Origin of the sequence: Christensenella intestinihominis (assembly GCF_001678845.1) — a bacterium.
GTDB classification, from domain to species: domain Bacteria; phylum Bacillota; class Clostridia; order Christensenellales; family Christensenellaceae; genus Christensenella; species Christensenella intestinihominis.
Map to the genome: position 1 here is coordinate 115,344 of NZ_MAIQ01000002.1, position 230,686 is coordinate 346,029.

Sequence of the window (230,686 nt, forward strand, 5' to 3'; positions counted from 1 at the left end):
GCTCGTAATCGTCGCGCCCGTCAGGGCCTGTACCTCGTTTACCGCGCCGGTGGGGGATTTTGCCACCACCAGCGGGCCGTCTGTTTCTTTAAACTGTTCGAGCCACTCCGGGTTCGTGGCGTTCGCGCCAAGACCGGGAGTTTCATCATGCGCGGTAATCTCTACGCCCGTTACCTTGCCATCCGCAGCAATGCCGATGGTAAGCGTAAGCCCCGCCTTATATCCCTTGGTAACGATGGAATACGTATAGCCAACGGTTCCGCCGTCCGCCGTTCCCTCGTATACCTCTTTAATATCCGAGAATTTTTCATGGTCGTAATCGATGCCGTCGAGCGCGACCTGCTTAAAATCCTGCGCGTCGGGAAGCACCGCCTGGCGCGCTTCCGTTGCTTTTTTAATGTTTTGCTCTTCAATCGGCCCCTTGGTGACGGCGTACACAAGGCCAAGGATGAGGCCCGCGCACACGGTAATAATCACGAGGCGAAGCACGAGGTTGGGAATGCTGCCGCTGTTTGCCTTATTCATTGACCTTCTTCACCTCCCCAAATACCTTTGGACGAAGCACCTTGTCAAGGAGCGGCGTCAAAAGGTTCATAAACAGGATCGAGAAGGACACGCCTTCCGGATATCCGCCCCACAGCCGCACAATCATGGTGATCGCGCCGCATCCGATGCCGAACACAAGCTGGGCCTTCGGCGAGGACGGCGAGGAAACATAATCCGTCGCCATGAAAAATGCGCCGAGCATCAGGCCGCCCGCGAAAAGCTCGAAGAGAATCATTCCCGGCTGGCCCGTAAGAAGCGTAATCAGGGCAACCGTGCCGAGGTAGGCACACGGGATGCGCCATGAAATCACCCGGCGGATCATCAGGTAGGCCCCGCCGATCAGCAGCGCAAGCACGCTTGTTTCGCCCATGCTGCCGCCGATGTTGCCGATGAACATATCCCACAGCCCCGGAATGGCGTCCCCGCCTTCCTTCAAAATGCCGAGCGGCGTCGCCGACGCCACCGCATCCACCCCGGCGTGCGGGGCAATGAAGGTCGTCATGGCAACCGGCCACGAAATCAGCAGGAAGCACCGCGCCGCAAGCGCGGGGTTCATAAAGTTGTGGCCAAGCCCTCCAAAGCATTGTTTTACAATAATGATCGCGAATGCGCTGCCGCATACCGCCAGGTACCACGGCGCGGTGGACGGCAGGTTCAGCGCAAGCAGCAGGCCCGTTACAACAGCGGATAAATCGCTGATCGTAACTTCTTTTTTGGTAAAGAACTGCACCGCGGCCTCACAGCCAACCGCACTTCCAATGCACAGCGCGATCGTCCAGAGGCAGCCGGTTCCAAAAAAATACACGGCGGCAATACACGCGGGAATGAGTGCGATGATAACATCGAGCATAATGCGCGTAGTGCTCTGCTGCGATTTGATGTGCGGCGACCCGGACAAAATCAACTCTTGTTGCATAGCCTTTCCTTTCAAAAAAATATTGATAAATCAGTTTATTTATGAAGGCCTTTTCGATTGAAAAGGCATCAAAAAAATCACCACATCGGGCTTATTCCGCCTTTTCCTCCGGCGCTTCTTCCTTTTTCCGCTCCGCTTCCATGGCGGCCTGCTTCGCCCGTTCGGCCGCCCTTCTGGCAGCGATCATGTCCTTTGCGAATTTGATGTTCTGGGCAATCGGCTTTTTGGCAGGGCACACATAGCTGCAGCAGCCGCAGCTCATGCAGTCCATCGCATGGTTTGCCTCCGCGCGGTCAAAATCCTCATACAGCGCAGACGCCGAAATCATCATGGGCAGCAGGCGCATCGGGCATACCTCCGCGCACTTGCCGCATTTGATACAATTGGTTTCTTTTTGCTTTTTGGTATATTCCTTATCCAGCACAAGCAGCCCGGAAAACCCCTTGGTGACGACGCAGTCGAGCGTCGGCAGGGGCAGGCCCATCATCGGTCCTCCGGATACGATTTTCAAAGGCTCGGAAGAGAAGCCGCCCACATAATCGAGCACCTCCTGCGCGCTTACGCCAATGCGTACGAGCAGGTTTTTGGGTTCTTTCACCGCGCCGGAAACCGTAACGACCCGGCGGATCAGCGGTTCGCCCGCACAAAACGCATCCGCAATGGCCTTTGCGGACGCAATATTGACAACCACCACGCCCGCGTCCATCGGCAGGCCGCCCGCAGGAACCACGCGGCCCGTAATCGCGTTAATCAGCTGCTTTTCAGAGCCCTGCGGATATTTTGTCTGCACGGGCACTACGCGGATCGCGTGCGTGTCGACAACCGCCGACATTTTTTCAATGGCTTCCGGTTTGTTGTCTTCAATGCCGATAATCGCCTTTTTCACGTCCAGCGTACGCATCAGGATTTTGACCCCTGCCAGCACGCGCTTCGGGCATTCGACCATCAGCCGGTAGTCCGCCGTAAGGAAAGGCTCGCACTCCGCGCCGTTCAAGAGAAGCAGGTTAATGTTCTTCCCTTCCGGCGGGGAAAGCTTCACATGGGTCGGGAAGGTCGCGCCGCCCATGCCGACGTTGCCCGCGTCCCGGATGCATTCAACCAGTTGTTCCCGGGACAGGCCCTCGAAATTTTCCGGCACGGTAAACGCCGTTTCGTCCTTGCCGTCGTTTTCAATGACAATGGCCTGCACCGGATGCCCGCTTATACCCGGGATTTCCGTAATCGCCGTGACAACGCCCGACACGCTTGCGTGCACCGGCACGCTGACAAAGCCCTGCGCCTCGGCGATCTTCTGGCCCATCAGCACGCGGTCCCCCGTCTTTACAATGGGTTTCGCGGGTGCGCCAATATGTTGTGAAAGCGGAATCTTAACAATATGCCCCGCGGGCATTTCTTCGATCGCGCACTTTTCCGTCAGTTTTTTTCCTTCATATAGGTGATGAAGCGGATGAATTCCGCCCGTAAATGTCAGGCTCATGTTTTACCCCCCGGATGTCCTGCTTCACGCGGGTTCCCCGCGTTTGTTTACCAAATTGTATTATAGCACAACCTTTTTTTTTTCTAAAGTTTTTTCTATCGTATTATTTTTTTTAATTGCTTTTTATTGTTGAAACGGCGTATATCCTCCTTAAATTTTTATTACTTTTAGGCCGCCGGTTTGCATTTACGGTTTTCTGTGTCTATAATAATGAATAAGAAAATCCTGCAAAGGAGTATGCTGTCTATGGCCGGAATCATTCCCATTATTATATTGCTCGTTATGCTCGTGCTGGGAATCCTGTACTGTTTTTGGGGATATAAATACCTCAAGGTAATTTTATTCCTGTATGCGTTTTTCATGGGCGCATATTATTCGTATACGTATCTTGGCACCTATGTTCCCGCAGTTGCAAACTGGCTGTGGCTTGTGAGCCTGATTATCGGAATCGTTTTTGCGCTCCTCGCGTTTTTCTTTGTAAAATTTGCTATTTTCGTGGTGGGCGGCATGGTCGGCCTGATGGTCTTCGACCTGCTGAAGCAGGCGTTTCCCTCCACCTTTGCCGGAATGGAGCCGTTGACCCTGTTTTTCATCGGCCTCGGCCTGTTCGTCGTCCTCGGGGCGATTACGCTCGCCTCCCGCAGGCATTTTGTGATTATTTTTTCCGCCATTTACGGCGGATACACCATTATCAGCACGGTAGGCATCATCATCGGTTTGTTCTTCAATGCGAACGTACTCGGCGCCGTAACGCTTGGGAACTATAAGCAGGTGCTTACCTCCGTCAGCGTTTTCAACCAGGCGGAAACATGGATGCTGATCCTTCCCGTCGCGGTCTTTGCCATTGCAGGCATGATTGCGCAGTATAAATTTACCGCGCCGGGTACGCGCCGCGGCAAACGCACCGCGTAAAACGCCATAGGAATACAGATGAAAAAGCTGCCCCGGTTTTTCCGGCGGCAGCCTTTTTTTACGTTTTGCATTTTGCGTCCCGCAGGCCCGTTTCCTTTTTGGGAGGTTCCTTCACATGCACCAGCGGCGCCTTCTTATACATCCGCTTGAAGGGTTTGCGTTCTTCCTGCGGAACAATCGCCTTGCCGTGGAAGGATACATTGTAAAATTCGCTTTCAAGCTGCGTAATATCCACCCTGTCTTCAAAAAAGGCCTGCACAAGCCCGATGCGGCGCACCGCCCATGTAACCGCCCGCTCCAGCAGCCCGAAATAGAAATCGTAATCATAAAGCCCCGCATAGGTTTCGATGGGCTGGTACAGCATTGTTTTCAGCTTCAGCTGGGAAATTACATTCAGCAGCCCCAGCTTCCTGAGGTCTGCCCTTGTCGGCTGCGACACAAGCCCGTTATAATAGGCATAATACCTGGCCGCCTTGGTATACGGCTGTTCGTCCACCTTCAAACCGGGAAACAGGTACGACATTTCCCTGTAAAAAGTATCGATTTCCCTGCCGGGCACAATGGTGTCGCGCGCAAACTGCTCCTTGTCGAACGCATAGGCGTCCACCCCGTTCTTCTTCGCATAGAGGATATCGAGCGCGCACTCCAGCGTGTTGTGGGTGGACATCGGCTTTGTCTCCGCGTTGATGTGCGGATGCAGGAACATATCGAGACAATAGTGCGTAATATACCCGTAAAAATAGCTTTTCAGGGTATCGCTCCCCTGCTTTTTCACATACTCCGCACCCTCGCAGAAGAAACGCTGGGGCCGCGTATAATGAAGCGCCCATCCAAGCATTTTCATTTTTGCGCCGCACAGGAAGAAATAAAATTTATACAGCAGGAAAATATCCCCGCCCTGCGAACCGGAATAGTACGCGGACAGGTTTTCCGTGATAATTTTTTTTGCCCGCGCGTCCGTGAGCTTTTCAAGGATGTTATCCGCGGCAATTTTATGTGTCAGCGTTGTGGGCATAGGTTCCCGCCTGTCTGATAAATTATTTCGAGCCTTCGAGCGCCGACGTATACAGGAAGCAACCCGGCTCGTGCGCTTCCAGGATTCCGATGCTCTGCATAAAGGACTCCGCCATTGTGGGGCCTACGAATACATAACCGTACCGTTTGAGGGAAGCAAGCAGCGCCTGCGGCTTTTTGAAGGAATAAACATACTTAAAAAAGCTGCCGTGCTCGCCGATGACGCGCAGCGTAGCGCGGGCGTTTTCACGCACTGCAAAAATCTTCCTGCGGTTGCGGATAATCCGCTGGTCGAACAGCAGGGAATCGAGGTATTCGTCTTCAAGCTCCGCGCATTTCCTGATGTCAAAACCAAAAAACGCCTCGCGGAACGCGCCGCGCTTCGCAAGCACCGTGCGCCACGAAAGCCCCGCCTGGAAGCTTTCAAGGCAAAGCTTTTCAAACAGGGACGTATCGTCCGTTTTCAGCCTGCCGTATTCATTATCATGATATTCTTTCAGCAGCAGGTCCGTGACCCAGCCGCACCTTCTTTTTTCCGGTTTCAAATTCACTAATTTTTCCATAGAACATATATTAACACATTTCATGGCCGTTATGGTAGAATTATATTGAATTTACATAAATTTAAGAAAAGGTTTTTGTATCATGAAAGAATTCTGGAGCGAAAAAGCAAAAAGCCTGACCCCGTATACGGCGGGCGAACAGCCAAAGGAAAAAATGGTGAAGCTGAATACGAACGAGAACGCCTATCCGCCAAGCCCCAGGGTAGCGGAGGCGGTCAGCCGGGCGGCGGAATCCCTGCGTTTGTATCCCGATCCGGACGCGCGGAGCTTGTGCGAAGCAATCGCGGAATACCACGGGGTACGGCCGGAGCAGGTGTTCTGCGCCAATGGTTCGGATGAAGCGCTTGCGCTCTGTTATGCCGCATTTTTCCAGGGCGGCGCGGGAAATGCGGGCGGCTGGTTTCCGGGAACCTCAACCCCGCGCAAGGTGAAAACGCCCGATGTGGGCTACAGCTTTTACCCGGTATGGGCGGAATTTTTCGGCGTACCGCTTGAATTCGTGCCCCTGAAAGAGGATTACTCGGTGGATGTGGATAAAATGTGCGGGGGAAGCGGTATGATCCTCGCGAATCCGAACGCGCCGACCAGCATCGCCCTATCCGTTCCCAACCTTGAAAAAATCATACAAAAGACAGACGGCGTCGCCGTGGTCGACGAGGCCTACGCTTCGTTTGGCCGCGCAACCGCGATTCCGCTGGTCCAAAGATACCGGAACCTCGCGGTTGTCCGCACGCTTTCCAAATCGCACAGCCTTGCGGGCCTGCGCGTCGGCTATGTGGTCGCGGATGAAAACCTTGTCGCCGCCCTGCGGACGGTAAAGGACAGCTTTAATTCCTACCCGGTCGACATGCTTGCGCAGGCGGGCGCGGAAGCCGCCATCCGCGATGCGGACTACTGCCGGGAGACCGTCGAAAAAATTGTGGAGACGCGCGCCTATACGATTGGGGAATTGTGGAAGCTGGGAATTTCCACCCTCCCCTCCGATGCGAATTTCGTCTTTGCGCGCTTCGACGACCCACCGGCGGAAGCGGTATTTGGGGCCCTGCGGAAGCATGGCGTCCTGGTGCGGTGGTTTTCCGGCAAACGGACGCGTAATTTCCTGCGGATCACCATCGGGACGCGCGAAGAAATGGATATCCTCCTCTCTGCGCTGAAGGAGATTTTATGCAAATAGGAATTGTTGGCCTCGGGCTGATTGGCGGTTCCCTCGCCCGGGCGGTCAAAAAATATACGGATTATACCGTTTTCGGCGTGGACCGCGATGAAGGCGTCCTTGCCGCGGCATATGAAGCGGGAGCCATCGACGGCGATACGGACGTTTCGGGCTGCGACATTGTTTTCGTGTGCCTGTATCCGCGCGACTGCGTCTCCTATATGCTGGGTACGGAATTTAAGCAGGGCGCCGTTGTGGCCGACATTTCAGGCGTCAAGCGCTTTATCGCACAAAAGGTTTCCGGGCCTTTGCGCAGCCGCAATGTGCGCTATGTGGGAACGCATCCCATGGCCGGGAAAGAGACGAGCGGTTTTGCAAACAGCGACGCCGGGCTTTTCAAGGGAGCCAGCTTCATCATTACGGAGGACGAAACCACGGATGCGGAAGCCGTGCGCCTCCTTACCCTGCTCGCGGAAAAGCTTGGTTTTGCGCGCGTCACAAAGTGCACCGCCCAAAAGCACGACGAGGTGATCGCCTATACCTCCCAGCTTGCGCACGTCGTTTCGAACGCATATGTGAAAAGCGAAGCTTCCCAGAATTTCAGCGGCTTTTCGGCAGGCAGCTTTATGGACCTTACGCGCGTGGCGAAGCTTAACCCCGGGATGTGGGCGGAGCTCTTTGTGCTCAACGGCGACGAGCTTACAAAGGAAATCGACGAGCTCCAGCGCAATATCGGCGCACTGCGCGCCGCCATTGTGGCCGGGGACGAGGAAACGCTGCGCAGACTTCTAAAGGATGGCAGCGATAAAAAGAAACGTCTTTTGGGGGAACAAGCGTGAAAAAATCCGGTGGATTTATTATTTTGCTGGTATTGGTTTTCTTCCTTGCGGGCTGCGCGTCGGCCGAATTTGACGAAGCTGCTTTATCCGGGGAAAGCAAGGCGTATACGCAAAGCCTGATCGACGGGGATTACGATTCGGTGGCGGCGGGTGTTTCCGCCTCTGTATCGGACCGGCTTAACGCCGACATCCTGCGGCAGGGCTGGGAAAATATCGCCCCTGTGCTCGGCGGCTTTGAACAAATCGAAGACGCCACTTTTACGGAAGACGGCAATTCCGCCGTTGTCGGCGTGACATGTGCTTTTGCAAACAGGAACCTGCTTCTGACCTATACGTTCAACGGAAAAGGCGAAATCGCGGGCCTGTGGATGACCTACCTCCCCAAACCGGCCCAGCCGCAGGAGACGGACGCCTATAAAGAAAAGGTAGTATCCGTAGGAAATGAGGACGCCCCGCTCGAGGGTATCCTTACCATGCCGAAGGGTGCGGAAAATCCGCCTGCCGTCCTGATCGTCGCGGGCTCCGGCCAGCAGGATATGGACGAAACGGTGGGCGCGGCGGGAAACAAACCCCTTGCCGACCTTGCGCACGGCCTTGCGGAGCATGGAATCGCTTCCCTGCGGTACAACAAGCGCACGGCGCAGTATCCGAACCTGCCTCAGGACCCGAAAGACATTACCATCCAGTACGAGGTCCTCGACGACGCGGCCGCGGGCGCGGAGCTGCTCAAAAATACGGAGGGAATCGATGCCCGGCATGTTTACGTACTCGGCCATAGCCTCGGCGGCATGCTCGCGCCGAAGATCGCGCAGGATAACGGCCTCGCGGGACTCATTTCCCTTGCGGGTTCCCCGCGCAGCCTCGAGGATATTATGCTGGACCAGAACAGGGCCGCAATCGAAGCGGCGGAAGGCGTTTCCGACCAGGACCGCCAGGCGGCGCTGGCGCAGGCCGGGGCGCTGGCCGAGGCGGCGAAGAACGCAAAGGAAGGCGGCACCGGCGTTATCCTGAACGCCACGGAAAATTATTGGTATACCTTAAACCAGGTCGACACGCCCGGCATTGTACAATCCCTCGATATCCCCATGCTGTTCCTGCAGGGGGACGCGGATTTCCAGGTGTCTCCCGAGGCAGATTTCGGCGCGTGGAAAGAGCTTCTTTCCGGCAGGCAGAATGCTGCGTTTAAGCTTTATCCCGGCCTTAACCACCTGTTCATGCCCGCGGGCGAAACGGGCACAATCAGCGATTACGATGCGCCCGCAAGCGTCGACCCGCAGGTAACAGAGGACATTTCCTCCTGGATTTTTTCCGGAAATTAAGCTGCTTTATTTCCGTACGCGTAAACTGTCCATACTATATTGACCATCAATAAAAACGAAAGGCCGGGACGATGAAACAATCTGCCTCAAAAAAAATACGGTTCGCCGTTATCACCCTTCTTGTGCTTTGTATCGTTTTTGTCCTTGCATATCAGGCAAATGCGCCCTCCCTGGTGCCATCCGGCTCCGACAGGGAGGTTTCCCTCGAAAACAGCTGGACCGTCTCACGGGACGGGGCGGTGGAAGAAAATCGTTCCCTTCCCATCTCCGTTTTTTCAGATGGACCCGGGCGTATTTCCATGTCCCGCGCTATTTCCGCACAGCGGCCCGAAAACAGTGCGTTATGCATCTTTTTTTACACCGCGCCCTTCACGGTTTCCTTTCAGGGACAGCAAATTTATGAATATGGTTTGAAAGCGGCGGCAGACGGCTACCAGAGTGTCGGAAGCGGCTTCCATATCATTGAGCTGCCGGACGGCGCGGGAGAGCTGCGCATTACCGCCGAGTTTACCGGCGGGGCGCCCGGGGCAATCCTTTCGGAAGCGACCGTTATACCGGGCGCTGATTTTATCCGGCAATTCCTGTTCACACGTCTTTTCACAATCATCGCCGTGCTTATTCTATTTGCGGTTTTCCTCTATACGTTGGTTTCCGGCGGCTCCCGGATTGGGAAAACCGCGGGTGGCACGCAGGCCCTTGCCTTTCTTGCAATCACTGCGGCGGTCTGGCTTTTGGCGCGTTCCGGGCTTCTCCAGCTTTTTACGAATAACCTGATCCTCTTAAACGGAATCGATTTCCTGTCTTTTTACCTGCTTCCGGTTTTTGCGCTCCGCTTTGTGCAGCGCCGGCTCCTGCTGCCGGATAAACGCCTTCCGGGTTGCCTTACCGCCAACCTATTGTTCATAATCGGCGCCTGCATTCTGCATATGCTCCGCATCGTCGACTTTACGCAAACCCTGTTCGTGTTCCACCTGCTGTTGTTTGTGGATATCGTCTGCGTTGTCCTCAGTGTTTTCCGCGCGGGCTCAAAACATATCCCGTACATGAACGCCCTCAGGGCGGGCGTCGTTATCCTCGCGGGCGGCGGCGTGCTTGAGCTTGTCACCTACTACCTTGTATCCTTCCAGTTCCTGCGTTTTTCTTTTCTCGAGTGTGCGTTCCTGGCCTTTACGTTATGCATGCTGTACGTTTGGAACAGCGAATCAAAGGAAATCCGGGAACAGCTTGTACAGCAGTCCAAATTCCGTAAAATGGCTTACCACGACAAACTTACCGGCCTTTCAAACCGCGCCGCTTACGAGCGGGAGGCGGAGAAGCTGGTCCAGCCCGGCAGCGCTCCCTGTTATATATTTATGATTGACTTGAACGGCCTCAAGATGATTAATGACAGGGAAGGCCACGGCACCGGGGATCAATTTATTATCAACAGCGCAGAGGTGCTGAAAAAAGCGGTAGGGTCTTCCGGAAAGCTGTTTCGCTTTGGCGGGGATGAATTTGTCGTCCTGCTGCCGGGTGGGGATATGGAAGCGGCGGCTTTGTATAAAAAGCTCCTCCCGTATATCGTACCAAATTCCGGCACGGTGACACCCTCCTTCGCCGTAGGCTACGCAGTGTTCGATTCCGGGGAAGGCGAGTCCCTCGACGCTGTGCTGCGCCGCGCAGATAAGCGCATGTATGCCTGCAAAAGCAAGCTGCATGCAAACAAAGAAATTTAGCAGGGTCGAATATGGATTCTCCCCTCCGCTTCCACTGTATCCATTTAAACCGTCTGGGCGAGTTCCACGAACCGCTCGTGCACTTCAAACGAATTTTTCTCATTGCACAGGATAACCAGGATATCCCCCGGGCGGATGCGCACCGTTCCCTTGGGGATGATTTCGTGGTTTCCCCTCCGCACCGCAACGATCAGGCTGTTTTCCGGCCATTCCACCTGGCTGATTTTTTTCATACAGATCGGCGTTCCAAAATGCACGGGGATTTCGAGCAATATTTTGGTTTCTTCTTCCTTCTGCAATTCCTCGTCCTTGCCGCGGGTAATAAGCCGTTCCAGGAGCTGTTCATACACAGGCTGCGATTTCAACAGGTCCGCAATGACGTACGCGATCAGCGAAACGAGCGTCAGGGATAAAAGTTGGGTAAACGATCCGGTCATTTCACAAATCAGTATAATACCCGTGATGGGGGCGCGCACAATTGCCGCAAAGAAACTCGCCATGGCCAAAATGATAAAATTCTGCAGCAGGGCAGGCGGAACGCCGAACGCCCGGACCATAAGGGTGCCGATACCGCCGCCAAGCAGCGCGCCAAGCACAAGCAGGGGCAGGAAAATCCCCCCCGGCGCGCCCGAGCCAAAGCTGACCATTGAAAAAATAAATTTCACCGCAAATACGGCAAAAATCATCAGCACCGCAAACTCGCCGCCCACAAGCATGGGGATCAGTTTGTGGCCCCCGCCGAGAACCGCGGGAAAGGTAAACCCAAGGAACCCCGCGCATAAGAACGGGATCAACAGGCGCACTTCCCGCTTCTTGATTTTCCCGTAAAGCTGCTGTGATTTTTTGATGCAGAAATTGTAAAACGCGCCGACCGCACCGAGGGCAAGCCCCAAAAGGATCACCACCCAGTAAAGGTTCAGCGGGATATTCATGGTGATGTCAAAGCTGAATACAGGCGCGAGGCCGAACACATTGCGCGAGATGAAATCCGCCGTAACCGAGGCCGCCATGGTGGACAGGAGCACTTCCACGGAAAAGCTTTTGTGCAGCTCCTCCAGCGAAAACAGCACGCCCGCGAAGGGCGCGTTGAACGCGGCCGCAAGCCCGGCGGACGCGCCGCAGGTCATGAGCAGCTTTTCTTCGATTTTCACGCGCTTGGAAATGCGGGAAATTCCCTTCCCGGCCATTGCGCCAAGCTGGATGGACGGGCCTTCCCGGCCAAGCGACAGGCCCGCGCCGATGGAAAGCACGCCGCCCGCAAATTTTGCGACCAGCACCCGCCACCATTTCTGGCTGAATACGCCGTGAAGCTCCCCTTCCACCTGCGGGATGCCGCTTCCGCCGATCATCGGCTCCCACTTCACAAGGCGCGCCACAACCACTGCCAATACGGCGAGCGCCGCGAACCATATGACCTTGAAAATAACCTGCTGGTTCCCCGCGTCCAATATAAATTCCAGGAAATCGTCCGCGCGTTCGATTGCGAGGCGGAACAGCACGGAAACGAGCCCCGCCGCCGCGCCGACAATAATGCCCTGTAAAATCAGTCCATATCTGAAATTTTGAAACCGCCTGAGCACGGTATGGGTATCGTTGCGTGATTCCATTTCCTCTTCCTTCCTGTTTTATATTATCCCGACAGGTAACTTCTTTCAAGGGCATTCGCCCGAATTTGGCACGAAAACAGGCCTTTCTCCCCAAAATTTTCCGCTTCGCCCCCGCCTGCGCCGTTATTATTCGGGAAAACGCTTGACCTGGAGTCCACTCCATGTGATAAGCTTGGTTTATCCGGGATGCGCCGGAAAAGCCGCCCCAGGTTTTGTAAAGAAAATGTAACAAATCCCGACACCACTTGACCCGGAGGGCGCATAGGTGTTTAATAACAGTAACATCGCTTTATCCGGCAACTTGCGGGAGTACGTTTTTTACAAATCCAAGCGGCGCTTATACCTATTATTGAACTGGAGGCACATTTTATGCCAGAAACAGATACAAGGCTGAATCATATGGAAATCAGCGACCTGATTGTCGGGGAGGTCGGCAAATCCTTCGTGGGAAACGACAGCGCCATCCGCAAAATATTTTTTACGCTGCTTGCGGGCGGGCACGTCCTGCTGGAGGACCTTCCGGGCGTGGGAAAGACCACGCTTGCCCTGGCTTTTTCAAAGGTGCTGAAGCTCTCCTGCAACCGTATCCAGTTCACCCCGGACGTAATGCCCACGGATGTGACGGGCTTTACGATGCTGGGCCGCGACGCCCACGCCATGGAATACAGGCCGGGGGCTGTGATGTGCAATCTCCTCCTCGCCGATGAAATCAACCGCGCGTCCACGCGCACCCAATCGGCCCTTTTGGAGGCCATGGAGGAAAACGCTGTTACGGTAGACGGCGTGACGCATGCGCTGCCCCAGCCCTTTATGGTCATCGCCACGCAAAACCCCTCGGGTTCCTCGGGCACACAGCTTCTCCCGGAGTCCCAGACCGACCGTTTTATGACGCGCCTTTCCCTTGGCTATCCGGATGAACAGGCCGAATTGGAAATGCTGCTGAGGAAACACGGCGAGGATAAGACAGAGCCGATCGTCCGCATCACCAATGCGGCAGGGCTGCTTGAAATGCGCAGGCAGGTGGCGGAAATTTATGTTGCAAAAGCAATTTACCGGTATATCCTGCGGCTTGTGCGCGCCACACGCTCCCATGAGGCCATCGCCCAGGGCGCCAGCCCGCGCGGCAGCGTCGCGCTTACCGCCCTCGCGCAGGCGTCCGCATACGTCGCCGGGCGGGATTTTGTCATCCCCGAGGATGTGCAAAGTATTTATGTCGACTGTATTGCGCACCGGCTGATCCTGACGGCACAGGCAAAACGCGACGGGGTCTCCCCGGAATCCGTGCTTGCCGATATCTTGAACTCAATTGAAGCGCCAAAGCTGAGGGTAAAATGATATTTTTCCGCAGGCTGCTTTACCTTCTGTTTTGTGCGGCGGCCTTTTTCTACTATATTTTCCATACCGGCTACCTGTCATGGATTTTACTTGCCGTAGCCATTTCCCTTCCCGTTTTAAGCATTGCGGCCACCTTGCTCATGCGCCGGGGTTTGCGCGTGCAGATACGGGCGGAGGTTCCGCATCCCGGCGGTTTTTCCGTGTCCTGGCAAATCACGCCCTCCCTGCCGTATACCACGGTGCGTCTGCGGCTGTGCTTTGAGAACCTGTTTACACAGGAAAAAACATATGAAGAAATCTTTGCCGCGCGCGAACACCTGCAGGAAGGAGCGGCCGACTTTTCTTACGAAATCGGTATGTGCGGGGTAATCCGCTGCAGCGTCAGGGGCGCGCATATGCTGGACCTTTTGGGGCTGTTCTTTCTTCCGCTCAAAAAGCCCGCCCCGCTCGAGGTCCTTTCCCTGCCAAAGGAAATTCCATTTTCCGGGGAAGGGCTGGATTTGCATGATCCTTCCGCCTCGCCTGCACAGTGCCAATGCGCCGCAGGCCTTGCGGGGGAACGCGAGCTGCGCGACCTTCGCGATTACCGTCCGGGGGATTCCCTGCGCGACGTTCACTGGAAGCTTTCCGCCCGTACGGGCCGCCCCATTGTCCGGGAATATGATTTTTTTGCGGATTCGGTGCGAACCGTCGCGATTCTCTGGTCCGGAATCCCGGAAAAGCTTGCGCCAGCGCTGGGCCGCTTCCTGGGCGTGTCCCGTTTCTTTTCCGGGCACGGCCCTTTTGCAGTCTTGTGGATGGAAAACGGCCGGGCGCGGCGTTATGTATCCCCGGATACGGAAACCCTGAAAGGGATTCTTTGGAATGCGCTTTCACAGCCGCCCGCCGAGCGCGGTGAGGCAATTCCTGATTTCCACGACACAGCGGAGCCGTTCCTCCTGGCCTGCCCGGAAGCGGTTTTCCTGTACGAGGACGGCATACGCGGGGAGGTGGTCTCATGAAACGGCGGCTTTACAGCGGGCGGGGTAATGCGGCGGTACTGGTTGTTTTGCTTTTCCTGGGCCTCATTTCCATCCTTGCCATCTTTTTCGGGCAATCCGAATTCCCGGATTTTGGGTATATCCTGTTTATGGGCGCTGTTTTTGCCGCCCTGTTTTCCGCTGTTTTGTTGCTTTTCAACGGCCGGACAAGGACCTTTGTGCTGCTCGGTATCCTTGGCGTATGGCTGCTGGCCGGGATTTTTTCGCGCGAATATTTCTCCTACGGGGTCCAAATCGCCTCCGGGTATATCGCCCCCTACCTGTCGCAAATCACACACCTTGAATTTGCCGCGCTGCCGGATTCCTCGCCGGAAAGCTTGCAAGCCTGTGCGGACTTCTGCGTATACTGCGTTTTTCCCTATACGGGCGTTCTGGCATGGGCCGTGGTGCTCCGCAAGAGCGCGTTGCTTTCGCTTCTTTTAACGGTTCCCCTCTTCGCGCTTTCCTATGGGGGCCTCTCCCGCCCGGCGGGCGTTCCCCTCGCCCTGCTGTTTGTATTTTGGATCGCCATGATCCTCCAATCGCGGGTGCTGCGCGAAAGCAAGGATGTGAAACCGGGATTCTCCCTGTTATGTATTGCGCTCGCGGCCGGGGTATTCTGCACCCTGTTCGCCGTGTTCCCGCAGGAAAATTACGTTGCTTCAACGGAAGCGGTCAACCTGCGCCTCGATATCACCAACGCGGCGATGGATTTCGGCTATTCAATCCGCGGCCTGCGCGGATTCCCAAGCGGCACTCCGCTTTCGAGCTCCGACGGAACGGTCAGCCTCGATACGGCGGGCAGCGTGCAGTTTGCCGACCGGGAAATCATGCGTGTGCACTGCGACCAACCCGCAAGCCTCTACCTGCGCGGATATTCCGCCTCCGTCTACACCGGCCACGAATGGCTCCAGCCGGACGAATCCGCCTTCGCAGAATCGGGCGCGGGGATCGAACCGCTGCAATACCTGGGAACGGAAAACCTCCTTTCCCCTGGCAGCGCGACCACCACCGTTACCGTCGAGCCCGACCGCACCGATTCCAATTTCCTGTTCACGCCTTACCTGCTCGTGGATATTACGTCCGCCGATCCGGCGCCGTCGTGGTACGGCGACGCATACCTCGCCGCGGACGGGCAGGCCTCCTATACCTTTGAAACCTACAACACCTACGGCGGCGATGCGTTTATTTCCGCCGACAACGCCAACAACCTGTGGCAGCTCAGCATGAACCTGCCCCAATACCGGGGCAGCATGGAGCTTAACGGCCATACCTTCCAATATGAAGTGTTTTCCGTCGGCGGCATCCTCTATCCGGAGGAAGACGACATCCCCCCCGCCACGATGGAAGAGGCGCAAACGCTCCTTACGGATGTTTTCTTTATGGGCGGCATACCCCCGGACGGCGTTTTGCAGCCGCAGGAAAACCCTGACGACGCATATTTTTCCTATATCCAAAATGAATATACCCAGCTTCCGGACGGCCTGCGGGAAACCCTTCTCAGCTGGTGGAACGGCCTCTACAGCGGGGAAGGCTTATCCGCCGAACTACAGCCGTTTTACGAGGCCTCCGGGGATATTCCCCCCCATTACTGGGAAACGGCGGCAAAGCTGGTGGCAAAGGAAATTTCAAGCGCCGGGGCCTATACGACAAACCCGGGACCCCAGCCCTTAAACCGTGATTTCGTGGAATATTTCCTCACCGAGGGAAAACAGGGATACTGCATCCACTACGCGAGCGCCGCTACCGCCATGCTGCGCGCGCTCGGGATTCCCGCCCGCTATGTGGAAGGCTATGTAGTCGGCAAAGACTCCTTCGGGGCCGACGGCTGGGCGTCCGTATCGGCGAACCAGGCCCACTCGTGGACAGAAATCTGGATGCCGGGAATCGGCTGGATTCCGGTCGAGTCGACGCCGGGCGGGACGGCCGCCAGCGCGGTCGCCGCTCCATCGTCGGCGCAGGACGCCGCCCCGTCTCCATCCGCGGCAGTCACGCCTCCGCCAAGCGAACCGGCCGAAACGCCCACTCCCGCGCCCACTCCGCAAAGCCCGGGCGGCCCCGGCGGGGCGCGGCAGGCGGCAGGGACGGGCTATGCGGTGCTGATCGCCATCCTGGCGGCTGCGGCTATCCTGATCGGTATTCCGTTCATTTGCAGGCAGGCAGGGAAAAAGAAGCGCAGCCGCCTCATGGACGACCCCGACCCCAATCGGGCCGCACTCGGGATTTACACATATTTAAGCGACCTCCGCGCGTTTGGCGGGGAATTTTCCCCGGAGGCGGAGGCAATTGCGCGCAGGGCAAAATTCAGCCGGAATGGCGTCACCGCAGAGGAACTCGCGTTCCTGCGCAATGAAGCGGCGGCGGAGCGGACCAGGGTTGCGGCCCGGCTTTCGCGCGGCAAACGGTTCCTGCTTTGGATAAAAGGCTTGTAATTTCCCGTATAAAAATCCTTGACTTGGAGTGGACTCCAGGTGTTACAATAACGCTGTCAGGAGGCGGAGTGTTATGACGATTGCGGAAGTAAGTAAAAAATATGGACTTTCGGCGGATACGCTGCGTTATTATGAGCGCATTGGGCTCATCCCCAGCGTGCGCCGCAAAGAGAATGGAATACGCGATTATTCCGGGACCGACTGCGGGTGGGTTGAGTTTATCAAGTGTATGCGCGGCGCGGGCATACAGGTAGAAGCGCTGATCGAGTATGTGGCCCTGTTCCAGCAGGGGGACGATACGCAGGCGGCCCGAAAACAGATTTTGCTGGAACAGCGTGAACAGCTTGCCGCCCGTATGGAAGAAATGCAGCAAACCCTTAAACGCCTGGATAAAAAGATCGCCCATTATGACGAATGCCTGCGTTTTGCAGAGGATACGCTGAGAAAAAAAGACTGACCGGGAAATTCCCGCCAGTCTTTTTTTCTGCTTTTTAACAATCGTGTACATACACTAAATAAAATTTCTTCCGCGTACGCATCCTGGGTTCGCGTTTACAGCTTATTCTGTTTCACCGCCTCGATGAGGCCGCCCGACGCAATGATGTCCTGTATGAATTCCGGAAAAGGCTGTGCCTGAAAGCTTTTGCCCGTGGTAAGGTCTTTGATATCGCCTGTGGAAAAGTCCACTTCCACTTCGTCGCCGTCCGCGATGGCCTCCGCCGCTTCCGCACATTCGAGGATCGGCAGGCCGATATTGATGGCGTTGCGGTAGAAGATGCGCGCAAAGCTCGCCGCGATCACACAGCTGATGCCCGATTCCTTGATGGCAATGGGCGCGTGCTCTCGCGAGGACCCGCATCCAAAATTCTTTACGCCCACCATAATATCGCCTTTTTTTACGTTCTTCACAAATTCGGTGTCAATATCTTCCATGCAGTGGGCCGCAAGCTCCTTTGAATCCGATGTATTGAGGTAACGCGCCGGGATGATGACATCCGTATCGATGTTGTCCCTATATTTAAAAACTCTGCCTTTTGCTTTCATTCGTATTTCCTCCTCAGATATCCATAGGCGAAGCGATTTTCCCTGCAATCGCGCTTGCCGCCGCCACTTCCGGGCTTGCCAGGTACACTTCCGATTTCACGTGCCCCATCCGGCCCACAAAGTTCCTGTTTGTCGTCGCCACGGCACGCTCGCCCTCCGCAAGGATGCCGCAGTGCCCGCCGAGGCAGGGCCCGCACGTAGGAGTCGACACCGCGCAGCCCGCTTCCACAAAGATTTTCAGGAGGCCTTCCTCCATTGCCTGCAAATAGATTGACTGCGTCGCCGGAAAGATAATTGTACGGACGTTCGGCGCCACCTTGCGGCCCACCATGATTTCCGCCGCCGCCCGCAGGTCGCTGATCCTGCCGTTCGTGCACGAACCGATCACTACCTGGTCGATTTTTACGTCGCCCACCTCGTCGATGGTTTTGGTGTTTTCAGGCAGGTGCGGGAAGGAAACCGTGGATTTGATTTCCGAAAGGTCGATGTCGATCACGCGTTCATACGCCGCATCCGGATCGGGAGCATATACCTTGAATTCACGGTCTGAATGCGCGCGGATATATTCAACCGTCTGGTCGTCCACCTCGAAAATGCCATTTTTGCCGCCCGCTTCAATGGCCATGTTGGCAATACACAGGCGGTCGTCCATCGTGAGGGACGCGAGGCCTTCGCCGCCAAATTCCATGGACTGGTAAAGCGCGCCCGAAACGCCGATCATACCGATAATGTGCAGGATTACGTCCTTCCCGCTGACATATTTGCGGAGCTCGCCCCGCAGGTTGAAACGAATGGAGCCCGGCACCTTCAGCCACACCTTGCCCGTCGCCATGGCCGCGGCCATATCCGTCGAGCCCACACCCGTGGAAAACGCGCCCAGCGCGCCGTAGGTGCATGTGTGCGAATCCGCGCCGATCACCGCGTCGCCCGCGACCACGAGCCCCTTCTCAGGCAGCAGCGCGTGCTCGATTCCCATTTGGCCTACGTCGAAAAAGTTTACAATGCCGTGCTTTTGCGCAAATTCACGCACCAGCTTGCACTGCTCCGCTGCCTTGATGTCCTTGTTCGGCGTAAAGTGGTCCATCACAAGAGCAATTTTGTTCCTGTCAAAAACCTCTTTTCCGGTTTTGTTAAATTCCCGGACGGCAACCGGCGACGTGATGTCGTTTCCAAGAACCATGTCAAGGTTCACGGAAATGAGCTGTCCTGTCACCACACTCGGGAGGCCCGCATGCGCCGCCAGTATTTTTTGCGTCATTGTCATGCCCATAAATACATATCTCCTTTAAAAATTATCATAAATTTATTTGCTTTCATCAAGCGTCAGCTTATACTCGATCGAATCCGTGAGCGCGAGGAAGCTCGCCTCGATAATATCCGTCGATACGCCCACCGTGTTCCACGTATGCTTCCCGTCCGTCGATTCAATGAGGACGCGCACCTTGGCAGCCGTGGTGGCCGAGCTCTCGAGGACGCGCACCTTATAGTCCGCGAGGCGCATGGTTTCAAGCGCCGGATAAAAGCCCTTGAGCGCGTTCCGCAGCGCAAGGTCCAGCGCGTGCACCGGGCCGTCGCCCTCTGCGCCGGTAATGCGGGATTCGTCGCCCACCTTCACCTTAATGATCGCGGAGGACGGATATTCCTGCTCCTTTAAAGGCTGTTCGCCGATGATTTTAAAATACTCGAGTTCAAAATACTTTTTGTACTTGCCAAGCAGCCGGCGGATCACCAGTTCAAAGCTCTGTTCCGCCGCCTCGAATTGATAGCCCTCGAATTCAAGCTGCTTGAGTTTATCCACAAGCTGGCCCACCACAGGGTCTTTTACCGTCACCGACGGTTCAACCCGTTGTATTTTCTTAATCAGGGTCGCCTTGCCCGAAACCTCGCTCATCAGGAACCGGCGGCTGTTGCCCACCTTTTGCGGATCAACATGCTCAAAGCTCTCGCGGATTTTTTTCACGCCGTCGATATGCATGCCGCCCTTGTGCGCAAACGCGCTCGCCCCGACATAAGGACTCGAAGACGGCAGCCAGATATTTGAAATATCCGCGATTCGCCGGGCGGTTTCCGTAAGGTTCTTCAGGTTTTCCTTGCCCAGCACGTCATATCCGCGCTTCAGCTCCAAATCCGGGATGATAGTGGAAAGATTTGCGTTCCCGCACCGCTCCCCATAGCCAATGAACGTTCCCTGGACCTGCGTTGCGCCCGCGTCCACCGCGAACATCGTCTGCGCAACCGCCATTCCCGTATCATTGTGGCAGTGGATGCCCACCTCCACGTCCGGGAACTCTTTCACCACCCGGCCCGTTATTTCGTAAATATCCGTCGGATAGGTCCCGCCGTTGGTATCGCACAGGCAAAGGACGTCCGCGCCGCCGTTCGCCGCCGCGCGGAGCGCTTCCATCGCATAGCCGGGGTTCGCCCGGTAGCCGTCGAAAAAATGCTCCGCATCGAATATCACATACTTGCCGCTTTGCTTCATATAGGCAATTGTGCTCCCGATCATCGCGAGGTTTTCCCCGGGCGTGGTATTGATTACCTTGAGGACGTGCAAATCCCAGCATTTTCCAAAGATCGAAACCGCAGGCGTTCCCGCTTCCATCAGGCTTTTTACATTGGAATCCTCCTCGGGCAGGATGTCTTTGCGCCGGGTACTGCCGAACGCACACAACCTCGCGTGCTGCTGCGATTCTCCTTGCAGGCGGCGGAAAAATTCCAGGTCCTTCGGGTTGGAAGCGGGGTTCCCCGCCTCGATAAAGTCGATTCCAAGGGCGTCGAGGGCCCGGACAATGTTGAGCTTATCCTCCACGGAGAAGGCGATGCCTTCCCCCTGCATGCCGTCGCGCAGCGTGGAATCGAAGGTGTAAATTTTTTTACTCATAAACATTTCCCTTTTCAGCTTATTCGCATAATGGAAGCATCTGCTGATTGTGCACAAGATGGATGCAGTTCAAGGCAAACCGAGCGACCCGCGGAGGCGTATTTTGACATACGCCGCACAAGGGGAGTCGAGCGTTTAACGCAGAAATGCGCCATATTGTGTGCAATCAGGCCCCTAAGAGTTTGTTTACCGCGTTGATATACGCCAGCATCGACGCTTCGATAATGTCGGTCGAGAGGCCGCGGCCCGTGACCGTCCTGTTTCCCGACGACACCTTGACCACAACCTCGCCGAGCGCGTCCTCGCCGTGCGATACCGCGTTGATCTTGTAGTTATCCAGCTTCAACGGCATCTGCACAATTTTTTCAATCGCCTGGTAGGCCGCGTCAATCGGGCCGTCGCCGAGCGCCACCTGCTCCTGCGCCGCGCCGCTCATATCTTCGAGCGTCACATTCGCCGTTGCCTGGATGGTATTGCCGCTGTTTACAACAAACTGTTTCAGCCGGAAATGCTCCACAACCTTGGCAGCCTTCTGGGCGACCAGGGCTTCCACGTCATATTCCGTAACTTCCTTTTTCTTGTCGCACAGGTCTTTAAACTGCGCAAACGCCGTATCGAGCTCCTCTTTTGTCAGGTTGTAACCCAGCTCTTTCAGGAAATCATCGAACGCATGGCGGCCGGAATGCTTTCCCAGAACCATTTTGTTTGTCGTGAGGCCGACCGATTCAGGCGTCATAATTTCATAGGTTTCCCGCTTTGCCAGCACGCCGTGCTGGTGGATGCCGCTTTCGTGCGCAAACGCGTTCGCCCCTACGATGGCCTTGTTTGGCGGGATTGAAACGCCGATAATTTTAGAGAGCAGCCGCGAGGTACGGTACAGCTGTTTGGTGTTGATGTTGGTGTCCGCGTCAAACAGCGCCCTGCGCGTATGGATCGCCATAACGATCTCCTCCAGCGATGCGTTGCCCGCGCGCTCGCCGATGCCGTTCACCGTGCATTCCACCTGCGTCGCGCCGGCGCCCACCGACGCCAGCGAATTCGCAACCGCCATTCCGAGGTCGTTATGGCAGTGCACCGCCAGGTCGATCCCGTCCACCCCCTCGACATTCTGTTTCATGTACGTAATCATGTCATACATTTCCTGCGGCAGCACATAGCCGACCGTATCGGGCAGGTTGATAGTTTTTGCGCCCGCGTCGATCGCTGTTTTTACGGCCTTCGCCAAAAACTCCATATCGCTTCTCGAGGCGTCTTCCGCGGAAAATTCCACATCCGGAACCAAGGTCCGCGCATAGCTGACGGATTCCTTTATATGCTCGAGCACCTGTTCTTCCGTCATTTTCAGCTTATACTGCATGTGCAGCGGCGAGGTTGCCAAAAAAATGTGGATACGCGGCGCGGCGGCCTCCTTCAAGGCCTCATAGGAGGCGTCAATGTCTTTTTTGACCGCGCGGGAGAGGGAGGCGACGCTGCAATCCTTGATGGTCTTGGCAACGGTCTCCACACTCTTGAAGTCCCCGGGCGACGATACCGCAAAGCCCGCTTCGATGATGTCCACCTTCAGCAGCTCCAGCTGCTTCGCGACCTCGATTTTTTCAGACAAATTCATGCTGCATCCGGGAGACTGCTCTCCGTCGCGCAGGGTTGTATCAAATATTTTAATGGTTTTCATAGCTTGTACTCCTTTTCTGTAAACGACTTATCATAACGTCAGGCCCGCTTTGCATCGCCCCGTTTATCTGTTAAAACAAATGCGCCCTGCACATACTCCGGGCAATGCAACGCCTGCTGTTATCCTGCCCGTTCCAGGCATACCTTTTTATTCCAGTACGGCACCCGTATCCGCACTGGTTACTAATCTTGCATATCTCGCAAGCCATCCCGCCTGAACTTTCGGCGGCATCAGCTGCGAGCCCGTAAGTCGTTTATTGAGTTCAGCCTCGTCGACCCTGAGGTTGATGGAGTATGCGTTGATATCGATTTCGATTACGTCGCCCTCCTGCACATAGGCAATGGGACCGCCCGCCGCCGCTTCCGGCGATACGTGCCCGATGGCCGCCCCGCGCGACGCGCCGGAGAACCGGCCGTCCGTGATGAGCGCCACTTCCTTGTCTAGGCCCATCCCGGCAAGGTTTGAGGTTGGGGCAAGCATTTCGCGCATGCCCGGTCCGCCCTTCGGCCCTTCGTAGCGGATCACAACCACATCGCCCTTTTTAATTTTTCCGCCGAGGATCGCTTCGTTGGCTTCCTCCTCGCTGTTAAAAACCCGCGCAGTGCACGTGCTCTTCATCATTTCGGGCGCGACTGCCGCGCGCTTGACCACGCATCCGTTCAGGGCAAGGTTTCCGTACAGAATCGCAATGCCGCCGGTTTCCGAATAGGGGTTGTCTATCGTCCGGATTACGTCGCCGGTCCGCTTCGCGTTTTTGATCCGGTCCATAACGGTTCCGTCCACCGTCGTATTGTCTTCGAGCAGCCCTTTCTTATTGATCTCCGCCATGACCGCGGGAATACCGCCGCATTCGTTGAGTTCCTCGATATAGTGGCGGCCCGCCGGGGCCAGGTGGCAGAGGTTCGGCGTTTTTTCGCTGATCCCGTTCACCTTGTGAAGGTCGATTTTAATTCCGCACTCGTGCGCGATTGCGGGCAGGTGCAGCATGCTGTTTGTGCTGCAGCCAAGGGCCATATCCATGGTGATCGCGTTGCGGAACGCCTTTTCGTTCATGATGTCGCGCGGCCGCAAATCCTGCTCGACCAGTTTCATGACCTGCATGCCCGAATGCTTCCCAAGCGCAGTCCGCGCAGCCATTACTGCCGGAATCGTGCCGTTGCCCGGAAGCGCCATGCCAAGTACCTCGGAGAGGCAGTTCATGGAATTCGCCGTATACATGCCGGAGCAGCTGCCGCAGCCCGGGCATGCTTTTTGCTCGAATTGTTCCAGCTCCCCATCCGACATGGTTCCGTTCGCATGCTGTCCGACTGCTTCAAACATGCTGGACAGGCTTGTCTTTTGACCGTCATACCGCCCTGCAAGCATCGGCCCGCCCGAACAGACGATTGCCGGGATATTTACCCGCGCCGCGGCCATCAGCATGCCGGGCACGACCTTGTCGCAGTTGGGGACCATCACGGCTCCGTCAAACGCATGGGCAATGAGCAGGGTTTCCACGCTGTCGGCGATCAGCTCACGCGAAGGCAGGGAGTAATGCATGCCCATATGGTTCATTGCAATACCGTCGCATACGCCGATTGCCGGAACTTCAATGGGAGTACCGCCCGCCATTCGGATGCCGTCTTTTACCGCACGCGCCACCGTATCAAGGTGCAGGTGCCCGGGAATCACTTCGCTTTGCGCATTCACCACCGCAATCAACGGCCGCGTGAGTTCCTCTTTTGTCAGCCCCAGCGCATACAGCAGGGACCGGTGCGGCGCACGCTGTGCGCCTTTTTTGATGTTATCGCTGTTCATATGTTCCTCATATTCTGTACAATGGTTTATTTTCCCAAACCGGGCATGCGCGGGACAGATGCAGGCCGGTGATGCGGAAAGTCGATCCGCCGCCACGCGCCGGCCTGCGCCGTATCCATTGTGCGCGCCTTTATTTTTCTTTGTGCCAGCTCATCTTTCCCCGCAGCTCTTCGCCCGTCTTTTCAAGCTGGGATTCTTTCCCGATATTCCTCATCGCAATAAAGTGCGGACGTTTCACCTCGTTTTCGAGCATCCAGTCGCGCGCAAATGTGCCGTCTTGGATTTCCGAAAGAACCTGTTTCATTTCCTTGCGCGTATCCTCCGTGATGATGCGCTTGCCTGTCACATAGTCGCCGTATTCCGCCGTATCCGAAATGGAATAGCGCATCCGCGAGAGGCCGCCCTCGTTAATCAGGTCGACGATCAGCTTCATCTCGTGGCAGCATTCAAAATATGCCATTTCCGGCGCATAGCCCGCCTCAACCAGCGTTTCAAACCCGGCTTTAATCAGCTCGGAGACGCCGCCGCACAGCACCGCCTGCTCGCCAAAGAGGTCCGTCTCCGTCTCTTCACGGAAGCTTGTTTCAAAGATACCCGCACGGCCGCCGCCAATGCCGCTCGCATAAGCAAGCGCGAAGTCGCGCGCCTTACCCGTCGCATCCTGGTGGATGGCAATCAGGCAGGGAACGCCTTTGCCCTCCTGGAACTGGCTCCTTACCGTGTGGCCGGGGCCCTTCGGGGCAACCATCCAGACGTCAACGTCCTTCGGCGGGACAATCTGGCCGAAATGAATATTGAACCCGTGCGCAAACACCAGGGATTTACCTTCCGTCATGTACGGGGCGATTCCCTCATAAATCTTGCCCTGCTTTTCATCCGGAACAAGGATCATCACAATATCCGCCGCTTTCGCCGCTTCCTCCGACGTCATAACCTTAAGGCCGGCTTCCTCCGCGGATTTCCACGAACGGCTGCCTTCATACAGGCCGACGACCACGTTGACGCCGCTGTCCTTGAGGTTCTGCGCATGCGCATGCCCCTGGCTGCCATACCCGATGATCGCAACGGTTTTGCCCTTCAGGAGCGAAAGATTGCAGTCCCTGTCATAATACATTTTCATTTTCATTTGATTTGCCTCCAAATTTATTAAGAATATTTAAGGCGCCCTCGGGGAGCGTCATGGTTCACATCAATCAGTCCTCATGCATGGACGCCGAGCCCCGCTGCAGCGCCGTAATACCCGTGCGCGAAAGCTCGATAATCCCGTATTCACCGAGGAGTTTTAAAAGCGCGTCGTTCTTTTCGGGCGAACCCGCCATTTCGATAATCATGGTTTCCGCGCAGATATCCACAATCCTGGTGCGGAAGATGTCGCACAGCTCGATGATGCCCGCGCGCTTTTTCGCGTCCGCTTTCACCTTCACCAGCACCAGCTCCTTATACACCGAGCTTTTTGACCGCAGGCCCGTAATTTTCAGCACTTCCACCAGCTTGGCCAGCTGTTTCTGTATTTGTTCCAGAATAGCTTCGTCCCCGATGAGCTCGATCGTGATACGGGATATCTTGGGGTCCTGCGTCTCCCCGACCGAGAGGGAACGGATGTTGTATCCCCGCCGGGAGAACAGTCCCGTGACCTTCGATAGGACGCCGGATGTATTTTTGACCAGTATGGATAATACGTATCTTCTAATCATTGTTTCTCTCCTTCGTTCCTGCTTTCCTACTTTATTATATAGCGTGTGAGATTACGCGTGCAATTATTTTTCCAGATCGAGGATAATATCGTCGAGCGGTTTTCCGCCCGGCACCATGGGCAGCACGTTTTCGTCCTCGTGGATATCGCACTTCACGATCACCGGCCCCTTGTGGGCGAACGCTTTTTTAAAGGCGGCGTGCAAATCGCGCTCCTTGGAAATATCCACCCCGTATGCACCGAACGCCTCCGCCAGCTTCACATAATCCGTCGGATTGTTGAGCGTGGTCTGGGAATAGCGTTCCTCGTAAAACAGCTTCTGCCACTGGCGCACCATGCCGAGCACGTTATTGTTCAGGACCAGCACCATGACGGGCAATTGGTGCTTCACCGCGGTCACGATCTCCTGCAGGTTCATGTGGAAGCTGCCGTCCCCCGCGATATTCACGACCTGCCTGCCCGTGCCCACCGCCGCGCCGATTGCCGCGCCCATGCCAAAGCCCATCGTTCCGAGGCCGCCCGAGGAAATAAACTGGCGGGGACGGTCAATGCGCAGGAACTGGGCCGACCACATTTGGTGCTGTCCCACCTCGGTGGTAAACACCGTTCCTTCCGGCGCCTCGTCCTGCATGGCCTGCAGCACCTTTTTGGGGAAGCGCGCGTTCCGTGTCGCGCGGTCAAGCGGGTAGCTGCGCTTCCAATGGCGCACCTGCTCCATCCATGTGTCGTCCTGTTTCTCCTCCACCCCCGGCAGCAGGGCCGCGAGGACGTCTTTCGCGTTGCCCGTCACCTCGTAGTCCGCATTGATATTTTTATTGATTTCGGCAGGGTCCACATCGATATGCAGCACCTTGGCCTGTCTGGCAAATTTCGTCCGGTCCGAGGTCACCCGCTCGGAAAAGCGCGCGCCGATCGCAATCAGCAGGTCGCAGTGACTGGCGCACAGCGCCGACGTTTTTGTCCCGTGCATGCCGATCATGCCGGTATATTGCCCGTCATCCGCCGGAAAGGCCCCAAGCCCCATCAGCGTCATGGTCACGGGGGCGTTCAGCTTTTTTGCCAACTCGTGCAGTTCTTTTTCCGCCCCGGCCGCAATCACGCCGCCGCCCGCGAAGATAAAAGGCTTTTTGCTTTCGTTGATGGCGCGCACCGCTTTGGCAATATCGTCTTCTCCAAATGCATTTTGATGCGCAACCTCCTTGGGTTTTCCGGGCTCGTAATCCCCTTCCATCATCGTAATATCTTTGGGAACGTCCACAAGCACCGGGCCGGGCCGCCCGCTTTGCGCGATATAGAAAGCCTCGCGAATTGCGTCCGCCAACTCGGATATTTCCTTTACGATCACATTGTGCTTCGTGATCGGGATCGTCACACCGGTGATGTCGATCTCCTGGAAACTGTCCTTCCCGAGATTCTTTTTTTCCACATTTCCGGTGATGGCCACCATGGGAATGGAATCCATGTAGGCCGTTGCGATCCCCGTTACAAGGTTTGTCGCCCCCGGGCCGCTGGTCGCAAATACGACGCCCGGCTTTCCCGTCGCCCGCGCATAACCGTCTGCGGCATGGGCCGCGTGCTGCTCGTGGCACGTCAGGATATGATTGATTTCGGGATAATCATAGAGCGCGTTGTAAAGCGCGATGACGGTGCCGCCCGGAAACCCGAATACGGTATCGACATCCTGCTCTTTCAAACACTCCATAATAATTTGTGCTCCTGTTAATTTCACTGTGCTTTCCCTCTTTCTTTCAGACTTTTCTTCCCTTGTAACAAAAAGGGCCTGCGCTCATCGCGCAGGCCCTTGAATTACTTTCTAATTCTTAGTCCTTATTGTGCCTCTCCGGCACAACCGCAACAAGCCTTATCCGCTCTGCCAATAATGACGAGGCTAATAAGGTTAATAAGGACTACGATAAAGTTGTGAGAAGTCGGTTTATTCATTTTTTCTGCTTCCTTCGCTTTACTGGTATTTATGATAAAGCGATTCTGCCTCAATGTCAACATTTTTTTAAGTTTTCAAACAAAATAATTGCAAATCATGTGCGTTTATATTAGAATTATATGCATGATGCACCTATAGCTCAGTAGGATAGAGCGACCGTTTCCTAAGAAAGTCAGGTGGATTTACCAGTTTAATATGCCCCGGTAGCTCAGGGGATAGAGCACTGCCCTCCTAAGGCAGGTGCCGGACGTTCGAATCGTCTCCGGGGCGCCATGAAAACCGCATAACAGTGCGGGTTTAGAGAGAAATGCCAGCTTGTAATTCTCACATTACAGACTGGCATTTTTCATCCAAAATAATGGTTTCTTACGCTAAGATTTTTCTAAAAAATACCAAATTTTGCTAATAAAACCACCCGCCAACTTGGTCTTTGCTCTATCCTAAAACGATATATTGTCCTTTGCTCATTAGCATTGTATATCGAACCAAATACTCGTTTTCTCTTTACCCAAAGCTTATTGACAATCTCCTGGTTTTCAAAAGAATTTCAATTTTGTGTTGTTTTGCTAACGAAACACTATTTTTGTTGAATTCTAAGCCCTGCTAACGTTTTGATCCCAAAAAGTTCTCAAAATTTCGTTTATCACTCCAGGATTTTCAACAATATAACTTAGCATTTTTTCTTTTTCAAGATCAGAATTTGGTTGTGTTATTTTTAAATAATCCTTCTCCATTTGCTGTACTATATACTCCTGATCTTCGTCGTAAGTTTTAGAATAACGGATAACCATCTCAGGATCTGTCCAGCCCCCAGCAGCCATTACTGCTTTTATATTCCCACCGGAAAGTGCCAGTTTTTTTGTAGCGCTTGCTGCCCGCACACTATGGAACACAATCTCACCCAGACAATTTGCAGGGACACTGGAAAACTTAAAGCCAGCATCACACATTTCAAGTATTACATTCTTAAATTTTCGATTGAGTTGCTCAGGCATGAGTGGCCGCCCATTTGGCTGGCAGATAATAAGCTGGTTATCATAATAATGATTGCAAAAAATATTTGTAAGCATTTCTTGTTGCATAACTTTTAGCCGTTCTAACTTCGCTATAAGTAAATCGCTAATTTTACAAAACCGGTCAGTGGCAGGCGTTTTCGGCGATTTAAGCACAATGGTAGTGGTGGCATCAATCGTCTGGTCGGGGAATGCATAGAAAATATTTACTTTGGGAAGATTAAGATGCTCTTTTTTAATACGCGATATCGTTTTGGAGACATGAAGCGTCTTACTATCGATATCAAGATCATTCCATTGGAGCGCACCAACCTCCCCTCCCCGTGTTGTGCAATAATACTGGATACACAATGCAGCATGGATAACATATTTTTCATAGTCATCGGGCTGATCCGTATAGACAAGGATTTTCTCAATTTCCTGTGGAGAAAAAGCAGGCCTTTCTACTGATTTATAAGTTGGAGTATCCGCATTACAGACAGGATTTGCAGCAATCAAACCCCGCCGCTTTGCATGGTTAAATGCTGTCTTCAATAGTTTGCCGATACTTTTCGTTTGAGCGGGGCTGATATTATTCCTTTTCGGATTACCTGGACTGAATACAGGCTTACATTCAGTTAATAGAAAATCATAATAGTCATCTATCATCTGTGTTGTCACATCTGATAGCTTATAGTTCCCAAGATAAGGAATGATATAGTTATTGATTAAAGATTCATTTCCAGCATAATACGAAGGGCTCCAATGCTTATTTCCATATGATTTTATAAACTGAGTCAAATAATCCTCCACCAATAATCTTGATGGAGGAATTTTCCCTTTTCGTTTTGCTCGTTCTTCTGCTTTTTGTTCTTGAGCATCCAAATTCTTCTTTTCTTTTAGGGCTAACGCTTCGTTCATTGTCAGGCCGGATTTCCAGATTTGCTTTCTGCATTTACCGCTGCCCTCATAATAGATTACCGTGTATCTTCCATTTCCTCTTGAAACAATACTTGCCATTCTTCATTACCTCCATTTTTGTTGTTTGATACAAGAGTCAATAAAATCTTTACAATATTGTTCTATATCGCGAGTGTTCTCTGATCTTAACCATAAAAACCCATCATTCGATAAATCAAAAGATGGGTTTATCACTTTCCGCTCACTCAATTACAACATCGGAAAAATATTTATATTTGACCTCATACCATTATACAATAGAAGAAGTCATTTTTCTTATCAAAAATTTTCTATTTTGTTTCCAAATGATTCCTTGCATTTTTATTACTAATTACAAACCATGCACTTCATCCTGATCAAGTACTTTTTTTCGAAACTTCCAATCGGGCATATAATTACTTAAAAAATCATGAAAAAGCTTGCTGTGGTTAGGATATAAAAAATGCACCAACTCGTGCAATACGACATATTCAATGCAAGCAGGATTAGCTTTTGTGAGATATTGGTTAAATGTAATAGTTCCCCTGTGCGGGCTGCAGCTTCCCCACAATGTTTTCATCTTCCTCAGCAGAACCGTCGGCCTTCTGATATTATACTTTTCAACGATTGGAAACAGCTTGTTAACCTGTGCATTAAGAATCCTCAAAGAGTCTTTCCTCCACCACCGGTCAAATTGCGCGAACAATTTTGTTTGGTTGTTGATATCAGCCCCTCCAATTAAAAGATTCTTCCCATCTATATATACTACTTGCTTATCGCTCTGAAAGACAGAAAAAATTAAATCTTCTCCTAAATATCGTATGGAAATGCCACTTCGGATTTCATCAGTTGCCGCATATCCTTTGGTCTGCTCAAAATTTTGTATTTTTGTACTTATCCACTGTTTTTTGCTGGTAAGATATTGTTCAATCCAGAGTTTCGGTGTGTTCTCTGGAACAGAAAACTTAATTGTTTTATCTGGAAAAACCTTTAATCGGCAGGTCTTCATTTTTTTGCGCTCTACCAAAACGGAAACCGTTATATTCAGTTTGGACAAGGGAACATCATACATTTCCATGCTTAATACACCCTCTTTGCTACCATCATGATTTCATCGATCATGATATCAATAGCATCCAGTGGCCAACCGAGATTATGGCATTCAATGAAGTCAAATAGAGCATCGTCCAGATGTTTTTTGATGTTCCGATGTACAACCACATTGTCACGCCAATCGCGTTTAGCATTCTTGGCAACAATCGTCTTCACTTCAAGAGCCAATTGTCCCAGTGACTCCCTTAGGCTATTGTCCGGGGATGACCCCATTGCTTTTTTTATCCCGCTGTTGATAGAGCCGTAAAACGTCTTGGCTGCGCCATCATCGGCTATAAGCTCCGGATAATCCATCGTGCTTCGGTCTTCTCGATAGTCTTCCGCCATCTTCTCCATCTCAGAAAGATATTTTTCACTGTCGCGCTCAGCCATGTAATCGCTGATTGTTTTATTGATGCGATCCATGAAAGTCATATATTGAATCGGATCATCATATCTTCTACTTTCAAGAACCTCCACTTGCCGGGTTTGTATGGCCTCAGCTTTTGCCTCTTTTGAACCTAAACGCGCAAGCTGTTCCTCCATCTTGTCCTTGTTCAGAATATCCAGTGGCTCAATAATAATCTTGGCATCTTCAGCATTAACATAGGTATTCAAAAGCTGACGAACACCGTCTTCGTATTTTGAGAAATCAATGCTGTCATTAAAGCGCAAAGAAACGCTGTCTTTCAACTTCTTAAAAAACAGATAATCCTTTCTGTACGTTTCGCTTTGTTTATATCCAACTGCCTCGAATAAATCATGGCTGGAGTATAAGAAATCCACCAGTTTTGCAAAGGCGCTAAGTTTTGTATAAAAATCCTTTCGTGTTTCATAATCTCTTAAATGTTCCTGCCATACATTGGCGCTGGTCTCATTCTCATCAATACCATTGAATATTTGCCATAGCGCTTTATGGAAGTCTTCAAGTTTTGTTTGCTGTTCCGATACAGCGGAAATAGCCGTTCCTATGTCCGTAATATCAAAACCATCCAAGCCAGACTTGTCATCACTATATAAATCCAACGCCGAATTGAGCTTTTTGAATATGCCGATGTAATCAACAATCAGCCCAAAATCTTTATTCTCATAAACACGGTTCACTCGTGCGATTGCCTGAAGCAGCGTATGATCTCTCAGCGGTTTATCAACATACAAAACCGATGCAATCGGTGCATCGAAACCGGTGAGCAATTTGTCCTTAACAATTAACAGATCAATATCGCCATCTTCTTCTACAAAAGCCCCAGTCACGGCATCCTCGTAAGTTTCATAGTTGTTTTTATAAAGAGGATCTACCTCTTTTCGGAAGAAGTCGGCAATAATTTTCTCAGTCTCTTTTGTGTTTTCCTCGTCATCACCTTCCTTTTGCGTGTTTGGTGTAATAACTACGGCTGGATTCATCCCGCCCAAGTTTTTCAATAGATAAAACATCTCAACCGCTGCTGCCCTGGAGGAACATGTCAACATGGCTTTAAACCCCTTTGGTCTAACGTAACTAATGAAATGCTCATGCAAGTCAAACGCTACCATCCTCAATCGTTGTTGGGTTTGAGAAATAGCAACAAAACGACTGTATTTTTGTTCTAAATCTTTTCGCTCATCTTCAGTCAAGCCAACAGTAATGTATTTGAGATGGGCATTGATCTGCTCGCTGGTGACTTTCTGAGGGATAACGCGCCCCTCATAAACAATAGGGACGGTTACCTTATCATCAATGGCATCTTGCAAACTGTATCTGTCAATCAACGGCCCAAACTTGGCGTATGTGTTCTTTGCACTTTCAATAGTCTCTTGGCCACTGTTTCGTGCTTTCTTTAGAAGAGGTGTGCCTGTAAACGCAATCTTCACAGCGTTCGGCAACACTCTGCCCATGTAGGCGTTCAACTTACCATACTGTGTTCGGTGGCCCTCATCGATAAACAAAAATAAATTATCGCTCCCATTGCTATAGTTCTGCTTAATTGCAGCTTCAAACTTGTTTACGAGTGCTGTTATAACCGTATTCCCCTCATCGTCAAGCAACTCAATTAAGCCCTTTCCAGTTTTGGCGCGGTGGGGGCTCATTTTTGTGCTGATAAAGTTATCTCGTATTTGCTTATCTAAATTTATTCGGTCTGTCACCATGATGAAGCGTGGGTTGCGGATCATGCTGCCTTTACGGGCGCTCTCACGCAGAAGCATCTTTGTAAGCATAATCATAGTGAGTGTTTTACCCGAACCTTGGGTATGCCATATAACGCCGTTTCGGGTTCCTGCATCGTCTTGCAGCAAAATGCGATTCATACATTTCATAACAGCGAAATATTGTTTGTAACGTGCAATTTTCTTTGCATTGTTATCATAGATGATAAAATTACGAATCAAATCCAGCAATCTTTCTGGATGGAGCAAGGAAACCAATGCGCGATCCTGCTCTTTGATTTGTCCATCTGGAGAACATTTGCGACACCAATCCTGCTGCCAATCTTTGCTGTCCTTATCCTCGTGCCAGGAAACGAAATATTTTGCCGCCGTGCCACAAGTGCCATACAGCACTTTATCAGGGTTCATTGCTATAACAAGCTGGCTATATTGAAATAACTGTTGAATATATTCATTGCCCCAATTGCGGATGTTTTGTGTTACTCCCTCCATCACATCAACGCTGGATTTTTTGCACTCAATTACCACTAAAGGAATACCATTTACCAACACAACAATATCCGGACGAGTAAACTTCCCGTTTGGTCGCTCCACCTCAAATTCATCCGTCACTTGAAAAATGTTGTTCTCTGGATGTTCAAAGTCAATATAATCAATGTCAAAGGATTGCTTGGTGCTGTCCGGCAGGGCTTCTTCCAAACTCTTGCCGGAGCAAAGCATCTCATACACTTCTTTGTTGGCGGCATAAAGCCCGGCGGCATTCTGCACATTCATGGCGCGAATAGCTGTAGCGATAGAACCGCCAGAAAAATAACGCTCTTCGCTACCATAAGGGTAGGTGCGTTTGCTTAAAAACGCCTCCAACTCGCTTTCAAACAGCACCGCTTTGCGCGAACCACGTTTTTGCTCCGCATCGCCTCTCGATACTCGTGTATATCCCAGCTTCTCAAGCACTTGTAGTGCCCGCTCCTGCGATTCTGGTCGTTCATTGAATATTGTGTGGCTTGGCATGGCGGCCTCCTTAAACTGATACTCGCACGATTCCGGTTAACAATAGTTGCATCAAGGCTTTTTTCTTTTGCTGCCATTGAGCAAGTTCTTGTTCCAATAAATCTAACTTTCTAGCCGAGGAAGATAATATGTCCGCAATTTGTTGCTGCTCCTCAAGCGGAGGCAAATAAACAACAATATTTTTGATTATATTTAAGTTCAGTCCACCCCTAGCACCGTCTCCCGAGGAAAGTATCCGCAATTCGGTATATCTGTTTTCCAAGTTCCAAAACAAATATTCTGTGTCAAAGTCTTTGCTGGGCAGAATGGCTGCAATCGATTGATTGGTGCATAGAGGAACATAATTGACCGCAACAGTTCCTCGGGTTTTTCCTTGCCCCGCCAAACCAACCAAAACGCATTTTTCAGGCAAGAGTTTGGTTCCTGAGTTTGACAAACCTCGTTCTGAAATGCGCCTTTCAACTTCATACACACGTTTGTAATTTAACTCTCCAGAACTCATCCAGCGAATATCTCCACCCCAATAATCCTGAACTTTCGTTGATGGAGTGGCTCCTGTACACACTTCTGTTATGTTCCCAATTTTTACTTTTTTATATATTTGCTTATCACAGAGCAAAGTTTGCATCAACCACTTTTTGCAGTTGCGTTCTTCCTCTATAAGCTGTTGTTTTAGCTCAATAATCTTATCGCATTGGTTAAGAATTTCTACAATTTTACATTGTTCCTTGATAGATGGGAATGCAATTTTACCTTTTAGGACGTCTTCATTATTCACTTTCATATCATTCTTTGCCCCTTTTTTTACAAGTGGGTAAAGGTAATTATTTAGAAAGGTATCCATTTGAAAGTAATAGTTTAAATATCTGCCGACTATATTATTTTTGCAGTGATATACAGCATATAAAGTCGATACAATTCCTGGCATACCTAAATTCAATTTGATTATCCCATATGGATTCGCTTTTAAAGGACTTTTTGTGTATACGATATCACCAATATTAACAACATGATAATTATCTACCGATTCGCCCGCATATGATCGCCCTAACAACTCAATTTGATTAACAACACCAAAATCTCCAGACACAGATAATACGTCTTCTTTAGAAAAATGATTGTTATAATTTCGTTGACGGTTTTCGCTCAACTCGCTATTCAACTTTTTATATTTCCAATCATCCGGATATAAGCATCCCTTAGTCTTTGTGTAACCTTGCGGCATTTTGCCTTGAGCAACATCTGTAATGCGCTCTTTTATATCGCTACGCATATTTTCACATCCATTTCAAATCCTACTTGTTAACTTCGGTAGTTTCCCATCAGTCAAACGCTTTTTCTCAGTTTCACGCTCTATCTGCTTAATGCTCTTTTCCGGTATAGGCAAATTCTCAGGTATGTTACCGCCTAATTCATGTATCGTCTGGCGAACCTTGGCACCTACTTCATAATACGTTTCGTAAGCTGCCTGTTTGCCCGTAATATTTTCTCGCCGAAGTTTCTCATCCGTTTGCGTGGCGCGAAACAAATTTGCCGCCAACTCTGTGCTTCCCATATGGCCAAGAATCTTCTGGCCCTTCTTTAAGCCCTTACGGGCATGAATCTCCCGGACATCAACCACCATGTAAACCCTGATAGCCCTTGTTTTGGAAAATCGCATATTACTGCTGCGTCTCTACCCCGGCCATTTGCGCCGCCTCGGCCAGTGACTTGTCATCAATCAACTCCTGCTGCCTGGTTTTCACAGCAAAGTAAATCTGCCCAACGGCAATGACTTCTTTGCGGGGATCGCCGTTCATGACAATCAGGTAACCTGCATATCGGGAAAGCATGATATCGTCAATTTCACGCTCTGCGCCCGAGCCGATTTCAACCATTTTGTTGATATCAACAAAATGGTCTTCAATTTCAGCACCACTATTCGCGCAAGCTGTTTTTGCCTTGTTGATAATATTGTTAAAGTTTCGCCATTCAGTGTATTCGAGTATTTCTTGCAATTCTCTTGCAAACCAAAATTCCTCTCCCAGTTCATTGAAATGTTTGATGCTTTCAAAGGTTTGATCGCTGTATCTCGCAATATCACTCATAAGCCAAGCTCCTTCAAATATTCATCCATTTTCTTCTCTGCCTCTGTAATTTCTAATTTCAGTCTGGTTATATTTGTATTCACCTGTTCAATATCCACAAGTGGTTCTTCCTCGAAGGTATCCACATAACGAGGAATATTAAGGTTATACTCATTTTCTTTGATTTCTTCCAAAGGTGCTAAATGAGCAAATTTTTCAACGTCTTGGCGGTTGGTATAGACAGTCAAAATATCCTGAATATGCTTTTCGGTCAGTTCATTTTGATTGGTGCCCTTCACATAACGGAAATTACCGTTTTCATCCTTCTTGCTCGCATCAATAAACAGCACATCACTGTTTTTGCGATTCTTCTTAAATACCAAAATACAAGCCGGGATGCTTGTGCCATAAAACACATTCTCAGGCAAACCGATCACTGCATCCAACAGATTCTCTTCAATTACTCTCTTTCTGATAAGCCCTTCCGACGCACCACGGAACAAAACGCCGTGTGGCGCAATAGCCGCTATTCTCCCATTTACTGCGAGGCTATGGATCATATGCAGCAAAAATGCCCAGTCACCTTTACTGGCTGGAGGTACTCCCCAATCGAAACGATGAAATTTATCCAGCTTGGCTTCCATCTTAAACTCTTTCTTTGCTTTCCCGGTTTTCGGGTCTTTTCCTGTTGTATCGCCACCAGGGTTAAACCCGGCAGCCCACTTATCTTTGGAAAATGGCATATTAGCAACAATGGCATCAAAGAGCATGAGATTACCATCATCATCCTTGAACATCGGGTTGGCCAGAGTGTCACCCCATGCCATTTTTGCGTCGCGGATTTCATGGATATACATATTCATACGCGCCATAGCTAGCGACGAACCATTGACCTCCTGCCCAAAAATCGAAACTGAACTGGTACCGGTTAGAGGATCAATTTGTTTTTTTGCTGCCTTAATCAGTAATGAACCCGATCCACAGGTTGGGTCATATACTCGGTCACCCGGATGTACATCTACCAAACGCGCCATTATTTCAGAAACAGCTGATGGGGTATAGAAACTGCCCGCCTTTTTCCCTGCCATACTTGCGAATTGGCCTATCATGTATTCATAAGCATCGCCAACCACATCAACGGGTACTTGTCCTTCTTCGGGTTCAATGCTTCTAGGTCTCATATCTAGAGAAATTAAATCTTCGAGCAGCGTACGAAGTAGCGCATTTTTGTGTTCTCTGGTGCCAAGGGCATTTTCACTGTTGTAGTCAACAGTACACAGCACCCCACCAAACTGCTGATTATTATCATTTTCGATCTGCCGCATTGCCTGATTGATCTGCTGGCCGATGTTTTCGGCATGCCTCTGTTCGTACAATGTTTGAAAATTACTATCGGAAGCAATCGTAAATGGCAAGTAACGTTTTTGACGCTCAAGCCGCTCGCCAGAATACTCTTTTTTTAGGTCGTCCAAAGCCTCGTTATATGTGTCACTTAGGTACTTCACAAACATAAGTGGTAAAATATAGTCCTTATAGTTTGCTGCATCAATGGTGTCGCGCAAAGTATCCGCGCATTTCATCAAAGCATTTTCAATATCTTTTTTGGTTGTTCCCATGCTATTCTCCTCCGATGACGCTATTGATCACAGCATCCATTTTTAAGTCATATTGCTGTATGAGCTCTAAATGAAGTTGCTTTTGTTTTATATTCATCTCGCTATATGTTGCAATTGCCTTTTGCTTCTCCACAGGAGGCAATGGTATATTCAATTCCGATAGTGCCGATATTTTTATTCCGCCTGAAGTTTGGCCGCTTTCACGAATAGCCAGCACTTCCAAAATGTTACGATGAGCAAGATAGCAACATAAAAACTCAGGGAGAAGCACATCGTTTTGAAGCCGAATAATGGCAAATTGGGATGGCACCACGAAACCTGTTAACGTTTTTGTTATGAATACCGGGCAAAATGGCGGGAAAAGTCGAAGAATAATATCATTTATTCCGGTTATAAACTGTTCTTCAAGTTTTTCACTTGCAAGGTACCGATCCAATAGTTGTACGTTAATGCTACCGTCATCATTGATCGAACGCAAATTGAGATTTCTGTACTCGACAGCTAGAGTAGAATTGTTTTTAACTTCTTTTCTGCTCAAAACAAGCCCGCTTTGAATTTCTGCAAGTTCAGAAAGCTTTCGATACTTCGTGTTCGTCACCCCCTTTTAGAACAAGAGACCCGCCCCCTAAGGGAAGGCGGGCCTCTCATCACTTCTTTTTAGGAAGTATGTGTCTCCAAGCAGCAGTAGTAGCAGCCATTCACTTGGCTATAATACTTCTTTGCTTCCCGAACCGCATCTTGCGATGCGGCAAAGTCGCCTAGATATTGGCGATTCTCAGGTTCTGGGAGCCAGTTGCATATCGCGCGATGAACTTCATGATCGCCATTGTTCTGGGCATTTTTGTTTACATAAAAACGCATTGATTTGTCCTCCTTCCCTTAAAGTGACAGGCTCTCGTTGACAAATCAACCGCATCATGCGATAATTACTTAAACGAATAGTCTAACGAGAGAGCCCTCTTTAAACAGTTGTCGCTGTTAATGAGGGTTTTTCTTGTCCTAAACAAATAGTAACATTAAAAATAGTGCGTGTCAATGCAAAAATACATATTATTTATGTCACTACCGTAACATGACAATAATATTGTGCGGGGTTTGGCCTTTCCAAGGACATTTTTAATGGTTAGGTATAAATCGATCGTTCTTATAGTCTGTATCATAATCAATCACTTGCATTTGTCATACAAGATAATTTTCATTACAACAGGAGGAATCGCATATAGTAAGATAACACATTATATGGAATCGAATGCTTAATCTCTTCTGCCACGCTGGCTAACAATGCTAACCCAAAAAAGTTAGCAAAAAAGGAATTACAACGTACTTAATATAACTCCGTATCACTCCGACTATCCGATTATGTGATTAGCAAGGGAACTATGGTGCATTACAGACTACTTCATAATACCCGGTATCATTGGTAGTATAGTTCTCCTAAGCGGTAGGCCACAGGTTCAAATCCTGTTAGGTGCGCCACGTCGCGGCAAATTCCGTGATTTCAAAACCCTCGCGGAAGCGGGGGCTTTTTCTTGCTCCACTTCCGCAAACTATTTTCACGCCCTAAAGTCCAAAAATGCGTTCAACGGCCAGCCGCTTGCGTGATTCCGACGAGAATTCAACAAACGGTTCATACCGCTTGCGCAATTTTGCTTCGCTGTCGATTCCCATAATTTCCGCAAGGTCGCTTAAATTCATACCGTTTTTGATTGCCTTGATCGCATATGTATCCCTTAATATCCGCAGGCGCTTCGACGGAAGCTCCAATTTCTTTGCAATTTCCCAAAAAAGGCTTTGGACCGATTTTGGATCGCGCGGCTTCCCGTCCGCCTGCGAGAAGATCGGTTCATGGTCCTTCGCACGCATGTCATATTTGCGGTTCCTGAGAATATCCGCCAAATATGCGGGGACAGGCACATACCGGTCCTTTGCCCCCGTCAGTTCGCTGCAGGTCATCATTGTGCTGCTGCCCGATGTGCTTTTGGGATTAAAAATCCTCTGCGCCGTCCTGTGGACGTGCAGATCGCATTCCCGGTAACGGAAATCCTCCCAATATAATCCGCAGCCCTCGCCCACGGAAATTCCTGTATCCCGCAGCACCAGGATGCAGAGCGCATATTCCCGTTCCGATTGAAGCACCGTTTCCTTAACCCTGCTGAATTGATTGTCGTCAAGCTGGCAAATACGGCTTTCCGGCAGCCTGGGAAGGTTCGCTCCATTACAGGGGTTGCTTTGGATCAATCCCTTTGCGCAGGCCTCCTCCATCACCCTCCTGATGATAATAACAAGTTTACGGGTCACGCTTGGCGACAGCCCTCCGGTATGGTCAAGCCTTCCCGATGCAAGTTTTTCATCGATAAACGCATCGATTGTTTCCCGCGTTATCTCATCAACATAATATCCAACAAAATATGGCAGGATATGCCGGTCAATGTCAAACGCATATGTAAAATATGTTTTTACCGTATATCCGTCTTCGCCCGACAGGGTGTTTGCTTCCATGCATTCATTGATCCAGTCGCAAAACAAAACCCTGTTTTCCGCCGCTCTCCGCTTTTCCATAAAATGTTGTACCCCTGCACTTTTCTCCCCGCCAACCGTCTTTTATGGCGCGCCTCTTTTTCCCGTCCCGGGGCTTTTAGATTGCAACCGGCTTTTCCTTACCCGCGGCCAGCCCGTTGAATAAATCCCGCAGCGTTGTCTTTTGCATCTCCGAAATCATCAGGGCTTCGATTTGGTCAAAGTATTCCTTTATCACAATTTCATCATCGCTGCCCGAATGCCGCTTATACAGCACAACTTCTCCCTCCACCGCAATAACGATGTCAAACACCGTCATCTCGGACGCATCCCGGGCCAGCCGGTATCCGCCATAACGTCCCTGCAAAGATTCAATAATATTCGCGTTCCTCAGCGTCCCGAGAACCTTCATCATATACAAATAAGAGACGTCGACAATTTCCGATAAATCCGCCGCATTGACCGCCCGCCGGTCCTGTTTGTCCATATACTGTAAAATACGCAATGCGTAGCCTATCCTTAACGGTATTCTGATCATATAACCATTCTCTCCATTTCCGCGCCTTTTGCGCGTTGCCCGGTTTCCGGTAATAGCTCCGGCCTTGCTTGTTTTGCAGCCCGGCATCCATACAGTTTTATTCTGGTTTTTCTTCCCGGTATATTTTTCGGTTTTTCATCATGTCGCAGCGGTCCTGCAGCTCAACCAGCTGGTCTTCCATACTGCAAAAAATTTCGGCCAGGAAAGGATCGAACTGCGTTCCGGAACACCTGCGGATTTCAGCAAACGCATCTTTGCACAATACCTTAGGCGAATAGCACCTGTCGTCCAGCATCGCGTCAAAGGAATCGGCAAGCGCCACAATCCTTGCAATCAGCGGAATGGTTTCCCCTTTCAAACCGCACAGGTATCCGCTTCCATCCCATTTTTCATGATGATACCGGCAGGCATCCGCCGCCATATCCCAGAAGTATTTGTCCTTCTGCTTGTCCCGCATCCCGGAAATAACGCCCGTCCCAATCAATACGTGCTGGCGTATGGCGTTCCATTCCTGCTCGGATAAAGGTTCCTCTTTCATATAAAGCCCGCTCGAAACCGTGTCCTTCCCAACGTCATGGAATATGGCGGCCCTGTACACAAAATCTGCATCCTCCTGTGTTTTTGCATAGCGGGCCTTTACGGCAAGCATCCGCGCATATACCCCCACGCGCATGCTGTGCGCGCGCAGGAACGCCGGCATTTTCTTTAGCTGTACAATATCCGAAGGCTCCAGCCTCACTTCATCCCTGATCTTCATTTTCACCCATCCGGCCCTTATCGCCTTGGCTTCCAACCGCTCTCTCCCGCCGCCGTTTCAGTCTCCCAGCCTGCCGAACGCATAGAAATGCGCCTGCCAGTAATCCGTTTCCATGCTGCTGTAGCCAATCGGCTTGCCCGCGTGCAGCATATACCCGTTCCCCACGTAAATCGCGACGTGCGTCACCGTGTTGGGCGTTTCGTACGTCCCCTGGAAAAACACCAGGTCGCCCGGGCGTGCCTCCTCGCGGGACACCTCCGTGCAGTGGTTATACAGGCTCTGCGCGTCCGTCCGCTCGATCTCGTATACTCCCGAATGGTTGAGGCTCCAGCACACGAACCCGCTGCAATCAAACGACGTTTCAGGCGTTGAGCCGCCAAACACATAGGGAAACCCAATATATTTCTGCGCCTCATTGATCAGGCTCAAATAATCCTTGTCGTTATACGCCTCGCCCGGATATCCGTTTTCCCCGCCGTCGGTAATGTGGATGTCCGCCGGGTCGTCTTTGGAATAGGTCGGCGCGCTCACGGACACCGCCGCGCTGTGGATATACGCCATGTCTCCGTCCTCCGTCATGATGGCGTCCCATTGTCCGTTGACGTTGACGGCGTGGACCTCAACCTCCTGGCCGATCTTTGCCTGCCCGATTGCGGGCGCCTGCATTTCCGGGAGCTTCCTTAACTGCGTGTCGCACAAAACAAAGCCCTTTTTGACCCCTGCCTGCTCCGGAACGGCTTCCCCCGTTTCGGCGGGCAGGCTCAGCGGTAAATCCGCCGCCAGCCCCGTCACCGGCAGCAGCGTCATGATTCCAATAATGACCGCGGCCAGAAGCCGCCTTTTGTTTCTTTCCATATCTCTTCCCTGTTACCGGTTTCCGCCTGTTTTCTTCTTATTGCATAAGAGATAGCCTGCGCATACCGCCAGCACAGCCAGCGCCGCCAGCCCCATCAGGTAATATTCCTCCATGCCCCGTTCATCCCCGGTTTTCGGCGTAGGATGATCCATAGGCTTGTTGCCGTCCGCTTCCCCTGCCGCCGCTTTTGCCGCCTCTGTTTTAAGCGGGGTCATTGCGTTGCCCGCACGGTCCGCGGCATAAATGTAATATGCTTTCCCGTCCATGGGGACCGAAAGCGCGTAGCTTCCCGGCCCGCTGCCCGGTATGGGGACAAGCGCCCCGCTGCCGTCCGCCGTTTCCCCATATTTCACGCTCGCCTCGTCCACGCCGGAAACGTTGTCCGTAATTTGAAAGGAAATCACGCACATGCCATCCCCCGCGGTTTGGGCCAGCCCCGAAACAGCCGGGGGCGTATTATCAAAAACCGCTCCCTCGCTGCTGATGTAGGTCACGTTGCCTGCGCGGTCCGCCAGTTTTGCATAAACCACCCGCTTCGCGTTCGGATCGACGGGAATGGAGATATCCGTCGCGGGCGTATACGTTTTCCATTCCCAGTCCTTCGACGCTTCCATGAACCGCTCTTTCGGTTCGTTCAGCGTATCCGCGTCGGCCGCCGCCTCGCGCACATAATATTCGATGGAGGCCATTCCGCTCGCGCGGCCCTCCTGCGTTCCGGGTTCCTCCGCCTCAACCGTAAAGGTCGCGTCTTCCCTGTGGTATTGCCCGAAGGTGATGACATCGAGGAACCCCTGCCACGCATTCTTTCCCTCCTTGATGCTGCCCGACGGCGCGGATCGGTCGATGGAAACATTCACCGTCTTTTCCGCGCCCATATTTCCCGCCTTGTCTATGGCGCGGAAATAATAGGTGTGAACCCCTTCCCCTGCCGGTGTGACGGTAACCGTGGCTGTCCCGTCCGCGTACGCCATTTCCGTCCCGTCCCCTTCGCGCGTGATCGGCTGTTCCGCATACAGCACCGCTTTTATCCCGCTTGCCGCATCCACAACGCCCGGTACGGTAAGCGTGACCTCGTCTTTGTTCGTCCATCCGCCGGGGTCGGCGTACGGCTGCCCGGTGTGCGGCGCGGCCGTATCCTTATAAATCGTCGTGCCGGCAGGCTCGCTGAAATTCCCGAATTCGTCCTCCGCCCATACATAATATGTCGTCGCGCCGTCCGGCGGCGTTACCGGGATCGTGCAGTCCGGTGAATTCGCGGCATACTCCCGGACCGGCGCCGCCTTGCCCACGTCGTTTTCCGTCCCGTACCACACGCCCGTGACCGTTCCCGGCACGCCCGCTTCCTTCTCGTCTGAAATGCCCGAAACCTCGAGGATATAGTCCGTTTGGCTCAAATATCCTTCCTCCGTTGTCTCCGGCGTGTGCGAGACCTCCATCACCGTTGGCTTTGTACTGTCGATCGTCGTGACCGTAAACATCTGTTCGCTCCGGTTGCCGACCCTGTCGGTGGCAACCAGGTAATACGTGCCGTTGCGGTCGACCTTCGCCTGGAACGCCTGTCCGTCCAAATCCAGGCTCGCGCTGGCGGGAACGCTGTTTTCGTCCTCCGGCCCCGCATCCTTGTTTTCGCAGATAAATACGCTTCCGACGCCGCTCCCCGCCACAGTTTCGCCGGGAACGGGATATGTGAACAGCTTACCCCCGTCGTCAATCCCCGTTTTGGATTCCATCTTCACCGCGGAATCCGAAACAACCGCGGAAACCGTCTTTTCCCGCGTCCATACGTCCTCCTGCCCTACCGCGAGGCTCTCTATGGCGGGCGGGACGGAATCGATCCTGTCCAATACAAAACCCCTGTTCTGCCGCACGTTCGGCCCGCTCGCCGCCCCCGTGAAATCATGGTTGACCGCTCTGTCGTACGCCGTAACACTCATCTCCGCGTTCGTCGGCCAGATTCCGACGGTCACGCTCCACGTCCCGTCGCCGTTCTGCCGCGGCGCAAGGCCGTATGCGGAAAGGTTCGCGTTTGCCGACCCCGACGTTGTGTTGTGGATATATACCTTCCCTTCGTCGAGCCCCAGCCCCGGCGTGCCGTCCGCAAGCTCCGGGTCGCCCAGGCGAAAGGTGACCGTGCGGCTTTTCGCCCAGCCGTCCGCCGTTTCGTTTTCCGCCGTATACGCAATATCCGTCGCAGCCGGCCCGCTGTTGTCCTGCACATAGCCCGGCGAGCTTACATAGGCCGCATTCCCCGCCTTGTCAAACGCCCGCGCATAGATAATCCACCGGCCCTCGCCGTCATTCTGGCCCACACCCGTTTCAAACGCGCGGACCGTTTTCCAGCCCGCCGCGGCTTCAAGCTGTTCCCGCGTGAGCGGCGTCCGGCTCAGCAAGTATTCAAAATACGGGGACTGCGTCCCGCCGAAATCCTTTTCCGCAAGGCCGCTTCCGCTGTCGCTCATAATAAGGCTGAAGCACGGCTGTTCACTGCGCGGGTAAACGATATCATAGGTGGTTTCGCCGGGCAAAGCCAGCCCGGCCGACCGGTAGCGGACCCCGCCGTCCAGCAGGTTCCCGTCCTCGTCCCAGAAATATACGTCCTCCCGGAACGCCGGGTCATAACTCTCTACCCGGCGCAGTTCGGGATCATAAAAGTACGACATCACCAGCTCGATCTCCGGCGCGTCCGTATCTGTGGCGTTACCTGCGGAGGTATCGCCGCGTTCGAGCGTCAGGGGAAGGAAATCCGGGGCGGGCGACGGTTCCAAAGCCGCGGGGAACACCGGGTCAACCGCTTCCGGCTGCGTTGGTTCCAAACCGCCGTTTTCCGTTTCCGCCTGTTCCCCATTTCCGGCTTCCGGCTGCCCGGCGGTGGGTTCGGCCACGAGCCCGTCCGCAGCTTCCGTTTTTCCCGGCGCGTCCTCTCCGGGCGGCGCGGAGCTGTCCGGGGTTTCTTCCGGCGCGTCTGCCCCGCCGTTTTCCGCCTCCCCGGGCGGCATGCTCTCCTCCGGGCCGCTGGTGGCTTCCGGCTCCGGGTCGTCGTCTGGAACCTGCCCTGCTTCCCCGTCCTGCCCGGAACCGCCGTTTTCTTCCATTTCAATGAAGGCGGCTTCTTCCGCCGCGCCCTCCGGCGCTGTTTCATTCGCATAGGAAAGACCGGCCATTGAAACGACAATAACCGCCGCGATTAAAAACGATATGATTTGTTTAAAATAGCGTTTCCTGCTTCCCGGCATTTCCTTTGCCCTTCCTCAGCGGTTCCGAATCTTTTCCCGCATGGTGTTGCTCTGCCGGAACGCGATATATTCCGATTCAGGAATCAAAATCGGCTCGTTGGTCCGCGGATTCACCCCGCGCCGTGCCTGCCGCTTGCGCATTTCAAATTTCCCGAACCCCGTGATAACCACGTCCCGTCCTTCATACAGCGTTTCTATCGTCACCTTGACAACATGGTCGACAACCTTTTCCACCTCGATCAGCGGATATCCCGTTTGTGCGGCAATCCTGCCGATTAATTCCCGTTTATTCATTTTCCTTCCTCATATTCTTTCGCATCCATACCCGTCAAACTGTTCACGGTTTGAACCTGGTTCCCTTTTTCCTCTTCTTCGTTTCCGGCGCGGCCTTCCGCCCGGCACGGCCGCTTCTCGCTCCCGTTTCCAGCCGCATTTCCTTTGTTTTCCTGTGCTTCCTGCAATTCCTGGCGATCAGCACGATCACCACGATGATCGCCGCAACAAGCGCCGCGAGGATCATAAGCAGCGTTTTTACCGACAGCCCCAGCCACGAAATACCGTTAAGGTCAAGGCCGCCCGCCGCCGTCTCCTGCGGCATGGGCTGCAAATCCTGTTCCTCGATCGGCCGCGAGGTCGCCCGCGCCGTTTGCGTGGCTTCCGGCTGGGCGGTTGGTTCCGCCGGGGCCGCCTCCGTTGGAGCAGGGGTTTCCGTAGGTACGGGCGGCGGGGTTGCCGCCTCCCCAAACGCCATACTGCCCAGCACGCCCTCCGCCTGCTGCAAATATGCCGCGTCGTCGTTCTTATAGATCACCGTCACGCAGACCACGCTTCCCTTGTTTTCAAAGGCCGTGATCCTCGTGCTGTAGCCCGGGTCCTTGGTGCTCGTCCCCTCGAGTACCTTTGCGGGCTGCCCGCCCGCTTCCGTATCCGCGGCGTCCGCAAAAAGGTATTCTTCCGCCTGCGCTTCGCGGATTCCTTCCAGCCTCGCGGCAAGCGGGTCTTCCCCTTCGGCGGCGGTCACCTCCACCTTCATCGAATAACCGAGGACATTCTCCGCGTTGTATGCCCCGATCAAAAGCTTTGTATCCGCCGAGCCCGCCTGCGCGCTTTCCAGCAGCGCCCCCGTCATGTTTGTGTCCGTCGGGGTGTAATAATATATATTCGCCCCCTCCGGGATTTCGATGCTGAAACCGCCGTTTTCGTCCACATACGTTTTGGCGTAGGCCGTAAACGGGACAGACAGGATAAGCGCCAGCAGGACTGCGAAAAAAAGCCCCCGCACATGTTTTTTCTTACTCATTCCCGCTCCATATCCTCCTGCCCGGCCTGCCTTTGCTTCCTTCTCTCGCACCGGCTGATTGTTTTGTGGAGCAAATATCCGGTCAGGCAGGATAATACTGCCGCTAAGACGGCGGCAATCCCCACATAAATACTGAATCCATAGTCCCGCGTATATAGGGTGATTACCAGCGCCGAAACGCCGCCCAGCAAAAAAGTCGCCAGCAGGCCCAGTTGCAAGGCCCGGTTTCCGCGGGCGGCAATTAACCCGACAATAACCGCCGCTGCCGTAACGGCCGCTGTCAGCCAAATTGCGTTCATCTGCTCTCCCCGCCGTCCTGCATGCTGCCGATCAGCGACGATACGTGCGGCACACGCTCCATTTCTTCATTGCGCAGCGTCCTTAAAAATTCGTCCGACCTGCTCATCGCCCGGTCGTATTCAGATTTTGCTTCCTCCTGCTGGAATAACCCGGGCTTCTCGTCCTGGTCTGCCGTATACGCCCGCTCGATCTTCTGGTCAAAGAGTTCTATCTGGTCCTTGGTAAATTCATACAGCGTCAGCCGTAAATCCCGGATGCGCCTTTCACAGCGCCGCGCTTCCTCGCTCAATTCCTTCGCCCGGTTTTGCGCGCTTTCCACAATCATCGTGGCGTTTGCCGTTGTTGCGCTCATAATTTCCTGCGCCCGCGCCTCCGCCTGTTCCACCAGCGCCGCCGCCTGCTTGCCGCCCAAGTTCAAAACGTCGCCGAAATCCGGGCCCTGCGGCTTGTAGGTCTCCTTTTCGCCGCCCTCCCGGTATCTGGCAAGCTCCTGTTCCATATCCTCCATTGTTTTCAGGATATCGTCCAAAAATTCGTCTACTTCCACCGGGTCGTAACCGTTGAACTTTTTGCTGAATGTTTTTTCCAGCACTTCCTGCGTTGTTACCCTGTCCTCCATTTTTCCTCTGCCTTTCTTTTGTTATTTTACCGATATGCCCTTCACGGGCCGCCGCCCCTGGCGGCTCCCCTGGAATCCATAGCGCCTCAGCCCCTCGAAAACCGGAATACGCTCTTGCAGACCAGCTGTTCGTTCTTGTGGTACTGCACAAGCCCCTTGCCGTAATCTCCCTCGAAGGTGTAAAACATCCCTTCGCCGCCGTTCAAAGTCCCTATCACCAGCGGCGAACTCTCGCTTACCGCCGTGATGTCCGTCGGCAGGAACGTTACCGCTCCGCCGCTTCCCGCGGGCTTTACCAGCACGCCGATGTCGCTGTCGTCCTTCACCGCGTCCATCGGGGCGAGGTTGATCGTTCCCGCGGGCGATTCCGGCTCGAACCCCGTGATCTCCACCTTCACCGGGGCCGTGAGGTTGTTGTTCACCACAAGGCTGGAAGGAGCCACAAAGTTCTTCTTTTCGCTGAAATTATCCCACGACGCGTACATCATCACGCTCATCGGCACCGTCACATCGATGATGTCGCTCTCCGGGGCGATCGCGTCCACCGTGCCGTCGCCGTCAATGTCCACCCCCGTTTTCGGTATCTCCCCGATGTAACCGTACGTCTCGATTCCCACTTCTCCGTCCTTAATGTCTTCGCCTGTCTCCCCGTCGTTCGTGTAAACTCCCGTATCCGTCACGTGCGGCAGCCACAGCCGCGGCACCTGCACAGGGACCATCGCGTTCCCCGCTTTGTCCGAAGCGAATATCCAGTAATCCGTCCCGTCAGCCGGGAGGATGAACGAATATTCGTTTTTCAAACTGTTGTATGCAATCGCCGCCGTCCCCGGCCCTGCCGGGTCTGCGCCGTATTTCACTGTGTTGTTATCCACGCCCGTGTATGCGTCCTCGAGCATAAAACTGACCTCAAACCCCTTGCTTGTATTCCTGCATTGGATTTTCGTCATCACCGGCGGGTCCCCGTCGAGGTCCTTGATTACGATTGCGCTTGAGCGCGTCCGGTTCCCCAGCTTGTCGTAAGCCACGATGTAGTACGTCCCTTCCACCGCCATCTCGATGCTGTATTTCCCGTCCGCGTCCTTCGTGAGCAAAAGCCCCTTGGTTTCATCCGTCTCATCTACGTTCGTTGTGAGGAACACCCGCGCGTCGTCCACGCCGATTCCCGCGTCTGTGATCTCCGCCTTGACCCATCTGCTCCCCACAAACCCATCCGGCGGGTCGATTGCCACGTTTACGATCACCGGGGCTTTGTCGTCAATCTTATCCACCACGACCTTCTGCGCCGTTCCCCAGTTCCCCAGCGCGTCCTTCGCGCGGATGTAATACGTCCCGTTTGCCGTGATCTTGCCTGTCGAGGTATACACCCCGCTCGCCGCGCTGCCGCTTGTCCGGGTCATCGCGTTCCCGCTCGTCGCGCTCGAAGATGTCGACCAGATCACCTGCGATACCCCCGACTGGCTGTCCGCCGCTGTCGCGCTGATCGTCGTTTCCGTCGCCCAGTCCGTTGTATCCTGCTTACCCCCTGAAACCGTCGGCCCCGTGCGGTCAATGTTCGTGACCGACACGCTCGTCTGCGAGCGGTTGTTTCCCTTGTCGTACGCCACGATGTAGTACGTCCCCGCGCTTGTGAGCGAACCCGAGGTATATACCCCGCTTGCCGTGCTGCCGCTCGTGCGGCTCATGCTCGTGCCCGACGTCGCTCCGCTGCTTGTGGACCAGAACACCCGGTCTACGCCAATCCCGCTGTCCGCCACTGTCGCGCTGATTGTCTTGCTCGTCGCCCACGAACTCGTGTTCTGCCCCGCGCCGCTGATTGTGGGCGGTGTGTTGTCGTAGATAAGCTGGACGGAGGCGATGATGTTGCCCTGATTAACAAGTGTTAAATATTTGCCTTCATAGCTTTCGGGTAATTGAACACTTTTTATGTCCCTAAAAGCATATAATATTTCAGTATCTTTTCCTCCAGAGTAAGTGGATATATATGCGTAAACGCCGTAAAATGCTGCTGTAGATGAATCTATCGTCAGTGTCTTCGAGCCGCCCGGCGTATACGAGTTCGGACTAAGAGTGATAGTATACTTATTCATACTGCCGGTACCCGACCACGTCTCCGCCCGTGCCGTTTTTGGGGCCACCACCATCACCGCGCCCACCGCGATCACCATTGCGAGGGCGGTGCATAAGGTCTTACGGAGAGTTCCCCCCCCCCCCGATTTTCCGCGTGGTTGAGCCATTTCTCAGGGGTTCGCGGTTATTGTTTACTGCCCGTTCTTTCCATTTTTCTCTCATCTTGGTTACCTCTTTGTTTGCGCTCCTGCCCTGCCGCGCTCTCTCCGTTCGCTTCCTTAAGGGGGAAACACGTTCCCCCTTAAGTGATCCCCTCGTTCAAAGTTGTTTTGCTTCGCGCATATTGGCGCTCGCAAAACCGATTGATATATCCGTTATTTAAGCGCCCCGATTTTCCGCGTGGTTGAGCCATTTCTCAGGGGTATGCGGTTATTTCCTGCATTGTGTTTTACCCATTTTACTTTCATTTCACTACCTCGTTCTATTCTTATGATCGTCCTATGGCGGCTGTTGTGTTCTATTTGCAGGCCGCATACTATGCGGCCCCTACATCCGCTGGGGAAACATATGCGCTTATGACCGCGATTGCGTCCTGTTTGCGAGCGGCATATTATGCCGCCCCTACACCGCCCACGGTATATTTACCGTTGAAGCCCCGGCGATACACCCGCCCCGGAACATTCACCGTAGGGGCCGCCCCCCAGGGGGCCTTCTTTCCCGCCTGCGGCGGAATTCACCTTGCATAGTATGCGGCCCGTGGGTTTGTTCAGCTTCTTAAGCCCTCGAAAACCGGAATACGCTCTTGCAGACCAGCTGTTCGTTCTTGTGGTACTGCACAAGCCCCTTGCCGTAATCTCCCTCGAAGGTGTAAAACATCCCCTCGCCGCCGCCAAGCGTCCCTATTTGCAGGGCCGCGTCCGCGCTTACCGCCGTGATGTCCGTCGGCAGGAACGTTACCGCTCCGCCGCTCCCCGCGGGCTTCACCAGCACACCGATGTCACCGTCGCCCTTCATCGCGTCCATCGGGGCAAGATTGATCGTCCCCGCGGGCGATTCCGGCTCAAACCCCGTAATCTCCACCTTCACCGGGGCCGTGAGGTTGTTGTTCACCACCATGCCCACCGGGGCCACAAAGTTTTTCTGCTCCGCGAAATTGTTCCACGACGCGTACATCATCACGCTCATCGGCACCGTCACGTCGATCATGTCGCTCTCCGGCGCGATCGCGTCCACCGTGCCGTCGCCGTCGATGTCCACCCCCGTTTTCGGTATATCCCCGATGTACCCGTACGTCTCGATTCCCACTTCGCCGTCCTTGATGCCTTCTCCTGTCTCCCCATCGTTCGTGTAAACTCCCGTATCCGTCACGTGCGGCAACCACAGCCGCGGCACCTGCACCGGTGCCATCGCGTTCCCCGCTTTGTCCGAAGCGAATATCCAGTAATCCGTCCCGTCCGCGGGCAGGATGAACGAATACTCGTTTTTCAAACTGTTGTATGTGATCGCCGCCGTCCCCGGCCCTGCCGGGTCCGCGCCGTATTTCACTGTATTGTTGTCAACGCCCGTGTATGCGTCCTCGAGCATGAAGCTGACCTCAAACCCCTTGCTTGTATTCCTGCACTGGATTTTTGTCATCACCGGCGGGTCACCGTCGAGGTCCTTGACCACAATTGCGCTTGACCGCGCCCGGTTGCCGTATTTGTCATAGGCCACGATGTAATACGTCCCTTCCACCGCCATTTCGATTCCGTATTTCCCGTCCGCGCCTTTCGTGAGCGGCAGTCCCTTGCTTTCGTCCGTCTCGTCTACATTCGCGGTAAGGAACACCCGCGCGTCGTCCACGCCGATTCCCGCGTCCGTGATCTCCACCTTGACCCATCTGCTCCCCACAAACCCATCCGGCGGGTCGATTGCCGCGTTTGCGATCACCGGGGCTTTGTTGTCAATCTTATCTACCACGACCTTCTGCGCCGTCCCCCAGTTTCCCACCGCGTCCTTCGCGCGGATGTAGTATGTGCCGTTCGCCGTGACCGTACCCGTCGAGGTATATGACCCGCTTGCCGCGCTGCCGCTTGTGCGGGTCATGGCGTTCCCGCTCGTCGCTGTGCTGCTCGTGGACCAAATCACCTGCGATACCCCCGACTGGCTGTCCGCCGCTGTCGCGCTGAGCGTCGTTTCCGTCGCCCAATCGGTAACATCCTGCTTCCCGCCCGAGACCGTCGGCCCCGTGCGGTCGATGTTGTTGACCGTGATCGTTTTACTGCTTGTATAGCCTACCCCGTCCGTCGCGGTGATGGTATACGTGCCTGTCGCCGTCACCGTCGCCTGCCACATGCCGCTCGATGAACTCCCGCTCACGCGGCTCATGCTCCCGCTCTGCGGCCCCGAATACCGCACGCTCGATACCCCGCTGCCGCTGTCCGAAGCCGTCACGCTGATCGTCTTGCTCGAACCCCACACCCCCGACCCCGGGCTTTGACTCGGCGTTCCCAGCGTCGGCGACGTTGTGTCAAACGATAATTTTAGTGATGGAACTACTATGGTTTCAGGCCGTACAGAATCCATTAGAAGCGTCAAATACTTTCCGTTATATGTGCTGCTGACCGTGCAGCTTACCGGACTTCCCTCCTTGACATACTCACCGCTGTACTCGCTTCCCAGTAGTATCGCGACCAACCCCGCCGCCTTAACGTCCGCGCCATCCGTTACGGGATTATTCGTCACAACAACTTTCGCGTTTTGCGTCGAACCAATCGTATTAGTTTTTGTTACCGTTAAGGTTTTTGTTCCGCTCGGCGTATAGGAATCCGGGCTTAAGGTTACCTCATACTGACCTAATCCTGCCGACACCTTCCACGACTCCGCCCTCGCCGTTTTGGGGGCCGCGACCATCACCGCGCCCGCCGCGATCACCATTGCGAGGGCCGTGCATAAGGTCTTACGGAGAGTACCCCCCCCCCCGATTTTTGGCTTCACTAAGCCATTTTTTAGGGGTCTGCGGTTATTTTTTACTGCCCGTTCTTTCCACTTTTCCTTCATCTCGTTACCTCTTTGTTTGCGCTCCTACCCTGCCGCGCTCGCTTCGCTCACTTCCCCAGAGCATCTAATGAAGTTCTGTTTCCCTGCGGGAAAAGAACCGCTGCGCTATCACGATTCGCCTTTCGCTCCGCTCCGGCTTATCGGATATCGCATGCGCCCCTTTGGCTATCCCCCTGTTCAAAGTTGTTTTGCTTCGCGCATATTGGCGCTCGCAAAACCGATTTATATATCCGTTATTCAAGCGCCCCGATTTTCCGCATAACAGAGCCATTCGTCACAGGTGCCGCCGCTATTTCATTTCGCCTTTCAGGCAAAATTCCATCGCTTCGGCCCTGCTCCTCTGCCCCACGAAACCCACTTCGTTGGGCTTTCGCGGGGACCCCTTTTTGGGGTATACGGTTATTTTTTGCTGCCCGTTCTTTCCACTTTTCCTTCATTGTGCCACCTCTATTTGCAGCGCCGCCGCCGTCTTGCCGATCTCGTTTCCCGTCTTCCTGTCGTGCGCGTAAACTGTCGCCGTCGCCGCATACGTTCCCTTTGCAAGCTCCACGTCCAGCGCGTCACGCACGATGCCCTGCCCCGGGGCGATCAGCCCCGTCTCATATACCTTCTCGCCCGTGCCGTCCAGCGTGATAACGATGTGCATATCATAGGCGTTCACCACCGGGTTCTCGATGTACAGCGTTCCTTCCGCCTGCCCGTTTTCAAATTCGGGGTTGGAGTTGATCTTGAACGAAAAACTGCTTTCGTCCGCCTTTTTTTGCAGCTCGGCCAGCACGTCCTGCCGGTTTTGCCCGCTGTAGTCGATGTCCTCCGCGCGGTCGTCCGCCACAAATTGCGCGGGCCTTTCCGGGGTAAACGCCCCCATATACCACAGCCCGCAAACCACAACCGCGACCGCTATCACAACCGCGACCGCTATCACAACGATCAACAGGGGGAGCCACTTTTTCTTCTCTTTTTCTTTTGTCCTGCTGCCCGACATACCTCGCTCCTAATTTATGCTTGTGTTTCTTCCCTTGTACAGGCGGCATACTATGCCGCCCCTACATCCATCGGGGAAACATATGTCCCAAACGGATTCCATGACATATGCGGTCTCTTACGCCCTTGAAAAGCGGAATACGCTTTTACAGGTCAGCTGTTCGTTTTTGTGGTACTGCACAAGCCCCTTGCCGTAATCCCCCTCAAAGGTGTACAGCACACCCTCGCCGCCCGCAAGCGTCCCCATTTGCAGGGCCGCGTCCGCGCTTACCGCCGTAATGTCCGTCGGCAGGAACTTCACCGCACCGCCGCTCCCCGCGGGCTTCACCAGCACACCGATGCCGCCGTCGCCCTTCTCCGCGTCCATCGGAAGCAGGCTGATCGTCCCCGCGGGCGATTCCGGCTCGAACCCCGTGATCTCCACCTTCACCGGGGCCGTGAGGTTGTTGTTCACCACCATGCCCACCGGGGCCACAAAGTTCTTCTTTTCGCTGAAATTATCCCACGACGCATACATCATCACGCTCATCGGCACCGTCACGTCGATCATGTCGCTCTCCGGGGCAATCGCGTCCACCGTGCCGTCACCGTCGAGGTCCACCCCCGTTTTTGGCATTTCACCGATGTGGCCGTACGTCTCGATTCCCACTTCGCCGCTCTTAATATCCTCGCCCGTTGCCCCATCGTTCGTGTAATCCCCCGTGCCTGTCACGTGCGGCAGCCACAAGCGCGGCACCTGCACCGGGGCCATCGCGTTCCCCACTTTGTCCGAAGCGAATATCCAGTAGTCGCTCCCGTCCGTGGGAAGAAGGAATGAATACTCCTTTTTCAGGCTGTTGTACGTGATTTCCACATCCCCCGGCCCTGCCGGGTCCGCGCCGTATTTCACTGTGTTGTTGTCCACGCCCGTGACGGCGTCCTCCAGTTTGAACGTGACCTCAAATCCCCTGCTCGTGTTTTTGCACCGGATGCCCGCCATCACCGGAGGGTCCCCGTCGATGTCCTTGACCACGATGGCGCTCGAGCACGCCTTGTGGTTCATCTTGTCGTACGCCACGATGTAATACGTCCCTTCGGTCGCCATCTCGATGCTATACCGATCCCCGTCTTTTACGAGCGGAAGTCCTTTGGACGCGTCCGTCTCGTCCGGGTTCGTTGTGAGGAATATCCTGCTTTCATCAAGCCCGATATCCGCGTCTGTGATGTTTGCCTGGATCGTCCGGCTTCCCGCGAACCCATCCGCCGGATCGAGCGCCACATTTGCGATCACGGGTGGCGTGTTATCGATGTTCGTCACCGTTACCGTCGTCGTCGAGACGTTGCTTGCGTTATCTTGCACCTTTATGGTATACGTTCCTGCCTTCGTCACCGTCGCCTGCCATGTGCTTTCGCCGTATATACTTCCGCTTACCAGGCGCAGCGACGGAGATTGCGGTCCGCTGGCAATTGCGCTGAGCGTCCCTGCGCAATTGGGATAAGTTGAATTTGGGTTATCCGATTCCCACGCCACCACTGAAATCGTTTTGCTTTCCGCCCAATCATCCGTATTTTGTTTCGCATTCGAGAGCTTCGGCGGGGTCCGGTCAAATAAAATCTTGGTCCCCCAAACAAGGCCCATTACGCCGCCCGGTGCAGTGTTCATATATATTTCCATATAACTTTCACCGTTTACCACTCTTGGAAAATCTGATGCTTGGATTATTCTATACAGCCAGTCTCCTCTCGCCATCGTTCCGGAATGTACCAAAGTGCCTGTGCTCGTTCCCTTTTTACCGCTCCAGATTTCGTACTTCCCGTTCGCCTTTGTTCCCCTCTGCGAGAATTCCATTAGTCGGGCACCCACAGGGTAAGCAGCGCCCATGGGTAGTTTCACAGACCATTCGTATCCGGACGATCCGCCCTCCAGTTCATCCGGGTGCGGGTCTGTCCACGCCCTCGCCGTTTTGGGGGCCGCCACCATCACCGCGCCCGCCGCGATTACCATTGCGAGGACGGTGCATAAGGCCTTGCGGAGAGCGCCCTGCTTTGTTTTCCGATTGTTTGTTTTCCCGTTTTCCATCGCTCTTCCTCCGCCCTTATTCGCCGAAGCGTACGTTTTCAAACCGCAGCGTGGTCGTGAATTCACCCCGCAGCGTGGGCACGTTGCCCGGCGCGTAGCCGAACACGTCGCCCGCATAGGTAAACATGCCCCTGCTCGCCGGGTCGTCGCCCGTCGCAGGCTTCACCGCCAGCGTTCCCATCCTCTTCACGCCGCCGAAGTCCGCCCCCGGCATCAGGTTAAACTTGCCCATGGCGTTAAACGCCGTCGCCTTCTCGCTTTCCACGCCCTGCATATACAGCGTCAGCGTGTTGCTCGTGAGCGGCGTGCCCGGGGGCACAAGCGTGAAGGTGTTGTCCGGCTCCGCCTCGAAGTTCGAGACGGAAAGCCGCGTCTTCACAATATTGGAATTGTTCGTCACCGTATACGTGGGGGCCGTGAAATCCGCGCCCATCACGTTCGGGAACGAAGCGAACATCAGCTTCATCGGCACCGACACATTGATGACGTTCTTCTCGTCGTACATCTCGCGCACCGCGATGTTGCCGCTCCTGTCCGTCGCCTGCACATAATGCGGCACGTTGTTCACGTCCGCCTCTACCTCAAAGTAATATCCGTTCTCCACATCCGGGTCTTTTGCCGCCGTGTTCGGGAAATCCGTTTTATTGCCGCTCCACAAAATCGCGGAATCTTCCACGCCCGAAACCGCGTCCGTCACCGTAAAGGCGATGCGCCACTTGCCCGAACCGAGGTCCGTGAAGGACACGTTGTCGATGAGCGGCGGGGTTTTGTCCGCGTCCACGCGCTGCTTGGCCGATACGTTGCCCACATTGTCCACCGCGAACACATAATACGGCTGTTCCGCAAGCTCCCCGGTCACAAACGTGCCCGGCGTTTCCGCGCTTTCTTCGATCTTCACGCAGCCGTCGAGCGCCGCCGCGTCGGTGATCGTTTCGGGCAGCGCGTCCGCGCTTTCCGAATAATATACGCCCGCATATTCGCGGAACGGCCCGTCCTGCTCGTCTGTTCCGCCCATGCCCGAAAGCGTATCTTCCACCGCCGCGGAAATTGTCATCGTATCCTTGTCGAACACGGGCTTTTGCACCGTCGGCGCGGAAGCGTCCACCTTTGTTACCAGCATCTCCTGCGCCGAACGGTTGCCCGCCGCATCATAGCCGATGAAATAGAAGGCCTTGCCGTCCGCCCCAATATCCTCGCGCACCGGCGTTGCGGGCGCGTAAGCATAGGTTTTCAGCGCTTCGCCTTCCGGCGCGGTGAATACGTCCGTTCCGTTTTCGGCGGTTGCGTCCTTGTCGTCGCTCCAAAACAGCGTCTTGATGCCGCTTGAAATAAAGCGCGTGCCTTCCACCCACTTGTCCTCTTCCGAAGCCGTGGCGCTGAGCAGCTTGCTTGCCGCCCAGTTTTCGGTTTCCTGCTTCATGTCCGTAAACGCGGGGCCTTCCTTATCCACAAGCACGGTTACTTCCACGCTCTTCGTGTAATCGTTCCAGTTGCCCGCATTGTCCACGGCGCGCAGGTAATATTTGGTGGTCGCGTCCGGCGGGGCAAAGGTTGCCGTATAGCTTCCGCTGCCGTCCTCCGTAAGCTCGTACGCCATGTCGTCCAGCATCACATCCGCGTAAACGTCGGGGCGGTTTTCCTTCATCAGGTATACGCCCGCGATCCCGCTCGTAAAGCCGCCGGTGTCGACGTCTTTCACGTTCGCCGCCGTAACGGTCACCTCCGTGCAGGCGGCGTTCGCCCATGCCGGGGCAACCGTCGTGTCCGCCGCCGCGCCCACATCCGGCTTGGTGGCGTCCACGAGCAGCGTATCCGTGCCGATATAGCGGACGTTCCCCGCCGCGTCGTTGATGCGGATATACACATAGTTCGCCACATCGGCGACCAGCTTGGCATTCATGGGGAACTTCCATCCCGTCGTCAGCGCCTTGAGCTCGTCCTCGGTGAGCGGCGTTTCGGATATCCTGTAGCGGAAATCCGAAATCTCGCTCATGTCGTCCTCCGTATATTCGAGGCTCACGCTCTCCGTTTTGTTGTAGTAATAATTTTTGTACGGCGGCGGCGGCATACTCGTCCATTCGTTGCTTTTGACCGTGATCTTGCCTTCGGGGGCCGTCCGGTCGCTCCTGATTACCACCGTTTTCTCCGGCCCGAGGTTGCCCGCGCTGTCCACCGCGCGGAAATAATACGTCAGCTCGCCCTGCGCCTCCGGCGTTTCATCCACCGTCGCCGTATAAACGCCGCTTACGTCCGTTTCGCTGAGCGTCATTTCCTGCGCCTCCGCCATGTTTTCCGGGGTGATCGCCGCGCTGCTGTAAAGCACCCTCGCAACGCCGCTCACAAATTCGCCCGCCTTGCTCGTATCCTCTTTAATATCCCCCACGGTAAACGTGAAGGTTTCCTGGTTCGTCCATTCCGTTTCGTCCGCCGCCGGTTTGCCGAGCGTAGGGCCGAGCGTATCCTTGTAAACATCCGTGGAAAGCGGATCGCTCACATTGCCCGCCTGGTCCTTCACCCACACGTAATACGTTGTTTTGCCGTCCACGGGCGTCACCGTAATGTCGCAGGTTTCATCGCCCGCCGTATAACCGTCCGCTTTCGTCGCTTTGGTTACATCGCCTTCCGTGCCGTACCACACTTCCGCCGCGCCCGAAAGCGCGTCGGTGATGCCGCTTGCCTGAAGCGTTACGTCCGCGCTGTTTGTATAGCTGTCCGCCGCAGAAAGCGGGTCGTGCGTCAGGCCGGTAAGCTCCGGCACAGCCGTATCGCGGTAGATGGTGGTGGTATATGCCTCGCTCGCGTTGCCCACCGTGTCCTTCACCCACACGTAATACGTCGTATCTTCGTCCTCCGTAACGGAAACGGGGATGTCGCACTTTGACGCGCCTGCCGTATAGGCCGCCTGCGTCGCCGTTTCGATCACATTTTCCGTGTTGTACCACACGGTATCCGCGCCGCTCTTGTCGTCCGCGATTTCCGTCAGCTTCAATGTGTAGTCCGTCCCGTTGTTATAATTGTCCGCCGCGGTTGCCGGGTCGTGCGCCAGCGCCGCCGTCGGCGATACGTCGTCTATTTTCAGCTCCACGGAATTCGCGCTCACCGCGCGGTTGCCCGCCGCGTCGACGGCGACCACCCACCATGCCGCATCATATGTCCTGATATCCGCGGACTTATATGTATCCGTCAGCAGGTTTTTGGTCATAGTGACCGCGCCCGTGGGCAGGCTTCCGTCCGCGTTCAGCACCGCGTTTTTATCCTGCGTGGCGAATACGGCTTTGAGGTTGCTGCCGCCCGTATCCTTCACCGTCGCCGTCACCTTCTTGGTCCACGACCAGAGCACCGGCTCCTGCGCGATATCCGCGACGGTCGGCACCGTTTTATCGATCTGCACGGTAAAGGGCACGCGCTCCAGTGCGGGCCTGCCGTCCGAGCCCGTCGCGTTCACATAGTATGTCTTATTCTGCGCCGCCGAAATTGTCGCCGTCGCCGTCACCTTCTGCCCGGTCACATAGCTCATGCTCGTGCCCGACGAAGCGGTTTCGCTCTCCGAGAAATACACGCCCGTAACCGCGACGCCATCCGGCACGCTGATTGTGGCGGTAACCTGCACGGACTGGTTCGTCCACCCCGTGGGTATGGCGGTAACCGATTCGATTATAATATTTCCCTTCGCGATCTTGTCGATCGTGACGGCCGTGCCTGCCGAAGTGATATTTCCGTCGTTATCCTCGGCGTACACATACCACGTCTTATTCTCTTCAAAAATGCTTTCCGTCTCATACAGGCCGGTGCCTGCGTTCAGCGTCATCTCCGTATCCGTGCTGTAGGGCGCGTCCATCCACTCGCTGCTGTACCAGACGCGCTTCACGCCGCTCATGCCGTCGGTGACCTCCGCCACGATCTTCTTGCTTGCCGCGTAGCCCTCCGGGCTTTGCGACGCGCCCACCACCGGCGGGTCGGTATCCGTTTCCTTGATTACATATTTCGCGTCCGTGATGGTGCGGTTGCCCGCGTTGTCGTAGGCAATGATGTAATAGCCCATGTAATCCGCCTGCGCGATATCCCCCGTGCTCCATGTGTCCGTCAGCAGGCCCTTGGTCATTTCATAGGCGTAGAGGCCCGCCGCTTTATCCACCACCGGCTCCGTCGCCGCATAGTCTGTCGAGATAAACGCGCGCGCAACGCCTGTGCCCGGGTCCTTGATATCCGTATACAGCACCATCGTTTTCTCTGCCGACCCTTTTTTCAGCATAGGCGGCACCGTGATTTCGGGCGGAACGGTATCGATCCCCACAACCTGCACCGCTTCCGAAACGGAACGGTTGCCCGCGTTGTCGTACGATACGGCTACATAAATGCCCTCTGTTCGGATTTCGCCCGACGTCCAGTCCTGCGTGTTCACGGCGCGCGTCATGTTAAATTCTTCGCTTGCCGCCTGCGTCGCGTTCGGGTCGGTCGTGAGGAACGCGCGCGCTACGCCGCTGCCCGTTTCGCCGTCCTGGATGTCCACCGTAACCGTCTTGAAGGCCGTCGTCCCTTCCTCGTTCACATAGGGCGCTCCGCCAAACACGGGCGCAACCCGGTCGATCTGGATCACCGGGACAACGGCATGGCCGAATACGCCAAGGCTGTCCTTCGCGACAATCGTATAAGGCGTATTTTCCGTGACCGCGCCGGACACCCACAGCCCGTCCGCGTTTTTCGTTAAAATGATGTCCCCTGCCTGCGGGCCGGTGTCGTCATGGTCGGCAACCAGCGTGAGGTATACCTGCACGATGGTGTTGCCCGCGTTCACCGACGTATCCGCCGTAATCTGGGCGTATACGGTTTTTTCGCGCGCCCATCCGTCGGGGGTGGAGCCCGCCACAATCGTCGGCTCTCCTGTCGCCCATGCCTCCGTAACGACGAAATACCCTGAAACGGAGCGGTTTCCCGCGTTGTCGTAGGCAATCACATAGTAATATTCCCCGTCGGCTGTCGGCGCGATTCCGTCCCCGGTTTCATAGACGTTGCCGCTTCCGCTTGGGGCCATCACATATTGGGCTTCCGCCGCTTCCGTCGCGTTTTGGTCCTTGGAAATAAAGGCATGGGAAAGACCGCTGCCCGCGTCGCTGATTTCCGCGACCGCCGTCAGCCTTGGCGACCTCGACTGCATATAATTGGTAATTTCCGGGCCAATATCGTCGATCCGGGAAACTGCAACGGCTTCCGACACCGTGCGGTTCCCGACCTTGTCGTAGGCGATCACATAATATGTCCCTTCCCGCGTGATTTTCCCGGCGGTTTTATAGATTCCGCTGTCTGCGTCCGCTTCCATGACGTACGCGCTTTCCTCCGGCGCTTCCGCCGTCTTGGACGCGGATACGAACACCGTGTCGATGCCGCTCCTGGTGTCCTCCACCGCCGCTTCGATTCCCTTGCCCGACGCCCATTCGCCGGGCGTCACTGTGCAGTTCGTTATGGCCGGGCCTTCCCTGTCAACCATGTCGATGACAACCTCGATGCCCTTACGGTTGCGGTAACCCCTTGCGTTTTCCGCGTAAACATAATATGTGCCCGGCGTTGTGATCGCCGGTGAAATATATTCGTTTTCCGGCGGCGGGTTTCCAAACTCGTCCGCCGTTTTATTCAGGTACATGTTGGTGCCTTCCTTCGCGTCATTGGCAACTGTTGTGTAAAACACCTTGCTGATCGCGGAGGCTGCGTCCGTCACCTGGGCCTTGATCGTTTTCGACTGCGCCCACCCGGTGGGCTCCTGCCGCGCGTTAAACACCTCCGGCGCCGGAATATCCTGCACCACCACGTGCACCCATGTTCCGTTTTCCGTCCGGTTGCCCAGCATATCTACCGCATAAATGTAATATTCGCCGGTTTCCGTGACGTCGGGCGCCTGGTAAAGCCCTTCGCCCGCAATCTCCATCTCAACCGCGCCCGCGTCGTCTTCCGTCGCCCCGGAAAGGACGTCCTTCACAATGTATACCTTATCGATCCCGATTCCCTTATCCACGACATTTGCGGTCACGACCGCCGACCCATAGGTGCTTTGCAGCTCGTCCTGCTTGGCGTTTGTGATCTCCGGCGCGTCATTATCGATCTGCGTTACCTCGAGTTTATAGCCGTCCGGCGTGGTGTTCCCGGCGCTGTCGACGGCATAAATATAATAGGTATTCTCGCCCACCGGGCTATAGGTCTCATAGACGCTCGATGTGCCTGTTTTGCGCATCGGCACGCCTGTCAGCGCTCCGCTTTCCTGCGTGGACCAGAACACGGTATCCACATCGCTCGTAAGGTCGGTCACCGTCACGGTCAGCGTCTTTTCCTTCGCCCATCCGTCGGGCGTTACCACGCCATCCTTGATTTCCGGCGGCGTGATATCTTCCACGGAAACCGAGGACGATTTTGTGATATTGCCCGCGTTATCCTCCGCATACACATAACAGGTGCGCGCGGAACCGATCATATTTCCGGCCGATGTGAAAATTTTGTTTCCGTCAGCCGTTGTTTCGCCCGTATCCTTCAGGTTCGTGCCGGATGTCGCGCCCGTTTCACTGTTGGACCAAAATACCCGTTTCACTCCGCTCAGGGCGTCCTTTACTTCGACCTTGAACACAAGCTCCGCTCCCTGAACGGTCATATCCTGCGCGGCCGAAATGATTTCCGGCGGGTCCACGTCAATTTTATCCACTGTGACAGAGAAGTTCTGTGATACATTGTTCACCTTGTCGACAGCGTAAACATGGTATTCGCCTTCCGTAACGCCGCTGATCGTATAGGTGTTCGAGGACGTCAGCTTCATTTCCAGCTCCGTCAAGGTTTCTTCGTTTACGCATACCACCTTCGCGACGCCGCTGCCCGAATCCGTCACCGTAGCGGAAATGGATTTTGCATTGCTCCATGTTGTCGGCACCTGCGTAACATTGGAAACGGTCGGCGCCGTCACGTCCACGGCCGACCCGAGGCTGTTTGTAATCGTCCCGACGGTCTGGCTCGTTTCATCTTCGATCCATGAAAACACCTTATATCCCGATAAGCTGCTGGACACGCCGCTTGGCAGCGAAACCGTAACGCTGCCATTTGCACCGGTGATTTTCTGTACGCGGCCGACATATTTTTTCTTTGTCGAGGTATTGACGATCATCATGCCGATGTAATTGTCGTCCCCGCCCTTAAGGCTGTTATACGTCACCTTGACGGTTCCATTGTTGTTGTTCGTAACAGCCATATTGGCGCTGAATCCCGCATCGCGTGTAAATGCACGGAAAGTCGCTCCGCCTACGTCCGGGGTTGTCGACCATGTGGTCGGCGCCGTGCCGCCCGCGGCGGAAAGGGAAGTGCTCACGCCGGGCGCGCCGCCGCTTGATGAGGACGCAACAAACATCACCTTTCCCGGGATCAGGTTTACGCTCGGGCGCGCGCCGCCCTGTGAACGGATTTCTCCAAGTTCCGGGTCTATCATCCAATGTGCAGTTGGAATGGCGCCCGACAGGCTCCCCGATGCTATGCTGGAGGTGCCTCTTTGCACAAGCTTCCCTTCATGGCGGTAATAGGTAAGGTAATCCACATACCGGTAGTAGCTTACCAGGGCCTCACCGGTAGATGAACCGTGCTTATCGCTGTAGCTTCCTTCCATATAATTATTCGTCGCCATCGGGGTGCCGATTGCCTTGCGCGAATCGTCGTTTGTGAAATACGCCGAATTCTGGAGGTCCTGGATACTCAGCGGGAACACCTTATCATAGAGCGTGTAGTTCGCACCGCTTCCATCCGCGTTGTCCGGCGTTGTAATCACAATCGGCGATGCAACAAGCAAACCCTGCTGTGTGGAACTAAATGCGTTCGTATACATCGGATAATCCCAATCCACCGAGCATTTCGACGTAACTGTCGTGTCCAGGGCGCCGTCGCCCGGGCCGCTGTTCATCCAATAACGTGTGGCCGAGCTGGTGTTTTCGTACCCGCCGCCATGGATATTTTTGATGATATGGTATTGGGCGCTTCTGTATGAGTCAAACGACAGGAATGTGTGATGAAGCACATATTCCGATGTGAGGGTCACGACATCTCCATAGGTGCCCTGCCCGTCGCTCCTGATCGTCCTCCACAAAACGGGGCTTTTTGCGTTGCTGCCGGCCGTCTGCCAATATTCTCCAAACCAAACCATCGCCCGGTTGGTATCGTTGCCCGATCCCTGGCCCATCCAGTACATCGGGTCGCCCTCGCCAATCGCTTTCAGGAGGCCGGTTACGTCGACGGGCGTTCCGCTGGGGGTTATATTGCCCGCTTCGTCAATCGCGTAAATATAATACCTTCCGTCCGCCTTGATCGGGATGGAAGAGGTATAGGTCGATCCGGTCTGCAATGTCATCGGCGTGCCGGAGGTTGCCCCCGACGCGACAGACGAATAAAACACACTGGTAATGGAATTGCTGTTGTCCGTCACCGTGGCGGTCAGCGTTTTTTGTGCGGCAGCCCCCGTCGGGTTCTGGCTTGTACTTGTTACCACCGGGGGCGTATTATCTATTTTTTCTACCACAATCGCCGAAGACACGCCCCTGTTGTTTACAATGTCGTAGGCGACAATATAGTATGTCCCCAGGCCCAAAGGTTCTGTCTTGAAGATACTGCCCGACGCGGTCATCTTGGTGCCCGTGGTGGCTGCCGGGTCTGTTGTGAGGTATACACGGTCTTTATCGAGGCCCATTCCATAGTCGATTACGGTTGCCGAAATCGTTTTGTTGGATTTTGACCATCCCGGCGGGTCCTGCGAAATATTGCTGATCACCGGGCCTTCCTTATCGATGTTGGTAACTTTTACCGAGGCTTCCGAGCGCCTTCCATCCGAATTATAGGCAACAATATAATAGGTGCCATTGTTTGTAATATAGCCGCTTTCGTAGACGTCGCCTCCTTTATTCGTCATCAGGAAAGCATTGGATTCCGGCTCGGTTGCGCCGGATTTTGTAGAATAGAAAACCCTAGAAATGCTCCCGCCTCCCTGGTTCCTGACAGTAGCGGAAATCGTCTTTTGGATTGCGGGCGCGGTTGTATTTTGCTGCGCGTTTAAAATCAGCGGGAAGCTCGGAACCCGCACCGTCGATGCGGATACACTCCGGTGCTCAACCCCATCATAGGCGATTACATAATAATCCCCTGTCGTTGTAAACGCAGCCGTTTTCCAGATATTTCCCGAGGCCCGGCTCATATTAATGCCGGACGTCGCGTTTGCGTTTGTCGAAATAAAGGCGCGCGAAATGCCGCTGCCCGCACCGTCGTCGAGGGTGGCATAGACAGCCATGTCATCCTCGTTATAATAATAGTCCGAGATTTTTGGGCTCTCACGGTCAATGCTGGTAACGTTAACCGAAACCTCCTTACGCTTCCCCTTGCCGTTATAGGCGACGATATAGTAGGTGCCTGTCTGTATGATTGTTCCCGAAGCATAAACGCCCCCGCCCTGGTGGGTCATTGCCGTTCCACTGCTCGCTCCCGACGTTTTGGAATAAAAAACCTTGGAGATTCCCGTTCCCGAATAGTCGGTTACATTGGCCAATATTTGTTTTTCCGTCGCCCAGCCCGACGGGGATTGCCTTTGGTTGGTTATAACGGGTAAATCACTCACGCCGGATATGGCGCTCGAAACCGTCCTGTTTCCCACATTGTCGTAAGCGATCACATAAAAATTTCCATTGTCGAAAAATTTATTGCTCGACCATGAATTGCCTCCCCGGTTATATAGGGTAATTCCGGAGGTTGCGGCGCTGTTTTTCGAGATAAACACCCGGTTTACGCCGCTTTGCCCGTCGGTAACGGTGGCGTACGCGGTCAGGCCTCCGTCGGTTGCGTCGGAGGTAAAGTAGACGTTGCTGACCGTAGGCGCGATCCGGTCAAAATTCTGCATGACGACCTGCCGTTCCGTCCTGCGCCCGGCTTTATCATATGCAACCAGGTACATGGTTACCGAGGTTTGCTGTGACGTAATATTATCGATACGGTAGCTTCCGGTACTGGAAGACAGCCTGTTGCCCGTCGCCTGCCCGCTTTCATAAGACCAGAATACGTTGCTGATCCCGCTGCCCGTATAATCCTTTACGGTAAACGTCAGGGTTTTTGACGTTGTCCAGCCGCCGTTAAAGCTGATATTGCTGATTTCGGGCCCTCGCCATGTTACATCGGCGGAGGTCTTGGCAACTGCGGCGCTTGTCCTGTGGTTGGTTTCGCTTTCGTTCCACAGGTATAATTCCAAATTGCTGCCTTGCAGGGCTGTCGGCAGTGTTATGGTCGCCGAACCGGAAGCGGAAGTGATTTTCGCGACCCTGCCCGCCCATTTTTCGTGGGTATCCGTATTAACCAGCATTGCCCCCAGGTAATTGTTTCCGCTGTAAGAGGCCCCGGTGTAATGGACGGTATATACTTTTGCATTGCTGCCATCCGCTTGTTCAAGCGATTGGATGTTGATCGATTCTCCCCCGCGCGCAAACACCCGGTAACTCTGCGCGTTGCCCGCATAGGCATACATCCACTGGCTGTTTTTATCCCGCGACGCTCCGCTCGATTTTGCCAGCGTTCCGTCTACCGACGGCGCGCCGCCCGTGTTGCCTGCCGCCACAAACGTGACCTTGGTCGCATCAAGGTTCATCACAGGGCGCGCCCCCACGCCAATGTCGTTCCACATAATTACCGGAACCTCAAGCTGGCCGTTATAGCCCGAACGGTACATAAATTCGTGATCCGCAGGCGTACGCGTATACCATGAATCCCGATAGCTGCTGTGCAGGTAACTATCCGACGGTGCGGAATTCGTCGTGCCGATGGTCGTACGGGAAGCGGCCCCGTTGGGGAAATATCTCGTGTTTTGCAATTCCGCCAGCGTCAGGGTATATATCTGGTCCGATGTGCTTTTTCCCGTTTTCCCGCCCGATTCCAGGGATGCTTTTTCCGCTTCCAGCGTGGTCGGCAAAATCCATGAGCGCTCCGTGCTGTTAAAAGCGGACGGCAAATAACCCGTGGACGAATAGTCGACAGCCGCGCCATCCCATGTGCTGGCGCCGCCAACCATCCACGCGCGCAGGTTGCTGCTGGTGCCGTCGCTCCTGTAATAATGGATGCTCTCCATGTCATAGCCGACGTTTTTCAGCATATATTCGCTCATCAGCATAATTTTGTTGTTATCGCTGTAAAGGACCCGGTTCAGCACCGGTTCAGGATTCGAGTCGCTGTATTGGTCAAAGCTGCCGAACCAAACCATGGCGCGGTTGCTTTCGTTTGTCGCCGTCCCGGTCCAGCCGTCCATGTAGAAATTCGGATTTGTCCCGGCATTGGCGGCGGCATAAAGCGACGCGTCCACCGTGAGGGTCGCCGCTTCCGAATAGACGGTATCCGCGCTTTCCGCCGCCAGCGCCTTGGTGGGCGCAAAAAGGTCGAACAGCGAGGCCGCCGGCGCTTCCCCGGCGGAGACGCGGCAGCGGTACTGGTAACCGTTCTGGGACTCGTCACCGGCCGTTTCAAACGTATACTCCGGCTCGGTCGCGCCCGCAATATCCTCCCATGTGCTTCCGCCGTCCGTGCTCACCTGCCACTGGTAAGCCGCACCCGGCAGGTCGCTTGCCGCAACATTAAACTCCGCTTTTTGGCCCGGCACAACCGCCTGGTCGCACGGGTTCATCGTAATTTCAAGGACGGATTTAAGATACAGGTTCTTGATCCGGCCATACGGCAGCGCGCCGCTTTCTTCCGGGCTGAACCCGCTGTGCAGCATCGCGTCGTTGGGAAGCTCCGAGTCGTCTTCCGCCGTGCCGCCCGTGCGCCACTCCGTCACTTCCCCGAACAATCCGTAATAGATTTGGTTCCTGTCTATTCCCGTATTGTTATTGAGGTCAATGGTATGGTCCTTTCCATCGAACGTGCCGCTAAACGGATTTTCCGCCGTGCCGATGGGCGTAAAATCCCCATCCTCCGCAATAATATCCGCTGAAAGCACATAATCCGCGTCCATTGTGTACGCGGCGTTATATTCCGTATTCCCGATGTTTTGGAACTGTTCCCATGTGGATATTTCATTGACCGGGCCTGTCTCCACAAGCGGCACGGTCTCGGAAAGTATCGTGGGGAACACGTCGTCCACCGGCTCGAGCGGGACCACCTGTTCTATTTGCGTGGGAAACACCGGGTCCACCGGCTCGAGCTCCTTTTCCTCGTCGATCATCTGCGAAATAATGACCGGAATTGAAAATTGAACCTCCGTTTTCCTGCCGTCCGCCCACGCGCGTTCATAAACGGCGACCACGCTTGTCGCGCCCACCGTTTCCCCGGCCGTGACCGTTATGTCTTTGTCTGTTTTGGACGAAAGGGAGGCCATCGTTTCATCGGCGTTCCATTCCTTGAACGTAAGCCCGAAGGGTTCCCCCGTTTGCATATCCGCGGAAAGCACGCCGCTCTGCCCCGCCATCACCGCAAGGTATGACGGGCTTGGCTCGATTTTGAAAACGCCGTCCGAGCCATTGACCGGGCTGTCCACGCCAAACGCGCTGTCCTGCCCGTAGGCCGACGACCACAGGTTGTTTTCGAACCTCTCCGCCGCAATGCCGTTGCTGCCGATAAACGCCCCGATTTGCTTGTTGGGTTCCGCGTCCGTCCCTGCTTCTTCGTTCCTGCGCTCGTCCGTATTCACGAAAGCCGCCGTGTTTTCAATTTTAACGGCGTCGCCCGCTTCCGCCGCGCCCGCAAGGCCGCCCGCGATGAACGCGGGAATCTTTTCCTTGTCCGTATCTTCCGGGAACCCGGACCGCACGATGCTGCCTATCATAAACAGGCCGCTTATTTGTGCGTTTGCGCCCAGCGCTCCGGCGAATATGCCCGCCGTATTTCCCGTCACTTCAATGTTCAGGAAGGATACGTCCTCCGCTTTTCCGTCGAAACGCGAAAAAAGCCCCGCATACGGCGCGAATACGTCTTCATTTTTGATTTGGATATTTGCAATGATATGCCCGCCGCCATAAAACGTGCCGGTAAAAGGCGCGTCGGCGGAGCCGATGGGCGCGATCACCGTTTTCGTCCCGTCGGCCTGCGTGCCGTCTATGTCACCCGAAAGGAGGTAAGACCCGTCGAGGGGATAGGCCGGGTCGACGCCGATTTTTTGGATATCCGCGAGGGTCGCGATCGGGATATCCGCCGGGGCCGGTTCCGTGGGCGTGGGCTCCGCGGCGGCTTCCGGCGTTTGCACTGCCGTAGGCTCCGCGCTTGTTTGCGGCGTGCCGGGGGCTTGCGTGCCTTCGGCCTCTTCGCTTTCTTCACCCGGCGAAGGTTCTGGCGTCCGGCTGGAAGTGGCGGACTGCGATGGCCCGGGCGCAATTGTGCCCGGAAGCTCATCTGCCGCCGCAAACGCACTTGTTCCAATCGATAATATTGTAAGAATTGCCAACAGGACGGATAGTGCCTTATAAATCCTTCGCATAACGTAACCCCATATTAAATACTTAAAAAACCTGCAACTTTAATGCTCCTGACCGCCTTTTTGTGGTATTCTGGTGCTACTGAACGGCTCAATGGTCAGCATCGGAATCCATATGATACGCCTGTCATTCCACGCCTCGAAATGTGACATGACAGTGTGGTATCCCGGATATTCCTTAAGGCTTGCGTATAGACACGCGAACCGCCTGCCTTTCAACTTTGAAAGGCGATTCGTAAAACAAACAGTTTTATACAGCCCCCCCGCTTATTGCGGTTTTATTCAGTTTTCAAGGTGCGCCGCCGACGGATTATGACGGCTCATTTTTTCAGCACGCGATTCGGTTAAGCCGCCTGATCGATTTGATTTTGTTCTCGCGTGTGCAGTGCGCATAATATTGAATCGTAATCTGGGGCGTGCTGTGCCCCAGAAGCTCGCTTAGGGTCTCGATTCCAATTCGTTTTTCAAGGCAGCGTGTCGCAAACGTATGGCGCAGCGTATGGAAATGTGCGCCCCGGACCTTAAGCTTTTTAAATTTCTTTTTCAGCCGTTCCTGAAGCGTGCGCGGGTCGAGGCAGCCGCCCCTCGGGCTTTGGAAAACAAAATCTGTTTCCCTGCCGTTTTCACGCGCCATTTTTTCCTTTAGCTGCCATGCAAGAAATGCCGGGATTGGCATTTCGCGCCGGGAATTTTCTGTTTTCGGCGTATCGAGGATCAGTTTTGTTTTAGCTCCGCCCTCCTTGCAGGGAACCCTTTTCAGCGTATGGTTTACATACAGCATTTTCTCTTCAAAGTCGATATCCTCCCACCGAAGGGCGCATACCTCCCCCAGCCGCAGCCCCGCATACAGGCACACGATATATTCCAGTTCCCCGGTTTGGGCAACGTCCCGTTCCAGCCGCAGCTGCTCGGAACAGGCCAGAACCCGCGGCCTTTTCACCTTGTTCTGCGGTTTCCTTACTTTCCCGAACGGTATTTCCCCGATCAGGTTTTTGTCCCTCGCGGCTACAAAAATAGATTTTAAAAGCCTGCATACGTTGTGCACCATGCTGGGCGCAAGCCCCTTTTTGATTTCGTTGACAAAATCCTGGACGTCGTCCTGCCTGATTTCGCCAACCTGCAATCCCCCGATTCGCGGAATAATATGCTTTTCCGCCTGGCTCTTATAAATCCGGTATGTCGAAATGTCCACATATGGTTTTGTCATTGCTTCCAGCCAGTAATCCACCCATGCTTCCAGCGTTCCGTTGCGATAGGCCTCAAGCACAGGCGCGGGATTTTTAGCGGCTTTCGCCTTGAGAATCGTCAGGGTTCGCTTTACCTCGATATACTGCCTGCCATATACATATCCGAACCTTGGCTTTCCATTTTGTTTCCGGCCGATGATGTACCGGCCCTCCCACCTTCCGTCTTTCCGGTGATAGATGTTTTCTCCTCTTCTTGCCATTGCAATTATCCTCTCATTTCGTAAGATCGTTGCTGACGGCTCGTTTGACGGCTTACCGGGTAAACCGTTTAAATTCAATTGAATTTTTACTGAATTTACCCATTTTCCCTGCCTGAAATCACCCGCAATGCTTAAAAATGGCTTTGGAACCGCATATATGTATTGACAGGTCAGGATTATTTTGTTATTCTTTATTAAAGAATATATCGTTTTAGTGCTTTTGACCGCCTTATCGTAAAACTGTTTGTTTTACGAATTATGCGTCCCGGAATCCGGGGCTTTTTTATTTCATGGAACCGCCATCAAACTGCCAGCTTCATGAGAGCTCTCGATCTATATTTAGCTTTTTTGACGTCAGGAAATACACCCGGAAACAAATTTGCGTTTCCGAGGCTGTTTTGTTTGTGATACTTTTTTAAACACGTTAACGGTTTGGGGGGGCGCCGCCGAATTTTGCGGCCAATATATTTTATTTTATCATCTTTTGCAATTCACCTTATTCAACTTATATCATACCTTACAAGTCATATTATATGCATTGCAGAGCCAATTTCAAGCGTTTTTCACCAATGACCAGTCTCGTTGTGTGAATGACCATTTTTCCCGGAATTTAATGCAGGATTCGCCGGATTTTAATCCGGGAAACACGCCCGCATGATACAATAAAGGCAATCGAGTAAAAAGAAAAAATGGCGATGTATAAAACTCAAACAAAAAGCTGGTGGAAAAATGCCGCATTGTGGACCCGTCAAATTATGGAGGACCATTATGCGCGCAATCTCAATGCCGTTATGGAATGGATGGCCGACCATGTCATGTGGATCGGCCCGGTCCACAGCCAATTTGTTTTTGGAAAAAACGAAGTGCGGCGAATCCTTGGAAAAGAGCAGGACGTCGTTTGTATGATTCCGGATTCTTCCTATGAAATTATTTACGGCGACGAAAATATCTGTATTACAGTAGGCCGGCTGGTTCCCCATACGGCGGATAACTCCGAAATTCTGCTGAGCGCCGTCCAGCGTGTTACCTTTGTATTCACGCGAATCGAAGGCCGTCCGCAGGTTATCCATATGCATGTATCCAATGACTGGGAAGGCATAGAGGAAGATGAAACCTTTCCATATAAAGCGGGCCGCGAAGCATTTTTGCACATGCAAAAACGGCTCGCCCAGCAGAACGACAAAGCCCCCAAATTTTCGGCCCGCGATATCTACCGCAAATGGCATTATATTGCAAACCGCGATATCATATATATTTCTGCCGATAATTACCGTTCCGTCATCCATACGGTCCACGGCAGCATAACCGTGCCTCTTCAATTATCCCAGGTCGAAAAAAAACTTCCGGAGCAATTTGTGCGCGTGCACCGGTCTTATATCGTCAATACGGACTATGTCATCCAAATCAAACGCTATTCCGTATATCTTTATAACGGCATCAAAATTCCGATTCCCCAAAAAAAATATGAAAAAGTAAAACGCCTGCTCCTGGCCGGTACAAACGGCCTGGTCTATATTTACTGACCCTCCTTGCGCGGCAGCCCTTCCCTCCGCCATACGCCGGGCCCGGAATATTTTCATTTGCTTCTGCAGATTGCTTGCATAAAAAGAGTGTTCCGGGGTATTATTAAGTTAAATCATACATTTTAAGGAGACAGGTATGGCGATTGCTTCCATTATCGTAAGCCTCATCGGCTTTGTCCTGAGTTTCATCCTAGGCTTTCCGCTCAGTTATTTTATCGGCCCGTTTATCGGCCTTGCCATTGGCGTCGTGGGGCTGGTGCTCGGGATCGTCGCGCGTGCCAAGCAACGGACGAACGCCTCAACCGCCGCGCTGATTATCGGCGTCATCGTTGTTGCCGTCAGTATCCTCCGCATGGTTTCGCTGATGACATGCGTAACCGGGGTAATCGGGCTGTTTGCCTGATCCCGCTTTTTCCCGCGGCCGGGGCCGCAAAATATTGTATTTATAATAAACCGCATTCTATGCGGAAAAGGAACAATAAAGGAGGGAAACTACCATGTCTTGCTACTATATTATCGGAATCAGGCTCAACCACCGCACCGCCAATGCGGCAAAGCTCCAGGAGGCGCTCACCGCGCACGGCTGCAATATCAAAATGCGCGTGGGCATGCACGAAACAAGTGACGACTATTGCGCGGACGACGGCGTCATCATGCTTCAGGCATGCGGCGAAAAAACGGCTGTCGATAAAATGATCGCCGACTTCAGCGCTGTCGAGGGCGTCACCGCAAAGCTTATCGACCTCAACTAAATTCCGCTCCCCCAAAAAAGGCGCATATCTAGGGATATGCGCCTTTTTGTCGCTTCCATGTGGTATAATCGAATCCGAAAGGACGGATATTATGAAACGACTGAAACCAAGAATTACAGGCAGCCCGGAAGAACGTACGGATTTTGAACCGCTTGTGCGGGAAGCGCAGGAGGAAGAAACGGCAATCGAGGGCAAAACCTTCCGCGGCCTTATTTTCGAGGAGGCGGATTTCTCCCGGACCGTTTTTAAGGGGTGCGTGTTTGAAAGCTGCCGCTTTACGGGGTGCAGCCTGAAAAAAATAGAATTTACGGACAGCATTTTCCGCACCTGTGATTTTTCGGGCAGCCTGCTCGAGGGCGGATACCTTTCCCGGTGCGAGTTTTATTCCTGTAAAAATGTGGGGGGCAGTTTGTACCGCGCATTTTTGCAGGACGTTTTATTTTCCGGGTGTAATTTCGGATACGCAAACTGCAACTGTTCCAAGTGGAAAAATGTATCGGTTGCGGATTCCTCCTTTTCCAATGCGGATTTTGGGGAATGCACGCTGAAAAACCTCGAGCTCGTAAACGCCGAACTTGTGCGGGTGAACTTTTCACAGACGCCGCTTAAAGGAATCGATTTTACTGCGAGCGAAATTACGGGCATCCTCGCATCCGCGGGGGAGCTCCGGGGCGCGGTCGTTTCCACCGCGCAGGCGGCGGAACTCGCAAAGCTTCTCGGGGTTATTGTGGTTTAATCATTTGACACGGAAATATGGGAATGGTATAGTATATCCATCATTATGTTGTATGTACACGAATGGAGGCGCGGACTATGAGATGTGAATGCGCACAGTGCGGCACCTATATGGTGCACGCGGAAGACCTTACGCTCGGGTGCATCTGCCCCGAATGCAAATCGCGGTGCACGGCGTGCCTGGGGACGAACAGCGTCCTCTCGCGGGAGGAGCTGCGGGCGCTCGAGGACAGCCCCGATTTTGAAGCAGCTTATTTAAAAAAGGAGGACCGGGATGGCTAAGGAAAAATGCGTATGCATCCACCTGCGGCGAGCGGGGAGGACGCTTACCTCGCACTATGACCGGATGCTTGCCCCTTCGGGCATTACGGTGAACCAGTATTCCCTGCTCCAGCATCTGGACCAGCTTGGGACGGCCAGCACGAGCGCGCTGGCGGCAAGCGTGAAGCTTGACCGCAGCACGCTGGTCCGTAATTTGAAGCCGCTTTTCGGCGCCGGGCTTGTTGCCGATACATCCAAAAAAGACGCCCGCGACCGCTGTCTCGCGCTCACCGAGACGGGCGGGCAAACCCTTTTATATGCAGAAAAGCTATGGAAAAAAGCACAGCGCGAGGTGAAGAACCAGATCGGTGAAAAGAAGCTGAAATCGCTGATGAAAACGCTCGCAAAGCTCGAAACGCTTTAAAGGAGGAAACGGTATGAGGTATGATTCAAAGGAACTGGAAGAAAGGGCCGTCATGGATACGGCGGCGAGGATGTGCGCGGCGGCGCGCACGGCGCCCAAAACACGCGGGATCGATTTTATCCGCACCTGTGTTTTGACGGGGGAGGAAAAGGAAGCGCTTGCGGCGGAGATGGACCGTTTGGCCCCGGTGCTCGATTATCCGTTTTTCACGCGGGACGCGGGGAATATCCGCGCCAGCCAGGCTGTGGTCTTGATTGGAACGACATACCAGCAGCGCGGCCTCAACGAGGGCTGCAAGTACTGCAACCATACCAACTGTGAAGAGTGCGCGCAGCAGAACGGCGTGTGCGCCTACGACAATATGGACCTTGGAATCGCGGTGGGTTCCGCGGCGGCGGTAGCGGCGGACTGCCGCATCGATAACCGCGTGATGTTTTCCGCCGGACGGGCGGCCCTGTCCCTCGGGACGATGGGCGGGGACGTTAAGGTAATCCTTGCAATTCCCCTTTCCGCGGGCGGCAAATCCCCTTATTTTGACCGGAAATAAAAAGCAAATTTTAAAAATCCTGCCGGAAGCAGTTCCCGGCAGGATTTTTTTGTCAGGATTCCCCTCAGACCAACCGCCGCCTTTTCCATTTGCCGCGTTTGAAATACACCACGCCCGCAACAGCGGGAAGCACAGGCGCAAACATTTCCGCGAAATAGATTCCCACAAAACCATACCCAAGCGCGATCCCCAGCAGCCAGCTTCCAAAAATGCGGACGAGCACACAGTCGAGTATGGAATTCCAGAAAGCAAAGGACGCGTCTCCAAGGCCTATGGCAAACGAGTTGAAGGCATACATCACGGCATAGGCGACGCAGTTCAGCGAACAGCAGATGCGCAGGTATAAAATTCCCTCGCGCACGACAGCGGGGTCGCCGTTGAAAAGCATGACGACCTGGGCGGCGAACAACTGGAAAAACGCAATCATCACAACCGACGCGGCCGCGCCGACCGCAACGCCCGCCCGGGCCACCCCCGCCGTGCGCGGAATATTGCCCGCTCCCATGTTCTGCCCCGCCATCGCGCTGACCGCCTGCCCCACCGCCCATATGGGCATGGCCGCAAAGGTGTTCACTTTGAGGCCGATTCCCGAGGCTGCCGCAACCGCCACGCCATATACGTTCAGCATTCCGGTTGCAACCAAATAGGAAAAATTGAGCACAGCCATCTGCCCCGCCGACGGAATTCCCACCCGCAGGATGGCCGCCGCCTTTTTTTTGCTGAATTTCCACTCCCCACGCGAACCCGCCAGCCCGCTGCGCCAAAGGTACAGCGCCGCGACAAGGAATGAAACGCCCTGCGACGTGACCGTAGCGACGGCCGCGCCCCTCGTTCCCTTATGGAAACCGCCCACCAAAAGCAGGTCGAGCGCTATATTCACCGCCGTCGCCGCAAGCACAAAATACAGGGGGTGCTTTGAATCCCCCAGGCCGCGCAGGATGGCGCAGGCCACATTGTATCCGAAAACAAACGCCGTTCCGCCGCAAATGACGGCCATATAATCGTCCGCATAGGAAAGCGCGCCCTGCGGCACACGCATAAGCAGGAAAGCCGGATGGAAGCAAAGAAGCCCCGCCGCCGTTACCACAGCGGCAAAAAGGGCGGCCAGCGCAAACAGTGTGGATATGGCCTCCACCTGCTCCTTTTTTTGGCGAGCGCCTTCATATTGGGCCACAAGCACCGTGCCGCCCTGGGCAAGCCCCGTGCACACCGACGTGATGAGAAAGACAAGCATAGACGCATTGCTGACGGCGGCGAGCCCTTCGCTCCCCACGAACCGGCCGACCACAACCATATCCACGAGGCTGTAGAGGGATTGCAGGAGGTTTGCGAGGAACATGGGCCATGCAAACCGGAGAAGCGCCTGCGCGACGTTCCCCGACGTTAAATTTTGTATCTTCGTATTCATGATAATTCTCCCTGAAATAAGCGTTTTGCGGCACAAAAAAAGAGCCGCGCGACATTGCCCGCGGCCCCCCATTTCCGGGAAAATCATCCGTCTTTTCGTATCACAACAAGGCGGGCACCCCCGCGGCCTGCTGGTACGATTGACTGATGAACCGGCCTTTCGCCGTTTTAGGCTCCGTACAATGTCTCATCTTGTCCATTTGTGCGGAGCTTCCTATGATACAAAGCCTGCCGTAATACATGACTCGATTCCTTTGCTTGATTTGTCCTTATGATACCGTGATATTCCCATCCTGTCAACAGCCCCGGGCACGGCGGCGTTTATCACTCGTGGGGCTTAATTCCCCTGAAAAACTCGGCAAAATCAACATGGTAAACCTGCTGGAGCGCGACCAGGTCCGTTACCTTGATGTTGCGCGTTCCCGCTTCAATTTTTGAATAAGCGGTATGCTCTATGATGCTCCCCAACAAATTCATCCTTGCAACCAGGGCTTTTTGCGTCAGACCCGCTTCTGTCCGCAACCTTCGCAAATTTCCAGACAATGAAATGTTTTGAAGAAGCATATTCCCCATTTTCAATATCTCCTTTCAAATTTATTGACCTATTAGTCAAACTTTTTCTTGATTGTACAGCAGGCTTGCATTATAATGTTGACTAGATAGTCAATATTCAAAGGAAGTGAGTAAAATGCCAAATAAAAAAGTATTGAAATGCCTGGAGCAGAACACCGAGGGCCTGGACAAAATCCAGTCGCTCATGAAATATCCGGACGAATTGATGTACAGCGATTTGATGCGCGAAATCAACCTCGACCATTTCAGGGGTTACGAATGCCTCCTCCCCGTGATGCTTTTATCCTCCGAGGACCCGGTGATCGAGCGGACGGGCAAACGGCTTTTGCTGCAATTGTACAGCGAGAAGCTGCAGGAAACCGGCGGGCGGAAAATGGTGGACCGCGTGACGGATATTTTGACCGATGAGAAGCATAAATGGGATAAAAGAATCCGGCGGCTGCGCAAATTGAACGAGGAAGGCAGATTATAGGGCATGGAAAACGGCATAGGTTTTCGACTATGCCGTTCCTAAAATTCCCGCAACAACCTCAAATTACCGTATGGGGCCGGACCTCAGGCGGATGCCAGCGCCTGCCCCAGCTTTCTGCATTCCCCAAGCGCGAATTCATCGGGTTCATTGTTTACGATCAGTCCTTCGCCGCTTATGAGCACTGCACCCGCCGTTGTGACGCGCTTTTCCCATTCGCGCATCCATTCGCCGTCGCCCCAGTCATACGAGCCGAACAACGCGATTTTTTTACCCTTCATTTTTCCTTCCATTTCGGTAAAAAACGGCTCTACCTCGCCTTCTTCAAGCACTTCGTTGCCCATTGCCGGGCATCCGAGGGCAACCGCGTCAAAGGCAAGCGCGTCGTCTGCGCTGATATCCGAAAATCTCAGCAGCGATACATCCGCCCCCGCTTCCTTCGCGCCCTCTAAAACCGCATTTGCCATTTGCTCCGTATTGCCTGTAAGGCTCCAATAAATCACTGCTTTTTTACTCATGGTATTTCCTCCTCAAACTATTTTCACGCAGCCGCGAACAGCCGCGAGATTGATATTCCCATGCCCAGCCGGGCGCATACCGCTTTCCTGCATTTCGTATACCGCCGGAACAGCTCCCTTGCCTTTTGCTCGTCGGAATAAACCTTCCAATAGCCGTTTAATTTATAGTCCCGGCCGCCGCTCCTGACAAAACCATGCACATCCTCGAGCGGATATCCCAGGAACAGCCCTACTTCATGTGGGAAACCGCCGCCGCCTGAAATCCGTTCCTTCAAATAGCCGATGACCGCTCCAAGCCCTTCCCCAACGGGATATCCGGCTTTTTCCAATTCCGCAGCCACTTCTTTTCCAGCCAGCAGAGCTTCCATCTTTTCCCGGCGGTAAACAAGGACAAGAATCCTTTTTTTGCATTTGCATATTTTCTCAAAACAGATACCGCTCGGGTTAAGATGCGCGTTCCACGCGGCAATGCGCGCGTCGAGATCGGGGTGCTTCCCGCCGCAAAAAGAAACCAGGTTGGAGGGCTTGATGCCCGCGAGCGCGGGCGCGCAATGATACGCGACCGTCATTTCCATTTCATCCATGCGATTGTCCTTCCATTCGGTTAGTTTATGCTAACTATTTGTCAAAAATGATGCGCGCTTTCGTGCGCGCTTTCCGTCGTTAGCTTATGCTAACTATTAATAATTTACCATATTTTCCAGCCCTTGTCAAACCTTTTCCCGGCGAGCAAATCCCGGCCACGTTTGCGCCGGGACGGAAAAAAGCACGGGAGACCCTCCCGTGCTTTTCCCTATCCTATGTAAAAAGGGTCTATTTTACCCTTGCAAGCACCGGCTCTGCAATGTCCTGTGTCTGCGTTTCAAGCTTCAGGCCCTGCACGCGGACGTTCACTTCCGTAACCTTGAGCCCCGTCATGCTTTCGATTGCCTGTTTTACACCCGATTGAATCATCCCGGCAATCTCCGGGATGGATTTCCCATATTCCACGATAATCGACGCGTCAACGGCGACCTCTTCCTGCCCGAGCTCTATTTTAATGCCCCTGGAAAGGTTTTTCCGGCCCAGAAGTTCCACAAGGCCGTCCACAAAGCCGCCGCTCATTCCCGCAACGCCCGGAACGTCTACCGCGGCCAGCCCGGCAAGGATGGCGATTACCTCGCTTGCAAACGCAACCGTTCCATAGCTTTCCCGTTTTACCGTTGTAATATCCTGCTTCATTGCAAGTTCGTTTCCCGTCATTTTTTATGCTCCTTTCGCTTAACCGGTTATTTATCCGTTATGCCCTGTATTGTTTTTTCCTGTGCTTCCAGCATAACATAGTCTTCCGGGAAACAGGCGCTTTATTTACAATATTTTCATATTTATGTAATATATTTGTAAATATTTAAGAATGCCTTAAGGAAATCTTCAAAAATGCGGGAAAGGCCCCGGTGTGTGCTTTTGCCTGCGCCATTCCTATAAAACAAAAACCGCGGGCGGTTGATCCGCGCGCGGTTTATTTGTCGTATCCGTATTTGAATACTTTTCCGTCTTTTACCATCACAGCTTTTCTGATATTCTTGCTCTCCACGAGTTTACGAAAATCGGAATCCGTGACGGCTTTGGACATCTTCCTGTCCTTCATATCCATCACTCTCCTTATTAGAAATATCAGCCATAACCCACGGCCACAGCTGATTGTCTCGTATTGTACAATAAATTATAAACAAAAGCAAGGGGGATTAAACAAAATTTTTGTTACCCAAGCGCAGTTTTTAACCTCGCAAGCGCTTCTTCCAGCACGCGCGGGGGACAGGCGATGTTGATGCGCTCGAAGCCCTCGCCCGTTTTCCCGAAAATATAGCCCTCGTCAAAGAAGAGGTGCGCCCCGATCATTTTCTGCTCCAGTTCCTTTTCCGAAAAACCATAAGCCCGCAGGTCCACCCACTGGAGATACGTTCCTTCGAGCCTTGTTACCTTTGCGTCCGGGAGGTTTTGCGCAGCAAATTCCTCCGTAAGCCTGCGGTTTTTGTCAAGCACCACAAGGAGCTCGTCGAGCCAGCCGCCGCAGCGCGTATACGCAAGCTCGCACGCGCGGTAGGAAAGCGCGCCAAGCTCCATGATGCCGCTCATCAATTTATATTCCCGGAACCGTTTGCGCAGGGCTTCATTGGCAATGATGATATTCGACGCCTGCATTCCCGCAAGGTTAAAGGTTTTACTGGGCGCGGTGCACACGACGGCATTCCCGGCAAAATCACCCGCCTGCGTGAAAACCGTATGGGAATAGCCGGGCATGACGAGGTCGTTATGGATTTCATCCGCAACGACGAGCACGCCGTTCCCGGCGCAGATTTCGCCTATGCGGGCAAGTTCTTCCTTTGTCCACACGCGCCCCGCCGGGTTATGCGGACTGCACAGCAGCAGCATTTTATTGTTCGGGTCCTTTGCCTTACGCTCGAGGTCGCCGAAATCAATTTCATAACGGCCTTCCCGGTTTTGAAGCACGTTTTCCGCAAGTTTCCTGCCCTGCCTTTGCACCACCATATAGAAAGGATAATAGACGGGCGTCATGATGATAACGCCCTCGCCCGGCTGGGTAAACGCGCGTACCGCAAGGCCGAGCGCAAGCACGATTCCCGGGGTGGTGACAATCCATTCGCGTTTCACGTCAAAGCCGTGCCGCGTTTTCATCCATCCGACGACCGCGTCGTAATAGGCGTCCGTCGCCCCGGTATAGCCGAGGGCCTGCGTATCGAGGTATTCTTTCAGGCCCGCCACGATTTCGGGGGCCGTTTTAAATTCCATATCCGCAACCGAAAGCGGCACCACGCCTTTCGGCACGTCCGGCTGCTTTTCCAGCATCTCCCGCCATTTTACGGAACCGCTGCCCCGCTTATCCATGCATGTTTCAAAATCGTATTTCATTGCTTATTCTCCTGCCAGCTGTTTCACAAATTCCACATCCGCCTCCAGAAAATCATAGGAAGGAAGCGCCTCTTTTTCCGCCCACGCGACGTCCGCATGCACCATCAGGCGCATGGTTCCGCTTAAAACCCGCGCGCGGTAAAACGCGACCTCCACGGAAAAACCTCCGTAGTCATGGCGGACCGTTTCCAGTTTTTCCCCCGGACGCACCGTAAGGCACAGCTCTTCCCGGAGCTCCCGCACGAGGCATTCCCGCTCTGTTTCGCCCGGTTCCTGTTTGCCGCCGGGAAATTCCCACTTACCCGGACTGCCGTCCTTATTTTTACGCCGACAGGCGAGTATTTTCCCATCCTGTTCGATTACCGCCGCGACAACCTTTACCATCAATCCTCCAGCCCTTCAAACTGCATATTATAGTAGCTTGCATACAGCCCGTTTTTCTCCAGCAGCTCCCCGTGCGTACCGCGCTCCATGATGCCGTCCGCGCCTATGACAATAATTTCATCCGCATTCCTGATGGTGGAAAGCCTGTGCGCGATTACAATGGTCGTCCTGTCCTGCGACAACTTTTCCAGCGAAAGCTGGATATGCCGCTCGCTTTCATTGTCGAGCGCCGAGGTCGCCTCGTCGAGGATCAGTATCTGCGGGTTTTTCAGGAACACGCGCGCAATGGCAATGCGCTGCTTCTGCCCGCCCGAAAGGCGCACCCCGCGCTCGCCCACGCTGGTGCCATAGCCGTCCTCGAGGCTCATGATAAAATCGTGGATGTTCGCGTCCTTTGCCGCGCGCACGACCTCTTCGTCCGTCGCCCCCGGTTTTCCATAGGCAATATTATCGCGGATGGTGCCGCCGAACATATACACATCCTGCTGGACAATGCCGATGGCGCTCCGCAGGGATTTTAAGGTTACGTCCCGTACGTCCTGCCCGTCAATGGTAACAGAGCCCGCCGTTACGTCGTAAAACCGCGGGAGCAGGGAACAAAAGGTGGTTTTGCCGCCGCCCGACGGCCCCACGAGCGCCACTGTTTTCCCGGCCTCGATTTCCACGTCGATATGGCTCAGGACATGCGTGCCTTCGTCGTACGCAAAGGATACGCCGTTGTATTTGATATTGCCCCTGACATCCTTTAAGGGCTGCGCGCCGGGTTTATCCTTGATCTCCGGGTCGGTATGCACGATTTCAAGGAAGCGTTTGAAGCCCGCGAAGCCCTTCTGGAACTGCTCGGTGAAATTTACCAGCACATCGATGGGCGCGACAAAAATTCCGATATAGAGGGCGTAGATTGCAAGGTCAGTCACGCGCAGGGTTCCGTTCGCAATGAAAAATCCGCCGGACACCAGCACTGCCGTATACAAAAGCCCGGTGAAAAAATTGTTGCCCGCCTGGAACGTCCCCATAATTTTATAGCTGCTCTTTTTTGAATCGAGGAACTCGAGGTTGCTGTGCTCGAATTTTTTGCGCTCGATATCCTCGTTGGCAAAGGACTTTACGACGCGGATACCCGCAAGGCTGTCCTGCACCTGCTTGTTGACATTCGAGATTTTCTTGCGGTTATCCATGAACACGGCGCGCATTTTCCTGTTTTTGCTGAGGCTGAACAGGATCATGACGATTGTGACCGCAAGCAGGATCAGCGTCATGGGCACGTTAATCATCATCAGCAGCACGAACGAGCCCACAATTTTTAACGCGGAAATAAAGATGTTTTCCGGGCCGTGGTGCGCGAGCTCTGAAATATCGAACAGGTCGGAAACAAGGCGCGACATCATATCGCCCGTGTTGTTTTTATCGTAATAGGAAAAGGACAAGCGCTGCATCTGGTCGAACAAATCCTGCCGCATATCGCTTTCCATGCGCGCGCCCATCACATGCCCCCATGTGGTGATGAAATACTGGCAGCCGTAGCGGACCACGTACATCACAACCAGCGAAACGGCGACAATCCACAGGGAACGGAGGATTACATCCGCATTTTGCGTATACAGGCCGTCCGTGAGGAAATTAAGAATCTGCGGGAACGCAAGGTCTACCACAGACACCACAAGCGCGCAAAACATATCAAAATAAAAAAGACCGCGATACGGTTTATAATAGCTGACAAAGCTTTTCATGACCGACAATTTTTTCACCTCAACACAGAATTATACTCCAGTATGATTGATACCGCAAATAAAGTAGAATGAATCATTTATCCGGGATATATGATATAATGATTATAGAGGTATAGGATAATGGAATACTGGAAAATATATGACCGCCTTAAATTTCTTTACCGGTCTTTTTGGGCTTTATTTATTTTTTCTATTCTTGCATTGGTAATCTCCCTGGTTCGTCTGGCCTTCGCGGTCATATCGCTCGTGATCTATCCGCAGGAAATTTCCGCCCTGGCCCTGCTCTCCGCCATTCTGCCCGTCCTGGCATACTTTTTCTACTTCAGGACGCTTTCCTGTTTCATTTTTAATACAGGAAGCATGCGTGCAATTTCTTTTGCCCGGTTCCTGACGCTTTTCCAGTCTTGTTCCGTTGCGCTTCTTATTCTTCAATATCTTCCTGCTTTATATATGCCGGTTTCTTTTCTTTCAGCGATAATTGTAATAGATTTTATATCCGCCGTTTTGCTCCTGCTGTTTACCTGTGATTTGCTCTTTAAGGTCCTTGGGAAAAAACGAATTTTCAAGAAAGCATTTAAACTGTTTTTTGCCGTTGATATGATTCTTATTTGTTTTTGCTTTTTTATTTCAAACCTGTTTTCCACCCCGGATATTCCCACTTTAATTTTTAATATTATTGGTCTTCTTTTGCGTTTTTTGCTTTACTTCACTCTGTACAAAGCCCTCACAAACGATTGGTTTTACCGTCGTTTTATCGTATTGCATCCGAACCGCTTCTTTACATCCAGCCCTTTGCGCCCTTCCGTCGGCCAGTGAAAAGCGCTTTCCTGAGCCGCAGTTTGCCTGCGCCGGGGGTCAATAAACCCGGCCTTACAGGTTATGTGTATACAGCGGCCTGTAAACAAGGCGGCCGTTTTCCCGCGTGCTGAGGAAAAGCGTAATTTTGGAAACGGTTCCTTCCGCCCGTACGGTGAAAAGCCCTCCCTGCGCAATTTCCGACAGGTCCGCGCGGCGGGCAAGGGTGATATGCGGACGCATAGGCTTCCGGTCAAAGCGGATTCCGGCTTTTTCGAGACCCGCACGGATGCGTTCCGCCAGCATACAAAGCGGCTGCGCGCCCGAAAGGCCGCACCACAAAATCGCGTCGGCCGGTTTTCCAAAGAAGCCGGGCTCCGCAAGAGAAACGCGGACCGGCCCGAGGCCGTTTGCGGCCCGGGAAATAACACGGCCGATCTGCCCTGCGAGGGCAAGCTCCGTTTCCCCGAGGAACGCCAGCGTGATATGGTAATTTTCCATACGCGACAGGCGCGCATCGATTTTTCCCTGCAATTTTTTTGCTGCCGACGCAAGCGCTTCCATCAGGCTTCCGGGCAGTTCCGCCGCAATAAAAAGCCGGCCTGTTTTTTGCATTGAAAGTCCTCCCCTGTGAATAATTCCATGATACAGCAAACAATTCCGTTTAGCCATCCCCGCTTTCGTTTATACAAAGAATAACCTAAGCGAGACAGGATGGTAACGGCAATGATAAGCTGTACAAAAATCGGACGTGACGAAATTGGATTGCTTTCCGAATGGATGGCGGGCGAAAGCGCCCGGGAGTTTATCGCATGCGATACCCGGATGTCCCTTGCCGGGCAGTTCCGCTGGATCGGCGAACGTTCGGGGGACCCGTTTTCCACGCACTGGCTTGTGCGGCGGGACGGAACGCCCATCGGCGTGCTGGCAATTGTGGATATCAACCTCGAGAACAAACGCTGCGGCTGGAGCTATTACATGCACGACCCGGCAGACGATACGGACGAGCTTTCGGCGCTTCTTGAGCGGAGCATTTACCACCACGTATTTATGGAGCTTGGGTTCAACAAGGTAACATTTTCCGCGTTTTCGGACAATCACTGCGCGATTAACCGCCGCTCCGAAAGCGGATGCGTGCAGGAGGGCGTGCTCGTCGACCACGTGCTTGCCGATGGAAAATATTACGACGTGTCTTTGCAGTGCATGACCGCCAAAATGTGGCGGAGGGCGTGCCCGGACAATAACTGTGAATTTATCGAACTGAGATAGGCCAAGGCCAATCTCGTTGCAATTTTCTCTCCTCTTCTATTCAAAAAAGCGTTCCCTTTCGCACGGGGGACGCTTTTTTGACAGCCGTTCGGCACGTTCGCCGCACAAGAGCAAAACAAGGCACGTTCACGGGCCGCATACTATGCGGCCCCTACGGGTTATAAATCCCCCGCATACACAGCCATTATTGATCCGCATCCTCGTTGCGGATTTGGATGCGGCGGATTTTTCCGCTGACGGTTTTGGGGAGTTCGCCTACAAATTCCACCACGCGCGGGTATTTGTACGGCGCGGTCACATTTTTCACATGTGTCTGGAGCTCTTTTTTGAGCTCGTCCGAGGCTTCAAACCCGCGCGCGAGCACCACCGTCGCTTTCACGACCTGCCCGCGGACAGGGTCGGGCACGGCCGTTACCGCGCATTCAAGCACGGACGGGTGCGTTAAAAGCGCGCTTTCAACCTCAAACGGCCCAATACGGTAGCCCGAGCATTTGATGACGTCGTCGTTCCTGCCCACAAACCAGAAATACCCTTCCGCGTCCCGCCATGCCGTATCCCCGGTGTTATACACGCCGTTTTTCCAGCAGCGGTTCGTCGCTTCCTCATCCCTGTAATATTTTTTAAACAGCCCTGTCGGGTGTTTTTTATCCGTATTTTTGACGACAATGGAACCGACCACGCCGTCTTCGCACGAATTCCCGTCCTCGTCCACGATATCGACGTCATAGAGCGGGGAGGGTTTTCCCGTGGAGCCGGGTTTGATCGGGTCCCAGCCGAAATTTGCGATCAGCACGCTCGTTTCGGACTGGCCGAAGCCTTCCGTCACCGGCAGCCCGGTAGTTTCCAGGAAACGGTTGTATACCTCCGGATTCAGCGGTTCGCCCGCAATTCCCGCGTGCTTGATGGTGGAAAAATCACAGCCCGACATGTCTTCCTTAATCAGGAAACGGTAAATGGTGGGCGGCGCGCAGAAGGTCGTCAGCTTCAGGCGGTCAATTGTCCTGAGCAGCTTATGGGGATTGAATTTTTCCGTATCGTAGGCGACGATGACCGCGCCGCAAATCCACTGGCCGTAAATCTTGCCCCAGCCGAACTTCGCCCAGCCGGAATCGGACACCGTGAGGTGCAGGCCGCCGTCCTCCACCTTCTGCCAGTATTTTGCCGTCACAATATGCCCGAGGGGGTATGTGAAATCGTGCAGGATCATCTTGGGCATGCCCGTCGTGCCCGATGAAAAATAGATCAGCATGGGGTCGTCGGTTTCGTTTATATATTCGCGCGTCCAGTTTTCGTCCGCCTGTGCAAGCCCCGCCCGCAGGTCGAACGCCCAGCCGGGAACATTTTCCCCGACCACGCCCACGTTTTCAACCGTTTTGCACTCGGGGAGCGACGCCTCGATATGCCGGAGCATCTCTTCGTCATCCACCGCGCAAATCATTTTGACATCCGCCGCGTTGCAGCGGTAGACGATATCCTTGGGCGTCAGCTGGAAGGTTGCGGGAATGCAGATGGCGCCGAGCTTATGCAAGCCCACCATCATGAACCATACCTCCGGCCGCTGCTTAAGCATCAGCATCACCGGCTCGCCCCGTTTGATTCCCTTGCTTTTCAGCATATTGGCGGCTTTATCGCTCATCCGCCTGATATCGCCGAACGAAAAGCGTTTTTCGTTGCCCTCGTCGTCGCACCATACAAGCGCGGGTTTATTTTCATCCAGCCGCGCCCATTCGTCCACAATATCGTAGCCAAAATTAAAGTGTTCCGGGATATTCAGCCTGTAATTTTGCTTAAAATCGTCATAATCCGTAAATTCTGTCCTGTCTAAAAACTTTTCTAACATCCGTCCGCCCTCATTCGTTGATAATCGTCAGGAATTTCGCCACATCCGTCACCGCACGCTGCCCATGCGGGAGCCCGGGGTTGAAATAGATACTGTCGCCCGCGTTCAGGATAAACTCACGCCCGCGTATTACGACCTTGATCGTCCCCTCGAGGACATAGTTGAACTCCTGCCCGCTGTGCGTCACAAGCTCGGCCTCGTCATTCGGCGAAATTGTCACGATCATCGGCTCCATATCGCGTTTTTTATAGTTATAGGCAAGGGATGTGAACGCGTAGCCCGGATAGCGTTCCACGCTCACGCCGTTTCCCCCGCGCACGATGGTATATTCATCCATGCGCGGCGCTTCGCCGGTGAGGAGCTCCGTCGGGTCCACGCCGAGCTCCGCCGCCACGCCGTACAGCACGCCGATCGGGATATCGTCCTCGGCCTGCTCGTATTTTTGGTATTCCCCAAGGCTTACCCCGACTTTTTTTGCAACCTCGTCCTGTGGGATATCGAGAATTTCGCGCAATTCACGAATCCGCGCTGCGATCTGTTTTACCTGTTCGTTCATTTGAATTTCCCCATTCCTGCGTTTTTGAAAGGCGCCGCGATGGCGTCCATTTTTTACTTTGCTTTATGCGTTACATTTCACTAATTTGCCGGAAAAATGTTCCTTTTTATTGTACCCGCCCCCCGGTGCGCTGTCAATGCGGCTTCCCTTCACACCGCCTCTTTTTCTTTGCCAGCCGTTTTTTGTAGAAAAGGAACGCCGCTGTCAGGAACGCCGCGGCAATGGCCACCAGCACAACGCTTGCATAGACGCCGATTGCATCCGCTATTTTTTCCCAGGAAGCGCCCATAAACGCGCCAAGGTTCACCAGCACAAGGTTCCACAAAAAGGTGCCTGCCGCGGAAAGCGCAAGAAATTTGGGTACGTTCATCCGCGTCATTCCCGCCGGGATTGAGATCAGGCTGCGTACGATAGGGATAAAGCGGCACAGGAATACCGCCTTTCCGCCGCGCTTTTCAAACCACACACACGCCTTTTCCACGTCATCCGGGCGAAGGTGCAGTATCCGGCCCAGCTTTCCGCCCAGCCATTTTTCAAGCCGCTCCGCATTCAGCAGGCGGCCCACCCAGTAGAGGACGAGCGCGCCCGCAACCGACCCGGCCGTCGCCGCCAGCACAACGCCCCATACGCCGAGGCTCGAGTATGTGGTCATAAAGCCGCCGAACGTAAGGACGACCTCCGAGGGGATGGGCGGAAAAATATTCTCCACCGCAATGAGCGCCGCGATTCCGAGATATCCGAACCGATCCATCAGGGTAACAATCCAATCCATGCCTGAAACCTGCCTTTCTATTGCCTTACTTTCTTGATACCCTGCAATTCTAAAGAATCCCTAAACGGGGGATAAACGTTTCCTTTCCGGAAAATAAATGTTATGATAAATGCATTCCCATGAAGGAGGAACCGTTAATGGAAGAAGTTATCAGCTGCTGCGGAGCCGTGTGTTCTCAGTGTAAGGATTACCCGCGGGAATGCGGGGGCTGCCCGGCAATCCAGGGCAAGGTGTTCTGGCTTCAATACGTGCCGGAGGACGTGTGCCCGATTTATGCCTGCTGTGTGGAGGAAAAGGGTCTTGCACACTGCGGCGGGTGCGAAGAGCTGCCCTGCGAGCGGTACAGCCGCTACAGCGACCCGAATATGAGCGAAGAGGAAGGGGCGAAGCTCCAGGAAGAGGCGTTCGCGCGTTTGAGGTCCCTCCCTCGGTGAAAATCAAAACCGTCGTACAAAAATTCAGGGGCAGCGAGGATTTTTTCAGGTGCCCGATCTGTAAAAAGCCGTTTTCCCTGGAAGAGACGGGCAGTTTTTTGTGTACAAACGGGCACTGCTTCGACCTTTCCGCCAAGGGATATGTGAATTTCCTTTCCGGAAGCGGCGGCGACGAGCGCTATGGCAGGGATTTGTTTGAAAGCAGGAAAACCGTTTTTGAAGAAGGCTTTTACGCCCCTGTTTTGGAAGCGGTGAGGGCCGTTTTCGGGGAATATATGCCGGCCGGGCCGCGCGCGGTCCTCGACGCGGGGTGCGGGGAAGGATATTACGCGCGCATGCTTGCGGATACGGGCGCGGACATATACGCGATGGACAACGCACGCGAAGCGATCCTTTCCGCATGCCGGGAATCCGGCGATGTGCGTTGTGCGGTGGCCGACCTTGCGAACATCCCGGCCGGGAACGGCAGCGCAGGGGCGATCCTCAATATCCTCTCGCCCGCCAATTACGGGGAATTCGCACGCGTGCTCGCACCCGGCGGCGTGCTCATTAAGGCGGTTCCCGGCAAGCATTACCTGCGCGAGCTGCGGCAGTGTGTGGCGGAGCGCCTTTCCCACGCGGAGTATTCCAATGAAAAAATAATCGGCCATATGGCGGAAAACGCCGATATCGCCGATCATAGGTCGATTGAATATACGCTGCCCGTTTCGGAAAGGCAGCTTCGGGCTTTTTACCGGATGACGCCCCTTACCTCGCGCATACCCATGAAAGAAGCGGACCTTTCCCGCATCCGCGGAATTACGGTCCACATGGAAATTTTTGCCGCCTTTTTCCCGGGCGGCGTCCTGTAAAATTATCCGCGAAAGCGGTAACCAGCCCCCCACACCGTTTCAATATATTGGTCCGCTGTTTCGATTTTGTCGCGAATCCGGTTGATGTGCACCGTCACGGTCGCCGTATCCCCGAGGGAATCCATTCCCCAGATACGGTCGAACAGGGTTTCCTTGCTGAAAACGATATTCGGATTTTCCGCAAAAAACAGCAGCAGCTCAAACTCTTTATTTTTCAGCACCACTTCTTTTCCCTGCACATATACCCGCCGGGCCGGAACATCAATGGCAAGGCCGCGCACCGTGAGCATATTGCCTTCCGTTTTGCCGGTCAGCCGCTCGTAACGCGCGATATGCGCCCGCACCCGGGCGACGAGTTCGGACGGGCTGAACGGCTTGACCATATAATCGTCCGCGCCCAGCCCAAGCCCCTTCACCTTGTCCACGTCGTCCCGCCGCGCTGAAACGATCAGCACCGGCGTATTTTTATGCGCGCGGATTTCCCTGCATATTTCAAAGCCGTCCGCGCCGGGCAGCATCACGTCGAGCACAATGAGGGCAAATTCTTCCCCAAGCGCCTTTTCAAGCCCTTCGCGGCCGTCTCCCGCGAGGGTGGCCTCAAAGCCGCCGGCCGCCAGGTAATCCCGCTCGAGCTCCGCGATGCTGGCGTCGTCTTCAATAATCAATATCCTTTTCATACGTCTCCTTCCGCTTTCGGCAGGGCGATAGTCATCCGCAGGCCGCCGCCTTCCCGCGCGTGTGCGCTGACGCGGCCGCCCATGCGTTCTACAATCCGCCGCACAATGGCAAGGCCAAGGCCGCTTCCCCCGGCGGCATTCCCGCGCGCAGGGTCCGTGCGGTAAAAGCTCTCGAATATCTTTTCCGTTTCCCCTTCGGCAATCCCGATTCCGTCATCCTGGAAATCGAGCGCAACCGTATTCCCGGTACAGCGAAGGGAAATTTCGATTTTCCCGGAATCTCCTTTCCGGTATTTAATACTGTTATCAAGCAGGTTTGCCACCACCCGGTCGAACTGGAGGCGGTCGACCAGGACAGGGGCGCTTGCGCACGGCCCGGGATGGAACGCAATCTCCATACCGGGGAGTTTTTCCCGCGCCTCTTTGCACCAGTCCTTAAAATACGCCGCAAGGTCCACCCGTTCCATGTGGAACGGCTCCTGGTCGAGGTCGAGCTTGGAAAACAGGAACAAACTGTCCACCATTTTGTCCATATCGCACGCCCGGTCGTAAATCGTGCGCAAATAATGCTCCCGCTTTTCCGGCGTATCCGCAATCCCGTCAAGGATTCCGCTTACATAGCCCTTAATTGCGGTAAGCGGAGTGGAAAGGTCGTGGGAGATGCCCGCAATCATTTGCTTTCTTTGCTGCTCGTAACGCTTTTCCGCCTGCTTGGACTCCTTCAGGCGCAGGCGCATTTCGTCAAATTCCTCGCATACCTGCCCGAGCTCGTCGCCGGACGCGTAGCCCACCGGATGGTCGAGGTTCCCGCTGCGCACCGCAAACGTCGCCTCCCCGAGCTTGCGCACCGGCGCGAGGATGCTGCGCGACAAACGTTTGGAAAGGTCGATCCCGGTAAGGATAATGATGACAATTGCGGCCGTCCCCACGATTACAAGGACTGCCTTCAGGTGGGCTTTCAGCGAATCGTAAGCATAATATTCCCCCGCCGGGTAGGCGAGGCCGGGCGCGGCGGCAACGATGGAGAAGGTTCCGTTTCCGCTTTCCGTAACCGTACGGCTGGCGAACCCTTCCTGCGTCCGTACAAAGGAAGGCGTCTGTGACGCGTGGAGCGCGTCCGCCTGCCTTTCCAGCTGTCCGGGCGCAGCGCCGGGCGACACATAGCGGACGCCTGTCTCGTCCGAAACTGCAATATTCACGCCGATTTTCTCGAGCTCCAGGCAAATTTCCAGGAAAGGCGAGCCTTCCCGGAACGCGTTTTTATTCTCTACAAGGTCTTCGCTCAGGGAATCGATCATCAGCTGCAGCTGGTAGTTGGTCGTTTCCCCCGCCCATTTTCCGGCAGCGGCAATCGTCACGCTGGAACCCGCGCCCGTAAGGATTCCAATGAGGATTCCCACGGTTACCAGTAATATGATGAGGACGGGAATCACAATCATCATAAAATTTGTGAGCATTATCTTCTTTCGTACGTCGATATCCCTGAGCTTCACGCGCGCCTCCGCAAATTCTTCAATACAGCTCAAAATATAGCACAAAAAGCCGCTTTGGTAAAGGCCGTGTCCATTGAACTGCCGGGAATTTTGTTATATGATAAAATGGTAAAAATTTTACAGGGGAGTGACAGGAATGAAAACAATTGTTTGCTTTGGGGATTCCAATACGTGGGGCTACCATCCCGGGAGCGGACAGCGCATACCATACCATATGCGCTGGACAGGGATGCTCCAGGGGCTTCTTGGGGATGATTACCTCGTTTGCGAGGAGGGCATGAATGCCCGGACCACGGGCTTCGATGACCCGGCCGAGCCCGGCCGTAACGGCCTTTCTTATCTTGAAGCATGCCTGCTGACCAAGATGCCGGCAGACCTGCTGATTATCATGCTCGGCACCAACGACACCAAAATACATCTTGGGCAAACCGCATTTTCTATTTCAAAATGCATCGGGCAGCTGATTGCAAAAGCGCAGAACCCGATGTATGGCAGCGATGGCAGGCCGCCTGAAATCCTGGTTGTTTCCCCCATTAAAATCGGGGACAGGATTGGGGAGAGCTGTTTTGGAGATTGCTTTGACGAACGCTCCGTCCGGATCGCAAAAGAGCTTGCCCCGCGTTACCGGGAAATGGCGGAGCTGTACGGCTGCCATTACATGGACGCCGCACAGGCCGCGGAACCGTCCCCCATCGACCAGCTTCATATGGATGAGGCCGGTCACGCCATGCTTGCGCACGCGTTTTACAAGCGTGTGAAGGAGATCATTGGCTAGGGGAAAACAATAAATTGCTCACGAAAAAAGCGGATATCCATCCCGGATATCCGCTTTGCCGTTTTTCTAACCGATTGGTTATAATACCTTTCGCCAAAATTACATCCTTCTTCCGCCGCTTCCGGAATTATAGCCTTCCTTTTCCCAGATGCGGAACCACTCATGCAGCCGCGCAAGGAATTCCTCGTTGGTCTGCGTACGCACCAGCATACCGATCAGCTGTTCCGTGACCTCCGTCGTATTCCCGGAAGACAATGCCTTTCGCAGCGCCCACGTTCCTTCCAGCTCCTTCTGCGAAAGCAGCAGGTCTTCGCGGCGGGTTCCCGATTTTGCAAGGTCCACAGCCGGGAAGATACGTTTCTCGGACAGCTTGCGGTCAAGATGGATTTCCATGTTACCCGTGCCCTTGAACTCTTCATAGATAATTTCATCCATTCGCGAGCCTGTCTCTACGAGGGCCGTTGCGATAATGGTGAGGGAGCCGCCTCCCTCGATGTTCCGGGCCGCGCCGAAGAAACGCTTCGGCTTATACAGCGAAGCCGGGTCAAGGCCGCCCGAGAGCGTCCGCCCGGACGGCGGGACGATCAGGTTGTACGCGCGCCCAAGGCGCGTCAGGCTGTCAAGCAGGATAACCACGTCGCGTCCGTGCTCTACGAGGCGCTTTGCACGCTCGATCACCATATCCGACACGCGCGCATGGTTCTCCGGTTTTTCGTCAAAGGTGGAATACACCACCTCTCCGGCAATCGAACGCTGCATATCCGTAACTTCCTCCGGGCGTTCGTCGATCAGCAGCACCAGGAGCTCTACCTTCGGATAGTTGGTGGTGATGCTGTTGGCAATCTTTTTCAGCAGGATTGTTTTACCTGCCTTCGGCGGCGCAACGATAAGGCCACGCTGGCCCTTGCCGATCGGCGAGATCAGGTCGATCATACGAATCGCCAGGTCGCGCGACGCACGGATATTTTCCAGCGTAAAACGTTCGTCCGGATAGATCGGCGTCAGCGTCTCAAACGCCGGGCGCGTCTGGCAGTTCTCTACCGGCTCGCCGTTCACCGTTTCAATATACAGGAGGGCGAGCAGGCGCTCCCCGTCCTTGGAGGGGCGGGTCTTCCCGCACACCTTGTCTCCCGTTTTCAGGTTAAACTTGCGAATTTGCGCTTGTGATACGTATACATCTTTAGAACCGGGCAGGTAATTTTCACTGCGCAGGAACCCATAGCCCTCCGAGTGTACCTCAAGGATACCGTTGGCATCCTTGCATTCCCCGGTGTTGAGTATTTCGTTTACCGCATCGTTATTCGGTACGTATTCGATAATCCTGCGCCTGCGGGAATCATGCTGTTCTTCCCCTTCCCCGGCAGGCTCCTCGTCGCCGAAATCCTGCATCGGCTCCGCATCCGCCGGGGCCTGTGCTTCCGGCTGGGCCTGCGCTTCGGGCTGCGGGTCTGCCTCGGGCTGCACTTCCGGCCGGGCTTTTGCCTTCGGTCGTCCACGCCGCGGCGCGGGCGTTTTTTCCGGAACGGGCTCCACGAAAACCTCCGGCTGCGGTTCCGGCGCAGCCTCTTGCAGCGGCGCGGCGCTTTGCTCTTCCGCCTGGTCGAGCTCGAGAAGCTTCGCGAGGAGATCGGCTTTCTTATACTTGGTTGGAGACTTTACACCTGCTAATTTTGCGATCTCGCGCAGGTCGGCGAGACTCTTGGATTCGAGTAAACTGGTATCCACGACAATGATTACTCCTTTTTGGTATGATAAAAAATTATTAAAATTTTAAACACAATAGTAACAAAACAGCGTCAATCAAAACCCTTTAACGTTCATGGAAGTGATAAAATTATATATAATATACACTAAAATATACAGGAAAAAACGGTTGTGAACTCCATCTTTATAAATTTCCACTTCTGTCCCTTTTATTATGCGCAAAAATGGCGCTCTTGTCAATGAAATTTATCTATATTTTATACAAAAATATTACGTTTATTACACGAAAAAACTATTTTTTCCAAAAAAATGACACCTCGCATTAAATTGTCACGATTTTACTGCTTTTTTACCTTCATTGTTTGACTTGGAACATGCTTTCATTATATAATAAAAACTGTGGTAAACAGCGGAAAACCCGGCTTCCCGGGTAATGTTTTATGCCTGTTTCCACAATTGCAAGTATCATATATTTTATTTATGGAGGTATCATATTATGGAAAACAAAAACACTTTTGCTGTCGTATCGCTGGTGTTGGGTATCATTGCGGTCGTATTCGCATTTATCACTCCTCTCCAGATCGTCGGCCTCATCTGCGGCATCGTCGGCCTCGTACTCGGCGTGAAGGCAAGAAAGATGCAGCCTAGCGGTATGGCGACGGCGGGCTTTGTCCTGTCGATTATCGGCATCATTCTGTCGCTGATCTTGCTGATTGTAATCGTTGCTTGCGCAGGTATGTTCGTGGCAGGAAGCCTTGCGATGGCAAACATGTTGGGCTGATTGAATCAACTTCAAAAACAGGCAAGCCAAAGGGTTTGCCTGTTTTTTCTCTTTTGAAAGGACGCTATGTTTCCCGTAACGCAGATTTTCAGTGTTTCCGTCTCTACCTATGCCATTTTTATTGTCATTGGCTTTGCAGTTGGGCTTTTGTGCGCATTTTTGCGCCGCCGGATAAACGGTGTACGCGCTGATGATCTTGTCGCCTGCCTGTTTATCGCCGCGGCGGGTGCCCTCATCGGCGGCAAACTGTTTTTTATGGTCCAAGGTTTTCCCGTCTTCCTCGCACATGCGCGGGAGGAGGGCTACACCTTTCTCGAATACTTTATGGATGCCGGGCTCGTTTATTACGGTGGCTTCATCGGAGGAATAGTGTTCCTGATCCTTGCAGCGAAACTGATCAAAACGCCGGTATGGGCGATGGTCGACACCATACTGCCTTCCATTCCGCTCATGCACGCCGTCGGGCGGGTGGGCTGCTTTTCCGCCGGTTGCTGCTATGGCATCCCCTGCGATTTCGGCGTCGTTTTTGACGCGTCGCCCATTGCGCCGCACGGCGTACGGCTTTTGCCGGTGCAGCTGATTGAATCGGCATGCCTGCTGGTTCTTTTTTTTCTCATGCTGCATTATGGGAAACAAAAAAGGCCGCCCGGAAAAGTCCTTGCGTTTTACCTGGTTGGCTACGGGATTATCCGCTTCATACTCGAATTTTTCCGCTACGACGCAATTCGAGGGATTTACGGCGCACTTTCCATTTCCCAATGGATCAGCCTCGGGCTCATCGCCCTCGGCGCGTTTTTCTGGTTCCTGTTTCCGCAAATCAAAAGGAAAAAGACCCCGGCTTAAGCTTATTTAGAAATGCGCGCCCGCCGGTAAGGCCGGTTGCACATTTATGGTTTTTGCCTAAACTGTACGCAAATAAAATTCTATTCAAAAAAAGTGTGTGTCCGGCCTTTGGGTGGGAGATACACGATGCAGATCAGCATAGAAATTTTTCTGCGCTCCACCTCAGTAGGAAATGTTCTTTTTTGGTATCGCCAAAAAAGAACCAAAAAAGCTCCGACGGCTCGATGCCGTCGACTCATTCCGCTGGCGGCCGCCGCCAGCGGTTACAAACCGGAAACCGGGACGTATCATTTCTACATTTTTTATATTACGGGAACAAATAGACAGAATTCATGCCCGGAAAGCCATTTCTGGTTCACTGTGTTCACACGTAATATAAATCCTTGGACGGATACGCTGGCTCGCACGTGAGGTTGACATTAAGCTTTTTCAGCGCCGATTCATCCGTTTGCGTCAGCATGCAGGTGGAATGCACCTCACAACCCGCAAGGTCTTTGAGCTTTTCCATTGCGACCTCGGCCATGGGGTTCATCGCCGCGCTGATGGAAAGCGCAATCAGGACGTCTTCAATATTAAGGATCGGGTCGAGCTCTTTGAGCGCGCCCTCCTTTAATTTCAAAATAGGTTCCAGCACCATCGGGGAAATAAGCCTGATTTCATCGGCAATATTGCCAAGGTGCTTGATGGCGTTCAGCAGCATGCTCGACACATTGTTCATCAACTCCGTTGTCTTTCCGGTGATGATCGTGCCGTCGGGCATCTCGATCGCGGCGGCGGGAACGCCTTCCTTCTCGGATTTTGCGATTGCCGGTCCAACCACCACGCGGTCGGCCGGTTCAAGCTCCAGCTGCTTCATGACCATCAGGTTCTTTTGCAGGGCTTCCTGTTGGATCAGCCCTTTTTTGAAGTCACACTGCGCGTTGTAATAACGGCGGATCACTTCCTGCTGCGCCGCCTGCCGACACACCTCGTCGTCGGTAATGGCATAGCCCGCCATATTGACGCCCATATCCGTGGGCGACTGGTAATAATCCTTATTTCCCGTAATTTTTGCCAGGATCGTTTTTACAATCGGAAACGCTTCGATATCACGGTTATAGTTGACCGCCGTCTTCCCGTAGGCTTCAAGATGGAACGGATCGATCATATTCACGTCGTTGAGGTCGGACGTCGCCGCCTCGTACGCCATATTGACCGGATGCTTCAGCGGTAAATTCCAGATAGGGAAGGTTTCAAATTTTGCATAACCGGCGCGCGCGCCCCGCTTGTTTTCATGGTAAAGCTGGGAAAGGCAGGTCGCAAGCTTGCCGCTGCCTGGGCCGGGGGCGGTCACCACCACCAGCGGACGGGTCGTTTCGATATACGGGTTCATCCCGTAGCCTTCGTCGCTTACGATCAGTTCGATTTCATTCGGGTATCCCTTGGTGTGCTTGTGGATATAGGTTTTTACCCCCCTGCGCTCAAGCTTCTGGCGGAAAACATCCGCCGCATGCTGCTCCGTATACTGCGTGATGACGACGCTGCCGATATAAAGGCCCATGCCGCGCAGGTTGTCGATCAGGCGGAGCACATCAAGGTCATAAGTGATGCCAAGGTCTGCACGGACCTTATTTTTTTCAATATCCCCGGCGTTGATGCAGAAGATAATTTCCGCCTGGTCCTGCAGGCTTTGCAAAAGCTTGGCTTTTCCGTTTACGTCAAACCCGGGCAGCACCCGCGAGGCATGGTAATCGTCAAACAGCTTGCCCCCGAATTCAAGGTAGAGCTTCCCTTTAAAGAGCTCGATCCGCTCGCGTATTTTCTCTGTTTGCTTTTCAATATACAGTTCGTTGTCAAACCCGGTTTTCATAAATACATAAGCCTCCCAAAATGATCGCCCAATTCTTTTCCTTTGAAAAAGAACCCAAAACAAACCCCGCCAGTTTTTATACAAATTCACAAGAAACGGAACGCATAAAATGCGTTCCTGATTTCATTTCCTTATATGATACAGGTACCCCCGCCGCGCGGCGGTCATACAAAACGCCTCCATGTGAGCCAAGGGCGCGTATTGCCCTCTGCTTTCCGGGCCCCCGCAAAACTCGAACGACGTGAGTTTTGTGGGGAAAAGGAGCAATCGCGCGAAAGCGGCGTTTTCCCCGAAGGGGGAAACAAGCCATGAGGCGCGTATTGCCCTCTGCTTCCCGGGCCCCCGCAAAACTCGAACGACGTGAGTTTTGTGGGGAAAAGGAGCAATCGCGCGAAAGCGGCGTTTTCCCCGAAGGGGGAAACAAGCCATGAGGCGCGTATTGCGACGCCGTCAGCAGTGCGAGCATTCCATAACAACGATCCTGTTGCGCTTTTTCAGGTTATCCTTGGTGATCTCGAACACTCCGCCGCCGAGGCGCGAAACGTCATATTCCCGGCTTGCCGCACGCGCAAGGAAATCATGCGGGCTTGCAAGTTCTGTCAGCGTAAGGCCGTTCACAAGATAATGCATGGGGATTGTAATATTCGGATGAATCTGGTCCATAATATTAAGCGCTCCCTTTGCATCCACGGTGTAATAGCCGCCCACCGGAATCATAAGGATATCAATCTTCCCGATCTGTTCAAAATACGGAGCTTCGGGCATCGCGCCCACGTCGCCCATATGGAGGAGACGCATTCCATCCGCCTCAATCAGGTAGGTGATTACCTCGCCGCGCTCCTTGCCCTGCTGTTCGTCGTGCCATACGGGAATCCCCGTAATTTTAATTCCATCCGCTTCGTGCGGGCCCGCTTCCGTAACCAATATATCCCCGTTCCTCATGCCGTCGATATACGCCTGGTTCCGGTGGTCAAAATGATCGTGCGTAACAAGGACGATATCCGCCTGTTTTTCGGGCACACGAAGCCCGATTGTATCATCATAAGGGTCTATGAGGATCGTTTTCCCTGTCTCCGTCGTTATATAAAAACAGGAATGCCCAATCCATTCAATCAACATAATTCATCAATCCTCCTCCGGAAAACATTTAAAACATATTGAAAAGCTTACGCTTTCGGTATCTTCTTGTAATCGATCTTCAGCTTGTTCACGGCTTGCTGGTCGCCGATGCGGATGACATATTCAAGGTTGATTTTTCCCTTGTCCTCCGAAAGCTCGCTCAAAATCTGCGTGGGCAGCACCGACATCTGCATCATGCCGAACGGCGTTTCATAGGCGGCTTCAAAAACACGGCTTTTGAGGAACACAAACTCCGTTTCCACCGCCCCCGTCCGCTTCAGCTGGACGCGGTCTCCTTCTACGGTAAGCGACGTTCTCGTGTTTTCCATGCCCGAGATTTCGCTTTCGTCATACTCGATGATATATTTCCCGCCGTCGTGCGTCAGCATGCCTTCCGTATAGAGCTCCATCGTGCTGTCGTCATACTCGTCCGCCTGGCTGCCGCGTATATTGACCATAATATTTTGTGTTGTTTTTGTCATATCCATTTCTTTCCACCACGGAAAGGTTTTGGACAAAATCGAACACCTTTCCCATGATATATTGTATTGATTATATCACAAAACCGGACATCAGAAAAATAATTTTCTGTAAATTTTGATTTTCCCTTACGAAAAAAACGTTGTAAAGCCAAAAAAGCCATGTTAAAATGAACCCAGGAAACGAATTCCGATTTAAAACCCACTTCCAGAAAATTCCATTTGCAGGGAATTTTAACCAATATCTCTCTTTTTAAATTATGGTTCAGGAGGATGCACAAACATGGCTGACAAGACCCTTATCTGCAAGGATTGCGGAAACGAATTCGTATTTACGGAGGGCGAGCAGGATTTTTTCAGGGAAAAAGGCTTTGATAACGACCCGGTCAGGTGCCCGGCTTGCAGGAAGGCGAGAAAGCAGCAGCGGAACAATTCCAGAAGAGACTATGAATAAACAACAGCGGCTGCCTTCCGGCAGCCGCTGTTTGTTTTTCCCTATTTAACGCATACGAACGCCCCCATACGAAACTCTTGCTCCGTCAGGCGTGATACGATGCGGAAGCCTGCGCTTTCAAGCGCGCCGCGGTATTCCTTTTCGGAAAAGAGCGTAATTTCCTGTGTCTGGAAAAATTCACGGATTTCCCCGTTCCGGCCCACCAAATGCTTCATTACAACTTCGGCATGCCGCGGGCCATCCCGCCGCACAGCCTCCATCCGGCAGAAAAAGAGTCCGTCCCTTTCCCCGCTGTCCGCAAGCATCCCTTCCGCAAAGGTTTCCCGCGTGCTCCACGGCGTAAGGATAAACAGCCCCCGCTTTTTGAGGCACCGGGCGGCTTCCCGGCACGCCGCCGCAAGCTCTTCCCGGTCTTTCGCGAACCCGATGCTTCCATACAGGTTCACCGCAATGTCAAAGGTCTCTTCCAGCGGAAGCGCGAACATGTCTCCCTCCATAAAGCGCACCCCGGGGACATTTTTCTGCGCAATTTCCAGCATCCCCCTGGAAAGGTCGACCCCCGTCACACTGAAATAGCGCGACAGGTATTTTGCTTCGAGCCCGGTACCGCAGGCAATATCGAGCAGTTTCCCGCACGCGCCGTATTCTTGCGCCAGGGCGTACACTTGCCCCGCTTCCCTGCGGTACGCGTCTTCTTCCCCATACATGGCGTCATAATATTCCGCCGTTCGTTCAAAATCAACTGGCATATCATTCCTCCTTTTGGTTAAACCCGGCCGGTGATTTCAGCTTAACAGAAATGGGAAAAAAGTATAGACTATTTCTTTCCGATATGATATTGTATGAGATGCCCCGTATCTAAAAACGGGGCGCTTTTTTTACCCGGTTACAGATAAATCAAATATTGCCGCGGCCCTGCGGTTTCATTCCGGCAAAATAAAAAACAGGCCGCATGGATGAATACGGGCCCGTTTTTTTTACTGGATGTCAAGCGGCACTTTATGCGCAGGCGCGGGAAAAGCCGTTTCGATTCTTTCCCACTCCGCATCCGCCAGCCGGATTTCACCGGCCTTTGCATTTTCCCGCGTATGCTGCGGCGTTCCCGCTTTTGGAATTGCCGCCACATCCTGCCGCCGAAGCGCAAAGGCCAGCAAAAGCTGGATTACGGTAATGCCGTGGGCGCCTGCAATTTCATTCAGCGTCTTATCCATGAGAAGCTGCCGCCCCAGGATTCCGCCCTGTGCGACCGGGCAATAAGCCATCATGGCGACCCCATGCCCGCGCAGCCACGGAAGCAGGCCGTATTCCACGCCGCGCGAACCAAGATGGTAGAGCACCTGGTTTACAGCGCATTTTTCGCCCCCCGGCACGGAAAATAGTTTTTCCATATCGTCCGTATCAAAATTGGAAACGCCCCAGCGCGCTATTTTCCCGTCTACAACGAGCCGCTCCATGCACTCCACCGTTTCCCCGAGCGGGACACTGCCCGGCCAGTGCAGCAGGTAAAGGTCGAGATAATCCGTCCCCAGCCGCTTAAGGCTGTTTTCACAGCTTTTAAAAATATTATCCCGGCCTGCGTTCCACGGATAAACCTTGGAAACAAGGAACAGTTCCTCCCGCCGGAGCGGCGCGATGGCCTTGCCGAGCATCCGCTCGGACGCGCCTTCGCCGTACATTTCCGCCGTATCGAGAAGCGTCATGCCCAGGGATATCCCGAGGCGGATGCTCTCTATTTCCTGTCCCTCCGTATTTTTATGGTCGCCCATATGCCACGTGCCCTGCCCGAGGGCAGGCATCAGGCCGCCGTCCTTCAGGCGGACCGTCCGTTCATTCATGCCGGAATTCCCTTCATTTCTTTTTAATCCATACGGATACCGAGCCGCCGTTGACGGAAAAATCCCCGTTTCCGTCTTCGCCGACGGTCACTTCCTCCGTCCGGTTGCCCGTGCAGTCGTAGAACGTTTCGCCCGCGTGCGCCTGCCCGACATACATATGCTTTGTGCCGCCTTCGCCGTTTGTGACAAGAGCGGCAAGCCCGTCCGGGTGCTCTTCGTCGCCCTCGCGCGTCCAGCCGATTATATCCGGGTGGTCGAAATAATCGTTCTGCCTTCCGTAGGCATTCTCCTTGCGGGCCGCAAGCAGGCAGTCAATCTCCCGCTTTTTATCCGCAATATTGCTATGCCCGATGCCGTAATAATCGCCGTAAAATATGCAGGGATATCCGTCCTGCCGCAGCAGGATCAACGCATAGGCAATGGGCTTGAACCAATCCGGCACCCATGACTCGAGCGATTGCTCCGGCTGCGTATCGTGGTTGTCCACAAAGGTAACCGAACGCGTCGGGTTATCCTGTGTGAGCGTGCCGTCAAAAATCGTGCGCATATCAAATTCTCCGCCCGAATTGGCCGCATCCATAAAACGGTAGTGCAGGGGCACGTCGAACAGCGAGAGCGCGCCCTTTGTCGTGTCGATATAATTTTTCAGCGCATTAAGGTCGGCATTCCAGTATTCTCCCACGGAAAAGAGCTCTTCCTTTGCGTCACGCCGCATGGAGTCAAGCCAGTTCTGGTAAAATGAGAATTTCATGTGCTTGACCGCATCGAAACGGAAACCGTCGATATCCGTCGTTTCGATAAACCATTTTCCCCATTGGGTCAGTTCCGTGATTACGTCGAAATGGTCAAGGTCGAGGTCCGCCCCCATCAGGTAATCAAAGTTGCCGTTTTCGCCGTCAACTTCCTCGTCCCATTCCTTGCCTTCAAACTTAAAGACCGCGGTTTCCTTCGCCTTCTGATCCCAGTCGATCCCCGTAAAATGATACCAATGCCATTCAAAATCCGAATACATTTTGTTCCGGCCGGGAAAATAGAAATGGGTCCACGCTGCAATTTGCTGCGGGCCGCTTTCCTCTTCGTTGCGGTTTTCCGGGTTGACCTCGGAGGCGTTCACAAGCTCTATGCCGTCCGCGCCCATCATATGGTCGAGCACCACGTCTGCATAGACTGCAATTCCGGCTTCATGCAGGGCGTGGATCGCCGCGAGGAGCTCGTCCTTCGTCCCGTATTTGGTTGCGACCGTGCCTTTTTGGCCGAATTCGCCGAGGTCGTAAATGTCGTATACAGCGTATCCCACGTCGTTAACGCCGCCGCTGCCCTTGTAGGCAGGCGGAATCCACAGTGCGGTGATTCCGCTTTGCGCAAGCGCGCTCGCCTCATCCTTCATCTTATTCCACAGCATTCCCGGGGGAAGATACCACTCGAAATACTGCATCATCGTTCCATTTTGCGCCATTGCTTATCCACCTTTCCATGAATAAAGATTCCCGCATTTTATAAACAACCGGTCTGCAAAATACACAATTTTTTTCAATATGAATCAATTTTATTGCGGCCGCGCAAAGGAATGCGCAGGACCGTTATTCCAAAACCTGACCCGATTCCGGCGGCATGGGCCCGGCGTCATCCGTGCCGTCCGTATTTCGTGTAACGACGCGAAGCCATTTTCCGCTTTTCATGCGCGCCAGGCACACGAAGGCCTTGACAACTTCGTCCGAGCGCAGCAGGAAATAAACCACCGGTATGGAAAGCCCCCACGCAAACGCCCCCAGCGCACCGAGCGGCACGGCAACGCCCCACATGGCAATGATATCGAGCAGCATGGCAAAGATCGTATCCCCGCCGCCGCGGAACACCCCCACGATGCAGGCCATGTTGACCGCATAAAAAAGAATAATTACCGCAGCCACGATCATCGTCATATCGAGCGCGTCGCGCGTTTCGGGGGTAATCGTGTAAAAGCCCATGAAGGTATCCTTCAAAAGCAGGAATACGGCGGCGGTTGCCGCTGCAATTACGATGTTGGCGACGACCAGCCAATTTGCGCTTTTACGCGCGACCGTGAATTTCCGTTCCCCGATGTATTTACCTACGAGGACAAGCGTCGCGGAGGCGGCGCCGTAGATAAACACCGTTACAATCTGGAAGGCGGTGGAAACGATGCTGACCGTCGCGACCGCCGAAACGCTCATGCGCCCGAGGATCGCCGTGGTGGCCGACGAACCGACCGCCCACATCATCTCGTTCACCAAAACAGGCATGGAAAATTTTACATAGTCGTGCAATATCCACTTTTCATTTTTTACAATGTAACCCCATTTCAGGGTGACGCGCGTTTCTTTCCTGAGCGCGTACACCAGTACGATGACAAATTCGGTTGCGCGGGCGATGATCGTCCCTACGGCCGCGCCCGCAACGCCGAGGGCCGGCGCGCCGAATTTACCGAAAATGAACATATAATTAAAAAACACGTTTACGCAAAAGGAAATACTGTAGGTGACGACCGCAATCTTTACGCGCTCCACGCTGCGCACACAGGTAAGGTAACCGTTTGTGAACGCAAAGGGAATATAGGAAAAGACAGCGACGCGCAAATACTGCACGCCGTATTCAATTACCGGCTGTTCGGTGGTATAAAGCGCCATCACCTGCCGCGGGAAAAGGAGGACCACCGCCGTAACGCCGATGCCCACCAGCACCGCAATCCGCAAAACAATGCCGAATATCCGCGAAATTGTGTCCTTATCCTTTTTGCCCCAATATTGGGAAATCAACACGCAGGCGCCGGACGAAAGCCCGAACATGCACATCATGAAGAGGAAAAAAGGCTGGTTGGCCACCGTAACCGCGGAAAGCTGTACCTCGCCGAGCGAGCCAACCATGATGGAATCCATCAGGCCGACGGCATAGGTAAGCAGGTTTTGCAGCGCTACGGGCAGCGCGATCGTAAGAAACAGCTTTAGCATTTGCTTGTGGTTAATTGCCTGTTCGCCATCGGGGCGAAGCCCGGCCCGGCCTGTTTTATCTGTTCCGCTGCGTTTCATTGGTTCCCACGGAGGCTCCTGTTTTCCAGCGCTGATCCGCGCCAAAAAGCATGCCTTTTCCTTTCATTATAGTATGGTCAGTAAGCACTATCTTAGCATAATCGCGGTGCGGCAACAAGGGATTCCGGATAAAATTCCCGTATCAAAAAAAAGAAAAGCACTCCTGCTTTTCCCTGGAAGTAATTTACCTGGAGCCAAAGGGTCAATCCATATGGTATTTTGCTTTGAACAGCCGAAGGCTCGCGCGCATGAGCGGATTTTTGGCGAGCTTCCACAGCGCCCGCTTCTTTTCGCCCTCCGCACTGACCGCCTCGTAAAATTCCTGCACATACGCCGGGTTTTGCAGGATCGTCCGGTTGGCAATTTCTCCTTTTTGCACGGCACGGTAGAATTCCAGCCACACGACCCGGTTTTCCCGCACCCCCTCCTCGTGCAGGGACAGGAACGAATTTTCCCCGTGCAAACGGTAAAGATAGGATGTTTCTATTGAAAAAGCGGGCTCGTCGTACAGGCATGCCCGCAGGAAAAAGTCGTAGTCGTGCACATACTTATAATTTTTGAATCCGCCGATTCCATCGAAAAGCTGGCGGGAAAAAAGCAAATTACCCGTGGAAATCCCTACGTTTTCAGCCACCGCCGCAAGCGCGGCATGCCGCTTGCCGGAGAGCTTCTCCTGAATCCGTTCAAACGAACGCGCCTCTTCCGTTTCAAGGGGCTCGCCTTCCGGGCCGATGCACCGCACGCGCGAAAATCCCCACATGGCCCCCTTGCGCCGCATCCCTTCCATCATCGCGGAAAACCGGTTCACCTCGAAAAGGTCATCCGCGTTAAGGATGGCGAGATATTCGCCGTTTGCCGCCGCAATGCCCTCGTTGATGGTTTCATGCGCCCCCAGGTTCCGTTCGTTTTCACGCACCGTAATCCGTCCGGAAAAACGTTCCCGCAGGAGCTCGTTCCGGGCAAGATCGTTCACCCTTTCAAAGCTGGCGTCCTGCGAGCAGTCGTCAATCACGACCAGCTCGAGGTTGCGGTAGCTCTGCGCGGCCACGGATTCAATGGCATGGCCGATATAGGCTTCGTAATTATAGGATGGAATGACAACCGAAATCAGGGGTTCCATAGTTTATATTTCTTTCAGGTACCTTGCGAGCGCGTCCTTGTAATCGGGCAGGCGTGAAAAGCCCGCGTCGATCAGCGTTTTCCTCGACAGCCGCGAATTTTTGGGACGTGCCGCCGCCGTCGGATTCATTTTGGCATATTCTTTCGTGGAAACCGGGTTCACCTTTGTACCCTTTCCCGCCTGCCGGAAAATTTCCACCGCAAAATCGTACCATGTGGTGTCTCCCTCGTTGGGCGCCTGGTAAACCCCGTATTTATGGGATTCGATGATATCGCATAGGAGCCTTGCCACATCGTAGGTATAGGTGGGGACGCCGTGCTGGTCGTTTACCACGGAAATTTCATCGTGCGTTTCCGCAAGCCGCAGCATGGTCTTTACAAAATTGTTCCCATTTTTGCCGAATACCCAGCAAATCCGCACGATATAGTAATCGTCAAGAAGCTTTTGCACCGCGAGCTCGCCTTCGTATTTGGTTTTGCCGTATACGTTCTGCGGGTTTTTGGGGTCGTCCGCCTCCCACGGCGTTTCCTTGGAAAAGCCGTCGAACACGTAGTCCGTACTGATATACATCATTTCGGCGCCTACATCCTTCGCGGCAAGCGCCACGTTTTTCGTGCCCGTCACATTGACCGCAAAAGCCGTTTCCCGTTCGCTTTCCGCACGGTCCACCGCCGTATAGGCGGCGCAATGGACGATACACGTAGGTTTATAGTCCCCGATATACCCGCGCACGGCCGCTTCGTCCGTGAGGTCGAAATCCTCGATATCGACGCCCTTGTTTTCAATGCCCCGCGCGTCAAGATGCCGCACCACGTCATATCCAAGCTGTCCTTTTACACCTGTTACAAGTACTTTCATTATTAAAACCTCTTGCGGCTTGCGTCGGCGACCATCATTCGCGCGGCGCCGCCGCGCTCCACATTTATTCCTTATTCATTATTACTTATTCATTTTCTACCTGTCCGCGTACATCTTCTCGTAATATTCCTGGTAATCCCCGCTGATAATATTCTTCCACCAGTCCTCGTTCTCGAGATACCATTTCACCGTCTTTTTGATGCCCTCGTCAAACGTCGTGGTGGGCTTCCAGCCGAATTCGTTCATCATTTTGGTCGGGTCGATCGCGTAGCGCATGTCGTGCCCCGCGCGGTCCTTAACATACGTAATCAGGCTTTCCGGTTTTTTAAGCTCCCTCAGGACCGTTTTCACGACCTCAAGGTTCGTGCGTTCGTTGTGCCCGCCGATATTATAGACCTCGCCCACGCGCCCGTCATGGATGATACGGTCAATGGCCGCGCAGTGGTCGCGCACATACAGCCAGTCGCGCACGTTTTCGCCCGTGCCGTACACCGGCAGGCTTTCGTCCGCAAGCGCCCGCGCAATAATCAGCGGAATCAGCTTTTCCGGGAAATGATACGGCCCGTAGTTGTTCGAGCACCGGGAAATGGTCGCGGGCAGGCCATACGTCCTGTGGTACGCCTGCACCAGCAGGTCCGCGCCGGCCTTGGAGGCCGAATAGGGCGATGAGGTATGCAGGGGCGTTTCCTCCGTGAAAAACAAATCCGGGCGGTCAAGCGGCAGGTCGCCGTATACCTCGTCCGTGGATACCTGGTGATGCCGCGTGATTCCATACTTGCGGCACGCGTCCATCAGCGTTTGCGTGCCGATGATGTTGGACTTTAAGAAAATGCCCGGGTCTTCGATGGAGCGGTCCACGTGCGATTCCGCCGCAAAGTTCACGACGATATCGGGATGCTCTTCATGGAACACGCCGAAAACCGCCTCCCTGTCGGCAATATCCGCACGCACAAAACGTACGTTTGGTTTGTCCAGGACGTCCTTGAGGGTCTCGAGGTTGCCCGCATACGTCAGCAGGTCGAGGACCACAAGGTCGTAATCCGGGTGGTTCTCCAGCATGTGGAACACAAAATTGCTTCCGATGAATCCGGCTCCGCCGGTGATGAGTATTTTCATAGTTTTTATATTTGCTCCTTCTTTTGTCTGTCACCAAAAAAATAATAGTGAATAGGTAATAAGGAATAAATAAGGAGCGCTACGCGCGTCGGCAAAGCCGACACCATTATTATTCCCTATTACTTATTCCTTATTCATTGCATTTAAAAGTCCGCGTCGCTGTCGCAAAGCAACGGCGCCCTCAGGTCCTTTTCCGAAAGGACAGGGTCGCTGACGCCCCAGTCTACCCCGAGGTCCGGGTCGTCGAAACGAATGGAGCGGTCGCATTCGGGCGCGTATACCGCGTCCACCTTATACTGCACCTCCACATCGTCCGTAAGCGTCACAAAGCCATGCGCCATTCCCTTGGGCATAAAAAACTGCTTTTTGTTCTCTGCCGAAAGCTCGACCGCAAACCATTTCTTATAGGTTGGGGAATTTTTGCGGATATCCACCGCCACATCGAGTATTTTCCCGCGCGTACACCGCAGAAGTTTCGACTGCGCCATCGGGTTTTTTTGGAAATGCAGGCCGCGCAGCGTTCCCTTCTGCGCCGAATAGGACTGGTTGTCCTGCACGAATTCGCAGGTGATCCCGAGCGCTTCAAATTTCGGCTTGCTGTACGTTTCCATAAACCAGCCGCGATGGTCGCCGTGGCAATCCGGCTCAATGACCACAAGGCCTTTGATTCCCGTCTCTACCGCTTTCATATATCGAGTACCCTTCCTTTCGCAACAGCATGCAGGTGCTGTCCATAAGATGACTTTCCATACCGGTTTGCGCTCTCAACAAGCGTTTCCACGTCGATCCAGCCCTTACGGTAGGCAATTTCCTCCGGGGCCGACATCACGATGCCCTGCCGTTTTTGCAGCATGCGCACGAACTCCGCCGCCTCGATCAGGGAATCAAACGTGCCCGTATCGAGCCATGCATAACCGCGCCCCATCAGCTTTACGTCGAGGTCTCCCTTTTCAAGGTAGACGCGGTTGAGGTCCGTGATCTCAAGCTCGCCCCGCGCGCTCGGCTTCAATGCCTTCGCATATTCCACCACGCGGTGATCGTAAAAATAAAGCCCGGTGATCGCGTAATTGGATTTCGGCTCCTCCGGTTTTTCCTCGACCGAAAGCGCCCTGCCGTTTTTATCAAACTCCACAATTCCGAAGCGTTCCGGGTCGTCCACATAATATCCAAACACAGTCGCGCGGTTTTGGTTCGCCACCGCTTCCGCCATCAGCTGGGAAAGCCCGTTTCCGTAAAAAATATTATCGCCAAGGATCATCGCGCACGAATCCCCCCCGATAAATTCCTCTCCCAGGATAAAGGCCTGCGCGAGGCCGTCCGGCGAGGGCTGCTCTTTGTAGGAAAGCGAAATGCCGAACTGCTGCCCGTCCCCGAGCAGGTTCCTGAACCGCGGCAGGTCCACAGGCGTTGAAATAATCAGGATATCCTTGATACCCGCCAGCATCAGCGTGGAAAGCGGATAATAGATCATTGGTTTATCATAAACCGGCAAAAGCTGCTTGCTGGTCATGATCGTCAGCGGATACAGGCGCGTCCCGCTGCCGCCCGCAAGTATAATTCCCTTCATCGTTACCGTACCTCTTTTACAAATTATTTGATTTCCGAACCGGCCATATCATTGGGAGCGGAAACATCGCCCTGCCCCCTCCATTTCCAGAAATATTTGAACATGGATGCAATATGAATCAGCAGGTACCGCGCGCTGTGCGCGCTGGCCCGCGAATAATCGTGATAAACATAGGCATGCGGATAATAGACCACCCGCGTATTTTTGCGCAGGGTGCGCGTAAGGTCCGCATCCTCGAAATACATAAAATACCGTTCGTCAAACCCGCCCACGAATTTCAAAAGCGGGGTGCGTACAAAAAGGAAGCACCCGGACGCAAATTCCACATCCGTAACATCCGAAAGGTCCTCGTCCAGCATCTTGTAGTAGCGGCGGAGGGGCTCCCACCGTTTTCCCGGCGTACGGTTCGCGATCAGGTATTTCAGGCGCGGGTTCCGTTTCGGGAGCTGCTGGGGCGTATCGTCCATATAGCGGATCGCGGGGGTGCACATCCCCACGTCCTGGTGGCTTCGCATATAATCCGTAAGTTCCGCGAGGATATCCCCCTTGAGGATAATATCGGGGTTCACAATGGCGTGGAAATCGGAATCGATGAGCGGCAGCACAAGGTTGTGCCCGGCGCCGAACCCAAGGTTTTTATCGCTGAAAATCACGCTGATGGACGGAAACTGGTCCGCGAGCCTGGTGGCGCTCCCATCCTTGGAGGCGTTGTCGACCAAATATATTTTCACACGGACCCCGTGCGTATATTGCAGGACGGACGCGATTGCTTCCTTTGCCCGTTCATAGTCATTGTAATTGACAATGCTGAGCGTTACGTCATACTTCAAACAAATATCCTCCGGGAGCTTCGGCGGGCCGGCTCCATATGATTCATTATTATAACAAAAAAACGTATGGGTTTCCATTCCTTTTTCGGGAAAGCCCGCCGGGGCGGCCGTCCTGCTTATATATTACGTATCGCGGCACATGGGGAAATATTTTTCCCCACGAAAAAAGCGGGCTGCCGCCCGCCTTTCCCTTTGCCTGTTCAGATTTGCGCATCCTCCCCGCCGCTTCACTGCGGCGGGGAGCGAAGGAAACAACAAATTTATACGGTTTCGCAGGCCACGATCCTGCCGGTCTCCGCCGATTCCATAATCGCAAGGAGCGCAAGCACCACCCGTGCCGAATCCTCGAGCGAAACAAAGAATTCTTCGCCGCTTTCAAGCTTCGTAAGAAAGCTGCGGATGCTCTCGTAGGCAAACCCCTTATGGTAACCGAAAATTTGATTGGCCACGATGCAGTCGCCGGTATCCAGGCGGTCGTCGCCCGTCACCTGGAGCAGGTTGTTGCTGGACGCATCGATATCCATCTTGCCGCGCTCGCATACAATATTGAATTTGATATCGTTGACGCACGGATTTCCATTGGGCGTAATCCATCCGTTTTCCATCTGGGCGATCACGCCGTTTTCATACTTGATTGACGTCTGGTATACATCCACCGTATCCACGCCGAGGCCGTCGAGCACGCCGCGGGAGGAAAGCGCATACACCTCGCGCGGGCGGCTTTCAAGGAGCCAGTTGAGCGTATCCAGCGAGTGGCTCCCGAGGAACCACAGGATCGAGGATTTTGACGCCCACGACAGCATATCCGTGGCAACCGATTTCACGTCGTTCAGCCGGAAATAGGCGTTGACGGGGTCTCCGTACCGCTTGCTGTCGAGGATTGCCTTCACATTATTAAACGGCGGGCTCCAGCGGTTGTGCATGTCCACCATCACCCGCACCTTGTTTTTCGCCGCCGCATCAAGGATACGAAACACGTCGTCCCGCCGCGTGGCAAGCGGTTTTTCAATCAGCATATGCTTTCCCGCGGCGGCACAGTCGCACGCGACCTCCGTATGCAGGAAGTCCGGCGTTACGATCGATACCGCGTCGCAGCCGGATTTGGCGAGCATTTCCTTGTGGTCGGTATAAACCTGGTCGTCCCCGATGCCGAACATGGCCGCGAATTCCTCCGCGCGCGAACGGTTGAGGTCGCAGATCGCAACGGGTGCGACGCCGGCCATTTCGGTGAAAATCCTCCCGTGCTCCCGCGCCCACAGCCCCGCGCCTATAACAGCCATTTTAATCATGATAAAATCCCCCTCTGGTTTTGTTTTATTTGTAGATAACTTCCACGCCGCGGTCCGGCGTGATCTGCCGCGCAAGCGCATGGTCAAGGAAAATTGTACAGTCGCGGTGCAGCTTCAGGACGGTGCCCTGCACCCGCGGCGTAATATTGCCCTCTTCGAGGATCGCTTTCATCGCCCGCAGTTTTTCGTCGCCCGTCGCAAGGAAGGCAATCTTTTTCGCGCGCATGATCCCCCCGATTCCCATGGTAATGGCGGCTTTCGGCACTTCGTCAATATGGTTGAACAGCCGGGAATTGCTCCTGCGCGTTTCCTCCGTCAGTTCGACGGCGTGGTATTTGTCATAAAACACGTCCCCGGGTTCGTTAAAGCCGATGTGCCCGTTCGTCCCCGCGCTCAGCAGCTGTATTTCCATTTCGTGGCTGTCGAGGTAATCGTTCAGGCGCGCAAGCTCGCCTTCCACCGGCTTTGTCCCGTCCGGTATCCACACGCGTTCCGGGGATATCCCCACGTGGTCAAACAGGTTCGTGCGCATAAAATAAAGATAGGAATTGGGGTCGCTTCCCGCAAGGCCGATGTATTCGTCGAGGTTGATGGAACGCGCGCGGGAATAGTCCACCCTTCCCGCTTTGTGCGCCTCCACCATTTTTTCATATACGGGAACGGGCGTGCTGCCCGTTGCAAGGCCCATCAGCGCCTCCGGCTTCTCCCGGAATACCCCGTTCATCATTTCGGCGCACAGGGCCGCGCTCTCTTCATAGCTGTGCGTGATTACCAGTTTCATTTGTTTCCTCCCCCAAGCTGCCGGAGCAGCCCGTCTACATCGTCATAAAAATGCTTCACGTATTCGAGTGTAAATTCCCGAATGTCGATCGTATCGTCTTCAACCAGCGGCGTGAGGTCCATGCCGAGGTTGCACGAATCGCTTTCGTCAACCTCGCGAGGCTCCTGGAACGTCGCGTTGCCGAGCCGCCGCCCGAGCGCCGCAAGGTCAAAACGCTTTTTGGGTGTACACTGTGAATCGAACGCCTGGATTACCTCTTTTGCAAGCTCCGGATACCGCGAGGTATCGAACACCAGCCGCTCCCTTGCGCTCAGCCAGTCGAGCGAACGCCATACCTCCATTCCGTATACATGCTGCGGCCGCGCCTCCTTCGGCAGCTTGCGCAGCGCCTTGAGCGCGCGCAGGCAGGCCCCGAGGTGGGTTTCGTGGCGGTCCGCAGTATTATGGATAAACATGGTGTGCGGGCGCGCCGCGAGCAGGAGGGAAACCAGTTCGTCCTCTATGATGCCGCACTTATCGCTGCGCACGTCGGCGCTGGAATAGGCCAGCTGCACCATGGCGCCGTATTTGCCGATATCCGCGGCCGCGCGCTGTTCCTGCGAACGTTTCACATGGATTTCGTGGTTGGTATAATTTGCGTATTCGCCCGAGCGCGGGGAACCGCCCCCGTCGGTCAGCACAACGGCGGTATACCACTCGCTGTCTTCTTCGTAGCATTTTGCGATTGCGTGGTATGCCATGATCTCGCAGTCGTCCTGGTGGGCGGCAATGCTCATGATGGTTGTCCGCGCCAGCGCCTCCTTTTCACCGAGCCCGTCGGGTATGTGGATATCCGCTTCCCTGTTATAAAAGTCCATCTCCTGTGCTCCTTTTCCTTAAATTTCGTCCTTATGCCTGGAAAACCATTCGTCGGTTTCCTGCCGGTACGGCATATTTGCAATAACGCCGGGGCGCATCACCTGGAGGCCGGAGGCCACGGCCGCGTATTTTGCGGACCCCAGGATGTCGCGCGTTTCCATATAATGCACCGCCAATGCGGCATTGTAGGAATCGCCCGCGCCGGTCGTGCTCACCACGTCCACCTTCATGCTCCTGATCCGGTGCGTCTGTCCGTTTTCAAGCGACACGGCGGAACCCTTTTCGCCGAGCGTTATGATAACGTTTTTCGCGCCCAGCCCATGCAGCCTGTGAAGCGCCCGCCCGACGTCGAGCGGCGCGTCCGGGTCCGCCCCTGTGAGGAGGGCCGCCTCCGTTTCGTTCGGCGTGATGCAGGTGATATGCGGGAAAGCCTCCGCGGGCAGCTCCCTTGCGGGGGCGGGATTGTAAATAATTTCCACGCCCGCCTCCCGCGCGATATCGACCGCCGCCGCAAGCGCTTCCGCCGTGATTTCATTTTGCAGGAGCAGCAGGCCGCTCTGCGCGATCACATCCGCATATTTTTGGATATGCGCGCCCGTCACCTTGCGGATCGCCCCCGGATATACATATACCTCGCTGCACTTATCCGCCGAATTGATGACAAAGGCGCACGCCGTCCGCTGTCCTTCAAAGGGGATGATATACCGCCCCTTTACCTGTTCGGAAACGAGGTCCTTATCGCACAGCGCCCCGAACTCGTCGTCCCCTACGGCGGTGATGAAATTCACTTCCGCGCCGAGGCGGCTGGCGGCAATGGCCTGGTTATATCCTTTTCCGCCGGGCTCGGTCACGAGGCCGAGCCCCTCCACCGTTTCGCCCACGACCGGAAAGCGCTCCACATCCATCAGCAGGGACATTCCATAGTGCCCGATGACGGTGATCCGTTTTTTGTCCACGTCCGCGCCCCCCCTTACTTACTCTTGATTCCCTGCAGCAGCACCGCAGCGACGATCAGGCAGCCCTGGACGACATCCTGCGCATACGCGCCGACGCCCTTGAGGTTCATGATGTTGCCGATAAAGGCAAGGATCAGCGCCCCAAGCAGGGTTTTGAATACGCTCCCGCGCCCCCCTGTGAGGCTTGCGCCGCCCAGCACGCAGGCCGCGATGGCGTCGAGCTCCGCGCCGTCGCCGACCGTCGCGCTGCCGGTGGACGTCCTTGCCGAATAGAAAATTCCGGCAATTGCCGCAAGCACGCCGCTGATCATATAGGTAGAGAGCATATAGCGCTTGACGCGGATACCCGCGAGCTCTACCGCGTTTTTATTGCTTCCGACCGCGATGACAATACGCCCGTAGGTCGTATAATTCTGGATCAGGCAGAACGCCACAATCACGAGCGCCGCGATAATGATGACCGGATAGCCGTTTCCCGGCGCGACCAGCGTGGAAAGCGTTGTCCCTTCCACCTTGATGGGCGAGCCGTTGGTGATGATGTACGCGACGCCCCGCACCGCCGTCATGACGGAAAGGGAGGCCACGAACGCCTGCATGTTGCAGTATGCCACCAGCGCGCCTGTAATCATGCCGCAGATCAGCCCGATGCATACCGCCGCGAGGATGCCGCCCGCAAGGCCAAAGCCCGCGTCGCGCATCAGGAGGCAGGCAACGGACGACGAGATCGCCATAATCGAGCCGACCGAAAGGTCGATGCCGCCCGTCATGATGACAAAGAGCATGCCGACCGCAACGAGCAACGGCGCGGACTGCTGCAAACCGATGTTAATCAGGTTAATGGGCAGCAGGAACGTTTCCGATATAAAGATACACGCGATGAGCATGGCAAAAAATATGATATACGTGTTGTTTTTTACCAGAAATGATTTCAGATTGATTGACTTTTGCATACTATACCTCCATCGCCAAGCTGATCAGCTGATCTTCGCTCAGTTCTTCCCTTTCAAGTTCCCCGGAAACCCTGCCGTTCCGCATGACATACACCCTGTCGCACATGCCGATGATTTCAGGCATCTCAGACGATATCATGACCACGGCGATGCCGTTTTCCGCAAAACTGTTGATTACTTTGTAAATTTCTACCTTCGCACCGATATCGACGCCGCGTGTCGGCTCGTCGAACACGATGCACTTGCAGTCCGCCGCGATCCATTTCGCCAGCGCGATTTTCTGCTGGTTGCCGCCCGACAGGCTGTCCACATCGTTTTCAATGGATGCATATTTGGTCTGGATACTTTTCAGGATATCCTCCACGAACTTTTTCTCCGCCTTGCGCTTGATGATGAAGCCCGTCCTGTCCGTCACTTTATCGAGCGCGGCAATGGTAACGTTCATGCGGATGCTCTGCTCGAGCAGCACGCCTTCGTTCTTCCGGTCCTCGGAAAGCATTCCGAATTTGTGCCTGACCGCGTCTTTCGGGTCTTTGAAATGCGTGTCTTTCCCGCAATACAGGATTTTGCCGGAATCCATTTTATCGGCCCCGAAAATGGCTCGCATGGTTTCCGTCCGGCCCACGCCCACAAGGCCGCTGAACCCGACGACCTCCCCGGCCCGTACGGAAAAGCTGACGCCGTTTACGCGGGGCACGGCCCGGATGTTTTCCGCTGACAGGACAACCTCGCCGATGGACGCGCTGCGCGGAGGGAACAGGTCTTTGAGTTCCCGGCCCACCATCAGGTTCACAAGCCGATGCTTATCGATCTCGCCTGTGGGCACGGTTGTTACATACTGCCCGTCCTTCAGTACCGTAATGTTGTCGCTCAGTTCAAAAATTTCTTCCAGGCGGTGGGATATATAGATGATACTTACGCCGTCGTCCCGCAGCTTGTTCAGCACGTCGAAAAGCTTGCGGATTTCCTTGAAGGTAAGCACCGCCGTCGGTTCGTCGAGCACCAGGATACGCGCCTTGCGCGTCAAGCATTTGCATATTTCGATGACCTGCTGGTATGCAATGCTGAGGTCGCCGCATTTTGCGTTGGGATCGATGTCGCCAAAGCCAAGGTCGTCAAGCTGTTTCCTCGTATCCGCGCGCAGTTTTTTCCAGTTGATGTATCCCCGCCCGTTTGACAGCTTGTCAATAAAGATGTTTTCCGCCACGGTAAGGTCCGGCGCCAGCACCAGCTCCTGGTAGATAACCGCGATTCCAAGCGTTTTTGCATCGCGTGGCGTATGGATTTTTACCTGTTTTCCATCGATATAAATTTCACCGGAATCCTTCTGGTAGGCGCCCGACAGAATTTTCATCAGTGTGGATTTTCCCGCTCCGTTTTCACCCAGCAGCGCGTGTATTTCCCCCTGTTTCACATTCAGGCTGACATCGCGGAGCGCATGAACCCCCGCAAAGCTTTTTGAAATGTCCTTCATTTGTAGTTTATAGTTGCCGTCCATGCATGAATCCTTCCTGCCCGAACGCCCTTTTTCCCGGGCAACGGGCGCTCTTTATTGCGCCGGGCCCGCCCGCAGGGGCGGACCCGGCCACAACGGCCGGTCATCCGGCCCCTTCCTGCCTACCGCAAATCAGAAGCAGTTTTCGTATTCTTCATCCACGTTTTCCTTCGTGACCGCAACCGCGTCCGTGGTAACCGTATCCGGGTAGCCCGTCGGGTCGTTTCCGTCCACGAGCACTTCTCTTGCCACCTGCGCCGCGAGCTTTGCAATCTGCACCGGGGAATTCTCGCCAACGGCTACAACCTTGCCTTCCTTGATGTAATCGCAGGTTTTCTTTTCGCCGTCGGCTGCCGCCGCATAATAAATGCCTTCCTTGAGGCCCGCGTCTTCGGCCGCCTGCATGCCGCCAAAGAGCATCTGGTCGTTCTCAGCGAAAATCGTATTCAGTTTGCCGTACGTCTTTACGATCAGGTCGTTCGCATCCGCCATGATGTCCTGGATATTCCAGTTGCCCCAGCCCTGTCCGGCGATGACGAATTTCGCGTCCGTATTTTCGGTATAGCTGTTTGAAATCAGCTCGTCGTTCATTTTGTAAGCGAGGTCCCACGCTTCGTCCTCGGTGATCCCAAGCCGCGCTTCGAGCACGCCGCACATGATACCGACCCGGCGTTCTTCACCCGCAACGTTGCCTTTAACGCCGGACAGCATGATGGAATAAATTTCCTGGTCGCCCATTTCCTCCGCAAACGCGAGGCCGACCTTCCTGCCGTTCTGCTTATTGTCCGAATAAACGACCGTAACTTTATCCCCGCCGTTCACATAGGAGTCGATGCAGATAACCTGCGCGCCCGCCGCGTTCGCCTGGTTAATCAGGGGAACAATGTCGTCGGGGTTGGTGCTGTCCACAAAGATCATGTCGTAGCCCTGGGCGATAAACGTATCCATGTTTGCGATTTCATCCGCCGTGTTGCTGTTTGCATTGAGCACAAGCACGTCTTCCGGGGATGCGACCAGGCCCTCGTCATAGCAGGCCTGCTGCAATTCGGACGCCATTGTCGTAAAGAAATCGCCGTTCAGCGTGATTGCTGAAAAACCCACCTTGAATGTGTCTTTTGTTTCCGTCTCCCCGGCCGCCTCCGTGCTTGCCGCCGCGGAGCTGCTTTCCGTGCTTTCAGCGGAAGCTTCGCCGGACGGTTCCGCGCTTCCGCCGCCCGCCGCACAGCCTGCAAATACGCAGCATGTCATCAGCAGGGCGAGAAAAAGAGCCAACATTTTTTTCATTTTTCTTTCCTCCATCGGATATTTTTTATTTGCCCGCTTCCGCGGACAAAATTAGAATGCATAAAGGAAGCATGACCGTTTCCGGCTTTTAACATCGGATATATTCTGTTTCAATTCGTTTTGGAAAACACGTTTGATATTTTGTATTGTTTCGTTTAGTTTTGTTTATGTTTTGATTATAATTATCTATGTTTCGTTTGTCAACACAAATTTGAATTTTTTTTGCTTTTTCCGCAATCGCCTTCCGTCAGCGATTTTTTGCTTCTTTTGTCGGGATGCGCTGGCACGTTTAAAAATTCCCCCGTAAATTTCTTTTTACAGTTTTATTTGATTCAGGTCCCGAAAACGAAACTAATCGTAACATCAAAGGCCACAAATCAAAAGCCCGGTACCGCGCCCCGTATTTCTTCCTTTTACCCGGCGCGCCGCCTCTTTTCCCGCGCCGCATTTATCAAATTGCTTGATTAAAAAGGCGGATCAGTATATAATTTGATTTAAAGAACTTATGCTTCAAATGGAGTTGCTATGTTTGCCAGCGAGCGGAGAAAAAAAATCTGTCAAATGCTGATGGATTACAAAAGCGTTGATGTATCGAGATTAAGTAAATTATTCAACATTTCGACCGTAACGATCCGAAAGGATTTGGAATTGCTGGAATCTGAAGGCATCCTGACCCGTACGCATGGTGGGGCGATTCTAAATGATTCTTTCCAGCAGCAGGGCCAGGCGCCGGACGCCATAGAAGATATGTGCAATCCGGAGGAATCGCAGATTGCCACGATTGCTTCCCACTTTATCCAGGATAATGAATTTATTTTTCTCGGGACGGGCTCTATTTGCACACAAATTTCTAAAATCCTGACGGAAAAGAAAAACCTGACGATCGTAACCAACAATATTTCGGCCGCCATCCACCTCAAAAAAAATCCGGAATTCAACGTGATTATCGCAAGCGGGACTTTCGGCGTATACAATGGCTATTACGGTGTTATGGATGCTTTTTACACGGGATTCCTCGATAATATGTATTTCGACAAGGTATTTATTGCCGTGGACGGGATTTCGCTCAACACCGGCTATTCCGTTGACAACAGCAACCTTTGCCTTACCTACCAGAGTGTGTGCGCGAAAACGGGCGAGGTCATTGTCTGTGCCGAAAGCTCCAAGTTTTCCAGGAATTCCTTTGCCCGGATCGGCGCGCCCGACATGGCGACAAAAATTATTACGGCCGAGGCCATTCCCGAGGAATTTTCCGACTATTTCTACAATCACAACATTCCGGTATATCATTCATACCGTTTGGACGATATTCAAGCCGACTGATTGCGAGGAATATTATGCATAGCCATATTACGCTTGAGGTATCTCATTTAAGCAAAGCTTACGACAGCCTCCGTTTGCTGTCGGATGTTTCTTTTTGCATTCATTCCGGCGAGATGCTCAGCATTGTCGGGCAAAACAGTTCCTTTAAAACGACGCTTGCCAAAATCCTGTGCGGCCTCGAGCCGTACGACAGCGGCGCGGTTTTGATCGACGGCGGGCCCGCGAATATTTCGTCCCCGCACAGCGCCCGCAGCCTTGGAATTGTTTCCCTTGGCGAAATCGCCAGGCTGTGCGAAGACCTTACCATTGCGGAAAATATATTTCTGTTTGGAAAACGGGGGATTTCCCCGGCGAAAATAAAACATAACTGGAACAGCAAAAAAGCGGTGGTTGAATCCGCCCGGTCTTTCCTTGCAAAATATGGATTCGGCTGGCTTGACCCGTGCGCCGCAGTGGATACGCTCGGGCTGGCGGAAAAGCAAATCCTTGCGTTTTTGTGCGCGCTCACGCAGGACGCAAAAATTATGATTATCGACGACGCGTTTTCCGCGCTCAATCCGGAGGAGCTGAGCCAGATTTTCCGGGTGCTGGAGCAAATTAAGGACGACGGGATGTCGATCCTGTACCTTTCCTCCTGTGCAAAGGTTCCCGAACCCGCGGATTCCCTGCTGTTGATCCAGGACGGGAAAATCATATTTACCGCTTCGGGCGAGGCGCTTCGCAGGATCGACCTCGCTTCGATTCCGTTCAGCGATCCGCCGCGCGCCTATCCCAAGCTTCCGGTAAAGCTGGGGGAAGAGGTTTTCCGTTGCGAACACCTGTCTTACCGGGACCTTTTAAAAGACGTTTCCTTTTGCCTGCGCGAGGGAGAAATCCTCGGCATTGTAGGGGGCGCGGGCGTCGGGAAAACCACCCTTGCCCGGCTGATTTCCGGGCATCTTCCCAAAAGCGGCGGCGACCTGTACGTCAACAGGAAGCCGGTCCGGATTTCTTCCGTCCACGACGCCTATGAAAACGGTCTGCGGTTAATCCTGGACGACAGGGAATTCGGTATTATCCGGCATCTTTCCCTGGCGGAAAACCTGATTTTTCCCTGCTATAATTCCCGCAAATTTGCGCTTTCCCCTATCTCTTCGCGGAAATACACCGAAACGTCTTACTGCCTTGCAAGCAGGCTTGACATCAATTACTTCGACATCAACCAGCCGCCCGAGCTCCTGAGCGCGGGAAACCAGCAAAAGATGGTGCTGTCGCGCGGCATAGTGGCAGGCGCGAACATTTTTATATTGGACGAACCCACCCGCGGGGTGGACAACATCGGCCGGGTGCAAATCTATAACATGTTCAACAACCTGCTGCGCGAGGGAAAGAGCATTGTAATCCTTACGTCGGACCTCGGCGAGGCCGCCGGAATGTGCGACAGGATTCTGCTTTTGGAGGACGGCGTCTTATCGGAGACGCCCGGTGCCGCGGCACAAAAAAGAAACGCCGTCTAAACGGCGTTTCCCGGTATCGCTTTCGCGCAAACCATTTTTCTTTTAAGCTGTTTATTCAGCGTCCTTATCCTGCCTCGGCTGCCCGTTCCATGCGGTAAGGCCGCCGTCCACTGGGAGGTTATGCCCGCAGATGTGGGCGGCTTCCGGCGAGGCCAGGAACGCAACCGCGTCCGCGACCTGCCCGGGCAGGCCGATTTTATGATCCGGAAGCGCGTCCTTGAAGGCCCGCATCACTTCGTCCCCCGTACCTGACAGGAACATCGGCGTGGCTGTCGCGGAGGGCGACACGCAGTTGATCCGTATCCCCTTTTCCATATAATCGAGCGCCGCCGCCCGTGTAAGGCTTATTACCGCGCCCTTGCTGGCACAATAGAGCGGGGCGTTATAATCCCCCCGGATTCCGGAAACCGAGGCGACATTCACAATGCTTCCGCCGCCCGCCTCCAGCATCAGGGGAATCACCGCCTTCATCATCAGGCAGGTTCCCTTCACATTCACATCGAACAGCAGGTCGTAATCCTCCTCCGCCGCTTCGTGCAGCAAGCCGCCGCGGAAAACGCCCGCACAGTTCGCGAGCACATACGAATCCGCCTTTTCGCGCCGGGCCAGCGCGGCCAGCGCGCCGATGCTTCCGGCGTCCGTCACATCGGTTTCAAGGCAGGAAAAGCGGCCCTTCCATGCGCTAAGCTCTTCTGCCGTTTTCCGCAGCCCGTCCGCGTCCCGGTCGGCAAGGACGGCGGTGCAGCCGAGCCGCAAAAATTTTTCCGCAACGGCTTTTCCAATCCCGCTGCCCGTTCCTGTCACAATTGCCAATTGGTTCTCCATGCCGGCTCCTTCCTCAAATCAGGCCATACTGCGCCGCTTTGTCCTTCAGGAATTCCAGGGCTCCTGCTTCCAGCTTTTCAAATTCCTCTCCGCGGACGCCCCTGGAAATATCCCGCCATACGCCTATAATTGCACTCATATCCCCTTCGGGCAGCATAAACACCTCAAGGTCCATATAGCCGTCGAAGCCAATCTGCTTCAGGGCGGAAAAGAATTCGTCCCAGCAGAAATCCCCCATACCCGGGAAACGCCTGTTCCGTTCCGCAACGTGCAGCGCGGCAAGCCGCGGCCCGGCTGTTTTGACTGCCCCCGGGATGCTGTCTTCCTCAATATTCATATGGAAGGTATCGAAATGGACCTTCACATTCGGATTCCCTACCCTGTCCACAAAGTCCGACGTTTCCTCGCTTGTGTTGAGCAGGAACGCTTCAAACCGGTTCAGCGTCTCAATGGCGCAGGTTACGCCGCATTCCTCCGCCGGCTGCGCCGCAAGCCGGTACGCTTCCGCTGTCCGTTCCATCAGTTCTTCTTTATAGGCCAGCGAAAGCGCCTGCGTCCTGCGTACCGGCCACTTTGTATAGTGGCACCCCACGAGCAGGTCCGCGTCCATTTTTTGCATCAGCAGGAGGAGTTTGTGCATATACCGAATACCATTTTCGCGGATGGCTGCATCGTCACTGAGCATATCGCATTCTTCCGGGAATCCCCCGCAAAAAGCCAGCTTGATTCCTTTTTTGTTCGCGTAATCGGCAATCCTGAGGCCCTTTTCTTCCCCGCCGGTTTCCTCCATGAGGTCCCCGAAAGGGATTTCCAGCGCGTCAAAGCCCAGCCGTGCCGCGCGGTCTACGGCCTTATAGGGATCGTATGAGAATGAGTTGATTCCAATTAAATAGTGAGTTCCGAATTTCATTTCGTTTTTCCCGTCCTTTCGGGTTCCGGCGTTTCCCCCTCAAAGGGATTCGCAGAGTTCCACAACCACGCCGTCCGGATCGGAAACCAGGAGGGCGCGCTTGCCGATTTCCGGCATTTCCGAGATTTCCTGCACGAAGGGCACTCCCTTTTCCCTGAGGAACGCGTCCCACGCGCGCACGTCGTCCACATCAAAGGCAATATGGCGCAGGCCGCGGCGGTTTTCCGCATTTTTTCCATCCTCCGTGCCGCCGCGCAGGTCGAATAATTCCATATACGTATCGCCGGAAATCTTCATATAGACAAGCGTACACGGCCCCATATCCGCCCGCGACACCTCTTTGAAGCCCAAAATATCCCGGTAAAATTCTACAGCCTGCTCAATTTCCATCGTGTTGACGGCAATATGATGCGTATGGTTTACCTTCATTGTCCTTATCCTCCCTTTGGGGCAAGGTCCCGTTTATTCCGCTTCCTGGTATTCCCCGTATTTGGTTTCCTTGGTTTCAAAATCGAACTGGATATCCTGCCCGATTCCGCTGAGCCGCCGCCAGCTTCCCATATGGAAGAACTGCGCGCCTTCTTCCACCATCTTTTCCGCGATCTCCCGCGAACGCACTTTCCCGGCGACCTCGATTTCCAGCTTGTCTCCCCAATTGTGGTACAGCCATTCGATATGCTCTACCTGCATCCGTCCAAAATGGATGCCCGCGCTTGTTTTTACGGAGGTAATGCCGAGGTCGACATATATCCTGCACAGCTCGTCCACGATTTCAAAGGGAAACTTGACCATCCACAGCATGGGAATCACCTTGACCTCGCCGCCCGCGGCCTCGACAATCAGCTTCATTTCTTCCCGCACCTTGTCAAAATCCTTTGAGGCGGCCGCCGTTACGTTGAACCCCACGTCAATTTCGTCGAGGTGTTTTTCCCTCGCGTATTTGGTCAGGTACACCTTCATGTTCGTGGACATTCCGCCATAAGGGTATCCGACGACCATTCCCGTCCTTGAATACCCGTTCCCGTATTCCACCTTCACCTCATTGATGAGGTCGCACTGCCCGGGGGCAATAATCGCCGAGCGCACGCTGTTTTTATAGCCGTCCACCAGCTCCTGCCTTACAATATCTTCCGATAGGTATGAAATAAACGGCGAAGTAATCGCCCGTTTAACAAAATCTCTGTCGTACATAATTTCCTCCCGTTTATTCCCAGTTCCGCAGAATATCCGCCGCATATTCCGAACTGATGTAATCCGCGCCCGCTTCAAGCAGCTCCCTGCACTTGGAAACGCTGTCGATATTACCCTGCGCAACCACTTTAACCTTTCCCCGCACTGCCGCTTTCACCTTCCGGACGTCCTCCGGCTCCACGCCGATCAGCATATCGTTCTTGTTTTCATCGGGGCGTGTATATACACCAATCGACGTACACACGCGGTCTATGCCTTCTTCGGCCGCAAGTCCGCACACTGTTTCAATCATCTCATCCGTCAGCCACTCGCATTCGAGGATCGCCTTTAAAACATGGCCGCCCGCGGCCTTCCGGCACGTCCTGAACTCGTCGCGCACAAGCTCCCAGTTTCCGGAGCGCACATTGATATTGTGGACCACGAATTCAACCTGCGTTGCCCCCGCTTCGATGGCGTCCCCGATTTCAAACGCTTTCTGCTCGGGCAGGAAAATCCCGTGGGGATAGGAAATCACCGCGCAGATTTCAAGACTGCGCCCATTCAGGACTTCCCGTACCTTGGGAAGCATATTGGGAAATACCTGGATGCACTCGAAACCGAGATCGAGCGCCTCATACACCAGGTTGGATACGTGCGCATAATCATAATAACTTTCGAGGATGCGTCCCCCCATGATCCCGCCTAATTCTTTTGCTGTCATCTCCGCTTCTCCTTTATCCAAACGATTTTACAATCTCGATTGCGGACTGTGTGTTGATGCCGAAACGCTCCACTCCCATCGCCAGCAGCTCGTCGAATTCCGCGCGCGTGCGGATGCCGCCCGCCGCCTTCACCTTCACTCCCGTCCCCGCCAGCTTCTTCTTGATCCTGCGGATTCGTTCGATGTTCGCGTCTCCCGGCACCCAGCCCGTGCCTGTCTTGAGGAAGTCCGCTCCGCTTTCCACAACGATCCCGCACGCCTTGTCCGCTTCCTCTTCCGTTAAACAATTCAGCTCGATCAGCACCTTTGTGAGGATCGGCCGTCCCGCGTTCCGCGCCAGCGCGATGATCTGCTTGAGTTCGTTCAGGACGTAATCGTATTCCCGATTCTTAAAACGCCCTACGTTCATCACGATGTCCATTTCCTCGATGCCGTCCTCGATCAGCCCCGCCGCCTCGAGGATTTTCGTCTGTGTTTTATGCGCCCCCGACGGAAAACCCACCGGGCCGCCCGCGTACACCCCGTCCACGTCCTTCAGCATTTCCGAAAGCTGCTTCATCCAGTTCGGAAGCACATGCACGTTGATGAACTTAAATTCCTTTGCGTAGCCCACGATTTCTTCAATATCCGCCATCGTATGGTGCGTCCTCACCGCGCTGATGTCGATCAGGTGCGCCGCTTCTTTTGCATTCATGATAAAATTCCTCCTGACTGATTCGTTTAAATTTATTTCACAGGCAAAGCCCGTCGTATACAAATTTGGTTCCGCCCTGTCCGGCGGTTTGCCCACTTCCATTCCGCGGGACGAAAGCCGTCCCGCGGAATGCCCTTACTTACAGTGGGCCAGACTTCAGCAATTTATTATTCTGGGAATAACTCGTTTACATTGTCCTTATCGATAATCATGGAATGGGAAGCAAGCACCGCTTCTTCCGGGTCTTGGTCCGCCACTACCTTGTTGTACAGATACATAAACCCGTCAAACGATACGCCTGTGGGGTTCTGGCCGATGACCGTCATTTCCCCTGTGCGCACATAGTCAAGATTTTCCGCAGTTTCGTCATGGCCAATCACGAACACTTCGCCCGTTTTGCCCATGTCGGCGATTGCCTTCGGCGCGCCGTAAGGGCCTCCTGCCACGCAGTAGATCGCTTTCACATCCGGGTTTGCCGTCAGGATGTCTTTGGTAAGCGTATAGGTCTGGTCCGCACTGTCGTTCGCTTCAAAATCGCCTACGCTGACATAGCCTTTGGACTCAAGGTAATCTTTTACGGTGTTCCGCTTGATTTCCAGGTTTTCCATCGTGAAGGAAGCCGTGATGATCGCAAATTTCGCGCCCTGCTCTCCGCCGAGGGCCTTGTCCATCGCTTCCGCAACCGTCTGGCCTGCTTCCTTGTTGTCCTGGCCGATAAACACGAACCGCTTGCTCGGCTTTTCGCTTTCCCCATAAAGGGTCACAACCGGGATGCCCGCGTCAACCGCCGCGTCGATATAGTTCTCCACACCGGTTACGAAGGGCGTGGTAACGATGCCGTCGTACTGCTGGGCAACCGCCGCTTCAAGGCCGTTGTTGATAACCGTCGCGTCGATGCTTTCACCGAGGTTGATGTTGTCGATCGTCACATTATGCCCGGCAAGGTATTCCGTCGCCTCTGCAACGCCGTCCTGCACGAGGTTCCAGAACGGATTGTTCTGGAAGCCGAGGAAGGCAAAGCGCAGCGGCTTTTCCGGCTCCTGCTCGACAATTTTCACGTTTTCGACCTCGCCGACCTGCTTCCACTCGTAAGAGCCGGCGGCTCCGGCGTCCGCGGATGCTTCCGTCCCGGCGGATTCTTCCGGCGCAGCGGACTGGGAAACCTCCGCAGACTGGGAAGGCTCTTCGCTGGCGGCGGGCGCCTGCTGTGCGCAGCCGACGAACGCGACTGTTGCCAGCAGGACCGCTACTACAATCAGACTGATAACCTTTTTCATTTTTTCCTCCTATAAATAGATATTATTTTTTTAAGCGTCAGCTTAAATTGGATTTCTTTTGCCCGGTCGCGTGCATCATGATGTTTTCCTCGGAATAATCCTGCGGTTCCACGATGCCGCTTACCCTGCCCATGCTCATGACGACAACCCGGTCGCTGAGCATCAGCAATTCCGGGAGCTCTGACGAAATCAGCAGGATGGTAATCCCCTGGTCCGCCAGGTCGCGGATGATCCCGTATATTTCAGCCTTGGCCCCCACGTCGATGCCGTGTGTCGGTTCGTCGAGGATCAGGATTTCGGGCTCTGTTTGCAGCCACCTTGAAAGCACCGCCTTCTGCTGGTTGCCGCCCGAAAGGTCGCCGATCCTTTTTTTGATGTTTGTCGTTTTGATATTCAGCTTTTCCACATATTTCTGGGCCGCTGCCGTTTCAAGCTTTTTATCGATCAGCTTCCCCTTTTTCAGTTTTTTGTAACTGGCAATATTGATGTTGTCGCCCACGCTGAGGTCCGGAAACAGGCCCTTCACCTTGCGCTCCTCGGGCACCAGCGCCAGCTTGTACCGGGCCGCGTCATACGGGCTGCGGATACGGACGGGCGAGCCCTTAATCAGCACCTCGCCGCTGTCGATCTTGTCAAAGCCGAATATGGATTCCATCAGCTCGCTCCGTCCCGCGCCCACAAGGCCGCCGAAGCCGAGGATTTCGCCCTTGCGGGCGGCAAAGCTGATGTCCTCAAACTTATTTTTTCGGCTCAGGCCGCGCACCTCGAGGATCACCTCGCTGCTGATGCTTGCCGGATCGCGCTTTTCCATGCTGCTCATCTGGTTTTCAAGGTCGCGCCCCACCATCAGGCGTACGGCCTCGTCGATGCTGATCGCCGTTTTATCGACCGTTTTAATCATGACCCCGTCGCGCAGGACGGTGATTTTATCTGCGACCTCGAACACTTCCTCCATCCGGTGCGATACATAGACAATCGAGGTCCCTTCCCTGCGCAGCTTGCCGATAATGTTCATCAGCGTATGCGTTTCCTTGGCCGTCAGGGCCGCGGTCGGCTCGTCCATCATCAGCAGCTTGGGCCTTAAAGACAGCGCCTTCACAATTTCCACAAGCTGTTTTTGGGCTACGCTCAGTTTTTCCACCGGGGTATCCGGCCCGATATCCGGCACCTCGAGCTCCCGGAGCAGGGCGACGGCGTTCTCGCGCAGCTTGCGCTTGTCGATAAACGCCCCGCTTTTCGGGTAATGCCCGAGATAAATGTTATCCATTACGCTGAGGTAAGGGATCAGGGAATTCTCCTGGTGAATCATGGAGATGCCGATGTGCTGCGCCTCGATGGGGGAAGGCAGCTCTACCTTTTGTCCTTCCCAGATGAGGCTGCCCTCTTCCGCCCGGTAATAGCCGAAGAGGATATTCATGAGCGTCGATTTCCCGGCGCCGTTTTCCCCAAGTATCGCATGGACTTCCCCTTTGCGGAAATCGATGTTGATATCGTTCAATACTTTGACGCCCGGGAACGATTTGGAAATATGTTCTACACGGAGCAGTTCCGAAGTTTCCATACGCGCCTCCTTACTGCTTGCTGCGGCGGAACATATCGAATGCGCAGGCCGCGATGATAACAAGGCCGATCGTAATCATCTGCCAATAGTTGGAAACCATCAGCAGCACGAAGCCGTTGCGGATAACGCCGAGGATGCCCGCGCCGATCAGCACGCCGATAATGGAGCCCTGGCCGCCCGAAAGGCTGCAGCCGCCGATGACCGCCGCGGCGATTACGTCTAGTTCCATTCCCGAACCGGCCGCCGTATCCGCGGAATTCAGGTTGCCCGCCGTGATGATCCCGGCGAAGGCCGCGAGTACGCCGGTAATGGCATATACCGCGAATTTAACACGGTCTACCCGGATACCCGAAAGCTTTGCGGCTTTTTCATTTCCGCCCACGGCGAATATGTTGCGGCCGAATTCCGTTTTGGTAAGGACGATATGCCCGACCACGATGATAATGAACATCAGGATAACGGGAACGGGAATCGGTCCGACCGTTCCGCCCAGGACAGCGACGGGATTATCGAAATTAATCGGAAGGCCGCCGGAAATCAGGTAGGAAATTCCCTTTACGATGTTAAGCATTGCCAGCGTTGTGATGAACGGGTTAAGCTTCAACTTGACCACGCACAGCCCGGATGCAAAGCCGAGGCCCGCGCCCAGCGCAAGCGCAAGGACAAGCCCAAGCCACGGGTTGATGCCCGCAACGACGAGCGCCGCACAGCTTACGCCGCCGAGCGAGATGAAACTGCCCACGGAAAGGTCGATGCCGCTCGTGATAATGACGAACGCCTCCCCCACGGCGATGATGCCCATGACGGATATCTGCCGCAGTACGTTGATCGCGTTCGTCGCGGTGAAAAATACCGGGTTGAACAGGCCGATAAACACACACAGCGCGGCCAGCACGATCAGTATTCCAAGCTCGTTAAATGTTTTTTTGTTCGCCTTCCTGATGTTGTTTGGAGCGGCGTCCGCTCCTGTCGTAAAATTCCACATACACGTTATCCCCCTTAAAATGTGAATTGGCTGAGTTCTTTATATGCAGGCATCAAGCTTTCGTAGAAACGCTTAAATACCGGTAGAAGCTGCCTGTATTTTTCCATATCCCGGGCATTGGGCTCCGCGCTGTCGCTCAGCTGCACCACGTCGCTTACCACGTCGAGGCTTTTAATCAGCCCCGCGCCCACACCCGCAATGAGCGCCGCCCCAAGCGCCCCGATGTACTGGAGGTTTTTCGGGCGGATCATTTTCACGCCGAACATGTCGGCCAGAATCTGCATCCACAGCCTGTTGTTCGCTCCCCCGCCAATGAGGCGCGCTTCGTCCGTCATAACGCCCATCATTTTATAGAAATCCACGCCCATCATCAGGTCAAAAGCCGGGCCTTCCATCGCCGCCCTGAGGATATCCGCCTTAGTATGGTGCATTTTCAGGCCGACAAGGCTGCCCGCGAGGCTCGCGTCGGAATAAAATGTATTGCCGCTGAACATGGAGGGCAGGAAAAACACCCCGTTTGCCCCGGCGCCCGCCTGTGCCGCAAGCTCTGTCGCCGCTTCGTGAACCTGTTTTCCATATTTTTCAGAGAGGTCCGCGCACAGGTTCCGGACCACCCATTCATAGGCCGCGCAGGCGGAATGGGAATGCACGCTTGTAAAATAGGTATCATTGCCCACATAAACCACGTTTGACATAAAGCCGTCGGCCATCAGGGGCTTGTCATTGTTCACGCCCACCCAGCCGGCGGTTCCGAGGCAGGCCACAAAGGTGTTTTTCTTGCGTACCCCGCCGCCAAGCGCGCAGGCGTAATTATCCCACGAGCCGAGGACGACCAGCGTATCTGTGGTGAGGCCCATCTCTTCGGCAGCCTGTTTTGTAAGGTTGCCGACCGGCGTTGTGTTTTCGGCGGGAACCAGGAGCTTTTCTTCCTCCACGCCGGAAATGCGCATCAGCTCTTCATCCCACTTATGCGTGTTCATATTATAGAGCCCGCTCATTCCAGCGTCGCCGTAATCGGTATTTTGGTAAATTCCCGTCATCCGGTATGCAAGGTACTCCTTCGGGTTCAGGAATTTAACAGCCTTTTCATATATTTCCGGCATATTGCGCTTCATCCACAGCAGCTTGGAAGAGGGGTACAGCGCAACGTCAAAGCTGTTGCCCGTCTTTTCATAGCGCTCGCGCGCCCCGATCTGCGTAAGGATATATTCCGCTTCCTTCGTGCTGCGGGCGTCCATCCACGTCATAACCTGCTGGAGCAGGAGGTTCCCGTCTTTATCGATTGGAATCGCCGTCATTCCATGCGAACTGAAGGAAATCGCTTTGACGTCCCTGGGCGCAACCCCGGAATTTGCCACGACCTCATGCGTCGCGTCTTTTACGGCCTGCCACCATTCCTCCGGGCGCTGCTCGGCCCAATCCGGCTGGGGGTAATATGTTTTAATCGGATAATATGCCTCCGCCAGGAAATTACCGTCGGTATCGAAAATGCACGCTTTATCGCCGCTGGTTCCAAAATCGTGTGCCAAAACATATTGACTGCTCATCTTTTTTTCCTTTCCTGTGATTCCTGTTGTTTTCGTGACCAATATTTTTCATTCTGGTTAAATTATTTCACATTTTGGTAAAAAAAAGGTATACTAAAGAAGCTATTCGCCTAAAACTTTAAAATTTCAAATTTGTATGACGTTTACGCCATGGGCTGCAATTTTTTGGAGTTCTTCTTCATTCTCCGCATAAGCATCGGTGATAAGAGTGTGCACCCGGTCAATGCTGCAAACTTTATAAGCACTTACCTTGCCAATTTTTGTATGGTCGCACAGCAGGATCAATTCCTTGCTGTTCTCCACAATCATCGACTTCAACTCGCTGAGGTTGAGCCGCGGGATCGAATAGCCGTTTTTGGCGTTGATCGCCTGCGAGCCTACAAACGCTTTTGTAAAATTATACCGGCTCAGCATATCGATCGTCATTTTCGACGCCATGCTTTCGTCTTCCGCTTCCAGCTCGCCGCCCGGTATCAATATTTTAAATTGTTTATTTGCCACAAAGCACCTGGCAATATTCATCGCGGAGCAAACGATCGTTACCCCGCTGAGGTCAAACCTTCTTCCCAGGAGGGCGGCAAATTCAAAGGTGGTCGATCCGCCGCCGACATAAATAAAATCGTTATCCTCGACCATCTCCACAGCAGCCTCGGCAATTTTTTTCTTATCCCCGCTGTTTTTCGATGTGCGTTCGATAAAGGAGCCGTAGCCCGTCTGAACCGACACCCCGCCGTGAAACGACTGAATCCGCTTTTCCTTTTCAAGCACCTTTAAATCCCTGCGGATTGTGGAGGGTGAAAATTTCAGCGCATCGCTGATTTCCTGGATTGTCGTTACATTTGCGTTTGCTATGAAGTCATAGATTTCTTGTTGTCTTTGGGTAATCAAGTTATAATCCATGCCAATCTCTCTCCCTTGACGTAATTGTATCAAAGTGAAAAAATTTTGTCAACAGCCTTTTGGAAAAAATTTTCCACATTTGGAATATTTTTTCCATCCGCCTGATTTCCTTTTTTCCCTACCGAAACCGGCGCTTGCGCCGTCCCGGACACGGAATAAAGTGTTTTAATGTATTATAACATGTTTCCGCCTTCTTTTCATGAAAAGCCAAACCAGCCGTCCTTTCGCGCAAAGGCCGCGCCGTTCACGTTTTTTATTCCATGCCTTCGCGCGCGCCCGTGCATATCGCCGCAGGGATATTGACACCGATGCATTTGGGTCCTTATAATAAATTTATGTATGACAATCAGTGCCGCCCGATTCTTATGCGGTTCGGTATGCGGCGCTGCTTCCAACGTCGATTTTCCTTTGGCAACAACAGAATGAAACTATGTATTTATGGGGTGTGGATATGGCTATATCAGAAAAAAGGATTTCTAAGATTATTACCAAAATAAATTCCGGCAATGCTTTGGGTTGGGGTGATGTCTTGTATTATGAACAGTATATTTTCCAGCAAAATAATTTCAAACATACCAATATGTTCAGCACCAGCTATAGCGCCGCTAAATTATATGTCGATGCAGGCAGCGGCCGGTTTTACGCGACTCCTTTGAACACATCGGAGTACGCATTCCGGATTTATAACAAATCGGAGATTGAGGATATTCGCAGGGAAGTAAATTCCAATACACCGGCCGATCCAAGGACCGCCCGGACGACAGGCGCTCTCCTCGGCGGTATAATCGGAAGTACCATTGCGGAAAACATCGCAAAATCGCAGAACCTGGTAACCTTCGTAGGTCTTGCGATCAGGTTCCGCGACGGTTCCCAAAGATTCATAAATTTCATTTCCCCGCAGGCTCCCGTAAAGTTTGATTCGTGGAAATATAAAAGTGTTATGCAGGTCGTGACAGCGGCTTATGATTTACTGAAGCCCTGACTCCGCGCTGCTTCCGGCATATTGGGAAATTTCTAAAACTTATAGTCCTGAAAAAATGCGGAGTTGGCTCCGACGCAGTATGCCAGAAGGGATAGCGCGCGCGTCGCCTACGGCTCGCGCTTGCTTGAACCCCCGCCCGGGGGTCCGAATTCCCTGAACATACAAAAAAGCCATTTCGTACCTTCGCGTACAAAATAGATGCAGGTAAAAAGGGGCCCCGCGCGAGCCCAGCGTAGCGGGTCGCGTGGGGAAAGGAGCGGCAGTGGAGCATGAAAAAGCCCTCGCATATGCGAGGGCTTTGAAATCGCGGAACTTGTCGCGACGTGGTGTGCCAGAAGGGATAGCGCGCGCGTCGCCCTCGGCTCGCGCTTGCTTGAACCCCCGGGGGCCCGAATCCCCCGAACATACAAAAAAGCCATTTCGTACGCTTCGCGTACAAAATGACTTTTGGTGTAGCCTCTTTCAATAAATCCGAACCCTCTATATCCCGAAGGGAAATGGTCTTTGCACCTTCCGTATAATTTAATGTGATGACGACCTTATCGTCATATAAATAAATCGCGTTGACGAAGCTGTCTATCAGCCTCTGTCTCTGCTCCCGTTTCGTGATATCGCTGTCCCGGAAACGATAGATGAAAAAGGATATCTGCTCCCTCGTCAATAAAGGATGCCGTATCTTCTCCTGCAGGATACTCGTTTGCAGTTTGCTTTTCGTTTCCTCCAGTTCCCGCAGCCTTTCCTTTGTCGATTCTGTCAAAAGTCCCTGCTGGATCGCGTCCAGCAAATTTCGTATCCCATTTTCCGTTTCCGCAAGCTGCCGTTCCAGCAAAGGAAGCTCCCTGCTCTCCTTGGATTGCAGATTCAACAGCGCGTCGATCAGCCGTTCCAGTTCGTCGTCATGCATCAATTCCTGCATAATGCGGCTGACTACAAAGTTCTCGATCCAGTCCTTTTGCACAGCTTTTTTATCACAGGTCTTTCTTTGCTTGGTATTCGTGCATTTGTAGTAGCGATAGATCTTCGCCGTATGGCTCGTACCGCTTTCCCCCACCATAAAGGCTCCGCACTTTCCGCAATACAGCTTTGTCGTCAGCAGATAATCGTCCTCCGCCTTGTGTCTTGCCGGAGCCTTCTTGTTCTGCTTCATCCGCTCCTGCGCACGTTCAAACAATTCTTCTGAAATGATCACAGGCATCCCGCCCGGCGTTACGATATCCCCATAGCGGTATTCGCCAAGATACCGCCTGTTTTTCAGCATGTGGGAAATGATATTCAAAGAAATCGGTCCGCCTCTTGAAGAACGGATCCCCTTAGCGTTCAGCCCGTCCGCGATCTCTTTCATTGTTGCACCTTCCGCATATTGGTTGAAAACTTCCTGCACAATGGGGGCAGCAACTGGATCGATCTGAAAATGCCGTTCGCTGTCGACCACATATCCCATCGGTATACTGCACCCGTTAGATTTGCATTTCAGCGCATTTTCTTTCATGCCGCGCCTGACCTTTTCGGAAAGCTCTGCCGAAAAGAATTCTGCATATCCCTCTAAAACCGATTCCAACAGGATACCTGTCGAGTCCTCTGCGATACTCTCCCGTGCTGAAACGACTTTCACGCCGTTTTTCCGCAGGATCATCTTATAATGGGCGGAGTCGTAGCGGTTGCGCGCGAAGCGGTCGAGCCGCCATACGATCGCCACATCAAACAGCCCCTTTGTGCTGTCCTTTATCATTCGCTGGAAATCCGGCCGGTTATCCGTTTTAGCCGAAAGTGCCCGGTCAATATATGTTCCAAGAATATTGATATCCTGTTTTTCTGCAAACTCCATACATTCGCGAATCTGTCCTTCAATGGATTCCTCGCGCTGGTTGTCCGAGGAATACCGCGCATAGATCACTCCGTTCATTGCTTCGATTCCTCCGGATTCGATTTCGCCAATTCGCCCATATCCTTTACCAGATTTCGGAAAGTTTCCTCGCCGTCCAAATAAACGTCATTGTAATAAATCGGCTTGCCGAATAAAATTTTTACCGCTCGTTTTATTCGTTCCCACACGGTATTATAATTGTGATCATATCTGGAATCCTGAATCGAAATATTATAACCGATGTCTCCTTCTTCCCACACCGTCTTCTCGATCACAAACGTACAGCATTTGCAATCGCAGGGCAAAGTGATCCTTTTGCTGATTGAGTTCATGATTTTCCTCCCGCTTTTGTCCTTTAGAAATCATCTGGCTGTGCAATCGCCTTTCAACCCATATAGCCAATGCCAATGCGGAAATAATCGAGATACTGTTTGAATGTATCCTGCGCCGCAAGACAGGTATCGGTCAAATATCCCTCTGTATGATGCCATTCGGCCAATCCCCGATAGTAAAACATTTTTAATTTATCATCGATGATAAAGGGAACGATATTATGCTTCAAACACTCTTTGAACAGGATAAGCCGCCCCACACGCCCGTTTCCGTCCTGAAACGGATGGATCAATTCAAAGCGTACATGGAAGTTTATTATATCATGCAGCGTCGGCGATTCGATTGCCCTATATTTTTTGAGCAGGGAATTCATCTCTGTTTCTACATCTTCCGGCAGCGTCGTTGCTTTTCCTCCGACTTCATTCGGCAGCCGTTTATATTTCCCAACTGCAAACCAGCTTTTCCGCGAGTCGCTCGTTCCATTCTTTAAGGTCTGATGAAGTTCTTTAATCCATCTTTCGCTGAGCATTTTTCCCGCGTCTTCAATCACCATATCGATACAGCGGAAATGATTTACCGTCTCGATAATATCGTCTACATTCATCCCATCCTCTGCGACGCCAATAGTGTTCGTTTCAAAAATATACCGCGTCTGGTCGTGGGTGAGTCTGCTGCCTTCCATATGGTTTGAATTATATGTCAGGTCGATCTGTATCTTATGATAGATACCCCCTCTCATACCGGAATCTTTTTCCGCACGCAAAATATCCAGAAGTACCTGCATCGTTTCTTTTTTCTTGTTGGCGCGTTTGGGTTTCACGGCGTTTTCCGGGATATTCCACGTCTTTCCTTTTCGGAACGCCCCCGGTATTCTTCCGTTCGCACAATAATTCCGCACGCTTCTCTCAGATATATCCCATTTTTTAGCTGTTTCCGCAACCGATAAGAATTTCATAGCAGTACCTCATTCACTGCTTTTATTATACCACGGATTCGGCAATATATTGATAATTTTTTTATTTTTTATGTTTTTAGCCGATATTCTTTAAGTTATGAAAATATTCAAGTATATTTTTATTTTGCAAATAATATCTGTTACTTTTATGAAAAGATAATATAAAATTCCCGTATAGATTTTATTATACTGCCTATTCTAAAAAGTTACAAGTGGGTAGTGGATTTAGCATATATATTGTACAAAAAACTATAGAGAGATTAACTATTAAAGCATGGCTGGTTGTATCTTGTTGTTTTTATTGACATCTATTCCCGTAAGGTGACTGGATGGATCATGGACACCATGGTTCGGGATACGTTGGTTTTACCAGTGCTTACCCAAGCAATCTGCCGAAAACATCCGCCAGAGGGATTGATTATTCATACAGATAGAGGTTGCCAATTTACAGTACGCAGATTTCAGTCTATGTGTATTCGCTGCGGCTTCCGGCAAAGCATGAGCCGAAAAGGTAACCCTTATGACAATGCTATTATGGAATCTTTCTACCGCATCCTAAAAAGAGGGCTTGTTCAGGATGTCAAGTATGACAATCCCGAACAAGCCCGCATGGATATCTTCAAATACATTGAACTTTACTACCATACATTCCCATACATTCTGCTTTAGGTTAGCTCAGTCCGGCGTAATTTGAAGCTATAAAGATTTAACCGCTTTTAACTTTGTGTCTGTTTTTTGGGCATGAACAAATTTCCCTTCAAAATATTGTCTGCTTTTTGTGGCGCTTCAAATTTGATGCCCTATCTAACTTTTATTCTCCAAAAAATTGATCTAATTCCGATGCCAGAAGCTCTGGGCATTCCTCTGCCATCTGGTGGCCATAGTCGAGGACAACACTGGTGACATCTTCTGCAACCAGTTTCATTTCACGTTCCACTTCTTCGAAAATGAATTCTCTGCCTCCCAGTGCCAACACCGGCATTTTTAGCTTTTCTTTGGCCGCTTCGAGATTCCACTCCGCATCTTGGAATGTAGCTCTGTAAATTTCGCACATACTCCGGATGCTGTCTGGCTTTGAATAGCATCGGATATATTCATCCATCGCATCATCTGGAATATTACAGTCCAGCGCCTCATTCTTTAAGAACTGATCAAAATAGATCCGTTCGCGTCCCGTAATCAGCGCCTCTGGAAATGCCGGCACATTATAAAAATTGATGTGCCACAGCCAACGGTTACCTTCCACATTTTCCGGCGTCAGATGAGACCATTCTTCCAGTCCGAAACCGGGCAGGAGCATCTCGATATAGGCAAATTTCATTACGCGGTCAGGATACTTTTTTGCGATGCAGTATCCGCACGCCGCGCCCCAATCTTCTCCCGTCAGATAAAACTTATCGATCCCGAGCTGGTCGGCCAGCGATACGATGTCGTCCGCCATCGTCATCATGTCATACCCGTCTTTCGGACGGTTTGAATCCCCAAGGCCGCGGAGATCCGGGCATACGACCGTGTATTTCTCCGTTAGGATAGGTATGAGTTTCCGCCAGTAATAAGAGGTTTTGGGAACGCCGTGAAGCAGGATCAGCGCCGGTCCCTGCCCTGCCGTGTAATAATGCAGGCGAACTCCGTTGCAGGTCTTGCGGGAATGAGTTACCTTGTTGCCCTGAAAGTCCAAAATATCTTGTTTCATGTTTTCTTCTCCTTTTTATTTTATTTAAATTAATTGCAGTCAAACTTTTTTGCGTTTTTCTCCAAAGGCGATCGCCAAAATGATGATCGCGCCCGTCACCATATATTGCTGTGCGATATTAAGTCCCATAATCACGATTCCGTTATTAATCACGCCGATCAAAAGCGACGCGACTACCGTTCCTATGATCGAGCCCTTTCCGCCGGACAGCGCGGCGCCGCCGAGGATCGCCGCGGCGATTGCGTTTAGCTCAATGCCGCCCTCCCCGATCGTGCTGCGTGCCGTTTGCATCAGGCCTGCAGACAGCATACCGGAAATGGCGGCCACGATCCCAATAACCAGCATGACCATAAATTTAACCTTTTTTGTGGAAATGCCGGAGAACTCCGCCGCCACTCTATTAGCCCCGGTCGCGAGCACCTCGCGCCCGTAAGACGTTTTCTTGAGCACGACGTGCCCAATCAGCAGCGCTGCCGCCGTCCAGATCACCAGCACCGGCACGGGGCCGATGCTCGCCTGTCCGAAAATATTGTTGAACGCTGCATCGCCAATGATGACCGGCTTGGTATTGGTAAGCCACATATCCGCCCCACGAACTACCATCTGCATACCGACCGTTACGATAAACGACGGAATGCCAAGCCCGGCGACGAGCGCCCCGTTGGCCGCGCCCACAAGCGCTCCTCCCGCGAGACCCGCTAAAATGCCAATGAACGCGTTCCCGGTCGCTTGGATCGCAAGGGCCGCAAAGATTGCGCCAAACGCCGCCGTCGCTCCGACCGAGAGGTCGAATTCGCCTGCCGCAATGGTAAACGTCATTGCGACCGCGATCAGCGTTGTCATCGTAGTCGTCCTGACTATGCTCAACAGGTTGCTTGGTTTTAGGAAACCAGAATCACCGATTGAAAACAGAAAGAACAGGAAAACGCCGATGAAAACAAAGTATACGATGTAATTTCTCCATTCAAAGCTTCTTCTGCTAGAGACCTTGGATTGCATGATGAAGCACCTCCTCCGATTCAATTTCTCGCCCGGACAGTTCTTTATTGACCGTCCGGTTGTACAGGACCAGAATCCGGTCGCATGCCGCCACCAGCTCACTCAATTCCGACGAGATCATCAGTACCGCAACACCCTCGTCGGCAAGCTGCCTTATGATACGCAGGATTTCGGCTTTGGCCGCGACGTCGACGCCAATGGTCGGCTCGTCGAGAATCAAAACCCTGGGGCCGCGCGCAAGCCATTTGCCCAGGACAATTTTCTGCTGGTTGCCGCCGGAAAGCAGCATGGCCATCTGCTTGATGCTATCCGCCTTGATCGACAGCTTCTCAATATATTCCCGGGAAATATCCGCCCCTTTTTTATCGTCGATCAAAAAACCTTTTCTCATCTGCCGGACGCTTGGAAGCATAAAATTGCTTTTGATGCTGTGCTGCAGAATCAGCCCTTCCTGCCTGCGGTCTTCGGGAACGAGTGCGATTCCTTTATTCATCGCGTCTTTTTTGCTTTTGACAGGCTCTCCCCGCACAACAACTTCTCCCGTCCAATTTCTTCTTATGCCGAAGATGGATTCGACAAGCTCCGTCCTTCCGCTCCCCATCAATCCGGCAAGTCCCAGTATTTCTCCCGGGTATAGGTCAAACGAGACGTCCGCGAGCTTATTGCCATACGCAAAATCCCTTACGCGCAGCACGGGATCGCCGGACTGTTCAAAATTCCTTTCCACACGCTCAAAGGAGGTTTTGGCCGCTGCATCGAGCATCTTATCGATGATTTCTTCCATTGTAGTATCTCTGCTTTCGACCGTTGCAACGTTGATTCCGTCGCGCAGGATCGTCACCCTGTCGCAAATTTCAAAAACCTCAGCCATCCTGTGTGAAATATATATGATGGAGATCCCCTTTTCCTTGAGCTGGCGGATCACCTTAAACAGCGCCTTCGTTTCCGTCTTCGACAAAGAAGACGTAGGTTCGTCCATAACCAATATTTTTGCATCCTGAGACAGCGCCTTTGCGATTTCGACCATCTGCCAATAGCCGACGTCCAGCGACTCGACCGCAACCCGGGGATCGATATTGTCAATTTCCAGCCATTTCAGCAGTTCCTCAGCTTTCTTCATGTTTTTTCTATCATCGATCAATCCGCCCTTTTTCCACTCGCGCGTAATGTAAATATTTTCCGCGACGCTCATGGCGGGCAGCAGGCTGAACTCCTGGTAGATCATCGCGATGCCCTTTTTGTGCGCATCCTCCACACTGTGCAGGTCGGCCTCCTGCCCATCGATCCGTATTTGCCCCGCGTCCTTTGTATACACGCCGTTCAATATCTTCATCAGCGTAGATTTTCCGGCGCCGTTGCCTCCGAGCAGGGCGTGGACTTCACCCTTTTTCAGGGAAAAATTCATTTTTTTCAGGACAGGAACGCCGTTGAATTGTTTTTCGATATTGTGCATTTCCAAAACGTTTTCATTCATCTTTGCCACCCTGTAAAATGGGCTGTAAGGCGGAACCGGAAAGGTCCTGTTCCGCCTTGTCCCATTCGGATTTTTTACATATTTTCAGTTTACTGCTTCAGCGCTTCGGCAGCCTCCGCAAACAAGGGTTCGCCGCATACCGCTTCATAAGTATCCGCAAGATTGTCGCGCGTAACGATGGTCGGTACGACTTCGATAAATACCGGTACGTCCGCGCCGATCAGGGCAAGCACGCCCGCCGTCGCTTCGGCGACTCCCTGCTGGTAAGGATCCTGCGTGCTGATCCCCTTTACATATCCGCCCTGCGCCAGGTCCAGCACGACCTCGTCGCTCATGAGGTCCGTACCGATTGCCAGATCCTCCGATGAAAGCCCTGCCGCGCGTGCCGCTGAGATAATGCCGATTGCCGGCTCGTCCCACTCCGTATAGATCGCGTTGATCTCCGGATGCGCCGTGAGCAGCGCAGCCGCGGACGCTTCCGTATCCAGCGCGTCCTCGAACGGCGCGATGGCCACGATGTTGACGTCCGGATATTTTGCCGCCATCCTCGTTACAAACCCTTCATACCGGTCATTTGTGGCGGTAAACTGCGGCGCGTAGTATAATATCCCGACATTTTTTTCCGCTTTGCCTTCCAGCGACTGCGCAACGATGTCGGCATGCCGCATACCATTCAGAAGATTGTCGCACGTAACCGTAGTAACGTAGTCCGTGCCCGCTTCAAGTCCGTCTACCGCCTGATCCATAAACACGATTTTGATTCCGGCGTCCACTGCCTTTTTGCACACATCCGTGAGGGTAGCTTCATTCGTCGGATGGATAAAGAGAATATCCGGTTCCATCGCGATCGCCGCTTCAATATTGGAGATCTGCGTCACGTCGTCCGAATTCGCATCCGTCGTTGCAATCACCTCGATCCCATAGGATTCGAGCGTGTCGGTAATGCCCGCAACCTGCTGGTTCGGCCAGAAGCTGCCCGTCCACCGCATGCACAGCGCCGCCGTCATTCCGTCGAGGGCTTCGATCTGATTTTTCTGATCCTCTGTCACGGCCGCAGCGAAATCGCTTCCCAGAACCGCTTCCTCTCCATTCGGTCCAAAATTGAGAACCGATCCGTCAAGAGCCGATTCCGCCATTTTAAGCGTATTTTCACTGGGCTCCTCATACCAGAAGGGCTGCTGCCATCCATACTCCGCCGCCATTGCATTCAGGCGCTCCGTTACGCCGCCCTCGGCGGGCGCCGCTTCACTTTCTTCGGGGTCCGTCTCTGTCGCTTCCTGCGTTGCCTGCCCCACAGACGTATCCGCGGAGCTTTCAGGAGCCGTCGTTTCGGCGCAGGCTGTAAAAGCAGCCGCAGCCATCGCAATCACTACAATGATCGCCACTAATTTTTTCATTTCTTTCCTCCTTGTTTTCTCTTGATATTGGATGTTTCCAAAACCTGTTTCGCTCAAACTTTTTCCCATGCGCGGCTCGCGCCCGACCTCAGGACGGCGTCGCTGATCCTCTCGATCTGGTAGCCGTCTTCAAAATTAGGCGAGGCCTGTTTGTTTTCCGCAATCGCCTTGATGAAATCGTAGCACTCGACGATCTTGGTCTCCGTATATCCGATTCCCAGCGCCGGGATCGGCCACAGGCCTTCGCCGTAAGGGTGGGCCGGGCCGGTGTAAATCGTACGGAAGCCCCGGCGGTCTCCCCCGTCGCTTGCAAAGCAGACCTGCAGTTCATCCCTGCGTTCGTAATTGAAATAGATGGAGCCTTCCGTCCCGTGGATCTCAAGCGTAATGAAGTTATTGCGGCCCCACGCATTCCTCGTCGCCTCTATCGTGCCGAACGCGCCGCTTTTGAAATTAATCATAAAGCAGCACTGGTCGTCCACGTCAACCTTTCCTTTCGGCCCGCTGCCGCCTTTCACATTCCCAAGGCTGTCCGCGGAACCGGTTTGCAGCGGCCGTTCGTTTATATACGTTGCGACACGCGCGTTTACCTCGTCGAAGTCTCCGATGAGGAACCGCGCCATATCGACCACATGCGTCCCGATATCTCCAAGCGCGCCCGAGCCACAAACCTTTTTCTGGAACCTCCAGGAAAGTGGGGAATCCGGATCGGCCGACCAATCCTGCAAATAGGTCCCGCGGAAATCCAGGATCGTCCCGATCGCCCCTTCGTCAATTAATTTTTTTGCAAGCTGTACTGCGGGCGTCCGCCTGTAATTGAACGCAAGCATATTGATTACGCCGGCTTTCCTAACGGCGTCGCGCATCTTTTCGGCTTCCTCGAGCGTTCTTGAGATCGGCTTTTCGCACAGGATATGCTTCCCGGCTTCTGCCGCCGCCACAGCGATTTCGTAGTGCGCGTCGTTTGGCGTACAGATATCAACGATATCGATCTCGGGATCGTCCACAATGTCGCGCCAATTCGCCGTCCCCTGCCGGAATCCCAGCCGTTGCGCCGCGTCCTTCGCGCATTCCTCCGTCAAATCGGCAATGGTCTTTTTGACCGCCATCCCCGGCGCCGGCCAAAAAAACATCGGCATCCCGTCGTATGCAATGGAATGTGCTTTTGCCATAAATCCCGCGCCGATCAAACCTACCTGATAAGTCTTCATTTGTTTCTCCTTTCAATTTTTGTTTCTTAAAATCCCTGTTTCTTCAAATAATGTGACGTGATCCGCGCCCCCTCTGCCGGATCGCCCGTCCAGCCGTCGCATTCAATCGCAATCTCAATCCTGTGCGGCGCTTTTTTGAGCGTTTCCACAATTGCATCTATATCAAGTATCCCGACTCCGAGAGGGCAGAACATACCGTCGTCCATAATGTCCTTCAGATGGATGTAATCGATCCGATCAAGATATTGTTTTACGACCTCACGCGGGTCACCGCCGCCTTTTTTTACATGGGCAAGATCGGGACACAGTTTAATACGTGTATGCGGCATAACCTTGTCCAGCTGAACCGGGGACTCCACCAGCGACCCCATATGGGGATGGAAGCTCGCCCGCATCCCCAGTGTGTCTGCAAGGTCACAAACCCTGTCAAGCGCTTCGCCCAGCTTTACGTAATCCGATTCCCTGATTCCGTCAAACCGTATCGCGCCACCCCCAAGGGCTATCTCTGTTGCCCCGAGTTTTTTCGCAAACTGCGCGGCGCGGCGGACACGGTCCAGTTCTTCCGGCAGTATCTCGTCGTAAATAAAATTACAGGCGATATATACGCCCTTTAGCGCAAGGCCGTACTTTTCCAGCATTTTTTCCAGAAGCTCGCTGCGTCCCTCGAACTCCAGCAATTCTCCATCAAATATCTCCACCGATTCGAATCCTGCTTCCGCGATATCCGCCAGCGCCTGTTCGAGTTTGCCGCCGCACCTGTAATATGCGGCGTTTACACAATTTGGTGCGGCCCAGTGCGCCAGAACCGGTCCCCACGCATTTGTCGAGTAAGTGATTTTCATAAGCTTTCTCCTTTTTTATTTTTTTCGATTGCGCTAAAAAAGCGTAAATTAACAGAGCTACGGAAAATCTTGTTTTTCCGTTTCCATAACGGGTACGTCATTTGTTGTTTTATCTTTGTGTTTTTCCCTTTGTTTACGTATACTATAGTGCAGCAAAAAAAATAAAGAAAGCAATTTTGTCCATTTTAACTTTTTTTCAGGAAAACACTATTTTTTATGCCTTTTTTACGTAAATTCAACGGTTTTTATGCGGTTTCAGAAATTCAGGCGCAGGTTTTCTGATGATTTCGCGCCAATAACGCGTCAACTCGCGCGGGTATACCACCACCGGCTGCACGCCCACAAATTTATATCCTTTTTTCCCCAGAAGCGCCTGGATCGTAACCATTGCCGCTGCTTCGCCCTGCTCGTAAGGACGCTGCGCGCTTATGCCCCGCACCATTTCCCCGCGGGCCATATAAGATGCGATTTCCAAATCCAAATCCACCGTGGAAATGGCGACGTCCGTCCTTCCAAGCGTACGCAGGGCGCGTATCGCCTCCATTGCCGGGCGTTCCCACGACACATAAAGCCCGGAAATCTCCGGGTGTTCCCGCATCATTTGCATACAGGTATCATATACGTTTTGAATTTGGTAAAAATTTTTGCGCGATACGATCTGCAAATTGGTATAATTTTCCGTCAGAACCTGCTCGGCTGCATTATCCCGTTGGCGCGTCATGTGGAACGGCAGCCCATGATTTAACAAGCCCAGCTTGACATCCGTTCTTTCCCTGAAATATTCCCCCAATATATTTCCTGCATTTTGTCCGTTTTCCCGCTCGTTCACTGAAACGCAGCTATAATAGTCATTCTTGTCAATCCCCTGAGGTATATTTCCAATAAGAATCATTTTTGTCAGGCGGGAGAGCTCCTTGAATTTGCCCGCCGTAATGTTTTCATCTACCGGAACGCCGATAATCGCATCCGGCTTCTGCATACGAAGCGCCTCAAGCTGCGTTACCTGCAGCTGCGCATTAAAATTTGCGTCCATCACCGCAATGACCTGTACGTTATAGCGCGCAAGCGTATCGCGGATCCCCGTTTCCTGAAGCCGGGACCATTCTGTATCCGTGCAGTGGAACGCGATGGCAACCTTGAATTGTTCCTTTTTTAAATATTCCTCTTCCGCCGTATCGACCAGTATGTTTTCAGGCGGAACGGCAATTTCCCCAAACGGCCCCCGATTGATGACGCGCGTGGATTTGCGGACCGTAAAACCGACGGGCATGCGAACCACTGTCTGTGCAGCAGAATTTCCTTTCAATAATCCCATCATCATCTCCACCGCACGCTTTGCGGTGCTAGCGGTATCCTGCCTGAGAATCGTAAGCGACGGATTAAAAATACTGCTCCATTCATCATCGCCAAAGCCGACAATGGAAATATCGTCCGGGCACTTCAAGCCGTAATCGTCCGCATTTTTCAGGAGTTTTAGGGTCAAAGTGTTTCCCGCCGCGATAAATGCAGAAGGGAGCGTATTGAAACGCGCTTTTTCAAAAATGTTTTCCTCTTCCTGGCAGTAAAGATCCACTCTGCAAACCAATCCTTTGTCGAATGGGACTTTATATTCCTCTAACGCGCGCCTATATCCCGCAAGACGCTCCTGGCAGTGAATCAAGTCGCAGTCTTCGAGCAGGATACCAATCAATTTATGCCCGCTGCGAATCAAGTGGCGGGTCCCCCTGAACATCGCTTCTTCGTTTTCAGACAGTATGGCTGGAATTTCGCCGTCTTTCGTCTTGCGCTCCACGCACATAAAAGGAATACCGGAACGCTTCACCTTTGTGTATATCCGCGACGCATTTACCGTAGGCGACAAAAAGATGCCGGCAATATTTTTATCCGCAAGCAGATTCATCAGGATATGCTTTTCATACTCTTCATTATCGTGGGAAACATAGGTCGAAAGGATATATCCCTCTTTTGCAAGAAGCTCTGTCATTGTGTTTGCAAGCTGTGCATATACGGTACTGTTTGTGGTGGGCAGCACAAATGCCATTCTGGATTGCCTTCCAAATTTGAATTGATTTCTTCGTATTTTATTGATATATCCTGTTTCATAAATGGCCCTTTCTACTTTTTGCGTCAGCTCTGGGCTGACATAACGGGTCTTGTTGATAACATGGGATACCGTGGCAATCGATACTCCCGTCATTTTTGCAATCTCTTTTATTGTAATATTCAAAATCTATCTCCCAATCAATTTTCTTATGGTATTCAGATTGCTTTCTGTTATTCAGACTGCCGCAATACAAACTGTTTTTGGTATATATCATAATCTTTTTAGCCTAATAAAATCAATCAGTTGAAAATATTTTGCCATAATTTACGTAAAGCTGCTCAATTTACGTAAATTATATTAAATATATTAAAAATAGAAAAAGTCATATTTATATTTTGGGCAGACTTATTATTGATTCAATTAAACTATGCAAAATCAAAAGTTATTAAAATATTATATATCTCTATTTATTCCTATATAACAAAACAATACGATCAATTGCGAAAATATATGAAATACTATTTGTTTATATCAGCGGCTAATCCGCTTAGGGTCATAGGGACGATAGTCCCTAACAAGCTGCAAAAGTATATACTTTTGCGATGCTTGCAAAGGACACGCGCCTCTCTTTTTTGTTGTTTTTTGCAGCTGAACAAGGCTCAAAGCTATTTTTGCTTCTTTTGCAGCTCACGCACAGCCCGTATGTTTCGTTCCGTCCGTATTTTGGGAAAGGTATGCCGCCATTCGTCATAGTCCTCGCGGGAAATCTTATCCTCCGCAAACGCCTGCCGCTCTTTGCACCATGAACGCACATCCTCATAAAGGGAATTTTCAATCGGGAACTTCAGCACAATCTCTCCGCTGCGGTCAATCGGCTCCAGTCCATAGGTATCCTCCAAATAAAATAAGGCGTGCATCACCCCGATGTAAGTGTCAAGGTCCGGATCAGACAGGGCGAACCGGCTCACCCCGAGCGCACCCGCCAAAGCCTCCAACCGCTTGACCGACGGGATACGGTTCCCCAGCTCATAGTTGCGTACCGCGGGCTCGCTCATCCCTGCCCGCAGCCCCAGCTCCTTCTGGGAAAGCCCCCGTTCCAGTCTGTATTTCCGTATCTTTTCCCCTGTCGTCATTACTTTTTTCTCCTTTTTGTTGTTACTATCTGTGACCAGTATATCATAAACAGTTCACTTCTGAAATATTTTTATTGACAGTTCATATTTGTACTGATAGAATCATATCGTGAGCAGTTCATATGCGAACTGCTGCTTGCGTCTATCTCGGATATACAGCCCCGCAGGGCCCTCGGAGAGCCCGCATGACAGCTTTCGGAGCGGAGCACGAAAGTGTCATAGTGGGTCAAATACTTTTCCAAAGTATTCTCCCGGCGCTCCCTGCGGCACGCAGCGAAAGGAAGGTGAAGTTCATGCCCAAACCAGACCGTACCGTCGTGCGCAACAAGCCTTACACGAAAAAAGCAATCGGTATCCGTGAGCGGCACAACGAGCGGAAGAACGAATCGTACAGCAACCCGGACGTCATACCGGAGCGGAGCGGAAACAATGTATATTTCAAAAAGTGCGAAGGGACCTATGCGCAGGCCTTTGACAGGCTGGTACAGGACAAGGTCGTCAGCACACGTGGACTCAGGCAGGACGCCAACGTATTCGACGAGATGGTATTCGACGTCAACACCGCGTACTTTGAGCGGCACGGCGGCTATGCGTATGCCGTAAGGTTCTACCGGAAGGCATACAAGCTCGCCGCAGAGATCGCGGGCGGCGAGCAGTACATTATCTCGGCGGTCATGCACGCGGACGAGCGGAACCGCAGCCTGTCCGCCGAATACGGATATGACGTATATCATTACCACCTGCACGTCGTGTATATCCCTGTAGTGGAAAAGGAGATCCGGTGGACAAAGCGGTGCAGAGACAAAGCCCTTATAGGCAAGGTCAAGGAGGTGGTTCATCAGGTCAGCCATTCCAAGAAATGGGGATCGAGGAAAATGACGGACGAACGCGGAAACACGATACGGGACGGGAAGGGGAAGCCCCGTCTGGTACATCCGTACAGCCTGTTGCAGGACAGATTCTACGAACACATGAGGGACGCGGGATATACGGATTTTGAACGCGGGGTGCGCGGGAGCACCGCGGAGCACTTATCCGTACTGGATTACAAGTTGCGGCAGGAGCAGGAGAAAGTAAGAGAAATGGAGCGGAAAGCGCGGATGCGGCAGCAGGAACTGGACAGGATCGAACAGGTACTGGAGCCCAAACGGGAGGTATATAAGACCTTTTATGAATTGGAACATACCGGAAAGAAGAAGATCTTCGGAAAGGTGGAACTGACCGGGGAGGAATTTGAGGGGATGCTCACGCTGGCCAAGGAGGGGATCGTGTCTCGCTCTACAATCCCGGAATTGAAGCGGGAGCTGGCGGAGAAGGAATGGAAGCTGCGGGATCTGCGAGGAGACTTTGACCGGCTATGGGAGAGTACGCGGGATTTCTTTCGGGCGGTGAAGATTGCGCCCAAAAGAGTAAAGGAATTATTGGAAGACATTTTTGCCAAAGACCGTGCGGAACGGGAGCGGGAGCGGCAGATGCGCAGGGAAAGCCGCAGCCGCAATAACGCCCCGATACGGTAAGTACCTTGAAAACTGAATAGAGTCTGACAACTGAATACGGAGGGATACATGGTAAGGAAGGCAAAGGAGGAGAAAATACCACAGTACGAGATCGACACACTGGCTCGCTGCCTGCTCCCGGAGATACAAAGATTCTTTGAGAGCGAGGAAGGTCAGAAAGAGTTTCGGGAGTGGAAGCGGAAACAAAAATTAAAGAAAAAGAAAATCGGGTAATATGAATTGGCGGCCGGTATTCATATAGATACCGTCCGCCTTATCATTGGATACTCTGACTTAGGTTAAAGTTTCCTTAGCACTTCGAAATCTCCAAATTGGTCATTATTCATTCCCGATATTATTTGTGTATATGTACTAAACTCGGCTGATAAACTATACAGTTTTACCTCATCGCCATATATCAACGCCACTTTTATCATATCAATATCCAGATGGATATCCAATCTGCTTTTGGGTAATGTTGCTACAGCAATCTGGAATTTCTCCATCATATCTAATCCTCTCACCTATATTATAAGTATATCATATCGTTCTTGCAATCTACGTATTATAGGGGATTATTCTCTGATTATCTCATTAAGGATAACTTCCTCCGCCTGCGCTTTAATCGCATTCATCGTTCCAACCCACGCCATTTGATCGTGCGCTTTCAATTCTTCGTCGATGCCTTGCTCTTTTGCAATCTGGCAGGTATATTCCCATATCCGATCCAGCACTTCCTTATTCAATTCACATAGATAATCTTCCAGACTACCCGAAAAGAGAAGCTCTGTGTATAAATCTTTCCGGTGCTCCTTGATGAATACAAGCCGCATCCGTCCGTACCTGCCGATTTTTGATTCATTGATTTTGATTCTGCTCATTTTTTACGCCTCCGTTTGATTGGTTTTTTATCTTCAGAAGGCGCTAAGAAAACAATAAATCCGAACCCTTCTCCGATTGGGATCAGGTTCGGATTATCTTGGTTTGGTGTGCCAGAAGGGATTCGAACCCCCGACCTCTTGATTCGTAGTCAAGCACTCTATCCAGCTGAGCTACTGGCACAACTATAAAATTTGAAGCCTTATTATTGTATAATAAAGACCTAAAAAAGTCAACGCCCTGATTAAAAAGTTTCGTTGAATTCGCGCTTGTTTTTTAATTTCAACACTTCCTTTATGCATCGTTTGTCATAAATTCTTTGAATTGGCAAATCCGCACTTGACTTGGAGTACACTCCAGGTGTTACTCTTATTTAAGAACAAACAATTATTTTGAGGAGAACCGTTATTATGTTACATGCAATCGCACTTCAAAAGGAAACAATCAAAACCAAATCCATCGCCATCCTGACGGCTATCGTATTTGCAGTCGCATTGCCGCAGCTTTTCCACGTATTGGGCGCCGTATCCGGCATGGGCCCATCCCTTGGTCAGGCATTCCTGCCGATGCACCTTCCAATCCTTCTGGTGGGCCTTCTTGCGGGGCCAATTGTCGGCACGGTCGCGGGTGCGCTCAGCCCGCTTTTAAGCTTTGCGCTGTCCGGCATGCCGGGCGCGGCTATGGTTCCCTTTATGATGATCGAGCTTGCGGGCTATGGGCTTGCAGCCGGATTCCTCGGTAAAACCCAAATGCCCGTCATCGTAAAATTGTTTCTGGCACAGGTTGCCGGACGGGCAATCCGTGCGGCGGCTGTCCTCGTTGCAGTCTATGGTATGGGTAATGGAGCCGTGGCGGTAGACTCCATCTGGATGAGCATTGCCACCGGGCTTCCGGGCCTCGTGCTCCAATGGTGCCTGATCCCCCTGATTATTTTCTGGTTGGAAAACAGGGAGAAACGCCATGCGTGATATAGACCGGGCGAAAGGGCTGCTGAAAGCGGAGGGCTGCTCCTGCGCTTTTGTGAAGGGCGGCACAACTTACACAAGCTGGAAATCCGGCGTTGCTCCCCTGGTGGAATTCCTTTCTTCGGATATGGAGCTGGATGGATTTTCCGCTGCGGATAAAATCATCGGCAAGGCTGCCGCGCTTTTGTTTGTACTGGCCGGTGTGCGGGAGGTGTACGCATCCGTGATGAGCGAGGCTGCCATACCCGTATTGCAGAAAAGCGGAATCGCCCACTCCTGCGGCACGCTTACGCGGACGATTGAAAACCGAGCGGGAACCGGCCCCTGCCCGATGGAGCAGGCTGTCGCAGAAATCGACGACCCCGCCGAGGCGCTCGTCGCCATCCGGGATACAATGGAGCGTTTGGCACAGCAGGGGGGCAAACGATGAACTACCGCACGCTCGGCGAAACAGGCATCAGGGTAAGCGAAATCGGCCTCGGCTGCGAAGGGTTCTCCAGCAGGGATGAAGCCTTTACGCGCCGAATGTTCGATCTTGCCATCGACCACGGCGTAAACTGCATGGCCCGTTTGGGGTTCCAATCCGGGAAAATATGAAACAGGCAAAGGAAATTTTTAATGGCACGGGCGCATAAGCGCGCCGTATATTTTTATAGAAAAGGGACGGTTTTATGAAAAAATTAGGCTTCGGGTTCATGCGGCTGCCGCTGCTTGATTCCAACGATACGGAAACGATTGATCTTGAACTGGTATCGCGTATGGTGGACGTGTTCCTTGAGCGCGGCTTCACCTACTTCGATACCGCATATGTATATCATAACCTCAAAAGCGAATGCGCGATCCGGGAAGCGCTGGTGAAACGCCATCCCCGCGACAGCTTTACGCTGGCAACCAAGCTTCCCATGCGCAGTTTAAAGCAAAAAAAAGACCAGGAACGCATTTTCAGTGAGGAACTTGAAAAATGCGGCGTGGATTATTTTGATTACTACCTGCTGCACAATCTCGGGGTTGAAACTTACGGGATTGCCGAAAGAATGGACAGCTTCCCATTCATCTCGCGCAAAAAGCGGGAAGGCTATATCCGCAACATCGGATTTTCCTTCCACGACAGCGCCCAGCTTCTGGATCAGATTTTGACCGCGCATCCCGAGGTCGATTTTGTCCAGCTGCAAATCAATTACCTGGATTGGGACAACGAAAGTATCCAGTCCCGCCTGTGCTATGAGGCTGCAAAAAAGCATGGAAAAAAAGTAATTGTCATGGAGCCGGTGAAGGGGGGCATGCTGGCGCAGGTTCCCCCCAAAGCGGAACAGCTTCTTTTGGATTGCCACCCCGGCTGGTCGGTGCCTTCGTGGGGAATCCGTTTTGCGGCCAGCCTTGAGAATGTGATGGTCGTGCTGAGCGGAATGTCTGATATGGCCCAGCTTTTGGACAACACCGGATATATGCGTGATTTCCAGCCGCTTTCACAGGATGAGCGGGAGAAGGTCCGGCAGGTGGCGGATATTATCAACGAATCCATTGCCATTCCCTGCACTGCCTGCCAGTATTGTGTGGCAGGATGCCCCAAAAATATCCCCATCCCCAAATATTTTGCATTATATAATACCGAGAAGCAGGCAAAGCCGACGGGCTTTTCCCTGCAGTCTGTCTATTACGGCAACTACTCCCAAATTTTTGGCAGGGCGTCCGACTGCATCGCGTGCGGGCAGTGCGAGCATGCCTGCCCGCAGCATATCGACATTATAAACAATCTTAAAAAGGTTGCCGCCACATTTGAAGAATAGCCCGGCGCAGAAATATGGCCCGCGGCTCCGCGAGGAGCTCCGGGTCATTTTTTGTATTTCCGCAAATTGTAAGGAATTGTTTAGAAAATGTTTCGTGCATTTGTGTCCCGGTTTGTCTATAATGGCATTTGAATGTTTTAAAGAGGAGGACCATTTATGCCCGACCAGGTTATGCTGTTTGGCACCGCCGCTTTTTCGTGCGCGGCCCTCGATTTCATCATACCGTCGTTTTCCCTGATCGGCAATTCCGGTTTTGTCTGGCTGCTGGCTATTTTCCTGCTGCTGCTTGACAAAAAGACACGCAGGCAGGGACTGATGGTGCTTTTCGCGATCGCCCTTGCATATGTAATCGGGAATGTTATCACCAAAGACCTTGTGATGCGCCCGCGCCCTTTTGTTCAATACGGCGCATCGGCGCTTCTGGTTCCTCCGCCATCCGGCTATTCCTTTCCGTCGGGGCATGCGTCGTCCTCCTTCGCCGCGCTGACGGTCTTCTTCGCCACAGATAAAGGAGCGCGCATTCCCGTTTCGGTCTATGCGCTGCTCATCGCTTTTTCCCGGGTGTATGTGTTTGTCCACTATCCCTCCGACGTGCTCGCGGGCGCGCTCCTTGGGTGCGGATGCGCCTATGCCACGATGGCGCTGGTGCGGCGTTTTGAAACCCCGCGGCCGCTCTATTCGATGGACGTTACCTGAAATCCGGCGTTCTCCACCACCGCGCGGAGCGTTTCATCGGTTACGCCTTCGCCGGCCTCTATATCGGCGGCGTCCTGCTCCAGGTAAACGGACGCGGAAACGTTTTCCATTTCATTTAAAAGGGATTCCACGCGCTGCGCGCAGTGCCCGCAGGTCATGCCCTCGATTTTCATAATTTTATGCATACCGCTTTCCTCCTTTTGGTTTTTATCTTCTTTATATACCAATCTTAAAAAATTTTATGCAAAAATCTTTAATTTCTTGTTGACTTTTTCGGTATGGCGAGTATAATCATAATTAAGAATGATAATCATTCTTAATTATGATTAGTTCGGGCAAAGGAAAGGGTTTTATGATCTATTCAAAGCAACGGGAGCTGATCTTAAAAACCGTATTGGAAAACAGGGTGCATCCCACGGCGGACGCGGTGTTTTCCCTTTTGAAACCCGATCATCCCGGATTAAGCCTTGCGACGGTATACCGGAATTTGAACCAGCTTGCGGAGAACGGCCTGCTCATGAAGATTCCCGTTCCGGGCGGCGCGGATCATTTCGACGGTACGCTGGAGCCGCACTATCACATGGTCTGTGAAAAATGCGGGGCGATGGTAGATATTCCACGGGAATATGTGCCCGCTTTCGACCGTGAGGTCGGGGAAAAAACAGGCTGCCAAATTTCGGGATACGCAATCCTGTTTTACGGCCTGTGCAAAAACTGTGCTTCATCTGCAACGGCATCCTCCTGAATTGCCGGGCAGTCAGCAATATAGCTTATTTTGAAAAACGGGCGTTTCCGCAAATGATTGGGGGTCGGAAACGCCTGTTTTTTATTGTTAAGGGCACGCGTGGGGCGGCGGAATATATGGCACCTGCGCTTTTTTGCAGGGGGAACCCGACCCGGATCGTGCGGCGGGTTCCCGCGGGGCGGGCGTTTCCACGGCGTATATTTTACAAAGAATTTACCGGGTTTTCCTTCGCTTTTTACGAAGCTTGTGTAAAATAGGGTCATAGAATCATTTATATCGTTTTTCATTTCCTCTTTTTATACGGGCCTGCTCGCGTTCGCGCAAGCGGGCCCACGTATTTTCCGCGGGGTGCATAGGGCGCGGAGCGCGTGGGTTGCGTTCACGGCGGCGGAAAGGCATTCGTATCATGGGTGGCGGGCGCAAACGGCCGGGGCGCATAGGGCGCAGAGCGCGTGGGTTGCGTTCACGGCGGCGGGAAGGTATTCATAATTATGGAAACGTACGTAAACAAAAACGGCTGTTCCGGAATTTCCATCCCGGACAACCGCTTCGGTTTTTCCTTATTTTATTGTTTCAAGGAGCGCGTAAACCTCTTCCCGTGTGGCAAGCTCTTCCGAAAACGCGCTTGCGCTGCCCGCGGCAACGCCCATGCGGAAGGCATATTCAAGGCTTCCAGCCTCCTCATAGCCTGCTAGGAACCCGGCGACCAGGGAATCCCCCGCCCCGGTAGAGCCGCGCACCGTTCCCTTTGGCGCCGCACAACGGTATATCCTGCCGTCCTGCCCGGCCATAAGCGCTCCGTCGCCCGCCATCGAGACGAGAACGTTTTGCGCGCCCTCCTGCCGGAGCTTTTCGGCGCAGTCCGCAATTTCTTCTTCCGTCCGCAGTTCCCTGCCGAACAGCTCGCCGAGCTCGTGATGGTTCGGCTTTACGAGGAACGGCCTGAATTTCAGCACCGCACGCAAAGCGTCGCCTGTGGTATCTACCACGCACCGCGCGCCGCTTACGTGCGCGAGCACTTTTTCATACGTATTTTCCGGAAGCCCGGCGGGCAGGCTGCCCGCAAGCACAAGGGTATCTTTTCCGGTGAGGCCGTCCAATTTTCTGAAAAACGGTTCCAGCGTGTCGATCTGCGGCCCCGGCGCGTTGAGGTCGCTCTCCTGCCCCGCAACCAGCTTGACGTTAATCCGCGACAAGCCGCCGCCGAGCCGCACAAAATCCGTTTGGCAGCCGTGCTCCTGCAGCATGCGCTCAATCTCCCGGCCCGTGAAACCTGCGACAAACCCAAGCGCAACGCTCTTGACCCCAAGGTTATGCAGGACCCACGACACGTTGATCCCCTTGCCCCCGCACAGTATTTTCGCCGCGCGGACGCGGTTTACCTCGCCGACGGAAAGGCCGTCCATATACATGATATAATCGAGCGCCGGATTGAATGTGACAGTGTAAATCATACGCCCTCCTGGGATTTCTCCCGCACAGCCTGCACGATATAACGGTTCTCGTCCTGTCCGCGCACGCACGTTGACAGCGTGATGATCCGGTCCTGCGCGGAGAGCTCCAGGTTAAAGGACGACGCGGAGCGGTTTTTCATTTTCGTCAGGTAGCTTTCAAACGCCGCGGCGTCTGCAAAGCTTATGGTATAGGCCTCGTCCATATCGCCTACGACGCTTGCCTCAAAAATATCGTATACCTGCACCACGCCGCCGGGCAGGTATAAATAAACATACTTGTTCTCCTTAAGGAAGCTTTCATCCTCGAACTTATGCAAATCCGCAAACATGGAGCCGTCGTTCATACGATGACCGTAAATCACGGTGTTGGGATCGGTGAAATCTTCTTTGTTGCGGTAATCGAGGAAAATGGCCCCCGCGCGGTTCTGCTCCTTTTCCGCACTGTGGGAGATATAATAATCGTTATCTTCGCCGAGCACCACCGGATAGTCGATCGCCGTGTTGGGCACATATATCCATCCGACGATGTCTTCGTTCACCGCGCGCAGCGCGTCGAAATCAATTTTGCGGTCTCGCGGATTCGCCGCCGGGGAAGGCTCCGCCGTACCCTCCGCGACCTCTTTCAGGCCCCGGTAGGTCTGTTCGTTCGCGATATCCTCGCTCTTGATACCGATGATGTTTACGAGCGCAACGACGAGCACCACGGCCGCAACCGCGATGATAATCCACGTAGCTACTTTCGAACCGCCTTTTTGCGGCGCTTTTCCCCCGCCGGGTTCTTCCCCGACCTTCCTCTTTCCGTTTTCTTCCATAAGATAATTACCCGTTTTTCTTTTCCATATCCTTCAGCAGGTTCCTGTTATACGTGCTGAATTCGCCTTCATATTCCTTAAGGCTGCGGAAATATTTCCCGCGTTCACGCCGCGCTTCGTCTTCATCCATTTTCTCGGTCTTTTCTTTCAGATGCAGGTAGCTGCGCTGGATAAAAAGATTGAGGTCGTTCTGGAAATTCGACTCGATGCGGTTTAAGTTCTGCGAAGGCAGGGTTCCCTTGAACACCCCGTATTTTTCGTAATCCGTAAGCTCGCGCAATTTTTGCTCCAGCCCATGGTAATTCTCAAAAAACACCCTCGCCGTAACGGCCTCGTTTGCAATCCGCGAGCACTCGTTCGCTTCCTTTAAAAGGCGTTTGACCGTATTTGTTTGTTCCTCTGTGATTTTTTTCCGGAATAATCCCATGTGTGCTCCCCTTTCATACCGACGCGGACCAGCGCGGGAGCGTGTCTCCCGTTTTATCATACGTAAGGCCTACCGTATAGGTTCCGCCGCGTTCTAAAAACAGCCACGCGGTGAGGACGTTGCCGCCGACCCGGTTCCATGAATACCGGAACGCCGCCACCCGGCCGTGGGCCAGCGCGTCCGCAATGTCGCCGTCGTCAAATTCGCCCACGGAATACAGGCCCCCGGCCGTTCCGGTTTCGCTGACCGCCCATTCGTGGGAAGCCGCCCGGCCGTATTTCCCGAGCAACGTTTCGTACAGCTTTTTATATTCCTTCAGCACCTGCGCGGGAGTGATGGCGCTTGTGTCCTCCGTGTAGCTGTAGATGACCGCGTCGTTGACGCCCCCAAGGTTAAAGCCGAGCATAACCGTCCCGTCTTTTCCCATAAAGGGAGTATCTTTCACATAAAACCCGTCGTCCGAAAGCAGGTAGCTGCCTTCCACGTCATTGATTCGCAGGGCGGGCTGCGGGCCGAGAAGCCCTTCCGTATCGATCATCTCGTCAAAAAAGGACAGGTTCTCTTCGTCCGTTTCCTGCGCCGCGCCCTCTGGAACCATCGTATTCCCCGGGGGCAGGCCGGGGGAATCCGCATACGCGGACGCGGGCTCGCGTTCCCCGAGCACCGTAAATACCGCATCCCGTACCATCCCGCACGAAACACACAGGAAAAACAATGTGGTTATCAGGATGGCGGTTACGGTTTTTTTCATAGTTCTCCCAGTTACCCGAACAGATTCAGGAAGTCGAGCGTTGCAAAGTAATCTTCCGGCGTTTCCGCGCGGCGGATGAGTTCGAAGCTGCCGTCTTCCTTCAGCAGGATTTCCGCGCTCCGCAGCTTTCCGTTATAGTTATAACCCATGGAGAAGCCGTGCGCGCCCGTATCGTGAAGCACAAGCAAATCCCCTTTATCGATCTTCGGCAGCATGCGGTCGACCGCAAATTTATCGTTGTTTTCGCACAGCCCGCCCGTCACATCGTATTTATGGTCGCAGGGCGCGTCTTCCTTGCCCATGACCGTGATGTGGTGGTAGGCCCCGTACATGGCCGGACGCATGAGGTTGGCCGCGCACGCGTCGACCCCGATGTAATCTTTATAGGTATGTTTTTCATGCACCGCGCGCGTCACAAGGCAGCCGTACGGCCCCAGCATGAAGCGCCCGAGCTCCGTAAACACGGCGATATCGCCCATGCCCGCGGGCACAAGCACCTCCTGGAACGCTTCCCGGACGCCCCCGCCCACCTTGAGGATGTCGACAGGCTCGCCCTCCGGCGTATAGGGAATGCCCACGCCGCCCGAAAGGTTGACAAAACGGATGTCCGCGCCCGTCTCGTCCCGGAGCGCTGCCGCAAGCCCGAACAGTATCCGCGCGAGCTCGGGATAATATTCCCCTGTTTGGGTGTTGCTCGCAAGGAACGCATGGATGCCGAAGCGCTTCGCGCCCAGCTTCTTAAGCTTTTTGTAAGCCTGCACCATCTGGTCGTACGTCATGCCGTACTTGGCCTCGCCCGGATTATCCATAATGCCGTTGGCGGTGCGGAAGGTGCCGCCCGGGTTATACCGGCAGCAAATGGTTTCCGGGATGCCCGCCACCTCGTTTAAAAAATCCACATGCGTGAGGTCGTCGAGGTTGATGACCGCGCCGAGCTTCCTGGCCAGCCTGAAATCCTCCGGCGGGGTGTCGTTGGAGGAAAACATGATGTCCGGGCCTTGGAAACCGCACGCATCCGAAAGCATAAGCTCCGTATAGGAGGAGCAATCCACCCCGCATCCTTCCTCTTTCAATATTTTCATGAGGACGGGATTGGGCGTCGCTTTTACCGCGAAATATTCGCGGAAGCCCTTGTTCCACGAGAACGCCTCGTTCATGCGCCGGGCGTTTTCCCGGATGCCCTTTTCATCATACAGGTGAAAGGGCGTGGGATATTTGGCCGCAATTTCCTCCAGTTTTTCCTTTGTGACAAACGGTCTCTTTTCCATGCTGATTTCCTCTTGTTTAAACTTTATTGCAACTCGCCCGGGTCCGGCTCGATATACACCGCTACCAGCTCCGGCGGGTTGTTGATCCTGATTTTCGGGTAGCCGCTGGCCCCGAGGCCGCGGCTGATAATCATTGTGGTCGCGCCGTCCGTGAATTCGCCCTGCACATATTTCGGCATAAAGCCCTGCCCGTTCATGGCGATCGTCCCGATTTTCGGGAAGCGAATCTGCCCGGCGTGGGTGTGCCCAGAGAGCACGAGGTCGATGTTTTTGTGGAGATAGAGCGGATAATATTCCGGCCGGTGCGCGAGGAATATGTTAAAGCCCCGGCGCTCCCGCTCGAACACGCCGACCGATTCCCGCACGTCCACATGGTCGAACGAAACGTCGTCCATGCCTGAGAGGTTGACCTCGCTTTTGCCCACGGTGACACGGGCCATATCGCCCGCGTGCAGCACCATAATGCCGTGCTCTTCCATGATATGCTCGACACGCCCGCCGAAATTGCGCTCGTGGTTGCCCGTCACGAAATAGGTGGGGGCAATTTCCGCGAGGCCGCGGGCAAACCGCCGCGTATAGACCGCGTCGACCTCTTTTTGGTTTTCGTGCGCCACCATATCGCCCGTGACGGCGATGATGTCCGGCTCGACCTGCGCCACCTTGTCAAACAACTGGCCGTTATCCTGCCCGAATTCCTTTTCGTGGAGGTCCGAAAGGTGGGCCACCACGACTCCGTTTTCCACTTTATTGCTTAAAATCCCATAGGGGACCGTTACTACCGTATTATTATTGAACATTGTTACTCCTTTTGCCTTTAGAGTTCAATTATAGTATAAAAAAGGCGCAGATTCAACAGAATACCGCTGAATCGCGTCGTTTGAGACGTTAATATTTTGTGAATTCCGTTCCGCGCCCGCGGCGGGAAGGGCGTGCCGCGCGGCGTTACTTGCAGAACCGGAGGATTTTATCCAAAACCGAGCGAATGCCGCCCGACCGTTCCGCAGAGAGCTGGTCTTTCAGGAAGGTTTCCTGCAGGAAGCGAAACCGGTGGTTTGCTATTTCACCCGGCCGTCGGTTTTCCAGCAGCAGGCCGATCATTGCCAGGATTCCCCTGACAATCAGCGAATCGCTGTACGCGCGCATATGCAGCCTTCCGTTTTCTTTGCTGAGTTCCATCCAGACGCCGCTTTGGCAGCCCTCCACCTGATTGGCTTCGTTCCGCTCTCCTTCCGCTAGGATATCCAGCCCGCAGGAAAGGTTCAGCAAATATTCATATTGCAGCATTTCGTCGCCGAGGTCGGCAAAATCGTCGATCAGCTGCGTTTCCTGTTCCTTTATTGTCATAACCCGCCACCATAGCTCTTCAGCATCCGTATGCTTTTTTCGAGCGCCCTGCAAAGAATATCGATTTCTTCTTCCGTATTGTAAAAGGCGACCGACGCCCGTACGGCATGCTGCGCGCCGAGCTCCCGCAGGGCGACCTGGGCGCAATGCGTGCCGCTGCGCACCGCCACTCCCTGCTTATCCAGAAGGGCGGCGATGTCGTAGGAATGGACGCCCTTCACTACGAAAGAGACGATTCCCTCGCGTTTTTCCGGGCTGCCGAGGATGCGCACGCCGTCCACCGCTCCAAGCCGTTCCCACAGCTGCGCCGTGAGGGCTCGCTCTATCCGCGCGATTTCGTCCGCGCCGGTTTCCTTCAGGTAATCCACGGCCGCCCCCAAGGCGGAAGCGCCGATAAAATTCGGCGTCCCCGCTTCCAGCCTGTAGGGCAGTTCTTCCATAGTGGTATTATGGGGCGTTACCGTTTTAACCATTCCCCCGCCAAAGGCAGTCGGCGACAGCGTTTCCATCCGGGCGCGTTTTCCGTATAATACGCCGATCCCGCTGCACCCGCACATCTTATGCGCGGAGAAGCAATAAAAATCGCATCCGGATTCGCGTATGTCCCCCGGCCTGTGGCGCACGGCCTGCGCGCCGTCCACCACCACCACGGCGCCCTTTTCATGCGCTTTCCGGGTAATTTCAGCGATGGGCAGCACGCTTCCCGTCAGGTTGGAAACAGAAGCCACCGCCACTACCTTTGTGGTTTCGCCCAGCACCGCTTCAAAGGCCCGCATATCAAACTCCCCATCCGGGCAGGGAACGACACGGAAGGCGCAGCCCCGGCGCGCCGCAAGCTGCTGCCACGGGACAAAGTTGGAATGGTGCTCCAGGCTGGACACAACGATCTCGTCGCCCTCCGTTAAACCGGGTTCCAGCCCGCGCGCAACCATATTGACGCTATCCGTCGTGCCGCCGGTAAACACAATTTCCCCCGCGCCGTGCGCACCCAAATAGCCGCAGACCTTTTCCCGCGCCTGCTCCAGCAGGCGGGTGGATTCTTCGCTCAGGCAATAGGCGCCGCGGTGGACGTTGGCGTTGCTTTTCCGCATATGCCCGCACATCGCATCCATCACCCGGCCGGGGAGCTGCGTCGTGGCGGCATTGTCGAGGTACACCAGCTGTCTTCCATAAACCCTGCGCTGCAGCAGCGGAAAATCGCGCCGCAGCTCTTCCTGTGTTTTCATGGCTTTTGCTCCTGCAGTTTATCGAACACCAGCCGCGCCAAATCGCGGAGGCTGCCGATGTCCGTCGTTTTCTCCGGATCGAATGTAATTCCCAGCTGTCTTTGTATGTCCAGGAACAGCAGCACCTTTTTGATGGCCACAGAAGATGCGCTGGTGCATTTCTGCGCCCGCTGCAAGTCTTTCAGCAGGGCGGGGTCTATCTTCGCAGTCCGGGCAATGCTGAGTTTTACCAGCCCGGTAAAATCCTCCGGCAGCCGTTCTTCCCCATCCAGCAAAAATTTGTACAGGATATATGGCCGCAGGTACCGGTATACGGTTTCCTCCGTTACCTCGCCCGCCGCGTTTATTTTGGCAATTTCCCTGTCCGCGTTCTCTTTGGAGGACAGCAGCCTTTGTTTCAGGTTTTCATCCATTTTTTATCTCCCGCCCGGCAATGTTATGCCAATACCGGTTCGATGCCCATCATTTTGCAGAATGTGGTCAGGACCTCCACATGGTCGCCGTACACCAGCGGGATATGGTTGCCCACATAGAGCTGGCCTTCGCGGAACAATTCGATGTCCTTTACGCTGAAAAGCACAGAGGTGGCACAGTTGCATTCTTCAAAGCCCCCGCCGCTGACGACCTTGCCCTTTGCAATGAACATTTTTTTCAGGTCGGGCGAGAATTTGGCAATGGTGATGTCCGTGCCGATATCCGCCTTGAAGTCGTAGCGCATAACCGCGCCAAAGCCCTGGTCTACCGCAAAGTGGTTCAGCGCATATTCGCCTATTTCATTGTTAAAGCCGTTCATTTTCCTGTTGGGGACGGAATGCTCGGAGATGCAGATATTGCGCTGGTCTTCGATCAGGTCGAGGTCTTCCTTGGTTGTCCACGGCAGGCCGCCGAACATGTCGACGTCAAAATCCACCTTGCCGTTTTGGTCCGAGTTCAGCGCCACCACGTTGCCCAGATAGGCCGCGCCGCGCGCCGCCGTAATTAGTATCATCATGCTGACAACCGCGTTGATGTCGTATTCGCACGCCGAGGGAATGCCCTTCTCGTTCAGCAGGGAATGCGTCATGCAGAAGGTGAACTGTTCCTCATTCAGCCGACGCGTGGAGCAGGTGTCCGGGCAGGGGACGGTGAAAGCGTTGCAGTCGTAAAGGTCAAGGTTTTTAAATACCGTCTGGTAGGCCGTCAGTGATTTTACAACAAAATCACGCGATACGTCCACATACTTTGCGTCCTTCAGGAGCTCGTCCGCCAGTTTTTCGATCGCGGCCTTATCCTCGTCCGTGAGGTCGGGCGTTTTGCGGCCCGGCGTCGTGGGATTCCCGCCCGGCAGCGCGGGGCTCATCTGGTCCACGAATTCGTGGAAATTCTTATAACGGAATTTCACACCCAGCTTTTGCGTCACATGGTCGAGGCACAGGAAGGAATCTATGCTGCTGTAGGAGACGGTGGAATTCATCCTCGTCACCAGCAGCACGTTCATTTTGCGCAGCACCTTGCGGATGAGCTGCGCCTGCATGATAACGCGCAATTTATCCCAGCTGAGGGCGCAGTAGGATTCCAGGCCCCTTGCGCGCGTCGCCGCGCTGATGGCGGCTACCTCGCAGCAGATGGTGGGAAGGACGGCGAACGGTTTATTATACCGCTGCGCAAATTCTATCACGATGTCGTTGCGGCCCATAAAGGTATGGAAGATATAGAAATCCACGTCGTCCATATCGGCCGCCATTTTTTCAAACATTTCCTCTTTGCTGAACCAGCTGTCCGTGCGTTCCACATAGATCGGCTCCATTAGGTTGGTTTCGGGGATTACGTTTTCTTCCAGTTCCGCCTGGAAATCCTTGAACATTTGCTGCAAAACAAGCGCGTCATAACCCACCTGCAGTCCTTCGCCGCCGCCGAAGCGGCAGGGCCCTTCATAATACTCCTCGTGCACCAGCCCGACCATAACGGGCCTGACGTTCAATTTTACATCAATTCCTCTGGCAATCATTTTTTCTCTCCTTTTTTTGGAATTTTGGAATAGCAAATATGAAATTATATTTGGGATGCTTTCATTCTAGCAATTAAAATATGTTAAAAAATGGCAGATTTATACAAGCTACATGACAAAAACAAACATTTCTTACTTTTTTTATTTGAATTTGCAACCGGGTGCGCTATACTGAAAAAAAAGCGGGTTTTTCCAGATATGAAAATTAAACTCAGCGAAGTTGAATTGCTTTGCAAGGAACATTATGAACGCAACCACAAGCTGGATGCGGCATTTTACAGCAAATATACCGACCCCTTGGCTTTCCCGGAAGATTACCTTGTCGTTTTTCTGAACAGCATTCCCAAATACCAGGAGGATATGCTGATCCCGCGGGGGCAGGACGTATGGATTACGCACAGCCCGCGCTATATGCCCGTGCACAACCATACGCATGATTTTATCGAGTTTATTTACCTCTACAGCGGCAACTGCACCCACTATGTGGACGAAGCGCCTTACTCTCTTATGGAGGGCGATTTATTCATACTTGCGCCGGACACCTACCACCGCACATGCATTACCAGCGACGACTGTATCGTATTCCACATCATGATCCGCTGCTCTACCTTTGACACAGTGTTTTTATCGCTTTTGAACCACAACGACCTTCTCTCCTCGTTTTTCGTGGAAACCATTTACAACAACAGGCACGACACCTACCTGCGGTTCGTTACCGCGGGCGATAAACGGCTGAAAAAAATCGTGGACAGCATTTACAGGGAATCGCGCAAAAACGACAGTTATACCGCAAAAGCGCTCAACATCATGTTCCAGTGGCTTTGCCTGCATATCATAAAGCACCATCTTCCCAACCTGGAAATTATGGATGCAAAAAAAGACCAGTCCGTATTGATCGACATGATGGACTACATCTCCCGCCACTACAAAACGGTGACGCTGGATGAGCTGAGCCGCAGATTCAATTACAGCGGCGGGCACATCCAGCGGCTGATAAAGCAATATACCGGCAACACATTGTATAAGGTATTTATCCGCCAAAAGCTGAGCCATGCCTGCGAGATGCTGAAAACCACCGATATGCCCATCCAGGAAATTGCTTTTTTTGTGGGCTTCAACGATGTGCGCAGCTTCCAGCGCGCATTTAAAAACCACTTCGGGAAAACGCCTTCGGAGTTCCGCAGGTGAATCCTGCGCGGCGGCGTTTAACGGTTTGCCGCGTTTCCATTCGGATTATAGATAGGTAATTAAGAGACCTTGGAAGGGATGATGGTTTATGTATTCCGGTTTTGATCTTTCTGCAAAGCAGATTTTCTGGGGCAATATTTTGCTTGTCGTGTGCTGCGCGTTTTACCTTGCGTGGTGGCTGCTTGCTTTCAGGCCCGCGGGGGCCGTGAAGGGGATGAGGTCGGGCTGGCTGCTGGTCCCGGCCTTTATCGCGGGGATTTTGACTGTGGTTTTTTCGATCCGCGGCATCAGCACGGCCGCGGTAAGCGGCGCCCTTATGCCCGGAAAATGGATTTTATGGGGCGGGCTCGCCGCATATTTCATTCTTTTTGCAATTACGTTCCTGCTTTTAAAGCGCCCGGTGACGGTGGAGCTTTTCCTGATTGTCGGCTGGACCGTGCTGGCGCTTTCGGTTGTGAACGCGCTTTACGGGTCGGGGATTTTCCCTTTGGGGACGGCAATCGCTTTTATCGCCGTGACTATGGCGGCGGCAGCGGCTTCGCTTATTTGTTACGTCGTTTATTACAACCTCGGCGGCAGCGCAAGCTATATCGTCGGCACGGTTCCGCTCCTTCTGATGGCGGCGGTATCGGCCGCCGTTTCGATCCGCATGGCGGTTTAACAAAAAACGGGCTTCCCGCCGGAGGGCGGGAAGCCTGTTTGGGGATGCTTTGGATTTTACACCGGCTCGTAATCGATTTCCGATTCCCTGCCGGTGGCTTCAATTTTGAAAATTACGGGGCGGAGCCCGTCGTTACAGCTGCAAATGGCGACGCCCGGCTGCCTGATCCAGTCCCCATAATAGAAAAGCCCGCTGCCCGCGCCGTGGGAAAGCGCGAACACATACTGGTATATGGCTTTCCACGCCTCGTCGCAAAAGCCCTCGGGCTTTGCGTAGTCCGCATAAAACACCTGCCCCTCGCGGAGCATGGGACAGGGCGTAAGCCCTTCCGCGCCGTATTCGCGCGCGAGCTCTTCATCGAATGTTTTTTTGAGAACCGTGATTTTGCATCGATTCATAAGAAAACCTGCACTTCCTGCACACTTGCCGCGGGCGTCCCGCGGATTCAGGCGTTATTTCCATTTTCCGTTTCCCGGTAGGCGTTCAGGTATTCCATGCAATATTCGTCCCGTCCCAGCAGCATTTCCGCGGCCCTGAGGTGGAGCTTCATCGTGGGATTCGTGATATCCATGATGGCCGCGTCCACGCCCCGCGCCATCGCGCAGGCAAGGAACGTCTGGTTGATGAGGCCGCGCCGGGGCAGGCCAAAGGACACGTTGGAAAGGCCTACGAGCAGGTGTACGTCCGGGAATTCCCCGCGCAGGGCCTGGGCGGCGTCGAGCGCTTTTACGGGCGCGTCCCAGCCGGTTGCGGCGGCTTCCACGACGATATCAATATAGATATCCTTGTCTTCGGAGCCGTTTTCACGCAGTATCCCGATCAGCCTGCGCGCGTTTTCCACGCGCCGTTCCGCCGTTTTGGGAATGCCGTCCCCGTCGATCGGCATGCCGACGATGGCCGTTTTAAATTCCCGCACGAGCGGAAGCACGCCGGAAAGGCGGTCTTCCTCGAGCGTTACGGAATTGATGGCCGCATTCTTAAGCTCTACATGCTCAAACAGGTAACGCAATGCTTCGGGGCTTGTCGAATCCGCCATGAGGGCGCATTCCGGCGCGGCTTTGAGCGCGGCCGTTGCCGCCCAGACCAGCATTTCACTTTCATTTTCACACATTCCGGTGTTAAGGTCGAGGTACTGCGCGCCCGCCGCGCCCTGGCGCTGCGCGAGGCCGGCGACAAAGTCTTCGTTTTTCCCGTTCAGCCCCTCGAGGGTGGAAGGAATTGAACTGTTGAGTTTTTCTCCGATTACAATCATGCTTTCAGCTCCTTTATAATACGGCACACGATATCCGCGCGCCGGAGCGGCGTGATGACATAATAGCCGTCCGCCGTACCTTTTACCATTTCCACGGAGGAAAGCGCCGTTTCCACCGCGATATCCGCCGCCTGTTCCCGGTCCGTGTTTTTGAACCGCTCGCACAGGGCCGCCGGGATTTCGATGCCCGCGAGCTCGTTATTGATAAAGCAGGCGTTTTTATAGCTGACCACGGGCATGATTCCCGCCCACAGGTCGGACGCGAGTTCCTTTTTTGCCCGCACGAGGTTTTCCGCCGCGCGCCCGTCGTACACAGGCTGCGTAAGGAAACAGGTGATGCCCGCTTTTTCCTTTTTATGCGCTTTTTTAAGCTCCGCATCAAAATTGGCCGCGTTTACGTTGAGCGCGCCCATGATGCGGAAGGGCTTGCCCGCAAACACCGTGCGGTTGAGGTCGCGGATAAAATCCGCATACAGCACGGAATTGAACTGGAAAACGCTTTTGATTTCACCCCGGCGGTTGTTGGGGATGGGATCGCCCGTTACCACGAGCACATTGCGCACCCCTTGCAGGGAAAGCCCGAGGAGCAGCGCCTTGGAGGCGTTGAGGTTCCTGTCGCGGCAGGTGAGGTGCGGCAGCGTTTCGATCCCGTACTGGCTTTTGAGCATGGCGGCAAGCATACTGCTGTCCGCACGGGCGCGCCCGATGGGGCAGTCCGCCACCGTGATATAATCCGCCCCCGCGGCCTTAAGCTTCTGCGCCGCGTCGACAAAAAACGTGCCGTCCGCGTCGAGCGGGGAATCGAGCTCCACCGCCACGGGCTTGCCGTGGAAAACCCGCGGGGCTTCTTCCCGCCCGGGAGCGTGGATTTCTATTTTTTCGTTCGGCTTCCCGGGGGCTTGGGACGGCTTTGAAAGCGCCTCCTTTGCCGCGCGGATATGCACGGGAGTGGTGCCGCAGCAGCCGCCGAGGATGCGCACGCCCGCCAGATAGCTTTTTTTGAGCTGGCCCGCGAAATAATCCGGCGTGCTTTTGAACACGGTGCGTCCGGCTTCCATCGTAGGATAGCCCGCGTTCGGCATAATGGAGACCGTCTTCCCGTAAAAATCCGTCGTTTTGGCAATATGGGCCATGTGCATGGGGCCGCATGTGCAGTTGAAGCCGTACGCGTCGATTTCGCCCACGTCTTTCATCATGTTGATCGCGCCCTGCGCGGAAATACCGCTTTGGGTATATCCGTCCGGCGCAACCGTGCATTCGCAGATTACATAGGCATCCGGGCAGCGTTCCTTTACATACCGGGCCGCGCGGATGAGCACGGACGGTTCGGCAAAGGTTTCAAAGAGAAAGCATTTCACGCCGTTTCCAAGGAAACGGTTGATGATCTCCTGCCGCTCAAGGTCGCACCGCTTTTGGTCGTCGTAGAGGATAGGGCCCATGCTCGCGAAAATAAGCGTATCTTCATCCGCCGCTTCCCTTGCGCACGCGCAGCCCGCGTCGACCACGCGCAACACCGTTTCAAGGTCTTCGCCGATCGAGAACGTATTCGCGCTGAACGTATTCGTTTTGATGGCGCGCGCCCCCGCCGCGATATATTCCCGGTGGACGCTGGTGACGCGTTCCGGGTGCTTCAGGTTGGTCACCTCGCAGCGGTTGACGCTTCCCTCGTATTTTTCCGCAAGGTAGGTGCCCATTGCGCCGTCAAACAGCAGGTACTCATTATTTTGAAACAGGTCCATTGTTCACTCCTTCTTACATCTACGCCATTATATCATAATTTCAGGACAATAAATTGATAAAATTCATTCCTATTTCACAAATTTTGGGTTAAACTATATGGTAGTTGTGAATATCCACTGCAAAATCACATCAAAATACCTGATTCAAGGGGAAACGTAAAACCATGCCGAAACCGGACGTTAAATATTTGGAGCTTTTATCACAGAAATATCCCACGGTGCAGGCGGCGTGCACGGAGATTATCAACCTGAACGCCATCCTGAACCTGCCCAAGGGCACGGAGCATTTTGTGAGCGATATCCACGGGGAGGACGAGGCGTTCTGCCACATCCTTAACAACGCGTCGGGCGTGATCCGCGAGAAGGTGGACATGCTGTTTGAAAAAACGCTGTCCTCGCGGGAGCGGACCGAGCTGTGCACGCTGATTTACTATCCCGACCGCAAGCTGGAGGAGCTGCGCCGGGAAATTGACGACGAATGGTACCAGATCACGCTGTACCGAATGATCGAGGTGTGCCGCCTGTGCGCGTCCAAATACACGCGCTCCAAGGTGAGGAAGGCCCTGCCGCGGGATTTTGAATACATTATCGACGAGCTTTTGCACACGTCCGCGGACGACAAGGACAAACAGGGCTATTACGAGCACATCATTTCCACAATTACCGACATCGGGCGGGCGGATGCGTTTATTATTGCGCTTGCGTCCGTTATCAAGCGGCTGGTGGTGGACCATCTGCACATCGTGGGCGACGTATTTGACCGCGGGCCGCACGCGGATGTGATCCTCGACAAGCTGATGGCGCACCACGCGGTGGATATCCAGTGGGGCAACCACGACATTTTATGGATGGGCGCCGCCGCCGGGAGCGGCGCGTGCATTGCATGCGTGCTCAACATCAGCACGAAATATTCCAACATCGACTTTGTGGAAACGGCGTACGGCATCAACCTGCGGCCGCTCGCCCTGTTTGCGCAGGAAACCTATACGGACGACACCGACCTCCTCGACCATATGCACAAAGCCATTGCCATCATCCAGTTCAAGCTGGAAGGGCAGGTGGTTATGCGGCACCCGGAATATGGCATGGAGGACCGGATGCTTCTCGGCAGGATCGATTTTTCGGATATGACCGTGACGGTGGACGGCACAAGGTATGCTTTGAACGACCACGACTTCCCCACCATAAACCCGGAGCATCCTTACGACCTGACGCCCGGCGAGGCGGAGGTAATGGCGCAGCTGATTTATTCGTTTACGCAGAGCGAGAAGCTCCAGCGGCACGTGAAGTTTTTGTTTTCGCGGGGCAGCCTTTACCTTACGTTCAACGGAAACCTGCTGTTCCACGGATGCATCCCCATGACGGAGGACGGTTCGTTTTACGAATTTGATACGGGCGGGAAAAAGCTTTCCGGCAAGGCGCTGATGGATTATGCGGACGCGCTTGCCCGGCAGGGATATTATGCCAAGGACGGCACGGCGGCGCGGCAGGACGGCAGGGATTTCCTGTGGTATTTGTGGTGCGGAAGGCGCTCGCCGTTGTTCGGGCGGTCGAAAATCGCCACGTTTGAGCGCATGTTTATTGACGACAAGGCCGCGTGGAAGGAAGAAAAGGACCCTTATTACCGGTTTATCGAGGACCCGGAGATGTGCGGGAAAATCCTCGCGGAATTCGGGCTTACGGGGCAATATTCGCACATAGTGAACGGGCACGTGCCCGTACGGGCGCGCGAGGGCGAGCTGCCTGTGCGCGGCGGCGGGAAAGCCATCGTGATCGACGGGGGATTTTGCCGGGCGTACCAGGAGCAGACGGGGATTGCGGGATACACGATGTTCTACAATTCCTACGGCATCCGCCTTGTGTCACACGAGCCGTTTTCCGGGCTTTCAGACGCGGTGAAAAGCAACCGGGACATCCTTTCCACCTATGTGGTGTTCGACACGGCGCAGGCGCGCATTACGGTGGGCGAAACAGACGTGGGGCGCGCGCTTCAGCGGGATATCGACGACCTGAACGCGCTTCTTACCGCATACCGCGAGGGCGTGGTAAAGGAAAAATCGCAGAAATAGTTATCCGGGGCAGGCTTCCTGCCCTTTTTTGTGCATAAAAGACCGGCGCGTTGTGCCGGGGCGAAGCGCGCCCGCATATTATGAAAGTTTCATTAACATACGGCGCATTCGGTTGACACCTCTTTTTTTGCCTTGTATGATAACAGAAAAACGAGGCGGGCCTATGAAGAAAAAAAAATCATTGAAATTGCTGCGCATCGTGCTGCTGGCGCTCGGGCTGCTGCTCGTGGCCTATTCCGGCGTACTTTTGAGCGTAAATAACTTCAACCTCGGCAACATACTGCCCGGGCTCCTCGGGCTGCCCCTTTTGATTTACGGGATTTTTGCGCCATTTTTTAACCAATGGTTTTCCCACGGCGCAGGCAGGGTTGTCAAATGGATTTTCATTATCGGCTACCTGTTCCTGATCGGCGTTTTCACGGTGTTTGGCATTAGGATGGGTATGGCGGCAAACACCGCGCCGCCTGAAAACGCGGACGCGGTACTGGTGCTGGGCGCGGCGCTTAAGGGAAAGGAGCCTTCGGACACGCTCGCGCGGCGGCTTGACACGGCGATGGAATATGCACAGCGGAACCCGGAGGCCGTGATTGTCGTAAGCGGCGGGCAGGGGCCGCAGGAGGAGATTCCCGAGGCGCAGGCCATGCGCGATTATCTCGTGGCCCGGGGGATTGACGAAGGCCGCATCCTTATGGAAGACCAATCCACCAGCACGCACCAGAATTTTGCCAACTCGAAAAAAATACTCGACGGACGGTTCGGCGAAGGAAATTATTCGACCGTATTCGTCACCAACGATTACCATATCCTGCGCGGCTACCTGAACGCGGAGGCCGTGGGCATGACGGACGTGCACGGCCTTGCGTGGCGGACGCTGCTTTACACCGCGCCGCCCTCTTATATGCGCGAATCGCTCGCGCTGCTGGCGACGTATGTGTTCGGGGCGGACGTGACATAGGGGCGTGCAGGCATAAGGGGATGGATTTTCCATCCTCTTTTTTTATGGGGCGGCGGTATTTTTCGTGGAAATACGGCTGCGTCCGATTGACAATGTATATGTTTTCCAGTACCATTAGAGACAAGAGATATGGATGGAGTTTCGAGGGAACGGGCCTCAAACTCCTCTTTTACGAAGTGGTATTAGCTATGGCTAATACCGGGAGGTCGATTCAATATGAATACGCTTGATGAATTAAAGCCCGGCGAATCCGGCGTGATACGCACGGTAGGGGGGCAGGGCGCGCTCCGGCGGCGCTTGCTTGAGATGGGGCTTACGCCCGGGACGCAGGTGATGGTGCAGAAAATGGCGCCGTCCGGCGACCCGATTGAAATACACATCCGCGGATACCAGCTTACGCTCAGGAAGGACGACGCGGCCGAAATCGAAATACTGACCGGCAACGCGGCGGGGGAATGCGCGCGCAGCCATCACCGCAGGGGAGGCCGCACCGCATGAGCATACTGATTGCGCTTGCCGGGAACCAAAACTGCGGCAAAACCACATTATTCAACCAGCTTACGGGTTCCAGCCAGCATGTGGGAAATTTCCCCGGCGTTACGGTGGAACACAAGGAAGGCCGGATCAAGGGCGAGAAGGATATGTCTGTCGTGGATTTGCCCGGTATCTATTCCCTTTCCCCCTATACGCCCGAAGAGATCGTTTCGCGCGATTTTATTATCAAACAAAACCCGGACGCAATCCTCAACATTGTGGACGCAACCAACCTCCAGCGCAACCTTTACCTGACGCTGCAATTAATCGAGCTTGGCCATCCGATGGTGATTGCCCTCAACATGATGGATGAGGTGCGCGCAAGCGGCATCTCGATTGACATCAAAAAATTGAGCGAAGAGCTCGGCGTGCCCGTCGTGCCGATTTCCGCCGCCAAAAACCAGGGCGTGGAAGAACTGGTGGAGGAGCTGCGGCGCGTGATAAAGGCCCGCCAGCTGCCCGAACGCACGGACTTTTGCGAGGGCGAGGTGCACAAGGCGCTCCATGCCGCCAAGCACCTGATCGAGGATCACGCGGCGGCGGCAGGGTATCCCGCGCGGTTTGCGGCATCCAAGCTGATCGAGGGCGACGCGCCCCTTGAAGAGGTGCTTGAGCTCGACGAATCGGACAAGGATATTCTGCAGCACATCATCGACCAGATGGAAGAAGGCACGGGAACCGACCGCGAGGCGGCCCTCGCCGATATGCGCTACCAGTTTATCGAACAGCTGTACGACGACTGCGTTTCCGAAAAAAGCGGCACCCGCGAAATGCAGCGTTCCATAAAGATTGACAGGATACTGACCCATAAAATTTGGGCCATTCCTATTTTTATCGGCATTATGGCATTTATTTTTTACCTGACGTTCGGGCCCATCGGCGGCTTTTTATCCGGCGCATTCGAGGAAGGGATTGCCTTTGTGACGGACACGGTTGACGCGGCGCTTACGAATGCGGGCGTTTCCCTGTGGATGCACTCTTTCCTGATCGACGGCGTATTTACCGGCGTGGGCACGGTGCTTTCGTTCCTGCCCGTGATTGTGATCCTGTTTTTCTTCCTCTCAATCCTCGAGGATTCAGGATATATGGCGCGCGTGGCGTTCGTGATGGACAGCTCGCTGCGTAAAATCGGGCTTTCGGGACGGTCGTTTGTGCCGATGCTGATTGGGTTCGGATGCAGCGTCCCGGCGATTATGTCGGCGCGAACGCTGGCGAGCGAACGGGACAGGAAGCTTACCATCCTGATTACGCCGTTTATGTCGTGCGGCGCAAAGGTTCCCATTTACGCGCTGTTTACCGCGGCGTTTTTCACGCAAAACCAGGCGCTTGTGATGATCTCGCTTTACCTGCTGGGAATCGTGGTCGCCATTTTAACCGGGTTATTATTCAAAAAGACTCTTTTCAAGGGCAACCCCGTGCCGTTTGTGCTCGAGCTGCCCGCGTACCGCCTGCCCTCCCCCAAAAGCGTGCTGCTGCACATGTGGGAAAAGGCCAAGGATTTCCTGGTGCGCGCGTTCACCATTATTTTCCTTGCAAGCATTGTCATCTGGTTCCTGCAATCGTTCGATTTCCAGTTTAACTTTGTGACGGACAACAGCCAGAGCATTCTCGCGGGGATCGGCCGGGCCGTCGCCCCGGTATTCACGCCGCTCGGCTTCGGCAACTGGCAGGCCTCTACCGCGCTTATTACCGGTTTAACCGCTAAGGAAACGGTTATAAGTACATTGTCGGTACTGACCGGAGGCGAACAGATGCTGACAACGCTTTTCACGCCGCTTTCCGCATATTCGTTCCTGGCGTTCGTTTTGCTGTATATGCCATGCATCGCCGCAGTCGCAACGACAAAACGCGAGCTTGGCGGGAAGAACGCGGTGCTTACGATCATTTACCAGACCCTTGCGGCCTGGGTGGTGGCGTTCATCATTTTCCAGGTGGGCTCGCTCATTTTAGGCGGGTGATGGAATATGGCCGATATTATTTTGATTGTTGTAATCCTTGCCGCGGTGGCGGCGGCAATCACATATATCGTGAAAAAGCGGAAAAAGGGCGAATGCGTAGGCTGCAGCGAATGCAACCGCAGCCGAAGCGGCTGTGCGGGATGCCCCTATTCGGACAAGAAAAAATCCTAAGCGCGGCACGGGCATTGGCGCGGGAGTACGTGTCTGGAAAAGCGCAGCCCCGGCCCACAGGACGGGTCAAGCATAAAAGCGTGCAAAGCGACGAGCGAGCATATGTATATGCGAAGCGAAGTCGACTGGGGCCCCCGCCAAAGCCCAATGAAATGGGTTTGGTGGTGAGAGGCACAACCACGCGAAAAGCGCGGCCCCGCACGCAGGGCGGGGCAAGCACAAAGCGTGTGTTGCGACGAATGAGCCTCCAAAAAAATGATTTCCAGGAGGCTTTTTTTATGGCAAAAATAATCAATTACAACGAATGGCCCGAGACGGCTTATACGCTGCACATGATCGCGCAGATGATGGGCAAGGTGAAGCTGGTGCGGATGCCCGCGCAGCCCGAATGGGGGCACGTGGTGCTGCACCTTACCCCGCAGGGCCTGACGACCGGGCTGATTCCCCACGGGGACCGCAGCTTTTCGATTGCGCTGAACCTCGACACGTCTACCGTGTTCGCCCAGACCGTTTCGGGCGACACCGCCGGTTTTTCTCTGCGAAACAATACTTCGGTCAGCGAATACTACAATGATTTCAAGAAAATGCTGGGCACGCTGATGTGCGACACCGTTATCAACGAGGTGCCGCAGGAAATGGGCTCAAAAATTCCTTTTTACGATGATATCGACAAAAGGGATTACGACGGCTGCGCGGCAAAGGATTTTTTCCGGATGTATGTGTATGCGCACAATGCGCTGCTTGATTTTACGTCTCCTTTCCGCGGCAAAAAGGTGCTCCCCTCGTTTTTCTGGGGAACGTTTGACGTTTCGGCAATCCTGTTTTCCGGCAAGCCGAGCCCTTATCCGGGCAGCGGCGTGATCGAGGTGAACGGATTTGACGAACAGTTCATGGAATTCGGTTTTTGGGCCGGGGATGAAAGCCTTTCCGATCCTTCGTTTTTCATTATGCCCTACCCGTTCATCAAGGACGATATGTCCGCGCAGGGCGTAAAGCCGGAGGGGGCAATTTGGAGCCCGCAGAAAATGGAGTATTTCTTCCCGCTGAAGGAAGCGCTTTCCGCGCCTGACACGGAGGCCGCGATCCGGGAATTTTTCCAGAACGCGTTCGACAAGGTGACAAAGCATGAAAACTGGGAATGCATAGACTGGTTTACCGAACCGCTGACCATTCCCGCGCGGAGATAAGGCCGGTATATTTTGCAAAATCGCAGCGGCCATGGGCGCCATATCGGACGCCCATGGTGATATGGAAACGGGCCTGTCCGGGAGCGTACAAGCCTATCATGCGTCCCCTGCGGTCCCGGATTGGCGAATCGGCGAAAAGAGCGTTTCAAACACATTTATGAAAAAGAAAAAGATAAAAATTATCATACCCGCGGTCGTGGCCGTCATTGTCGGCGTACTGTTTATTTATTTGCTGGCCGGAAACCATGCCGCGACAGATGAGGCGCGCGCGGCGCTTTCCCCTACGGAGAGCGTGACGGTGGAGGACACCGGGAGCGAGATTATTTTCACCCCCGCGGAAAACCCGGAGGGTACGGGTTTCGTCTTTTACCCGGGCGGCAAGGTGGACGCGGAGGCTTACGCATATTTGGCGCGCGGGCTTGCAGAGCGCGGAATTTTGAGCGTGATCGTAAAGATGCCGTTTGATCTCGCTGTTTTTAACAGCAACGGCGCAAAGAGCGTACTGGAGGCGCATCCGGAAATCCGCAGCTGGTATATCGGCGGGCATTCGCTCGGCGGCGTGATGGCCTCCGGGTATGCCGCAAAGGACGAGCGTATTCTGGGCGTGGCCTTCCTCGCCTCGTACCCGAATTCCGACCTCTCGGGGAGCGGACTGCGCGCGCTTTCCCTCACCGCGGCAAACGACGGCGTGCTGAACCGCGAAAAATATGAAGAGGCGCTTCCCCTTTTTCCGGCGGACACCGTTTTTTACGACATTGAAGGCGGGAACCGCGCGGGCTTCGGCAGTTATGGCGCGCAGGACGGCGACGGTGCGGCAAGCATATCTTCCGCGGCGCAGCAGGATATTGCCGTCGGGCAGATTATGGAATGGATCAGAGGATAACGAATATATCTGTGAGGTATAAAATACTGCTTTATAGCACATAACCTTTTCAGCCCCGGACTGTTATAATCATATTCGGGGTGCAATTTGATGAAAAAAGTAAAGTCATGCGGTAAATGCCGGTATTTTATCCAACATTATATCAGGCGCAAGGATGGTAAATTTCAGGAGGTATACTGCGGACATTGTTCGTATCCGCGGATACGAACACGGAATTGCGACATGGATGCCTGCGAATTTTGGGAGAAGCCCCTGCGGAAAACATGAATAATGAGAAAACGACGGCTGCCGGATGGCAGCCGCCGTTTTTTGTTTTAACTATCTTCCCCGAATCATCCGTAAAGGATGGCGCCATCAATGGCGCTGACGTTCATGAGATAGGATTCCGTTTCTTCGATTGTGCCGTCTTCATTTTCGCGTTCCTCTTTTTGGCAGAAGCTCCACGCGGGAACAAGGATTCCATCGCCCGGATTTTCCCTGTCGGACACGCTTACATAGCCGAGCTCCACGCGGCTGACCTCCATGTTATCGTAATATCCCGATTCCAGTTCTTCGTCCGTGACATCCGCATAGCGGCTCAGCATTTCATTTACAAATATTCCGGCTATTTGATCGAAAGGCAGCAGTTCCGCGTCTTCTTCCAGCGTTTCCCCAACCTTTGTTTTGGAGCCCCAGGTAAACGCCAGCGGCCCGTCATCCCGCAGCAGCAGGATAATGTAATCCCCACGGCAGGGAGGAAGCGTCTCGCCATCCGCATTATGTGTTTTCAGTCCCTGGTATCCGCCATAGGATGCACCCGGTTCCATGCCGGCAATCTCCTTTTGCGCGAGCACCTGGTAAACCTCTGTTGTCTCGCTTCCGTCCGCGGCGGGCACCACTTGATCAGAAATTCCTGCGACCGTTACCGCGTTCACTTTCATATCATTGATTTCCAAATCTTCGAGCACTTCCAGCGCCTTTTCTTCGGCCTGTTCCGGCGTCATTTTCTGGTCTTTGGCCTGCCGGGTTCCCGGCATGACGCCGGGCGGGTTGACCGCGCCCATGCTTCCGGCATCCGTGCAAAGATACAGATGATTATCATCGGTAGAATCTGTAAAATTTGAGACGGAATAAAACGCATACGTCCCGCCGCCCATATCCGCGACCGCAGACAGTCCCAATACTTCCCTGCCGTCGGGCGTCGTTTCCCTTTGGAGCCCCGGGCCAATCGGCTGTGTAAACCGTTCTTCCGGCGCATTCGGAAGTTGTTTCCGGTAGAAGCTGATTTCACTGCCCAGGTAATCAATTTGGGCTTCATTCGTTTCGGCAGCCCGTTCCGTTTCCAGATCGGCGATCATCTCTTCAAGCTCGCCGCTCGGCGCGCCTAAATCCCGGTAAAGCTGCGCATCCCCGAGAAAATATTCCCTGACCCGGTCGACTTCTTCCTGTGTGAAGACCGACGCCTCCATCCGTTTTACCGGAAACGCGGTTACCTCGGGCGTGACGACCCCGGCATCCACATGCACTGGGAATTTCAGTCCTTCGATATCCGTCTGATACCGCTTTGGCGCGTCAATCTCTTTCAGCGGAGCAGGGACGGGAGTGCTTTCGGGCGCCGGTTCCGAAACCCGGAAGGATTCGGGAGTTGTGTCTGCCACCGCGGAAGGCGCGGACGTTTCACGGTTTACCGGCCGGCAGGCCGTTGTGAAGCAGCACACCGCAAGCGCGCACACAAGCACCACTGCCGCGAGGCGAACCCCTCCCCGGCTTTTCTTCGGCTGGAACATTCCGCGCACCCGGTGTTCCACAATTTTTTTTGTATTTCCCGCCGACATTCCAAGCATGACCTGCGCATTTTCACGCCGCGCCGCCATGCTGATGACCGTGCGGGCGTATTCCGCCCTTGCCTGCCGTTTCATGCTGTTTACGACACCGGCGTCGCACGCCGTTTCCATATCGACGGACATCCGGCGAAAGGCCATCCACACAAACGGATTGAACCAATAGACCGCGCGCAGCGCCTGCATCAGGATGCAGACCAGGTGGTCGCCGCGCTTCATATGCATCAGCTCGTGGCACAGCGCATAATACAGCTGGCGGTGCGTCATGCCATGCGCCATATTCCGCGGCATCAGTATTTTGGGCCGAAAGGAAACGGTGAGCGCCGGAGAACGCAAATTGTTTGAAAGAAGCACCGGGACCCGCCGCTTCACGCCCACGCGCTTTTTACAGAGCGCGAGCACCGCGTCGACGCGCTCGTCCGTACTGTTTGACAAAAGCAAATCTTTCTTGATTTTTACCGCCGTAACGGCGCTTCGCACGGCAAAAAACGCCGCGCCCGCAAGCCACGCGAAAAGCAGGATTTCCCGCCATGCAGGCACGGACGGGCTTGGTCTCCCGTCTGCCGTTCCGCCCATTTTTACCACCGCGCCCGGGTCAGCCGCCACACCCTGCGGGCGGGTTCCCGCCGGGACAGACTGCCCTCCGGCCGCCTGCCCTGTACTTTCCCGTGCATCCGGTTCCGCCGCGGCCTGCCGCGCCTGTTCCTGCGGCAGTGTGATAAAATGGAAGCCGCTGTCTATGGTGACGGGAATGCACAGCCGCACAACCAGGAGAAACCACAGCGCAAACCCGAGGAACGGCGACAGCCTGTTCCGGAAAATCCATTTAAACAGCATAATCGCCCCGTATAAAACCCCGGAATACACCAGCATTTCGACTAAAAATTCAGGTAGGTTCGTCATTTTGAGTCCCTCTCTTCTTAGAAAGGCGTTCCACCAAAGCGTCCAGTTCCTTCCGGTCTTTTTCGTCAAGGTCAATATCTTCGATCATACAGAGCAGAAGCTGCTTCCGGCCTTCATTGCCGAGGCGCTCCCGGAGGCTTTTACTTTCGGCACGGATACAGTCTTCCATTTTTACTTTCGGATAATAAAAACGGTTCCGGCCCCGCTGCCGGTAGCCTGCAAAGCCTTTTTCACACAAGCGGTTGAGGTGCGTTGCATAGGTGGAGTAACCCCATTTCACAGAACCCCGCAGAGCCTCGATTACCTCTGAAAGCATTTGGGGTTCATGCCCCCACAATGCGGACATAACCGTCCATTCCGAGCCTGTAAGCGTTTTATTTTCTTTTTTCATATCGGATGCTCTCCCCGGTGTTTTATAATTACAATTGTAGTTAATAAAACCATACTTGTCAATATGGTCTTTAAAATTTTTTATTTGGATTATTCAAGGGACAGACGATTTTTTACCAGCAAGAGATTCATTCCCTTTGGGGAACGCATGAAAACGGGACAAAGCCGCATGCCCTACCGGTTATGGCCGACTCCCAGTTTTTCAAAATCCAGTATTTTAAAGCTGTTCTTCCAGTAATCAATCGCGCCCGCCTGTTTCATCCGCGAAAGCTCGCGCGACATGGCGCTGCGGTCTACGCCGAGGTAATCGGCGAGCTCGGCGCGCGTAAAAGCGATTGGGAACGGGTTCGTTTCCTGCCTGCCGTATTCGGAGAGTAGGAACGCTCCGAGCTTGTCTTTTGTGGTACGTCGGCTCATGAATTCGATTTTTCGGTTAAGTTCAATATTTTTGCGGGCAAGCATCCGCGTAAGGCGGCGAACCAGCCTGCCGTGGAATTTGCAGGCGTTGCCGCACACGGTAAGCAGCTTTTCCACGTTTAAAAAGAGCACTGTGCCGTCCATTCCCGCGCGCACGGCCACCGGACTTTTATAGACGCCGGCGCACGCAAAGGCCTCGCCGAATACGCCGCCCGGCCCGACTGCCGCAATGATACTGCGCGTGCCGAACCAGTCTTCGCGGATCACCTGCGCCTGTCCTTCGAGCACAATCCCAAAGCTTTTGGTATCCGCGCCCAGGTTCCAGATCATATTGTTTTTGGAAAAATGGCGGACCGTATATCCCATACAGGAGAGCATGGAACGGAGTTCCCCTTCGTCTGCGCCTTTAAACAGCTCATTTTTTTGTAAAACTTCAAAATATTGTTCCATCGCGCTTCCCTTTTGTTGCAAATGCAACATGCTTTTTTATGATTGTACCCCATCCGCATCCGGCGCACAATATGTTATACTGGTTAAAAACAAAAGGCGGTAAAAAAACATGCGTGAAATGAGACGGAAGGAACGCGCGACGACGGAGGAGGAAGCGCGCGGGGTGCTGGGCGCCTGCGAATATGCGGTGCTTTCCATGACGGGGCCGGACGGGAAGCCATATGCGGTGCCTGTTTCGCCCGCCGTTTCGGGAAACACGGTGTATTTCCACTGCGCTCCCGCGGGCTACAAGCTTGAATGCATCGGGCACGAGCCGGAGGTGTGCCTTGTCTGCGCGGAGGACGTTGTTCCCCTGCCCGAGCAATTTTCCACCACCTATAAGAGCGCGGTTGCCTTTGGACGGGCGGAGGTTGTGACGGACGAGGCGGAAAAAATTCACGCCCTGCGGCTGATATGCGAGAAATACGCGGCGAGCAACATGGGCGGCTTTGACGAGGCGGTCCGCAAATCCCTTTCCCAAACGGGGATTGTAAAAATCGAGCTGCGGGAAATCAGCGGGAAGCAGAAAAAGCATCCAAAGAAAAAGTGAAGGAACGCCCTGTAAATCACCGGGCGGCTTATGACAGTACTGCGGGAAAACTCCATGCCGTGGGCGGCCTTAGGGCGTTGGCGGCGACGCACCCGCAGCGGACCCTCCTGATTGCCGGAATTTATGGGTGTTGAAATTTAGCGGTTGGAATGTTAAGCTTTAAATAAATAAAATAAGGGATAGGGATTATGAAAAAAATACTGTTATTCTTTCGTATGCATAAATTTGTTATACCAATCGTTTGTGCGGCAGTTGCCGTTGCTGTTATCGTCCCCGTGGCATTGGGCAGCACTCCCGCGCCGCAGAAACCGTTAATTGTCAGCGAAGCGGGGACAAGCGCTGCCCCGGCACCGTCCGCTTCCGCCTCGCCAAGCCCGTCAATAAGCGCAAAGCCTACCGCAAGCCCAAGCGCAATTCCTTCCGCTGCGGCATCGCCTGTTCCTTCGCTTACCGTGGAAGGCACAATAAAGTCCAGAAAATCCCCGACAGAAAAGACGGCTTCGCCTGATTCATCACCTGATGATTCGGGCGGCGAGGTGATCGCTCCGGCCCCTGATTCTACGGCCGTACCCACACCACAACCTACGCCTGATCCTACGGCTGCCGCCTCTGATCCTACGACTGCACCTGCATCTACGCCCATTCCTACAGCCGCGCCCACGCCGGAACCTACGGCCGACAGGCGTGCCGAATATGAAGCGAGGCTCTCGATGATTGAATCCGAGTACAGTACCCGCTTATCTCCGATTGAGGAGGGCCTGCGGCAGGCATATATTCACAAAATGCAGGCAATCAAAAATGCCGGGGTGAATCCGGTAGAGTCAGTCTTGAATGGTATCCAATCCAGGTATGAAAATGAACGGCGGCCTTATATAGAGCAGCAAAATGAACTCGATGCATGGCGTGAAAGCGCAATTGCCGCGCTTAATGCAGAGTTCGGATACTGATTTTCCGGGAAAAAAGCCAGTTGTCCGGCATCGGGAGCGTTCATGCGGAGTGCTCCGTCACCCTTGCGGGGAATCTTAAAAAAATGAAAAGCGCGCCCTGTCTTTGGACAGGGCGTTTTCTTTACACTTTGTTAAAATCCGCTTCACACCGGGTTCATGAAAGCGGCTTATGCTGAAACCATACAAATTCTGCCCCGGCTACCAAAGCCTTACCGGCCGGGGCAGTCAAAGAATGAAGCCTCGCGCTTTTATATAGATTCCCCACCTTTTTCCGGCTCCCGCGAGGGGGCCTTTTTTGGTGGAAGGAGCCGTCCTGATAGAGCTCCGGAAATAATTTTAACTTATTTTACTGCAATTCAATACCTTACCTTATCGGAATATGATATAATTGTAGCAGTAAATGGCCTGTGGGGGTTCAAGGGGCCGTTTTCATTTCTGATTTTAAAGGATGGGTAAAGGTTATAAAAAAATTTTTGATTGTATTGTTATGTGCTTTATTATGTTGTTCCTTAGCTGGCTGCGGGCAGCCGTCTTCCGGGCAAGCTACGCCGCCCGAGGTGCCGGAGGCAAGCGCGGAACCAACTTCCACACCTACACCGGCTCCAACGGCCCAGACGCTCGACAAAGAAGTTAAATTAGGCCAGCTTACATATTCAGTTCCATCCTCCTGGCGGGAAGTCCAGGCTGATAATACTTCAATGACATTCTATTATCCTTACGAGGAGAATGCTGACGGCTATATTGCCGTCGCAACCCAGTCCATGGATGGGCAAATGACGGAATCTGAAGAAAACCTATTGAATGCCTTTGTGGAAGGAATTCAGGAAAGCGAAAATGTTTCCAATTTTTCTTCGGAAAAAATGACGGTCGCCGGAATCAACGCAATAAAATCTGATTTTGAGATGTCTCTCGACCAGGGAGTTTATAGCGTCGTTTCTTATTCGTTCATCGAAGATTCCAAATGTTACTTATTTTCCGCATACACTTCGCCGGAAGGACTGGACGAGCCTTCGGTCACTTTTTCCGGGATAATTGACAGCATATCAATTATTGTTCCGGAAGATGATTTCTTAAAAGACAAAGAAACGCGCAACCAGCTTTTCTCAATGGCAAACAGTTACAATTTTAGCGGTATAACGGATTTGGCCAATTCTTACATCGAGACCAATTCTCCCGCCGAAACAGATACCGTATACCAATTTATCACACTGGCAGAACAGGCGAATGCAGCCCTTGAAGGATGCTCTGTTGAGAGTGATGAATTTGACGACACAGTAGTAGCCTATGGGAACGGCGTAGAAAAAATTACGGGCGATACGAACATTGTTCCTTATCTGGAAGGCTATAGCCTGAAAGTTAAACTTGGCTTTTATGCATCCGATTGGATTTTCTTTGAGGATGTAAAAATCAAGGTTGGCGAAGATGATTATGTATCATTCTATTTCGATTACTTTAACGTCGATCGTGAGGTTGATAATGGTATATCGGAAATAGCTACCACAAGGCTGGAGGAAGATGATTTAGCAAAAATTGTTAATGCCGAAGCGCCTGTTATGAGGTTTTTGGGTAAAGATGAAAAGACGCGCGATCATGAGCTCACGCAGGAAGAGATGGCTGCATGTTCGGCAATACTGAATCTCAGTACTGCACGAAAGAATATAACCGACACCATCAATGCCTGGATGGATGAGAACGGTATCAGCAAAATCAGTTGAGTATTAACAATCAGGAAAAAAGAACGAAAATCTGAACAGTACTGAATGAGAAAAGGTCCCGGCAGGAACGCCATGGTTTTATGTGGCGGGCAATCCTTGCGGGGCCTTTTTTGGTGGAGAAATTTATTTATACCGAAATCTTTACACAAACTAAATATGCAAATGCTTTTCCTGTTTATAGTAAAGGAGTATGATGGTATTGGAAAATTTCCACCGGAAAGGAAGATGAGCGTCAATGGAATTGCGTTCCCGCAAAATAAAAGGTTATGTGACGGACGGCGTATTGTTTTTGATCGGAAGCCTTCTGTATGCCGCTTCCGTCAACATTTTCACCGCGCCCAACAACATTGCGCCCGGCGGGCTTACGGGCGTTGCAACGATGCTGAATTTTGGGTTTGGCCTGCCCATCGGCACGATGATTTTGGTGATGAACATCCCTCTTTTTATCCTCGGATTTTTTGTATTTGGATTCCGGTTTGTCATCAAGACCGTGGTCGCAACCGTGCTTTCTTCCGTGGTGATCGACGCAACGGCAGGAATAATGCCGCAGTATACGGGCGAGCCCCTGATTACCGTGGCGTTCGGCGGCGTGCTTTCCGGCCTCGGGCTGGGGCTGATTTTGATGCGCGGCGGCACCTCGGGCGGAACGGAGCTGGCCGCCAACCTTCTCGCGAAACGTTTTCCGCATATTTCGATCGGCAAGCTGATTATGGTGCTGGACGTGATTGTGGTGCTTATTTCCGCGTGGGTTTACCGGGAATTTGAAAGCCCGCTGTATGCCATCCTCGTCATCTTCATTACCTCGCGCGTGATTGACGCGGTGCTTTACGGCACCAGCCTCGGCACGGGCAAAATGATGTTTATCGTTTCGCCCAGGAGCAAGGAGATCGCGCATGCCATCCTCACAAAAATGGAACGCGGCGTTACCGGGCTGAAAGCGCGCGGCGGATACAGCGGCACGGAGGGAGAGGTGCTGCTGTGCGCGGTACGGCGGCAGGAGGTATACAGGATTTACGGGCTGATCCACGAAATTGACCCGGATGCGTTTATCATTGTGGGAGACGCGGGCGAAATTACGGGCGAGGGTTTCCGGGAGATCAGCATTCCTGCGCAGCGAAAAAAGGCGCGGAAATAATTCGGTTGCAATTGCAACATCTTTTCCTGCCGGATTTGGTATGATAGAAGCAAGAAAACAAAAAGGCGGTAAGGAATATGAAACGGAAAATTATTACGATAGATGAAGAAAAGTGCAACGGCTGCGGGCTTTGCGCACAGGCGTGCCACGAGGGGGCGATCGGCATGGAGGGTGGCAAGGCAAAGCTGCTGCGCGACGATTATTGCGACGGGCTCGGCGACTGTTTGCCCGTTTGCCCGACGGATGCGATTTCCTTTGAGGAACGCGAGGCGGCGGCATATGACGCAAAGGCCGTAAAAAAGAATATGGAAACGTGGGAAGCGCTTCCGTGCGGCTGCCCGGGGACGCAATCCCGGACCATCGACCGTCCGGCCGCGGAACAGGCCGCCCCTGCGGCCCCGCAAGCCTGCGCAATGGAATCACAGCTTTCCCAATGGCCCGTACAGCTCCGGCTGGTTCCGGTGAACGCGCCGTATTTCAAGGATGCGCATCTTCTGATCGCGGCGGACTGCACGGCGTTTGCCTGCGGCAATTTCCACAACGATTTTATCCGCGGCAAAATAACGCTGATCGGCTGTCCCAAGCTTGACGAGGCAGATTATGCGGAAAAGCTGACGGAAATCCTGAAAAACAACGATATCAAAAGCGTATCGGTTGTGCGTATGTCCGTGCCGTGCTGCGGCGGAATTGCACAGGCGGCAATGGAAGCGCTTAAAAACTGCGGGAAAATGATCCCGTGGAGCGTTACGGTCATCGATACGGACGGAAGCGTTATCGATCAGTGACAGCGCGAACCAAAAGGCTTTTCCCCGGACCGGGGCGAAGCCTTTTTTTGTATGCCGCCTTTTCATATTTTGTTTCGCACGGCAAAAAAATGTTTATGAATTAAAAAGCCGGGGTAGGCGTATTTTGCCGCGTCCGGCGGGTATTATTTTTTGATCGTATACATTGAGCATGGCGCCCGCGCGCATGCTCCGAAAGAGGAGGAATTATTTATGCCTGACGAAAGTTTTAACAGCAACCAGAATTCAAACAACGAACCACCGAAATCGAGGATGAGCCTGAACAACATAGCAAAACAGGCGACGGGCGGAAATAAGATTGCGGGAGTTGTGATCGCGGTTTGCATGGTCGTGATCGGCATCCTGATTTTTGCGGCCCCCTACATCATGGGCATTGGAATCGGTTATTTCGTAACCGCCGGATTTATTGTCTATGGCGTCTTTGAGGTCATCGCCTATCTGCGCACCCCCGCCGATTACAGGAACGGGTGGACGCTCGCAAACGGCGTGATCTTTACGCTGATCGGCATCCTGATCCTCGTGGAAGCGCTGGGAAGCCACATCGGCAAGCTGAACATGCTGTCCACGTTCTCCTTTATCATCGGGTTCTTCGCACTGTTCGGGGGCATTACGCAGCTTTCTTCATACGGCGCGTTTAAAAAGGCGGGAGAGCCGGGTTCGGGCTGGATTCTCGCAAGCGGCATCATCAACCTGGCGCTTGGTATCCTGATTATCTGCGCGCCGATCACAGGGTTCTTTACCCTCGAATGGATTTTCGCATTCTACCTGATTATCGGCGGCGTGGCATTGTTTGCGGAAGCCTTATCCGGGAAGCTGGCCTGCAAAAAGTAACGCGATATTACGCCGTTACAGCATAGCGGAAATTTGTATATAAAAAAACGCCTTTCCCTTCTGGAAAAGGCGTTTTTTATTACGGCTCCTTCTTTTTCTTCCGCTCCCCGATTCCAAACAATATCCATATAAGGGCGCTTACGCCCATCAGGATGGGATAAAACAGGAAGGGGATGACGTCTACGGGGGTGAGCGCAAGGCCTGCCGCCGCCGCGCCCGCGGAGGCATACAAAAGCTGTGCGCCGTAGGGCAGGATTCCCTGCCACACGGAGGTGAAGATATCGAGCAGGGCCGCAGTCCGCCGGGGCGTGACCCCGAACTCGTCCGAGATATCCTTTGCAATCGGCCCCGCGATGACGATTGCCACCGTGTTATTGGCGGTGGAGATATCGACCGCCGAGCTTAGGGCCGCGATGCCAAGCTGCGCGCCCTTTTTGGTTTTTACCACCCTGTGGATCGAGGCCAGCAGGAAATCGATTCCCCCGTTGGCCTTTACAAGGCCGATGATTCCCGCAACAAGGATCGAGATGACGGTGATGTCGTACATTCCCATGAGGCCGCCCGCGCCGTCCGGGCCGCCCGCAATCACACTGAACATCTGCTGCGGAAGGATCATTCCGGAAAACAGGCCGACCGCAAGCGACAGCGCCAGCCCGAGCACCAGCACAATGATGACGTTAAGGCCGCACAGCGCGCTCACGAGCACCACAAGGTAGGGCAGGATTTTCCAAAAATCATATTCGTAATTTCCCGTAATTTCGGTGGGCGTATTGATGGTAAGGACAATAAAAATAACAAAGGTGGCGATTGCCGCCGGAAGCACGATTTTAAAATTCTCGCGGAATTTGTCCTTCATATTGCAGCCCTGCGTGCGGGTGGCCGCAATGGTGGTATCGGAAATCATGGAGAGGTTATCGCCAAACATTGCGCCGGACACCACCGCCCCTACGCACAGCGCGCCGAGCAGCCCCGTTTTCTGGCTGATCCCCACCGCGATGGGGACAAGCGCGGCAATGGTGCCCACGGAGGTTCCCATGGAAAGGGATATAAAGCTGGCGATCACAAAGAGCCCCGCCACCGCCACGCCGGGCGGCATAATTGAAAGGGCGAAATTTACCACGCTGTCTACGCCGCCCGCCGCCTGCGCCGTCCCGGAGAACGCCCCCGCGAGGATAAACACCAGGCACATAATCATCACATTCTGGTCGCCCATTCCCGTGGCTACGGTATTCATTTTTTCCGCAAAGCTCCGCTTGCGGTTTTGGAAAAACGCAACGATCAGCGCAATTAAAAAGCCGACGACCGCCGGAACCACATAAAAATCCCCGAAAATGATTCCGCAGCCGATAAACAGCGCCAGGAACACACCGATTGGGACCAGCGCGCTTGCTTTTCCTTCCCTCATTGGCCTACCCCCTAAATCTCCCGAAAAATTCAGCCTTACGGCGCGCCCGGCAGGGCCCCGCAATACAGACTGATAGTTTATATTATCACAAAACACCCCATGGGTTCCACTGCCTGTTTCCGGGCATCCGGAAACGGGCCTTCCCCCCGGTGCCGCGCCTTTCCGGCGGCGGAAAAAACCGCCCCCGGAGGACCGGGGACGGCCTTAATTTACCGCTTGTTTCAGCGTTCGCCGTTTCCGCCGCTTTTTTTCATCCTTTTCACCCGGTACATTTCTTCATCCGCGCGCCTGACGACGTCGTCGACGCCCTTATCCTCCCCCGGGCGGAACACCGCGCTGCCAACCGACAGGCCGACCCTGGTGCCGTTTTGGTCGTGGAAATCCCCGGCGGCTTCGTTTATTTCATCCACCAGCTTTAAAAGCCCTTCCGGGGTGGCTTCCCGCATAACGGCGGCGAATTCGTCCCCGCCGACCCGGTAAAGGACATTCGGCGAATGGATAAATTCCTGCACGAGGCTGCCGCCCGCACGGATATATTCGTCGCCGGCAGGATGCCCCAGCAAATCGTTGACCTGTTTTAAATTATCCAAATCGATCACGAGGACTCCGATTCCTGCTTTATCGGGAAGCGCCTCAAGGTTATTGAGCATAACATTGAACGAATTCCGGTTGTTGAGCCCCGTCAGCAGGTCCGTATTGGCCAGGTCCCGGTAGGCGGGATTGGAAATCCTTTTAAAGAGGAACGCCGCGACGATTCCCGCCGCCACACAGCAAATGGCAATAATGGCGGGCGTGGCCATGCTCAGCCAGCGGAAGGTCCGGTATTGGTGTTCCGCATCGAACTCAATCCCCACCACGCCGATTACCTCCCCTTCGCCGATTCCGGTATGGATGGGAAAATAGGAGATGAAAATATTCCCCCACGAGGTATCCTTGATCTGCTCGGGAAGCACTACCTCGTTGCGGTAGGCGCGCTCGATATCCGGAATAATTTCCGGTTCAATCGGATCGCCCACGTTGCGGAAATCCTCGTTTTCCGCGGGAAGGCCGTCCACCAGGTAAATATATTCGCCCGTATCCGTCCGCTTGGCAGTGTACAGGTAGCGGACGCTTGCGGCGGACTTGGTATCCTCGAGCATTTCTTTCATTGCGTGGTATTCCCCGCCCTTCATGTCGCCGGGAACGTTGAGCTGTGAGAAGCTCTCTTCATCTAAATTTTGTTCGAGGTAGCGGTAGATTCCCCGCGCGCGCTCTTGCAGGCTGTCTATCATATCCTGGTAGGAAAGCGTATAGTTGATTAAAAATATCAGGACGCAGGAAAGCACGACCATAATCGCGGTCAGCAAAAACGCCTGCAGGTCGACCCGGCTCATCCTTTTTTGTTTTTTTCCGGCTTTTTTACTGGTATCATTCATGTGTTTTCCGCAATCCATACTGGATTATAGTTGTATTTTTATACCATTGTAACGCTTTCGTAGGCCAGATTCAACCTTGGGCTTCCTGCCGCGTATTTTTTAACGGGCCGCCGCAAAAAAAGACCGTACCAGGAAGATTCCTGATACAGCCTTTCAATTCACCCGGCTTCACGCCCTGGCTGTAATTTCCGCCGCCGCCATAAAAATCTGCTTTTCCGGGACAGGCTGCTTCCCGAAAGAAAACTTTACGTCCTTCCCCTGGTGGGAAAGCGCGAGCATAAGGCAGCAAAGGGCAATGCCCGTATCGATCTGGTTTAATTTATCGAGCATCAGGGATTTTTTCCGGCTGATTACCACATGCTCCGCACTGCCGCTGAAAAACCACGGCTGCTTGTTCATTGCGGACGGCGCGAGGCGCACCGCCTCGAGCACATGGTAAAGGTCCGTTACATTTGAAATTTCATTGAGGCTCTTGCGATTGAACTGTTCCGTGCCTTCGCGGTGCATGGGCTGTGCGGGCGTGCCAAAGCACAGCGTCGCCAGCCATTCCATTCCCGCCGGGGGCGCGACCTTCCCCTTATCCGGCTTTGTCATTCCCAGCCAGCACGCGCCGATATTGTCCGCGGACAGGTAGAGGTCGACCTGCTCCATCATGAAGCCGGCGTTCATGCGCCAGCCGTCCTTTTTTTCGGAATACAGGCATACGGCGTGGGGCGCGTTTGTTTTGATGTCGCCGGGCAGCAGCAGCTTGAATTCGGTTTTGATTCCCGGGACCAGCGGCTTTACGCCCTGCATAAATTCGTGCAGCTCCGCGATGGCCTGGTCGGTGAGCGGCGCGCTGTCGTATTTGCGGACCGAGCGCCGGTGGAAAATAGCATCGTATAAAACTTCGTAGTCCATAATCATTCCCCTTTACTTTACATCCAAGAGTGTGCGCGGGACATTTCCCTTGATGATATCGGAAAGCTTGTGCCTCGCATGCGCGATGATGACCGTCGTTCCGTTTTTGAGCGGTTCCTTTGCGAACTGGAGCTTTGCTTTGGCGCCGTTCGCCCCTCGCCGCGACGCTCCGCTGCAATTTTCCATCATCGCGTCGATTTTTTGTTCCACTTCCTCGTAGCTTGTGCCCGTGACTTCCTCAATCAGCGTCGCCGGGTCTTTCGGGTCTGCGTAAATTCCCTCCACGCTGGTGAGCAGCACAAGGATGCGCGCGTTGACAAGCTGCGCGATGACAGCGGCCGTTTCGTCGTTATCCACGCACTCCACCACGTTTTCCGTTTTGCGTTTCAGGTCGCGGAGCTCGAGGCGCATATTTTCCGTATCGGAAACCGCGTCGTTATAATTGACGATTGGAATGGCGTTCTGGTTGGCCGCCGAAAAAAGCAGGTTGCGGATGTGGTTCACCTTGCGTTCGTCGTTGAAGTGGCTGTGTTCCACCAGCACCTGCCGCACCGAGTATTTCGGGTTTACAAACTGGCGGTACATTTCCATCAGGATCGGCTGGCCCTGGGCGGAATAAGCCGTTTTGATGGCGGCGAGGTTGCCTTTGAGCTCGCGCCCGCCGTTGCGCTTCATGTAATCGATGCGCCCGATTTCCGCCGCGCCCGACGAAACGAGGATATAACCCGGCTTCAGGCTGGCCGCCAGCCGTGAAAAGATATTATAATCGATGTCGTTGTCTTCCCTGCGGATGAGAGCCATGGAACCGATTTTTACAACCACATCAAAGTTAATCAGCTCCGTATCGTCCGGATTTACCGGGAAATTGGAAAAACTCCCCCGCAGCTTCTGTTCTGCCATATTTCCTGTCCTTTACAATAAAAATCAAATCAAATTAAATATACATCATTTTTGTGCCAAGTACAATAGCGGGCTTGCACGGGCCGCGGCCTGTGCAGTACAATAGGGAACGAACACTTTACACCGGAGGAGGGCACGGATGGTTACAATAACGAATGTCGGCGGCGCGCCCGGGGGCGAGGCGTTTTTACTGGAAACGGAAGGAAAGACCGCGCTGGTCGATTCGGGCTTTGCTTACAGCGCCCCGCGCATGATTGCCAATATAAAGGATGTTTTGCGGGGGAGGCCGCTCGATTACGTGCTGCTCACCCATTCGCATTACGACCATGCCTCGGGCAGCGCGTATGTACGGGCCGCATGGCCGGACGTAACGGTTGCGGGCAGCGCGTACGCGAAAAAAATTTTAGAGAAGCCGTCCGCACGGGCGGTGATGCGTGAGATGAACGATAACGCGGCACGGATTGCGGGCGCGGACGGGTACGAGGACCGCACGGACCGGCTGCACATCGACCTTGCCATGGCCGAAGGGGACGAAATTGATTTGGGGCCTGCGAAGCTGAGGGTAATCGAGGCACCCGGGCACACGAAATGCTGTATCGCTTTTTGGTGCGGGGAAGAAAAGCTGCTGCTCTCGTGCGAGACGCTGGGCGTGGACGCGGGCGGCGGCGTGGTCATGCCATGCTATATGGTGGGCTATGCGCTTGCGATGGAATCCGTCGGGAAGCTTGCCGCGCTCGGCGCGGAAAAAATCCTGACGCCGCACCGCGGCCTGCTCGAGGGGGAGGCATGCGCGGCGTTTATTGAAAACGCCGTCTATTGGAACACGGAATTCATGCGCCGGGCAGAGGAAGGTATGCGCGCCGGGAAGGGCGAAGCGGAGCTTGCGCGGGAGTTCAAGGAGCTGTTTTACACTCCTTATATGGCGGAGGTCCAGCCCGAAAAGGCGTTCGACCTCAATTTGAGTTATACGATTCCCATGCTGGTGCGGGAGATAGATCAGGGAATAGGGAATAAGTAATAGGTAAGAATGATTGTGCCCGCTTCGCGGGCGGAGCGTATCACATGACGCATAACGACGTGCAGTGCGTTTCAACGATTCACGGGGCGGCGGATGCGCCCGATTGACGGACAAAAATATTTAAGATACCAGACGGCAGCAAGGCACAGCATATTTCAACCTGTGGGGATAAAGCGAAAAAAAGGCTTGCCCGGGGATAAAATCCCGGGGCAAGCCTTTTTCAGCCATATCATTATTTGATGCGCGCGCCGTTATTCCACAACAACGCCCGAACGCACCAGCTTCACGCCGTTTTGCAGGCAATCGCCCACCGGACAGCGGCTTTCGATAAAGTCCGCGAATTTCTCCGCTTCCTCCTGCGATGCATCCGTTTTCATATGCATTTTAAAACGGATTTCCTGGAAGCCGTTGCGCACAGACGCTTTCCCCTGGAAGCCGTCCGGGTCCAGGTCCCCTTCCAATTCCACGAAAAAATCGTCGAGCTTTATGCCCTGCGAACGCGCGAACGCCGCCGCGCAGATGGCCTGGCATGCGCCGAGCGCGCACAGCACGTCCTCCACCGGGTTGAGGCTTGCGTCCGTGCCGCCGAGGTCTTTGGGTTCATCCATCAGGACCTTGAAGCCGCGCGACTCCGTTTCCACCTGCAAGCCGTCCGGCAGCTTCTTTGCCGTCGCTTTAAACGTTGTCAACATTGTAAATCCCCTTCTTTCTTTATGGTTACGAGAGAGCCGGAAAAAGTTCTCCTTACCCTATTGATAATACATAAAAAAAATCCGAAACGGGATTTTCCCGGGATACGAAAAAGGAAACCCGGAGCCGCCGCCCCGGGTTTCTTTGCCAAGCATTGTTTCGGTTATTTTCCGAGAACTTCCTTCGCCTTATCCACAACCGCTTTCGTTGTGAAGCCGAACTTCTCGAACAGCACGCCCGCCGGTGCGGAAGCGCCGAAATGGTCTATGGTTACATAGCCGCCGTCGAGGCCGACATATTTCGCCCAGCCGAACGACGTGCCCGCTTCCACGGCAACCCTTGCGCGAACCGCGTTCGGGAGCACGCTTTCCTTGTATGCCGCGTCCTGCTCTTCAAACAGGTCCATGCACGGCATGGAGACCACGCGCGCGGAAACACCGTCTTTTTTGAGTTCTTCGGCCGCGTTCATGCAAAGTTCTACTTCGCTGCCGGAGCCGATCAGGATGACATCCGGCTTCGCGCCGCCGTCCACGAGGATATAACCGCCGCGGAGCGCGCCTTCGCCCGTTTCTTTCATGAGCGGGAGGTTCTGGCGGGAAAGGGCGATTGCATTCGGGGCGTTTTTGGTCATTGCCGCCTTATAGGCCGCCGCCGTTTCGTGCCCGTCCGCGGGACGCCACATATATACGCCCGGAGTCGCCCGCAGCGCCGCGAGATGCTCGATCGGCTCGTGGGTCGCGCCGTCTTCGCCCACACCGATGGAATCGTGCGACAGCACATAGGTGACCGGGAGCTTCATGAGGGCGGACATACGGATCGCGCTCTTCATATAGTCGCTGAACACAAGGAAGGTTGCGCAGTAGGGGCGGATGCCGCCGTGCAGCAGCATGCCGTTGCACATTGCCGCCATCGCGAATTCGCGGATGCCGAAGTGTACGTTCGTGCCCTTGCGGTCTTCGGGCGAGAACCAGCCGCGTTCCTTCATGATCGACTTATTCGCCGGGCCGAGGTCCGCACTGCCGCCCATGAGGTTCGGGACCTTGGCGGCGAGCCTGTTCAAGATCACGTTGGAGGTGTCCCTCGTTGCCATCGGCTTATCTTCAAAATTCCAGTATGCGTCGTCGAACACAGTTTCCGGGACAGGAGCATTGTATGCCTTATACTGCTTCGCAAGCTCCGGATATTCTTTTTCGTATTTCGCAAACAGGTCGTTCCACTGCGCTTCCTCTGCGGAATACACTTCCTGGAGCTCTGCGATATGCTTCTTCACCTCTTCCGGGACAACGAATGCTTCTTCGTATTCCCAGCCGAGGTTCTTTTTCATCGCGTCGATGTTTTCCTGGCCGAGCGGCGAGCCGTGGCTCGATTCGCTTCCCTGCTTTGCCGGGCAGCCGTACGCGATTTTCGTTTTAACAATGATGAGCGACGGTTTTTCCTTTTCCGCCTTTGCCGCTTCGATGGCTTCGCCGATGGATTTCAGGTCTTCATTGCCGTCTTCCACCTCGAGCACCTGCCAGCCGTATGCCTTATAACGCTTTTTCACGTCTTCGTCGAATGCGGTGTCGATCCCGCCTTCGATGGTGATGTCGTTCTTATCGTACAGCACGATAAGCTTTCCAAGCTTCTGCGTGCCCGCAAAGGAGCTTGCCTCGCCGGAAACGCCTTCCTGCAAGCAGCCGTCGCCCGTGAGCGCGTAGGTGTAGTGGTCTACCACATTATAGCCCGGCTGGTTGAATTCCGCCGCGAGGTGCGCTTCCGCCATTGCGAAGCCGACCGCCATCGCGATGCCCTGCCCGAGGGGGCCGGAGGTCGCTTCGACGCCGTCCGTAAGGCCGTATTCCGGGTGACCGGGGGTTACGGATTCCCACTGGCGGAAATTCTTGATATCTTCCATCGATACCTGGTAACCGAACATATGCAGCAGGGAATAAAGCAGCATGGACGCATGCCCCGCGCTCAGGATGAACCGGTCGCGGTTTTCCCACTTCGGATTTTTCGGGTTATGCTTCAGGTATTTCGACCACAGCGTGTACGCCATGGGCGCGGAACCGAGCGGCAGGCCCGGATGGCCGCTGTTTGCCTTCTGGATCGCTTCCGCCGAAAGTACGCGAATGGTATTTACGGCGAGTTTATCAATTTTACTCATACTGGTTGAATCCTCCTGTGAAATTTTTACATTGAAAGTCAAGCTTCAAAAACACTTTTATTATATCGGATTCGCGGACCTATTTCAACAGGAAAAGCCACTCTATTCTTTCTTTGAATGTTATAAATTAACATTTTTTGTGCGTTTTTGTTCCAAAGTGTAAGTTTTATTCGGGATTTTACACTTCACGGGAAAAAATATACAATAAAGGGAACCTTTTCTTTCATTTCCGCATCTTATTTGTGTCATGACAAATAACCCATGGAGGATTTCCGTTTTGGATGTTTTATCACATGAACAATTTTCGGAATTGGTGATGCAATATAAAGACAACCTTTTCCGCACGGCAAGATGTATTTTAAAAAACAGCCACGACGCGGAAGATGCGGTCTGTGAAGCGATTTACCGGGCATTTCGCAGCCTTCGCACGCTGAAAGACACCGGGGCGTTCCGGCCGTGGATTTACAGGATTACCATCAACGAGGCTTACCAAATCGTGCGCAGGCGCTGGAACGCGGCGAGCATAGACGATATCGGCGAGATAGGGGACGCCGGCGCGGAGGAACCCGGGGAGCCTTCGCAGCTTTCCGCTTATGTAAACAGCCTCCCCGACCATATGCGCATTCCTGTCTATCTCTTTTATTATGAAGATATGCGGATTATGGACATCGCCCGCATCCTCGGCCTTCCGGCAGGAACCGTGAAATCCCGCCTTGCGCGGGCACGGGAGCAGCTCCGGGAAATTATACTCAAGGAGGAGGTACAGCATGGATTTTGATCGTTATATCCGGCAAATTGCAAAAAAGGAGCCAATCCGCACGCCGGACGGGTTCGGCCAGAAAATAGAAAATTTATTACAGTCGTTTGCGCCGCGGACGCAAAGGCGGCGTGTCCGGCGGCGCAGGCTTCCGCTTGCGGCGGCGGTGCTGATTGCCGCGACGCTTATATGCGGTACGGCGTTTGCCGTTAATTATATCCTGAAAATGCAGGGCAGTGAAATTTCCTATTTTGAGGGCGCGCCCGAGCAGGACTATTCTTCGCAGCAGGGCTATTTGGAAGAAAACAGCGACAAGGTTGGCATGGATATCCCGCCGCTTAAAGAACAGCTTGGCGCGGTGCTTTCCGACACGACCGGGAACACGGAGGGCGTTACCCTTACCATCGATAATATTGCGATGGACACGAATTACCTGAGCGTATTTTATACCATCCACACGGAACAGACGATCCGCGACACTGTCAGGAAGACCATAGGCGAGGGACTCACGGACGAGGAATTTTCCGAGATGTACGACACCGCAGACCCGGCGGACTGGCTCGGCGGGATGTTCGCCTGGCCGCTGGCGGACGGAAAGCCCCTCGATGTGCTCTCGTCCGGCGGACGCGGCGGGAAGAATTACATCCGGGACGAGCACACATTTGTGGGAATGAACACCTTCGCGCTGGCGGACAACATCCCCGAGACCTTCACCCTGACGCTGGAAATGGAAAACCTGCTCGGGGCGCAGGGAAAATGGGGCGCGGATTTCCAGATTGACCTTTCGGAAGCGAACGCCAAAGCAAAAATTTCCTATCCCAAAACGGAAATCGAAGTCCGGGAGGATTTTCCACAGGAATTTGAAGAGGAATATGGCTTTGCGGATTACACGCACAAGGTTGTGGTGGAACGCGTATCCCTCACGGAAAACGGCGGGATGGTGGTGCTCGGCGAGGAAATCCCCGCGGCCTTCAAACGAATCGGCGCACAACAGCCTTCCCCGGATAGGTCCGCAACAGACGGGGACGCGCAGCCCGCACAGGCAATGGAGGACCCCGGCATGAGTATTATGCCGTTTGTGAATTTTATGGTCTACGACCAGGACGGCAACGCCCTTGGCCGGGCGACAGGCTCCGGCGGCGTAATAGGCCATACCGGATATGTCCGCAACATACTCGAGTTTGCGGCCGATATGGATACAACAACGTCCGTGACCCTCGTCCCCTACCGGGAGGACTGGAAAAACAGGAAGGAGGTACGCGTTTCGTTCGACGAGCTGGGGAAGAAAATCGAAATTTTCCCCGGCGCGACCGTGACGCTGACGGACGTGGCCTTTGACGATGCGGAATGGGATTTCGGCGAGGCGGCCGGGTCAGACTGCGTGACGATCAAATATATTGAAAAGGGTGTGACAATTGCCCATCCGGCGAAAAACCGCTTTTTGGGACCGGACGGGCAGGAGGTGGAGCTCGAATCCACGGTGACGGAAGAGAACCCTTACGTCGATTTTGCGACGGGCACGGTGACCGACCCCATTTACGTGACCTTCCCGGACGGCGCGGGCGGGGACGTGCGCAGCTTCACAGGCATGATTTTTGAATATGTCGTGCCGATCCTGGATGAAGCGAACGCGGCGACGATCCCGTTTGCCCGGTGAGGCGGGCGGATATATTCTGGATATGATTTGCAGACAAAAAATCCCATGCGGAAACCGCATGGGATTTTAATTACTTGATCTCGCCGTGCTTTTCTTCAAATTCGGCGATATGCTTTTTGATGAGTTGGATAATTTCCATATTCGCGGAACGGCCCTCATAATCCGCAACATAGTGGAGCTGGTCGAGCAAATCCCGGGGCAAACGTAATGTATAAGTGGATATTCCCGCTTTTGTGGATTTTATATGAATTGGCAAAAGCTGTTGTTTTGAACCCATACCTTACTTGATTCTCCCGGTTTGAATAAAAATTGCATTCACTATGTCTTCATTATAGCTGTATTTATGATTCATCTGGTAAAAACGAATGCAAATATCATTTATTATGAATTCACTTTTTTTATAAATGGGGGCATTTTATGAAAATATTGATATTTACGGAGGACGATATCGAAATCATCCAATACCAAAGCGTGGGCCCGCCCCTTACGCTGCGGGAAGCGGTACGGTGCGCCGACCGCGGGGTTGTGATCTGCACACGCAAAAACCACATCATCCACGAGGCACGGCAGGTATGCGCGGAGGAGGACAAGCCGTTTAACGTGCTGATTATCCAGCGATAATTTTATACAAAAAAAGAGCCGCACCGTGTGCGGCCCTTCGGTATTTATCCGTGATACTATCTTGCCTGCTTCAGCTTCTCGATATCGGCAAGGGTCTCTTTTAGGGTATGCTTGACGACTTCCATCTCGCGCTCGAGCGTTACAATCCTGCTGGTCGTCCGCTCGTCGATCTTGCTCTCGATCAAATCGAATTTCAGGTTCATTTCCATGCGCAGGGCATCGATTTTTTGGTCCGTCTGTTCAAATTTGACATCCATCTTTTCATTCATGCCCATGATTGCTTCCATGATATCGTCCAGATTCGTTCCCGCCATAGCAAGTCCCTTCCCTTTCCTTTTGGGTCATTATAACATGGCTGCGTCCTGTTTTCCATTCCAAAACCAGGAAAAATCCTGACTTTTAAGAATGATAGGCCGGGGCCTCGTTTATGCCTTTTTCACGCCGAGGGTAACCTTTTCCCCGTTGATGTTCCATTCCTTTTCGTAGCCTTCCGTTGTGCCGTACTGCACGCCGCAGGCAAGGACTTCGCTGAGAATCTGGTCTTCATTGTTTTCCATGATGGCGGTGATTTTGTCGTTATCTTTGGCGTAGAGCTCGATTTTGTCCGTCACCTCGAAGCCCGCTTCCTTGCGCATCGTCTGGATTTTGGAAATCAGCTCGCGCACGTTGCCTTCCTCGATCAGCCCGGGGGTCAGCGTCGTATCGATAATAACCGCAAAATCGCCGCTTGTTTCGGCGACAAAGCCCTCGCGCTGGGCGGGTTCGACCAGCACGTCCTCTTCCATCAGGGAAACCTTGTTTCCGTCTACCTCGAACTCATAGGCCGCGCCGCCCCTGACAGTGCCGACCACGAGCATGCCGTCCGCCTGCGCGAGATGCGCGCGGATGCCGCCGAGCAGCTTGCCGTATTTCGGCCCCAGCGTGCGCATCTGCGGTTTCACGTTGTAGGTGATGTATTCCGCCGCGGCCGCGCCGAGCTCGACCTCTTTTGCGTTGAGTTCCCCGCGGATCACGTCGAGGAAGGTTTCGTCCAGGTGGTCGATGCCGGAGACAAAAATTTTCGCAATCGGCTGGCGGTTCTTGATATTCGCCGTGTTACGGCACGCGCGGCCGAGGTTCACCACGTTCAAAACCGCGTCCATATCGCGTTCAAGCTGCGCATCCATGAGCGCCGCGTCCGCCTGCGGCCATTTGCAGAGATGCACCGACACCGGGGCGTTTTTATCATTGGTGCGCACGAGGTTCTGGTAGATGCTCTCCGTCATGAACGGCGTGAAGGGCGCAAGCAGGCGCGTGAGCGTCTCGAGCACCGTATAGAGCGTCATGTAGGCGTCTATTTTATCCTGCTCCATGCCGCTGCCCCAGAAGCGGTCGCGGCACCGGCGCACATACCAGTTGGAAAGCTCGTCCACGAATTTATTTAAGTCGCGCGACGGTTCCACGATCCGGTAGTTGTCGAGGTCGTCCGTCACCGATTTCACGAGCGAATTGAGGCGGGACAGCACCCACTTATCCATGATGTTCGTGGGATTCAGTTTGTATTTCGTCGGGTCGAATTTATCGATATCCGCATAGAGGATATAGAATGCGTACGTATTCCACAGCGTTCCCATGAATTTGCGCTGCATTTCGCTGACCGCTTCGTCGTAAAAACGCGAGGGCAGCCACGGCGCGCTCGCCGAATAGAAATACCACCGCACCGCGTCCGCGCCCTGTTTATCGAGCACGCTCCACGGGTCGACGACGTTGCCTTTATGCTTGCTCATCTTCTGGCCGTCCTTATCCTGCACATGGCCGAGCACGATGCAGTTTTCAAAGGGCGCTTTGTCAAAAATCAGCGTGCCGATGGCAAGCAGGGTATAGAACCAGCCGCGCGTCTGGTCGACCGCCTCGCTGATGAAGTTCGCCGGGAAGTGGCTCTCGAACTCTTCCTTATGCTCAAAGGGATAGTGCCACTGGGCGAAGGGCATGGAGCCGCTGTCGTACCAGCAGTCGATGACCTCGGGCACGCGGTGCATGGAGCCGCCGCATTCCGGGCATTTTAATGTAATCGGGTCGAGGAACGGCTTGTGCAGCTCGATATCTTCGGGCACGTCCTGCTCCGCCATATCGCGCAGCTCCTGCCGCGAGCCGACCACATGGACATGGCCGCAGCCGCACGTCCACACCGGGAGGGGCGTTCCCCAATACCGTTCGCGGGAGATTCCCCAGTCGATGACGTTTTCAAGGAAATTGCCCATGCGCCCGTCGCGGATGTTTTCGGGCAGCCAGTTGACGCTGGCGTTGTTTTTCAGCAGGTTATCCCGCAGCTCGGTCATTTTGATGAACCACGTGCTGCGCGCGTAATAGATGAGGGGCGTATCGCACCGCCAGCAGAAGGGATAGCTGTGCTCGTACGGCATTTCCGCAAAGAGCAGGCCGCGGTCCCTTAAATCTTCAATAATCAGCTTGTCCGCCTTTTTCACGAACACGCCCGGCCATTTGGTCTCTTTCGACATGGTGCCGTCCGGCTTTACAAGCTGCACGAACGGAAGGCCGTAGTTCCTGCCGACGTTCGCGTCGTCCTCGCCGAACGCGGGCGCAATGTGGACAATGCCGCTGCCGTCCGTAAGCGTTACATACGTATCACACGTGATATACCACGCCTTTTCGTCCGGATGCGCAAAATCGAACAGCGGTTCGTATTCCTTGAACTCGAGCTCTTTGCCCGTAAACTTGCTCACAATATGCGCGTCTTCGCCGAGAAGCTTTTCGCACAGCGCTTTCGCGAGGTAATACTGGTCGCCGTTTTTATCCTGCGCGAGCACGTATTCCTCATTCGGGTTCACGCACAGCGCCACGTTTGACGGAAGCGTCCACGGGGTCGTCGTCCACGCGAGGAAATACGCGTCTTCGCCGCGCACCTTGAAGCGCACAAAGATGGACGTTTCCTTCACGTCCTTATAGCCCTGCGCGACCTCGTGCGAGGAGAGCGCCGTGCCGCAGCGCGGGCAGTAGGGCACGATTTTATGGCCCTTATAGAGCAGGCCTTTTTTGTGGATTTCCTTTAACGACCACCAGACGGACTCGATATAGTCGTTGTCATAGGTGATGTATGGATCGTCCATATCCGCCCAATAGCCGACGCGGTCGGACATCTTTTCCCACTCGCCCTTGTATTTCCACACGGATTCCTTGCATTTCTGGATGAACGGCTCCACGCCGTATTCCTCGATCTGCTCTTTCCCGTCGAGGCCGAGCATTTTTTCCACCTCGAGCTCCACCGGGAGGCCGTGCGTGTCCCAGCCCGCCTTGCGCAGGACGTTATAGCCCTGCATGGTCTTATAACGCGGGATCAGGTCTTTGATGCAACGCGTGAGGATGTGCCCGATATGCGGCTTGCCGTTGGCCGTCGGCGGGCCGTCGTAAAAGGTGAACTGGGGGCCGTTTTCGTTCTCCTTCATGCTCTGCTCGAATATTTTGTTTTCGTGCCAGAAGTTAAGGACCTCCAGCTCGCGGTCGCCAAATTTTAAATCGGTAGGAACTTTTTTGTACATCGTTTATCTCCTTTCGGTCGATAAGTAATCAAGTAATAATTAACAAGTAACAGAGAATAGAGAATGTGTCGCTTCGCGACAATTATTCCTTTTGCTTTGTTGTTTTTACAATTGCGGTCAGCATTTTGATTAATTCAGAGCAATCGTTTTTCAAGCTTGCGTGCTGCTTTTCACCGATATAGCCTGTCATAAACAGCAATTCAAGCCAATATTCCGTTTCTGCCGCTTCTTTGAGCGCAATTGAATTTTTCGATATAAAATCCATTCTGCTCTGTGCATACTTTGCTTCCCGCAGGTTGGCCCCAATACTCGTACCGCTTTTCAGGATTTGTTTTGCCAACGTGTATGCTTGTTTATTTTGGCAGAGGTATTGATATAGTTTGATAATCCTTATTGCAAAATCAAAAGATTTATCAATCACTCCGGTACTCATATCCTTTATTACCTATTCCTTATTCATTAAAAAACGTCCTGACCAAGTCAGGACGTTTTTATACGCGGTACCACCTGAATTTCCCGTGCGCAAGGATTGCGCGGCGGGACGCTCATTCCCGCTGTAACGCGCGGGACGCGCGGCGCATGTGCGGACGCGTGATAATTTTAAAAAGCGTTGCCGCGGGTCTTCCACCATCTCCCGCTCGCTGTGTGGGCCACTTTAAAAAACGTTTGCCGGTCCTGCGCCGGATTCTTTATTTTTCCGGTATTCACCATTATATTGCACAAGCCGCGCTTTGTAAAGGGGAAAACCGGGGCGTTTTGCAGCGCGCTACGGCCGCCCTTCCTTTTCCCCGGCCTGCTGCTGGTCCGAAAGGTCGATACATACGCTGAGGATGGCGAGCCTGCCGTCTTCCGCTTCCACGACGCGCCCCTTGTCGAGCGTCCAGAAAAAGCTTCCGTCTTTCCTGAGCGTACGGTATTGTACGCTGTATTCCTGTCCCTCGTAATAATCGGTCCCGAGTTCCCGCCCGACGCGGGCGGCATCGTCCGGATGGATTGTATTCCCCACAAAGCCGCCCGTATGCTCTATAAAATCTTCATGGGAATCATAGCCCATGAGACGCAGCATTTCGTCGTTGATAAAATAAAGCGGGAAATTTTCTTCGCAGTAGCCGCCGATAAGGCCGCAAATCGCTATTTTATTGAGGAGCGAAATTGCCGCCATCTGGTTTTCCGCTTTCAGGTCGGAAAGCTGTTTTTCTCCCTGGCGCAGCCGTTCCTCGAGGTCGTGCTCGTACGTGATGTCCTCGAGCACGCCGAAGGCCTTTACCGGCGTGCCGAATTGGTCGAAAATCGTGGTCATGGACGCGCGCCGCCAGCCGTAGGAGCCGTCCTTGAGGCGCAGCAGGGCTTCCTGTGTGGAATTCGGTTTCCCGTTGATTACGTCATAGAAAAAATCATGCAGGCGCTGCATATGCTCGGGCACCACCGCGCCCGCTTCCATCAGGCTTTCCGGCAGGCCGGAGATGAGCCTGTCCGAATCCCCCATGACCGACTGGGTTTCGTCATAAACGATACTCCGCTTTTCCACGTCGAACATAAAGGGGATGCGGCCTGTGGAGAGCATTGCCCTGCGGTAAAGCTCTTCCGACTGCCTGAGCTGCGCTTCCGCTTCCTTGCGCTGCGTTATATCGTTGATGGACGCATAATAAATTTCCCGTCCGTCCGATTCGGACAGGTAAAAAAGCCGCATATGCATCCACATCAGGGTCCCGCACAGCCTACGCCTGCGGAACTGTATTTCCACCCCCTGGGACGGGTCTTCCTTCGCCCGCCGGAGCGCATCGCGCACAATCGGCTGGTCTTCCTCGGGCACGCGGTCAAGGATATGCTGCCCCTTCACCCGCAGCATTTCGGGATTGCAGCCGGTGATCCGGTAGTAGCCGTCGTTCACGCGGATAATGGATAGATTTCCATTGTAATACTGATAAAGCGCCACGCCGCCGAGGATGTTGTTGAGGAGCTTTTTTGACATCATGCCGGACTGGAACAGGCTTTCAAAGGTGATTCCCCTCTCGCCCGGGGACACGATTCCATTATAGTCGACACTGCCGCCGGTGAGGAGCAGGGCTTCAAAATCTTCACTGGGCATGGGCTTATAGAAATAATAGCCCTGCGCATAGCGGCAGTCGACGCCCATCAGGAAATTCACCTGTTCGGCCGTCTCCACACCTTCCGCAACCACGCTCAGCTTCAGCCACTTGGCCATGCGGACCACGGATTCGATGATATTTTGGCTCCGCTGGTCCTGCCCGTTCATCTTCTGCAAAAAGCGCAAATCGATCTTGAGGACGTCTACATTAATGTCTTTGAGCATGTTGAGCGAGGAATATCCGCTCCCAAAGTCGTCCATCAGAACCGTAAAGCCCGCCGCGCGCAGCCTGCCGACCACTTCGAGGATTTGTTCGAGGTTCTCCGTGTATGCGGTTTCCGTAATTTCAAGTTCAAGCAATTTGGGTTCAAGGCGGTATTTCCGGACGAGACCGGCGATAAAATCATAAAAATTATTTTCATAAAGACTTTTGCGGGAAACATTTACGGAAATCGGGATTGCCGTATTGCCCGCGTCTATCCAGTTGCGCAACAGGACGCACACTTCTTCCCACACATAGGCGTCCAGCTTTACAATAAAGCCGTTTTTTTCAAACGCCGGGATAAACGAATCGGGCGGAAGCAGGCCCTTCCCGGGGCGAATCCAGCGCACCAACGCTTCCGCACCTACAATTTTTCCATTGCGGATATCGCATTTTGGCTGGATATAGATGTGGAATTCTTTATTTTGGAGGGCGTGCTCGGCCGAATCAAAAATATCCTGCTCCTCTATGATGGAATTCATCAGGCCGGTATGGTATTCCGCCGTATGGCGCATATAATTTCCCTTGACCGATTTTGCGGCAAGGATTGCGCGGTCGCACATCAGGCTGACGGGAAGCGTCCTGTCATGGATGCGGTAGATGCCGATTGCCGGGATGATTTCCATTTCGAGCGGGTATTGCCTGAGCCAGTCGGCCGCCATATTTTCTATGGATTCCGCAAGCCCTTCGTGCGCCGCCGTGCAGGCGACAAATACGTCCGCCGTGATATGCCCGGCGATTCCCGCCTTTGAAACAGCCTGGCTTCCAATCTTTTCCCCCATGTAACGAAGGAGGCGGTCGCCCGCTTCCGTCCCGCAAAGGTCGTTAATCAGCTTGAAATGCTGGATATCAAGGCAGACGATCGCGTAGCTTGTTTCCCCGTCTTTTTCCAGTAGTTCCCTGGTCTTCCCGTAGAAGGTTTCCTTGTTATATAATCCGGTCAGGGAATCATATTCCCGGCGTTCCTTTATTTCTTTCTCCAGCGCCTCGATTGTCCGGAGCAATTCTTTTTCAGATTTGTTTTCGTGTGGTTTCAAGCCGGCGCCTCCATGCCAATAGCCGCCCGTATATGATACCGAGCAAGTTTGGTAATCTATTCCCTATCTTAAAACACTTTCGGGGGGAAATCAACCAAGCAAATTTTATCCGTTATTTTTCGGGCTTTTTTTCTTTTCCGATAAACCGGCGGTATTCGTGCACCTTTTGCTCGTAGCCCTGCATGGAGGGACGGTAAAACACGCTGTCCTTCAGTTCGTCGGGCAGGTATTGCTGCTGCACGTAATGCCGCGGGTAATCGTGCGCGTATTTATAATCCTTGCCCTTTTTTTCGTGCTTCGCCTTTTCAAAATTCGTATCCTGCAAATAGGCGGGCACATCCTGCCGGGACGCTTCGCGCGCGGCCTTTGCCGCCGAATCGACCGCGAGCAGCACGCTGTTGCTCTTGGGCGATTCGCACAGGTAAATAATCGCCTGCGCAATGTTGAGGCGCGCCTCGGGCATGCCGTTGAATTCGAGGGCCTGCATCGCCGCCACGCACTGGTTCAAAACGCTTGGGTTCGCGAGGCCCACATCCTCTGAGGCGTGCGCGATCATCCGCCGCACGGGCACGCGCGGGTCGACCCCCGCATAGATCATGCGCGCAAACCAGAAAAGCGCCGCGTCGCTGTCGCTGCCCCGCAGGGACTTGCAGAACGCGGACAGCATATCGTAATATTCGTTGTCGTCCATCCTGACGGCGCGCTGCTGGATGGATTGTTCCGCAATTTCAAGGGTGATATGCACCCGCCCCTTTTTATCGGGACTCGTCGTGAGCACCGCGAGCTCGAGCGCATTGAGGGCGCTGCGGATGTCGCCGTTGGAGACGGACGCCCAGTGGGCCGCCGCTTCCATGTCGATTGTAAGCTCCATATTGCCAAAGCCGTGCTCTTCGTCCTCCGCCGCGCGGAAGATTGCTTTTTTCACGTCTTCCTCGCCGAGCGCGTAGAATTCAAATAAACGGCAGCGCGAAACGATTGCGCTTGTCATCGCGGCCATGGGGTTTTCCGTGGTGGAGCCAATCAGCTTGATGACGCCGCTTTCCATTGCCGGGAGGACGCTGTCGGACTGGGACTTTGACCAGCGGTGGCACTCGTCGAGGAGCAGGAAGCTTTCCCGCCCGTACATTTTAAGATTCCCCTCCGCCTGGTCGATTACCTCGCGCACGTCCTTCACGCCGCTGGTAACCGCGTTGAGCTTATAAAAATCGCTGCCCGTGGTATGGGCGACAATTGCCGCGAGGGTACTTTTCCCGCACCCGGGCGGGCCCCAGAAAATACACGAACCAAGCTTATCCGCCTCGATCGCGCGGCGAAGCAGCGTATTTTTCCCTACGATATGCTCCTGCCCCAGGAACTCGTCGAGCGTCCGCGGACGCATCCGGTCCGCGAGGGGGGCGCTTTTTTCCATATTGCCGTTTGCGGAAAATAAATCCAAAATCTCGCTCCCTTCGGTCTTTTTTCAAATGAAAAATTATGGAGTACGCTCTGCGGACGGGTTTATTCATCGGCGCAGCCGATCCCTTAATTATTCATTATTAACTATTTCCTATTACTTAATTAACTATTCCCTATTACTTATTTATTATATACCATTCCATCCACAAATTCAGTTTGTTTTGGGAAATTTTAACCCCGCGGCCCGCGCCGCCGGAAAATGTATCCGTCCGTATCCGTTCCGCGGGCGCCGGGAGGGGCACGCCACACGTGTGCATTCTACCTTAAGTATTGAAAATGCGGCCTTCCCATATTATAATGATAGTTGTATATGATATTTTGGACAGAGCGGCACAGGAAACGCCGTGGCCTGTCCTTCAATTTTTAGGAGGTCAAAAGCAATGGAAGAAAGAGTGTACAACTTTTCGGCCGGCCCCGCGTGCCTGCCCATGAATGTGCTGAAACAGGCGCAAAAAGACTTCATTTCGTATGGCGAAAGCGGCATGAACGTGATGGAAATGAGCCACCGCAGCGCCGAATACCAGAACATTATCGACACCGCCGAGGCGGATTTGCGCGAGCTGCTCGATATCCCGGACAACTATGACGTACTGTTTTTACAGGGCGGCGCGTCGATGCAGTTTGCCATGGTTCCCATGAACCTGATGACAAAATACAAAAAGGTCCACGCGGTGAATACGGGCCAGTGGTCGAAAAAAGCGATTGCCGAAGCGAAAAAGTTCGGCGAGGTGAACGTTGTCGCATCCTCTGAGGATAAGACGTTCTCTTACATCCCCAAGCTTTCGGCGGATATGTTTACGCCGGACGCGGATTATGTACACATTACTTCCAACAACACAATTTATGGAACGAAGTATACGAAGCTTCCCCCGGTGGGGAACCTTCCGCTTGTTTCCGATATGTCCTCCTGCATTCTCTCCGAAGTAATCAACGTGGCGGATTACGGCCTTATTTATGCGGGCGCGCAGAAAAACATCGGGCCTGCGGGCGTGACCATTGTGATCGCGCGCAAGGACCTTGTGGAAAACGCGCCGGAGGATATCCCCACGATGCTGCGTTACAAGACGCATGCCGACAATGGTTCCATGTTCAATACGCCCCCCACCTATGCGATTTATATCGCGGGACTGGTGTTCAAAAACCTGAAAAAGCTGGGCGGCGTTGCCGAAATGGAAAAGATCAACCGGGAAAAAGCGGCGATGCTGTATGACTTCCTCGACAATTCCTCCCTTTTCAGCGCGACCGTCGAGGGCGCGGACCGTTCGATGATGAACGTGCCGTTTGTAACGGGCGACGCGGACCTTGACAAGGAGTTCGTTGCCGAAGCGAAAAAGGCGGGCCTTGTGAACCTCAAGGGCCACCGCAGCGTGGGCGGCATGCGCGCGAGTATCTATAACGCGATGCCCGAGGACGGGGTGCGCAGCCTGATCGCGTTTATGGCGGAATTTGAAGCAAAGCACAGGTAAGCGGCGTCTGGGCCTGGGCATATGAACCCCGGCCGGAAGCAAACCCGCTAGTGCAAGGAGCCCCCGAACGGCCCGAAAGAGCGAAGCGAACGAGTCGTTTGGGGAAAAGGAGCAGTTGCCCGCAAGGTGAGATTCCCGAAGTGTGGAAACGAACGAAAGGGGCGCGCTGCGACGCAAGATAGGAGCAATGTTATGCATACAATTAAAAAGCTGAATAAAATATCGCCCGTGATTTATGACTACCTTCCGAAGGAGAATTACAACGTATCGTCCCACCTGGAGGACGACAGCGAGGGATTCATCGTACGCAGCGCGGACTGCCACGGCATGGATTTTTCAGGAAACACCATTGCCATTGCGCGCGCGGGCGCGGGCACGAACAACATCCCGATCGACCAGTGCACGGAAAAGGGCATTGTGGTATTCAACACGCCCGGCGCGAACGCAAACGGCGTGAAGGAGCTGGTGATCGGGGCGATGATCTCCGCATCGCGCAACCTTCCCGAAGCATATGACTGGGCCAAGACCTTAAAGGGCCAGGACGGCGTTGCCGCACTGGTGGAAAAAGGAAAGGGCCAGTTCGTGGGCGGCGAGGTCAAGGGCAAGACCCTCGGCGTGATCGGCCTTGGAGCAATCGGCATTATGGTCGCCAACGCGGCTTCCGCCATTGGCATGAACGTCATTGGCTACGACCCGTTCCTGTCGGTGGACAGGGCCTGGTCCATCTCCATGTATACGCACAAGGCGGAAAAGCTGGACGAGCTGCTTGAAAAGGCGGACTTCATTACCCTGCACATTCCGCAGAACGATAAAACAAAGGGCTTTTTGAGCACGCCCGAATTTTCCAAAATGAAGGACGGGGTAATTATCCTCAACTTTGCGCGCGGCGGCCTCGTGAAAACGACTTCCCTGTTCGACGCGATGGAAAGCGGCAAGGTGAAAAAATATGTCACGGACTTCCCGGACGACGATATGCTTTTGCATCCGAACGTACTCGCAATCCCGCACCTCGGCGCGTCCACGCCCGAGAGCGAGGAAAACTGCGCGGTGATGGCGGCAAAGCAGATGCGCGACTTCTTTGAAACGGGCACGATCGTCAATTCCGTCAACATGCCCGAATGCATTGTCCCGCCTTCCGATACGGTGCGCGTGACGATCATCCATAAAAACCTCACGAACATGGTTGGGCAGATTACCAATACGATTGCGAAATATGGCCTTAACATTGCGGATATGGCCAATAAATCCCGCGGGGATATCGCATATACGGTGCTGAACCTTGACCACGAAATTTCGCAGGAGGCGGTGGATGAGATTACGGGCATCGAGGGCGTCATCAAGGTGCGCGTGATTTAACATGAGCGAAAAAAAATGGGGGATCACCCTCATCGTGACGAGCGCCGTCCTGGTAACGGCAATTTCCCTCCTGTTCTTCACGCTGAAAGCGCCGGATATGGATATGGGCGTGCAATGGGCCATCCGCATTTTTGCGATTGCGGCCTGCGCCGTTCAGTTTGTTGTTTTTATCCTGTTCGCCAAGGCGTTCAAAAAGAACCGGAAGTATTAACCTGAAATAAAGGCGGCGCGGCCCAGGGCTCAGTCGGCACCAAAAAGCCGGCGGATTCCGTACCGCGCCGCTTTTTGATTTTTGGAAAGGATTTTTTATGAAGCATAACAAGGCACTGGACGATTTATCGAAGGAACAGCTGATTCATTTGGTGGGGCTTTATTCCAAAAACTGGCTGGCGCTCGACGGCGTATGGTTCCAGTCGGTCGAACACAAGCTCGGTATGGACGAGGCCATGCTGCACGACGCGCGGGCATGGGAACGGTTTACCGTAATCGAGGCGCGCCGCATCAAGCAATTCCTGGAGCTCCCGGAAAAAGCGGGGCTCGAGGGCCTGAAAAAAGCGCTCTCCCTTCGTTTTTACGCAAACATCAACGAGGATGAAGCCGTCATCGAGGGCAATACGCTTTTATACCGCACCCTTTCCTGCCGGGTGCAGAATGCCCGTTCCCGGAAAAACATGGAATTCCATCCGTGCAAGCCTGTGGGAGAAATTGAATATGCCGGGTTTGCCCGCACCATTGACCCGCGGATTACCTGCAAGTGCGTGAGCTGTTACCCGGAGATCACGGACGACACGTGCGCATGTTCGTGGCTGTTCACGCTTGGGGAATAAAACACAGCGCGTTCCCTGCCCTGAAACAAAAACGGAAACCGCAGATGCGGTTCCCGCTTTTTTAAATGTAGTATTTATTCTTCACCGCCGCTGGTATCATCGCTGCTACTGGTATCGTCGCTGCCGCCGCTAAGGCCCGTCAGCATCTGCGAATAGGCGTTTTCGTCCACCATGCCGCGCAGGATGGCAATTTTGGGCTTGGAGCCCTCGTCGGTATCCGTTTCCACGACCACGAGGTACAGCTTCCCGTCCTCCTGGTTTAAAGTGATGATCCAGTTGACCTCGCGCGAATTATTGGCGCCCACCTGCGCGGTGCCCGTTTTGCCGATGACGTCGCTGCCGCCAAGGCCGGCCGGCGCGCCCGTACCGTTCACCATTACGCGCTTTAACGCCGGTTTAATCATGTCGATTGCTTTCTGGCTCATCGTGCCTTCCCGGAACGCGGACGGGGCCGTTTCACTGACCGTCGTTTCCGTTTCGTCTTCCCCCTCAATGGTAAAGGTGCGCCTCACAATCGTTGGATTCATCATAGTTCCGCCGTTTTCAATCCCCGTGTACATACACGCAAGCTGGAGCGGCGTGATTACAAGCTCACCCGTGCCGTAGCCCGTGCGGGCCAGCCAGTCCAACCAGTCGACCTCGTCCTCGGACTGGCTCAACATACTGGACGCTGTAACCGGCAGTTCAAACTGCGGCGCTTCGCCGATCCCGATTTTTTCCAGATAGGATTTAAACGGATCGACCCCCGCTTGCAGGGCGTAATACGCGAAAAAGATATTATCGGACGACTTCATTGCCATTTCATAATTATACGGCGACTCCGCAACGGTCTTGGAATAAATCGGCCGTGAATGCCAGCCCTCGACGTCCGGCGTCCAGCTGTAGGAATCGCTGTCGTTTCCCTCGGAATGCGGCGGCTTTTTAGTGATTCCGGGAACGGAATCGGCGTCGAGGATTCCCGCTTCAATGGCGGGAAGGGAGGAAAACGGCTTGAACGAGGAGCCCGGCATATACGCCGACTGGGTCGCGCGGTTGATGAGCGGATGGTCGTCGTCATCGTTATAGTAGTTCCACGTTCCCTCGTCGAGCGGGAAATTGAACAGATTATTGTCGAACGACGGATAGGAGACCATCGCCTCCACCGCGCCCGTGGTGTAATCCATCACGAGAGCCGCGCCGCTCTGCCCGTCCACGAGGTTCGACGCCATCAGCGTATAAGCGCGTTCCTGGGTTTTTGAGTCGATGGAAAGCTCGATATTCTGCCCGTCCGTTTTTTCGTCCTCGAACAGGGTTTGCTTTACGTTTCCCTTTTCGTCTTCAATATAGATAATCCGCCCGTCGCTGCCGCGCAGGGTATCCTCGTACTGCATTTCGAGGCCCGATTTCCCTACCGTGGAATACTCCGAGAGGTCTTCGCTTGCCGCAAGCTGTTCTTCGGACGGCGAACCCATATATCCGATGATATGCGCCGCATCGTCCTTCAGTGGATAATAGCGGATGGGCGTAAAACGGGAGTCGTCGAAGCCAAGACCGTTTATGCCCGCAATCGCCTCTTTTTGTTCGTCCGTGACGGTTCCCTTAGGATAGGAAAGCAGCACCTCGACCGGATACGCTTTTTCAACCGCATTGTCATACTTTTTTTGGATGGTTTCCGGGTCCGCGCCGAAATCCGCCGCAAGGAAGGATTTGACCGCTTCAATATCCGGGCTCTTTTCAAGGTCGATATATACGCTGTCCGCATAATCGTTTTTCGCGAGCACCGCGCCGTCCGCGGAGAAAATTTCCCCCCGCGCGCCCTCCTGCGAGGTAGCGCGCACCTTATCGCCCTCCTCGAGCATGGGCAGGATGAGGCTTGGGGTGTACAGCACCGTATAGCCCTGCGGTCCCGCGACGATATCGGCGGAGTAATCATAGGTGAGCACGCCGAGGATTTTGCTGGTGAGCGCAAGCGTATATTTGAGTTCATATTCGTTTTCCGAGACCGGCTCCACGCTGCGCGACACGAGCCGCACATCCGAGATTTCCAGCGCGTCGTAAATATTGGAAAACCGCGCCGCAAATTCATCCCGGGTATTTACGTCCGAGGTGAGCACGTACACATAATCGAACGCGCCCGAATAATCCCGCGCGACAAGCTTCCCGACAAAAGCGCTGCCCACACTGTCGGCGCTGTCCGCGAGTGTGGCGCAGCCCGTGAGCGCCGTTCCCGCAAACACGAGCAAAAGAAGGAACACCAGCATATAAATAAGAAGTTTCTTTTTCATTTCATTTTCCTGACGCATCGTTTGATATCGGCATAATTTGTCTTATTATACTATTATTTCGTAATAATTGCAAAAACGTTACATTTTATTCATACGTGTGTTCCGCAGGCAGCCTGTTTTCCCGAAAAACAGCTTCATTAAGCCATTTTATGGCATTTCCGCCCGTTTGACTTTTTGGCCTTTTGGGGGTATAATATGCATACGTTTTGTGGAATGGAGCAATTCCATAAAAAAGACGGAGGAAATTTATGCCTTTTGGAAAGCACAAAAAGGATATCGACCTTTCGGTCCATCCTGAAACAAAATATAACCGGATTCTTTATACGGCGGACCGCCGCTCTGCATCCGATGACGAGCTGCCGCCCGTAACAAGGCGGAGGCGCCCGGCAGGCAGGACGCCCGGCAAGCTGGCGGGCCTGCTTTCTTCCCTTGGCGCGTTCCGTGTAAAACGGCCCAAGGATTCGTGTGTGAAAGCGCGCGTTTCCGCAAAGCAGGAGACCGGCAGGCAGGACGGCGGCGGCAGGGTGCTGCGCTCGGACAGAAACAACCGCAAAAAGCAGGGCGGTTTTTTGCAGGACAAGCTTCTTCGGACGACCTCACTCGTGTGTATCGCGGTGGTTGCCGTTTCGTTGATTACGGTACAGACAACATTCGCCAAGCCCGGCACGCCGATTACCCTGATTGACAACGGCCGCGAGCTGCAGTGTGAGACCACAGCCCAGACGGTGGGCGAATTCCTCGAGGACAACGCGGTGGCGCTGGATGAAGAGGACGTGGTATCCACAGAGCTCAGCGCGCCCTTATATGAGGGACAGACCATTACGATTTACCGCGCGGTGCCGATTACGATAAAGAGCAACGGGACGGAAACCCAGGTGAGCATTGTCGCCGGGCACACCGTGCAGGATGCGCTTGACAAGGCTGGGATTGTTCCCGCGGAAAACGACGAGGTATATCCCTCGCCCGACACCATCGTCCGTTCGGGCATGACCATTGACCATATTGTGGTGACGACGCAGGAAACGACGGAGGACCAGGCGATTCCCTTTGACAACACCACCAAGGAAGACCCCACCATGCCAAAGGGCGAGCACGACATTGTGCAGGCGGGCCAGGAAGGCGTTTTGCGCATCACCTATAAACAGATTTACAAGAACGGCGTGCTGATTTCCCAGGATTCCATTTCGGAAGACGTGGTGCAGCAGCCTGTTGACCAAGTAATGGCGATCGGCACTTACGTCGAGCCGGAAAAGCCAAAGGAAACCACGAAAAAGACGACGACTAAGAAGAGTTCCGGTTCGTCGGGAAGCTCGTCGAAGAGCAGCAGCGGCAGTTCGTCGAAAGGCAGCAGCGGTTCATCCTCGTCCTCTTCCTCGTCGTCCGGCAGCAAATCGGACGATACGGACCTCAATGGCAGCAAGGGCATGAAAATGCAGTTGACCGCGTATTGTTCCTTCTGCAACAGCGGCAGCAAGACCTCGTCCGGCACATATCCTGCGGCGGGCAGGACGGTCGCGTGCAACTCGCTTCCCCTGGGGACGCGGATTTACATTGAAGGCTACGGCGAATTTGTCGTGGAGGACCGCGGCGGCATGGGCGGCAACGTCGTTGATATTTACATGGGCGACCAGCCGAACGACGACGTATGCAACAATTTCGGCCGCACAAGCGCTATGGTTTATGTGATCGGATAACAGGACCGTATGGCGGCGGGCAGGGCCCGCCGCTTTTTTTGTTGAAACAGGGACCGGAAGATAGATAATAGTTAATAAGTAATAGATTTGGAATCGGCTTCGCCGATCATTAATTGATGTGAACGACGTATTCCTTCATTTTTGCGGATTCCTTGTTATCTATTGCTTGCCGGAGACAAATAGGAAGGAATTGTTATGAACATTACATCCCCGCGCGAGATTGCGCAGCTGCTTTCAGAAAACGGACTCTCCCCGCTGAAAAAATTCGGGCAGAATTTCCTGTGCGATGAAAACATCGTACAGAAAATCGCGGACAGTATGCGGCTTGCGCCCGGAGATTTTGTGCTTGAGGTCGGCACCGGCCTCGGCGCGCTTACGCGGGCGCTTTGCACGCGCGCAAAAAAGGTGGTTTCAATAGAGATTGACCGCGGTCTGCTGGCCCTGCACGAACGGACGCTCGCCGGGCTTTCAAACGTTACGGTCCTTGAAGGGGATATCCTGAAATGCGACCTCCGCAGCCTGTGCGGGCAATATTTCGGCGGCGCGCCCTTCCACGTATGCGGCAACCTGCCCTACTATATTACAAGCAAAATCCTTATGCATGTTTTGGAAAGCGGCGCGCCCGTGCGCTCTGTTACGGCAATGGTGCAGAAGGAGGTGGCGGAGCGTCTTTCCGCCCGGCCGGGAGACACGGATTATGGCGCGCTGACCGCGTCCTGCCTGTATTTCGCGCAGCCGGAGACACTGTTCACCGTATCCCATAGCTGCTTTTATCCCGCGCCGGACGTGGACTCCGCAATTATCCGCATGGAGCTTTCGCATCCCGCCTGCGACGTTCCCCGCGCCGAATATGCGGCGGTGGTGCGCGCGGCCTTTTCCATGCGCCGCAAGACCATCTACAATAACCTCAAGCCTCTTGCAAAGGGCGACGCAAAATCAATTTTGGAATCCTGCAAAATCGACCCGAATGCAAGGGCGCAGGAGCTTTCTCCCGCCCAATTCTGCGAGATTGCAAAACTAATTTTTCAGATATTGTAAAAAATTTCACAACTTTTTTTATTTTCAAGAAGGATTAAAGGGGTATTTATAGAATACTTATAATATGGGGTACGTTCAAATTGTATTCCATACCGCTTTCGGGTGGTTTCTGAATTGCACAAAATTATTATTTAAAACATATTTTAGGAGGTATACGATGGAGACTTACGGTCTGGAAAAATTAGGGATACTGAATCCCACGGCAGTTCACCGCAACCTGTCCCCCGCTTTGCTGGTGGAAGCGGCGTTGAGAAGGGGCGAGGGCGTACTGAGCGACACGGGCGCGCTGACGGTGACCACGGGAAAATATACGGGACGTTCGCCTAAGGACAAATTTATTGTCGACACCCCCGGCGTTCACGACGACATTGCCTGGGGCAGCGTAAACGTGCCGATTACCAAAGAGAAATTCGACGCGATCAAAAACAAGCTGGTCGCTTACCTGCAAAATCGTGAAATTTTTATTTTCGACGGCTTTGCGGGCGCAGACCCGGCCTGCACGAAAAAGTTCCGCATCGTGAACGAGCTGGCGAGCGAGAACCTGTTTATCCACCAGCTCCTGATCCGCCCGACCGCGGACGAGCTGGCCTCTTACGGCGACGCTGATTTCACGATCATTGCCGCGCCCGGATTCAAATGCATTCCGGAAGAGGACGGCGTACACAGCGAAGCCGCCATCATGATCGACTATGAAGCGAAGCTGGTTGTGATCGCAGGATCGCAATATGCGGGCGAAATCAAAAAGAGCGTATTCTCCGTCATGAACTTCCTGATGCCCAAAGAAGACGTCCTGCCCATGCACTGCTCTGCAAACATGGACCCCGAGACGGGCGATACGGCCGTATTCTTCGGCCTTTCCGGCACAGGCAAAACGACGCTGTCCGCCGACCCGAACCGTAAGCTGATCGGCGACGACGAGCACGGCTGGTCCGAACGCGGCATCTTCAACTTTGAAGGCGGCTGCTATGCCAAGACCATTAACCTCGATCCCGAAGGAGAGCCGGAAATCTACAACGCGATCCGTTTCGGCGCGCTGATGGAAAATGTAATCCTCGACCCGGAAACGCGCACGCCTGACTTCAACGACGGCAGTCTCACGGAAAACACCCGCGTGGGCTATCCGGTAAACTTCATTTCCAACGCGGCAATCCCGGGCGTCGGCGATATCCCGAAGGTTATTATCTTCCTTACGGCGGACGCATTCGGCGTACTTCCGCCCATCAGCCGCCTCGATGAGAACGCTGCAATGTACCACTTTGTAACGGGCTTTACTTCCAAGCTGGCGGGTACGGAGCGCGGCATTACCGAGCCGCAGCCGACCTTCTCCACCTGCTTCGGCGCTCCGTTTATGCCGATGGACCCTTCCGTTTACGCGGAAATGCTGGGAGAAAAGATTGCCAAATACAACACCAAGGTGTACCTCGTAAACACCGGCTGGTCGGGCGGCCCCTACGGCGTCGGCAGCCGCATGAAGCTGAAATTCACGCGCGCGATGATTACCGCCGCCCTGAACGGCACGCTCGAGAATGCCGAGTTCAAGCATGACGCGGTGTTCAACGTAGATGTTCCGCAGAGCTGCCCGGAGGTTCCTGACGAGATCATGAACCCGCGCGACACGTGGGCGGACAAGGCGGCTTACGACGAATCTGCAAAGAAACTGGCGAAAATGTTTGAAGATAACTTCGCAAAGAAATATCCGAACATGCCGAAGCACATTGTGGACGCAGGCCCGAAGGGCTGAACCGCGATTCGATGACGGTAAAATGCAGCGGGAAAAGTTCCCGCTGCATTTTTATTAAGCAAAAACTGTAACAGGGAGGACGGCACAATGCTTCCGGAGTTTAAAGGCGCAATCTTCGACCTTGACGGCACGCTCCTCGATTCCATGTATGTCTGGTCGGATGTCAACAGGGCGTTTCTCAAAAAGCGCAACCTTTCCGCGCCCGAAGGATATGTGGAGGCCATCACGCCTATGTTTTCAGACGAGGCGGCCGGTTATGCGATTTCCACCCTCGGCCTTGACGACAAGCCGGAGGAACTGATCGCCGAGTGGAACGGGATGGCGCATTCCATTTACGCGAACAAAGTAAGGCTCAAGGAGGGCGCGGGGGAATATCTCCGCATGCTGAAGGGACGCGGCGTGAGGATCGGCGCGGCGACGGCGCTCACCGCCTATTTGTACGAACCCGTCCTCCGGCATAACGGGATATACGGCCTGTTCGACGCGTTTACCTCGTCCCGCGAGGCCGGGCGCAGCAAGGCGTTCCCCGACGTTTACCTGCTGGCCGCCGGACGCATCGGCGTTTTGCCCGCAGACTGCATGGTGTTCGAGGATATCCGCACGGGCGTCCTCGGCGCGAAAGCGGGCGGCTTTTCCACATGCGGCGTGTACGAGCCCTGGTCCTTTCGGGAACAGAACGGACTTGAGGATGCGGCGGACTATTACATCAAAAGCTTTGAAGAGCTGCTGTAAATCCGGGGGTCAATTTGTACCGGAGGGCAAGCCCTCGTATACTAAATATATATATAATTTATGGACTGCAAAAAGGGGCTGCCCCGGAATCCGGACAGCCCCTTTTCGTTTCAGCCGGCCAGCAGGAAAACAAATGCCAGCGCGGCGGCGGTCAGGAAAATCAGCATAATGTTTTTGGTGACCGCCGTGTTCTTTTCCGATGAATCCGCGAGCAGCAGGTTCAGCTCGGCATCCGTAGGCGGCTCATACCGGTAATACCTCCCCGGCTCCTCGCCCACATAGGTTTTTGAAAATTCCCCTGGCAAAAGCTCCCGCTTTGCCTCCCAATATTCTTCCTCTGGAACGGCTACCTTTTCCGTGTAAGCCCACCGTATCTTTTCCACTTTTTTCATATTATTATGCCCGGCCGTAGCGGATTCCTTTGTAGAGCGAGGTCGCGCTGTCCAGCACAAAAGCGAAAATCAGGATGCAGCCGAAGTAACGGGTGAAATAACCGAAGAACATATTCAGCTGGTCCAGCCCGACGGTGAAAAACTCCGGGTTGATTGCCGCGGCCTGGTTTATGATTTCCATATTCCAGATCGCCGGGTTGAAGAACACCATGCACGAAAGGATCATCGCGACCAGGTTGAGCACTGTGGTCGCAGCCCCCAGCCAAACCGTATGCCTGCCCGCCGCCACGCGCAGCGCCTCGCGGAGGATTCCGAGCGCAAAGCAGGCGTTTAAAAGGGGCAATACCGTTTTGAGCGTTTCAAGGTTAAAAATTGGTATGGAATGTACCACGCCGTCCGGCCCCGCGATCCAGAATCCCATCAGGAAGGGCAGCAGGTTGAACAGGATAATCACCGCGACTGTGAACACAATGCCCGCGATGGAGTCCCCTTTTTTGAGGATCGCCTTTTCCGTGGGAACCGGTTTGTCCTTTAAATCCTGCGGCTTCCACGCTTCCGATACCGCTTCCTTGATGTTGACCTTCAGCGAGCAGCGCTCGATGATCGCAAAAATGATCGTCACCCACGCAAACCCTTGCACAAGGCCCATAATCACATTTGCAACGGCCATTCCCACGCCGGAAGCCATGTTTCCAAAGATCATCGCCTGCGTCATGCCCGGCGTTTCGAGGACCCACGCCACGCCCTGCACAACCGCGGCGATCACCATTCCCACGGTTACCGCAATCAGAACGATTTTGAGCACAAACCAATATTGCTCGAAATACTCCGGCCCGATCAGGTATTTTTTATCCCCGCGGTATTTTCCCGCAAGGGCGTAGGGCGCGCCCATCTCCTTCAACACGTCCTCCGTATTTTCCTGTTCGGTCTTCCCGTTTCCCGCACGCTCTTCGAGCATGTCGTCGATGAGACCCGCAAGCTCCTTGCTGATATCCTCCCGCTGCTCCGAAGGCAGCCTGCGCGCTACGTCGTAAATATAGCGCTCTATCATTTCCCGCGTCGTCATTGCTCTTCCCCTCCCGTGATCCGCTCGATCGTCTCCGCCATTTCCTTCCACTGTTTAAGCAGTTTCCGGTATACTTCCGTTCCCTGCGGCGTGATCGCGTAATATTTCCGCGGCTTCGCGCCGTCCGTTTCCCACTGGCTCGCAAGCAAGCCCTGCTTTTCCAGCCTGCGCAACAGCGGGTAAAGCGTTCCCGCTTCGGTGGGCATGCCCGCCTCCGTAAGCCGCTGCACCAGCGAATACCCGTACCGCGGCTCGGCAAGCTGCGCCAGCACGCACATAACGATGGTTCCCCGCCGCAGTTCCTGTGATAGCCCGTTCAAAATTTCTTCCGGTGTTTCCATAATATGTTTCCTCCAATAGTGTGTGTCGTACACTATATTTGCATTATACTGTGCGACATACACTATTGTCAAGTACATATTATAAAAAATCCCGGAAATATTTTCCGGGACTTCCTATTTGCATATTGTACGCATATTCACCAAGCAAAACGTATGAACGATTCTTTTTCCGCATACCGGGAATGTTCCCGGTTTTTCCGGTTTATTCATATAACCGGCACATTATTCATCCATGTTTATCCGCATTATCCACAGGCCTTTTCACTTTTCGCCAGAAAAAGCCCCTTTTGAACCCGGGTTATCCACAAACTTATCCACGTTATCCACAATTATTCATTTTGTGAAACATTTATGTGAAACAATTCTGCGCATAATTATTCATTTCCTTCGCTGATAAGCTTATCGGCAATGAGCGCGATCAGTTCCCCGTTGGTAGGCTTTTGCTTGTTTACGCTGGACGGGAACCCGAGAACCTCCTGTAAATGACGCATCCGGTCCCGGTCGTACATTACCTCCACCGTATGCCGGATTGCCAGTTCCACCTTTGTGGAGGTTACGTCGAAAGTTTTCGCAATCCTCGGGTACAGCTCCCTGGTGATGCTGTAGATAATCATGCGGTCCTGCACGGTAAGCTTTACGGCTTCTTTCAGGTATTGGTAACCTTTCAGGTGGGGCGGCACCCCCATGCGCAGAAACAGGTCCCCAATGCGCTGGTCGAGGCTTACCGTTCCCCCGGCCACCATGCCCGTACCGGAGGGTTCCCCTTCGCGCAGGCGCAGGACGTCCCACATCCGGCGGTACAGCGTATCCTTCTGGTAGGGCTTAATCATATAGTATTTCGCCCCCATATGGAACGATTTTTTAATTACGTCTTCACTGCTGATTGCGGATACGATAATCGTATCCGGCGCGTGTTCCATTTTTTCCGCCGCATGTTCAAGGAAGCTGAAGCCGTCCGAGCCGGGCATCACCAGGTCCACAACCGCGATATCGTAGGCGCATAACGAGCAATATTCCACCGCCTCGCGTACCGAACAGGCGCAATTCACCTGGTGGATATCCTCCTGCTGCGTGAGGAAATGCTCCATTTCAAGCGCTGTCTGTGTGTCGTCGTCTATCAATAATACATCGATTGCCTCTTTTAGCATTTCTTTACACCCTTTCCCCGGCCCCCGGCCGGACTGTTTATAACATATATTCATGAAAGCCGAAAAATATTCCATATATTATAAATTTTTTCACAATTTTTTACTGCGGCCCGGGAATCCTGTGTACTTTTACGGGAAAGGGTGTATAATGGTACAGAGATTTGATTCGAGGTATTCGGCTTGAGGATCATGAAACGGAAAAGGCCGCTGAACCCCGCCGAAATACTGGTGTTCGGGTTCGGCGGAATGATACTGATAGGCGCCGTTCTTTTGTGCCTGCCGGCAGCTTCCTCCACGGGGGAATCGGTGGGCTTTTTGTCTGCATTTTTTTCCGCCACGTCGGCCGTGTGTGTGACCGGGCTTTCCGTGCTTGAGATCGGCACGGCGTTTTCCCTGTTTGGGCAGATGGTCATGCTGGTCCTGATCCAGCTTGGCGGAATCGGGTTTATGACGGCGACCTCCATGGTGTATATGCTGATCGGAAGGCGGATTACGCTCAAGGACCGGATTGTAATCAAGGATTCGCTGGGCGAGACCCATTTGCAGGGCGTGGTGCGCATGACGCGCAACGTTTTGATTGTGACCGCCGTCGCCGAGGCCGCCGGTATCCTACTCCTCTCCATTCGCTTTGTTCCGGAATACGGGGCCGCGCGGGGCCTTTACTACAGCGTATTCCATTCAATTTCTTCCTTCTGCAACGCGGGCTTCGACGTGTTCGGGTTGGGGAACAGCCTCGTCCCTTATGCGTATGACCCGCTGGTGACCATTACGGTTATGTCCCTGATTACCATCGGCGGGCTGGGCTTTTTCGTGGTGGTGGAGCTTTACCGCAAGGCGCTTCTCGGGCACCGGTATCATTTGAAGCTGCACACGAAAATTGTTTTGATTACGTCCGCCGTCCTTGTGCTGGCAGGATTTTTGTTTTTCCTGGTCGCCGAATGGAACAATCCCCGTACGCTGGGCGCGGAAGGGGTTTCCGCATCCGACAAGGTGCTTGGGGCGATGTTCCAGGCTGTGACGCCGCGTACCGCAGGCTATGCGACCATTCCGCAGGGCGACCTGATGCCCGCATCCAAGATTGCAACCACGGCGCTGATGTTCATCGGCGCTTCCCCGTCCGGTACGGGCGGCGGTATCAAAACCACAACCGCGGTGATGCTGCTTTTTTTGGTAGTGACCATCGTGACCGGCAAAAAGGATACCGTTATGATGAAACGCCGCATGAACAAGGACGTGATGATGCGGGCTATTACGATTGCCACGATTGCCTTTGTGTTTGTCGGGTTTATCACGATGCTGCTGTGCATCACCGAGCAATCCCATATTTCGGCTTCCGACCTGCTGTTTGAGACGGTTTCGGCCTTTGCGACGGTCGGGCTTTCCACGGGAATCACGCACGCGCTTTCCCCCGTCAGCCAGATTTTGATTATCATTACGATGTTTGCGGGCAGGGTGGGCGTCTTTACCGTATCCATGGCAGTGGCAAAACGCATGAGCAAGCAGAATGTAAGCAGTATACGTTATCCCGAAGAGCGGATAATGATCGGATAATGACAGGAGAAGCATGATGAAAAAACAATATGTGGTAATCGGGCTCGGGCGGTTTGGCACGAGTGTTGCAAAAACGCTTGTCGACCAGGACGCGGACGTACTGGTAATTGACATAAACGAGGAAAAGGTGGACCAGGCGATCAGCTTCGCGACGCATGCCGTGCAGGCGGACGCGACGGACGAGCAGGCCCTGAAATCCCTCGGCATCCGCAATTTCGACGTGGCGTGCGTTTGCCTCGGCGAAATTCAGTCGAGCATCATGGCGGCGCTTATTTGCAAGGAGCAGGGAATCGACCTTGTGCTGGTGAAAGCGCAGAGCGAGGTGCACGCGAAGGTGCTGTACAAGATGGGCGTAGATAAGGTGGTATTCCCCGAGCGGGATATGGGCATCCGCGTAGCGCACAACCTGATCTCTTCCAATATCCTTGACTTCATCGAGCTTTCGGACGATTATGGGATCGCCGAGATCGAGGCGCTTCCCGTATGGGTGGGGAAAACGCTGATCGATCTTGATTTCCGCAAAAAATACGGCGTAAACATCATTGCCATTAAGGGCCCTGAAAACGCCATCAATGTGAGCCCGCTGCCCGGCGATGTAATCGCGGACGGCGACGTCCTGGTGGTGATTGGGGAAGAGGAAAGCATCAGCAGGCTCGAGCAGCGCGGCGAAAAGCAGCGTTGAATTTCCCCCGGAAGCGGCCTTTATTCCGGAATTCCGGACAGGTTTCGGGCAAAGCCGGAGCCGTAGCGCCAGGAGCGGCGCTGTCTTTCCGGGTCATACTAATAAAAGGAAATAACAAAAAGCGGCATTTGCCGCTTTTTGCTTTCAGGGAGTTATGTATATGGACGAATCGCCGCTTTATTTTGTCCTGCCGATGGTGGTATTGTCTTTTTTGCGGTCCTTCAGTCCCGGAACCGGATTTTCTTTCTTCTCGTCGCGGTAGTCCTCGCCGTCCTTGCTGTTCTTCTGATGGTCCGCGATCACGACGTGGCTTTGCACGCCGCGTATATTCGAGCCGTTGACCTTCTCCTGGTAGGTGAAGAATTCATGGTCTTCGGGCAGGTCGTGGATGCTGACGAAATCTTCCTTGTCCGCGGTGAGCTCGACCTGGTTTGCAAGCACATCGCGCACATAGTCCTTGGTGTCGTGGAATTTCAGCAGCTCGGGGAATTCGCCTGAATTCAATACCTGCTGCCATTCCTTGCCTTCATATTTTTCGAGCAGTTCCGCCGCTTTGTGAAGGTGGGAAATTTCCTGCATCAGGTGGCGCTCCCAGATTTTCTTGATATTTGCGTCCACTTCGTCCTCATAAAACGAATCGTACAGGTAACATTCCGTATATTCATGCAGCAGCAGGTTTTCAAGCCACGTGCAGTTCGGGTCCATCAGGCCGCCGTACTGCGTGACATGCTGCTCCTCCACCATACCGATTTCAAGATACAGCTTTCGTCCCGGATCGGTGGGGTAGGTATTGCCGATGTTCATATAGAAATTCATGGTTTGCTGCTCGCCCGCAGTGATAATCAGCGTATGGAGCTTGGTGCGGTCGTCCGCCGTCTTGAAATCCGCAAAACGCTTGACCGATTCAAACGGATAGCGGTGGTGCGCGACCGTCGGCCTGCCGGGCGTGATGTCCACATAGCCCTTCACCAGCTTATGCGCGGGGATATTCATATCCATATCGAGCAGGTTCGAGTAACGGTACAGATGGTCAAAATCTTCGAGGAGCGCAAAATCCATGCACTGCTTCACATATTCGTCCGGCTCGTGCTGCGCCAGCCACGCCGTGAGGTCCACGGCAAGGTGTTCGTAACCGATGGTGGTTTCGAGCTGCGTTTCGTCGCCGGGCGACAGCCAATTGATGGTCTTCTGCTGCATCTGCTCCTGGCGGCGGCAGGCCGCGATCTCGCGGCGCAGTTCGTTGTCCGCACAGTTCCGGTGGAACTGCTGGCCGAACATAACCGCCTCGGTTTCAATCCCGTTCATCAGGATTACGCGGCATTTCGTGTAGGGGTCCGCATCATTTTTGGAATATGGTTTTTGGTAAAGCTCTTTCCAGCCAAGGAAGCCTTCGTCCATTGCCATTGGTTTTTCTTTAAAAGGGTTCATCATTTTTTGTGTTCCTCCTGTAAATTATGGTCTTTTCTTTTTAACCATCCGGTTTTACGGGAAACACAACGCAAAGAATTTTAATGTTTTCGGGACTTGCCTTCCGGTACAAAAACACGTCCAAAAGCGCCTGCCTGCGCGGAATCGCCGGGAGACATTAAAATATTGGATAGGAAGGAGCAGCGCCGCGCATACGGCGCGTAGTTTGCGCGAATCCTGTGCTGAACCGCCTGCCGGGGGCTTCGTTATTTGCCGTGGCCGCCCCCGTCATAAATAATATGCTTGGGGAAAACAATATCTACGGTGGTGCCGTGGTCGACACGGTATTCGATTTTTCCTTTGAAATCCCCGGAGACGATCGATTCCACAATCGATATCCCAAGCCCTCCTTTCCGGTGCAGCTTCTGTTCGTCGGCGCCTTTTCCGTTGTCAATAACCGACATCCGGATTTCCTCATCCCCGTCCCGGCACACTACCCTGACGATTCCTTCCCCGCTGGAACCAAACGCATGTTTGACACAATTGTTAATCAGCTCGTTAATCACAAGCGCGGCGGAAGCCGCTTTGTTATAAGGCATGAAGGCGTCGTCCAGTTCCAGTACAAGGCTGATTCTCGGCGTTTTATATAATTTGACAATCTCTGTAATGATTTTCCGCAGGTTGACGATGCTGCTCTTCATTTTTTCATTGGACAGCATATCGTGGACCGCGGCAATGCTCTTGATGCGGTAAATCGTTGTATCGATGGCGTCGCTCCATTCCGCCTCCTTGCTTTTGCGGAGGTTGTTCTTCTGCATGTAAAGCAGGCTGATAATAATCTGGAGATTATTTTTGATGCGGTGGTGGCTTTCCTGGAGCAGCGCGGACCTTCCCATCAGCCTTGAGTTTTCGATTGCCAGCACAATTTCGTTTTTCATGGTCGCAATATACATCAGGTCTTTTTCCGTATACATATAATACTTATCGTAGGAAACCTGTATCAGTCCGACAACTTTTGCCTTATGGATAATGGGCACGCCCATCAGCGACTTCGTATCGTTTTCCTCTTCAAAGTAATTTTTTCTTTCCTCATGCGTACAATTGGCAAAAAAGAACTTGTTTGTATCGCTTTTTGCCAGCCGCTCGACAAAATCCGATTTCAGGCGGTATTTCTTTCCGGCGATATCGTCGTTGTTGATCGTATCGATAATATTATTCGCCATCTCGTCTATAATGTAAATGACGCAGTGCTTCGCCTGTATATGCTTTGCAAGGTTATCCGCGATAAATACGAGTACGTCCCGCAATTCATAGCTCGAGGTGAGAATCTCCGTTCCTTTGAAAATTGCATCGATCATTTCATGGATTTCCTCGTGCTGGTTTTCCTCCACCATGAAATTTTCCCATCCGGACATCAGGTACATGGTTTTTGTCGGGTCTTTTTTCACTTCCTCCGCAAGATAGGTGCCGGATATCCTTCCTTTCGAAAGGAAGGATATCCGGTCGGAAAGCTTGAATATATCCTCGAATTTGGACGTGACATATAAAAAGCTCTTTCCCTCTCCCTGCATTTTGGAAATGATTTGCTGGAATTTCAGGTAATAGGCATAATCCATATAATCCAAGGTTTCGTGCAGGACAATCGTGCTTTTGGAACAAAGGTAAAGCCGCAGCAGCTCGATAATATTTTTTTGTTCGTGCGTAAGCATATCGACCTTGGTTTCCGCATCGATATGGATATCAAAATGGTCCAGGAGCTTCTGGCACAGCTTTACGTATTTCTTTTTATTGAGCAGGAAAAAAGGACGGTTGATTAAATATAAATTATGGACGATGGAAAGGTTATCGTAGAGCGTATTTTCATGCCGGATATGGTCGATTTCCTTTGTCCACTTTCCAATATCTCCCGCGTCATACTCTTTTTCCCCGATAATAATATTTCCGCTGATGTTGCTGTTCCCGCCTTCAAGGATATCCACAAAATCCGACACATCCGTTGCCGTCGTGCCGATTACGGTATGGACTTCGCCTTCCCGCAGGTCAAAATCAATGTGGTCTATAATTTGTTTTTGGAACCGGACGGCCGACAGGTTCCTGATCCTGAAATTGTATTTTTCCATACTATTTTAAAATCTGCTCCGAGACAATGATGTCCTTTGCCACCCGCGCAAGCTTTTTATTGGTATTCCTGCTCTTTTTCTGCATCGTTTTCATTGCCTGTTCTTCCGTCAGCCCAAACCGGTCCATCAGGATTCCCTTTGCCTTTTCAACATATTTCCTGTCCTCGAGCGCCCCTTTCACATCCTTTAGGTTGCAAAGGACGTTTTTGAATTCCTCGAACCTGCGCTGCGTAATTTTAATGGTGGAATATAGCTCGTGGATATCGATCGGCTTAATCAGATAGCCGAAAACGCCGGCTTCATTGGCACGGTCGATCAGTTCCGGGTCCGAATAGCCGGTAATCACAATGACCGGGACAAGCCGGGCTTCCACAATTTTTTCAATGGCGGAAATTCCGTCCATTTCGGGCATATTGATATCCATGATGACCATATCGGGTTCAAGGAGCAGCACCTCCGCCACCGCCGTTTTTCCGTCGGTGGCGCAGCCGATTACATCATATCCCATATCCAGCAATTCGGACTTGATCCAATTCAAAATAATGCTTTCATCTTCTGCCAAATAAATTCTTAAAGCTCTCTCTTTATCCATAATTTCACCCTTATACAACCTGAAAAAAATGGCCGGACGGCCGGATTGTGTTGTTTATTCAATTATAACATATTGTTTTCGGACTTCGAATTAAAATAAAGACGGCACGCCGGGGACGGGATAACAATGGTAAAAGCGCCTTTTTTGAAAAGGCGCTTTTACCCCGACCTAAGTAGAAAGGACCCCTATTCGTCCCAGACAAATACAACCTTCTGCGCGCCGTGGGAATCAAACACCCGGTAGGCTTCCTCCGCGTCTTCGATTCCATATTTGTGCGTGGCAAGCTTTTCGATTGGAACATTGTTTTCCAGGACAAAATCCACAATTTCTCCCCAATCGTTCTTATTGAACACCCAGCATCCCAGGATCGTCAGCCGTTTATGGATTACCTGCGCGCTCGGATCAAACGTGCAGCTTGAATTTTCGCCGATGATTCCCACCCGGCCAAGCGGGCGTACAACATTAAGGGCGGTATTTGCGCCGACCTCGTTTCCCGTGCATTCAATGGCGATATCCGCGCCGCGTCCGCGGGTGATTTCCAGCACCCGCTTTTCGACATCTTCCTCTTTTGGATTTATGGCATAGTCCGCGCCGATTCCGCGCGCAAAATCAAGCCGGCCCGAATCCACGTCCACAATGATGACCTTGCCGCCAAACGCTTTGGCCATCATCACACCGCCGCAGCCCATGGGGCCCGCGCCCACGATGACGACGTATTTCCCGCCTTTGACATCCAGGTTCCGGCACGCCGTATAAAGGCCGCCGCCCACATCCGTCAGCAGCGACGCGGCGACAAACGACATTTCGTCCGGTATTTTTAGGCAATTTGCGCCGGGCAGCACGATGTAGTCCGCGTGCGCGCCGTCGCGCTGGAAGCCGATGCAGCCAAACTGTTTGCACAACATCTCATCCCCGTGGAGGCAATATTCGCATTCCCCGCACCCGACAAACATGAACAGGCCGACCCGGTCGCCCGGTTTTACGTTTGTGACCTTGTCCCCGACCTTTTCAACGATCCCGCACGGTTCATGCCCGGGGGTGAAATTCGTGTTTGCGCTGTCGTCGTCAAAGCATGTGGTGCCGTGATACCTGTAAAGGTCGCTCCGGCAAAGCGCAGTCGCTTTCAGGCGTACGAGCGCATCGTTCGGCCCGACTTCCGGAACCGGAGTCTCGACAACCTCTATTTTTTCCTGTCCTACGATTTTAACCGCTTTCATTGCTTCCCCTCCGCTATTTATCGGTCTTTACGTCATAATACCCGCTATCGGGAATACTGTGCGCGCAAGTATAGACAAATACAAATTCCGCTTCCTCTTCAAACGGATTATTAACCCAGTGGGTCACATTTGGGGGCGTATAGGTAGACGAGCCTTCCGTACAGATTTCCTCTACATCGTTGCCGTTTTCGTCTACATAGCCGCTGGTCACTTGTCCGCGGATGACGTAAATGATTTCCGCGGAGCGCGTGTGGCCGTGGCGGCCGTGCATGGAATGCGGTGGGAATACGCAATGCCCGAAAACGCAGTGATGCTCGTTTTCTTCCACCGTATCGCCCGTAATCATATACTGGATTTCAAAACCGGGCATGAGCGCCGTTACCTCCGGGTCCTCCGGAAATTCCCTGTAGTTCCACATCCGTTTTTTCTCTTTCATTGTCTTTTCCTCCTTTAATTGTTTTATTTGGTTAGGCATGCACGGAACGGGCCATATTGCCCGAATCCGGCATGCTTATCTCTTCTGGAGCTTATTTGTGACCGCAATCGCAAGGATAATGATGATCCCTTTGAGGATCATCTGCACGCTTGAATCAAACCCGCAAAGCAGCAGCGCGTTATTGAGCATCCCCATAAGGATCGCCCCCACAAGCGCCCCCACCATGGAGCCTGTCCCGCCCGAGAGGCTTGCCCCTCCGAGGATTACGGCCGCAATGACCGACATTTCGTCCCCGTCGCCAAAGGTATAGCGGGCCGCCTGCATCCTGCCCGTGTATAATATGCCGGCAACCGCGGCGCACGCGCCGCTGATCATCATAATCAGTATTTTATAGCGGTCTACCTTGATTCCGGTAAATTTCGCGGCTGTTTCATTCCCGCCGATTGCAAGCGTCCTGACCCCGAACGAGGTGCGGTTCAGGACAATATAGCCTACGATCACAAACGCCGCCGTCCAGAAAATGAGCACCGGGACCGGGCCTACGTCCCCGCCGCCAAAGATGTAGTTAAACGCCGGGTTATTGGTCGGTACGGCCTGCGTATTCGTAACCCACATGGCTACGCCCTTGATAACGCCCATCATGCACATTGTCGCGAGAAACGCGGGCAGCTTGGCAAACGTAATCAGGAAGCCGTTGGCCCAGCCGACTCCCACGCCGACCGCAAGCCCGCCGACGATGCTCAGGGGGATATTCCCCGTATTTGTAAGGATCAGCGCCGTAATCAGCGAGGAAAGCGGAACGATGGAGCTGACGGAAAGGTCGATCATGCCCGCGCCGATCACGAACACGCCGCCCACCGCCATAATGCTGATTGTCGCCGTCTGCCGTATGATATTGAGGACGTTGCTTCCCGAAAGGAAGGTGGTCCCAAGGATCGCGCTGAAAATAATGAACATTACGGCAAAAATGATATAGACAATATATTTATTCCAATTAAACGACTTTTTGAGACTTGTACTGCTGGATTTCATTTTGAATTACCTCCTCGTTCTCGATCTCCTTGCCCGAAAGCTCCGCGCAAATTTTGCCCCGGTTCAGGATAAAAATCCTGTCGCATGCCGCAACCAGCTCCGATATTTCCGATGAAACAAATATTGCCGCGTTTCCCCCTGCTACGTATCCCCTGATAAAATCGATAAATTCGGTTTTCGCGCCAATATCAACCCCTATGGTCGGTTCGTCGAACATCACCAGCTTAGGCTGGGTGGAAAGCCATTTCGCGAATACAACCTTTTGCTGGTTTCCGCCGGACAGCTGGGAGATCATCTTGTGCACGCTGTCGGTTTTTATATTGTATTTTTGAACGTTTTCTTCAACAAGCGACCTGATTTTCGTACGGTCGAGCAATGCTTTTTTCCTGAGCCGGTCGAGAGACGGCAGGATCATGTTGGTTTCAAGCGAATGTCCGAGCACAAGCCCTTCCTCCCGCCTGTTTTCCGGGACGAGCGCCATCCCCGCGCCGATTGAAGCATCCACCCTGTTTAAGGGGACCTGCCTGCCATCGACCAGGATTTCACCGGACTCGGTATGCCGCAGGCCGAATATTCCTTCCAGTATTTCCGTCCTGCCGCTGTTCATAAGGCCCGCAAATCCTACGACCTCGCCTTCATAAACCTTGAAATCAATATTCCGTACCCATGAATTTACGGTAAGTCCTTTTATCTCGAGCACGCAGCGGTCATACCTGATATTTTCATAATTCACATTCGGTTTCAGGTCTTTTGCGTGTTCATCCAGCATATATTTAATGATCTCGGAAACGGTAAGCACTTCTGCCTGTTCCGTGATGATGCGCTGTCCATCCCGAAGGATTGTTACCTTATCCGCAATTTTCAGTATTTCATTCATCCTGTGCGATATATACACGATTGCCACGCCCTGCTCCTTCAGCTTCCTTACGATGCGGAACAGCGTTTCTACCTCTGTTTCCGAGAGCGAGGAGGTGGGTTCATCCATCACCAGGATTTTTGTTTCTTCCGAAAGCGCCTTTGCGATTTCTATGAGCTGCTGTTCCGCAACGCTTAAGGTTCCGACGATTGTTGCAGGGCTGATTTCAACGCCAAGGCTGTCGAGGATTTCCGCGGCTTTCCTGTTCATCTTCTTTAAGTCCAGCAGCCTTCCCCTGTTGCTGATTTCATGGTTCAGGAAAATATTCTGTGCGACGGTTATGGTGGGCACCAGGCTTAATTCCTGAAAAATCATCCTGACGCCATTTTTTGTGGCTTCGCTGTAATCCTTAAACCAAAGGGGCTTTCCATCGAGCTCCAGCGTTCCCGAATCATGCGTGTATACGCCTGTAATAATCTTCATCAACGTGCTTTTTCCTGCTCCGTTCCCGCCGACAAGCGCGTGTACCTCGCCTTCGTCTACCGAGAAATCCACATTATCGAGCACGGTAACTCCATTGAATGCTTTTGTAATATGGTTTGCTTTTAATAAGGGCGTTCCCATTCCAGTCTTCACCTCCATTTTTGGCTTTAGCGCCCGCCTTTGCGGGCGCTAAAGCCATGCAGTTAAATTACATCAGTTGCTGCAGCCAATCCGGAAGGGTATCGATCTGATAGAAAAGCTGATACGCATCCTTCAGGGACGCCGAATTTTCGCTGCCCTCTTTTGTAACGCCGAGGGCGGGAACCGTTACGTATTCGGGCGCATCCTTCCCAAGCAGGCCATAGCATGCGAGAAGCGCTTCCGTGCAGCCCTGGTCGTAGGGCCGCTGTGTGGAGATCGTGTTAATGATGCCGTCCCCGGCCGTCATGGAAGCGGTGGTGGTGCCCAGGCCCACGCAGTTTACGACCAGGTCGTCCCTGCCGACGGCCGACGCGGACGAAGCGATATATTCCGCGGGGACATCCCAGCTTCCGAAGATACCGTCGATATCCGGATATTGCGCGAGCATTGCGTCCGCTACCTCGCCGGCGAGCGTCGCATCCGCAAAGCCCATCTCCGTAACGATTTCAATATTGGGATATTTCAGCTTCATCCGGTCTACAAACCCGGCGCAATCGCGTGTCGTTACAAAGAAATCCGCGTCGTAATAGATCACCCCGACGGTTCCCTCGTAATTAAGCTCCTTAGCCATCAGGTCGGCGCAGATCATCCCGCAGCCATACCGGTCGGCGGCCACGATGGAGACATAATCCTTCCCGGCCGTCATATTGCTCGGGCAGTTGTCCATAAACACCAGCTTCACCCCCGCGTCGGCGGCCTTCTGGTATGCGACGGCCGTAGACGTTTCATCGACGGGGATACTGATGATAATATCCGGATTGAGCTCGAGGACGTTTTCAATATCCGATACCTGCTGTTCCGCGGAGAAACCGGCGTCCGTTACGGCCACAACCTCTACGCCGAGGTCTGTAAGCGTTTCCTCGATTCCCTTGCGCTGCATTACGTACCAGTCGTCCGTCGTATAGTGGAAGCAGATCGCCGCTTTATAGTTTCCGCTCCTGATTTGCTCCTTTTCCTCGTCCGTCAACGCTATTTCCGTCCAGGGGGTTGAGACCTCGCCTTTCGGCCCTTTCCCGACGACAACCGTCGACTCCGCCGTGCCAAACTGGTCGCCGTCTTCTCCGGCCGTCATAACCTGGCTTTCCACGGGACCGTCCCAGCCTTCAATTCCGGAAACGTCGCCTACGTCCGCCGAAGTGAGGATCGCCGGCGAGCTTTCGGTCCCGGCTTCCGCCGTATCCGTCGCGGCGGGCGTTTCCGTCTCCGTGCCCTGCCCGGCGGCGGCGCTTTCCGTTGCGGCGGGCGCACCGGCCCCGGCGCATGCGGTAAGCATAAAGGCGGCGAGCACAAAGCATACCAACATTGTCAAAAATCTTTTCCTTCTGTCCATAATATTTCTCTCCTTTTATTTTTTTGGGGAAGGCCTCCCCGAAACTGTGCTTTTTTAATTTACGAAAAAACGGATATCCTGTATTCCGGCATATTAACATTCCGCCTATGGGCGTCTCTTCCGGCAGTTGTTGTTATAAAACGAATTTTGTAAAACTTAGATTGTTGCAATAAAAAAAGTGCCCTTGTAAAAACAAAGGCACTCATAACCATGTTCGGTGATCCGAATCATCAACCATGAACGATCCGG

At 53.5% G+C, this 230,686-nt stretch carries 203 protein-coding genes, 2 tRNA genes and 2 pseudogenes (1 of these 207 running past the window's edge); 67 read left to right on the forward strand and 140 right to left on the reverse strand.

Annotation, left to right across the window (positions count from 1 at the left end; genetic code table 11):
* The 3 genes from BBD38_RS03255 to rsxC form a co-directional block, all read right to left on the reverse strand.
* On the reverse strand, positions 1 to 525 hold the 5' portion of the coding sequence (locus tag BBD38_RS03255) for an RnfABCDGE type electron transport complex subunit G (protein ID WP_066684473.1). The gene continues 69 nt to the left of window position 1, outside the view; 525 of the gene's 594 nt are visible here — the first part of the coding sequence; it begins with the start codon at positions 523 to 525; its stop codon lies beyond the left edge, outside the window.
* Positions 518 to 1,462: an RnfABCDGE type electron transport complex subunit D gene (locus BBD38_RS03260; RefSeq protein ID WP_066684475.1), complete on the reverse strand. Its 945-nt coding sequence runs from the start codon at positions 1,460 to 1,462 to the stop codon at positions 518 to 520. The genes BBD38_RS03255 and BBD38_RS03260 overlap by 8 nt, the downstream gene beginning before the upstream one ends.
* Positions 1,463 to 1,553: 91 nt before the next feature.
* The gene (gene rsxC, locus BBD38_RS03265; protein WP_066684478.1) at positions 1,554 to 2,939 is read right to left on the reverse strand and encodes an electron transport complex subunit RsxC; all 1,386 of its coding nucleotides are present in this window, start codon (positions 2,937 to 2,939) and stop codon (positions 1,554 to 1,556) included.
* 210 nt (positions 2,940 to 3,149) lie between these two features.
* On the opposite strand from rsxC, the gene BBD38_RS03270 reads away from it, so the two are divergent.
* Positions 3,150 to 3,851, forward strand: a complete 702-nt coding sequence (locus BBD38_RS03270) for a TM7S3/TM198-like domain-containing protein (protein WP_082989458.1) — start codon at positions 3,150 to 3,152, stop codon at positions 3,849 to 3,851.
* 58 nt (positions 3,852 to 3,909) lie between these two features.
* Here the strand turns inward: BBD38_RS03270 and BBD38_RS03275 are convergent, their stop codons facing one another.
* Both BBD38_RS03275 and BBD38_RS03280 read right to left on the reverse strand, forming a co-directional pair.
* Positions 3,910 to 4,866, reverse strand: coding sequence for a zinc dependent phospholipase C family protein (locus tag BBD38_RS03275; protein WP_066684483.1), 957 nt, complete (start codon positions 4,864 to 4,866; stop codon positions 3,910 to 3,912).
* Positions 4,867 to 4,888: 22 nt separating this feature from the next.
* Entirely contained in the window at positions 4,889 to 5,428 is a 540-nt protein-coding gene (locus BBD38_RS03280; RefSeq protein WP_066684485.1) for a DNA-3-methyladenine glycosylase I, read from the reverse strand.
* Positions 5,429 to 5,510: 82 nt separating this feature from the next.
* Here BBD38_RS03280 and hisC point away from each other — a divergent pair, with 82 nt between their 5' ends.
* The 4 genes from hisC to BBD38_RS03300 all read left to right on the forward strand — a co-directional run bounded on the left by hisC (position 5,511) and on the right by BBD38_RS03300 (position 10,454).
* Complete coding sequence (gene hisC, locus BBD38_RS03285; RefSeq protein WP_066684495.1) at positions 5,511 to 6,602, forward strand: histidinol-phosphate transaminase; 1,092 nt, start codon at positions 5,511 to 5,513, stop codon at positions 6,600 to 6,602.
* Complete coding sequence (locus BBD38_RS03290) at positions 6,593 to 7,420, forward strand: prephenate dehydrogenase (RefSeq protein WP_066684497.1); 828 nt, start codon at positions 6,593 to 6,595, stop codon at positions 7,418 to 7,420. The genes hisC and BBD38_RS03290 overlap by 10 nt, the downstream gene beginning before the upstream one ends.
* The gene (locus tag BBD38_RS03295) at positions 7,417 to 8,739 is read left to right on the forward strand and encodes an alpha/beta hydrolase (protein ID WP_066684499.1); all 1,323 of its coding nucleotides are present in this window, start codon (positions 7,417 to 7,419) and stop codon (positions 8,737 to 8,739) included. The genes BBD38_RS03290 and BBD38_RS03295 overlap by 4 nt, the downstream gene beginning before the upstream one ends.
* Before the next feature lie 71 nt (positions 8,740 to 8,810).
* Positions 8,811 to 10,454: a GGDEF domain-containing protein gene (locus BBD38_RS03300; RefSeq protein ID WP_066684502.1), complete on the forward strand. Its 1,644-nt coding sequence runs from the start codon at positions 8,811 to 8,813 to the stop codon at positions 10,452 to 10,454.
* Positions 10,455 to 10,498: 44 nt separating this feature from the next.
* Here the strand turns inward: BBD38_RS03300 and BBD38_RS03305 are convergent, their stop codons facing one another.
* Positions 10,499 to 12,061 carry a ClC family H(+)/Cl(-) exchange transporter gene (locus BBD38_RS03305; RefSeq protein ID WP_066684505.1) on the reverse strand — a complete coding sequence of 521 codons (1,563 nt, stop codon included), beginning with the start codon at positions 12,059 to 12,061 and terminating at the stop codon, positions 10,499 to 10,501.
* Positions 12,062 to 12,430: 369 nt separating this feature from the next.
* Here BBD38_RS03305 and BBD38_RS03310 point away from each other — a divergent pair, with 369 nt between their 5' ends.
* The 4 genes from BBD38_RS03310 (at position 12,431) to BBD38_RS03325 (ending at position 17,304) form a co-directional block, all read left to right on the forward strand.
* On the forward strand, positions 12,431 to 13,396 hold the full coding sequence (locus tag BBD38_RS03310) for an AAA family ATPase (protein ID WP_235829087.1): 966 nt from the start codon (positions 12,431 to 12,433) through the stop codon (positions 13,394 to 13,396).
* The gene (locus BBD38_RS03315; protein ID WP_066684508.1) at positions 13,393 to 14,397 is read left to right on the forward strand and encodes a DUF58 domain-containing protein; all 1,005 of its coding nucleotides are present in this window, start codon (positions 13,393 to 13,395) and stop codon (positions 14,395 to 14,397) included. Before BBD38_RS03310 ends, BBD38_RS03315 begins: the two co-directional genes overlap by 4 nt.
* Complete coding sequence (locus BBD38_RS03320) at positions 14,394 to 16,847, forward strand: DUF3488 and transglutaminase-like domain-containing protein (RefSeq protein ID WP_066684511.1); 2,454 nt, start codon at positions 14,394 to 14,396, stop codon at positions 16,845 to 16,847. The genes BBD38_RS03315 and BBD38_RS03320 overlap by 4 nt, the downstream gene beginning before the upstream one ends.
* A 73-nt stretch (positions 16,848 to 16,920) precedes the next feature.
* The gene (locus BBD38_RS03325; RefSeq protein ID WP_066684514.1) at positions 16,921 to 17,304 is read left to right on the forward strand and encodes a MerR family transcriptional regulator; all 384 of its coding nucleotides are present in this window, start codon (positions 16,921 to 16,923) and stop codon (positions 17,302 to 17,304) included.
* 95 nt (positions 17,305 to 17,399) lie between these two features.
* On the opposite strand, the gene leuD is transcribed toward BBD38_RS03325, so the two are convergent.
* The 8 genes and pseudogenes from leuD to ilvB all read right to left on the reverse strand — a co-directional run bounded on the left by leuD (position 17,400) and on the right by ilvB (position 27,663).
* Positions 17,400 to 17,891: a 3-isopropylmalate dehydratase small subunit gene (gene leuD / locus BBD38_RS03330; RefSeq protein WP_066684517.1), complete on the reverse strand. Its 492-nt coding sequence runs from the start codon at positions 17,889 to 17,891 to the stop codon at positions 17,400 to 17,402.
* Between the two features lie 13 nt (positions 17,892 to 17,904).
* Positions 17,905 to 19,161: a 3-isopropylmalate dehydratase large subunit gene (leuC, locus tag BBD38_RS03335; RefSeq protein WP_066684519.1), complete on the reverse strand. Its 1,257-nt coding sequence runs from the start codon at positions 19,159 to 19,161 to the stop codon at positions 17,905 to 17,907.
* A 33-nt stretch (positions 19,162 to 19,194) separates the two neighbouring features.
* Positions 19,195 to 20,772: a citramalate synthase gene (cimA, locus tag BBD38_RS03340; protein WP_066684521.1), complete on the reverse strand. Its 1,578-nt coding sequence runs from the start codon at positions 20,770 to 20,772 to the stop codon at positions 19,195 to 19,197.
* Positions 20,773 to 20,938: 166 nt separating this feature from the next.
* Positions 20,939 to 22,453 (reverse strand): annotated as a pseudogene (locus BBD38_RS03345) (2-isopropylmalate synthase); the annotation flags it as partial.
* Between the two features lie 138 nt (positions 22,454 to 22,591).
* Positions 22,592 to 24,241, reverse strand: coding sequence for a dihydroxy-acid dehydratase (gene ilvD, locus BBD38_RS03350; RefSeq protein ID WP_066684527.1), 1,650 nt, complete (start codon positions 24,239 to 24,241; stop codon positions 22,592 to 22,594).
* A 130-nt stretch (positions 24,242 to 24,371) separates the two neighbouring features.
* Positions 24,372 to 25,361, reverse strand: a complete 990-nt coding sequence (gene ilvC, locus BBD38_RS03355) for a ketol-acid reductoisomerase (protein WP_066685377.1) — start codon at positions 25,359 to 25,361, stop codon at positions 24,372 to 24,374.
* 73 nt (positions 25,362 to 25,434) lie between these two features.
* Complete coding sequence (ilvN, locus tag BBD38_RS03360; protein WP_066685379.1) at positions 25,435 to 25,932, reverse strand: acetolactate synthase small subunit; 498 nt, start codon at positions 25,930 to 25,932, stop codon at positions 25,435 to 25,437.
* A gap of 66 nt (positions 25,933 to 25,998) precedes the next feature.
* Positions 25,999 to 27,663, reverse strand: coding sequence for a biosynthetic-type acetolactate synthase large subunit (gene ilvB / locus BBD38_RS03365; RefSeq protein ID WP_066684529.1), 1,665 nt, complete (start codon positions 27,661 to 27,663; stop codon positions 25,999 to 26,001).
* A gap of 410 nt (positions 27,664 to 28,073) precedes the next feature.
* Between ilvB and BBD38_RS03370 the strand changes: the two genes are divergently transcribed.
* Positions 28,074 to 28,149: transfer RNA gene (locus BBD38_RS03370), tRNA-Arg, on the forward strand.
* A gap of 320 nt (positions 28,150 to 28,469) precedes the next feature.
* Here BBD38_RS03370 and BBD38_RS03375 read toward each other — a convergent pair.
* The 23 genes and pseudogenes from BBD38_RS03375 to BBD38_RS03490 form a co-directional block, all read right to left on the reverse strand.
* Positions 28,470 to 29,888, reverse strand: a complete 1,419-nt coding sequence (locus BBD38_RS03375) for a tyrosine-type recombinase/integrase (protein WP_066684531.1) — start codon at positions 29,886 to 29,888, stop codon at positions 28,470 to 28,472.
* A 271-nt stretch (positions 29,889 to 30,159) separates the two neighbouring features.
* Positions 30,160 to 30,885: a M48 family metallopeptidase gene (locus tag BBD38_RS03380; protein WP_066684532.1), complete on the reverse strand. Its 726-nt coding sequence runs from the start codon at positions 30,883 to 30,885 to the stop codon at positions 30,160 to 30,162.
* A gap of 2 nt (positions 30,886 to 30,887) precedes the next feature.
* Complete coding sequence (locus BBD38_RS03385; RefSeq protein WP_066684533.1) at positions 30,888 to 34,055, reverse strand: type I restriction endonuclease subunit R; 3,168 nt, start codon at positions 34,053 to 34,055, stop codon at positions 30,888 to 30,890.
* A 10-nt stretch (positions 34,056 to 34,065) separates the two neighbouring features.
* Complete coding sequence (locus tag BBD38_RS03390) at positions 34,066 to 35,328, reverse strand: restriction endonuclease subunit S (protein WP_066684534.1); 1,263 nt, start codon at positions 35,326 to 35,328, stop codon at positions 34,066 to 34,068.
* Between the two features lie 15 nt (positions 35,329 to 35,343).
* Positions 35,344 to 36,142 (reverse strand): annotated as a pseudogene (locus tag BBD38_RS15170) (DNA damage-inducible protein D).
* A complete protein-coding gene (locus tag BBD38_RS03400; RefSeq protein WP_066684536.1) occupies positions 36,139 to 37,737 on the reverse strand; it encodes a type I restriction-modification system subunit M in 1,599 nt (532 codons plus the stop codon). The pseudogene BBD38_RS15170 and the gene BBD38_RS03400 overlap by 4 nt, the downstream one beginning before the upstream one ends.
* 1 nt (position 37,738) lies before the next feature.
* Complete coding sequence (locus tag BBD38_RS03405) at positions 37,739 to 38,335, reverse strand: restriction endonuclease subunit S (protein ID WP_066684548.1); 597 nt, start codon at positions 38,333 to 38,335, stop codon at positions 37,739 to 37,741.
* A gap of 59 nt (positions 38,336 to 38,394) precedes the next feature.
* Positions 38,395 to 38,598, reverse strand: coding sequence for a hypothetical protein (locus BBD38_RS03410; RefSeq protein ID WP_066684558.1), 204 nt, complete (start codon positions 38,596 to 38,598; stop codon positions 38,395 to 38,397).
* 699 nt (positions 38,599 to 39,297) lie between these two features.
* The gene (locus BBD38_RS03415) at positions 39,298 to 40,296 is read right to left on the reverse strand and encodes a tyrosine-type recombinase/integrase (RefSeq protein WP_066684580.1); all 999 of its coding nucleotides are present in this window, start codon (positions 40,294 to 40,296) and stop codon (positions 39,298 to 39,300) included.
* Positions 40,297 to 40,372: 76 nt separating this feature from the next.
* Positions 40,373 to 40,879 (reverse strand): RrF2 family transcriptional regulator, encoded by a 507-nt coding sequence (locus BBD38_RS03420; protein WP_066684582.1) that lies wholly within the window; start codon positions 40,877 to 40,879, stop codon positions 40,373 to 40,375.
* A gap of 10 nt (positions 40,880 to 40,889) precedes the next feature.
* A complete protein-coding gene (locus tag BBD38_RS03425; RefSeq protein WP_147568061.1) occupies positions 40,890 to 41,549 on the reverse strand; it encodes an HD-GYP domain-containing protein in 660 nt (219 codons plus the stop codon).
* A gap of 57 nt (positions 41,550 to 41,606) precedes the next feature.
* The gene (locus BBD38_RS03430) at positions 41,607 to 42,404 is read right to left on the reverse strand and encodes a C40 family peptidase (RefSeq protein ID WP_066684586.1); all 798 of its coding nucleotides are present in this window, start codon (positions 42,402 to 42,404) and stop codon (positions 41,607 to 41,609) included.
* A 12-nt stretch (positions 42,405 to 42,416) separates the two neighbouring features.
* Positions 42,417 to 45,638 (reverse strand): Ig-like domain repeat protein, encoded by a 3,222-nt coding sequence (locus BBD38_RS03435; protein ID WP_066684589.1) that lies wholly within the window; start codon positions 45,636 to 45,638, stop codon positions 42,417 to 42,419.
* Positions 45,639 to 45,653: 15 nt separating this feature from the next.
* Positions 45,654 to 45,932: an HU family DNA-binding protein gene (locus BBD38_RS03440; RefSeq protein ID WP_066684592.1), complete on the reverse strand. Its 279-nt coding sequence runs from the start codon at positions 45,930 to 45,932 to the stop codon at positions 45,654 to 45,656.
* A 43-nt stretch (positions 45,933 to 45,975) separates the two neighbouring features.
* Positions 45,976 to 46,938 (reverse strand): hypothetical protein, encoded by a 963-nt coding sequence (locus tag BBD38_RS03445; protein WP_066684595.1) that lies wholly within the window; start codon positions 46,936 to 46,938, stop codon positions 45,976 to 45,978.
* Positions 46,935 to 47,237, reverse strand: a complete 303-nt coding sequence (locus BBD38_RS03450; RefSeq protein ID WP_066684598.1) for a hypothetical protein — start codon at positions 47,235 to 47,237, stop codon at positions 46,935 to 46,937. The genes BBD38_RS03445 and BBD38_RS03450 overlap by 4 nt, the downstream gene beginning before the upstream one ends.
* Positions 47,234 to 47,857, reverse strand: coding sequence for a DivIVA domain-containing protein (locus BBD38_RS03455; RefSeq protein ID WP_066684601.1), 624 nt, complete (start codon positions 47,855 to 47,857; stop codon positions 47,234 to 47,236). The genes BBD38_RS03450 and BBD38_RS03455 overlap by 4 nt, the downstream gene beginning before the upstream one ends.
* Positions 47,858 to 47,943: 86 nt before the next feature.
* Entirely contained in the window at positions 47,944 to 50,022 is a 2,079-nt protein-coding gene (locus BBD38_RS03460) for a hypothetical protein (RefSeq protein WP_066684603.1), read from the reverse strand.
* 676 nt (positions 50,023 to 50,698) lie between these two features.
* On the reverse strand, positions 50,699 to 52,840 hold the full coding sequence (locus BBD38_RS03465) for a hypothetical protein (RefSeq protein WP_147568063.1): 2,142 nt from the start codon (positions 52,838 to 52,840) through the stop codon (positions 50,699 to 50,701).
* Between the two features lie 556 nt (positions 52,841 to 53,396).
* Positions 53,397 to 53,948 (reverse strand): hypothetical protein, encoded by a 552-nt coding sequence (locus BBD38_RS03475; RefSeq protein ID WP_066684610.1) that lies wholly within the window; start codon positions 53,946 to 53,948, stop codon positions 53,397 to 53,399.
* Between the two features lie 117 nt (positions 53,949 to 54,065).
* Positions 54,066 to 56,006: a hypothetical protein gene (locus tag BBD38_RS03480; RefSeq protein ID WP_066684612.1), complete on the reverse strand. Its 1,941-nt coding sequence runs from the start codon at positions 56,004 to 56,006 to the stop codon at positions 54,066 to 54,068.
* Positions 56,007 to 56,022: 16 nt separating this feature from the next.
* Positions 56,023 to 69,456 carry a DUF6273 domain-containing protein gene (locus BBD38_RS03485; protein ID WP_066684614.1) on the reverse strand — a complete coding sequence of 4,478 codons (13,434 nt, stop codon included), beginning with the start codon at positions 69,454 to 69,456 and terminating at the stop codon, positions 56,023 to 56,025.
* A gap of 325 nt (positions 69,457 to 69,781) precedes the next feature.
* Positions 69,782 to 70,900 (reverse strand): tyrosine-type recombinase/integrase, encoded by a 1,119-nt coding sequence (locus BBD38_RS03490; protein WP_066684615.1) that lies wholly within the window; start codon positions 70,898 to 70,900, stop codon positions 69,782 to 69,784.
* A 755-nt stretch (positions 70,901 to 71,655) separates the two neighbouring features.
* On the opposite strand from BBD38_RS03490, the gene BBD38_RS03495 reads away from it, so the two are divergent.
* The 7 genes from BBD38_RS03495 (at position 71,656) to BBD38_RS03525 (ending at position 75,142) form a co-directional block, all read left to right on the forward strand.
* Positions 71,656 to 72,423: a LytTR family transcriptional regulator gene (locus BBD38_RS03495; RefSeq protein ID WP_172807748.1), complete on the forward strand. Its 768-nt coding sequence runs from the start codon at positions 71,656 to 71,658 to the stop codon at positions 72,421 to 72,423.
* A 136-nt stretch (positions 72,424 to 72,559) separates the two neighbouring features.
* Positions 72,560 to 72,826 (forward strand): hypothetical protein, encoded by a 267-nt coding sequence (locus BBD38_RS03500; RefSeq protein WP_066684619.1) that lies wholly within the window; start codon positions 72,560 to 72,562, stop codon positions 72,824 to 72,826.
* Positions 72,827 to 72,920: 94 nt separating this feature from the next.
* A complete protein-coding gene (locus BBD38_RS03505) occupies positions 72,921 to 73,175 on the forward strand; it encodes a hypothetical protein (protein WP_066684621.1) in 255 nt (84 codons plus the stop codon).
* Positions 73,176 to 73,266: 91 nt separating this feature from the next.
* Positions 73,267 to 73,911, forward strand: a complete 645-nt coding sequence (locus tag BBD38_RS03510; protein ID WP_066684624.1) for a pentapeptide repeat-containing protein — start codon at positions 73,267 to 73,269, stop codon at positions 73,909 to 73,911.
* Positions 73,912 to 73,988: 77 nt separating this feature from the next.
* A complete protein-coding gene (locus tag BBD38_RS03515; protein ID WP_066684627.1) occupies positions 73,989 to 74,192 on the forward strand; it encodes a hypothetical protein in 204 nt (67 codons plus the stop codon).
* Positions 74,185 to 74,595: a MarR family winged helix-turn-helix transcriptional regulator gene (locus BBD38_RS03520; RefSeq protein WP_066684630.1), complete on the forward strand. Its 411-nt coding sequence runs from the start codon at positions 74,185 to 74,187 to the stop codon at positions 74,593 to 74,595. Before BBD38_RS03515 ends, BBD38_RS03520 begins: the two co-directional genes overlap by 8 nt.
* A gap of 13 nt (positions 74,596 to 74,608) precedes the next feature.
* Complete coding sequence (locus BBD38_RS03525; RefSeq protein ID WP_066684633.1) at positions 74,609 to 75,142, forward strand: ferredoxin domain-containing protein; 534 nt, start codon at positions 74,609 to 74,611, stop codon at positions 75,140 to 75,142.
* A 64-nt stretch (positions 75,143 to 75,206) separates the two neighbouring features.
* Here the strand turns inward: BBD38_RS03525 and BBD38_RS03530 are convergent, their stop codons facing one another.
* Positions 75,207 to 76,550: an MATE family efflux transporter gene (locus tag BBD38_RS03530; protein WP_066685384.1), complete on the reverse strand. Its 1,344-nt coding sequence runs from the start codon at positions 76,548 to 76,550 to the stop codon at positions 75,207 to 75,209.
* A gap of 323 nt (positions 76,551 to 76,873) precedes the next feature.
* Entirely contained in the window at positions 76,874 to 77,122 is a 249-nt protein-coding gene (locus tag BBD38_RS03535) for a helix-turn-helix domain-containing protein (RefSeq protein ID WP_066684636.1), read from the reverse strand.
* Positions 77,123 to 77,237: 115 nt separating this feature from the next.
* On the opposite strand from BBD38_RS03535, the gene BBD38_RS03540 reads away from it, so the two are divergent.
* Entirely contained in the window at positions 77,238 to 77,594 is a 357-nt protein-coding gene (locus BBD38_RS03540) for a hypothetical protein (RefSeq protein ID WP_066684639.1), read from the forward strand.
* An 83-nt stretch (positions 77,595 to 77,677) separates the two neighbouring features.
* On the opposite strand, the gene BBD38_RS03545 is transcribed toward BBD38_RS03540, so the two are convergent.
* The 7 genes from BBD38_RS03545 to BBD38_RS03570 all read right to left on the reverse strand — a co-directional run bounded on the left by BBD38_RS03545 (position 77,678) and on the right by BBD38_RS03570 (position 83,133).
* Positions 77,678 to 78,109, reverse strand: a complete 432-nt coding sequence (locus tag BBD38_RS03545; RefSeq protein ID WP_066684641.1) for a flavodoxin — start codon at positions 78,107 to 78,109, stop codon at positions 77,678 to 77,680.
* A gap of 23 nt (positions 78,110 to 78,132) precedes the next feature.
* Positions 78,133 to 78,693, reverse strand: coding sequence for a DUF3793 family protein (locus BBD38_RS03550; RefSeq protein WP_066684644.1), 561 nt, complete (start codon positions 78,691 to 78,693; stop codon positions 78,133 to 78,135).
* Positions 78,694 to 78,922: 229 nt separating this feature from the next.
* Entirely contained in the window at positions 78,923 to 79,330 is a 408-nt protein-coding gene (locus BBD38_RS03555; RefSeq protein WP_066685386.1) for an Asp23/Gls24 family envelope stress response protein, read from the reverse strand.
* A gap of 277 nt (positions 79,331 to 79,607) precedes the next feature.
* Positions 79,608 to 79,736 (reverse strand): hypothetical protein, encoded by a 129-nt coding sequence (locus tag BBD38_RS15025; protein ID WP_268873174.1) that lies wholly within the window; start codon positions 79,734 to 79,736, stop codon positions 79,608 to 79,610.
* A gap of 113 nt (positions 79,737 to 79,849) precedes the next feature.
* Positions 79,850 to 81,019, reverse strand: a complete 1,170-nt coding sequence (locus BBD38_RS03560; protein ID WP_066684645.1) for a MalY/PatB family protein — start codon at positions 81,017 to 81,019, stop codon at positions 79,850 to 79,852.
* 3 nt (positions 81,020 to 81,022) lie between these two features.
* Positions 81,023 to 81,403: a (deoxy)nucleoside triphosphate pyrophosphohydrolase gene (locus BBD38_RS03565; protein ID WP_066684648.1), complete on the reverse strand. Its 381-nt coding sequence runs from the start codon at positions 81,401 to 81,403 to the stop codon at positions 81,023 to 81,025.
* Entirely contained in the window at positions 81,403 to 83,133 is a 1,731-nt protein-coding gene (locus BBD38_RS03570) for an ABC transporter ATP-binding protein (protein WP_330672281.1), read from the reverse strand. The genes BBD38_RS03565 and BBD38_RS03570 overlap by 1 nt, the downstream gene beginning before the upstream one ends.
* A gap of 360 nt (positions 83,134 to 83,493) precedes the next feature.
* On the opposite strand from BBD38_RS03570, the gene BBD38_RS03575 reads away from it, so the two are divergent.
* On the forward strand, positions 83,494 to 83,949 hold the full coding sequence (locus BBD38_RS03575; RefSeq protein WP_147568064.1) for a hypothetical protein: 456 nt from the start codon (positions 83,494 to 83,496) through the stop codon (positions 83,947 to 83,949).
* A gap of 54 nt (positions 83,950 to 84,003) precedes the next feature.
* Here BBD38_RS03575 and thpR read toward each other — a convergent pair whose 3' ends face one another.
* On the reverse strand, positions 84,004 to 84,543 hold the full coding sequence (thpR, locus tag BBD38_RS03580) for an RNA 2',3'-cyclic phosphodiesterase (protein WP_066684653.1): 540 nt from the start codon (positions 84,541 to 84,543) through the stop codon (positions 84,004 to 84,006).
* A 111-nt stretch (positions 84,544 to 84,654) separates the two neighbouring features.
* Here thpR and BBD38_RS03585 point away from each other — a divergent pair, with 111 nt between their 5' ends.
* On the forward strand, positions 84,655 to 85,197 hold the full coding sequence (locus tag BBD38_RS03585; RefSeq protein ID WP_066684656.1) for a hypothetical protein: 543 nt from the start codon (positions 84,655 to 84,657) through the stop codon (positions 85,195 to 85,197).
* 184 nt (positions 85,198 to 85,381) lie between these two features.
* On the opposite strand, the gene BBD38_RS03590 is transcribed toward BBD38_RS03585, so the two are convergent.
* The 3 genes from BBD38_RS03590 to BBD38_RS03600 all read right to left on the reverse strand — a co-directional run bounded on the left by BBD38_RS03590 (position 85,382) and on the right by BBD38_RS03600 (position 88,365).
* The gene (locus BBD38_RS03590; protein WP_066684664.1) at positions 85,382 to 87,037 is read right to left on the reverse strand and encodes an AMP-binding protein; all 1,656 of its coding nucleotides are present in this window, start codon (positions 87,035 to 87,037) and stop codon (positions 85,382 to 85,384) included.
* A gap of 10 nt (positions 87,038 to 87,047) precedes the next feature.
* Positions 87,048 to 87,593, reverse strand: a complete 546-nt coding sequence (locus tag BBD38_RS03595) for a helix-turn-helix domain-containing protein (protein WP_066684666.1) — start codon at positions 87,591 to 87,593, stop codon at positions 87,048 to 87,050.
* A 133-nt stretch (positions 87,594 to 87,726) separates the two neighbouring features.
* Positions 87,727 to 88,365, reverse strand: coding sequence for a DedA family protein (locus BBD38_RS03600; RefSeq protein ID WP_066684668.1), 639 nt, complete (start codon positions 88,363 to 88,365; stop codon positions 87,727 to 87,729).
* Positions 88,366 to 88,502: 137 nt separating this feature from the next.
* Here BBD38_RS03600 and BBD38_RS03605 point away from each other — a divergent pair, with 137 nt between their 5' ends.
* The gene (locus BBD38_RS03605; protein ID WP_066684673.1) at positions 88,503 to 88,799 is read left to right on the forward strand and encodes a DUF3795 domain-containing protein; all 297 of its coding nucleotides are present in this window, start codon (positions 88,503 to 88,505) and stop codon (positions 88,797 to 88,799) included.
* The gene (locus tag BBD38_RS03610; RefSeq protein WP_066684675.1) at positions 88,796 to 89,650 is read left to right on the forward strand and encodes a putative RNA methyltransferase; all 855 of its coding nucleotides are present in this window, start codon (positions 88,796 to 88,798) and stop codon (positions 89,648 to 89,650) included. The genes BBD38_RS03605 and BBD38_RS03610 overlap by 4 nt, the downstream gene beginning before the upstream one ends.
* Before the next feature lie 2 nt (positions 89,651 to 89,652).
* On the opposite strand, the gene BBD38_RS03615 is transcribed toward BBD38_RS03610, so the two are convergent.
* Both BBD38_RS03615 and BBD38_RS03620 read right to left on the reverse strand, forming a co-directional pair.
* Positions 89,653 to 90,327 (reverse strand): response regulator transcription factor, encoded by a 675-nt coding sequence (locus tag BBD38_RS03615; RefSeq protein WP_066684678.1) that lies wholly within the window; start codon positions 90,325 to 90,327, stop codon positions 89,653 to 89,655.
* Positions 90,324 to 91,853 (reverse strand): sensor histidine kinase, encoded by a 1,530-nt coding sequence (locus tag BBD38_RS03620; RefSeq protein ID WP_172807750.1) that lies wholly within the window; start codon positions 91,851 to 91,853, stop codon positions 90,324 to 90,326. Before BBD38_RS03620 ends, BBD38_RS03615 begins: the two co-directional genes overlap by 4 nt.
* Before the next feature lie 103 nt (positions 91,854 to 91,956).
* Here BBD38_RS03620 and BBD38_RS03625 point away from each other — a divergent pair, with 103 nt between their 5' ends.
* Positions 91,957 to 92,595 (forward strand): GDSL-type esterase/lipase family protein, encoded by a 639-nt coding sequence (locus tag BBD38_RS03625; RefSeq protein WP_066684680.1) that lies wholly within the window; start codon positions 91,957 to 91,959, stop codon positions 92,593 to 92,595.
* Positions 92,596 to 92,694: 99 nt separating this feature from the next.
* On the opposite strand, the gene rho is transcribed toward BBD38_RS03625, so the two are convergent.
* On the reverse strand, positions 92,695 to 94,320 hold the full coding sequence (gene rho / locus BBD38_RS03630) for a transcription termination factor Rho (RefSeq protein WP_066684682.1): 1,626 nt from the start codon (positions 94,318 to 94,320) through the stop codon (positions 92,695 to 92,697).
* 511 nt (positions 94,321 to 94,831) lie between these two features.
* Between rho and BBD38_RS03635 the strand changes: the two genes are divergently transcribed.
* Together BBD38_RS03635 and BBD38_RS03640 are read left to right on the forward strand one after the other, a co-directional pair.
* Positions 94,832 to 95,080, forward strand: a complete 249-nt coding sequence (locus BBD38_RS03635; protein ID WP_207644628.1) for a hypothetical protein — start codon at positions 94,832 to 94,834, stop codon at positions 95,078 to 95,080.
* Between the two features lie 66 nt (positions 95,081 to 95,146).
* Positions 95,147 to 95,923, forward strand: a complete 777-nt coding sequence (locus BBD38_RS03640) for a prolipoprotein diacylglyceryl transferase (RefSeq protein ID WP_066684687.1) — start codon at positions 95,147 to 95,149, stop codon at positions 95,921 to 95,923.
* 364 nt (positions 95,924 to 96,287) lie between these two features.
* Here BBD38_RS03640 and BBD38_RS03645 read toward each other — a convergent pair whose 3' ends face one another.
* From BBD38_RS03645 to BBD38_RS03655, 3 genes are all read right to left on the reverse strand, one after another.
* Positions 96,288 to 97,772, reverse strand: coding sequence for a DUF1846 domain-containing protein (locus BBD38_RS03645; RefSeq protein ID WP_066684689.1), 1,485 nt, complete (start codon positions 97,770 to 97,772; stop codon positions 96,288 to 96,290).
* 450 nt (positions 97,773 to 98,222) lie between these two features.
* A complete protein-coding gene (locus tag BBD38_RS03650; RefSeq protein WP_066684693.1) occupies positions 98,223 to 98,891 on the reverse strand; it encodes an MBL fold metallo-hydrolase in 669 nt (222 codons plus the stop codon).
* Positions 98,892 to 98,938: 47 nt separating this feature from the next.
* Positions 98,939 to 99,379 (reverse strand): DUF1934 domain-containing protein, encoded by a 441-nt coding sequence (locus tag BBD38_RS03655; RefSeq protein WP_147568067.1) that lies wholly within the window; start codon positions 99,377 to 99,379, stop codon positions 98,939 to 98,941.
* Between the two features lie 274 nt (positions 99,380 to 99,653).
* On the opposite strand from BBD38_RS03655, the gene BBD38_RS03660 reads away from it, so the two are divergent.
* Positions 99,654 to 99,824 (forward strand): zinc-ribbon domain-containing protein, encoded by a 171-nt coding sequence (locus tag BBD38_RS03660; RefSeq protein ID WP_066684698.1) that lies wholly within the window; start codon positions 99,654 to 99,656, stop codon positions 99,822 to 99,824.
* A 41-nt stretch (positions 99,825 to 99,865) separates the two neighbouring features.
* Here BBD38_RS03660 and BBD38_RS03665 read toward each other — a convergent pair whose 3' ends face one another.
* From BBD38_RS03665 to BBD38_RS03745, 17 genes are all read right to left on the reverse strand, one after another.
* Positions 99,866 to 100,573: a class I SAM-dependent methyltransferase gene (locus BBD38_RS03665; protein ID WP_066684700.1), complete on the reverse strand. Its 708-nt coding sequence runs from the start codon at positions 100,571 to 100,573 to the stop codon at positions 99,866 to 99,868.
* A gap of 228 nt (positions 100,574 to 100,801) precedes the next feature.
* Positions 100,802 to 101,659, reverse strand: a complete 858-nt coding sequence (locus tag BBD38_RS03670) for an aldo/keto reductase (RefSeq protein ID WP_066684702.1) — start codon at positions 101,657 to 101,659, stop codon at positions 100,802 to 100,804.
* Positions 101,660 to 101,672: 13 nt separating this feature from the next.
* A complete protein-coding gene (locus BBD38_RS03675) occupies positions 101,673 to 103,115 on the reverse strand; it encodes an alpha-amylase (protein WP_066684704.1) in 1,443 nt (480 codons plus the stop codon).
* Between the two features lie 124 nt (positions 103,116 to 103,239).
* Positions 103,240 to 104,703 (reverse strand): MATE family efflux transporter, encoded by a 1,464-nt coding sequence (locus BBD38_RS03680; protein ID WP_147568068.1) that lies wholly within the window; start codon positions 104,701 to 104,703, stop codon positions 103,240 to 103,242.
* 202 nt (positions 104,704 to 104,905) lie between these two features.
* Positions 104,906 to 105,823, reverse strand: coding sequence for a glycosyltransferase family 2 protein (locus tag BBD38_RS03685; protein ID WP_066684706.1), 918 nt, complete (start codon positions 105,821 to 105,823; stop codon positions 104,906 to 104,908).
* A 3-nt stretch (positions 105,824 to 105,826) separates the two neighbouring features.
* Positions 105,827 to 106,681 (reverse strand): dTDP-4-dehydrorhamnose reductase, encoded by an 855-nt coding sequence (rfbD, locus tag BBD38_RS03690; RefSeq protein WP_066684708.1) that lies wholly within the window; start codon positions 106,679 to 106,681, stop codon positions 105,827 to 105,829.
* Between the two features lie 96 nt (positions 106,682 to 106,777).
* Positions 106,778 to 107,797 carry a dTDP-glucose 4,6-dehydratase gene (rfbB, locus tag BBD38_RS03695; RefSeq protein WP_066684710.1) on the reverse strand — a complete coding sequence of 340 codons (1,020 nt, stop codon included), beginning with the start codon at positions 107,795 to 107,797 and terminating at the stop codon, positions 106,778 to 106,780.
* A gap of 143 nt (positions 107,798 to 107,940) precedes the next feature.
* Positions 107,941 to 108,486 (reverse strand): dTDP-4-dehydrorhamnose 3,5-epimerase, encoded by a 546-nt coding sequence (gene rfbC, locus BBD38_RS03700; protein WP_066684713.1) that lies wholly within the window; start codon positions 108,484 to 108,486, stop codon positions 107,941 to 107,943.
* On the reverse strand, positions 108,483 to 109,364 hold the full coding sequence (gene rfbA, locus BBD38_RS03705; RefSeq protein WP_066684716.1) for a glucose-1-phosphate thymidylyltransferase RfbA: 882 nt from the start codon (positions 109,362 to 109,364) through the stop codon (positions 108,483 to 108,485). The genes rfbC and rfbA overlap by 4 nt, the downstream gene beginning before the upstream one ends.
* A 23-nt stretch (positions 109,365 to 109,387) precedes the next feature.
* On the reverse strand, positions 109,388 to 110,194 hold the full coding sequence (locus BBD38_RS03710; protein WP_066684719.1) for a glycosyltransferase family 2 protein: 807 nt from the start codon (positions 110,192 to 110,194) through the stop codon (positions 109,388 to 109,390).
* A 260-nt stretch (positions 110,195 to 110,454) separates the two neighbouring features.
* A complete protein-coding gene (locus BBD38_RS03715; protein ID WP_066684722.1) occupies positions 110,455 to 111,483 on the reverse strand; it encodes a Gfo/Idh/MocA family protein in 1,029 nt (342 codons plus the stop codon).
* A 25-nt stretch (positions 111,484 to 111,508) separates the two neighbouring features.
* On the reverse strand, positions 111,509 to 112,264 hold the full coding sequence (locus BBD38_RS03720; protein WP_066684725.1) for a glucosamine-6-phosphate deaminase: 756 nt from the start codon (positions 112,262 to 112,264) through the stop codon (positions 111,509 to 111,511).
* Positions 112,261 to 113,121 (reverse strand): PIG-L deacetylase family protein, encoded by an 861-nt coding sequence (locus BBD38_RS03725; protein ID WP_066684728.1) that lies wholly within the window; start codon positions 113,119 to 113,121, stop codon positions 112,261 to 112,263. The genes BBD38_RS03720 and BBD38_RS03725 overlap by 4 nt, the downstream gene beginning before the upstream one ends.
* 18 nt (positions 113,122 to 113,139) lie before the next feature.
* The gene (locus BBD38_RS03730; RefSeq protein ID WP_066684731.1) at positions 113,140 to 114,078 is read right to left on the reverse strand and encodes a ribokinase; all 939 of its coding nucleotides are present in this window, start codon (positions 114,076 to 114,078) and stop codon (positions 113,140 to 113,142) included.
* Positions 114,079 to 114,092: 14 nt separating this feature from the next.
* Complete coding sequence (locus tag BBD38_RS03735; protein ID WP_066684734.1) at positions 114,093 to 115,028, reverse strand: ABC transporter permease; 936 nt, start codon at positions 115,026 to 115,028, stop codon at positions 114,093 to 114,095.
* A 1-nt stretch (position 115,029) separates the two neighbouring features.
* Complete coding sequence (locus tag BBD38_RS03740; protein WP_066684737.1) at positions 115,030 to 116,526, reverse strand: sugar ABC transporter ATP-binding protein; 1,497 nt, start codon at positions 116,524 to 116,526, stop codon at positions 115,030 to 115,032.
* Between the two features lie 129 nt (positions 116,527 to 116,655).
* Positions 116,656 to 117,807: a substrate-binding domain-containing protein gene (locus BBD38_RS03745; RefSeq protein ID WP_172807751.1), complete on the reverse strand. Its 1,152-nt coding sequence runs from the start codon at positions 117,805 to 117,807 to the stop codon at positions 116,656 to 116,658.
* 525 nt (positions 117,808 to 118,332) lie between these two features.
* Between BBD38_RS03745 and BBD38_RS03755 the strand changes: the two genes are divergently transcribed.
* The gene (locus BBD38_RS03755; RefSeq protein WP_066684751.1) at positions 118,333 to 119,130 is read left to right on the forward strand and encodes a DeoR/GlpR family DNA-binding transcription regulator; all 798 of its coding nucleotides are present in this window, start codon (positions 118,333 to 118,335) and stop codon (positions 119,128 to 119,130) included.
* 14 nt (positions 119,131 to 119,144) lie between these two features.
* Positions 119,145 to 120,626, forward strand: a complete 1,482-nt coding sequence (locus BBD38_RS03760) for an ATP-binding cassette domain-containing protein (RefSeq protein WP_066684755.1) — start codon at positions 119,145 to 119,147, stop codon at positions 120,624 to 120,626.
* 51 nt (positions 120,627 to 120,677) lie between these two features.
* Here BBD38_RS03760 and BBD38_RS03765 read toward each other — a convergent pair whose 3' ends face one another.
* From BBD38_RS03765 to BBD38_RS03815, 11 genes are all read right to left on the reverse strand, one after another.
* Complete coding sequence (locus BBD38_RS03765; protein ID WP_066684757.1) at positions 120,678 to 121,451, reverse strand: SDR family NAD(P)-dependent oxidoreductase; 774 nt, start codon at positions 121,449 to 121,451, stop codon at positions 120,678 to 120,680.
* A 13-nt stretch (positions 121,452 to 121,464) separates the two neighbouring features.
* Positions 121,465 to 122,361, reverse strand: coding sequence for a sugar phosphate isomerase/epimerase family protein (locus BBD38_RS03770; RefSeq protein WP_066684759.1), 897 nt, complete (start codon positions 122,359 to 122,361; stop codon positions 121,465 to 121,467).
* Positions 122,362 to 122,400: 39 nt separating this feature from the next.
* Entirely contained in the window at positions 122,401 to 122,790 is a 390-nt protein-coding gene (locus BBD38_RS03775) for a VOC family protein (protein ID WP_066684761.1), read from the reverse strand.
* Positions 122,791 to 122,823: 33 nt separating this feature from the next.
* Entirely contained in the window at positions 122,824 to 123,552 is a 729-nt protein-coding gene (locus BBD38_RS03780) for a hypothetical protein (protein WP_066684764.1), read from the reverse strand.
* A 13-nt stretch (positions 123,553 to 123,565) separates the two neighbouring features.
* Complete coding sequence (gene deoC / locus BBD38_RS03785) at positions 123,566 to 124,252, reverse strand: deoxyribose-phosphate aldolase (protein ID WP_066684766.1); 687 nt, start codon at positions 124,250 to 124,252, stop codon at positions 123,566 to 123,568.
* 13 nt (positions 124,253 to 124,265) lie between these two features.
* On the reverse strand, positions 124,266 to 124,946 hold the full coding sequence (gene deoC / locus BBD38_RS03790) for a deoxyribose-phosphate aldolase (RefSeq protein WP_172807752.1): 681 nt from the start codon (positions 124,944 to 124,946) through the stop codon (positions 124,266 to 124,268).
* Positions 124,947 to 125,113: 167 nt separating this feature from the next.
* On the reverse strand, positions 125,114 to 126,223 hold the full coding sequence (locus BBD38_RS03795) for a sugar ABC transporter substrate-binding protein (protein ID WP_066684768.1): 1,110 nt from the start codon (positions 126,221 to 126,223) through the stop codon (positions 125,114 to 125,116).
* A gap of 37 nt (positions 126,224 to 126,260) precedes the next feature.
* Positions 126,261 to 127,784, reverse strand: a complete 1,524-nt coding sequence (locus BBD38_RS03800; protein WP_066684770.1) for a sugar ABC transporter ATP-binding protein — start codon at positions 127,782 to 127,784, stop codon at positions 126,261 to 126,263.
* A gap of 10 nt (positions 127,785 to 127,794) precedes the next feature.
* A complete protein-coding gene (locus tag BBD38_RS03805) occupies positions 127,795 to 128,769 on the reverse strand; it encodes an ABC transporter permease (RefSeq protein ID WP_066684772.1) in 975 nt (324 codons plus the stop codon).
* Between the two features lie 14 nt (positions 128,770 to 128,783).
* A complete protein-coding gene (locus BBD38_RS03810; RefSeq protein WP_066684782.1) occupies positions 128,784 to 130,316 on the reverse strand; it encodes a xylulokinase in 1,533 nt (510 codons plus the stop codon).
* A 126-nt stretch (positions 130,317 to 130,442) separates the two neighbouring features.
* Positions 130,443 to 131,216: a DeoR/GlpR family DNA-binding transcription regulator gene (locus BBD38_RS03815; protein WP_066684784.1), complete on the reverse strand. Its 774-nt coding sequence runs from the start codon at positions 131,214 to 131,216 to the stop codon at positions 130,443 to 130,445.
* 529 nt (positions 131,217 to 131,745) lie between these two features.
* On the opposite strand from BBD38_RS03815, the gene BBD38_RS03825 reads away from it, so the two are divergent.
* On the forward strand, positions 131,746 to 132,198 hold the full coding sequence (locus tag BBD38_RS03825; protein WP_147568070.1) for a hypothetical protein: 453 nt from the start codon (positions 131,746 to 131,748) through the stop codon (positions 132,196 to 132,198).
* On the opposite strand, the gene BBD38_RS03830 is transcribed toward BBD38_RS03825, so the two are convergent.
* Genes BBD38_RS03830 through BBD38_RS03840 form a run of 3 tightly spaced genes read right to left on the reverse strand, consistent with a single transcriptional unit; the run spans position 132,155 to position 135,350 of the window.
* On the reverse strand, positions 132,155 to 134,101 hold the full coding sequence (locus BBD38_RS03830; protein WP_066684789.1) for a recombinase family protein: 1,947 nt from the start codon (positions 134,099 to 134,101) through the stop codon (positions 132,155 to 132,157). The genes BBD38_RS03825 and BBD38_RS03830 overlap by 44 nt on opposite strands.
* Positions 134,098 to 134,394 (reverse strand): hypothetical protein, encoded by a 297-nt coding sequence (locus tag BBD38_RS03835; RefSeq protein ID WP_066520125.1) that lies wholly within the window; start codon positions 134,392 to 134,394, stop codon positions 134,098 to 134,100. The genes BBD38_RS03830 and BBD38_RS03835 overlap by 4 nt, the downstream gene beginning before the upstream one ends.
* Before the next feature lie 53 nt (positions 134,395 to 134,447).
* Positions 134,448 to 135,350: a Fic family protein gene (locus tag BBD38_RS03840; protein ID WP_066520122.1), complete on the reverse strand. Its 903-nt coding sequence runs from the start codon at positions 135,348 to 135,350 to the stop codon at positions 134,448 to 134,450.
* Between the two features lie 282 nt (positions 135,351 to 135,632).
* Between BBD38_RS03840 and BBD38_RS03845 the strand changes: the two genes are divergently transcribed.
* Positions 135,633 to 136,019, forward strand: a complete 387-nt coding sequence (locus BBD38_RS03845) for a DDE-type integrase/transposase/recombinase (protein WP_082771046.1) — start codon at positions 135,633 to 135,635, stop codon at positions 136,017 to 136,019.
* A 142-nt stretch (positions 136,020 to 136,161) separates the two neighbouring features.
* Here the strand turns inward: BBD38_RS03845 and BBD38_RS03850 are convergent, their stop codons facing one another.
* The 8 genes from BBD38_RS03850 to BBD38_RS03885 all read right to left on the reverse strand — a co-directional run bounded on the left by BBD38_RS03850 (position 136,162) and on the right by BBD38_RS03885 (position 146,143).
* The gene (locus BBD38_RS03850; protein ID WP_066520119.1) at positions 136,162 to 137,043 is read right to left on the reverse strand and encodes an alpha/beta fold hydrolase; all 882 of its coding nucleotides are present in this window, start codon (positions 137,041 to 137,043) and stop codon (positions 136,162 to 136,164) included.
* Between the two features lie 39 nt (positions 137,044 to 137,082).
* The gene (locus BBD38_RS03855; protein WP_207644630.1) at positions 137,083 to 137,910 is read right to left on the reverse strand and encodes an ABC transporter permease; all 828 of its coding nucleotides are present in this window, start codon (positions 137,908 to 137,910) and stop codon (positions 137,083 to 137,085) included.
* Positions 137,911 to 138,022: 112 nt separating this feature from the next.
* Positions 138,023 to 139,516, reverse strand: coding sequence for a sugar ABC transporter ATP-binding protein (locus BBD38_RS03860; protein ID WP_066684791.1), 1,494 nt, complete (start codon positions 139,514 to 139,516; stop codon positions 138,023 to 138,025).
* An 89-nt stretch (positions 139,517 to 139,605) separates the two neighbouring features.
* Positions 139,606 to 140,913, reverse strand: coding sequence for a substrate-binding domain-containing protein (locus BBD38_RS03865; RefSeq protein WP_066684793.1), 1,308 nt, complete (start codon positions 140,911 to 140,913; stop codon positions 139,606 to 139,608).
* A gap of 53 nt (positions 140,914 to 140,966) precedes the next feature.
* Positions 140,967 to 142,124 carry a levoglucosan dehydrogenase gene (locus BBD38_RS03870; protein WP_066520111.1) on the reverse strand — a complete coding sequence of 386 codons (1,158 nt, stop codon included), beginning with the start codon at positions 142,122 to 142,124 and terminating at the stop codon, positions 140,967 to 140,969.
* 26 nt (positions 142,125 to 142,150) lie between these two features.
* Positions 142,151 to 142,966 (reverse strand): sugar phosphate isomerase/epimerase family protein, encoded by an 816-nt coding sequence (locus tag BBD38_RS03875; protein WP_066684795.1) that lies wholly within the window; start codon positions 142,964 to 142,966, stop codon positions 142,151 to 142,153.
* Positions 142,967 to 143,201: 235 nt separating this feature from the next.
* Positions 143,202 to 145,193 carry a LacI family DNA-binding transcriptional regulator gene (locus tag BBD38_RS03880; protein WP_066739708.1) on the reverse strand — a complete coding sequence of 664 codons (1,992 nt, stop codon included), beginning with the start codon at positions 145,191 to 145,193 and terminating at the stop codon, positions 143,202 to 143,204.
* A gap of 482 nt (positions 145,194 to 145,675) precedes the next feature.
* Positions 145,676 to 146,143 (reverse strand): helix-turn-helix domain-containing protein, encoded by a 468-nt coding sequence (locus BBD38_RS03885; protein ID WP_066520107.1) that lies wholly within the window; start codon positions 146,141 to 146,143, stop codon positions 145,676 to 145,678.
* A 293-nt stretch (positions 146,144 to 146,436) separates the two neighbouring features.
* On the opposite strand from BBD38_RS03885, the gene BBD38_RS03890 reads away from it, so the two are divergent.
* Entirely contained in the window at positions 146,437 to 147,660 is a 1,224-nt protein-coding gene (locus BBD38_RS03890; protein WP_066684797.1) for a plasmid recombination protein, read from the forward strand.
* 48 nt (positions 147,661 to 147,708) lie between these two features.
* Positions 147,709 to 147,873 (forward strand): hypothetical protein, encoded by a 165-nt coding sequence (locus BBD38_RS14650; protein ID WP_162938948.1) that lies wholly within the window; start codon positions 147,709 to 147,711, stop codon positions 147,871 to 147,873.
* Positions 147,874 to 147,938: 65 nt separating this feature from the next.
* Here BBD38_RS14650 and BBD38_RS03895 read toward each other — a convergent pair whose 3' ends face one another.
* The 3 genes from BBD38_RS03895 to BBD38_RS03905 all read right to left on the reverse strand — a co-directional run bounded on the left by BBD38_RS03895 (position 147,939) and on the right by BBD38_RS03905 (position 148,701).
* On the reverse strand, positions 147,939 to 148,148 hold the full coding sequence (locus tag BBD38_RS03895) for a hypothetical protein (protein WP_066520104.1): 210 nt from the start codon (positions 148,146 to 148,148) through the stop codon (positions 147,939 to 147,941).
* Between the two features lie 66 nt (positions 148,149 to 148,214).
* Complete coding sequence (locus tag BBD38_RS03900; protein ID WP_066520103.1) at positions 148,215 to 148,520, reverse strand: TnpV protein; 306 nt, start codon at positions 148,518 to 148,520, stop codon at positions 148,215 to 148,217.
* Between the two features lie 104 nt (positions 148,521 to 148,624).
* Positions 148,625 to 148,701 (reverse strand) — tRNA-Arg (locus BBD38_RS03905).
* A gap of 227 nt (positions 148,702 to 148,928) precedes the next feature.
* On the opposite strand from BBD38_RS03905, the gene BBD38_RS03910 reads away from it, so the two are divergent.
* The 5 genes from BBD38_RS03910 (at position 148,929) to BBD38_RS03925 (ending at position 151,966) form a co-directional block, all read left to right on the forward strand.
* Positions 148,929 to 149,486 (forward strand): ECF transporter S component, encoded by a 558-nt coding sequence (locus BBD38_RS03910; protein WP_066684800.1) that lies wholly within the window; start codon positions 148,929 to 148,931, stop codon positions 149,484 to 149,486.
* The gene (locus BBD38_RS03915; protein WP_066684803.1) at positions 149,479 to 149,913 is read left to right on the forward strand and encodes a DUF1893 domain-containing protein; all 435 of its coding nucleotides are present in this window, start codon (positions 149,479 to 149,481) and stop codon (positions 149,911 to 149,913) included. The genes BBD38_RS03910 and BBD38_RS03915 overlap by 8 nt, the downstream gene beginning before the upstream one ends.
* On the forward strand, positions 149,910 to 150,080 hold the full coding sequence (locus BBD38_RS14430) for an aldo/keto reductase (protein ID WP_147568071.1): 171 nt from the start codon (positions 149,910 to 149,912) through the stop codon (positions 150,078 to 150,080). The genes BBD38_RS03915 and BBD38_RS14430 overlap by 4 nt, the downstream gene beginning before the upstream one ends.
* Before the next feature lie 74 nt (positions 150,081 to 150,154).
* On the forward strand, positions 150,155 to 151,270 hold the full coding sequence (locus tag BBD38_RS03920; protein ID WP_066684806.1) for an aldo/keto reductase: 1,116 nt from the start codon (positions 150,155 to 150,157) through the stop codon (positions 151,268 to 151,270).
* Positions 151,271 to 151,426: 156 nt separating this feature from the next.
* Positions 151,427 to 151,966, forward strand: a complete 540-nt coding sequence (locus tag BBD38_RS03925; protein ID WP_066684818.1) for a phosphatase PAP2 family protein — start codon at positions 151,427 to 151,429, stop codon at positions 151,964 to 151,966.
* On the opposite strand, the gene BBD38_RS03930 is transcribed toward BBD38_RS03925, so the two are convergent.
* A complete protein-coding gene (locus BBD38_RS03930; RefSeq protein ID WP_066684821.1) occupies positions 151,945 to 152,151 on the reverse strand; it encodes a heavy-metal-associated domain-containing protein in 207 nt (68 codons plus the stop codon). The two genes, BBD38_RS03925 and BBD38_RS03930, sit on opposite strands and share 22 nt — an antisense overlap.
* A gap of 167 nt (positions 152,152 to 152,318) precedes the next feature.
* Here BBD38_RS03930 and BBD38_RS03935 point away from each other — a divergent pair, with 167 nt between their 5' ends.
* A complete protein-coding gene (locus BBD38_RS03935) occupies positions 152,319 to 152,711 on the forward strand; it encodes a Fur family transcriptional regulator (RefSeq protein WP_066684824.1) in 393 nt (130 codons plus the stop codon).
* 560 nt (positions 152,712 to 153,271) lie between these two features.
* On the opposite strand, the gene pfkB is transcribed toward BBD38_RS03935, so the two are convergent.
* The 10 genes from pfkB to BBD38_RS03990 form a co-directional block, all read right to left on the reverse strand.
* Positions 153,272 to 154,165: a 1-phosphofructokinase gene (gene pfkB / locus BBD38_RS03945; protein ID WP_066684830.1), complete on the reverse strand. Its 894-nt coding sequence runs from the start codon at positions 154,163 to 154,165 to the stop codon at positions 153,272 to 153,274.
* A complete protein-coding gene (gene srtB, locus BBD38_RS03950; RefSeq protein ID WP_082989466.1) occupies positions 154,162 to 154,977 on the reverse strand; it encodes a class B sortase in 816 nt (271 codons plus the stop codon). Before srtB ends, pfkB begins: the two co-directional genes overlap by 4 nt.
* Before the next feature lie 7 nt (positions 154,978 to 154,984).
* A complete protein-coding gene (locus BBD38_RS03955) occupies positions 154,985 to 155,404 on the reverse strand; it encodes a hypothetical protein (protein WP_066684833.1) in 420 nt (139 codons plus the stop codon).
* 13 nt (positions 155,405 to 155,417) lie between these two features.
* On the reverse strand, positions 155,418 to 156,155 hold the full coding sequence (locus BBD38_RS03960) for a hypothetical protein (RefSeq protein WP_066684835.1): 738 nt from the start codon (positions 156,153 to 156,155) through the stop codon (positions 155,418 to 155,420).
* An 11-nt stretch (positions 156,156 to 156,166) separates the two neighbouring features.
* Positions 156,167 to 157,423: a diaminopimelate decarboxylase gene (locus BBD38_RS03965; protein WP_066684837.1), complete on the reverse strand. Its 1,257-nt coding sequence runs from the start codon at positions 157,421 to 157,423 to the stop codon at positions 156,167 to 156,169.
* A gap of 23 nt (positions 157,424 to 157,446) precedes the next feature.
* The gene (locus tag BBD38_RS03970) at positions 157,447 to 158,220 is read right to left on the reverse strand and encodes a metallophosphoesterase (protein WP_066684839.1); all 774 of its coding nucleotides are present in this window, start codon (positions 158,218 to 158,220) and stop codon (positions 157,447 to 157,449) included.
* Positions 158,221 to 158,365: 145 nt separating this feature from the next.
* A complete protein-coding gene (locus BBD38_RS03975) occupies positions 158,366 to 158,767 on the reverse strand; it encodes a SufE family protein (RefSeq protein ID WP_066684841.1) in 402 nt (133 codons plus the stop codon).
* The gene (locus BBD38_RS03980; RefSeq protein WP_066684843.1) at positions 158,764 to 159,993 is read right to left on the reverse strand and encodes an aminotransferase class V-fold PLP-dependent enzyme; all 1,230 of its coding nucleotides are present in this window, start codon (positions 159,991 to 159,993) and stop codon (positions 158,764 to 158,766) included. The genes BBD38_RS03975 and BBD38_RS03980 overlap by 4 nt, the downstream gene beginning before the upstream one ends.
* Complete coding sequence (locus BBD38_RS03985; protein WP_066684846.1) at positions 159,990 to 160,406, reverse strand: hypothetical protein; 417 nt, start codon at positions 160,404 to 160,406, stop codon at positions 159,990 to 159,992. Before BBD38_RS03985 ends, BBD38_RS03980 begins: the two co-directional genes overlap by 4 nt.
* Positions 160,407 to 160,429: 23 nt before the next feature.
* Positions 160,430 to 161,980 carry a hypothetical protein gene (locus BBD38_RS03990; protein ID WP_066684849.1) on the reverse strand — a complete coding sequence of 517 codons (1,551 nt, stop codon included), beginning with the start codon at positions 161,978 to 161,980 and terminating at the stop codon, positions 160,430 to 160,432.
* Between the two features lie 198 nt (positions 161,981 to 162,178).
* Here BBD38_RS03990 and BBD38_RS03995 point away from each other — a divergent pair, with 198 nt between their 5' ends.
* Both BBD38_RS03995 and BBD38_RS04000 read left to right on the forward strand, forming a co-directional pair.
* Complete coding sequence (locus tag BBD38_RS03995; protein WP_172807753.1) at positions 162,179 to 163,168, forward strand: AraC family transcriptional regulator; 990 nt, start codon at positions 162,179 to 162,181, stop codon at positions 163,166 to 163,168.
* 88 nt (positions 163,169 to 163,256) lie between these two features.
* Positions 163,257 to 163,829 carry a hypothetical protein gene (locus BBD38_RS04000; protein WP_066684854.1) on the forward strand — a complete coding sequence of 191 codons (573 nt, stop codon included), beginning with the start codon at positions 163,257 to 163,259 and terminating at the stop codon, positions 163,827 to 163,829.
* A gap of 56 nt (positions 163,830 to 163,885) precedes the next feature.
* On the opposite strand, the gene BBD38_RS04005 is transcribed toward BBD38_RS04000, so the two are convergent.
* From BBD38_RS04005 to BBD38_RS04015, 3 genes are read right to left on the reverse strand one after another with little or no spacing between them, the layout of a single operon-like run.
* Positions 163,886 to 164,227, reverse strand: coding sequence for a TIGR04076 family protein (locus BBD38_RS04005; RefSeq protein WP_066684856.1), 342 nt, complete (start codon positions 164,225 to 164,227; stop codon positions 163,886 to 163,888).
* 47 nt (positions 164,228 to 164,274) lie between these two features.
* Positions 164,275 to 165,081 (reverse strand): dihydropteroate synthase, encoded by an 807-nt coding sequence (locus BBD38_RS04010; protein ID WP_066684858.1) that lies wholly within the window; start codon positions 165,079 to 165,081, stop codon positions 164,275 to 164,277.
* Entirely contained in the window at positions 165,078 to 166,820 is a 1,743-nt protein-coding gene (locus tag BBD38_RS04015) for a bifunctional homocysteine S-methyltransferase/methylenetetrahydrofolate reductase (protein ID WP_066684860.1), read from the reverse strand. The genes BBD38_RS04010 and BBD38_RS04015 overlap by 4 nt, the downstream gene beginning before the upstream one ends.
* A gap of 164 nt (positions 166,821 to 166,984) precedes the next feature.
* Between BBD38_RS04015 and BBD38_RS04020 the strand changes: the two genes are divergently transcribed.
* The 7 genes from BBD38_RS04020 to BBD38_RS04045 all read left to right on the forward strand — a co-directional run bounded on the left by BBD38_RS04020 (position 166,985) and on the right by BBD38_RS04045 (position 174,577).
* Positions 166,985 to 168,889: a fructose-bisphosphatase class III gene (locus BBD38_RS04020; RefSeq protein WP_066684862.1), complete on the forward strand. Its 1,905-nt coding sequence runs from the start codon at positions 166,985 to 166,987 to the stop codon at positions 168,887 to 168,889.
* A 163-nt stretch (positions 168,890 to 169,052) separates the two neighbouring features.
* A complete protein-coding gene (locus BBD38_RS04025) occupies positions 169,053 to 169,844 on the forward strand; it encodes a YdcF family protein (protein ID WP_172807754.1) in 792 nt (263 codons plus the stop codon).
* Positions 169,845 to 170,060: 216 nt separating this feature from the next.
* Positions 170,061 to 170,342 (forward strand): FeoA family protein, encoded by a 282-nt coding sequence (locus tag BBD38_RS04030; RefSeq protein WP_066684872.1) that lies wholly within the window; start codon positions 170,061 to 170,063, stop codon positions 170,340 to 170,342.
* On the forward strand, positions 170,339 to 172,336 hold the full coding sequence (feoB, locus tag BBD38_RS04035) for a ferrous iron transport protein B (RefSeq protein WP_066684873.1): 1,998 nt from the start codon (positions 170,339 to 170,341) through the stop codon (positions 172,334 to 172,336). Before BBD38_RS04030 ends, feoB begins: the two co-directional genes overlap by 4 nt.
* A gap of 6 nt (positions 172,337 to 172,342) precedes the next feature.
* Entirely contained in the window at positions 172,343 to 172,507 is a 165-nt protein-coding gene (locus tag BBD38_RS14235) for a FeoB-associated Cys-rich membrane protein (protein ID WP_082989468.1), read from the forward strand.
* A gap of 278 nt (positions 172,508 to 172,785) precedes the next feature.
* Positions 172,786 to 173,694, forward strand: a complete 909-nt coding sequence (locus BBD38_RS04040) for a DUF5996 family protein (protein ID WP_066684874.1) — start codon at positions 172,786 to 172,788, stop codon at positions 173,692 to 173,694.
* Between the two features lie 31 nt (positions 173,695 to 173,725).
* Complete coding sequence (locus BBD38_RS04045; protein ID WP_082989469.1) at positions 173,726 to 174,577, forward strand: alpha/beta hydrolase; 852 nt, start codon at positions 173,726 to 173,728, stop codon at positions 174,575 to 174,577.
* A 332-nt stretch (positions 174,578 to 174,909) separates the two neighbouring features.
* Here BBD38_RS04045 and BBD38_RS04050 read toward each other — a convergent pair whose 3' ends face one another.
* The 3 genes from BBD38_RS04050 to BBD38_RS04060 form a co-directional block, all read right to left on the reverse strand.
* On the reverse strand, positions 174,910 to 177,300 hold the full coding sequence (locus BBD38_RS04050; RefSeq protein ID WP_066684875.1) for a DUF6034 family protein: 2,391 nt from the start codon (positions 177,298 to 177,300) through the stop codon (positions 174,910 to 174,912).
* Entirely contained in the window at positions 177,284 to 177,691 is a 408-nt protein-coding gene (locus tag BBD38_RS04055) for a BlaI/MecI/CopY family transcriptional regulator (protein ID WP_066684876.1), read from the reverse strand. The genes BBD38_RS04050 and BBD38_RS04055 overlap by 17 nt, the downstream gene beginning before the upstream one ends.
* A 173-nt stretch (positions 177,692 to 177,864) precedes the next feature.
* Positions 177,865 to 178,557 carry a Crp/Fnr family transcriptional regulator gene (locus tag BBD38_RS04060; RefSeq protein WP_066684878.1) on the reverse strand — a complete coding sequence of 231 codons (693 nt, stop codon included), beginning with the start codon at positions 178,555 to 178,557 and terminating at the stop codon, positions 177,865 to 177,867.
* Between the two features lie 109 nt (positions 178,558 to 178,666).
* Between BBD38_RS04060 and BBD38_RS04065 the strand changes: the two genes are divergently transcribed.
* The 6 genes from BBD38_RS04065 to BBD38_RS04095 all read left to right on the forward strand — a co-directional run bounded on the left by BBD38_RS04065 (position 178,667) and on the right by BBD38_RS04095 (position 184,577).
* The gene (locus BBD38_RS04065; RefSeq protein ID WP_235829090.1) at positions 178,667 to 179,146 is read left to right on the forward strand and encodes a pyridoxamine 5'-phosphate oxidase family protein; all 480 of its coding nucleotides are present in this window, start codon (positions 178,667 to 178,669) and stop codon (positions 179,144 to 179,146) included.
* Positions 179,147 to 179,361: 215 nt separating this feature from the next.
* Positions 179,362 to 180,093 carry a hypothetical protein gene (locus tag BBD38_RS14435; protein ID WP_172807755.1) on the forward strand — a complete coding sequence of 244 codons (732 nt, stop codon included), beginning with the start codon at positions 179,362 to 179,364 and terminating at the stop codon, positions 180,091 to 180,093.
* Positions 180,094 to 180,500: 407 nt separating this feature from the next.
* The gene (locus BBD38_RS04080; protein ID WP_147568074.1) at positions 180,501 to 181,808 is read left to right on the forward strand and encodes a hypothetical protein; all 1,308 of its coding nucleotides are present in this window, start codon (positions 180,501 to 180,503) and stop codon (positions 181,806 to 181,808) included.
* A gap of 235 nt (positions 181,809 to 182,043) precedes the next feature.
* Positions 182,044 to 182,943, forward strand: coding sequence for a YitT family protein (locus BBD38_RS04085; RefSeq protein WP_066684886.1), 900 nt, complete (start codon positions 182,044 to 182,046; stop codon positions 182,941 to 182,943).
* Between the two features lie 77 nt (positions 182,944 to 183,020).
* On the forward strand, positions 183,021 to 183,728 hold the full coding sequence (locus tag BBD38_RS04090) for an ATP-binding protein (protein ID WP_066684889.1): 708 nt from the start codon (positions 183,021 to 183,023) through the stop codon (positions 183,726 to 183,728).
* A 210-nt stretch (positions 183,729 to 183,938) separates the two neighbouring features.
* Entirely contained in the window at positions 183,939 to 184,577 is a 639-nt protein-coding gene (locus BBD38_RS04095; RefSeq protein ID WP_147568075.1) for an HdeD family acid-resistance protein, read from the forward strand.
* A 79-nt stretch (positions 184,578 to 184,656) separates the two neighbouring features.
* On the opposite strand, the gene BBD38_RS04100 is transcribed toward BBD38_RS04095, so the two are convergent.
* From BBD38_RS04100 to BBD38_RS04115, 4 genes are all read right to left on the reverse strand, one after another.
* The gene (locus BBD38_RS04100) at positions 184,657 to 185,982 is read right to left on the reverse strand and encodes a Na+/H+ antiporter NhaC family protein (RefSeq protein WP_066684892.1); all 1,326 of its coding nucleotides are present in this window, start codon (positions 185,980 to 185,982) and stop codon (positions 184,657 to 184,659) included.
* Between the two features lie 221 nt (positions 185,983 to 186,203).
* On the reverse strand, positions 186,204 to 187,397 hold the full coding sequence (locus tag BBD38_RS04105; protein ID WP_066684894.1) for a GGDEF domain-containing protein: 1,194 nt from the start codon (positions 187,395 to 187,397) through the stop codon (positions 186,204 to 186,206).
* Between the two features lie 168 nt (positions 187,398 to 187,565).
* Positions 187,566 to 188,297: a nitroreductase family protein gene (locus BBD38_RS04110; RefSeq protein ID WP_066684897.1), complete on the reverse strand. Its 732-nt coding sequence runs from the start codon at positions 188,295 to 188,297 to the stop codon at positions 187,566 to 187,568.
* A gap of 12 nt (positions 188,298 to 188,309) precedes the next feature.
* Complete coding sequence (locus BBD38_RS04115; protein ID WP_235829091.1) at positions 188,310 to 189,197, reverse strand: amino acid kinase family protein; 888 nt, start codon at positions 189,195 to 189,197, stop codon at positions 188,310 to 188,312.
* A 139-nt stretch (positions 189,198 to 189,336) separates the two neighbouring features.
* Between BBD38_RS04115 and BBD38_RS04120 the strand changes: the two genes are divergently transcribed.
* On the forward strand, positions 189,337 to 190,215 hold the full coding sequence (locus tag BBD38_RS04120; protein ID WP_066684900.1) for an MBL fold metallo-hydrolase: 879 nt from the start codon (positions 189,337 to 189,339) through the stop codon (positions 190,213 to 190,215).
* A gap of 251 nt (positions 190,216 to 190,466) precedes the next feature.
* Here BBD38_RS04120 and BBD38_RS04125 read toward each other — a convergent pair whose 3' ends face one another.
* A complete protein-coding gene (locus BBD38_RS04125) occupies positions 190,467 to 190,907 on the reverse strand; it encodes an OsmC family protein (RefSeq protein ID WP_066684903.1) in 441 nt (146 codons plus the stop codon).
* A gap of 161 nt (positions 190,908 to 191,068) precedes the next feature.
* On the reverse strand, positions 191,069 to 193,051 hold the full coding sequence (gene tkt, locus BBD38_RS04130; protein ID WP_066684906.1) for a transketolase: 1,983 nt from the start codon (positions 193,049 to 193,051) through the stop codon (positions 191,069 to 191,071).
* A 277-nt stretch (positions 193,052 to 193,328) separates the two neighbouring features.
* Between tkt and BBD38_RS04135 the strand changes: the two genes are divergently transcribed.
* Positions 193,329 to 193,829: an RNA polymerase sigma factor gene (locus tag BBD38_RS04135; protein ID WP_172807756.1), complete on the forward strand. Its 501-nt coding sequence runs from the start codon at positions 193,329 to 193,331 to the stop codon at positions 193,827 to 193,829.
* Positions 193,819 to 195,465 (forward strand): DUF4179 domain-containing protein, encoded by a 1,647-nt coding sequence (locus tag BBD38_RS04140; protein WP_066684910.1) that lies wholly within the window; start codon positions 193,819 to 193,821, stop codon positions 195,463 to 195,465. Before BBD38_RS04135 ends, BBD38_RS04140 begins: the two co-directional genes overlap by 11 nt.
* Positions 195,466 to 195,535: 70 nt before the next feature.
* On the opposite strand, the gene BBD38_RS04145 is transcribed toward BBD38_RS04140, so the two are convergent.
* The gene (locus tag BBD38_RS04145; protein WP_066684912.1) at positions 195,536 to 195,742 is read right to left on the reverse strand and encodes an Arc family DNA-binding protein; all 207 of its coding nucleotides are present in this window, start codon (positions 195,740 to 195,742) and stop codon (positions 195,536 to 195,538) included.
* Positions 195,743 to 195,882: 140 nt separating this feature from the next.
* Here BBD38_RS04145 and BBD38_RS04150 point away from each other — a divergent pair, with 140 nt between their 5' ends.
* Positions 195,883 to 196,086, forward strand: a complete 204-nt coding sequence (locus BBD38_RS04150) for a hypothetical protein (RefSeq protein WP_066684914.1) — start codon at positions 195,883 to 195,885, stop codon at positions 196,084 to 196,086.
* A 56-nt stretch (positions 196,087 to 196,142) separates the two neighbouring features.
* Here the strand turns inward: BBD38_RS04150 and BBD38_RS04155 are convergent, their stop codons facing one another.
* The 5 genes from BBD38_RS04155 to BBD38_RS04175 form a co-directional block, all read right to left on the reverse strand.
* Positions 196,143 to 196,400, reverse strand: coding sequence for a hypothetical protein (locus tag BBD38_RS04155; RefSeq protein WP_066684916.1), 258 nt, complete (start codon positions 196,398 to 196,400; stop codon positions 196,143 to 196,145).
* Between the two features lie 111 nt (positions 196,401 to 196,511).
* Positions 196,512 to 199,622, reverse strand: a complete 3,111-nt coding sequence (ileS, locus tag BBD38_RS04160; protein WP_066684918.1) for an isoleucine--tRNA ligase — start codon at positions 199,620 to 199,622, stop codon at positions 196,512 to 196,514.
* A gap of 82 nt (positions 199,623 to 199,704) precedes the next feature.
* Positions 199,705 to 200,055: a four helix bundle protein gene (locus BBD38_RS04165; protein WP_066684920.1), complete on the reverse strand. Its 351-nt coding sequence runs from the start codon at positions 200,053 to 200,055 to the stop codon at positions 199,705 to 199,707.
* 333 nt (positions 200,056 to 200,388) lie between these two features.
* Positions 200,389 to 203,010: an EAL domain-containing protein gene (locus BBD38_RS04170; RefSeq protein WP_066684923.1), complete on the reverse strand. Its 2,622-nt coding sequence runs from the start codon at positions 203,008 to 203,010 to the stop codon at positions 200,389 to 200,391.
* 112 nt (positions 203,011 to 203,122) lie between these two features.
* Positions 203,123 to 204,445 (reverse strand): replication-associated recombination protein A, encoded by a 1,323-nt coding sequence (locus BBD38_RS04175; protein ID WP_066684926.1) that lies wholly within the window; start codon positions 204,443 to 204,445, stop codon positions 203,123 to 203,125.
* A 400-nt stretch (positions 204,446 to 204,845) separates the two neighbouring features.
* Between BBD38_RS04175 and serC the strand changes: the two genes are divergently transcribed.
* The 4 genes from serC to BBD38_RS04195 all read left to right on the forward strand — a co-directional run bounded on the left by serC (position 204,846) and on the right by BBD38_RS04195 (position 208,114).
* The gene (gene serC, locus BBD38_RS04180; RefSeq protein WP_066684929.1) at positions 204,846 to 205,931 is read left to right on the forward strand and encodes a 3-phosphoserine/phosphohydroxythreonine transaminase; all 1,086 of its coding nucleotides are present in this window, start codon (positions 204,846 to 204,848) and stop codon (positions 205,929 to 205,931) included.
* Positions 205,932 to 206,123: 192 nt separating this feature from the next.
* Positions 206,124 to 207,287, forward strand: a complete 1,164-nt coding sequence (locus BBD38_RS04185; RefSeq protein WP_066684932.1) for a phosphoglycerate dehydrogenase — start codon at positions 206,124 to 206,126, stop codon at positions 207,285 to 207,287.
* Between the two features lies 1 nt (position 207,288).
* Positions 207,289 to 207,498 carry a hypothetical protein gene (locus BBD38_RS04190; protein WP_066684935.1) on the forward strand — a complete coding sequence of 70 codons (210 nt, stop codon included), beginning with the start codon at positions 207,289 to 207,291 and terminating at the stop codon, positions 207,496 to 207,498.
* 97 nt (positions 207,499 to 207,595) lie between these two features.
* On the forward strand, positions 207,596 to 208,114 hold the full coding sequence (locus BBD38_RS04195) for a DUF6125 family protein (protein ID WP_066684938.1): 519 nt from the start codon (positions 207,596 to 207,598) through the stop codon (positions 208,112 to 208,114).
* Between the two features lie 74 nt (positions 208,115 to 208,188).
* Here BBD38_RS04195 and BBD38_RS04200 read toward each other — a convergent pair whose 3' ends face one another.
* Positions 208,189 to 210,378: a penicillin-binding transpeptidase domain-containing protein gene (locus BBD38_RS04200; protein ID WP_066684945.1), complete on the reverse strand. Its 2,190-nt coding sequence runs from the start codon at positions 210,376 to 210,378 to the stop codon at positions 208,189 to 208,191.
* Positions 210,379 to 210,626: 248 nt separating this feature from the next.
* On the opposite strand from BBD38_RS04200, the gene BBD38_RS04205 reads away from it, so the two are divergent.
* From BBD38_RS04205 to BBD38_RS04220, 4 genes are all read left to right on the forward strand, one after another.
* The gene (locus BBD38_RS04205) at positions 210,627 to 212,072 is read left to right on the forward strand and encodes a 3D domain-containing protein (protein WP_066684947.1); all 1,446 of its coding nucleotides are present in this window, start codon (positions 210,627 to 210,629) and stop codon (positions 212,070 to 212,072) included.
* Between the two features lie 195 nt (positions 212,073 to 212,267).
* A complete protein-coding gene (rsmA, locus tag BBD38_RS04210; RefSeq protein ID WP_066684949.1) occupies positions 212,268 to 213,110 on the forward strand; it encodes a 16S rRNA (adenine(1518)-N(6)/adenine(1519)-N(6))-dimethyltransferase RsmA in 843 nt (280 codons plus the stop codon).
* A gap of 157 nt (positions 213,111 to 213,267) precedes the next feature.
* Positions 213,268 to 214,851 (forward strand): phosphoenolpyruvate carboxykinase (ATP), encoded by a 1,584-nt coding sequence (pckA, locus tag BBD38_RS04215; RefSeq protein ID WP_066684951.1) that lies wholly within the window; start codon positions 213,268 to 213,270, stop codon positions 214,849 to 214,851.
* An 87-nt stretch (positions 214,852 to 214,938) separates the two neighbouring features.
* Positions 214,939 to 215,583 carry an HAD family hydrolase gene (locus BBD38_RS04220; protein WP_066684953.1) on the forward strand — a complete coding sequence of 215 codons (645 nt, stop codon included), beginning with the start codon at positions 214,939 to 214,941 and terminating at the stop codon, positions 215,581 to 215,583.
* Between the two features lie 110 nt (positions 215,584 to 215,693).
* Here BBD38_RS04220 and BBD38_RS04225 read toward each other — a convergent pair whose 3' ends face one another.
* The 4 genes from BBD38_RS04225 to BBD38_RS04240 form a co-directional block, all read right to left on the reverse strand.
* On the reverse strand, positions 215,694 to 215,975 hold the full coding sequence (locus BBD38_RS04225) for a hypothetical protein (protein WP_066684955.1): 282 nt from the start codon (positions 215,973 to 215,975) through the stop codon (positions 215,694 to 215,696).
* 4 nt (positions 215,976 to 215,979) lie between these two features.
* Positions 215,980 to 217,041: a hypothetical protein gene (locus BBD38_RS04230; protein WP_066684957.1), complete on the reverse strand. Its 1,062-nt coding sequence runs from the start codon at positions 217,039 to 217,041 to the stop codon at positions 215,980 to 215,982.
* Positions 217,038 to 217,382: a PadR family transcriptional regulator gene (locus tag BBD38_RS04235; protein WP_066684960.1), complete on the reverse strand. Its 345-nt coding sequence runs from the start codon at positions 217,380 to 217,382 to the stop codon at positions 217,038 to 217,040. Before BBD38_RS04235 ends, BBD38_RS04230 begins: the two co-directional genes overlap by 4 nt.
* 374 nt (positions 217,383 to 217,756) lie before the next feature.
* Positions 217,757 to 218,530 (reverse strand): sporulation initiation factor Spo0A C-terminal domain-containing protein, encoded by a 774-nt coding sequence (locus BBD38_RS04240; protein WP_172807757.1) that lies wholly within the window; start codon positions 218,528 to 218,530, stop codon positions 217,757 to 217,759.
* A gap of 189 nt (positions 218,531 to 218,719) precedes the next feature.
* Here BBD38_RS04240 and BBD38_RS04245 point away from each other — a divergent pair, with 189 nt between their 5' ends.
* Together BBD38_RS04245 and BBD38_RS04250 are read left to right on the forward strand one after the other, a co-directional pair.
* A complete protein-coding gene (locus BBD38_RS04245) occupies positions 218,720 to 220,081 on the forward strand; it encodes a TrkH family potassium uptake protein (protein ID WP_066685405.1) in 1,362 nt (453 codons plus the stop codon).
* Positions 220,082 to 220,094: 13 nt separating this feature from the next.
* On the forward strand, positions 220,095 to 220,763 hold the full coding sequence (locus BBD38_RS04250) for a potassium channel family protein (protein ID WP_066684964.1): 669 nt from the start codon (positions 220,095 to 220,097) through the stop codon (positions 220,761 to 220,763).
* 177 nt (positions 220,764 to 220,940) lie between these two features.
* On the opposite strand, the gene BBD38_RS04255 is transcribed toward BBD38_RS04250, so the two are convergent.
* From BBD38_RS04255 to BBD38_RS04290, 8 genes are all read right to left on the reverse strand, one after another.
* A complete protein-coding gene (locus BBD38_RS04255) occupies positions 220,941 to 222,194 on the reverse strand; it encodes a hypothetical protein (RefSeq protein ID WP_082989474.1) in 1,254 nt (417 codons plus the stop codon).
* Between the two features lie 242 nt (positions 222,195 to 222,436).
* Positions 222,437 to 224,290, reverse strand: a complete 1,854-nt coding sequence (locus BBD38_RS04260) for a histidine kinase dimerization/phosphoacceptor domain -containing protein (RefSeq protein WP_066684966.1) — start codon at positions 224,288 to 224,290, stop codon at positions 222,437 to 222,439.
* A gap of 1 nt (position 224,291) precedes the next feature.
* The gene (locus BBD38_RS04265; protein WP_066684968.1) at positions 224,292 to 224,882 is read right to left on the reverse strand and encodes an ANTAR domain-containing response regulator; all 591 of its coding nucleotides are present in this window, start codon (positions 224,880 to 224,882) and stop codon (positions 224,292 to 224,294) included.
* A 185-nt stretch (positions 224,883 to 225,067) separates the two neighbouring features.
* Entirely contained in the window at positions 225,068 to 226,099 is a 1,032-nt protein-coding gene (locus BBD38_RS04270) for a zinc-binding dehydrogenase (RefSeq protein WP_066684970.1), read from the reverse strand.
* Between the two features lie 13 nt (positions 226,100 to 226,112).
* Complete coding sequence (locus BBD38_RS04275) at positions 226,113 to 226,535, reverse strand: cupin domain-containing protein (RefSeq protein WP_066684972.1); 423 nt, start codon at positions 226,533 to 226,535, stop codon at positions 226,113 to 226,115.
* 75 nt (positions 226,536 to 226,610) lie between these two features.
* Complete coding sequence (locus BBD38_RS04280) at positions 226,611 to 227,567, reverse strand: ABC transporter permease (RefSeq protein ID WP_066520995.1); 957 nt, start codon at positions 227,565 to 227,567, stop codon at positions 226,611 to 226,613.
* A complete protein-coding gene (locus BBD38_RS04285) occupies positions 227,530 to 229,065 on the reverse strand; it encodes a sugar ABC transporter ATP-binding protein (protein ID WP_235829092.1) in 1,536 nt (511 codons plus the stop codon). The genes BBD38_RS04280 and BBD38_RS04285 overlap by 38 nt, the downstream gene beginning before the upstream one ends.
* 49 nt (positions 229,066 to 229,114) lie before the next feature.
* Positions 229,115 to 230,437: a substrate-binding domain-containing protein gene (locus tag BBD38_RS04290; RefSeq protein WP_066684975.1), complete on the reverse strand. Its 1,323-nt coding sequence runs from the start codon at positions 230,435 to 230,437 to the stop codon at positions 229,115 to 229,117.
* Positions 230,438 to 230,686 lie beyond the last annotated feature (249 nt).

What these genes read in the sequence shown, in the direction of transcription:
- ilvC (WP_066685377.1), bottom strand. Translation starts at nt 25,361, where the DNA reads ATGAAAATGTATTATGACAGGGACTGCAATCTTTCGCTCCTGAAGGGC.
- BBD38_RS03685 (WP_066684706.1), bottom strand. Translation starts at nt 105,823, where the DNA reads ATGGAACCCCTGATTTCGGTTGTCATTCCATCCTATAATTACGAAGCC.
- BBD38_RS03935 (WP_066684824.1), top strand. Translation starts at nt 152,319, where the DNA reads ATGATCTATTCAAAGCAACGGGAGCTGATCTTAAAAACCGTATTGGAA.
- thpR (WP_066684653.1), bottom strand. Translation starts at nt 84,543, where the DNA reads ATGCAAAAAACAGGCCGGCTTTTTATTGCGGCGGAACTGCCCGGAAGC.
- BBD38_RS03840 (WP_066520122.1), bottom strand. Translation starts at nt 135,350, where the DNA reads ATGAAATTCTTATCGGTTGCGGAAACAGCTAAAAAATGGGATATATCT.
- BBD38_RS03965 (WP_066684837.1), bottom strand. Translation starts at nt 157,423, where the DNA reads ATGGAAAAGAGACCGTTTGTCACAAAGGAAAAACTGGAGGAAATTGCG.
- BBD38_RS03625 (WP_066684680.1), top strand. Translation starts at nt 91,957, where the DNA reads ATGAAAACAATTGTTTGCTTTGGGGATTCCAATACGTGGGGCTACCAT.
- BBD38_RS03795 (WP_066684768.1), bottom strand. Translation starts at nt 126,223, where the DNA reads ATGAAAAAGGTTATCAGTCTGATTGTAGTAGCGGTCCTGCTGGCAACA.
- leuC (WP_066684519.1), bottom strand. Translation starts at nt 19,161, where the DNA reads ATGGGCATGACAATGACGCAAAAAATACTGGCGGCGCATGCGGGCCTC.
- BBD38_RS04020 (WP_066684862.1), top strand. Translation starts at nt 166,985, where the DNA reads ATGCCGAAACCGGACGTTAAATATTTGGAGCTTTTATCACAGAAATAT.
- BBD38_RS03535 (WP_066684636.1), bottom strand. Translation starts at nt 77,122, where the DNA reads ATGGGGAATATGCTTCTTCAAAACATTTCATTGTCTGGAAATTTGCGA.
- BBD38_RS04280 (WP_066520995.1), bottom strand. Translation starts at nt 227,567, where the DNA reads ATGAAATCCAGCAGTACAAGTCTCAAAAAGTCGTTTAATTGGAATAAA.
- BBD38_RS04190 (WP_066684935.1), top strand. Translation starts at nt 207,289, where the DNA reads ATGAGCGAAAAAAAATGGGGGATCACCCTCATCGTGACGAGCGCCGTC.
- BBD38_RS04050 (WP_066684875.1), bottom strand. Translation starts at nt 177,300, where the DNA reads ATGACGAACCTACCTGAATTTTTAGTCGAAATGCTGGTGTATTCCGGG.
- BBD38_RS03875 (WP_066684795.1), bottom strand. Translation starts at nt 142,966, where the DNA reads ATGAAAATCACTTACTCGACAAATGCGTGGGGACCGGTTCTGGCGCAC.
- BBD38_RS04110 (WP_066684897.1), bottom strand. Translation starts at nt 188,297, where the DNA reads ATGGACTACGAAGTTTTATACGATGCTATTTTCCACCGGCGCTCGGTC.
- BBD38_RS03525 (WP_066684633.1), top strand. Translation starts at nt 74,609, where the DNA reads ATGAGGTATGATTCAAAGGAACTGGAAGAAAGGGCCGTCATGGATACG.
- BBD38_RS04205 (WP_066684947.1), top strand. Translation starts at nt 210,627, where the DNA reads ATGCCTTTTGGAAAGCACAAAAAGGATATCGACCTTTCGGTCCATCCT.
- BBD38_RS03775 (WP_066684761.1), bottom strand. Translation starts at nt 122,790, where the DNA reads ATGAAGGTAAACCATACGCATCATATTGCCGTCAACACGATGGAAATT.
- BBD38_RS03860 (WP_066684791.1), bottom strand. Translation starts at nt 139,516, where the DNA reads ATGAATGAAAACGTTTTGGAAATGCACAATATCGAAAAACAATTCAAC.
- BBD38_RS03495 (WP_172807748.1), top strand. Translation starts at nt 71,656, where the DNA reads ATGGAGGACCATTATGCGCGCAATCTCAATGCCGTTATGGAATGGATG.
- BBD38_RS03930 (WP_066684821.1), bottom strand. Translation starts at nt 152,151, where the DNA reads ATGCATAAAATTATGAAAATCGAGGGCATGACCTGCGGGCACTGCGCG.
- pckA (WP_066684951.1), top strand. Translation starts at nt 213,268, where the DNA reads ATGGAGACTTACGGTCTGGAAAAATTAGGGATACTGAATCCCACGGCA.
- BBD38_RS04090 (WP_066684889.1), top strand. Translation starts at nt 183,021, where the DNA reads ATGAAACGGAAAATTATTACGATAGATGAAGAAAAGTGCAACGGCTGC.
- BBD38_RS04290 (WP_066684975.1), bottom strand. Translation starts at nt 230,437, where the DNA reads ATGGACAGAAGGAAAAGATTTTTGACAATGTTGGTATGCTTTGTGCTC.
- BBD38_RS14650 (WP_162938948.1), top strand. Translation starts at nt 147,709, where the DNA reads ATGGTAAGGAAGGCAAAGGAGGAGAAAATACCACAGTACGAGATCGAC.
- BBD38_RS03455 (WP_066684601.1), bottom strand. Translation starts at nt 47,857, where the DNA reads ATGGAGGACAGGGTAACAACGCAGGAAGTGCTGGAAAAAACATTCAGC.
- BBD38_RS03380 (WP_066684532.1), bottom strand. Translation starts at nt 30,885, where the DNA reads ATGGAAATGTATGATGTTCCCTTGTCCAAACTGAATATAACGGTTTCC.
- BBD38_RS03675 (WP_066684704.1), bottom strand. Translation starts at nt 103,115, where the DNA reads ATGGCGCAAAATGGAACGATGATGCAGTATTTCGAGTGGTATCTTCCC.
- BBD38_RS04095 (WP_147568075.1), top strand. Translation starts at nt 183,939, where the DNA reads ATGCCTGACGAAAGTTTTAACAGCAACCAGAATTCAAACAACGAACCA.
- BBD38_RS03445 (WP_066684595.1), bottom strand. Translation starts at nt 46,938, where the DNA reads ATGAGTAAGAAAAAACATGTGCGGGGGCTTTTTTTCGCAGTCCTGCTG.
- BBD38_RS03280 (WP_066684485.1), bottom strand. Translation starts at nt 5,428, where the DNA reads ATGGAAAAATTAGTGAATTTGAAACCGGAAAAAAGAAGGTGCGGCTGG.
- BBD38_RS03505 (WP_066684621.1), top strand. Translation starts at nt 72,921, where the DNA reads ATGTCTTGCTACTATATTATCGGAATCAGGCTCAACCACCGCACCGCC.
- BBD38_RS03655 (WP_147568067.1), bottom strand. Translation starts at nt 99,379, where the DNA reads ATGGATATGACAAAAACAACACAAAATATTATGGTCAATATACGCGGC.
- rfbD (WP_066684708.1), bottom strand. Translation starts at nt 106,681, where the DNA reads ATGAAAGTACTTGTAACAGGTGTAAAAGGACAGCTTGGATATGACGTG.
- BBD38_RS04235 (WP_066684960.1), bottom strand. Translation starts at nt 217,382, where the DNA reads ATGGAAACACCGGAAGAAATTTTGAACGGGCTATCACAGGAACTGCGG.
- BBD38_RS04275 (WP_066684972.1), bottom strand. Translation starts at nt 226,535, where the DNA reads ATGAAAGAGAAAAAACGGATGTGGAACTACAGGGAATTTCCGGAGGAC.
- BBD38_RS04285 (WP_235829092.1), bottom strand. Translation starts at nt 229,065, where the DNA reads ATGGAGGTGAAGACTGGAATGGGAACGCCCTTATTAAAAGCAAACCAT.
- BBD38_RS03715 (WP_066684722.1), bottom strand. Translation starts at nt 111,483, where the DNA reads ATGATTAAAATGGCTGTTATAGGCGCGGGGCTGTGGGCGCGGGAGCAC.
- BBD38_RS03990 (WP_066684849.1), bottom strand. Translation starts at nt 161,980, where the DNA reads ATGATTGCCAGAGGAATTGATGTAAAATTGAACGTCAGGCCCGTTATG.
- BBD38_RS03490 (WP_066684615.1), bottom strand. Translation starts at nt 70,900, where the DNA reads ATGGCAAGAAGAGGAGAAAACATCTATCACCGGAAAGACGGAAGGTGG.
- BBD38_RS04040 (WP_066684874.1), top strand. Translation starts at nt 172,786, where the DNA reads ATGGCAAAAATAATCAATTACAACGAATGGCCCGAGACGGCTTATACG.
- BBD38_RS03800 (WP_066684770.1), bottom strand. Translation starts at nt 127,784, where the DNA reads ATGGAAACTTCGGAACTGCTCCGTGTAGAACATATTTCCAAATCGTTC.
- BBD38_RS03955 (WP_066684833.1), bottom strand. Translation starts at nt 155,404, where the DNA reads ATGGGATTATTCCGGAAAAAAATCACAGAGGAACAAACAAATACGGTC.
- BBD38_RS04140 (WP_066684910.1), top strand. Translation starts at nt 193,819, where the DNA reads ATGGATTTTGATCGTTATATCCGGCAAATTGCAAAAAAGGAGCCAATC.
- BBD38_RS04230 (WP_066684957.1), bottom strand. Translation starts at nt 217,041, where the DNA reads ATGACGACGCGGGAAATGATAGAGCGCTATATTTACGACGTAGCGCGC.
- BBD38_RS03460 (WP_066684603.1), bottom strand. Translation starts at nt 50,022, where the DNA reads ATGGTGATCGCGGTGGGCGCGGTGATGGTGGTGGCCCCAAAAACGGCA.
- BBD38_RS03740 (WP_066684737.1), bottom strand. Translation starts at nt 116,526, where the DNA reads ATGGACGGCAACTATAAACTACAAATGAAGGACATTTCAAAAAGCTTT.
- BBD38_RS03485 (WP_066684614.1), bottom strand. Translation starts at nt 69,456, where the DNA reads ATGCGAAGGATTTATAAGGCACTATCCGTCCTGTTGGCAATTCTTACA.
- BBD38_RS03835 (WP_066520125.1), bottom strand. Translation starts at nt 134,394, where the DNA reads ATGAACTCAATCAGCAAAAGGATCACTTTGCCCTGCGATTGCAAATGC.
- BBD38_RS03770 (WP_066684759.1), bottom strand. Translation starts at nt 122,361, where the DNA reads ATGAAATTCGGAACTCACTATTTAATTGGAATCAACTCATTCTCATAC.
- BBD38_RS03430 (WP_066684586.1), bottom strand. Translation starts at nt 42,404, where the DNA reads ATGGAAAGAAACAAAAGGCGGCTTCTGGCCGCGGTCATTATTGGAATC.
- BBD38_RS03680 (WP_147568068.1), bottom strand. Translation starts at nt 104,703, where the DNA reads ATGAAACGCAGCGGAACAGATAAAACAGGCCGGGCCGGGCTTCGCCCC.
- rsxC (WP_066684478.1), bottom strand. Translation starts at nt 2,939, where the DNA reads ATGAGCCTGACATTTACGGGCGGAATTCATCCGCTTCATCACCTATAT.
- BBD38_RS04045 (WP_082989469.1), top strand. Translation starts at nt 173,726, where the DNA reads ATGGGCGCCATATCGGACGCCCATGGTGATATGGAAACGGGCCTGTCC.
- BBD38_RS03420 (WP_066684582.1), bottom strand. Translation starts at nt 40,879, where the DNA reads ATGCCGGGCTGCAAAACAAGCAAGGCCGGAGCTATTACCGGAAACCGG.
- BBD38_RS03985 (WP_066684846.1), bottom strand. Translation starts at nt 160,406, where the DNA reads ATGGATGAAAACCTGAAACAAAGGCTGCTGTCCTCCAAAGAGAACGCG.
- BBD38_RS04155 (WP_066684916.1), bottom strand. Translation starts at nt 196,400, where the DNA reads ATGGCGGGAACGAATCTGGACGATATCATGGAAGCAATCATGGGCATG.
- BBD38_RS03390 (WP_066684534.1), bottom strand. Translation starts at nt 35,328, where the DNA reads ATGCGTAGCGATATAAAAGAGCGCATTACAGATGTTGCTCAAGGCAAA.
- BBD38_RS03310 (WP_235829087.1), top strand. Translation starts at nt 12,431, where the DNA reads ATGCCAGAAACAGATACAAGGCTGAATCATATGGAAATCAGCGACCTG.
- BBD38_RS04240 (WP_172807757.1), bottom strand. Translation starts at nt 218,530, where the DNA reads ATGCTAAAAGAGGCAATCGATGTATTATTGATAGACGACGACACACAG.
- BBD38_RS03315 (WP_066684508.1), top strand. Translation starts at nt 13,393, where the DNA reads ATGATATTTTTCCGCAGGCTGCTTTACCTTCTGTTTTGTGCGGCGGCC.
- BBD38_RS03660 (WP_066684698.1), top strand. Translation starts at nt 99,654, where the DNA reads ATGGCTGACAAGACCCTTATCTGCAAGGATTGCGGAAACGAATTCGTA.
- BBD38_RS03540 (WP_066684639.1), top strand. Translation starts at nt 77,238, where the DNA reads ATGCCAAATAAAAAAGTATTGAAATGCCTGGAGCAGAACACCGAGGGC.
- BBD38_RS04270 (WP_066684970.1), bottom strand. Translation starts at nt 226,099, where the DNA reads ATGAAAGCGGTTAAAATCGTAGGACAGGAAAAAATAGAGGTTGTCGAG.
- BBD38_RS03735 (WP_066684734.1), bottom strand. Translation starts at nt 115,028, where the DNA reads ATGCAAAAGTCAATCAATCTGAAATCATTTCTGGTAAAAAACAACACG.
- BBD38_RS03480 (WP_066684612.1), bottom strand. Translation starts at nt 56,006, where the DNA reads ATGGAAAACGGGAAAACAAACAATCGGAAAACAAAGCAGGGCGCTCTC.
- BBD38_RS03885 (WP_066520107.1), bottom strand. Translation starts at nt 146,143, where the DNA reads ATGACGACAGGGGAAAAGATACGGAAATACAGACTGGAACGGGGGCTT.
- BBD38_RS03805 (WP_066684772.1), bottom strand. Translation starts at nt 128,769, where the DNA reads ATGTGGAATTTTACGACAGGAGCGGACGCCGCTCCAAACAACATCAGG.
- BBD38_RS03890 (WP_066684797.1), top strand. Translation starts at nt 146,437, where the DNA reads ATGCCCAAACCAGACCGTACCGTCGTGCGCAACAAGCCTTACACGAAA.
- BBD38_RS03570 (WP_330672281.1), bottom strand. Translation starts at nt 83,133, where the DNA reads ATGAAAAGCTTTGTCAGCTATTATAAACCGTATCGCGGTCTTTTTTAT.
- BBD38_RS03850 (WP_066520119.1), bottom strand. Translation starts at nt 137,043, where the DNA reads ATGAAACAAGATATTTTGGACTTTCAGGGCAACAAGGTAACTCATTCC.
- BBD38_RS03725 (WP_066684728.1), bottom strand. Translation starts at nt 113,121, where the DNA reads ATGGACTTTTATAACAGGGAAGCGGATATCCACATACCCGACGGGCTC.
- BBD38_RS03465 (WP_147568063.1), bottom strand. Translation starts at nt 52,840, where the DNA reads ATGGTGATCGCGGCGGGCGCGGTGATGGTCGCGGCCCCCAAAACGGCG.
- BBD38_RS03545 (WP_066684641.1), bottom strand. Translation starts at nt 78,109, where the DNA reads ATGAGTAAAAAAGCAGTGATTTATTGGAGCCTTACAGGCAATACGGAG.
- ilvD (WP_066684527.1), bottom strand. Translation starts at nt 24,241, where the DNA reads ATGAACAGCGATAACATCAAAAAAGGCGCACAGCGTGCGCCGCACCGG.
- hisC (WP_066684495.1), top strand. Translation starts at nt 5,511, where the DNA reads ATGAAAGAATTCTGGAGCGAAAAAGCAAAAAGCCTGACCCCGTATACG.
- BBD38_RS04125 (WP_066684903.1), bottom strand. Translation starts at nt 190,907, where the DNA reads ATGTTGACAACGTTTAAAGCGACGGCAAAGAAGCTGCCGGACGGCTTG.
- BBD38_RS04115 (WP_235829091.1), bottom strand. Translation starts at nt 189,197, where the DNA reads ATGGCAGAACAGAAGCTGCGGGGGAGTTTTTCCAATTTCCCGGTAAAT.
- BBD38_RS04220 (WP_066684953.1), top strand. Translation starts at nt 214,939, where the DNA reads ATGCTTCCGGAGTTTAAAGGCGCAATCTTCGACCTTGACGGCACGCTC.
- BBD38_RS04185 (WP_066684932.1), top strand. Translation starts at nt 206,124, where the DNA reads ATGCATACAATTAAAAAGCTGAATAAAATATCGCCCGTGATTTATGAC.
- BBD38_RS04085 (WP_066684886.1), top strand. Translation starts at nt 182,044, where the DNA reads ATGGAATTGCGTTCCCGCAAAATAAAAGGTTATGTGACGGACGGCGTA.
- BBD38_RS03975 (WP_066684841.1), bottom strand. Translation starts at nt 158,767, where the DNA reads ATGACAATAAAGGAACAGGAAACGCAGCTGATCGACGATTTTGCCGAC.
- BBD38_RS03865 (WP_066684793.1), bottom strand. Translation starts at nt 140,913, where the DNA reads ATGAAAAAATTAGTGGCGATCATTGTAGTGATTGCGATGGCTGCGGCT.
- BBD38_RS03900 (WP_066520103.1), bottom strand. Translation starts at nt 148,520, where the DNA reads ATGAGCAGAATCAAAATCAATGAATCAAAAATCGGCAGGTACGGACGG.
- BBD38_RS04120 (WP_066684900.1), top strand. Translation starts at nt 189,337, where the DNA reads ATGGTTACAATAACGAATGTCGGCGGCGCGCCCGGGGGCGAGGCGTTT.
- BBD38_RS04225 (WP_066684955.1), bottom strand. Translation starts at nt 215,975, where the DNA reads ATGAAAAAAGTGGAAAAGATACGGTGGGCTTACACGGAAAAGGTAGCC.
- BBD38_RS03375 (WP_066684531.1), bottom strand. Translation starts at nt 29,888, where the DNA reads ATGGCAAGTATTGTTTCAAGAGGAAATGGAAGATACACGGTAATCTAT.
- BBD38_RS03605 (WP_066684673.1), top strand. Translation starts at nt 88,503, where the DNA reads ATGGAAGAAGTTATCAGCTGCTGCGGAGCCGTGTGTTCTCAGTGTAAG.
- BBD38_RS03925 (WP_066684818.1), top strand. Translation starts at nt 151,427, where the DNA reads ATGCCCGACCAGGTTATGCTGTTTGGCACCGCCGCTTTTTCGTGCGCG.
- BBD38_RS04255 (WP_082989474.1), bottom strand. Translation starts at nt 222,194, where the DNA reads ATGATGAACCCTTTTAAAGAAAAACCAATGGCAATGGACGAAGGCTTC.
- BBD38_RS03440 (WP_066684592.1), bottom strand. Translation starts at nt 45,932, where the DNA reads ATGAATAAACGGGAATTAATCGGCAGGATTGCCGCACAAACGGGATAT.
- BBD38_RS03830 (WP_066684789.1), bottom strand. Translation starts at nt 134,101, where the DNA reads ATGAACGGAGTGATCTATGCGCGGTATTCCTCGGACAACCAGCGCGAG.
- BBD38_RS14430 (WP_147568071.1), top strand. Translation starts at nt 149,910, where the DNA reads ATGAACTACCGCACGCTCGGCGAAACAGGCATCAGGGTAAGCGAAATC.
- BBD38_RS03720 (WP_066684725.1), bottom strand. Translation starts at nt 112,264, where the DNA reads ATGAAACTGGTAATCACGCACAGCTATGAAGAGAGCGCGGCCCTGTGC.
- tkt (WP_066684906.1), bottom strand. Translation starts at nt 193,051, where the DNA reads ATGAGTAAAATTGATAAACTCGCCGTAAATACCATTCGCGTACTTTCG.
- BBD38_RS03575 (WP_147568064.1), top strand. Translation starts at nt 83,494, where the DNA reads ATGCGTGCAATTTCTTTTGCCCGGTTCCTGACGCTTTTCCAGTCTTGT.
- BBD38_RS03810 (WP_066684782.1), bottom strand. Translation starts at nt 130,316, where the DNA reads ATGAGCAGTCAATATGTTTTGGCACACGATTTTGGAACCAGCGGCGAT.
- deoC (WP_066684766.1), bottom strand. Translation starts at nt 124,252, where the DNA reads ATGACAGCAAAAGAATTAGGCGGGATCATGGGGGGACGCATCCTCGAA.
- BBD38_RS03960 (WP_066684835.1), bottom strand. Translation starts at nt 156,155, where the DNA reads ATGAAAAAAACCGTAACCGCCATCCTGATAACCACATTGTTTTTCCTG.
- BBD38_RS03995 (WP_172807753.1), top strand. Translation starts at nt 162,179, where the DNA reads ATGAAAATTAAACTCAGCGAAGTTGAATTGCTTTGCAAGGAACATTAT.
- BBD38_RS03615 (WP_066684678.1), bottom strand. Translation starts at nt 90,327, where the DNA reads ATGAAAAGGATATTGATTATTGAAGACGACGCCAGCATCGCGGAGCTC.
- BBD38_RS15025 (WP_268873174.1), bottom strand. Translation starts at nt 79,736, where the DNA reads ATGAAGGACAGGAAGATGTCCAAAGCCGTCACGGATTCCGATTTTCGT.
- BBD38_RS04200 (WP_066684945.1), bottom strand. Translation starts at nt 210,378, where the DNA reads ATGAAAAAGAAACTTCTTATTTATATGCTGGTGTTCCTTCTTTTGCTC.
- BBD38_RS04265 (WP_066684968.1), bottom strand. Translation starts at nt 224,882, where the DNA reads ATGGATAAAGAGAGAGCTTTAAGAATTTATTTGGCAGAAGATGAAAGC.
- BBD38_RS03870 (WP_066520111.1), bottom strand. Translation starts at nt 142,124, where the DNA reads ATGAAGACTTATCAGGTAGGTTTGATCGGCGCGGGATTTATGGCAAAA.
- rfbC (WP_066684713.1), bottom strand. Translation starts at nt 108,486, where the DNA reads ATGAAAGCGGTAGAGACGGGAATCAAAGGCCTTGTGGTCATTGAGCCG.
- BBD38_RS04025 (WP_172807754.1), top strand. Translation starts at nt 169,053, where the DNA reads ATGAAGAAAAAAAAATCATTGAAATTGCTGCGCATCGTGCTGCTGGCG.
- BBD38_RS04250 (WP_066684964.1), top strand. Translation starts at nt 220,095, where the DNA reads ATGATGAAAAAACAATATGTGGTAATCGGGCTCGGGCGGTTTGGCACG.
- BBD38_RS03915 (WP_066684803.1), top strand. Translation starts at nt 149,479, where the DNA reads ATGCGTGATATAGACCGGGCGAAAGGGCTGCTGAAAGCGGAGGGCTGC.
- BBD38_RS03595 (WP_066684666.1), bottom strand. Translation starts at nt 87,593, where the DNA reads ATGAACGAACAGGTAAAACAGATCGCAGCGCGGATTCGTGAATTGCGC.
- BBD38_RS03560 (WP_066684645.1), bottom strand. Translation starts at nt 81,019, where the DNA reads ATGAAATACGATTTTGAAACATGCATGGATAAGCGGGGCAGCGGTTCC.
- BBD38_RS03415 (WP_066684580.1), bottom strand. Translation starts at nt 40,296, where the DNA reads ATGGAAAAGCGGAGAGCGGCGGAAAACAGGGTTTTGTTTTGCGACTGG.
- BBD38_RS04030 (WP_066684872.1), top strand. Translation starts at nt 170,061, where the DNA reads ATGAATACGCTTGATGAATTAAAGCCCGGCGAATCCGGCGTGATACGC.
- BBD38_RS04105 (WP_066684894.1), bottom strand. Translation starts at nt 187,397, where the DNA reads ATGAATGATACCAGTAAAAAAGCCGGAAAAAAACAAAAAAGGATGAGC.
- BBD38_RS03400 (WP_066684536.1), bottom strand. Translation starts at nt 37,737, where the DNA reads ATGGGAACAACCAAAAAAGATATTGAAAATGCTTTGATGAAATGCGCG.
- BBD38_RS03645 (WP_066684689.1), bottom strand. Translation starts at nt 97,772, where the DNA reads ATGAAAACCGGGTTTGACAACGAACTGTATATTGAAAAGCAAACAGAG.
- pfkB (WP_066684830.1), bottom strand. Translation starts at nt 154,165, where the DNA reads ATGATTTACACTGTCACATTCAATCCGGCGCTCGATTATATCATGTAT.
- BBD38_RS03435 (WP_066684589.1), bottom strand. Translation starts at nt 45,638, where the DNA reads ATGCCGGGAAGCAGGAAACGCTATTTTAAACAAATCATATCGTTTTTA.
- rfbA (WP_066684716.1), bottom strand. Translation starts at nt 109,364, where the DNA reads ATGAAGGGAATTATACTTGCGGGCGGCAGCGGGACGCGCCTGTATCCG.
- BBD38_RS03665 (WP_066684700.1), bottom strand. Translation starts at nt 100,573, where the DNA reads ATGCCAGTTGATTTTGAACGAACGGCGGAATATTATGACGCCATGTAT.
- BBD38_RS03270 (WP_082989458.1), top strand. Translation starts at nt 3,150, where the DNA reads ATGAATAAGAAAATCCTGCAAAGGAGTATGCTGTCTATGGCCGGAATC.
- BBD38_RS03320 (WP_066684511.1), top strand. Translation starts at nt 14,394, where the DNA reads ATGAAACGGCGGCTTTACAGCGGGCGGGGTAATGCGGCGGTACTGGTT.
- BBD38_RS03565 (WP_066684648.1), bottom strand. Translation starts at nt 81,403, where the DNA reads ATGGTAAAGGTTGTCGCGGCGGTAATCGAACAGGATGGGAAAATACTC.
- BBD38_RS03760 (WP_066684755.1), top strand. Translation starts at nt 119,145, where the DNA reads ATGCATAGCCATATTACGCTTGAGGTATCTCATTTAAGCAAAGCTTAC.
- ileS (WP_066684918.1), bottom strand. Translation starts at nt 199,622, where the DNA reads ATGTACAAAAAAGTTCCTACCGATTTAAAATTTGGCGACCGCGAGCTG.
- BBD38_RS03515 (WP_066684627.1), top strand. Translation starts at nt 73,989, where the DNA reads ATGAGATGTGAATGCGCACAGTGCGGCACCTATATGGTGCACGCGGAA.
- cimA (WP_066684521.1), bottom strand. Translation starts at nt 20,772, where the DNA reads ATGAGTAAAAAAATTTACACCTTCGATTCCACGCTGCGCGACGGCATG.
- BBD38_RS03425 (WP_147568061.1), bottom strand. Translation starts at nt 41,549, where the DNA reads ATGAAGATCAGGGATGAAGTGAGGCTGGAGCCTTCGGATATTGTACAG.
- BBD38_RS03815 (WP_066684784.1), bottom strand. Translation starts at nt 131,216, where the DNA reads ATGGATTATAACTTGATTACCCAAAGACAACAAGAAATCTATGACTTC.
- BBD38_RS04065 (WP_235829090.1), top strand. Translation starts at nt 178,667, where the DNA reads ATGCGTGAAATGAGACGGAAGGAACGCGCGACGACGGAGGAGGAAGCG.
- BBD38_RS14235 (WP_082989468.1), top strand. Translation starts at nt 172,343, where the DNA reads ATGGCCGATATTATTTTGATTGTTGTAATCCTTGCCGCGGTGGCGGCG.
- BBD38_RS03520 (WP_066684630.1), top strand. Translation starts at nt 74,185, where the DNA reads ATGGCTAAGGAAAAATGCGTATGCATCCACCTGCGGCGAGCGGGGAGG.
- BBD38_RS03765 (WP_066684757.1), bottom strand. Translation starts at nt 121,451, where the DNA reads ATGGAGAACCAATTGGCAATTGTGACAGGAACGGGCAGCGGGATTGGA.
- BBD38_RS04245 (WP_066685405.1), top strand. Translation starts at nt 218,720, where the DNA reads ATGAAACGGAAAAGGCCGCTGAACCCCGCCGAAATACTGGTGTTCGGG.
- BBD38_RS03650 (WP_066684693.1), bottom strand. Translation starts at nt 98,891, where the DNA reads ATGTTGATTGAATGGATTGGGCATTCCTGTTTTTATATAACGACGGAG.
- BBD38_RS04015 (WP_066684860.1), bottom strand. Translation starts at nt 166,820, where the DNA reads ATGGACCTGTTTCAAAATAATGAGTACCTGCTGTTTGACGGCGCAATG.
- BBD38_RS03970 (WP_066684839.1), bottom strand. Translation starts at nt 158,220, where the DNA reads ATGTTCAATAATAATACGGTAGTAACGGTCCCCTATGGGATTTTAAGC.
- BBD38_RS03510 (WP_066684624.1), top strand. Translation starts at nt 73,267, where the DNA reads ATGAAACGACTGAAACCAAGAATTACAGGCAGCCCGGAAGAACGTACG.
- BBD38_RS03590 (WP_066684664.1), bottom strand. Translation starts at nt 87,037, where the DNA reads ATGTTAGAAAAGTTTTTAGACAGGACAGAATTTACGGATTATGACGAT.
- BBD38_RS03450 (WP_066684598.1), bottom strand. Translation starts at nt 47,237, where the DNA reads ATGAACGCAATTTGGCTGACAGCGGCCGTTACGGCAGCGGCGGTTATT.
- leuD (WP_066684517.1), bottom strand. Translation starts at nt 17,891, where the DNA reads ATGAAAGCAAAAGGCAGAGTTTTTAAATATAGGGACAACATCGATACG.
- BBD38_RS04145 (WP_066684912.1), bottom strand. Translation starts at nt 195,742, where the DNA reads ATGGGTTCAAAACAACAGCTTTTGCCAATTCATATAAAATCCACAAAA.
- BBD38_RS03910 (WP_066684800.1), top strand. Translation starts at nt 148,929, where the DNA reads ATGTTACATGCAATCGCACTTCAAAAGGAAACAATCAAAACCAAATCC.
- BBD38_RS03530 (WP_066685384.1), bottom strand. Translation starts at nt 76,550, where the DNA reads ATGAATACGAAGATACAAAATTTAACGTCGGGGAACGTCGCGCAGGCG.
- BBD38_RS03755 (WP_066684751.1), top strand. Translation starts at nt 118,333, where the DNA reads ATGTTTGCCAGCGAGCGGAGAAAAAAAATCTGTCAAATGCTGATGGAT.
- BBD38_RS04195 (WP_066684938.1), top strand. Translation starts at nt 207,596, where the DNA reads ATGAAGCATAACAAGGCACTGGACGATTTATCGAAGGAACAGCTGATT.
- BBD38_RS03640 (WP_066684687.1), top strand. Translation starts at nt 95,147, where the DNA reads ATGTTTCCCGTAACGCAGATTTTCAGTGTTTCCGTCTCTACCTATGCC.
- BBD38_RS14435 (WP_172807755.1), top strand. Translation starts at nt 179,362, where the DNA reads ATGCATAAATTTGTTATACCAATCGTTTGTGCGGCAGTTGCCGTTGCT.
- BBD38_RS03475 (WP_066684610.1), bottom strand. Translation starts at nt 53,948, where the DNA reads ATGTCGGGCAGCAGGACAAAAGAAAAAGAGAAGAAAAAGTGGCTCCCC.
- BBD38_RS03555 (WP_066685386.1), bottom strand. Translation starts at nt 79,330, where the DNA reads ATGAAGCAGGATATTACAACGGTAAAACGGGAAAGCTATGGAACGGTT.
- BBD38_RS03550 (WP_066684644.1), bottom strand. Translation starts at nt 78,693, where the DNA reads ATGGATGAAATGGAAATGACGGTCGCGTATCATTGCGCGCCCGCGCTC.
- BBD38_RS03670 (WP_066684702.1), bottom strand. Translation starts at nt 101,659, where the DNA reads ATGAATGAACGGACGGTCCGCCTGAAGGACGGCGGCCTGATGCCTGCC.
- BBD38_RS04010 (WP_066684858.1), bottom strand. Translation starts at nt 165,081, where the DNA reads ATGATTGTAATCGGAGAAAAACTCAACAGTTCAATTCCTTCCACCCTC.
- serC (WP_066684929.1), top strand. Translation starts at nt 204,846, where the DNA reads ATGGAAGAAAGAGTGTACAACTTTTCGGCCGGCCCCGCGTGCCTGCCC.
- srtB (WP_082989466.1), bottom strand. Translation starts at nt 154,977, where the DNA reads ATGGAAGAAAACGGAAAGAGGAAGGTCGGGGAAGAACCCGGCGGGGGA.
- BBD38_RS04150 (WP_066684914.1), top strand. Translation starts at nt 195,883, where the DNA reads ATGAAAATATTGATATTTACGGAGGACGATATCGAAATCATCCAATAC.
- BBD38_RS03500 (WP_066684619.1), top strand. Translation starts at nt 72,560, where the DNA reads ATGGCGATTGCTTCCATTATCGTAAGCCTCATCGGCTTTGTCCTGAGT.
- BBD38_RS04060 (WP_066684878.1), bottom strand. Translation starts at nt 178,557, where the DNA reads ATGGAACAATATTTTGAAGTTTTACAAAAAAATGAGCTGTTTAAAGGC.
- BBD38_RS03260 (WP_066684475.1), bottom strand. Translation starts at nt 1,462, where the DNA reads ATGCAACAAGAGTTGATTTTGTCCGGGTCGCCGCACATCAAATCGCAG.
- BBD38_RS03300 (WP_066684502.1), top strand. Translation starts at nt 8,811, where the DNA reads ATGAAACAATCTGCCTCAAAAAAAATACGGTTCGCCGTTATCACCCTT.
- BBD38_RS04260 (WP_066684966.1), bottom strand. Translation starts at nt 224,290, where the DNA reads ATGGAAAAATACAATTTCAGGATCAGGAACCTGTCGGCCGTCCGGTTC.
- BBD38_RS03780 (WP_066684764.1), bottom strand. Translation starts at nt 123,552, where the DNA reads ATGTACGACAGAGATTTTGTTAAACGGGCGATTACTTCGCCGTTTATT.
- BBD38_RS03325 (WP_066684514.1), top strand. Translation starts at nt 16,921, where the DNA reads ATGACGATTGCGGAAGTAAGTAAAAAATATGGACTTTCGGCGGATACG.
- BBD38_RS03385 (WP_066684533.1), bottom strand. Translation starts at nt 34,055, where the DNA reads ATGCCAAGCCACACAATATTCAATGAACGACCAGAATCGCAGGAGCGG.
- BBD38_RS04165 (WP_066684920.1), bottom strand. Translation starts at nt 200,055, where the DNA reads ATGAGTACCGGAGTGATTGATAAATCTTTTGATTTTGCAATAAGGATT.
- BBD38_RS03895 (WP_066520104.1), bottom strand. Translation starts at nt 148,148, where the DNA reads ATGATGGAGAAATTCCAGATTGCTGTAGCAACATTACCCAAAAGCAGA.
- deoC (WP_172807752.1), bottom strand. Translation starts at nt 124,946, where the DNA reads ATGAATGCAAAAGAAGCGGCGCACCTGATCGACATCAGCGCGGTGAGG.
- BBD38_RS03410 (WP_066684558.1), bottom strand. Translation starts at nt 38,598, where the DNA reads ATGCGTTTTTATGTAAACAAAAATGCCCAGAACAATGGCGATCATGAA.
- BBD38_RS03920 (WP_066684806.1), top strand. Translation starts at nt 150,155, where the DNA reads ATGAAAAAATTAGGCTTCGGGTTCATGCGGCTGCCGCTGCTTGATTCC.
- BBD38_RS03585 (WP_066684656.1), top strand. Translation starts at nt 84,655, where the DNA reads ATGATAAGCTGTACAAAAATCGGACGTGACGAAATTGGATTGCTTTCC.
- BBD38_RS04000 (WP_066684854.1), top strand. Translation starts at nt 163,257, where the DNA reads ATGTATTCCGGTTTTGATCTTTCTGCAAAGCAGATTTTCTGGGGCAAT.
- BBD38_RS03275 (WP_066684483.1), bottom strand. Translation starts at nt 4,866, where the DNA reads ATGCCCACAACGCTGACACATAAAATTGCCGCGGATAACATCCTTGAA.
- BBD38_RS03980 (WP_066684843.1), bottom strand. Translation starts at nt 159,993, where the DNA reads ATGAAAACACAGGAAGAGCTGCGGCGCGATTTTCCGCTGCTGCAGCGC.
- BBD38_RS03600 (WP_066684668.1), bottom strand. Translation starts at nt 88,365, where the DNA reads ATGGATTGGATTGTTACCCTGATGGATCGGTTCGGATATCTCGGAATC.
- BBD38_RS03745 (WP_172807751.1), bottom strand. Translation starts at nt 117,807, where the DNA reads ATGAAAAAAATGTTGGCTCTTTTTCTCGCCCTGCTGATGACATGCTGC.
- BBD38_RS04055 (WP_066684876.1), bottom strand. Translation starts at nt 177,691, where the DNA reads ATGAAAAAAGAAAATAAAACGCTTACAGGCTCGGAATGGACGGTTATG.
- BBD38_RS03305 (WP_066684505.1), bottom strand. Translation starts at nt 12,061, where the DNA reads ATGGAATCACGCAACGATACCCATACCGTGCTCAGGCGGTTTCAAAAT.
- rsmA (WP_066684949.1), top strand. Translation starts at nt 212,268, where the DNA reads ATGAACATTACATCCCCGCGCGAGATTGCGCAGCTGCTTTCAGAAAAC.
- feoB (WP_066684873.1), top strand. Translation starts at nt 170,339, where the DNA reads ATGAGCATACTGATTGCGCTTGCCGGGAACCAAAACTGCGGCAAAACC.
- rfbB (WP_066684710.1), bottom strand. Translation starts at nt 107,797, where the DNA reads ATGAAAATACTCATCACCGGCGGAGCCGGATTCATCGGAAGCAATTTT.
- BBD38_RS04005 (WP_066684856.1), bottom strand. Translation starts at nt 164,227, where the DNA reads ATGAATCGATGCAAAATCACGGTTCTCAAAAAAACATTCGATGAAGAG.
- BBD38_RS03290 (WP_066684497.1), top strand. Translation starts at nt 6,593, where the DNA reads ATGCAAATAGGAATTGTTGGCCTCGGGCTGATTGGCGGTTCCCTCGCC.
- BBD38_RS04100 (WP_066684892.1), bottom strand. Translation starts at nt 185,982, where the DNA reads ATGAGGGAAGGAAAAGCAAGCGCGCTGGTCCCAATCGGTGTGTTCCTG.